Source organism: Streptomyces sp. CLCI03 (genome assembly GCF_053615355.1).
Genome location: NZ_CM132132.1, coordinates 2,160,323 through 2,352,500 on the forward strand (window position 1 = coordinate 2,160,323; position 192,178 = coordinate 2,352,500).

Here is a 192,178-nt window from a genome sequence, read left to right on the forward strand (position 1 = left end):
GGAGCGGGACCGGGCGCTGCGGGGCGCGCAGGATGGTGACCTTGCCGAAGCCGATCTTCCCGAAGAGTTCCTTCGAGGGGTCGGCGAACGCGTCCAGCTCCACGGCCTGGGTCTTCACGGTGCCGCGGGCGGCGTGCACCCGTCCGGCGAAGGCGATCAGTACGCCGAGCCCGCGCGTGTTCGCGGCGGTGAGCAGGGCGTCGTAGAGGTTGCCCGGGCCGTCCCCGTCGGCGGTGCCCATGGGGCGCTGCGAGCCGGTGAAGACCACCGGACGCGGGTCGTGGTGGTGGAGGTCGAGGAGGAACGCCGACTCCTCCAGGGTGTCGGTGCCGTGCGTGACGACGATGCCGTCCACGCCGGGGTCGGCGAGCACCTCGTGCACGGTGCGGAGCAGGGTGAGCTGGTGTGCGGTGGTGAGACGCGGGCTGTTCACGCTGAACAGGTCGACGAGTTCGACGGTGATGCCCTCGGGAAGTGGTGCGGTGGCGATCACCTCGTTCCCGTCGGCGTCCGCTGCGAAGCCGGAACCCTGCCAGCGGCTGGCTATCGTCCCGCCGGTGCTGATCACGACGATCCGTCCCATCGGCCGTGGCCGCCCTTCACTCGTGTCACTCGTGTCACTAGTACGTCACTCGTACATATGTACTCAAAGCAGCAATGATAGAGCGATCTACGCGCAATGTGATTGCGTTTTCCCTCAGGCCCGTTCACAAACGCTGGGTGATAATTGCGTCATGGACGCCATTGACCGAGAAATCTTGCGCGAGCTCCAGGCCGACGGCCGCCTGAGCAACCAGGAACTCGCCCAGCGCGTGGGACTGACCCCCTCCCCCTGCATGCGCCGGGTGCGCCAGCTGGAACAGGACGGGGTGATCCAGGGCTACCGCGCGGTGATCTCCCCGGAGGCGGTGGACCGCGGCTTCGAGGTGCTCGTCTCGGTCGAGGTGCGGCGCGACCGAGAGTCGGTGGAAGCCTTCGAGGCGGCCCTCCAGGACATCCCGGACGTCATCGAGGCCTACCGCCTCTTCGGCAGCCCCGGCTGCCTGCTGCGGATCGCCGTCGCCGACCTGCGGGCGTACGAGCGCCTGTGGATCGAGAAGCTGACGGCCCTCACCGGTATCACCGAGGTCAACTCGCAGATCATCATGAAGCGCATCAAGGAACCGAACGGCCTGCCCGTCGGCCACTGACATGGGCGAACCCGCGCCCCCGTGACCTTGCGGCTCGCCGACGGGACGGTGGCGTGGTCGTTCGGGAGCGAGCGCGACGTCGGCACGGTGGTGACCGCGACCCGCGTCTGCGGCATGGACGCGACCGGCCTGCGGACCGTCGACCCCCGCTCCCGGCGTGCAGGCCCGTCCACTCCCCGAACCCTCGCTACCGAGGAGCCATTGGCGCCCCGTACCGTACGGTGATCAGTCGAAACGTCGGCACGCGTACGACCCGGGGGCACACATGGCGACGCTGGGAATCCACAAGGACTTCCTCCTGGAGTTCGCCCGGCTGGAGAAGACCGTCCAGAAGCGGGTCCACGAGGTCTTCGACAAGTTCCGCGAGCACCGCCATGCCGGGCTCCACCTGGAAAAGCTGGAGAACCCCCGCGATCCGCGGATCCGCACCATCCGCGTCAACAAGTTCATGCGCGGGGTCGTGCTCGCACCGGAATCCGGAGACAGCTTCCTCCTCCTGAAGGTCATGGCGCACGACGACGCCATCGACTGGGCGCTGAGCCACCGGGCGACGGTGAACTCGGCGACCCAGGGCATCGAACTGCGCGACGACATCGCCCTGGAGCGCGCCGCCGCCGACGTGCGGTACGCCGCACACGTGGCGGAGGCGCGGCTCTTCGCCGAGGTCGCCGACAAGGAGCTGATCCGCCTCGGCATCGATCCCGATCTGCTCCCCCTCGTACGCAACCTCAGCACCGAGGCCCACCTCGACGCCCTCCGCAAGATCCTCCCCGAGCAGCAGTACGACGTACTCGCCGGCCTGGCCGCGGGGCTGAGCCCGGAGGACGTCTGGCGCGAGTCGGTGGCCGCTCAGGCCGAACGCGCCGCCGACGCGGCCCAGCAGGCGCCCGCCGGCGACGAACTCGCCGCCGCGATGGCCCGCTCGCAGGGCCGGATCGCCCTGCTCTCCGGGCCCGAGGAGCTGCTCGACGTCCTGTCGCGCCCGTTCGACGCGTGGCGGGTCTTCCTGCACCCCAGCCAGCGGCGCATCGCCTACCACCCCTCCTACAACGGGCCCGCCCGGGTGACCGGCGGCCCCGGCACGGGCAAGACCGTGGTGGCCCTGCACCGCGCGCTCCATCTGGCGCGGCAGCTGCCGGACGACGCGCCCGACGAATCGGTGCTGCTCACCACCTACACCCGGAACCTCGCGGCCGACCTGCGCCACGGACTCGAACTGCTCATCCCGGACGAGGCGCTGCGCGCGAAGATCCGCGTCGTCAACGTCGACGCCCTCGCGAACCAGCTCGTCCGCGAGGACCGGGGCGCCCCGCTGACCATCCTGACCGGCCAGAAGGAGATCAACTCCCGCTGGAACGCCCTCGCCCGCAGGCTCGATCTCGACTACAGCGACGCCTTCCTCGACCAGGAGTGGCGGCAGGTCGTCCTGGCCCAGGACCTGCGCTCGCCCGAGGCCTACCTCAAGGCGTCCCGCAGTGGTCGGGGCACCGCGCTCAGCCCGCTGCGGCGGGCCCAGGTCTGGCGTGCCGTCGAGGCGTTCACGAAGGAACTGCGTCAGGCCGGCGAGTGGACCTTCCTGCAGGTGTGCGCGGAGGCCACCCGGCTGCTGGAACCGCGTACCGACCGCCCGTTCCGCCATGTGGTGATCGACGAGGCCCAGGACCTCCATCCGGCGCAATGGCGGCTGCTGCGGGCGTCGGTGGCACCCGGTCCGGACGACCTGTTCATCGCCGGCGACACGCACCAGCGCATCTACGGGAACAAGGTGTCGCTGCGCGGACTCGGCGTGAACGTGACCGGACGGTCCCATCGGCTGCGCATCAACTACCGCACCACGCACGAGATCCTGCAGTGGTCGACGTCCCTGCTCGACCGGGAGCACCCGGACGACATGGACGGCGGGACCGAGTCGCTGGCGGGCTACCGGTCCGTGCTGAACGGCGCGCACCCCGAACTGCGGGCGGCGAGCAGCAAGGCCGAGGAGATCGCGGAGCTCACCGAGCGCGTCACCGAGTGGTTGGCCGACGGTGTGGAACCGGACGAGATCGGGGTGGCCGTCCGGTACGTGCAACTGGGCAAGGAGATCGCGCACGCGCTGGAGCGGGCCGATCTGCCGGTCCGGCTCCTCGGTGGCACGCAGGCGTCGGGCGACGGCATCAGCATCGGGACCATGCACCGGATGAAGGGCCTGGAGTTCCGCTGCGTCGCCGTCGCCGGTGTGAGCGACAGCGTCGTTCCGCTGACCTCGGCCCTGACACCCGTGGAGGTGGACGCCCAGCAGCACCAGGAGGACCGCCTGGCCGAGTTGAGCCTCCTGTTCGTCGCCTGCACCCGCGCACGCGAGACCCTGCGGGTGTCCTGGAACGGGGAGCCCAGTCCGTTCCTCGCCGCGTGGCAGGGACAGGGGTAGGGGCAGCGCTGGTCGGCGGCCCACGCCGTGGCCGGGGAGGGCCCTTGCCTTGTACGGGCCATGCTCAGAGCTGGACCAGGCCCTGCTGGAACGCGTAGCGCACGGCATCGGCCCGGTTGCGGGCGTCGATCTTGGCGAAGGCGTTGTTGATGTGCGTCTTCACCGTCGTCTCCTCGACGAAGAGGGCTCGGGCGATCTCCGTGTTGCTCAACCCGTCTGCGATCAGCCGCAGTACGTCGACCTCGCGGCCGGTGAGGCCGTCGGGGAAGACCCGGCGGCGCTCCCGCTCCGGCTGTCCGCCGGCGCGTCCGGACGAGGCGGCGGGGGCCGCCGCGGAGCCCGCCGCGCCGAGCGCGGCGGCCAGCCTGCGGGTCACCTCGGGGTCCAACGTCGCCTGTCCGTGGGCCGCGTTGCGGATGGCCATGGCGATCTGTTCCCGGTTGGCATCCTTGGTCAGGTAGCCGCGGGCGCCGGCCGCCAGGACGGCGACGATCGACTCGTCGTCGGCGTAGGTGGACAGGGCCAGCACCGTGACGTCCGGGTGCTCGGCGAGGATCCGCGCGGTCGCCTCGGCACCGCCCATCCGCGGCATCCGCATGTCCATCAGCACCACGTCCGGGGAGGTTTCACCGACTGCCCGCACCGCCTCCACCCCGTCACCGGCTCCGCCGACCACCTCCATGTCGTCCATCAGATCGAGCAGGGACATCAGGCCCTCCCGGACGATGATGCACGACGTACTGGCCCACTCGCTCGGCGCGTTGACGGTCCAGCTCAAGGTGGCCGCCGCGCTGATCGAGAAGGGCGACTCGCAGGGCGCGCTGGCCCGGGTCCTCAGGTCCAACCGGCTGGCCGACGAGGGGCTCGCGGAGGCCCGTAACGCCGTGGCCGCCCTGCGAGGTGACGTGCCGTCACTGCCGGACGCCTTGCGGCGGCTGGTGGAGGCCCACGATTCCCACCATCCGGGCGAGGTCGGGCTCAGCCTCTCGGGCGAACCCCGCCGCCTCTCGCCGACCGCCGCCGTCTGCCTCGTGCAGAGCGCGAGGGAGCCTGACCAACGCCGCCAAACACGCACCTGGCGAACGGGTCGAGGTCGGCCTCCACTACGCCGACGGCTACGTACGCCTCACGGTGGACAACGTCACGTCGAGCCCCACCTCGCAGAGCCCCGACCACGTCCCCGGCTACGGCCTGACGGGAATCCGGGAACGTCTCGCGCTGGTGGCCGGCACGCTCACCACGGAACGCGCGCGGGGCGGCGCCCGCTGGGTACTGGCGGCCGCGGTCCCTGAGTAGTCCGGAACGCCCGCCGGGAGGCGGGCTGCTCCTGGACGGCGCCGAATGCCGTGCGAAGGAGTTCCGGTAGAAGTCCCGCACGGCGATCTTCGGTGCACCGAGCTCCTTGACCTCGGCCAGTACGCGGACGACCAGGAGCGAGTTGCCGCCCAACGCGGAGAAGTTGTCCTCCGGGCCCACCTGCGTACCCAGGTGCCGGCTCCAGATGTCCAGCATGTCCCGCTCCAGCCGGTCGGCGGACCCGACCTCTTCGCGGACTGGCGCGGGTCAGTCTCCCTTCGGCAGGGCCTCGTACGAGAACGTGCACCGGACCCTGCCGTCCGCGGCCGGTACGAGGCGCACCTGCTCGGCCGGCATCTGCAACGCCTTGCCCGCCGGCTCGTCCCACAAGGACACCGTTCCTCCGGCCTCCCCGAAGGAGACGTACGGCCGCTCGGGTCGCAGGACGCCACCCCGGCTGCTGAGTTTCGCCGCCAAGACGGTCGGCTCCACGCACATCCACTCCGGCTCCACCCCGAAATAGGAGGGCAGTTCCGCCTTCTGGGCCGCAGCCGTACGGAGCTCCTTCACCGCGTCCCCCGCCGAGTCCAGCGCTCCCAGCGTGCAGAACAGCACCACCGCCACCTGGGCGACCACGTACGACAGAACACCGAACCGCTCGACGGGGCTGACGAATGACGCGTGCACGTGCTTCGCAATGCCCCACAAGGCCGGTACGAACAGGGCGAAGCTCAGAAAGCTCAAGAGTTTGAGCGCCGAAGCGGCCTGCCACAGCGCGGGGACATCGAGGTCATCGGGTGTGAGGTCCAGGCTGTCGGCGTACAGCGCGTGCATCACCGACCCCGAAGCCACAACACAGGACGCGACGAGCGCGAAGAGCAACGGTGCGGCCCAGGCGAGCCATTCGCCCCACGTCCACTGGCGGACCAGCAGCCAGATTCCTGTGGACGTAGCCGTGACGGCGAAGACCGACAGTACTTGCACGGGGGTCCAGCCCCTCGTTTCCCCCATGTCCGCGCCCAAGGCGACGGCAAGGAGGAACACGGTTGCCACGCCCCACGTGAGGATGCTCCCCACGCGGCCCCCCTCCGCGAACACGTCGCGCGTCAACCAAGCGGACCACAGAAGGCACAACACCGCGGCGGTGCCCCAGACCCACGTTCGCGCACCGCTCGCCTGCCGGGCGACGACCACGCAGAACAGCATGGCGAACGTCCAGGCCATGACGCGGGACGTGACACGCCGATGGTCCTCCTCACGCCGCTGCACGATGTGCCTTCGCTCCCGGCCATGGCGTGTTCGCACGTCGATGGCGGCCTCGGGGGCGGAACCTCCGGGCAGGTCCATCCGCGACAGCCGCAGGGCCTCCGAGGCCGTCCCCCTCACCAGGGTGCCTGTGTCGTGCCGACCGGAACCCTCGGCGAGGCGCGCGCGTGCCATCACAGCGGATCGGCGCAGCCGTGCCATCGGCGTCAAGGGTCTCGGATCGGGCACACGGGGCGGCCTGTGAGCCACCGTATGTGCCCGCCAGCCGGTCAATTGCTCCCGATCCCGGTCCACCGGCTCACAGCGTCGGGCGTACATCTCCAGCCTGGTTCTGCGTGCCAGCCGTTGCACCCACCATTCGGCCGCCTGCTCGGTGCGCCGGTTGCGGGCTCCGAAGAACCGCACCTCGACGGAGTACAGTCGCGCCGTGGTGTCCGCGCTCAGCACGCCCCGCGAGGCGCCTTCCCCCCGGGCGAATGCAGCGACGACCGGCCAGCCCTGCTGGTCGAAGGCCCGCTCCGCCTCGTCCCAGTCGCGCTGCTCCCCCCGCACCTCGACCAGCACGAGCACGCGTTGGTCGTATCGCTTTCCCTGCATCAGTCCCCCTACGGCAGCCAGCGCGCCGCCTGCTCCGGCGTGATCTTGGTGGCGTCGACCCACCAGTGCCCCGCCTGCTTGTCCCACTTGGCGCTCAGCAGGCGTTTCGCCTCGTCCTTCTGCTCGTACGGGACCTTGAGGTACAGGCGGCCGTCCCGGACCAGTCCCGGGTACACCTTGTCGGGCGTCGGCGCCCGCTGGGCCGGAACCTCGGGCGGCGCCGGAGCGTCCTGTTCCGCCGGGCGCCACGGCCCTCGGGCCGGGCGTTCCATGCGGGTGTGTTCCATCAGCTTCCGTACGCGGTCGCAGGAGGCCGGGTCGGTGTAGCGCATCATCAGGTCCGTCGGCCCGATGTTGGCGAGCAGGTTCTTCGAGCCGTGCCAGAGGACCGCCCCGTCCAGGATGAGGACCTTCTCGTGCATGCGGTCCCGGAACTCGACCCGGCAGCCGGCGGCCTCCAGTTGCTGGACGAGTTCCCGGTGCCGCGCCACGCGGGAGGGTTCCTGCTGCTCTTCCGGTGGGCGGGTGAAGACCGTGACCTGGATACCGACGGCCGTCCTCGGTCCGAGTAGCCGTGCCCACCGGCCGACCGGAGCCCGGTCCATGAACGCGGAGTACAGCTCGATGCTGTGCTGCGCCCGTTCCACATCCCACTCGACCGCGGCCGCGACCTCGCTGTGCTCGAAGAAGGCGGGCCTTACCAGGTCCTCTTCCGACAGGTGGGCCAGCTGGTCGGCGTCCAGGATGGGGATCAGCTGGTCGGCGGAGACGGTCTGCGCGTGCGCCTCCAGGTGGTCGACCATCGCCAGGGCCTCGCTGTGCGGGGCCAGGTACTTGCGCAGGAACGCGACGTCCGCCACGACGACCAGGTGGTCCTGGGCCCGGCTGAGGGCGACGTTGAGGAGGCGGCAGGTCTGCGAGGACAGCCCTGTTCCGCTGTAGAAGAAGCCGGGGTCTTTGCCTGCGCCCGCGACCGTGTCGAGGAGCACGACGGGGCGCTGGCTGCCTTGGAACCGGTGGACGGTGTCGACCAGGCCGTCGTAGTCCTCCCCGAACCGGTGGGTGAGGCTGCTCTTGAGCGCCTTGACCTGCTCGCGGTACGGGGAGATGACGGCGAGCCGGTCGGTCGCCCGCTCCCCTTCGGGGACGTCCTGCCACTTGCGGCCGGGCAGGACGCCCTCGTACTGGAGTCCGCGGACGAGCTCGTGGATGACGGCGGCGTGGACGGCGTTCGTCATGTGGGGCTTGCGGCCGCCGCCGGGAATCCGACGGCCGGAGGTGTCGATCAGGATCACCGGGGAGTCGATGAGCGGGGCGAACGGCAGACGGGTGGTGTTGCCGCGCCCGGTCTTGAGGGGCGCGTCCGGGTACGCCACCTCGTTCACGACCGCGCAGATCGGCTCCCGCATCCGGTACTGGGTGTCGAGCGCCACCAGGCGCGGGTCCTGGCGTACCCGCCCGGACGGGTCGACCAGCCCGGCGGCGTGGAAGGCGTCCCGCGCCGTCCACTCTCGGGAGTGGGACCTTTCTTCCTCGCTCGCCTGCCGGTCCCCGTCGCCCTTGGTCACGGCGGGGAGCTGGCGGAAGTCCCCGGCCACGATCACCCGCTTGCGGGCGAGGCCGGCGGCGAACCAGGCCGAGGGCAGGTTGACCATCCCGGCTTCGTCGATCACCACGACGTCGATCTCGTCGAGCAGTTTCCTCGACTGGACGGCCTTGGCCACGGTGGCTCCGAGCACCCGGCAGCGGGACCGGACCTCGTCGTGGATGCGCTTGCGCTTTCGGTCGAGCTCGTCGAGTCGCACCTGGAGGGAGGCAGCCGTCTCGGCGACGGTCTCCCTGGGCGGGATCCCCACGACCGCGGCGTAGGCAGCGGGCAGGGCGCGGCGGGCTTCGGCCGCCTGTTGTCCACCTGCGGTATGGCGACGGGCGGCACTCGCGACGATTTCCCGGGCCTGCGACGCGCGGAACGCTTCGTCCTCCAGGGCGGAGTGGAGGTCCCGCAGTTTCGCGGCCTTTCGTTCCGCGAAAAAGCCTGTCGGCGGCCCCACCTTGTCGATCGCCAACCGCAGCTGTGCGGCCGCCGCATCCGCTGCAAGCACCGTCCGGGTCGCTGCGGCCTGGTCGCGGCCGGCCGCGGCCGTCTCCCCCACGGCGGTGGCCAGGTCCGACTCCAGGTCCCGTACCCGGTCGTGGAGGGCCAGCGCCGCTCTCGCGCCCTTGAGCTGGTCGGCCGCCGTGCTGATCTGCCGGTCGATGCTCTCCACGAGCAGCGCCGCGATCCTGCTCGGGTCGACCTGGTCTCCGTAGCGACTGCGCAGCGACGGCAGGACGATGTTCCCGGCCCGCTGGACGATCCCCTCGGCAAAGCCCTCCTCGTGCTCCAGGAGGGAGCACATCCGCTCCAGGGCCTGATCCACCGCAACGTTCGTCGGAGCCAGGAAGAGGATCTTGAGCCCTTGGCGGAAGCTGCCCTCGACGATGTGGCCGACGACGTCCGTCTTTCCGGTGCCGGGCGGTCCCCACAGGAACAGCACCTCACTGGCGAGCGCCTGCGCGACGGCGTCACGCTGACGCGGGTTGAGCTGAAGCCCTGCCCAGTCCGCCACCCATTGCCCCGGGTTCTCGGCACGGCCGGTGCGAGGGGTACCGCGGCCGACCAGCCAGCCGGCGTGCCCTGCGTCGATGGGACTGTCCTGTTGGCCGACGGCCTCCAGACGTTCCGACAGGGCGGCCCAGTTGGACGAGTCGTCCTTGCGGATCTGGATGTTGGTGGGCGCCGCCCCGAAGTCGGCTTTCGTCACGAGCCGTACGGTGCCGTCCGGGGCACGAGAGGCCTCGGCCGGGTCCCAGGCCTTCCGGGAGCGGGACGGCCGGGCGAGAACGGGAACACCGTCCAGACCGTCGTGCCAGTTCCGGCACTCGAAGAGATACTCGCGGGCCCCTTCGGAGTACGAAAGGAGCCGCCCCTTGGAGAGCGCGACCTTTACGGCACCCTCGGCGTCGTTCCGGTGCTCCGCGAGGATCTCGGCGCGCACCGCCGTCAGGAACTCCGCAACGGGATATGGATGCTCCGTATCGGTCATGTGTACCGCTCCCCCAAGATCACCACACAGGTGCAAAGACTGTACGAGGATCCGTTGCCGCCTGGCGGGCATCGGACGGGCACCGGCCACGCACTGGCCGGAATCAATGGCCGACCCGCATACCCAGGAACGATGTCGTCAGGTCCGTATACACCTGAGCCGGCTCGACGACCTGGTACGCAGCAGAGGAGAACGTCGTGAGGCCCACGCCGGCCGCCGCGCAGTTGCGCGGCAGTCCCACCCAGTACCTCACGACGACCTACGCACTCACCGACGAGGACACCGGCGGGCGTCGGAGCGGTTCCTGGAGCACCCCGAGAGCGGGATGTTCCGCGGTCCCCCTTCGAGATCGGGCGAGTGCGGAAGCAGCACGACTTCACCCAAAGGGTGTTGTCCCTCCTCGACGGGGATCCCCTCAGCGAAGGGGAACTCGGCGACCGGCTGGGTCGGTTCGGTCACGCCTGGGGCCGGACCGCCCGGGAGAATCCCGCCTTGCCCTCGCAGCCCTCGCGCGGCGCGTGGCCCTGCTGTCCGCCGCCCGCGATCCGGAGTCGGACGAGCGCCGCCCGCGCCCTCCGAAATCAGGTCGGCCAAACAGAGGATGTCGAGAAGCTGCAGTTCAGAGGCTCTTCCCCACCGGCTCCAGGATCGCGACGCACTCCACGTGGTGCGTCATCGGGAAGAGGTCGAAGACGCGGAGGGTGCGGACCTTGTAGCCGTTCTCCTTGAAGTAGCCGAGGTCGCGGGCCAGGGCCGCCGGGTCGCAGGCCACGTACGCGATGCGGCGTGCCGAGAGGCCCGTGACGTGGCGGACCGTCTGCTTGCCCGCGCCCGCGCGCGGGGGGTCCAGGACGACCAGGTCGCATTCCGTGATGCCGGTCTTCGGCAGGATCTGCTCGACCTTGCCCTGCTCGATGCGGACCCGCGGGAAGTCCGCCAGGTTGTGGCGGGCGTCCTCCACCGCGCGCTTCGTCGACTCGATGCCGAGCACCGCGCCCGTCTCGCCCAGGCGTTCCGCGAGGGCGCCCGCGAAGATGCCGACGCCGCAGTAGAGGTCGAGGGCCATCTCGCCCTTGCGCGGCATCAGGCCCTGCATGACGGCCTTGATCAGGGTGTCGGCGGCCTGCGGGTGGACCTGCCAGAAGCCGCCCATGCCCACGCGGTACGTGCGGCCGTCCGCGCGCTCGCGTACGAAGGGGCGGCCGTGGACGCGGTGGACCCCGCCGTCCTTCTCCTCCACGCGCAGGACGGAGACCGGCTTGTCCAGCTCCACCAGGGGGAGGCGGCCGCCGGGGCGGGGGGTCAGGACGACCTGGCGGTCCTGGGAGCCGGTCGCCGCGATCGCCTCGACCGTGGCCATCTGCGGCCAGTCCTGCTGCTCGATGCCGAGCTCCGAGACGCCCGGGGCGGCGATCATGCAGTGGTCGATCAGTTCGATGTCGTGCGAGCGGTGCTTGCGCAGGCCCGCGTTGCCGTCCTCGTCGATGGCGAACTGCACGCGGGTGCGCCACTGCGGCACCTGCCCGGCCGGCAGCTTGTCGCCCTCGGCGGGCATCACGGTGCCGTCCCAGCCGGCTTCCTCCGGGGTCAGGCCGGCGAGCCGCTTCAGCTGCTCGGCGACGACCTCGCCCTTGAGCCGGCGCTGGGCGCCGGGCTTGGCGTGCTGCCAGTCGCAGCCGCCGCACTTGCCGGGGCCGGCGTACGGGCAGGGGGCCGGGGTGCGGTCCTTGGAGGCGTCGAGCACGGTGATCGCGTCGGCGCGCAGGTAGCGGGAGTCGACGTCGCCCTCGGTGACCTTGGCGACGACCTTCTCGCCGGGCAGGGTGTGGCGGACGAAGAGGACGCGGCCGTCCTCGGTCCGGGCGATGCAGTGTCCGCCGTGCGCGACGGGGCCGACCTCGACCTCGTACTCCTCCCCGACCAGTGACTGCTTCTCGTTCTGCTCGACGCTCGTCATGGTGGGGAGACTCCAAAAACTGAAACAACGGAAAACGGCCGGACGACCGACCCACCAGTTTACGTGGATCTCGTCCGGCCGTTCACCAACCTGCTCAGCCCTTCGCGGTGGGCTCCTTCGGCGGCCGCGGCGTGTCCACCGGCCCGCGGCGTACCGCACCCGGGGCGTTCCAGTCCTGGCGCTTCTTCGCCCGCCGCTTGGCGAGCTCGGAGGACTCCAGCTGGTAGGGCACCGAGGTGACCATCACACCGGGGGTGAAGAGCAGCCGGCCCTTGAGGCGCAGCGCGCTCTGGTTGTGCAGGAGGTGTTCGTACCAGCGGCCGACGACGTACTCGGGGATGTAGACGCTGACCGCGTCGCGCGGGTTCTCGCTGCGCAGGCCCTTGACGTACTCGACCACCGGGCGGGTGATCTCGCGGTACGGGGAGTCGAGGATCTTGAGCGGGACGTTGATCCCGCGCCGGTCCCATTCCTCGCGCAGGGCCTTGGTCTCGGCCGGGTCGACGCTGATGCTGAGCGCTTCCAGGGTGTCCGAGCGGGTCAGCTTGGCGAACGCCAGCGCGCGCAGCGTGGGCTTGTGGACCTTGGAGACCAGGACGATCGAGTGGACCCGGGAGGGGCGCACGCTGTCCTCGCTGGGGCCCTCGGCGGCGGCGATCTCCGCGGAGACGCGGTCGTAGTGCTTGCGGATCGCGCTCATCGTGCCGTAGAAGATCAGCATGCCGAGCAGGGCCACCCACGCGCCGTGGGTGAACTTGGTGGCGAGGACGATGACCAGCACCATGCCGGTGAAGAAGGCGCCGAAGGCGTTGATGGCCCGGCTGCGGTGCATCCGGCGGCGGGCGGCGCCGTCGTGCTCCGTCTTCAGGTGCCGGTTCCAGTGCCGGACCATGCCGATCTGGCTCAGGGTGAAGGAGACGAACACGCCGACGATGTAGAGCTGGATCAGCTTGGTCGAGTCCGCGTCGTAGATCCAGACGAGCAGGATGGCCGCGCCGGCGAGGAGCACGATGCCGTTGGAGAAGGCGAGCCGGTCGCCCCGGGTGTGCAGCTGGCGCGGCAGGTAGCGGTCCTGCGCGAGGATCGAGCCGAGCAACGGGAAGCCGTTGTACGCGGTGTTCGCGGCCAGGAACAGCACCAGCGCGGTGGCCGCGGCCAGCAGGATGAAGAGGAAGCTGCCGTCTCCGAAGACGGCCTCGGCCACCTGCGAGATCACCGGGTTCTGGATGTACTCGGGGCCGACCGGGACGCCGCCCTTGAGCAGGTCCTCGGCCGGGTTCTCGGCCATCCGCACGTCGCTGGCCATGGCCAGGCCGATGATCCCGCAGAACATGGTGACCGCCAGGCCGCCCATGTAGGCGAGGGTGGACGCGGCGTTCTTGCTCTTCGGCTTGCGGAAGGCGGGCACGCCGTTGCTGATGGCCTCGACGCCCGTCAGGGCCGCACAGCCGGAGGAGAAGGCCCTCAGCAGCAGGAAGACCATCGCGAAGCCGGCCAGCCCCTGTTGCTCGGGTTTGATCTCCAGGTCGGCGGTCGGCGCCGTCAGGGTCTCGCCGAGGACGATGCCCTTCCAGGCACCCCAGCCGATCATGACGAATACGGCGGCGACGAAGACATAGGTCGGAATCGCGAAGAGCTTGCCGGATTCCTTCACACCGCGGAGGTTCATCAGTGTGAGGAGAAGGATCATGACGGTCGCCGAGAGCACCTTGTGCTCGATGACGAAATGCACCGCGGAGCCGAGATTCTCGACCCCGGAGGAGATCGATACGGCGACGGTCAGGACGTAGTCGACGAGCAGGGCGCTCGCCACGGTGAGGCCGGCCCTGGGCCCGAGGTTCGTGTTGGCCACCTCGTAGTCGCCGCCACCGCTGGGGTAGGCGTGGACGTTCTGGCGGTAGGACGCCACGACGGTGAACATCAGCACGACGACCGCGAGTGCGATCCAGGGGCTGTAGTGGTACGCCGACACGCCCGCGATCGACAGGACCAGCAGGACCTCGCCGGGGGCATATGCCACGGACGACAGCGGGTCGGAGGCGAAGACGGGAAGGGCGATCCGCTTGGGAAGGAGTGTTTCTCCGAGGCGGTCGCTGCGTAGCGCCCGGCCGATCAGGATCCGTTTGGGCACGTCGGTCAGTTTGGACACGCAGAGGATCGTAAGCGTTCGAAATCAGCCTGACGAACCCCCCACCCCCTCATACCGCAATCCCACCGCAATTCCTCCCCACCCACGCCACCACTGCGGCGCAACAGGTCCCATGGGTGACCACCCGTGTGTAGCTTGGGCCATGGTCTGAGACCCTGTTGAAACAGAGCATGCAATGAGGCTGGGAACCAGCGAGTCGCTGACAGCCGGAAGGACGGCCGTGCACATCGTCATCATGGGTTGCGGAAGAGTGGGCTCCGCCCTCGCGCAAACCCTGGAACAGCAGGGGCATACGGTCGCCGTCGTCGACCAGGACCCCACCGCATTCCGCCGGCTCGGCGCCGGCTTCGGCGGCCGCCGCGTCACCGGTGTCGGCTTCGACCAGGACACCCTGAGGGAGGCGGGAATCGAGGACGCGGGCGCCTTCGCCGCCGTCAGCAGTGGTGACAATTCCAACATCATCGCCGCCCGCGTGGCTCGCGAGATGTTCGGCGTCGAGAACGTCGCGGCCCGCATCTACGACCCCAAGCGCGCCGAGGTCTACCAGCGCCTCGGCATCCCCACCGTCGCCACCGTGCGGTGGACCGCCGACCAGATGCTGCGCCGGCTGCTCCCCTCGGGCGCCGAGCCGCTGTGGCGCGACCCGAGCGGCGGGGTGCAGCTCGCCGAGGTGCACACCTCCTCCGCGTGGATCGGCCACAAGGTCAGCAAGCTCCAGGAGGAGACGGGCGTCCGCGTGGCGTTCCTCACCCGCCTGGGCGAGGCGATGCTGCCCACGTCGGCGACGGTCCTGCAGGAGGGCGACCTCGTCCACGTGATGATGCGCACGGACGAGATCGACAAGGTCGAGGCGGCGTTCGCCGAAGGGCCCGAGGAGGCACACGCATGAGGGTCGCGATCGCCGGTGCGGGCGCGGTGGGTCGCTCCATCGCGGGTGAACTGCTGGAGAACGGCCACGAGGTGCTCCTGGTCGACAAGGCCCCGACGGCCATCTCGGTCGAGCGGGTCCCGCAGGCCGAGTGGCTGCTGGCCGACGCCTGCGAGATCACCTCGCTGGACGAGGCCGCGCTGCAGCGCTGCAACGTGGTCATCGCGGCCACCGGTGACGACAAGGTCAACCTCGTCGTCTCGCTGCTCGCCAAGACCGAGTACGGGGTCCCGCGTGTGGTGGCCCGCGTCAACAACCCGAAGAACGAGTGGCTCTTCAACGAGTCCTGGGGCGTCGACGTCGCCGTGTCCACGCCGCGCCTGATGTCGGCCCTGGTCGAGGAGGCCGTGAGCGTCGGCGACCTGGTACGGCTGCTGCGCTTCAGCCACGGCGACGCCAACCTCGTCGAGCTGACCCTGCCGGCCGACTCCTCGGTCGCGGGCACCCAGATCGGCGACATCTCCTGGCCCGAGGACACCTCGCTGGTCACGATCATCCGGGGCAACCGGGTCCTCACCCCGCACGGGGAGGAGACCCTGGAGCCGGGCGACGAGCTGCTCTTCGTGGCCGCCCAGGCCCGCGAGGAGCAGCTGGAGGACCTCCTCCAGGCCCGCCGCTAGCCCTGCGGGCACGCTCGACGACGAAGGGGGCGCGCCCACGGGGCGCGCCCCCTTCGGGCTTCCCCGTCGCCCTGCCGTCCCGGATGCGTCCGCCGCCGGCCGGGCGGGGCCGGGCCCGCGCGCCAGGCAGACCCTCCGGCCGCGGGCACGCGCTCCTGGCCTGCGACCCCGTGCCGGGGGCGGCTTCCCTGGTCGTCGGCTTCTACGGGCCCACCCGCGCGCCGCCCCGAACGCGGCGGGCGCAGCCACGGACGCACGGCAGGAGGCCCGGACCCGCGTCCTTCGGCCGTCGCGCCGCAGCGGTCCGACGGGAGCGGACCGGAAGCCCCCGAAGGGCGGCCTTGTCGCTCCGTCCCCGGGAGCTCGCGGCACGCGCCACCGCCCGGAGCCGTGGCGGCAACGCGATGGGGCGGGACCGGCCTCGTAGGTCGGTCCCGCCCCATGGCGTCTGCTGCGGCCCGTCAGGCCTTCGGCCCCTTGGCGGCGGCCTCGGCGGCCTCCTTGGCCTCCCACTCCGCGATCACGTTGATCGGCGGCGGCGCCTTCGCCAGGAAGAGCCAGGTGAAGTACACGGCGAGCACCATCGGCGGAAGCTTCAGCGCGACCAGCACCCAGCCCAGCTGCGTGGCGTCGCCCCAGAAGTACAGCGGGAAGAGGATCGCGTACTTGGCGAGGAAGATCAGGCCCCAGGCCAGGCTGGCCTTGACGTACGCCTGCTTGCGTCCGGGGTTGCGGGTGCGCCAGGAGAGGTTCTCCTTGAACACCGGCCCCAGGATCACGCCGAGCAGGGGGAAGCCCACCAGCGCCGAGAGCGTGAAGGCCACGCCCAGACCCGCACCGTAGATCATGCCGGGCAGGTAGAAGCCCTTGGGAGAGCCCGTGAAGAGGGCGAAGGCCACGCCCACGCCCACGCCGAAGACACCGCTGAAGGCGTGCTTGACGGTGTCCTTGCGGACGAGCCGCACGATCACCAGCAGGACGGCGACGGCGCCCGCGGCGATCGCGGACATCTGCACGTTCTTGTTGATCGTGTAGATCATCACGAACAGCAGGCCCGGGAGCATCGTCTCCACGGTGCCCCGGATGCCGCCGAAGGCATCGAAGAGCGCCGCCTGGGTCACGGCCTTCTGGTCCTCGGAAGGGGCGGCGGCATGGCGCGGCCCCGCCGGTTGCGGGGTGGTCGGTTTGTCGAGTGACGTCACCGGTCAGTGCTCCTGTCCGAGGGGGCGGAGTTCGTACTTCGGGTTGAAGAGCACCCGACGGCCGTGGGTCATGGAGATGCGCCCCGAGGCGATCATGCGGCGACCGGGCTCGATTCCCACGATCGAGCGACGCCCGAGCCAGACCACGTCCAGTGCGGCCGAGCCGTCGAAGAGCTCGGCCTCCAGGGCGGGGACGCCCGCACGCGGCCGCAGGGTGACCGTACGCAGGGTTCCGGTCACCTTGACTATCTGACGGTCGTGGCAGTCGCAGATCCGCGTACACCCCGCGGCTTCTGCGTCCTCCTGCAGCTCCGCCGAATGCAGCTCCTCCTGGGAGGTGGACAGCCGCTCAATCATCCGGCGGAACCGGCCCGCAGGCCTGGCCGGCTTCGCGGGCTTCTCGGGACGCGGTTCAGCACTCATACAGGAAGCGTACCGGCGTGCGCACTACCGCTCGAAGCGGTATCCCATGCCCGGCTCGGTGATGAAGTGCCGCGGGTGCGAGGGGTCCGCCTCCAGTTTGCGCCGCAGTTGGGCCATGTAGACCCGCAGGTAGTTCGTCTCGGTGCCGTACGAGGGACCCCAGACCTCCTGGAGCAGTTGCTTCTGGCTGACCAGCTTGCCGCGGTTGCGGACCAGGACCTCCAGCAGGTGCCACTCGGTGGGCGTCAGGCGTACGTCGCGGCCCTCGCGCACGGCCTTCTTGGCGGCCAGGTCCACCGTGAAGTCGTCCGTCTCGACGATGACCTCGTCCTCGCCGGAACCCGCGGCCGGCTCCGCCCGGCGGACGGCGGCGCGCAGCCGCGCCAGCAGCTCGTCCATGCCGAAGGGCTTGGTGACGTAGTCGTCGGCGCCCGCGTCCAACGCCTCGACCTTCTCGTCGGAGCTGTGACGGGCGGAGAGGACCAGGATCGGTACCCGGGTCCAGCCGCGCAGACCCTTGATCACCTCGACGCCGTCCATGTCGGGCAGTCCGAGGTCCAGGACGACGACGTCGGGGTGGCGGGCGGCCGCGAGCTCCAGTGCGGTCGCGCCGTCGGCCGCGGCGTCGACCTCGTACCTGCGCGCCTTCAGGTTGATCACAAGGGCTCGGACGATCTGCGGCTCGTCTTCCACCACGAGCACCCGGGTCATTGAGGTCCTGCCTTCTGTCGCGTCATCCGATCACGGTCGTGATCAAGTTCTATCGGTTCCACGGGTTCCATCGGATCCGTCGGATCCGTCGGATCCGTCGGATCCGTCGCTGCCGTCTGTTGCATTGCTGCCGTCGCTGCCGTCGCTGCCGTCGGATCCTCCGCCCGGACGCCGACCGCCGCGCGCAGGGTGAGCACCATGGTCAGCCCGCCCCCGGGGGTGTCCTCGGCCGTCAGGGTGCCGTCCATGGCCTCGGCGAACCCGCGGGCGACGGCGAGCCCGAGGCCCACGCCGGCCCCGCGCGGGGCGTCCCCGTACCGCTGGAAGGGGGCGAAGATCCGGTCCTTGGCCTGGTCGGGCACGCCCCGCCCGCGGTCGACGACCCGCACCTCGACCCGGTCGCCGAGGCAGCTGGCCGCCACCAGGACGGGCTCCCCCGCCGGGCTGTACTTGACGGCGTTCTCCACCACGTTGGCCACGGCCCGCTCCAGCAGCCCCGGGTCCACCGCCACCATCGGCAGCGTCTCGGGCACGTCCAGCAGCACGCTGTCCTCCGGTACGCCGCCCAACGCCATCGGGACCACCTCGTCGAGGTCGATCTCGCGGATCAGCGGGGTGACGGTGCCGGTCTGCAGCCGGGACATGTCGAGCAGGTTGCCCACCAGGTGGTCGAGGCGGTCGGCGCCGTCCTCGATGCCTTCGAGGAGCTCGGCCCGGTCCTCCTCGCTCCACTCCACGTCGGCGGAGCGCAGGGAGCTCACGGACGCCTTGATGGAGGCCAGCGGCGTACGGAGGTCATGGCTGACGGCGGCGAGCAGCGCGGTGCGGATCCGGTTGCCCTCGGCCATGCGGCGGGCCTCCTCGGCCTCGTCGACCAGCCGCCGGCGGTCCAGGACCACGGCCGCCTGCGCCGCGAAGGCGCCGAGCACCCGGCGGTCCTCGGCGGGCAGCACCCGTCCGGACAGGGCCAGGGCCATGTGGTCCCCGATGGGCATGTCCACGTCGGCGTCCTCGGGCCGGGCGACGGGACTCGGACCCACGCTGCCGGCCGGTTTCCACGGCTCCACGTCGCCGGCCCGCTCCAGCAGGGCCACGGACTCCATGGCGAAGGTCTCGCGGACCCGCTCCAGCAGGGCGTCCAGCGTGGTCTCGCCGCGCAGCACGCTGCCGGCCAGGAAGGACAGGATCTCGGACTCGGCGCGCAGCCGGGCCGCCTGGTGGGTCCGCCGCGCGGCCAGGTCCACCACGGAGGCCACCGAGACGGCGACCCCGAAGAAGACGGCGATGGCGACGATGTTCTTGGGGTCGGACACCGTGAACCGGTGCAGCGGCGGCGCGAAGAAGTAGTTCAGCAGCAGCGAGCCGAGGGCGGCGGAGGCCAGGGCCGGCCAGAGCCCGCCGAGCAGTGCGGCCGCCACCGTCAGCGACAGGAAGAGCAACATGTCGTTGGCGAGGCCGAGGTCCGCGTCGACGTGCGTGAGCAGCAGGCACAGCAGGACGGGGAGGATCGTCCCCACCACCCAGCCGGCGATGATCCGGGTCCGCCCGAGCCGGGCCGCCGAGCGCACCACGGGCAGGCCGCGGCCCTTGGCGACGTGCTCGTGCGTGACGATGTGGACGTCGAGGTCGGGCCCCGAGTCGCGGGCGACGCTCGCGCCGACGCCGGGCCCGAAGACGTACTGCCATGAGCGGCGGCGGCTGGAGCCGAGCACGATCTGGGTGGCGTTGACCCCGCGTGCAAAGGCGAGCAGGGCGTCGGGGATGTCGTCGCCGATGACATGGTGAAACGTTCCACCCAGGTCCTCGACCAGGGTCCGCTGGACGGCGAGCTCCTTCGGCGAGGCGGCGGTCAGCCCGTCGCTGCGGGCGATGTAGACGGCCAGGATCTCGCTGCCGGATCCCTTGGCGGCCATCCGCGAGGCCCGCCGGATGAGCGTGCGTCCTTCCGGCCCGCCGGTGAGCCCGACGACGATCCGCTCCCGCGCCTGCCAGGTCGTGCGGATGTCGTGCTCGCCCCGGTACTGCTGGAGGTACTCGTCCGCCCGGTCGGCCACCCACAGCAGCGCCAGCTCGCGCAGGGCGGTGAGGTTGCCCGGTCGGAAGTAGTTGGACAGGGCCGCGTCGACCTTCTCGGGCTTGTATATGTTCCCGTGGGCCATCCGCCGGCGCAGTGCCTGCGGGGACATGTCGACCAGCTCGACCTGGTCGGCCCGGCGGACCACCTCGTCCGGCACGGTCTCGCGTTGCCGGACCCCGGTGATCGACTCGACCACGTCGCCGAGCGACTCCAGGTGCTGGATGTTCACGGTGGACACGACGTCGATGCCGGCCCGCAGCAGCTCCTCGACGTCCTGCCAGCGCTTGGCGTTGCGCGAGCCCGGTACGTTCGTGTGTGCGAGTTCGTCCACCAGCGCTATGGCGGGCCGGCGGGCGAGGAGCGCGTCCACGTCCATCTCGGTGAAGGCGGCCCCCCGGTACGTCAGGGCCTTGCGCTCGACCTGTTCGAGGCCGTGGAGCATGACCTCCGTGCGCGGCCGGCCGTGATGCTCGACGAAGCCGACGACGCAGTCCGCGCCGCGCTCCACCCGGCGATGGCCCTCGGAGAGCATCGCGTAGGTCTTGCCCACACCGGGTGCCGCGCCGAGGTAGATCCTGAGCTTGCCGCGTCCCATGCGCCCCATTCTCCGGGACGTCCACGCCGCGCACGCACCGATCCGGGGCCCGACGCCGATCCCTGACGGATCCCTGACGCGGCACGGGCACGACGCCGGCACGGCAGGGGCCCAGCCACACGGCACGGGCACGGGCGCGAGCACGAGGACGGCACCGGCACCGGCACCGGCACCGGCACAGCGCCGACAAGCCGATGGGCCCCACTCCCGAGGAGTGGGGCCCATCGGCCGAAACACATGACGAGCCCCCCTGTGCGCGGGGGTCGTCCGAGGTCAGCGGACCTCGGTGATCTCCGGGCCTCGGTCGAGCTGTCCCATGCCACCGCCGAAGCGGGAGCCTTCCTGGTCGTCCGTCTGCACGCCGTCCGGCACCATCTGGGCGTCGTTCGGCAGCTTCAGGACGATCGGGTCGCGGGGAGCCATCGGGCCGTCACCGCGGACGACGACGGTGTCCCGGAAGATCTGCTCCAGCACACCCGCCGACTCGGGGCGCACGGCGCCCTGGCCGGAGATGACGCCGCGCAGGAACCAGCGCGGGCCGTCGACGCCGACGAAGCGGACCAGCTGGGCGCCGGTCTGCCCGTCCGGGAGCGGTACGGGCACCTGTGCGCGCAGCTCCCAGCCCAGCGAACCCTGGGCCTCGTCGATGATGCCGCCCTGCTGGGTGATACCCGCGGCGATCTCCTCGCGGACCTCGCCCCAGATGCCTTCCTTCTTGGGCGCGGCGAAGGCCTGCAGCTGCACGGCGCTGTCGCCCAGGACCACGGTCGCGGCCACGATCGCGTCACCGGCGACCTCGACGCGCAGCTCCATGCCCTCGACACCGGGGACGAGGATGCCGCCCAGGTCGACCCGACCGTCGGCCGGGTTCCCGAGTACCTCGGAGACGTCCCAGGGGCCGTCGGGCCGCGGGGCCGGCGGCAGGTTCACCCGACGCGGGGCGACGCTGTCCTGCTCGCCCGCGTCGTCCTGCTCGGCGACGCCGTCCACGACCTGCTCGGTCGCGCCGCCGTCATGGGCGGAGTCGTTCTTCTTGCGACGTCCGAACACGTCACTGTCCTTCCCGGTCGGTTACGACCGAAGCGTAGCCATTCCCACCCTGCTGACCAGCCCCGGATCCGGCCACGGCCGCATGCCCGCCGGTGGAGCCGAAGCCCCCCTCGGCCCGGGCCGAGCCGGGAAGTTCCGCCACCTCGTGGAAGCGCACCTTCTCGACCCGCTGGACAACCAGCTGGGCGATGCGGTCGAAACGCTCGAACCGGACGCTCTCGCGAGGGTCGAGATTGACCACGATCACCTTGATCTCCCCACGGTACCCGGCATCCACCGTCCCCGGGGCATTCACGAGCGCGAGCCCGCAGCGTGCGGCCAGGCCGGACCGCGGGTGCACGAACGCCGCGTACCCGTCGGGCAGGGCGATCGAGACTCCGGTCGGCAGGACGGCGCGCTCGCCGGGCTCCAGCTCGGCGGCCTCGGTGGTGACGAGGTCGCAGCCGGCGTCGCCGGGGTGCCCGTATGCCGGAATCGGCACCTCCGGGTCGACGCGGCGGATCAGTACGTCGACCGGCCGGTGGGAGTCGTGGTTGCTCTGGGACATCAGGGGTTCACCTCAAAGGCGCGTGCGCGCCTGACCTGGTCCGGGTCGGCCATCGCCGCCTGGATCTCCTCGGGCCGTCCGTTGTCGATGAAGTGGTCGACCTTCACCTCGATGAAGAGGGCGTCGGCACGTACGGCGACCGGGCCCTGCGGTCCGCCTGTCCGGCCGACGGCCGTGCAGTAGATCTTCCGCCCGGCGACAGCGGTGACCTCGGCCTCCAGGTACAGCACGGTGTCCACCGGCACGGGCCGCACGAAGTCGGTCTCCAGCCGTCCCGTCACCGCGATGACGCGCAGCAGCCAGTTCAGGGAACCGAGCGTCTCGTCGAGCGCGGTGGCGAGCACCCCGCCGTGGGCGAGACCGGGTGCGCCCTGGTGCGCGGGCTTGACGGTGAACTCGGCGGTGACGCTCACGCCCTCGCCCGCCCGGGCCTCCAGGTGCAGTCCGTGGGGCTGGCCCCCGCCGCACCCGAAACAGTGCTCGTAGTGCGCGCCGAGGAGCTCGCCGGGGGCGGGCGCGTCAGGGTGCCTGACCGGCGCGGCGGCGTCGGCCGGGGGCGTCAACGCTGTGTTTCGTCCACTCACAGCCGCAGACCTTACCCGCGCGGCTACCCACCGGTCGCCTCGTGGCAGGCTTGACCGCATGCAGCTCTCCACCGCGCACCACGACGAACGTCTGACCGCCCCCCGCTCCTGGTGGGGCATCGCCGTACTGGTCGGCCTCGCCTGCGCCTTGATGCTGCTGCCGCTGGGCACGATGCCGTTGCTGGTCGGGCTGGTCGGGGGCACCGCGCTGGCCGGTCTGGTCGTGAGTTCGTACGGTTCCGCGCGCGTGCGCGTGGTGGGCGGTGCGCTGGCGGCCGGGGACGCGCGGATCCCGGTGACGGCCCTGGGTGAGCCCGAGATCCTGGACGCCGAGGAGTCGCGCGCCTGGCGCACGTACAAGGCGGATCCGCGGGCCTTCATGCTGATGCGCAGCTACGTGCCGACCGCGGTCCGCGTCGAGGTCACCGATCCGGCCGACCCGACCCCGTACGTCTACGTGTCCACCCGCGAGCCGAAGGCCCTGGTGGCGGCCCTGCTCGCCGCCCGCGAGCAGGCGGCCTGACCGGCCGGTGGCATCGGTGGCCCGGCCGGGGCGGATCGCCCCGGCGGGGGACCTCAGCCCTGCGCGGAGGGATCCGCGGCCTCCAGTGCGATCCTGGTGGCCTCGGGAAGGGGCTGTACGGGCCGCTCCAGGGGCGGCAGGGAGTTCAGGGACTCCCAGGCCACGGCCCGCCTGCGCAGGTCACCACGGACCTTCTCGGCGAGCTTGCGGGTGTCCCGCCGGTTCATGACCGCGCCGACGGCGGCGCCCACCATGAACGGCATGAGGTTGGGCAGGCTGCGGAACATCCGCTTCATGATCTGCTGGCGCAGTTCGCGCTTCACCTGCCCGCCGAGCGCCGCGTTCAGCGTGGTCGGCTTGGTCAGGTCGACCCCGCGCTCCTCCGTCCAGGCGGTCAGGTAGGCGAGGCTGCGTTCCTTGACGCCGCCCTGGGGGCGTCGGCCGTACACCTCGTGGAGTTCGGCGATGAGCTTGAGTTCGATGGCCGCGACCGCTGTGATCTCGGCCGCCAGTTCCGCCGGCATGGCGGGCGGCACGGGCAGCATGGCCGCGGCGCCGATTCCCGCGCCCACGGTCGAGGTGGCGGCGCAGGCGCCCGAGACCAGCTTTTCGGCGAGCTGCTCGGGGCCGAGGCCCGGGAACTGCGCGCGCAGCGTCGCGAGGTCCCGAACCGGAACGCGCGGTGCGTTCTCGATGATCCTGTCGGTGACGTAGAGGGCGGCGTCCTTGACGCTTTCACCACCCTTGCGCACACCGTTCTTGACGGCTTGCATCCGACGAGCCCCGAAGCGGTGTCGGGACCCTTCGTCGGGATCGGTTTCCGACGGCACCGCCGGGGCGGTGCCGGAAGGTATGGCGATCGCCGCACTGGCGGAGCCGCCGGAAGCCCCAGGAGCCGTTTCCGGATCCATGGATGCCACCTGCGTCTCCGCCGGATCACCAGATTTCCGGAAGCGTCGCTTCCGAAAGGGTGTGGAGCCAGCCACGGCAGACGCCTATCAGTCGCAGTCGCGACAGATCGGCTGACCGTTCTTCTCACGTGCCAGCTGGCTGCGGTGGTGCACCAGGAAGCAGCTCATGCAGGTGAACTCATCGGCCTGCTTGGGCAGGACCCGGACGGCCAGCTCCTCGTTGGAGAGGTCCGCACCGGGAAGCTCCATGCTTTCGACAGAGTCGAATTCGTCCATGTCCGCGGACGAGGTCGACTTCTCGTTGCGCCGAGCCTTCAGCTCTTCGATGCTGTCGTTGTCGACGTCATCGTCGGTCTTGCGCGGGGTGTCGTAGTCCGTTGCCATTGTTCGCTCTCCCCCTCTGGGTGTTAGCGGTGTCTCAGCGCACGTAACGCACGAGAGGCCGGACTTGTGCCCGACCTGAGGCGGAGATTTTGCCTCACATCAAGGTCTGTTACTCAATCGACACCCAGCCGCCCGCCCGAAGGACGATTGGCTGGGATGACGAGCGGGACCGTACACGGTCCGAGGGCCGTCATGCACAAACGCCACCCCGTGTATTTCCCGCCATCCGAGGGGCCGGAAACCCGGACTTCCCGGGCTTTCCGGCCGCGCCGGAGTCACTGAACGCACATGGCCCGACACCGACCACTGTGATCGATCACACAGGACCGGTTGTTTTCACAGGGCAAGCATTCAGCCAAAAGCGAACACGGGGCCGGGGTCTCACAAGGGAAGAGTGACACGCATCACGAGGCCACCGCCTTCCCGAGGCATCGCCTGGATCCTGCCGCCGTGTGCGCGCGCCACGGAGCGTGCGATCGACAGACCCAGTCCGACACCCTTGTCGCTGCCCGTGCGCTCCGTACGCAGCCGCCTGAAGGGCTCGAAGAGGTTGTCCACCTCGTACGCGGGAACAACGGGACCCGTGTTCGATACCAGGAGGACCGCCTGATCGTGCTGGGCCTCGGTGACGACCTCCACCCAGCCGTCCTCCGGCACGTTGTACCGGACGGCGTTCTGCACCAGGTTCAGGGCGATCCGCTCCAGCAGCACCCCGTTGCCCTGGACCACGGCCGGCGCGCGCTCGCCGCGTATCACCACGCCCTTCGCCTCGGCCTCGCCGCGCACCTGGTCGACGGCGCGCGAGGCGACCTCCGCCAGGTCCACGGGTTTGCGTTCGACGATCTGGTTCTCGCTGCGGGCCAGCAGCAGCAGGCCCTCGACCAGCTGCTCGCTGCGCTCGTTGGTGGCGAGCAGGGTCTTCCCGAGCTGCTGGAGCTCGACGGGAGCACCCGGATCGGAGAGGTGGACCTCCAGGAGAGTCCGGTTGATCGCGAGCGGGGTCCGCAGCTCGTGCGAGGCGTTCGCGACGAACCTCTGCTGGGCCGTGAAGGCCCGCTCCAGCCGGTCCAGCATCTCGTCGAACGTGTCGGCGAGCTCCTTGAGCTCGTCGTCCGGCCCGTCCAGCTCGATCCGCCGGGTCAGGTCGGAGCCGACCACGCGGCGGGCGGTCCGGGTGATCTTCCCCAGCGGCGAGAGCACCCGGCCGGCCATCGCGTAGCCGAAGGCGAAGGCGATGATGCTCAGGCCGAGCAGGGCCATCAGGGAGCGGCTCAGCAGGTCGTCCAGCGCGTGGCGGCGCTGCTCCAGCGCGCACGCCTTCATGGCCGAGTTGAACTCGTCGTACGACTGGTTGATGCTCACCACGGGGCAGGTGGGGCTGGTGACCTTGACGTTCTGGCCGCCGACGATCTCGTACATGAGCGCGTTGCCCTCACGCAGGGCCTGCGCCGCCAACAGGTAGATGATCGACAGCAGCAGGATCCCCGCGATCAGGAACATCCCGCCGTACAGCAGCGTGAGCCGTATCCGGATGGTCGGCCGCAGCCACGGGAAGGGACCCTCGGGCTGCCCGGGGTCCCATGTCGGTTTCGGTGGCGCAGCCGGTGGCGCCGGGGTGGTTGCCACGCGCATCAGATCCGGTATCCGGAACCGGGCACGGTCACGATGACGGGCGGCTCACCCAGCTTGCGGCGCAGGGTCATCACGGTCACCCGCACGACGTTGGTGAAGGGGTCGGTGTTCTCGTCCCAGGCCTTCTCCAGCAGCTGCTCGGCGGAGACGACGGTCCCCTCGCTGCGCATGAGCACCTCCAGCACCGCGAACTCCTTGGGCGCCAGCTGGACCTCCTTGCCCTCTCGGAACACCTCGCGCCGGTTCGGGTCCAGCTTGATGCCGGCCCGCTCCAGTACGGGCGGCAGCGCGACCGTGGTGCGCCGCCCGAGGGCCCGCACGCGGGCGGTCAGCTCGGTGAAGGCGAAGGGCTTGGGCAGGTAGTCGTCCGCGCCGAGCTCCAGGCCCTCCACCCGGTCGCTGACGTCGCCGGAGGCGGTCAGCATCAGCACGCGGGTGGGCATGCCGAGCTCGACGATCTTCCGGCACACGTCGTCACCGTGCACGAGCGGGAGGTCCCGGTCGAGCACGACCACGTCGTAGTCGTTCACGCCGACCCGTTCCAGGGCGGCGGCGCCGTCGTACACGACGTCCACGGCCATGGCCTCCCGGCGTAGTCCGGTGGCCACCGCATCGGCGAGCAGCTGCTCGTCCTCGACGACGAGTACGCGCACGTCGTTTCCTTCCTCCGAGCCCAGAAGGGCACACGTGTATTGCGTCGCCCATCCTGCACGTTTCGGCCGTAAACCGGCTGTAAGGCGGCTCGTGGAGGGGCTGACGGGGCGGAAGTGAGGATTCCCTGGCCTGCCGAGGTTTCTGGGACCAGGGCGCAGGGGAGGACGAGATCACACCCCATCCACTCCCTGACGGCGGACAGCCACGCCGCCGCCGACCCACGAAGAGGGGGCGAACCCACCATGGACGCATTCACCGCGGGTCTCCTGCAGCGCATCAGGAACACGCAGTCGGACCTCAGGCACGCCCGCGAGACGGGCGACGACTTCCTCGCGGAAGTGGAACTGGCGGAGCTGGAGGATCTCCAGCGCCTGGCCGCCGAGCACGGTGTCCCCGTATCGGCCGCCGTACCCGCCTGCTGATCCCCCGATCGGCCGGCCCGCCGTACTCGCACGACTCCCGCACGACTCGTACACGGCTCCGAACGCACCAGGCTTCCGCACGACCCCCGCACGTTCCGCACGACCTCCGCACGACGTGGACCCCGGGCGCCCCAGTGGGCGGCCGGGGTCCACGTGCTTTCAGTCGTGCCAGGCGCCGAACTGCTCCAGCAGCGGCTGCAGCGAGGCGAACACGGCCGGCGTGGCGGCCAGGGTCAGCTCGCCCGAGGCCGGCTCACCGGGACGGCCCCCGGTCAGGGCTCCGGCTTCCCGGGCGATCAGGTCACCGGCGGCCAGGTCCCACGGGTTCAGCCCCCGCTCGTAGTACCCGTCCATCCGTCCGGCGGCCACGTCGCACAGGTCCAGCGCCGCCGAGCCGCCCCGCCGGATGTCCCGCACCAGCGGGATGATCCGCGCCGCGACCTCGGCCTGGTGGGCCCGCCGGGTCTGCACGTACGCGAAGCCGGTCCCCAGCAGCGCCTGGTCCAGCGGCGCCGCCGGCCGGCAGGCGAGCGGGGTCCTGCCCAGCCACGCGCCGCCACCGAGGACCGCGTGGTAGGTCTCCCCGCGCATCGGGGCCGCCACGACGCCCACCACGGTCTCACCGCCGTACTCGGCCGCGATGGACACGCCCCAGCTCGGGAGCCCGTAGAGGTAGTTCACGGTGCCGTCCAGCGGGTCGACGACCCAGCGCACCCCGCTCGTCCCCGGGGTGTCCGCGCCCTCCTCCCCCAGCAGCCCGTCCTCGGGCCGCCGCTCGGCGAGGATGCCGGTGATCAGCTTCTCCGCCGCGATGTCCATCTCGGTCACCACGTCGATGGGGCTGGTCTTCGTCGCCGCGACGGCCAGGTCGGCCGGGCGGCCGTCGCGCAGCAGGGCTCCGGCCTGTCGGGCGGCCTCCAGGCCCACGTCCAGCAATTCGGCCTTCAGCTCGTCGGAGATCACGGTCCCACTTCCTACGCGTACGGACTGTCCACGCCCGCGGCCGCAGGCCGGGGGCCCCGCGCCGGGCAGCAGCCCACCGCGCACAGGTCATGACTCTGCCCCAGTGTGCCGACCCAGCACTCCGCGGGCTTCTCCCCGCGCTCCCTGGCGGCCCGCTCCAGCACCAGCTCCCGTACGGCACCGGCGAAGCGCGGATCGGCGCCGACAGTCGCCGAGCGGCGCACGGGCAGGCCCAGCTCGGCCGCCTTCGCGGTGGCCTCGGTGTCCAGGTCGTAGAGGACTTCCATGTGGTCGGAGACGAAGCCGATGGGCACCATCACGACGGCGGGCGCGCCGGCGGCGTGCAGGGTCTCCAGGTGGTCGCAGATGTCCGGCTCCAGCCACGGGATGTGCGGGGCGCCGCTGCGGGACTGGTAGACGAGCTCCCAGGTGTGCGCGGTCCCGGTGCGTGCGGCCACCTCGTCCGCGATCACCTTGGCGACGTCGAGGTGCTGCTTGACGTACGCCCCGCCCTCGCCGTCCTCGGTGTGGTCCTCGATCGGACCGGAGGTGTCCGCGGCGGCGGTCGGGATGGAGTGGGTGGTGAAGGCGAGGTGCGCGCCGGAGCGCGCCTCCTCGGGCAGCTCGGCGAGCGAGGCGACCACACCGTCGATCATGGGTTCCACGAAGCCGGGGTGGTTGAAGTAGTGGCGCAGCTTGTCGACCCGCGGCAGCTCGACCCCCTCCTCGGCGAGCGTGGCCAGCGCGTCGGCGAGGTTCTCGCGGTACTGGCGACAGCCCGAGTACGAGGCGTACGCGCTGGTCGCGAGCACGGCGATGCGGCGGCGCCCGTCGGCGGCCATCTCCCGCAGGACGTCGGTCAGGTACGGGGCCCAGTTCCGGTTGCCCCAGTAGACCGGCAGGTCCAGCCCGTGCCCGGCGAAGTCCCCCCGCAGCGCGTCCAGCAGCTCGCGGTTCTGCCCGTTGATCGGACTGACCCCGCCGAACCCGAAGTAGTGCTGCCCGACCTCCTTGAGCCGCTCGCGCGGGATACCGCGCCCGCGCGTGACGTTCTCCAGGAAGGGCACGACGTCGTCCGGTCCCTCGGGGCCGCCGAAGGACAGCAGCAGGAGGGCGTCGTAAGGGGCGGCGGAGCCGCCGTCGGGGGCACGAAGCTGGTCTGACATGCCTCGAATCCTGCCACCCGGCGCCCGCGCCCGGGCAACGGACCCGGCCCGTCCCACACCTCGGACAGCAGGTAAGGTCACCCTTACTTCCTGTCGGTATTTTCCCCATGCGGGCGCCTTGTCGGCAGACGTAATCTGTGTGAGCCAACCACGTCCCTTACGGAGGGCACCACCTTGCCCAGTCCCTACCGCGCGATATTCGCGACCCCCGGCACCAAGGGGTTCACAGCCGCCGGCCTGCTGGGCCGGATGCCGCTGTCCATGGTGGGCATCGGTGTCCTCACGATGATCACCGAACTGGGCGGCAGCTACGGCCTCGCCGGCGCGCTCACCGGTACCATCGCGCTCTCCGCCGCGGCCGTGGGCCCGCAGATCTCGCGGCTGGTGGACCAGTACGGACAGCGCCGGGTGCTGCGCCCGGCCACCCTGGTCGCGGCCGCCGCGGTGACCGGTCTGCTGATCGCCGCGGCGAACGGCTGGCCGAGCTGGACCCTCTTCCCCTTCGCCGTCGTCGCCGGGTGCGTGCCCAGCGTCGGATCGATGGTCCGGGCCCGCTGGACGGCCCTGTTCCGCGACACCCCCCAGTTGCACACGGCCTACTCGTTCGAGTCCATCGTCGACGAGCTCTGCTTCATCGTCGGACCGCCGCTGGCCGCGACCCTCTCGGCCGGCTGGTTCCCCGAGGCGGGCCCGGTGGTCGCCCTCGTCTTCCTGCTGACGGGCGTGTGGTGGCTGACGGCCCTGACCGCCACCGAGCCGAAGCCGCATCCCCACGAGGAGCACACCGACCGGTCCTCGGCGCTGCGCTCCCCGGGCCTGCAGGTCCTGGTGGCGACCTTCGTCGCGACCGGCGCGATCTTCGGCTCCGTGGACGTGGCCACCCTGGCCTTCGCCGCGGAGCACGGCGACAAGTCCCTCGGTGGGGTGTTCCTGGCGATCTGGGCGTTCGGATCCTGCCTGGCGGGCATCGTCTTCGGCCTGCTGCACTTCAAGGGCAAGGCCGAACCTCGCTGGATCCTGGGCATCAGTGCGATGGCCGTGAGTATGATCCCCCTCCTACTGGCCGGGAACCTTCCGTTTCTGGCCGTGGCGCTCTTCGTCTCAGGCCTCGCCATCGCTCCCACGATGATCACCACGATGGCCCTGATCGAGGCGCACGTGCCACACGCGAAGCTGACCGAGGGCATGACCTGGATCAGCACCGGCCTCGCGGTCGGAATCGCGGTCGGGTCCTCCGTGACCGGCTGGGTCGTCGACGCAGCCGGGGCGCAGACCGGGTACGTCGTCTCCGTCTCGGCGGGAGTGGCCGCGGCGGCGGTTGCGTTCGCGGGATACCGCCGGCTGACGAGGCCGGCGCAAGGGGAGGTGCCAGCAATCGATGGGGACGGCGACAGCAGGGCAGAGCAGCAAGGAACGGACCGCGTGGCATAACTGGGCGGGCAACATCACCGCCACACCGGCCCGCACGGTGACCCCTGCCTCGGTCGGGGAACTCCAGGAGACGGTCCGCCGGGCGGCCGAGGACGGGCTGCGGGTGAAGGCGGTGGGCACCGGCCATTCCTTCACCGCGGCCGCCGCGACCGACGGGGTGCTCGTACGCCCGCAGGCCCTGGCCGGGATCCGGTCGATCGACCGGGCCGCGGGCATCGTCACGGTGGCGGCGGGCACGGTCCTGAAGGACTTGAACCAGGCCCTCGCCGCGGCGGGCCTGTCGCTCACCAACATGGGCGACATCATGGAGCAGACGGTGTCCGGCGCCACCAGCACCGGCACGCACGGCACCGGCCGCGACTCGGCCTCCATCGCCGCCCAGATCCGCGGCCTGGAACTGGTCACCGCCGACGGTCGGCTGCTGACCTGCTCCGAGAAGGAGAATCCCGAGGTCTTCGCTGCGGCCCGGCTCGGCATCGGCGCGCTCGGCATCGTCACCGCGATCACCTTCGCCGTGGAGCCGATCTTCTTCCTGACCGCCCGGGAGGAACCGATGGGGTTCGACCGGGTGACGGCGGAGTTCGAGGAACACTTCGCGGAGAACGAGCACTTCGAGTTCTACTGGTTCCCGCACACCGGCAACTGCAACACCAAGCGGAACAACCGCAGCCAGGGTCCCGCCGCCCCGCCCGGACCGGTGAGCGCCTGGATCGAGGACGAGTTGCTCTCCAACGGCCTCTTCCAGGCCGTCAACTCGCTGGGGCGCGCGGTCCCGGCCACCATCCCCTCCATCGCCCGGGTGGCCAGCCGCGCCCTGTCGGCGCGCACCTACACGGACATCCCGTACAAGGTGTTCACCAGCCCGCGCCGGGTGCGCTTCGTGGAGATGGAGTACGCCCTCCCGCGCGGGCAGGTCGTCGAGGCGCTGCGGGAGCTGCGGGCGATGGTCGACCGCTCGGGGCTGCGGATCAGCTTCCCGGTGGAGGTGCGGACGGCCCCGGCGGACGACATCACGCTGTCGACGGCCTCCGGGCGCGACACGGCGTACATCGCGGTGCACATGTACAAGAACACCCCGTACCACGCCTACTTCACCGCGGCCGAGGCCATCTTCACCGCGCACGGCGGCCGTCCGCACTGGGGCAAGGTGCACACGCGGGACGCCGGGTACTTCGCGGAGGCCTACCCGCGTTTCGGCGAGTTCCTCGCGCTGCGCGACCGCCTGGACCCCGACCGGGTCTTCGGCAACGACTACCTGCGGCGCGTTCTGGGGGACTGAGTCGGTCCGGTGTCAGGGCGCGCTCCGCCGCGCCGCCGGCTGCGAGGCGTCCGGGCCGGTCGTCGGGGCCTGCGACGTGGGGGGCGGTGACGAACTCGGGGTCTCCTTCGAGGGGGAGGCGCCGGGTGTCGGGTCCGTGGCGGCGCCGGGCTTCCCGGAGCCGGAGGGGCTCGGTCCGGGGCTCGGGCTCCGACCTCCCGACGAGGGCGAGGACGAGGGGCTCGGGGACGTTCCCGGCCCGGGCGTCGGCCCGCCCCTTTCCTCGCCGTTCTTCTCCTCGGCGCCCGGCTCCTGGTGGGGTGGGGTCGGCCGGTCCTGGCCGACCTTGCGGGTGCCTCCGGAGAAGAGCGTGCCGCCGCCGTCGCTGACGGAGGTGCCGGCCATGGCCTCGTAGGTGCCGAGTCCGCCGATGGCGACGGCGAAGGCCACGCCGGAGGCGACCGCGGTCCGCTTCCACCCGCGCACCCGGGTGCCGTGCACGGTGGCCTCGCCGAACTCCCCGGTGCCGAGCCCCGTGGCCGCGCTGTCCGCCGCCTTCGACCGCGCGCCGGGCGCGGGTACCTGACGACCCCTGGGTCGGGCTCCGGCGCGCAGCTGGTCGCCGGTGCGCCGGAAGAGGTGCTGGATGACGGGCCCGCCCGCGGTGGCGACGACGCTGACCACTCCGGCTCCGAGGATGGTTCCGTAGACGCCCATCTTCGAGGCGAGCAGGGCCGCCGCGACGGTGGCGAGGGAGGAACCGGCGACCTGGGCCGCGCTCAGGTCGAGCTTCTTCGTCTCCGGCTCGTCCTCGGCGTCCCGCGTCGCTTCCTGACCCCTCGCCATACCCGGTGCGTCCCGCCTCTCGCGCTTCTCCTCTGTCAGGAGTTACCGACCGCCGAGCGAAGCAGATAGTTCCGTTTCTGGTGATTATGTGAAGCAAGACACCCGAAAACGGACCACGGGCGCAGGTCGGACCCGATCGAGGGCAGGCCAACTCCCGCCGTCCGAGGAAAGTTCGGCGGCGCGGCGGTCCACCCAGGTGGCCCGAATGGAGTACTGTGGCGAGCCCTGGGGCCGTCCTTCCTTTCGGATGTCCGGACTCGGGAGAGGGGGCCGACGGATGGAACACGGCACTCAAAGACCGGTGATGCCGCGGTATTGCACGGGCGCCTGCTGCGCACAGTAACCGTTCGGTCACTGTGCGTGCCCAACAGGTAACCGTGCCATAACGGCGATCAAGGGCGCATGCCCGACACGCCGGTTTAACTCGGCAAGGTTGTGGCAGGCTGCACCCGGGCAGGCCACACTCGACTAGCGGAAGCAGCGACGCACGTGACGTCGGCAGGCACCACCCGGGAGGTCCCCATGCCCGAACTGCGTGTCGTGGCCGTCTCCAATGACGGCACACGACTGGTGCTCAAGGCTGCGGACAGCACGGAGTACACGCTTCCGATCGACGAGCGGCTCCGAGCCGCCGTCCGCAACGATCGCGCGCGTCTGAACCAGATCGAGATCGAGGTGGAGAGCCACCTCCGCCCCCGCGACATCCAGGCCCGCATACGGGCCGGTGCCTCCGCGGAGGAGGTCGCTCAACTCGCCGGCATCCCCGTCGACCGCGTACGCCGCTTCGAGGGCCCGGTGCTCGCCGAGCGCGCGTTCATGGCCGAGCGCGCCCGCAAGACGCCCGTACGCCGCCCCGGTGAGAACACCGGTCCGCAGCTCGGCGAGGCCGTGCAGGAGCGCCTCGGTCTGCGCGGGGCCGAGAAGGAGTCCGTCCAGTGGGACTCCTGGCGCCGTGACGACGGCACCTGGGAGGTCCTGCTCGTCTACCGGGTCGCGGGCGAGCCGCACTCGGCGAGCTGGACCTACGATCCGCCGCGCCGCCTGGTCGTGGCCGTGGACGACGAGGCCCGCTCCCTGATCGGTGAGTCGGAGGACCTGCCGGCGGCGCCGGAGCCGAGCTTCCCGTTCGTACCGAGGATCGCCAGGCTGCCGCGCGACCGGCCGCTGGATCGCGCCCTGGACCGGCAGCTGGAGCGGGTCGAACCCCGACCGGCGCCCGTACCGGAGCCGGAGGAGGAACGGGACACCCTCACCAGCCTGCTGGAGGCGGTCCCGAGCTTCCGCGGCGACATGGTGGTCCCGGACCGCACCGAGACCCCGGACGACACCGAACCGGAGGCGGAGGAGCCGCCGGCACCCGCCGCCTCGGCGGGCGCGGGCGCCGCGTACGCCGACGTCCTGATGCCGCGCACGGTGGCGGGCCACCGGGACCGCCTGACGGGAACCACCGACCGCCAGGCCGAGGCCGACGGGGTCCGCCCCGGGCGTCGGGCGGCGGTACCGAGCTGGGACGAGATCGTCTTCGGCACCCGCCGCAAGAAGCAGGAGTAGCGGCGGGAGCAGCGGGAGAGCCGCCGCCGGGTCCTGCCCGGCGGCGGTTCGGCCTACTGGGGGTCCGGGCCCGTGGCCACCGGGCGGGCCGGGTCGCCGGACCATTCGGACCAACTGCCAGCGTAGAGGTCGGACTCGATGCCGGCCACCTCCAGGGCCAGTACCTCGTGCGCCCCGGACACCCCCGAGCCGCAGTACACGCCCACCGCGGCCCCCTCGGACGCGCCGAGCGCCTCGAACCGGGTGCGCAGGACGTCCGCCGGCAGGAAGCGCCCGTCCGGACCGACGTTCTCCGTGGTCGGGGCCGACAGCGCGCCCGGGATGTGGCCGCCGACCGGGTCGATCGGTTCGACCTCGCCCCGGTAGCGCTCCCCCGCGCGGGCGTCCAGGAGCACCCCCGCACGCGCGCGCAGGGCCGCCGCGTCGGCGTCCAGCAGTCCGACCGCCCCCGGAGTTGGCTTGAAATCGCCCTCGACGGAAGTCACCCGATCGGCCGTCACCGCGCCGCCGGCCGCCGTCCAGGCGGCCAAGCCGCCGTCGAGGACCCGCACGTTCGGGTGACCCGTCCAGCGCAGCAACCACCACGCCCGGGCCGCCGCCCAGCCCAGTCCGCCGTCGTACACGACGACGGGCCCGTCCGCCCTGACGCCCGCCCTCCGCATGGCTTCCCCGAAGGCCTCCGGGTCCGGAAGCGGGTGGCGGCCGCCCGCCCCGGGCGGACCTGCCAGTTCGCGGTCGAGGTCGACGTACACCGCCCCGGGCAGGTGTCCTGCCTCGTAGGCGGGCCGCTGGTCAGGGCCGCCGAGCTGCCAGCGGACGTCCAGCAGCACCGGCGGGCGGGGGCCCGCCAGCTCGTTCCTCAGTTCGGCGGCGGCGACGATCACAGATTTCGCAGTCATGCCGGCCATCTTCCTCCCCGCCCGTCACGGGCGTAACAGCGCCGTCATCGACGGGCCGAACCGATCCGGTCAACTCCGTGCCGGGCCGCATTTATGCGGCCCGGTCGGGGCGCGCCGAGCCGCCGGGAGTGGAAGCATCAGCACCGGTAAGCGCCACGACGGAGGAGACGGCTGACATGACCGAGGCAGCGGAACCAACCCGGCGCACGCCCGGTACCCCGTGCTGGGTGAGCCTCATGGTGCACGGCCTCGGGACCACCGAGGACTTCTACGCCGACCTGTTCGGGTGGGAGTACGAACCGGGACCCGAGCAGCTCGGCCCGTACGTCCGCGCCGTGCTGGACGGCCACGAGGTGGCCGGGATCGGCGAGATGCCGCCGGACCGGCATCTTCCGGTGGCCTGGACGACGTACCTCGCCACGGACGACGCCGACGCGACCGCCGAGTCGGTCCGCGCCTGCGGGGGCACGGTCGCGGTGGGTCCGCTGGACGCCGGTATCGCGGGGCGCGTGGCGATCTGCTCCGACCCGCTGGGCGCGATCTTCGGGCTGTGGCAGGCGCAGAGCCTCATGGGCACCCGGCCGTACCGCGGGCCGGGGACCCCCGTGTGGAACGAGCTGGTCACCCAGGACACCTCGACGGTCGGGAAGTTCTACGAGCACGTCTTCGGCCACGAGGCGCAGACGCACGCCACGGCCTCCGACGACTTCGACTACCTGACCCTGCAGTTGGAGGGGCGCCCGGTGGCCGCCGTGCACGGTGTCGGCCGTTCGCTTCCGCACGACCGGGGGCCGCACTGGATGGCGTACTTCGAGGTGGAGGACACCGACGTGGCGGCCGCCCGGGTCGTCGAGCTCGGCGGACGTGTCGTCGACCCGCCCCGGGAGGGCCCGCGCGGGCGGCAGGCCACGGTCGCGGACCCGGAGGGCGCGGTCTTCGCCCTGGTGCGCCCGCGACGCTGAACTCAGTGCGCCCTCGGCCCCGGGGGCCGCCCGAAGTGCCGGGCGGTGGGCGCGAGGGCGGCCGCGGCGGGTACCAGGAAGCAGACCGCGGCACACACGGCGAGGACCGGGGTGACGCCGAAGACTCCGATGGCCGGGGCGATGAGGGCGAGGCCCACCGGGGCGAGGCCGTAGGACAGGAGGAAGTCCAGCGAGGAGACGCGGGCGAGCTTGTCCGGGGCGACCTCGCGCTGGGTGGCCGTGAACCAGGGCACGTTGAACAGCTCGATCCCGACGCCCGCCACGACGTAGGCGGCGATCACCACGGCGGGGTGGACCGGCAGCATCAGGCTCAGCGGTGCGAAACCGTAGAGGGCGAGGCCGGCGAAGGCGCTCCAGCCCTGGGAGCGGGGCCGCCGGCGGGCGGTGACCAGCGCCCCGCCGAGTGCGCCCACGGTGTACGCGGTCATGGCCGCGGCCATGACCCAGCCGGTGCCGTAGCGGTCGCGGCTGATGAGGGGCAGGGCGACGCCGGTGGCGGAGTAGCCGAGCGCGATCACGGCGGTCAGGGCGCCGAGGCCGGCGAGGAACCAGGGGTGGCGGCGGGCCTCGCGTATGCCGTCGACGAACTCGGCACGCAGGGAGGCGCGCGGGGCCGGGGCCGTCGACCCGGCGACCGATCCGGCGACCGATCCGGCGGTCGGGGCGCCGCGGCCCGGCAGGAGGGCGGCGACCAGCCAGAGCAGGCCGATGCCCAGCAGCAGCGTTCCCACGTCGACGAACGCCGCGAGCAGGGCCGTCAGGGTGGGGCCCGCCAAGGTGGAGGTCCGAACCGCCATGGTCATGGCGGCATTGGCCTGTTGCCGGTGGTCGGCGGCGACGACCTCGGCGGTGAGCGCCTGGAAGGCGGGGCGGCAGGCTCCCTGGCCCGCGCCCGCGAGGGCCGCGGCCAGGGTCATCACCAGCAGGGAGCGGCCGAGTCCGAGGGCGAGCAGCGGGGCCGCGGCCGCGGCCGCGAGGGCGGACCAGAGCACGACGGCCCGGCGCGAGTGGCGGTCGGCCAGCACCCCGCCGACGGCGACGGCGACGAGGAAGCCGGCGGTGCGGGCCGCGAGGACCAGCCCCAGGCCGGCCGCGCCGAGTTCGCGGTGCAGGACGGCGAGGCCCAGGACGAAGGGCAGCGCCCAGGTCGCGAGCCCGGACGCGGTGGTTCCGGCCCACAGGCGCAGGAACGCGGTGTCGCGCAGGACGGAACGGGCGGGCGGTGGACCGGTCTCGGTCGTCGCGGGCACGGGTGTGGTCGCCACGGTGGGGTGCTCCTCATTCGTCGGCAGGTGCCGGGGCGCGGTTCGGCGAACCTCGACCCGGGGGTGTTAATGAAAACGATAACCATTACAGTACCCTTCGAGCGCGGCACTCCTGCCCGGTGCTCGACCACACCCACGCACGTCCCAGACCGGAGAACCCATGCGCCACCGCGCCCGGATCGGCATCCCCCTCGCCTGCGCCCTCACCCTGGCCCTCGCCACCACCGGCTGCTCGACCCCCACCGACGACCACGCACCGAGGGGCGAACCCGCCGCCCGGGCGGCGGCCTTCGACAGTTGTGGGCGACAGCTCACCTTCGACCGACCCCCGCGACGCACCGTCGCCCTGGACCAGACCTCGACCGAGACCCTGCTGGAACTGGGGCTCCAGGACCGGATGGCCGGAACGGCCAACCTCAAGACGCGGATCCCCGCGCGGTACCAGGAGGCCTACGCCAAGGTCCCGGTCATCGCCCCCAAGATCGCCACCGGTGAGCAACTGCGCTCGGCCACGCCCGACTTCGTGGTGGCGGGCTCCGCCGACCTCTACACGAAGGACCGCGCCGGCACCCGTGAGGAACTGGCCGCCCTGGGGGTCCCCACCTTCGTCAGCGCGGTGGACTGCCCGCAGCACGGCGAGTCCGGAAAGCCCCCCTTCGAACTGCTCTTCTCCGACTACGAGCGGCTCGGCAAGGCCTTCGGCGTCGAGGAACGGGCCGGGCGGCTCGCCCAGGAACAGCGGGCCGCCGTCGCCGAGGCGGGCGAGAAGGCCCGTGGGGCCACCACCCGGGACGGACGGCAGCCCACCGTCGTCCACCTCTACTCGGTCTTCAACGGGATGCCCTACGTGGCGGGCGGGACCGGCCTGCCCGGTGAGATGAGCCGGATCGTCGGGGCGAAGAACGTCTTCGACGACGTGGCCGAGGACTGGCCGGAGGTCTCCTGGGAGGAAGTCGCGCGGCGCGACCCGGACTTCATCGTGATCGGCGACCTGAGCGAGCGCGGCCGGCCCGGCGACAGCGCCGCCGAGAAGCGCGCCGCGATGGCCGGGGACCCGATGGTCTCCCAGCTGGCGGCGGTCCGCGAGAACAGGATCGTCGAGGTTCCGGGGATCGAACTGGACCCCTCCGTACGCTCCGTGCACGCCCTGGGGCTGCTGGCGGCGGGGATGAAGGACCTCGGCTATGTCCGCTGACCCGGGGGCGGTGGACCTGCTGCTTCCCGCCGCCCGCGCGTTGCCGGTGCGCACGGCACCCGCCAGGTCCCCTCGGTCCGGAGGGCCGGCCCGGGCGGGGCTGTTCCTCGCCGGGGTGCTCGTCCTGGTCGCCTCGGTGGCGGCGGGGACCCGTATCGGCAGCGCCGAGGTGGGATGGAGCGACCTCGGCCGGGTGCTCGGGGCCCGGCTGGGCCTGGCCGTGGAACCGCTGCCGCCGCTGCTGGACTCGCTCGTCTGGGACCTGCGGCTGCCGCGGGTGCTGATGGCGGCGCTGGTCGGCGCCTCGCTCGCGGTGTGCGGCACCGTGCTGCAGGCCGTCACGCGCAACGCGCTGGCCGACCCGTACCTGCTCGGCGTGTCCTCCGGTGCCTCGGCCGGGGCCGTCGTCGTGGCCGTCCTGCCGCTGTCCGGGGCGGCCGCCGGAACCCTCGGGATCACCGGCGGCGCCCTCGTCGGCGCCCTGCTCTCCTTCGGCCTGCTGCTGGCGCTGCTGTACCGGACGGGCCTGGACTCCGGGCGCATCGTCCTGACCGGTGTGGTCGTCGGGCAGCTCTTCACGGCCCTGACCTCGCTCGTCCTGATGGCCTCGGCCGACGCCGACACCACGCGGGCCCTCACCCACTGGCTGCTGGGCTCGATGGCCCCGGCCCGCTGGGACGCCGTCGTGGTCTGCGCGATCGTCACCCCGCTCGGGCTGGTGATCGCCCGGCTGTGCGCGAACGCCCTCGACGGCCTCGCGTTCGGCGCGGACACCGCCGCCTCGCTGGGGATCGGCGTACGGCGCACCCGGATGCTGCTGCTGGTGGTGACGGCCGTGCTGACCTCGGTGGCGGTGGCCACCGTCGGCGCCATCGGGTTCGTCGGGCTGATCGTCCCGCACGGAGTACGCCTGCTGGCCGGTCCGCTGCACCGGGTGCTGCTCCCCCACGCGGCGCTCGCGGGCGCGGTGTTCCTCGTGTGGACCGACGCCCTGGCGCGGGTCGCCTTCGCACCGCGTGAGATCCCGGTCGGCGTGATCACCGCGCTGCTCGGCGTGCCGCTCTTCCTCCTCGTCCTGCGCAGGAGGGGTGAGTTGTGAGGATCACCGCCGAAGGACTGAGCTGGTCGGTCTCGGGCGCTCCCGTCGTCCGTGGGGTCGACCTGGACATCGCGCCGGGCGAGACGGTCGGGCTGCTCGGCCCCAACGGCTCGGGCAAGTCCTCGCTGCTGCGCTGCCTGGCCGGCCTGCGCGTGCCCGACGCGGGCACGGTGCGCTACGACGGCCTCTCGATCCGGGACTGGAGCGCCCGCCGGATCGCCCGCCGGATCGCCTTCGTCGAGCAGGACTCCGGATTCGACACCGACCTGCGCGTCGCCGACGTCGTGGGGCTGGGGCGGACCCCCTTCCGCGACCGGTGGCACGGCCCGGACGCCACCGACCGGGCGGTCGTCGCCGCCGCGCTGGACCGGGTCGGCCTGGGCGCGCTCGCCGGGCGCTCCTGGAAGGGCCTGTCGGGCGGCGAACGACAGCGCGCCCACATCGCCCGCGCGTTCGCCCAGCAGCCCTACGGCCTGCTCCTCGACGAACCCACCAACCACCTGGACGTCAAACACCAGTGGGAACTCATGGAACTGCTCGCCGGCACCGGGCAGACGGTCCTGGTCGCCCTGCACGACCTCACCCTGGCCGCCCGCCACTGCGACCGGCTGCTGCTCATGCACCAGGGCCGGCTGGTCGCCTCCGGCGCGCCCGCCGCCGTCCTCACGGCCGAGCGCCTCGCGCGGTTCTTCGAGGTCGACGCCGAACTGACCACCGACGGCCTGGGCCGGACCGCCGTCTCCTACCGGGGCCCCCTCCACGCCACCACGCACCCACCCGTACCCGTACCCGCGCCAGCACCCGCACCCGCACCCCCATCCGCACCCGCACCCGCACCCGCACTTCGACAAGGAACGTCATGACCAACCTCCCGACCACCGCGCCCGCACCGACCGTCGACGCCCTGATCACGTCCGTCCTGGCCGGTGCGCACGGCCCGTCGCCCAGCGAATTCGTGGCGACCAGCGTGTTCTGGATCCACCACGGCACCCGACTGGCCGGCGGCGACACCACCTACCTCAACCAGTACGTCCTGGTCCGCCTCGGCGGCGCCTTCGGCGGCTGCGCCTTCGAGGCCGGCGAGATCGACCCGGCGATCTGCCGCGACGCCTCGGGCACCCGGCTCGACGTCCTGCTGCGCGAGGCCCCGCGCCCGCTACGGATCGCCGCCCTCGACGCGTACCTGGCCGGGCAACTCCCGCACCGCGACGCCGGAGCCGAGCCGGTCGTCCTCCCCGCCGGCACCCCCGAGGTACGCGCCCGGGCCCGGGACGCGGCCGTCGCCGGGCTGCTGGACGTCGCCGCGGGCGCCCGGGTCGGCCTCATCGGGGTGGTGAACCCGCTGGTCGCGGCGATCCGCGAGCGGGGCGGCGTACCGCTGCCGTGCGACTTCAACCTCGAAGCCACCCAGTGGGGCGATCCCGTCACCACCGACATGCACGCGGTGCTGGAGCAGGCCGACGCCGTGGTCGCCACCGGCATGACCCTCGGCAACGGCTCCTTCGACACCGTCCTCGCCCGCTGCCGTGCCCGGGGCGTCCCGCTGGTCGTCTACGCGCAGAGCGGCAGCGCGGTGGCCCGGGCCTTCCTCGGCTCCGGGGTGACCGCCCTGTCCGCCGAGCCCTTCCCCTTCTCCCAGTTCAGCGCCGACCCGACGACCCTGTACCGCTACCGCACGGCGGGGCGGCCGTGAGCCTGCCCCCCGACCACCGCGGCACCGGGCACGCCGCCTGCCATCACGGCGAGATCCTCCAGGGCGTCTTCCTCGACGCCACCGGGCGCCGGTGCGCCGGCCTCGTCACCCTGCCGATGACCGGCATGGGCAGCCGGGCCGAGTTCACCCGATGTCCCGACACCCCGCCGGAGCGGCTCACCGTCCGGCCGGGCGGCCGTACGAAGGCCGCCCGGGCCGCGGCCCTCGCCGTCGAGGAATGCGCGCGGCTGCGCCGGGAGCCGCCCTGCGGAGGGGAGTTGCGGATCACCGGCGACATCCCGGTGGGCCTCGGCATGGGCAGCTCCACCAGCGATGTCATAGCCGTCGTCCGCGCGGTCGCGGACGCCTACGGGGTGCGGTTGGCGCCCGGCACCGTCGCCCGGCTGGCGGTGCGCGCCGAACGGGCCTGCGACCCGCTGATGCTCGACGCCCGCCCGGTGCTCTTCGCCCAGCGCGAGGGGCGGGTGCTGGAGGTCCTCGGCCCCTGCCTGCCGCCGCTGGTCGTCGTGGGCTGCACCCTGGGCGGGGGAGCGCCCGTGGACACCCTCGCCCTGCCGGTCCCCACGTACGACGGGAGGGAGGTACGCGCCTTCGAGCGGCTGCGCGCCCTGCTGCGGCGGGCCGTGGCCACGGGTGACGCGGCCCTGCTCGGCCAGGTCGCGAGCGCCAGCGCCCGGCAGGGTCAACAGCTGCTGCGGCACCCGGAGTTCGACACCCTCACCGATATCGGACGGCGGCTCGGGACACTGGGGGTCCAGATCGCGCACAGCGGCGCGGTGGCCGGCCTGCTCCTCGACCCGGCCGCCCCGGGCCTGCGCGACCGGATCCGTGGCTGCGTACGGGCCCTGGACAGCAACGGCATCGCCGCGACCCGCGTCTTCACGACCTTCCCTTCCCTCCCGACCAAGGAGTTCCCGAGTGGACCAGCACATCGCGGAGGCCATCGGCCGGCCCGACCTGATACGCCTCGACGACCGGCTCGTCTGCCTGCGCTTTGAGACCATGAAGGTCGTCTCGGCCCTCGCCGCGGTCCGTCATCTGCTCGACACGGGGGCGGTGCGGCGCGGGGACACCTTGCTGGACAGCTCCAGCGGGATCTACGCGTACGCCCTCGCGCTGGCCTGCCACCGGCACGGCATGCGCTGTCACATCGTCGGGTCGACGACCGTCGACGGCACGCTGTGCGCCCAACTGGCCGTGCTCGGGGCGACGCTGGAGCGGATGGAGCCCTGCGACGACCTGAAGCTGGACCAGAAGCGGCGGGTCGCGCGCATCCACGAGATCCTCGCGGAGCACCCGGAGTACCACTGGATGCGGCAGTACCACGACGACATCCACTACCTGGGCTACCGGGCGGTGGCGGAGCGGATCCGGCGGGCGACGGGCGGGGACGGGGGCGGCCTGACCCTGGTCGGCGGCGTCGGATCGGGCGCCTCCACCGGAGCCCTCGCCCGCTATCTGCGGGAGGACTCCCCCGATGTCGAACTCGTCGGCGTGCAGCCCTTCGGCAGTGTCACCTTCGGCGCCGAGCACGTCGCCGATCCCGAGATCATCATCGCCGGGATCGGCAGTTCCATCCCGTTCGGGAACGTCGACCACGCGTCGTACGACACGCTGCACTGGATCTCCTTCGACGCCGCCCTGGCCGGCAGCGTGGACCTGCTCCGCAGGCACGCGGTGTTCGCCGGCCTGTCCACCGGGGCAGGCTACCTCGCCGCCCGGTGGGAACGCTCCCGGGCCCCGGAACGCACGGTGGTGTTCATCGCCGCCGACACCGGCCACCGGTACGTGGACGGCGTGTACGCCCGCCACCGTGAGGCGGTCGCCGTCGACTCCCTGGCCCCGCACCGGATCACGGACCGGGCCGAACTCGCCCTCCCCTGGTCACGAATGCGCTGGAACCGGGCCTCGGGCGTAGGGCCGCCGCGGTGACACCCGGGAAGGCCGGCGGAGCACCCTGCTCCGCCGGCCTTCCGGCTCTGTCCGCCCGTACGCCGCCGGGGGCCACTCGGTGTCGTGGGCGGCCCGCCGGGTCAGGGCCGCTGTGGCACCGTTCGCGTGGAATTCCGTGCAGTCCGATCCTTCACCTGAAACGTGCGTCGGTAGGCGTGCGGGCTGGTTCCGGTGAGTCGCTTGAAGCGCTCCCGGAATGCCGTGGGGGAACCGAAGCCGACCTGCGCAGCGATCCGTTCGACGGGGTGCGCGGTGGTCTCCAGCAGATACTGCGCCTGTCGGACCCGGGCCCGGTGCAGCCACTGCAGTGGCGAAGTGCCGGTCTGTTCGCGAAAGCGCCGGTTGAGGGTCCGCACGCTCATGCCGCCGTGGGCGGCGACCTCGTCGAGCGTGAGGTCGCGGCGGGCGTTGTCCTCCATCCACCGCATGAGCGGCTCCAGCACCGATCCCCGCGGGGCCGGCGGCTGGTCGTGGACGATGAACTGTGCCTGCCCGCCGTCGCGTTCCAGCGGCATGACGGACAGCCGGGCGGCGTCCGCGGCCACCGCAGAGCCGAGGTCACGCCGGATCATGTGCAGGCACAGGTCCAGCCCGGCGGCGGCGCCGGCCGAGGTGAGCAGCTGTCCGTTGTCGACGTAGAGCACCTCCGGGTCCACCTCGACGGCGGGGTGGAGCGCGGCGAGCAACCCGGCGGCCGACCAGTGGGTGGTGACGCGCAGGCCGTCCAGGAGTCCGGTGGCGGCCAGGACGAAGGCCCCCACACAGATGGAGGCGATCCGGGTCCCCCGGGCGGCGGCCTGGCGCAGCGCGTCGAGGACCTCCTCGGGTACCGGTGCCGCGGGGTCGGCCACACCGGGCAGGACGATCGTGTCCGCCTCGGCCAGCTCCGCCAGCGGCCACGGCGCGCGCAGTACGAACGCCCCGGCGTCGACCTCCTCGGCCGGCGCGCAGACACGGACCCGGTAGGCCGGACGGCCGTCGGGGAGACGGGTCCGCGCGAACACCTCGATCGGGGTGGACAGGTCGAACGGAATCACGCCGTCCAGGGCGAGCACGGCCACGGTATGCATGGCCCGACCTTAGCCGGGCGCGGTCCGGGCCTCACGCCGGAATTTCGACACCGGCACCGGTTCCAGCAGGTCACAGCCGTTCGACCGCCACAGATCGCGGTTGGCCACAATCCGTTGATGGCCGGCATTCCAGCCACTTCCGCCGATCGCGTACCCGCACCTAGCGTCGGTGTCCACGGCGCCCCTCCGATCGGCCGTCCGATCGGCCGTCCGATCGACCTTCCGGCGCCCGCCCGCTCCCGACCACCTGGATCACCCCGTGACGAAATTCCTGCTCGCCGTCCATGTCCTGGCGGCGGTCATCACCATCGGCCCGGTCACCGTCGCCGCGAGCATGTTCCCCCCGACGGCCCGCCGCGCCCTGGCCGCCCCCGGCGACGCGGCGGCCCGCGCCGAGGCCCGTACGCTGCACCGCATCTGCCGGGTCTACGCCGTGATCGCGGTCGTGGTACCGGTGTTCGGGCTGGCGACCGCCCACAGCCTCGACGTGCTGAGCAGCCCCTGGCTGCTCACCTCGATCGCGCTGACCGCGGCGGCCGCGGCCGTGCTGGGCATCCTGGTACTCCCCCGTCAGGCAACGACGTTGACCGTCCTCGACGGCACCCTCGATCCGCGGGAGGCCGCGACCACCCGGCGGACAGTGGGGCAACTGAGCATGCACACCGGACTGTTCAACCTGCTGTGGGCGACGGTGACCGTCCTGATGATCGTCCGCCCCGGATCCACCACAGGAGCCTGACATGCACCGACCCGGCCCCCTCCTACGGACCGCCGCTCTCCTGGAACTCGGCACCATGGTCGTCCTGTTGGGCAACCTCGGAACGTTTCACCTGCGCGCCGTCGCCTCGGCCGTCGGCCCCCTGCACGGCTGCGCCTACCTGATCGTCCTGATCGCCACCGTCCGTGAACCGCAAGCGGACCGGATGACCGTCGCGCTGTCGGCCGTCCCCGGCGTCGGCGGCCTCCTCGCCCGGCGCCGCCTCACGGCGCCCCGCCCGACGGTCAGTCGCACATGACGGAACGGCTCAGCGGCCGGTTCCGCCGTCGCGGATCGCGTTCACCAGTCCGGTGACGAGCTGCGCCCGCTCCGCCATCGCGTCGACCAGCAGGTACTCGTGGTCGGCGTGGGCGCCACCGCCGACCGCTCCCAGGCCGTCGAGCGTCGGCACCCCCAGCGCGCCGGTGAAATTGCCGTCGCTGCCGCCGCCGACGGCCTTGCCCTCGATGCCCGGCAGCAGTCGCCGCGCGATCTCGAACAACTCGGCCGACGCCGACTCGGGCATCGGGGGCCGGCCCACGGCACCGCGGACCACGATCTCCGCCTCGTCCAGATGCGGGGCCAGTGCCGCCATCGCCGACTCGACGCGCTCCTTCTCCCGGACCGACTCGACCCGGACGTCGACCAGCACCGTCGCCTCCGCCGGAACGACGTTGTCCGAGGTTCCCGCCGACGCCACGGTCGGCGTGACCGTCGTCCCGATCTCCGGCCGGCCCAGCGCCACGATGTCCAGCACCTGGTGGGCCGCCTCGACCAACGCGTTCACCCCGGCCTCCGGCTCCAGCCCCGCGTGCGCCGCCCGACCCTTGATGACCACCTCGAACGTGCCGCACCCCTTACGGCCCGTCTTGAGGCCGCCACCCTCGGCCGCGCCCTCGAACACCAGCACCGCGCCGCAGGCACGGGCCCGCTCCTCGATCAGGGCCCGGGAGGAACCGGAACCGACCTCCTCGTCGGCGGTCACCAGAACCTCCACGCCCGACAGGTCGTCCAGCGCCGCCAGGCCGTGAACCGCCTGGACCAGACCGCCGAGCATGTCGAAGACACCGGGGCCGGTCGCGCGCCCGCCCTCCACGCGGAAGGGGCGGCGCGCCAGCGTCCCCAGGGGGAAGACGGTGTCGTGGTGACCGAGGATCAGCACCCGGGGCTCGCCTCCGCCCGACCAGTGCACGTGCGGCCCGGCCTGGCTCTCCACCAGGACGGCCCGCCCACCCAGCCGGCCCTCGATGACCTCGGCCACGACGCGGGCCGAGGCGTTCAGCGCGTCGAGGTCGCGCGACGGGGACTCGACCTCGACGAGCGCGCGCAAGTCTTCGAGCATCGCGTCGACACGCACAGCAGTGCTCCGGTACACCTTCATGCCCTTCATGCCCTTCATGCCCTTCATGCCCTCACGATACGGGGCGTGCCCGGCGGGCCTTGGAATCGCGGCAGCCCCGTGCCGCGTGGACGGCCTAGGGCTGGGCCAGTTCGCGCACGGTGGCCATGTCGCTGAAGGGGAGCAGCTCCTCGCCGACGATCTGGTGCGGCTCGCTGCCCTTGCCGGCGATCAGGACCGTGTCGTCGGGGCCGGCCTCGGACAGCGCGAAGGCGATCGCCCGGCGGCGGTCGGCGTGGCGCCGGAAGGGGGTGTCGGTCTCCGTGAGTCCGTGGGAGACCTGGTCCAGGATGGCCTCGGGGTCCTCGTTGCGGGGATTGTCCGAGGTCAGGACGCAGAGGTCGGAATGGGTCCCGGCGATCCGGCCCATCTCGGCGCGTTTGGTGGTGTCGCGGTCCCCGCCGCAGCCGAAGACCGTGATCACCCGGCCGCGGGCGAAGCCCCGGATGGTGATCAGGACCTTCTCCAGGGAGTCCGGCGAGTGGGCGTAGTCCACGATCACGGAGGTGCCGAGCGGGGTCCGGAAGCGTTCCAGCCGGCCCGGGACCGGAGGCATCAGGTCGAGCGCCTCGACCAGGGGGCCCAGTTCGTGCCCCAGCACGTGGCAGGCCGCCACCGTGGCCAGCGCGTTGGCCACCGAGAACCGGCCGGGGGCGGGGATCGAGGCCGGGTAGGCGCGTCCGGCGTGGTGGAGGGTGAACCGCGTACCCGAGGCACTCACCACGAGGTCGGTGGCACGGTAGTCGGCCGGGCGGTCCAGGGCGTACGTGGTCACCGCGCCCGGCATCATCGACACGATGGACGCGCCCACCGGATCGTCGGCGTTGACCACCGCACGCCGACACAGGCCCTGGAAGAGCCGCAGCTTGGCGTCCCGGTAGTCCGCCATCGTCCCGTGGTCGTCCAGATGGTCCTGCGTGAGGTTGGTGAAGACCCCGACGTCGATGAACGTACGGTCCACCCGGTGCGTCAGCAGCGCCATCGAGGTGGCCTCCAGCACGACGCCGGCGGCCCCGCGGTCGCGCATGTACCCCAGCAGGTACTGCAGGTCGGGGGATTCGGGCGTGGTCAGCACCGAGGGCGGCATGGGGATCGGCTCGTCGCCGATCCTGCTGCCGGCGGTTCCGATCACCCCCACCCTGGAGCCCTCGGCGATCCGCAGGACGGACTCGACCATGTACGAGACGGAGGTCTTCCCGTTGGTGCCGGTGATCGCCACCATGTCCATCTGTTTCCCGGGCTCGCCGAAGTAGCGGGAGGTCACCACCGCCGCGGCCGTCCGCGTGTCGGGGACCCGGACGACGCAGGTGCCCGGGGGCCAAACCGCGGCCGGCAGGGCGGGCTCACTGCCGTCGACCAGGACGGCGGCGGCGCCCCGGGCCAGGGCGGGCGGGACGGAGGCCGGACCGCCCTCCCGGTGTCCGGGTACGGCGATGAAGAGCGAGCCCGGCATCACCCGGTCGGCGTCGAAGGTGGTTCCCGCGGTGATCAGCGTCGTGTCCGGATCACCCTGGAGGACGTGGTGCTCCTGCCCGGCCAGCAATTCGCTCAGCTTCACAATGATCCCTTCGAGGGGGCTCGGGCCCGGGCGTGCGGCCGTAGCCAGGCGGCAGCGCCGGCGGCATGCCGGGAAGCTGCTGTGGTGATGTGGAGCGGAGGGGCCGGAGGCGCGAAGCGCTAGCCGTGGCCGTGCAGGGCCGTACGGCGCGTCTTGGGCGCTACGGCGAGGACCTCGTCGGCCGGGTCGACGACGGTCGCGGTCCCGGCGGTCGGGCGCATCCCGAAGGCGGCCTGCTGCAGGCACTGCCTCGAGGAACGTGTGCGACCCATGGGCCGAGTGTACGGCCCACCCGAGGGCCCGAAGTCCGGGTCGCACGGGCCGGCCGTCGTCGTGGTGCAGGCCGATCCGGTCAGGGCGTAGCCGCCCCTCCGCTCGGCCGCACCCGATCTCCGCTCCCGCGGATCGATGTCATGCCGCGGGAGACCCGTATCCGGCTCAGGGCACCGCGAACCAGCAGACGTCACCGGACTCGGGCAATCGGGAATGCGGCTCGACCTCCGCGGCGATCCGGGTCAGGGCCTCGGCTTTGTCCGCGTTCCACGGCAGGAACGGCTCGCTTGTCGACTCCGTCAGATCGCCCGCTCGCGCTCCGGCGTCATACAGATCGCCGACGATCCGCAGGAGCAGCCCCAGCTGCACCTCGAAGGAGGCGCCGCGTCCGAGCAGACCGCCCACCGATCCGCTGACGACGGAGAACCCGAGCCAGTCGTCGTGCGCGTACCGGATCAGATAATCGAGCTCTCGGCGATACGCTTCCTGGCTCACGGCCGCTCCATCGGATCCACCGAACGGGCGACTGCCGGCCCTCGGCCCGGGGGCGGGGCGGTCAGGCCGTCGTCCAGCGCTGCACTGTCTCGTGGTCGTGGGTGAGCCATGTGCCGTCACCGAGCGGCACGGCCGCAACTCCCGAAACGTGAGGGTAGTCGAGTTCGGCGACAGGCTCGAGTGTGCGTGCATCGAGGAGAAGGTGGGTGCCTTCCTCTGCCCACTGTTCCTCGCCCGTCACGACCAGGATCCGGTCGCTGTCGACGAAGCCCGGGGTGTATCCGACGAAGACCCACTCGTCGGGCAGTACGTTGCGGGCTTCGATAATGACGTCGCCGGCGCCGTCCTGCGTGCGGCAGAGGTATCCGCCGCCGACGTCCTGGCTGATCAGCACCCCGTCCTCACCGAGTCCGACGTAGGGTTCCTGGGCGGTGCCCGCCGCACGGATGTCAAGCCCGCCGGCCGTCCATGGCCCCGAACGCGTCGGCGATACCGGGCAAGGACTCGTGGGCGAGCAGCCGTACGGGGACTTGGGGGTAATTCATGTGCTCGTCCAGTTCGTGTCCGGGGTGTGGCAACCAGTGGCCGTAGCGGTACTCCGACAGACGGGTGCGGTCCACGACGAGTGGGAGCACCCCCTGCAGGGAGAGGTCGCCGATCCCGACCTGGAGGTGTGCTTCACCCAGGGCGAGGAGGGGCACTTCCGTCAGGCCGCCGTCGTCTTCTTGTCGCCCCGCGAACTCAGCGAGCAGTGCGGTCAGTCCCTCGGCCCGGAGTTCACCACGGGCCTGGCCTTCCGCATAGGGGCCGGCGCAGAGGCCGTCGGCGCCCGGACGCCCTGCTGGGGCGGCTGACCTGCGGCGAAAGGCGGCAGAACCATCCCGGAAGGGACCACGGGACGGGTGGTCAGGCGTGGTTGACCGGGAGGACGTCCGGGGAGAGGGCGCCGGCCTGGGCCGCGGCCGACGTCATGCGGCGGCGGTGATGGCGGCGGCACAGGACCTCGTAGCCGATCTCCTCCGCCGGGCGGTTCACGTCGCCGACGACCACTTGGGCGCCCTCGACCACCATCTCCCCGCCCACCGTACGGGCGTTGTGCGTCGCGCGCGCCCCGCACCAGCACAGGGCCTCGACCTGGAGCTGCTCCAGCCGGTCCGCCAGCTCGATCAGCCGCTGCGAGCCGGGGAACAGCTTCGTACGGAAGTCGGTCGTGATGCCGAAGGCGAAGACGTCCATGTCGAGGTCGTCGACGATGCGCGCGAGCTGGTCGATCTGCTCGGGCTCCAGGAACTGCGCCTCGTCCACGATCACGTAGTCGGCCTTGCCCCCCTGCGAGAGCTGAGCCACCAGGTACGCGTACAGGTCCATGCCCTCCGGCGCCTCGATCGCCTCCGTCACCAGGCCGAGCCGGGAGGAGAGCTTGCCCTCACCCGCCCGGTCGTCCCGCGTGAAGATCACGCCCTGCAGCCCCCGCGCATCGCGGTTGTGCGCGATCTGGAGCGCCAACGTGCTCTTTCCGCAGTCCATCGTTCCGGAGAAGAACACCAGCTCGGGCATGGGAAGTACGGACCTTTCGGGTCGTGGGCAGGTGGTGGGGCGGGGGCGTACGGGGTGTCGGGCGAGGGTCAGGTGCGGATCTCGAGCAGCGGGACGAGCTGCTCCGCCGCGGTCATGGAGCCGTGCATTCCGGTGAGGGCGGATTCGTTCGGCTCGTTGCGCGAGGCGGTGATCGCGACATCGGCCTGAGCGGCCGCCACCACGTCGCCGATGCGCCCGAGCACCCGCTCGTCGCACTCCCCCGGCGCGCCGAACCAGCCCAGTTCCAGGGCCTCTTCGCGGCTCGCGACCCAGAACCGGTCGCCGAGCACCTCGCGCCACACGGTCAGTACGTCGGCCTGCGCGCCCGGCACCGCGTACACGTGCCGGGCCCGTCCCTCGCCGCCCAGCAGGGCGACGCCGGCGCCGAGCTCCCAGTCCTCGTCGAAGTCGATCCGGGATTCCTCGTCGAAGGGGACGTCGACCATGCCGTGGTCCGCGGTCACGTACAGGGCGGTGCGCGGCGGCAGCTGCTCGGCGAGCCGCTGGACGAGCCGGTCCACGTACATCAGCTGGCCGCGCCAGGCGTCGGAGTCCACGCCGTGCCGGTGGCCGGCCCCGTCGAGCTCGCTGTAGTACGTGTAGACCAGCGAGCGGTCGCCGGCCGAGAGGCGCTCGGCCGCCAGGTCCATCCGCTCCTCGCCGGTCATCCGGCCGAGGAAGGTGCCGCCGCTCAGCGCGACCTTGGTGAGCGGGGTGGTCTGGAAGGCGGGCGAGGACACCTGGGCGGTCGCCACCCCGGCCTTGTCGGCCTGCTGGAATACGGTCGGATACGGCTGCCAGGGCTTCGGCGAGGTCCACGGGTGCCAGCGGAGCTGGTTCATCAGTTCCCCGGTGGCGGGGTTGCGGACGGCGTAGCCGGGCAGGCCGTGGCGGGCGGGCGGCAGGCCGGTGCCCACGGAGGCGAGCGAGGTGGCGGTGGTCGCCGGGAAGCCCGCGGTGATCGGGCGGCCGGTGCCGCCGCGCGAGCTGCCGAGCAGGGAGGTGAGGTACGGGGCCTCGTCCGGGTGGGCCTTGATCTGCTCCCAGCCCATGCCGTCGACCAGGAACACGCAGTTCCGGTCGGCCGGGGTCAGCTCGGGGATCGCGGCGGTGAAACCGGGGACGCCCTGGCCGGCCACGAGCGTGGGGAGGAGGTCGGCGAGCGACCCGGCGCCGTACTCCGGGACGGGGGCGCCCGCCAGGTCCAGCAGCTCCGGCTCGGGCCACTCCTGTGCCGCGGAGTACGCCATCAGCGGGCGGGGGTGGCGGACGTGGCTGCTGTTGCCTCACTGAGTGCCTGCGCGAAGACCAGGGTCTGGCGCACCGCCTCCGGGCCGTCGCCCGCCTCGCTGACCCGCAGGCTGAGGTCGTCGGCGGTGGAGTTGCCGGTGTAGCCGTGGTCGGAGTCGCAGTTCGGGTCGCCGCAGGCGGCCGGCTCCAGGTCGATCCGGGAGACCGCGCCCCAGCCGATGGTCAGGACGACCTCGCGGGGCAGGGTGCCGGGGGTGTAGGACTCCGGGTTGGCGACGACGCGGCTGAGCACCACGGAGGAGATGCTGGACAGCTTGACCGACTCGGTGGAGGTGGTCGCGTACGGGGAGGGGGACCCGGCGTCGGCGGCCTGCTCGTCGGTGTGACTGACGATGAAGCGGTTGCCCGTCAGGACCAGCACGGTGACGTGCCGGCGCACCTCGTTGGAGTCGAAGGTCGTCTCCTGGTGGACCAGGTACGACGAAATCGGCTCGCCGCCCACCGCGGCCTCCACGGCCTCGGCCACGAGGGCCGGGTAGTAGCCGCTGCGCTCGATCGCCGTGCGCAGCCCCTGGGTCGTCGTACCGGATTTCGCCATGAGGTCCATCCTAAGGCCCGTACGGGGCCCTCAGGCCGCGCCGTACCCGGTCAGTAACTGGGGAGGGTCCGCGGACCGAGATCGCCGCGGGCCGGCGGGTGGGCGACGCGGACGGTGGCGCTGAGCACGGACAGGCCCTCGTCGGCGACCACGACCGGCTCCAGCGAGACGCCGATCACCTCGGGGTGGTCGTCCACGAGGCGGGACACCCGCAGCAGCAGTTCCTCCAGGGCGGGGGTGTCCACGGGGTCGCTGCCCCGCCAGCCGAACAGGAGGGGCGCGGTCCGGATGGACCGGATCAGTCCGGCGGCGTCCCGGTCGGTGGCCGGGACGAGCCGGTGCGCGGTGTCGCCGAGCAGCTCGGAGGCGACGCCGGCGAGCCCGAAGGAGAGGACGGCGCCCGCAGCGGGGTCGATGACGGAGCGGACGACGGTGTCGACCCCGCGGGGCACCATGGCCTGCACCACGGGCTGGAGCTCGGCGGGCTTGCCCAGCGCGTCGGTGAGCTCCTCGTACGAGCGCCGCAGCTCGGTCTCGTTCGTGAGGTCGAGACGTACGCCGCCCAGGTCCGCGCGGTGACGCAGGTGAGGGGCGGTGGTCTTGAGCGCCACCGGGTAGCCCAGCACCCCGGCCGCGCGGGCGGCCGCGTCGGCGCTCGGCGCGGGCAGGGTCGGCAGGACGCGGATGCCGTAGCCCGCGAGCAGCTCGCGGGCGTCCCGGTCGGTCAGCGTCAGCACGGCGCCGGGGTCGACGTCGGTCAGCAGCCCGGCCAGCCGCTGCGCGGTTCCGGGCTCGTCGATGTCCTCGTACTCGGGGACCCGCCCGTCGTCCTCGGCGGCGGCCCGGCGCCACTGCCCGTACCGGACGGCCTCGGCGACGGCCTTGACCGCGCGTTCGGCGGCGGGGTAGCTGGGGATGCTGTCCCCGGCCGCGGCCGGCGCCCCGGGCGGGGCCTGGGGTGCCTGGTCCGGCACGGGGCCCCAGCTCCGCGGCGACGTGGTGTGCGGGACGCCGCGCACGGCGGACAGCGCCAGGGCGAGCTCGCCGAGCTCGACGTGCACCACCGCGACCGGCTTGCCCGGGTGGGCGGCCACCGCCGCGCGCAGGGCGCCGGCCAGGTCGTCCTCCGGTGCGTCCTCGCTCACCCACGGGATGGCCGTGACCACCACCGCGTCGCAGTCCTCGGAGCGGAGCGCGTCGGTCAGGGCGGTGCGGAAGTCCGCCGGCGCCGCCGCCGTCGTCAGGTCCAGCGGCGGCAGGGGGCGCAGGCCCTGGGTGAGGCAGGCGTCGTAGGTCAGGATCCCGAGGGATTCCGAGTTGCCGAGGATCGCGATGCGGGGTCCGGCGGGCAGCGGCTGCGCCGCCAGCAGGAGGCCGACGTCCACCAGCTCGGTGACCGTGTCGACGCGGATGACGCCGGCCTGGCGCAGCAGGGCGGAGACGGTGGCGTCCGGCAGCCGGGTGTCGGGGACCACGTGTCCGGCCGGGCTGTGGCGGCCGCCCTTGGCGACGACCACCGGTTTGACGGCCGCCGTGCGGCGGGCGAGGCGGGTGAACTTCCGCGGGTTGCCGAGGGTTTCGAGGTAGAGCAGGGCGACGTCGGTCGCCTCGTCGTCGTACCAGTACTGGAGGATGTCGTTGCCGGACACGTCGGCGCGGTTGCCCGCGGAGACGAAGGAGGACAGGCCCTCGCCGCGTCGTAGCAGCGCGGAGAGCAGGGCGATGCCGATCGCCCCGGATTGTGTGAACAGGCCGATCCGGCCGCGCGTCGGCATCGGCGCGGGGGTGAGGGAGGCGTTGAGTTCCACCTCGGGCGCGGTGTTGATCACCCCGTAGGCGTTCGGCCCGATCAGCCGCATCCCGTACGAGCGCACCTGCCGCACCAGTTCGCGCTGGCGGGCGAGTCCGGCCGGGCCGCTCTCCCCGTATCCGGCGGACAGGACGACGAGCCCCTGGACCCCGTGCTCGCCGCAGGCCGCCACCGCGTCCGGGACCCGGTCGGCCGGGACCGCGACGACCGCCAGGTCGACCGGGGCGCCGATGGCCTCGATGGTGCGGTAGGCCCGTACGCCGTCGAGGAGGTCGCGGGTGACGGCCTCGTTGACCGCGTAGAGGTGGCCGTGGAAGCCGCTGTCGCGCAGGTTGCGCAGGGCGGCCGCGCCCACGCCCCCGCCGGAGCGGCTGACGCCGACGACGGCCACCGAACCGGGGGCCAGCAGCCGCTGCACCGAGTGGGCCTCGGCGCGCTGTTCGCGGGCGCGCTGCACGGCGAGGGATTCGGCGGTGGGTTCGAGGTCGAGGGTGAGGCGGACGGAGCCGTCCTCGAAGCTGCGCTTCTGCTGGTAGCCGGCGTCCGTGAAGACTTTGATCATCTTGGTGTTGGCGGGCAGCACCTCGGCGGCGAAGCGTCGGATGCCGCGCTCCCGGGCCACCGCGCCGATGTGTTCGAGGAGCGTGGAGGCGACCCCGCGGCCCTGGTGGGCGTCCTGGACGAGGAAGGCGACCTCGGCCTCGTCGGCGGGTGCGGAGGCGGGCCGGCCGGCGGCGTCGATGCGGTCGTAGCGGACCGTGCCGATGAACTCCCCGCCGATGGTCGCGGCGAGGCCGACCCGGTCCACGTGGTCGTGGTGCGTGAAGCGGTGGACGTCGCGGTCGGAGAGCCGGGGGTAGGGGGCGAAGAAGCGGTAGTACTTCGACTCGTCCGAGACCTGCTCGTAGAAGCTGACGAGCCGGCCCGCGTCCTCGGTGGTGATGGGCCTGATCCGGGCCGTGCCGCCGTCACGGAGGACGACATCGGCTTCCCAGTGGGCCGGGTAGGAGGGGTCCGACTCGATGGTCATGGGCCTACCTTACGGCCGGATCAGGCCGTGGAGCCCTCGCGCGGCGGATGAGGCAGGACGGGACATATCAGGGCAAGCTGGGGAAGGTCGAACGGCGGAAAATTCAGGCCGATGGTAGGCCCGAGCATTCCGGGCGTCGTGAGAGACTGGTCTAGACAACCGTAAGAACCTGAAGGGCATCACCATGGCAGAGCGCCGCGTCAACGTCGGCTGGGCCGAGGGCCTGCACGCTCGTCCCGCCTCGATCTTCGTCCGTGCGACGACCGCTTCCGGCGTCCCGGTGACCATCGCGAAGTCCGGCGGCGACCCCGTCAACGCCGCCTCCATGCTGGCGGTCCTGGGCCTGGGCGCCCAGGGCGGCGAGGAGATCGTCCTCGCCTCCGAGGCCGAGGGTGCGGACGCCGCGCTCGACCGCCTCGCGAAGCTGGTCGCCGAGGGTCTCGAGGAGCTCCCCGAGACCGTCTGACCCTTCGGGTTCGACCCCACGCGCGAAGCCGCGGCTCCCGATCCGGGGGCCGCGGCTTCGTCGTTCCGCTCGGGACCCACCACGTGACGAGAACCCGGGGCGGCGCCGCCCGACGCGATCACCCGGCTTCGCGGCGGACCCGAGAGCGGCGTATGCCGAGAAATATCGCGCGGCGAAGAAAAGGCCTCGCCGGAATCCGGCGCACGCCGAATCATTCCTCATGGGAATTACGCACGACGCCTCGACCCGATTCGAAATCGATCGGCCGTCGCGCGGCGAATTCACGCGATCCCATCCTTTGTATACGGCTCCTGTTAATGCCGACCGCTCGACATGTTTACGGCAGGTTGCGAAGTGCTCACCGTCGGGCGGAGCCGCAGTCGGTGCGCCCCCGCCGCCCGATCCGCGTGGACGGCGGTCAGCGCCCGCGCCCGCTCGGCGTCGCCGCGCGCCACCGCGTCCACGACCGCCCCGTGCTCCGCCCAGGACTCCACGGGCCGTGCCGGAGCCTCCACCACGTACATCCACGCGATCTTGTGCCGCATCTGCGTGAGCAGCGAGATCAGCCCGGGGCTGCCGGATGCCTGGGCGAGCGTCTCGTGGAACCAGCCGCCCAGGGACCGCAGATCCTCCCCCTGGCCCCGCCTGGCGCGCTCCTGCCCCAGCCTGACCAGTCCGCGCAGCACCTTGAGGTGCGCGTCGGTGCGCCGTCGGGCGGCCCGCGCGGCGGCCAGCGGCTCCAGGAGCATCCGCAGCTCCAGCAGGTCCGCCGCCTCCTGCTCGGTCGGCTCGGCCACGCACGCCCCCGCGTGGCGCCGTGTGGTCACGAACCCCTCGGACTCCAGGGTCCGCAGGGCCTCGCGCACCGGGACGCGCGAGACCCCGTACCGGCGGGCCAGCACCTCCTCGGTCAACCGGCCGCCCGGCTCGAACACCCCGGAGACGATGTCGTCGCGGATTGCTGTGCATACCGCGTGCGCAGGAATACGCAAGACCGAACCTCCGCCTATTTCCGACTGCCAGCGTCATTGCACGCACATGCGCGTGCTGCGACTCTATTGCAACACACGATAATTTCCGAGAGCGGCCGGAAATACGAAACATTTGCACAAAGGCGCAACACACGAAGACCCCGGCTCGGAGAGCCGGGGTCTTCGGTGAAGCGGTGCGATGCGTGGGGCGCCGAGGTCAGAGGCTGACGCCGTGCGAGCGCAGGTACGCGATCGGGTCGATGTCCGAGCCGTACTGCGAGCCGGTGCGGGCCTCGAAGTGCAGGTGCGGGCCGCTGGAGTTGCCGGTGGAGCCCGACAGGCCGATCTGCTGACCCGGGGTGACCTGCTCGCCGACGGAGACGTTCAGCGAGGTCATGTGGCCGTACTGGGTGTAGGTGCCGTCGTTGTGCTTGATGACGACGTTGTTGCCGTAGGCGCCACCCCAGCCGGCCTCGACGACGGTACCCAGGCCCACCGCGTGGACCGAGGTGCCGGAGGCCGCGTGGAAGTCGATGCCCGTGTGGCTGCCGGAGGACCACATGCCGCCGCCCGCCTTGTACTGCGTGCTGACGTAGGAGTCGTCCAGCGGGGAGACGAAGGTGTTGAGGCGCTTGCGCTCCTCCTCGCGGGCGGCGCGCTCGGCGGCCTCGCGCTCGGCCTTCGCCTTGGCCTCGGCCATGCGCTTGGCCTCGGCGGCCCGCTGCTTCGCGTCGGCCTCGGCCTGCGCCTTGGCGGCGTCCTGCTCGGCGACGCGGTGCTGGGAATCGGCCTGCTCGGTGATGTCACCCGCAAGGTCCTCGGCGACGACGACGGCACCGAGGCCGTTGTCCTGGCCGATGGTGCTGCTGTGGTTGTCCGCGGCGAAGGCCGGGGCGGCGAGGGAGCCGACGACACCCGTGGTGGCGATCGCGGCGATACCGGCGTAACCGGCGGTCTTCTTGCTCAGACGGCTGGAGCCACGGTGCTTACCGGTACCAGCGGGACGACTGCCAAACGCCATGAAGGGTTTGATCCTTTCCTTCCTTCTCGCCTACCGGGTTAGCTGACGGGTTCGGAGCAGGAAGGTCTCCTACGGGCCTCCTCTTGCGAGGGGGTCCGATTCACCCCAGGGACGCATGTGGGTCCCCGGCTCCCCAGGCTCGCGCCTGACGGGGACTCGGCGATCGCTGTCCGGTGCCGCGGGTGCGGCGGGCACAACTGACGAACAGCACGGCTGACGCTAGGCGGATCATCAGTCAATCGCCAAACAGACGCGCCTTTTTGTTGCGTACGCCACACCGCATACAAGCAACCTCGCCATTAAACGGACAAAAGGGGTTCCGGTGACCAAGTCACCGGAACCCCTTGCCGAAACCCTCGGCCGGCCCTCAAAAGGCCTTCGCCCGACCGTCAGTTGGAGACGACCGAGACCTCGCCGATCCCGAGGGCCCGTACGGGCTCCTCGATCAGCGCGGCGTCGCCCACGAGGACGGTGACCAGCCGGTCCGCGGGGAAGGCCTTGACGACCGCCGTGGTGGCCTCCACCGTGCCCGTCTCGGCGAGCTGGGCGTACAGATGCGACTGGTAGTCGTCCGGCAGTTCCTGCTCGACCTGGTCGGCGAGGGTGCCCGCGACCGAGGCGGCCGTCTCGAACTTCAGCGGGGCCACGCCCACCAAGTTCTGCACGGCGACATCGCGTTCGGCGTCGGTCAGACCGCCCTCGGCGAGGGTGCGCAGGACCTTCCAGAGGTCCTCGAGCGCCGGTCCGGTGTTCGGAGTGTCCACCGAACCGCTGATGGCGAGCATCGAGGCGCCCTTGCCGTCCGCGGTGGAGCGCAGCACCTGACCGAAGGCGCGCACGCCGTAGGTGTACCCCTTCTCCTCGCGCAGCACCTTGTCCAGGCGCGAGGTGAGGGTGCCGCCCAGGCAGTACGTGCCGAGCACCTGGGCCGCCCACACCCGGTCGTGGCGGTCCGCCCCGATCCGGCCGATGAGCAGCTGCGTCTGGACCGCGCCGGGCCGGTCCACGATGACCACGCGGCCGGTGTCGTCGGCGGTCACCGGCGGCACCGGGAGGGCGGCGGCGGTGTTGCCCGTCCAGGCGCCCAGGGTGTCCGCGAGTACGGCGTCCAGGTCGATGCCGGTCAGGTCGCCGACGACCACCGCGGTGGCGGTGGCGGGGCGTACGTGGGCCTCGTAGAAGGCGCGCACGGCGGCGGAGTCGATCCGGGCGACCGTCTCCTCGGTGCCCTGACGCGGCCGCGACATGCGCAGGGACGCCGGGAAGAGCTCCTTGGAGAGCTGCTTGGCGGCGCGGCGCTGCGGGTTGGCCAGCTCGTGCGGGATCTCGTCGAGCCGGTTGCGCACCAGCCGGTCGACCTCGGCGTCGGCGAACGCCGGGGCGCGCAGCGCCTCGGCGAGCAGACCGAGCGCCTTGGGCAGCCGGGAGGCCGGGACCTCCAGCGAGACCCGCAGGCCCGGGTGGTCGGCGTGCGCGTCGAGGGTGGCGCCGCAGCGCTCCAGCTCGGCCGCGAACTCCTCGGCGGAGTGCTTGTCGGTGCCCTCGGAGAACGCCCTCGCCATGATGGTCGCCACGCCGTCCAGGCCCTCGGGCTCGGCGTCCAGCGGGGCGGCGAGGTTGACCTCGACCGCGACGACCTGCTGGCCCGGCCGGTGGCAGCGCAGCAGGGTCAGCCCGTTGGACAGCTGACCGCGGTCGGGGGCGGGGAAGGCCCACGGCTGCGGCTCGCCGGCCTGAGGTTGCGGGTGGAAGGTCATCGTGACGGCTGCCGTGTCGCTCACTGCTCCGCCCCCTCGTTCTCGTCGGAGTCGTCGTGCTGGTCGGACTCGTCGGCCGCGAGCGGCTCGTAGACGAGCACGGCGCGGTTGTCCGGGCGCAGTCGGGCCGCGGCCACGGCCTGCACCTCCTCGGCGGTGACGTCGAGGACGCGCCGGACGGCGGTCAGCGCCAGCTGCGGGTCGCCGAACAGCACCGCGAAGCGGCACAGTTCGTCGGCGCGGCCGGCCACCGTGCTCAGCCGGTCCAGCCACTCGCGCTCCAGCTGCGCCTGGGCGCGCTCCATCTCCTCGGCCGTCGGGCCCTCGGCGGCGAACCGCGCGAGCTCCTCGTCCACGGCCGCCTCGATGGCGGGGATCTCGACCCCGCTGGAGGTCTTGACGTCCAGCCAGCCCAGGGAGGGCGCCCCGGCCAGGCGCAGCATGCCGAAGCCGGCCGCGACGGCCGTCTGGTCGCGGCGCACCAGCCGGTTGTGCAGCAGCGAGGACTCGCCGCCGCCCAGGATGGTCAGCGCCACGTCGGCGGCGTCGCACTCGCGGGTGCCGTCGTGCGGCAGTCGGTAGGCGGCCATCAGCGCACGCGCCGGGACCTCCTCGACGATCTCCTCGCGCAGCTGCTCCCCGATGATGTCGGGCAGCGAGCCGTCGCGGGGCGGCTGCTTGCCGTCGTGCGCGGGGATGGTGCCGAAGTACTTCTCGACCCAGGCGAGGGTCTTCTCGGGGTCGATGTCCCCGACGACCGACAGCACCGCGTTGTTGGGCGCGTAGTACGTGCGGAAGAAGGCGCGCGCGTCCTCCAGGGAGGCGGCGTCCAGGTCGGCCATGGAGCCGATGGGGGTGTGGTGGTACGGGTGACCCTCGGGGTAGGCCAGGGCGGTGAGCCGCTCGAAGGCCGTGCCGTACGGGACGTTGTCGTACCGCTGGCGGCGCTCGTTCTTGACGACGTCGCGCTGGTTCTCCATGGACTCGTCGTCCAGGGCGGCCAGCAGGGACCCCATCCGGTCCGCCTCCAGCCAGAGCGCGAGCTCCAGCTGGTGCGTCGGCATCGTCTCGAAGTAGTTGGTGCGCTCGAAGCTGGTGGTGCCGTTGAGGGAACCGCCGGCGCCCTGGACCAGTTCGAAGTGCCCGTTGCCGGGTACGCTCGCCGACCCCTGGAACATCAGGTGCTCGAAGAGGTGAGCCAGGCCGGTGCGTCCCTTGACTTCGTGGCGCGAGCCGACGTCGTACCAGAGGCAGACCGCGGCGACCGGGGTCAGGTGGTCCTCGGAGAGCACCACGCGTAGGCCGTTGGCCAGCCGGTGCTCGGTCGCTGTCAGGCCGCCGGAGCCGGCCTGGGCTGTGGCCGTGTGACCCATGGGCATGTGGTCCCTTCGATCGCGATGCAGAGATTTCTTATCGACCTGCCACTGTATGCAAGCGCGCCGACCGCCGGATAAGTTCCCGGGTCACTCCCCCGCACTCCGTCCGGGGGACCCCCGGGGTCGGAGTCGGCGTTGTCGGTGCGTCGGGCCACAATGGTCCGCGTCGTACCCTCGCCGGACACCACAAGACCGCCAGACCCCGCCAGACCCGATCAGACACCCCACCCGACAGCCAGCACACCCCATTTTGGTTAAGGAGCCGCGCAGCGATGGCCCGCCGCAGCACGAAGACCCCGCCGCCGGAGGATTTCGAGGAGAAGATCCTCGACATCGACGTCGTCGACGAAATGCAGGGCTCCTTCCTCGAGTACGCGTACTCGGTGATCTACTCCCGTGCCCTGCCCGACGCCCGGGACGGCATGAAGCCGGTGCACCGGCGCATCGTCTACCAGATGAACGAGATGGGCCTGCGCCCCGACCGCGGGTACGTGAAGTGCGCCCGTGTCGTCGGCGAGGTCATGGGCAAGCTCCACCCGCACGGTGACGCGTCCATCTACGACGCCCTCGTGCGCATGGCCCAGCCCTTCTCCATGCGGCTGCCGCTGGTCGACGGCCACGGCAACTTCGGTTCGCTCGGCAACGACGACCCGCCGGCCGCGATGCGTTACACCGAGTGCAAGATGGCCGACGCCACCTCGCTGATGACGGAGTCGATCGACGAGGACACCGTCGACTTCACCGCCAACTACGACGGCCAGGAGCGGGAGCCCGTCGCCCTGCCCGCCGCGTACCCGAACCTGCTGGTCAACGGCGCGTCCGGAATCGCCGTCGGCATGGCCACCAACATGCCCCCGCACAACCTCGGCGAGGTCATCGCGGCAGCCCGTCACCTGATCCGGTACCCGCAGGCGGACCTGGAGGCGCTGATGCGCTTCGTGCCGGGCCCCGACCTGCCGACGGGCGGCCGGATCGTCGGGCTCTCGGGCATCAAGGACGCCTACGAGAACGGGCGCGGCACCTTCAAGATCCGCGCGACGGTGGCCGTGGAGGACGTGACGGCGCGCCGCAAGGGCCTGGTCGTCACCGAACTGCCCTTCACGGTCGGCCCCGAGAAGGTCATCGCGAAGATCAAGGACCTGGTCGGCTCGAAGAAGCTCCAGGGCATCGCCGACGTCAAGGACCTCACCGACCGCTCGCACGGCCTGCGCCTGGTCATCGAGATCAAGAACGGCTTCCACCCGGAGGCCGTGCTGGAGCAGCTCTACAAGCTGACGCCGATGGAGGAGTCCTTCGGCATCAACAACGTGGCGCTGGTGGACGGGCAGCCGCTGACGCTGGGCCTCAAGGAGCTGCTGGAGGTCTATCTCGACCACCGCTTCGAGGTCGTCCGCAGGCGCAGCGAGTTCCGCCGCACCAAGCGCCGCGACCGGCTGCACCTGGTCGAGGGCCTGCTGGTGGCGCTCCTCGACATCGACGAGGTCATCCGGCTCATCCGGGACAGCGACAACTCGGCGCAGGCCAAGACCCGGCTGATGGAGCGGTTCTCGCTGAGCGAGATCCAGACCCAGTACATCCTGGACACCCCGCTGCGCCGGCTCACCCGCTTCGACCGGATCGAGCTGGAGTCCGAGCGCGACCGGCTGACCGGCGAGATCGACGAGCTGACCGGCATCCTGGAGTCGGACAGCGAGCTGCGCAAGCTGGTCTCCGCGGAACTGGCGGCCGTCGCGAAGAAGTTCGGCACCGAGCGCCGCACGGTGCTGCTGGAGTCCGCGGGCACCGCGGTGGCGGCCGTTCCGCTGGAGGTCGCGGACGATCCGTGCCGGGTGCTGCTGTCCTCGACGGGCCTGCTGGCGCGTACGGCGAACGGCGAGGCGCTGCCGGAGGAGGAGGGCGGCGCACGGGCGAAGCACGACCTGATCGTCTCGCAGGTCGCAGCGACGGCCCGGGCCGATGTCGGCGCGGTCACCTCGTACGGGCGGTTGCTACGGCTGTCGGTGATCGACCTGCCGCAGCTGCCGGACACGCACGCCGCGCCGAACCTGGCGGGCGGCGCCCCGGTCTCGGAGTTCCTCTCCGGGCTGGAGGCGGACGAGAAGGTGATCTGCCTGACCTCGCTGGACGAGTCCTCGCAGGGCCTCGCGCTGGGCACCGAGCAGGGCGTGGTCAAGCGCGTCGTGCCGGACTACCCGGCGAACAAGGACGAGCTGGAGGTCATCACCCTCAAGGAGGGCGACCGGATCGTCGGCGCGGTCGAGCTGCGCACGGGTGAGGAGGACCTGGTCTTCATCACCGACGACGCCCAGCTGCTGCGCTACCCGGCGAGCCAGGTCCGGCCGCAGGGCCGCCCGGCGGGCGGTATGGCGGGCATCAAGCTCGCCGAGAACGCCAAGGTGATCCACTTCTCGGCCGTGGACCCGGCGCGGGACGCGGTGGTCTTCACGGTGGCGGGCTCGCACGGCACCCTGGACGACTCGGTGACCTCCGGGAAGCTGACCCCCTTCGACCAGTACCCGCGCAAGGGCCGCGCCACGGGTGGCGTGCGCTGCCAGCGGTTCCTGAAGGGCGAGGACGTACTGGTCCTCGCCTGGGCGGGCGGCGCCCCCGTCCGCGCGGCGGCGGCGAACGGCACGCCGGCCGAACTGCCGGCCGTGGACCCGCGTCGGGACGGCTCCGGGGCCGCGCTGCCGTCGGCGGTCGCGGCACTGGCGGGGGCCGCGCTGTAGGGCGCGGGAGGGCATTCGGGTGGTACGACCGGGGGGACGTACCACCCGAATGCCGACTAGTGTTTTCCCCGTGGACGCGGTGGGGGGAGAACGCAGCTGATGAGCCGTCGAGCGGGCAGCGGACTGATCGGGAACTGGGCCGAGGCGCAGCGCCGGCAGCAACAGACGCAGCTGGTCCAGCAGCGGGAGGCCGAACGCCGGCAGCGGGCCCACGAACGGGACGCGAACCGGAGCCACCGGCAGTATCGCGAGGCCGAGGCCCTGCGGCGCACCGCGCAGTTCGACGCCGAGGTCGAGGCCCTCAAGGGTCTGTTGGCCGCGGGCTGCCGGGCACCGGCGTTCCGGATATCCGCCCTGGCCCGGCCCGACGGGCTGCAGCCGTTCGACCCCGGCGCCCTGGCGCATCCGGTACCGATGCCCCGCATCGAGGACTTCCAGCGGCAGAGCAGCGGCTGGACGCTCGGCTCGAATCACCGGGCGCAGGCGGAGCGGGAGGCGCACGCCCGCTACACCCAGGCCTGGCAGGCGGCGAACGCCGCGGAGGCGCAACGCCGGCAGCAACTGGCCGCGTACCGCCAGCAGTACGACCGGTGGGCGGCGGAGCAGATGGCAGGGGCGCTGGCGCACAACGGTGGGCTCACGGAACTGACCGAGGCCCTGCGCGCGGGTGACGCCGAGGCGGCGGTGGAGTACTTCTCGGCGGCCCTGTACGCCTCGACGGCCTGGCCCGAGCGGCTGCCGAGGCAGGTGACGGCTGCGTACGACCCGGCCGCGCGCCAGCTGGTGCTGGACTGGGAACTGCCCGGGTACGCGGTGGTGCCGGAGGCCCGGGCGGTGCAGTACCTCCCGAGCACGGACCAGGACAAGGTGAAGCCCCGCCCGGTCACGGAACGCCGGGCGCTGTACCGGGACCTGTTGGCCCAGTGCGTGCTGCTGGTGGTGCGCGAGCTGTACGCGGCGGACGAGTTCGACGTGCTGGACTCGGTCGTGGTCAACGGCTTCGTGGACTGCCACGATCCGGTGACCGGCCAGGAGGCGCGGTTCGTGCTCGCCACGGTACCGGCGGCGCGCAGCGCCTTCGCCGGGCTGCGGCTGGAGCAGGTCAGCGCGGTGGACTGTCTGGTCTCGGGGCTGGGCGGGCTGCTGTCGACGCGGCCCGACCAGCTGACGGCGGTGCGCCCCGGGCGCCGGCCCGACGAGGTCGGCGGGGATGTCGTCAGCCACGGTGGGCACGCGGGCGACGCGGACGAGGACGAGCCGGATCTCTTCGCGATGGACCCGATCGCCTTCGAGAACCTGGTCGCCGAGCTGTTCCGGGCGATGGGCATGGAGGCGGTGACCACGCAACGGTCGGGAGACGGCGGGGTCGACGTGGAGGCGGTGGACCCGGCGCCGATCCGGGGCGGGCGGATCGTCGTGCAGGTCAAGCGCTACCGGAACACGGTGCCTCCGACGGCCGTGCGTGATCTGTACGGCACGGTCCAGGACAAGGGGGCGAACAAGGGGGTGCTGGTCACCACCGCGTCCTTCGGGCCCGGGTCGTACACCTTCGCCAACGGCAAGCCGCTGGAGTTGGTTCCCGGGACGGACCTGGTCGAGCTGCTCCACCAGTACGGACTGCGCGGCCGGCTCGGCGACGGCTCCCCGGCGGCCCCGGCCCGGCGAGCGCCCGTACCGGAACCGGCTCCTCCGGCCGACCACAACGTGCTCGGCATGTCCTGGTCGGGTTCGGTCGCCCTCGACGTGTGCGCGCTGGTCTGCACGGGCAACCGGGTGCTGAGCGAGGACCACTTCGTCTTCTTCAACAACCCGCGCACCCCGGACGGTTCGGTACGGGCCCGTGAGCACGCGGCTCCCGACAAGGCGGCGCTGGAGGTCTCCTTCGACGCCCTGCCGTCGCAGGCGGACCGGCTGGTCCTCGTGGCCGCGATCGATCCGGAGGTCGATCCGCACGCCGACCTCGCCGGGTTCACCGACGCCCACATCCGGCTGCTGTCCGCGGGTGGTGAGGAACTGGGCCGGCTGGACGTCTCCGACGGGCGCGCCGGGGAGACCGCCCTGGTCCTCGGCTCGTTCCGGCACCGGGCCAACGGCGACTGGGACTTCGTGATCGGCGGCAAGGGCTACCGCGGCGGCCTGGAGGACCTGCTGGGCGAGTTCGGCGTCGAGGTCGCCTAGGAGGTGTCCTGTCCGCGAGCCCCGCCGATCAGTCGGGGCTCGCGGCTCCTCGGGCCCGGCTCCTCGGCCCGGTCCCTCAGCCCGGCCCCTCAGCCCTCAGCCCTCGACCGAGGGATCCGGCTCGGCCTCCGGCTCCGTCCCGGGCTCGGGCCTGGCCACGTACCGCAGTACGCACCACATGCTCTCGGGGCTCGCCTCGTGCGGGGCCGGTTCGCGGCAGGCCTCCAGCTCACGCAGCAGTCCGGGCCCGTCGGTGCCGGAGCCGATCAGGACCAGCCGGTTCACGCGTGCTTCGCCCCGCCCCCAGGGCCTCGGCGCGAAGCGGAGGAAGCGGCCGACCGCGTGGACCTCGTAGCAGTCGTCGTGCCCGGGCACGCCGAAGTGGACGAAGCCCTTGATCCGGTAGAGCCCGGGCGGGCGCCGGTCGAGGAAGTCGATGAACCGGCGCGGGGACAGGGCGTGCTCGCTGGTGAACTCCGTGCTCTCGTAGGCGGCGTGCGCGTGGCCGCAGCCGTCGTGGCCGTTGCCGTGGCCGTCGGCCTCCGCGAGCAGGTCCTCGAAGGAGAGCTGCCCCCGGGTCTCGGTCCAGGGCCTGCGGTCGAAGAGGAGTTCCGGGTCGATCCGCCCGTGGTCGGCGCCCACGACCGGGGTGCCCGGGGCGCAGAGCACGGCCAGCTCCCGCTCGATCCGGGCCCGTTCCGTCGCGTCCACCCGGTCGGTCTTGTTGAGCACCACCAGGTCGGCGACGGCGAGGTGGCGGTCGGTCTCCGGGTGCCTGGCCCGGGTCGCGTCGAATTCGGCGGCGTCCACGACCTCCACCATGCCGCCGTACCGGATGTCCGGGTTCTCGCTGGCCATCAGCATCCGGATCATCTCCTGGGGCTCGGCCAGCCCGCTCGCCTCGATGACGATCACGTCGATCCGGTGGACGGGTGCGGAGAGCTTCTCCAGGTAGGCGTCGAGTTCGCTGCCGTCGACGGCGCAGCACAGGCAGCCGCCGCCGAGGGAGACCATCGAGTCACCGACCTGGCCGGCCACCGACATCGCGTCGACCTCGATCGATCCGAAGTCGTTGACCACCACCCCGATGCGGGTGCCGCCGCGACCGGCGAGGAGGTGGTTCAGCACGGTGGTCTTGCCGGATCCGAGGAAACCGGCGAGGACGACGACGGGGATGGGCTGCCTGCTGTTCACCCGGTCGATCGTAGCCGGCTTCCGTCAGCGCAGGGGCGGCACGGGGTGGGAAGGAGTGGGGCCGGTGTACCGGGCGGCCGGACGGATGATCTTCGGATCGGTGGCCTGTTCGAGGATGTTCGCGCTCCAGCCGACCACGCGGGCCGCGCAGAAGGTGGGCGTGAACATCTCGCGCGGGAGTCCGCAGAGCTCCATGACCACGCCCGCGTAGAACTCCACGTTGGTGTGCAGTTCGCGGCCCGGCTTCAGTTCGGCGAGGATCTCCTCGACCTGGCGCTCGACCTCGACGGCGAAGTCCACGAGGGGGCCGCCGAACCGGAGGGCGATCTCGCGCAGCATGCGGGACCTGGGGTCCTCGGTGCGGTAGACGGGGTGGCCGAAGCCCATGATCCGGTCGCCCGCCAGGACCTGCTCCCGGATCCACGGCCCGATCCGGTCCACGGTCCCGATGGCGTCGAGGGTGTCCAGGGCCCGGCTGGGGGCGCCACCGTGCAGGGGGCCGGAGAGCGCGCCGATCGCCCCGGTCAGGCAGGCCGCGACATCGGCTCCGGTGGAGGCGATCACCCGGGCGGTGAAGGTCGAGGCGTTGAAGCCGTGGTCCACGGTGGATATCAGGTACCGCTCGACCGCGCGGGCCCGGACCGGGTCGGGTTCCCGGCCGGTCAGCATGTAGAGGTAGTTGGCGGCGTACGGGAGGTCGTCCCGCGGTTCCACCGGCTCCAGGCCCTGCCCCAGTCGGTGCAGGGCGGTCAGCAGGGTCGGTACGGCGGCGCAGGCAGCCAGCGCGTCGGCGGCCCGGCGGTCGGGGTCGAGGTCGTAGACCGGCCGGAAGCCGGCGCAGGCCCCGAGCAGCGAGAGCGCGGTGCGCAGCCCGGCGAGGGGGCCGGAGAGCCGGGTGGCCCGGGCCAGGGCGGGCAGGGCGTCCCGCACCTCCGAGGGAAGTCGGCGCAGGGGGGCGATCTCGGCGGCGAAGGCGGCGCGGCCGGCGGCGTCGGCCGGGAGCGTGCCGCGGAACATCAGGTGCCACACGTCCTCGAAGGTGCGGGTGGCGGCGAGGTCGACGGCCGAGTACTGGCGGTAGTGGTAGAAGCCCTCCCGGCCCCGGACGTCACCCAGAGCGGTTTCGGTGACCACGACCCCCGCGAGGCCGCGGGGTACTTCCAAGGTGGTGTTCATGGATCGACCATCCATGATGGATTCAATCGCTGTCAATATTGATTGAATCAACAGTAATATCCATCTGTAGGGTGTGGGTCATGAGCGACCAGACGGACAGCGGGCGCAGACTCACCACGCAGGAGGCGGCCCGCGCACTCGGGGTGAAACCGGCGACGGTGTACGCGTACGTCAGCCGGGGCCAGCTCACGAGCCGCCGCGATCCCACCGGGCGGGGCAGCAGCTTCGACGCCGCCGAGGTGGAGGCGCTGGCCCGGCGCAGCCGACGCGAGGCGGCGGCACCCACCGGAGAACCCTCCGTCCGTACGGCGCTCACCCTCATCGAGCCCGACCGGTACTACTTCCGCGGCGTGGATGCCGTGGAGCTGGCCTCCCGGTACCGCTACGAGGAGGTCGCCGAGTGGCTGTGGACGGGCACCCTCACGCCCGGGGCCCGGTTCACCGCTCCCCCGCAGGCCCTGGAGGCGGCCCGGCGGGCGGTGGCCGCCCTGCCGGAACACGGCGGCCCCATCGACCGGTTGCGGGTGGCGGTCGCCGCCGCCGCGGTGGCGGACCCGCTGCGCTTCGACCTGTCGGAGGAGGCGGTGCTCGGCTCCGCGCGCGCCCTGATCCCCACGCTCGTCGGCGCGCTCCCCACGGCGGGTGCGACCCGGTGGTCCGGGGACGGACGGATCGCCCGCCGGTTGTGGTCGCGGCTGACGGCACGGGAGCCGGACCCGGACGCGCTGTCCGTGCTGGACCTGGCGCTGGCCCTCCTGGTCGACCACGACCTGGCCGCCTCGACCTTGGCCGTACGGGTGGCCGCCTCCGCGCGGGCCCATCCGTACGCGGCGGTGTCCGCCGGGCTCGGCGCTCTGGAGGGCCCGCTGCACGGCGCGGCGGGACGGCTGGCGCACCGGATGCTGGTGGAGGTGCTGGAGCAGGGCGGGGCCGCGCCGGTGGTGGCGGAGTACCTGCGGGCGGGGCGCCGGGTTCCCGGACTCGGCCACCGGCTGTACCAGGGCGAGGACCCGCGGGCGCGGGCGCTCTTCGCCCGGCTGGAAGGGCTGGAGCAGGCCGGTCCCGCGCTGGACGCGGCGCGCGAGGTGGCCGCGGTGATGGCCCGGCAGGGCGGGCTGCACGCCAATGTGGACCTGGCACTGGCGGTGTTGACGGTCTCGTGCGGGATGCCGGCGGAGGCCGGGGAGACCGTCTTCGCGGTGGCCCGTACGGCGGGCTGGATGGCGCACGCGCTGGAGGAGTACCAGGAGCGGCCGCTGCGTATGCGGCCGAGCGGGCAGTACCACGGGCCCCGCCCGCCCCAGCCGATGCCGTGACGGGCCCGGCCGGGCATCGGCTGGGGCGGGCTCCGGCTCCCGACGTCAGGCGTCAGGCGGCCCCCCACGGGCTGTGCCACGGCCCGGCGATGGCCTTCGCGCGCGCGACGTGGCCCGCCGCCTCGTCCTCGCGGCCCAGCAGCACGGCCAGCTCGCCCAGGGTCCGGGCGACCGGCCGGACCGCCACGGTGAACCCGGAGGAGACCGGCGGGGCGTCGCGGTACGGCAGCAGGGCCGCGTACAACTCCTCGGCGCCCGCCCGCTCCCCGAGGGTGACCAGGGTCATGGCCCGGAAGGTCGCGAAGACCTTGAAGAAGTAGTCCGTCCGCAGCTGACCCGCCCGGTCGAGGATCTCGCGTGCCTCCCGCTCCTCGCCCGCGGCGGCCAGCGCCACCGCGAGCAGGTCACCGGCCGGCGGTCCGAAGGCCGCGTACACCTGCCGTAGCCGCGGCAGGTGTTCCGCGAGCCGGCCCTGGCTCGCCCGTAGGGTCGCGACGGCGATCGCCAGGATCCCCTCCGCGTGCGGGGACCCCTGCCGGGCCATCCGCGCGGCCGCCTGCCGGTAGAGACGCTCCGCCTCCTCGAACCGCCCCTCGACATGGGCCCAGGTCGCCTCGACGGTCTCGCCGACGGCGGCCGGCCCCGGCATCCGGTAGGTCCGTGCGAACTGCGTCCACCGGCCCACGAGTCGACGGGCATCGGCCACATCACCCTCAGCGGCCGACGCCGTGGAGCGGATGAACATCCCGTACCACTGGTGGCCCGGCAGCTCGTGGGCGGCGCCGATCCGTTCGAGTTCGCCTCCCAGGGCTGCGCGTTCGGGCCATTCGAGGTCGGCGTCGAGTTCCTTGACCAGCGCCGCGAGCGCCCCGGCCCGCAGCACGGGGTCGCCGGTGCCCTCCGCGAGGGCGAGCGCCTCGCGCGCGCCCTCCCGTACGCTCGCCACCTTGGCGTCGGACAGCTCGGCGGCGTACGCGCCCAGCAGCAGGCACCGTACGGCGGGTTCGTGACCGGGCTGCGCCAGCAGCCGCTCCAGCAGCTCCACCACCGGTGCGTCGACCACACCGTAGGGGCGCGTCTGCCACGGCGTCGGCTCGGTCCATGCGGTGAACGCCGCGATCAGCAGGTCGTCCCGGCCCGCGCCGACCGCACGGTCGATCGCCGTACGCCGGGTCGTCCGCGCGGCCATGACCGCTCCCGCCCGCACCTGGGCCCGTACCAGCCGGCCCGACAACTCGACGCGTTCGGCGTCCCGGTCGCCGCCGGACTGCGCGGGGACCCGCTCGAAGCACTCCACGGCCTCGGCGAGCAGCGCGGCGGCCACGTCGTGGGCGAAGCGGCTCTCGGCCAGCCGGGCGGCCCGCAGGCAGTAGGCGACGGCCTTCGCCGCCGTCGCCGAGGAGGCCGCGCGTACGTGGTGGTGGGCCAAGGCGGAGACGTCGTCCGGGGCGAGCCGTTCCAGGCAGACCGCGATCCGGCCGTGCATCCGCGAGGACCTGAGCCGGCTGAGGTCCGCCAGCAGGGTGTCGCGTACCAGCGCGTGGGCGAACCGGATCCGCCCCGGCTCGGGTTCGACCAACAGACCGGCGAGCAGGCCGGCCTCCAGCGCGCCCAGTACGCCGTCCTCGCCGGTGTCCGCCGCCCCCACCAGGACCTCGACGTCGGATTCCCTTCCGGCGACCGCGGCCAGGCGCAGCACCGACACCACCGGCTCGGGGAGGCGTCCGAGCCGACGCCGCAGCACGTCACGTACGCCTTCGGGAACCTCGGACAGCGCCACGAGCGAGCCCTCGCTGCCCAACAACCTGGCGCTCTCCCGGACGTAGAAGGGGTTCCCTCCCGTACGTTCGGCCAGCGCGGCCAGCACCTCGGCGTCGACCCGCGGGCCGCCCACCGCACGGACCAGCTCGGCCACGGCCTCCTCCGCGAGACCGCGCAGCGCGATCCGGGCCGGTGCGCGCCGGGCGAGGCCGGCCAGGGTGTCGCCGAGCCGACCCTCCGTGTCCTCCGGCCGGTACGCGCCGACGAGGAGCAGGGCCGTACCCGCGGGGAGGTCTGCCGCGCCCGACAGCAGCGCCAGTGTCTCGGCGTCGGCCCAGTGCAGATCGTCCAGGAGGACGGCGACGGGCCGCTCGCCGGCGGCCCGCGCCAGCCACCGACCGACGGCGCGGTGCAGTCGGAACCGCCCGGCGGCGACGTCCTCGCCGCCGGGCGCGTGGGTGGTGGCGGGAGCGTCCTCGGACAGGAGGGGCGCCAGCGCGGCGGCAGCCGCGGGCTCGGGCGGGGCGGCTTCGGCGAGGGCGCGCAGTGCTTCGACCCAGGCCCAGGCGGGTGGCGCGCCCTCGGCATCGGTGGTGCGGCCGAAGGCGACGAGCCAGCCGTCGGCGCGGAGCCGGTCGTCGAGGGCGCGCAGCAGCGCCGATTTGCCCAGCCCGGCCTCGCCGCTGACCAGCGCGACGCCGGGGCCGGCCGCGCGGGCCCGATGCGCCTGCGCCGTCAACCGGGCCAGTTCCTCCTCGCGCCCGACGAACGGCTCGGCCCCGACGAACGGTTCGATCCCGTCGGCGGCCGGCTCCGTGAGCAGCGGCGCCCGTTCCGGCGGCGCGGCCGGCACCGTCTGCGGTGGCCGGGTGGCCTCGCGCAGTACATGGCCGTCCTGGGTGAGGACCGCCTTTTCCAGCTCGATCAGGGCGGCGCCGGGATCCAGTCCCACCTCGTCGGCCAGGACCGTCCTGGCCCGGCGCAGCGCCGCGAGTGCGTCGGCCTGTCGGCCCGCCGCCCACAGTGCGAGGGCGTGCAGGCGCCAGGCCTCCTCCCGGAGCGGCTCCTCACGGGTCAGCAGCGCGGCCTCGGCGACCGCGGCCGCCAGGTCGGCGCCGCCTCGCAGCCCGGCGGAGACGCCGAGTTCGCGGGCGGCCAGCCTCAGCTCGCCGAGCCGCATGATCTCCGCGTGGGCCCACGGCTCGTCGGCGCTCTCCGCGTACGCCGGCCCCTGCCACAGCGCCAGCGCCTCGCGGAGCAGGGCTCCGGCGGTGTCCGGCTCGGCCGGCAGGGCCGCGCGGGCCCGGGCGAGCAGCCGCTCGAAGCGCCAGGCGTCGACGGCGTCGTCGGGCAGCCGCAGCGCGTACCCGGGCGGCGCGCTCACCAGCAGCCGGGCGGGGGTGCGCGGGGCCCGGCCCGGTTCGAGGAGGCGGCGCAGGTTGGAGACGTAGGCCTGGAGCGAGGCCACGGCACGGGCGGGCGGCGCCCCCTGCCAGAGTTCCTCGATCATCCGGTCGACGGACACGACCCGGCCACGCGCCGCCACGAGCAGGGCCAGTACGGAACGCTGCCGGTGGCCGCCGAGCGGGATCGTCTCGCCGTCCCGCTCGGCCGCGAAGGAACCGAGTACGCGTATGTGGACCATGACCGCACCAACCTACGCGGATTCGACCAACTCCCGCCCGTACAAAGCCGAACGGCGTCAGAGCTCCGTCCGATCCTCCGGTCGCTCGGGTCGCTCCAAGTGGCTTCCAAGAACCCTCCATGTACAGGCGCCGAGTCTCTTTCCATGAAGACGACGCGATCAGGAACGGCACGGACACTGCGGGCAGGACGGAGCGCGGCGCGACCCCACACCCACGAGATGGTGGTCATCCACCGCGGCCTGCGCCGCGAGGCTCGGCTGCTGGTCGAGCTGATCGCCGCGGTCGCCCCCGGCGACACGGCGCGGGCACGACTCCTCGGGGACCACTTCCGCGACTACCGGCTCGGCCTGACGGGCCACCACCACGGCGAGGACGCCTACCTGTGGCCACCGTTGATGACCCGGGTCGACCTCGAAGCGGATCTCGTCCTGCGGATGGAGGACCAGCACGAGCGGGTGGCCGCGAGCCTGGCCGCCGCGGACGAGGCTCTGCCCGCCTGGGAGCGCCGGGCCGGGGAGGCGGAACGCGACACGCTCGTCTCGCTGCTCGCCGAGCACCGGACCGTGCTGCGGGAGCACCTGGACGACGAGGAGGAATCCCTCCTGCCGCTCGCCGCCCGCCACCTGTCCGCGGACGAGTGGGACCGGCTGGGCGAGCACTTCCTGACCAGCACGCCCAAGCCCAAGCTGCTGTTCTTCCTCGGGATGGTCCTGGAGGACGCCGACCGGACCGAGCGCGCGGCGATGCTCGCCGGCCTGCCCCTCGCCGGACGCCTGCTGTGGCGCACCGTCGGGCGCCCGGCCTACGCCCGCCGGGTACGGGCCGTCCGCCGCACCGCCGCACCACGCTGATCCCCCCTCCTCCGCCGCCCCTCCCCGCCCACCTTCAGGAGAGCTGTCATGTCCCTCAAGCACCTCGCCACCGCCCTGGCCGCCGCCGGCGCCCTGTTCATCGTGTACGTCGGCCTCAGCTACCTGTTCGCACCACAGGCCACCGCCGCCGGCTTCGGGCTGCCGACCTGGCCGCAGCACGACGGCACGGGCTTCCTCACCGTCAAAGGCGTCCGTGACATCGCGACCGGCCTGGTCATCCTCGCGCTCCTGCTCACCGGGCAGCGGCGGGCGCTCGGCTGGGCGATGGCGGCGATCACCTTCGTCCCGGCCGGCGACATGGTGATCGTCGCCACCGAAGGCGGGCCCGCGAGTCATGCCTACGGGGTGCACGGGGCCACCGCTCTCGCCGTCGCCCTGACCGCGGTCCTCCTGCTGCGGGAGCGCCCGGCCCCGGCCGTCCGCACGGCCGCCGAGCCGGCCCAGGCCTGACCACCTGCCCGCCAGCCCGCCAGCCCGCCAGCCCGCCAGCCCCACCTTCCGCCCCCTCTCACCAGGAGAAGAAGCCATGTCCCTGATCGTGCCTTCCTTCGACGAATCGGTGATCGTGCGCTCGACCGAGGCCGAGACGATCGGCGCCGCCCCGACCACCGTCCGACTCCTCGCCGACGGCACGTCCACCGGCGGCGCCCTGTCGACACAGCGGGTGAGCCTGCTGGACGGCGCGAACGGCGCCGCGCCCCACCACCACACCCGGTCCGCCGAGCTGTTCTACCTGCTCGACGGCACCGCGCAGCTCCTGTCGGGCGACCAGGTGGTGACCGCGGAACGCGGAGACCTCGTCATCGTGCCGCCCGGCCTCGACCACGCGTTCGCCGCCGCGCCCGGTGAGAACGCCGACATCCTCATCGTCATCACACCCGGCATCGAACGGTTCGCGTACTTCCGCCACCTGGAGCGGGTCGCCTACGGCAAGGTGCCGCCGGAGTCCCTGCTGGACGTCCAGGAGCTCTACGACACCTACTTCACCCGCAGTGAGGCCTGGAACACGGTCCGGGCATGACGGGAGTGGGGTAACCGACAAGTCGGGCGTAAGCATTCCGCTTGCACCGGAGCCGACCTACCGTTGCTGCCCATGCGGTTCCCCCTCTTGAGCGCTCGGCGCCTCGGGCTGCCCAGACGGGCCGTCTCCCAGATCCTGCTGACCCAGCTGGCCATCGCCGCCGGGGTCGCCGTACTGGCGACCGGACTGTTCCTGGCACCACTCAGCGCCCAGCTCGACGACCAGGCCATGCGGCGCGCCCTGGCCATCGCGCAGAGCGCCGCGGCCGACCCCGCGCTGGCCGCCGGGGTCCTGTCCTCCGGGGCCTCGGCCGACAGCCCCGTCCAGTCCTCGGCCGAGCGGATCCGCCGGGCCACCGGCGCCGAGTACGTGGTCGTGCTCGACCTGGACGGCATCCGCCGCTCGCACCCGAGCGCCGACCGGATCGGGCTGCCCGTCTCCACCGACCCGAGCGACGCACTGGCGGGACGCGAGGTCATGGAGATCGACGAGGGCACCCTGGGCCGCTCCGCCCGCGGCAAGGTCCCGCTCCTCGCGGCCGACGGCGAGATCGTCGGCGCCGTCTCGGTCGGCATCGCCTACGACAGCGTCCGCGACCGGCTGCTCGGTGCGATCCCCGGCCTGCTCGCCTACGCGGGCGGCGCTCTGGCGGCCGGTGCGCTCGCCGCCTGTCTGCTCTCCCGTCGGATCCAGCGGCAGACCCGTGATCTGGCCTTCTCCGACATCGCCGGCCTGCTCGCCGAGCGCGAGGCCATGCTGCACTCCATCCGCGAGGGCGTGATCGCCCTGGCCCCCGACGGCAGGGTCCGGCTGGTCAACGACGAGGCCGCCCGCCTGCTGGGCCTCGCCCCGGACGCCGCCGGCAGCTGCGCGGGGCGTCCGCTGGAGGACGTACTGGGCACGGGCCGCACCGCCGACGTCCTGTCGGGCCGCGTCACCGGCCGGGACCTGCTCACCGTGCAAGGCTCCCGCGTCCTGGTGGCCAACCGGATGCCCACCGAGGACGGCGGCGCCGTCGCCACCCTCCGCGACCGCACCGAGCTGGAGCACCTGGGCCGCGAGCTCGACTCCACCCGAGGCCTGATCGATGCCCTGCGCGCCCAGGACCACGAGCACGCCAACCGCCTCCACACCCTCCTCGGCCTGCTGGAGCTGGGCCTGCACGAGGAGGCGGTGGAGTTCGTGACCGAGGTCGCCGGCGTGCACCGAACGACGGCCGAGCAGGTCACCGAGAAGGTCCACGACCCCCTGCTGGCCGCTCTCCTGGTGGGCAAGGCGACCGTCGCCGCGGAACGCGGCGTCCCGCTGCGTCTGGCCGGCACCAGCCTCCTCCCCGACCGCCTGGTGGACCCGGGCGGCCTCGTCACGATCCTCGGCAACCTCGTGGACAACGCCTTGGACGCGGCCGCCGGTTCGGCGGCGCCCCTGGTCGAGGTGGAGCTGCGCGCGGAGGGTCGTACCGCCGTGCTGCGGGTGCGCGACAGCGGCCCCGGGGTGCCCGCCGCGCGCCGCGAGGAGATCTTCACGGAGGGCTGGTCGACCAAGCAGCCCAAGGCCCACCGCGAGCGCGGGCTGGGCCTCGCCCTCGTACGCCGGCTCGCGGAGCGGCAGGGCGGCAGCGCCCGGGCCGGTGAAGCAGCGGACGGAGGGGCGGAATTCTCCGTCGTACTCCCGGAGGCCCTGCGGTGAACGAGACCCCGATCCACGTATTGGTCGTCGACGACGACGTGCGTGTTGCCCTGATCAACGCGGCGTACGTGGCGAAGGTTCCCGGTTTCCAGGTGACGGCGCGGGCCCATTCGGCCGCCGAGGCCCTGAAGTTCCTCGGCTCGCATCCTGTGGACCTGGTCCTCCTGGACCACTACCTCCCGGACGAGAACGGCCTGGACCTGGTGCGGCGCCTGCGCCAACTCGGCCACCGCACCGATGTGATCATGGTCACCGCCGCCCGCGATCTCGCCACCGTGCAGGCCGCGATGCGCCTCGGCGCCCTGCAGTACCTGGTCAAACCCTTCACCTTCGCCGGACTGCGCAGGCGTCTGGAGGCGTACGGATCCCTGCGCCGCACCCTGGACACGGGCGGCGAGGCCGAACAGGCCGAGGTGGACCGGATCTTCGGCGCCCTCGCCGCAGCGGGATCCCCGAACGAACTCCCCAAGGGCCACTCCGCCGGCACGGCGGAGCTCGTCCGCCAGGTGCTGCGGTCCGCGGAAGGCCCCTTGTCCACCCAGCAGATCGCCGACCGCGCGGGCATCAGCCGACAGACCGCCCAGCGCTACGTCAAGCTCCTCGAACGCACCGCCCGGGTCAGCCTCGCCCTGCGCTACGGCGAGACGGGCCGACCGGAACACCGCTACACCTGGCTCCCGTCGGAGGGGCCGGCCTGACGGGAGCCGGCCGCTGGGACCGCTCCGGCTCCGCTCGGACCGCGCCGGCTCCGGTCAGACCGCTCCGGCTCCGGTCAGGGAGCGGACCTCCGTCTCCGCGTGCTTCGCCTCGTCCGGCTCCTCGCCCGAGGTGACGGTACCCAGCCAGCCCGCCAGGAAGCCCAGGGGGATGGACACGATCCCCGGGTTCTGCAGCGGGAAGTACTGGAAGTCCACTCCGGGGAAGAGGGATTCGGCGCTGCCCGACACCACCGGCGAGATCAGCACAAGCAGCACCGCCGGAATCAGGCCTCCGTACACCGACCAGACGGCTCCGCGCGTGGTGAAGCCGCGCCAGAAGAGCGAGTACAGCAGCACCGGCAGGTTGGCCGAGGCCGCCACCGCGAAGGCCAGCCCCACCAGGAACGCCACGTTGAGGTCCTGGGCGAGCAGTCCGAGCGCGATCGCGACCGCCCCGATGCCGACGGCCGCGACCCGGGCCACCGCGACCTCGCTGCGCTGCCGGGCGTGCCGGCGCTTGAGCGAGGCGTACAGGTCGTGCGCGACGGATGCCGAGGAGGCCAGGGTGATGCCGGCCACCACCGCCAGGATGGTGGCGAAGGCGATGGCGGCGACGAAGGCGAACAGCACCGCGCCCCCGGTCGTACCGGCACCCCCGCCGAGGAAGGCCGCCAGCAGCGGGACGGCCGTATTCCCGGAGGCGTTGGACGCCCGCACCTCGTCCGGCCCCACCAGCGCGGCCGCCCCGAAACCGAGCACGATGGTCATCAGGTAGAAGCCGCCGATCAGCCCGATCGCCCACACCACCGAGCGGCGGGCCGACCGCGCGGTGGGCACCGTGTAGAACCGCGACAGGATGTGCGGCAGCCCGGCGGTCCCGAGGACCAGGGCGAGACCGAGGCTCATGAAGTCGATCCGGGCGGTCCAGTCGCCGCCGTACTTGAGGCCGGGGCCGAGGAACGCCCGCCCGTGCCCGCTGCGGTCGGCGGCGCTGGTGAGCAACTGGTCGAAGTTCCCGTGGAAGCGCAGCAGCACGAGCACGGTCAGGGTGATCGCGCCACCCATCAGCAGCACGGCCTTCACGATCTGGATCCACGTGGTGGCCCGCATCCCGCCGAAGGACACGTAGACCACCATCAGCGCGCCCACCCCCACCACGGTGAGGGTCCGGGCGACGGCGCTCGAATTCCCCAGCAGCAGGCCGACCAGACTGCCCGCGCCGACCATCTGCGCGATGAGGTACAGGACGGAGACCACGACCGAGGAGGTGCCCGCCGCGATCCGCACCGGACGCTCGCTCATCCGGGCGGCGACCACGTCGGCGAGGGTGAAACGCCCGCAGTTGCGGACCAGTTCGGCGACCAGGAACAGCACCACGAGCCAGGCCACGAGGAAGCCCACCGAGTACAGCAGGCCGTCGTAGCCGAAGAGGGCGATCAGGCCGGAGATGCCGAGGAAGGAGGCGGCGGACATGTAGTCGCCCGCGATGGCGAAACCGTTCTCCATCGGGGAGAACAGTCGCCCGCCGGCATAGAACTCCTCGGCCGACCCGTGCCGGTTCCGGCTGACCCAGGTGGTGATGCCGAGGGTCACGGCGATGAAGAGGCTGAACAGGATCAGCGCGAGGGTCTGGTGTTCGGTGGTCACCGGCCCGCCCTCCTCGCCCGGGTCCGGTCCTGACCGCGTTCCTGCTCGAAGACGGTCCAGCGCAGATCGAGCGCGGCCCGGTCCCGCCGCAGCCGCGCGTGCCGGGCGTACGCCCAGGTCAGCAGGAAGGTGCTGAGGAACTGGCCGAGCCCCGCCAGCATGGCCACGTTGACCGCGCCCACCACGGGCCGGGCCATGAGGCCGGGCGCGGTGGTGGCGGCGACCACATAGGCGACGTACCAGAGGAAGAACCCGGCGGTGGCGGGGACGACGAACCTGCGGTAGCGGGCGCGCACCTCCTGGAAGGCGGCACTGCGCTGCACTTCGAGGTAGATGTCGGATGCACCGGGGGCGGGGCGTCCGCCACCGGGGACCGGGGCCGGCCGGGACGTTTCCTCACCCTCGCCCCACCCGACGGCCAGTGCGTCGTACCAGGGGTCGTCCAGCCGGATCGTTCCGGTATCACGACCTTCGTGCTTGTCCACCGAACTCTCCTTGTCCGCTGCCGCATTGGCCGCGTGCACACAAGGATGTGCGGAATGGGCGCTTTCCGGACTGGTGTACCGGCGCTCTTCACTCCAACAGGTGATGGAGCGATGAGCGCCGGTATGCCGTGGCGCGTTCGGTGCCGGGTGCCGCCGGGCTCCGGCGGCACCCGGATCAGGCGTCGATGCGGGAACGGTCCAGGGTCGCCGCGGAGCTCGTGATGAACTCCTTGCGTGGCGCCACCTCGTTGCCCATGAGCAGGTCGAAGACCTGCTCGGCCGAGTCCAGGTCACCGATGTTGATCCGGCGCAGGGTGCGGTGGCGCGGATCCATCGTGGTCTCCGCCAGCTGGTCCGCGTCCATCTCGCCGAGGCCCTTGTAGCGCTGGATCGAGTCCTTGTACCGGATGTTCTTGCGCTGGTACTCCAGAAGGGTCTGGCGCAGCTCGTTGTCCGAGTACGTGTAGACGTACTTGTCCTGGCCCTTCTTCGGCTGGACCAGCTCGATCCGGTGCAGCGGGGGCACGGCCGCGAAGACCCGGCCCGCCTCGACCATCGGCCGCATGTACCGCTGGAAGAGCGTGAGCAGCAGGCAGCGGATGTGCGCGCCGTCGACGTCGGCGTCGACGAGCAGCACGATCTTGCCGTACCGGGCGGCGTCGATGTCGAAGGTCCGGCCCGAGCCGGCTCCTATGACCTGGATGATCGCTCCGCACTCGGCGTTCTTGAGCATGTCCGAGATCGAGGACTTCTGGACGTTGAGGATCTTGCCGCGGATCGGCAGGAGCGCCTGGAACTCCGAGTTCCGGGCGAGCTTCGCGGTGCCGAGGGCGGAGTCGCCCTCGACGATGAAGAGCTCGCTGCGGTCCACGTCGTCGCTGCGGCAGTCGGCCAGCTTCGCGGGGAGCGAGGAGGTCTCCAGCGCGGTCTTGCGACGCTGGGCCTCCTTGTGCTGTCGGGCCGCGATCCGGGTCCTGGCGGCCGCGACGATCTTCTCCATCACGGCGCGGGCCTGCTGCTTGTCGTCACGCTTGGTGGAGGTCAGGAAGGCCTTGAGCTCCTTGGCGACCACGGCGGCGACGATCCGGGTGGCCGCGGAGGTGCCGAGCACCTCCTTGGTCTGGCCCTCGAACTGCGGCTCGGCGAGCCGGACGGTCACGACCGCCGTCATGCCCTCCATCGCGTCGTCCTTGACCACGTCGTCCTCCGCCACGCGCAGCAGCTTGGCCGAGCGCAGGACCTCGTTCACGGTCTTGGCGACCGAGCGCTCGAAGCCGGAGACGTGGGTGCCGCCCTTGGGGGTGGCGATGATGTTCACGAAGGACTTGACGTTGGTCTCGTACCCCGTGCCCCAGCGCAGGGCGATGTCCACGCCGAGCTCACGGGTGACCTCGGTGGGGGTCATGTGGCCGCGGTCGTCGAGGACCGGGACGGTCTCCTTGAAGGTGCCCGTGCCGCTCAGGCGCAGGACGTCGCAGACGGCCTTGTCCTGGGCGAGGTACTCGCAGAATTCGCTGATGCCGCCGTCGAAGCGGAAGGTCTCCTCGGTCTTGCCGGCCCCGTCGATGCCGCGCTCGTCGCGGACGACCAGGGTCAGGCCGGGGACGAGGAAGGCGGTCTGGCGGGCGCGCTGGTAGAGCGTCTCCAGATTGAGTCGGGCGTCCTTGAGGAAGATCTGGCGGTCGGCCCAGTAGCGGACCCGGGTGCCCGTCCTGCCCTTGGCGACCCGCTTGACCTTGCGCAGGCCGTTGGCCGGGTCGAAGGGGCTCTCGGCGCCCTGCTCGGTGAACATGCCCGGCACGCCGCGGCGGAAGCTGATGGCGTGGGTCGCGCTGTTGCGGTCGACCTCGACGTCGAGACGGGCGGAGAGGGCGTTGACCACGGAGGCGCCGACGCCGTGCAGACCGCCGGAGGCCGCGTACGAGCCACCGCCGAACTTGCCGCCGGCGTGCAGCTTGGTCATGACGACCTCGATGCCGGACAGGCCGGTCTTGGGCTCGACGTCCACGGGGATGCCGCGACCGTTGTCCCGGACCTCCACGGAGGCGTCCTCGTGCAGGATCACCTCGATGTGGTCGCAGTACCCGCCCAGGGCCTCGTCGACGGAGTTGTCGATGATCTCCCACAGGCAGTGCATGAGGCCCCGGCTGTCGGTGGAGCCGATATACATGCCGGGGCGCTTGCGGACGGCCTCCAGCCCTTCGAGGACGAGCAGGTGCCGCGCGGTGTAGTTGGAACCGTCCCGGTCTGCTCCGGACAGCAGCGCGCTGGAAGGCACGGACGTGTCGGCGGTCACGCAGTTCGCTCCTCGCTGAATTTCTTTTCTGGCCCGGTCGGGCGCAGGGGTGGCTCGGGTGCCGCTCGAAGGGTACCGAGGCCAGGTAGAGCCGATGCAACGCCACCCTCGCGCATTGCTCAGCCTAGTCCAGATCCGTACGAGTGTTCGATCCCCCGCGCGGGTGAAGGAAACATCACGTTCCCTTCCGCGCATGAACCATTTAGGGTTCGGGCACGTCCTCATTCACAACCTGGCACTCTCGCCGGGGGAGGATGGAACTGCAACAAGCGCACGACTGACAACGCGAAACCGTAAAGCAACGCAATACGGCTCCTTCGCCGCCAACCGGCAACAGCCGGCCAGCTTCGGAAGGAAGTTTCGAGGAAAAGCCGCGAGCGGGAACGTTTTCGGCCTGGTTGGATGTTGACCCTGGTACGACAGCTCGTCGAGCTAGAGAAGAGGCGACGTGACTACTGTTCTGACACCCGCGACCCCGCTGACGGCCGCTGACCGATGCGACCGTTGCGGCGCCCAGGCATATCTGCGCGTCGTCCTGCTGAGCGGCGGTGAACTGCTCTTCTGCGCCCACCACGGGCGCAAGTTCGAGCCGGAACTCAAGAAGATCGCCGCGGAAATACAGGATGAGACAGAGCGGCTCACGTCCGCTCCGGCTGCCAATGCCGAACCCGAGGACCGCTGACACAGGCCTGCACCTCGCATCCGACGAGCCAGGACCGGCCAGGCCGGTCGACGGGCGGCACCCCTGAGACCCAGGGGTGCCGCCCGTCCTCACGTCCGCGACCCTGCCGCTAAGGCGTGCGATGCCCCTGTACGGGCCCTGCGTACGGCTGGGAGGCCCCGCGGGCGTCCCACCGGATGTCCCGCACCTTCCCGGGCTGCGCGCCCGTCTCCGGGGCCAGTGCGAAGTCGACCAACGGGGCGATGCGCGTGTAGACCCCCGGGCTGTCGGCGCGCCCGCAGCCCCGGCCCCACGAGACCAGCCCGATCAGCCGCCCCTGCGCCACCAGTGGCCCGCCGCTGTCGCCCTGACAGGCGTCCTTGCCCCCGGCGCTGTCCCCCGCGCACACCATGGACTCCGCGCGGTACTGCCCGTCCGCGTCCCCGGGGTAGGCGCGCACGCAGATCTCGTCCGCCAGCACCGTCACCCCGGCGGCACGAAGCCCGTACGCGTAGTCACCGAAGCCGCTCGTGTCCCCCCAGCCGTACACCGCGGCCTCGGTCCCGGCCGCGTAGGCGGGGTGTCCCGCCCCGGCCATGGGCAGCACGTGGTCGACGGGCACCGACTCGGCCAGCTCCAGAACGGCGAGGTCTCCGGCGTTGCTCGCCGGGTCGTAGGCCGGGTTCACCCTGGCCCCGCGCACCGCGATCTCCCGGCCGTCGGCCGCCCTGAGCTCCGTACGCCCGGCGATCACGCGGAAGTCGGCCACGGATTCGACCGGACCGCCCAGCACCTGGCTGCCGAGGCAGTGCGCGGCCGTCAGCACCCTGGTCGGGGCGACGACCACGCCGCCGCAGAACTGCCCGCCCCGCGTACCCCCGAACCGGTCACGGCTGGCGAGGGCGACGACCCAGGGACTGTCGGCCACCTTCACCGGCTTCCCGCCGATCACCACACTGTCCGCGGCCGCCTGCGGCACCTGGGCGAACGGCGCCGCGGCCGCTCCCGCCGCCAGGGTCAGCGCTCCCGCCAGAGCACGGGCAAAGGGACGACGCATGAGGCCTCCTGACTCCGAGTGTGCATGACTCCACCCAGAGTGGGACGCCCGGTGGCCGAGCGCACCCGCGCGGCCACCCTCGCCCTGTGCCGCCCATCGGCTTTCGGCGGCGGCAGGGGCCGCCGCCGAGGCCTCCCGATCAGTCCAGGTAGTCGCGCAGCACCTGGGAGCGGGACGGGTGCCGGAGCTTCGACATCGTCTTCGACTCGATCTGGCGGATCCGCTCACGGGTGACCCCGTAGACCTTGCCGATCTCGTCCAGGGTCTTGGGCTGGCCGTCCGTGAGGCCGAAGCGCATCGAGACCACGCCGGCCTCGCGCTCACTCAGGGTGTCGAGCACCGAGTGCAGCTGCTCCTGCAGCAGCGTGAAGCTCACGGCATCGGCCGGGACGACCGCCTCGGAGTCCTCGATGAGGTCACCGAACTCGCTGTCGCCGTCCTCGCCGAGCGGGGTGTGGAGGGAGATCGGCTCGCGGCCGTACTTCTGGACCTCGATGACCTTCTCGGGGGTCATGTCGAGTTCCTTGGCCAGCTCCTCCGGGGTGGGCTCGCGGCCCAGGTCCTGGAGCATCTGGCGCTGGACGCGGGCGAGCTTGTTGATGACCTCGACCATGTGCACCGGGATGCGGATGGTGCGTGCCTGGTCGGCCATGGCGCGCGTGATCGCCTGGCGGATCCACCACGTGGCATAGGTCGAGAACTTGTAGCCCTTGGTGTAGTCGAACTTCTCGACCGCGCGGATCAGACCCAGGTTGCCCTCCTGGATCAGGTCCAGGAAGAGCATGCCGCGGCCGGTGTAGCGCTTGGCGAGGGAGACCACGAGGCGGAGGTTGGCCTCCAGCAGGTGGTTCTTCGCGCGGCGGCCGTCCTCGGCGATGATCTCCAGCTCGCGCTTGAGCTTGGGCGCCAGCTTGTCGGAGTTCGCCAGCTTGTCCTCGGCGAACAGACCCGCCTCGATGCGCTTGGCGAGCTCCACCTCCTGCTCGGCGTTGAGGAGGGGGACCTTGCCGATCTGCTTGAGGTAGTCCTTGACCGGGTCGGCGGTGGCTCCGGCGACCACGACCTGCTGGGCGGGGGCGTCGTCCTCGTCGTCGGAGATGACGAAGCCCTTGTTCTCCCCGCCCTCCTCCTCTTCCTCGGCCTCGGCCTTGGCGGCGTCGGGACCCTCGTCAGGGGTCTCGTCCTCGGCGCCCTCGTCCGCGTCCTTCTTGGAGGCGGTCTTCTTCGCCGCCGTCTTCTTGGCTGCGGTCTTCCTGGCCGGCGCGGCCTTCTTGGCCGCTGTCTTCTTCGCCGCCGTCTTCTTGGCTGCGGGCTCCGTTCCGGGCTCTCCCGCGAGAGCTTCCACGATCTCCGCGTCCGCCGGGACGGGGGTCGCCGCGGGCTGCGCTGCCGTCGTCCTGGCCGCCGTCTTCTTGACGGTCTCCGTGGCCGTCCGCTTGGCCGGGCTCTTGGCTGCGACGCTCTTGCGGGTGGTGCGCTTGGGCGACTCCGCGGCACTGACCATCAGCGTCACACCCTCTTCCTCGAGGATCTGGTTGAGGCTGCGCAGAACATTCTTCCACTGGGTCGCAGGAATCTGGTCAGCCTCGAAGGCCCGACGCACGTCATCGCCGGCGATCTGCCCCTCGGCCTTGCCCCGCTCGATGAGCGCCATCACAGACTCGGAATCGGCGATCTCCGGCGGGAGCGTACGGGATGTGCTGGCCGACACGAACAACCTCTCGGAACGATGGGAACGGCTTCCGACCCCGGGCCTGGTGGTGCTGGACCGGAGCCGACGACCACTGACCGGGGATGGGCCGGCGGCGCGGGCAGGGGCCGGGGAGCTGCACAGCACCCCCAAGGGCTGCTGTCTTCCCTCCGTCGGCCATCACCTCTTACGTCATCGCGTGACCTCGCAGAGCGTTACGCCCAATCTTCGTGGCCCGAGTCACACCCCGTACTCAGGAGTGCCGCTCCTGTGGTCGAACCTGGCGTGTCACGGGTGCCGAACCGCCACGAAACGGGGCCTCACGCCGGTGTCGCCGGACCCGACCGGGCCCGGCGACATGTTCTGCACCCCCGCGCCCCCGCGCGTCCGCCCGTCAGTGCTCGCGCGGGGCGGGAACCACGCGCTCGACCTCCGGATGAACCGTCAGAAGCTGGCGCATGGCGTTCTCGGCGCCCGTCGCGTCACCCGCGGCCAGGGCCTCGACCATCCGCGCGTGGTGCGCGACGCAGGTCTCGCTGGGGCGGTCGCAGGCGGTGATCGGGCTGCCGGAGACCTGGAGGGCGGCGGAGACGATGCCGGAGAGGTGCTCCAGCATGCGGTTTCCGGCGACCTGGATGAGGAGCGCGTGGAATTCGTTGTCGGCGCGCGCGAAGGTGATCGCGTCGCCCTGACCGAGGGCGTGGCCCATGATCTCGACCATGTCCGCGAGGCGCTGCTGGATGTCCGGGCGGCCGTGACCGGCGGCGAGGCGGGCGGCGAGCGGCTCGATGGTCCAGCGGAGCTCACCGAGCTCGCGGCGCTGGTCGTCGCGCTGCGGGCCGAACGCGCGCCATTCGATGATGTCGGGGTCGAGCAGGTTCCAGTCCGCGACGGGACGGACCCGGGTGCCGACGTTGGGGCGGGCGCTGACGAGGCCCTTGGCCTCCAGGACCCGCAGCGATTCGCGGACCACCGTGCGGGAGACCTCGAAACGCTGGCCGATCTCCTCGGGGACGAGCGGACGGTCCGCGCCGAGGTCACCGGAAACGATCATCTGGCCAAGCTGCTGGACGAGTTGGCCGTGGAGTCCGCGTCCGCGGCTGCCTGCCGCTCGGCGGCCCACGCGGCTCAACTCGACGTCGGCACCGTCCCAGTGGGGTGCTCCGACGCGGTCGGACCCGGGGGTCTCCGCGTAGGGGTAGCGGTCGAGTTCGCCCGGGCCGGCGAGGCCGGAGTCGGCGTGGCGGGCGGCGGTCATCATGGTGTGCGCAAGGGTACTCACGAATCCTTTGTCGGCCGTGCCTCCATGACCCTTGAGGTCTTTGGTGAAAAGCACACGAAAGGGTGATCGGTGCCACCTACGCAATTGACGACTTATCGTAAAGAATCGGGCCTTTTGCGGGGAGTTGCGATCCGCTTGACGCGACACGGACCGCAACGGTCCTCTCCGCGACTTCTCCCGCATCCGAACGATCACCAACGGACCCGGCTGCGCAGTCCGGTGAACCCATAGGCGCACAACAGGACCATCAGCGACAACACCAGTGCGGTCCCCACGGGTTGGGCCATCACCCGGAGGGCTCCCACCAGCACGCGGTCGACCTCCGGCGGCCACTGCCCCCAGGTCAGGCCGCGCAGGCGGGCCGCGAGTCCGGTCGAGGGGTACGCGGCCGAACCCTCCAGCGCCTTGCGCACCAGCGGAACCACCATCACCGGTACGGCGAGCACCGCGGCGAGCCCCGCGGTGGCCGACCGGAAGACACCGGAGGCCAGTACGCCGGCCCACGCGCAGCCGATGAGCAGCCCGGCCCAACTCACGGCCGGGGAGAGCCACTCCACCGGGGTGCGCAGGGGGCCGCTGTCGAAGACCAGCGCGAGGGCGGCGGCGTCGGCGGCCACCGTCAGGGCGCCGAGCAGCAGGGCCAGGGCGGCACAGAGGCCCAGCTTGGCGGTGAGGAGTCCCATCCGCCGGGGCACGGTGCCCCGGTCGGCGGCGAGCGCGGGGTAGCGGTACTCCTCGCCGAAGGCCAGCGCGCCGAGCAGTCCCGCCCCCAGCGCGGCGGGCGGCAGCGGCAGCAGTTCGGGCCAGGCGGCGAGCAGCCGGTTCTGCGGGGTCTGGCCGGTCCGGGCGAGGACCAGGGCGGTGAGGACGGAGGTGGCGACGACCAGGGCGGCGGTGAGGACGGGGGTGGCGGTCCCGAAGACCCGGAGCAACTCGTAACGCAGGGGTCGCAGCGGGCCACCCACGCGGCGCACGGCCGACGCCGGGCGCCCGGAGCGGATCTGCCGGGAGTACTCGTCGGAGGTCTCGGAGGTGGCCGCGGTGCGGACCGTGCCGGGCTCCGGCGGGCCTCCGGCCGCGGTGCGCGCGGCCGGGACCGGCGCCGTCGACGCACCGGCGTCGCCCGTCTCGTCGGCGAGCTGATGGACCAGCACCCCGTGCCGGAACGCCGCCTCGCCGACCTCGGCGCAGTTGCTGCCGTACACCGACAGGCGGCTGCCGCTCTCCGCGACGATCTCCACCGAACGCCGGGCGGCGCGGGCCTCCCGGCCCAGTACGTCGGCCAGCCGGGCCGCGTGCGGGGTGCGCACGGCGACCCGCGGCCGCAGCCGGGTCCGGGCGAAGTCCGCCGCGTCCTGGTCGGCGACGAGCCGACCCGCCTCGATGCTGACGACGCGGTCGGCGCTACGGGCGGCCTCCTTGGCGTCGTCGGTGGTGAAGAGCACCGCGCCGCCGAGAGAGGCGTGGCCGCGCAGCAGGCCGTGCAGCCAACCGCGTTCGCGTGGGGAGAGTCCGGCACCGGGCTCGTCGAGCAGCAGGGTGCACGGATCGGCGAGCAGCGCCGAGGCCAGCGCGACCCGGCGCTCCATGCCGAGCGACAGGGAGCCGAGCCGCTGGTCCCGCAGCCCCGCGATGCCGACGACCTCGAGCATCGCGTCGGCCCGGGAGGCAGGCACCCCGGCGGCGGCACAGAGCATCCGCAGCTGGTTGCGGACGGTCCGCGCGGGGTTGCCGGGGACGTCGCCCAGGAGCACGCCGACCTCACGGCCGGGGTGCGGGATCCGGTGCAGCGCGCGGCCGCGGAAGTAGGTGACGCCGCGGCCCGGTTCGAGTTCGAGCATGAGCCGCAGTGCGGTGGTCTTGCCCGATCCCGGCTCGCCGAGCAGGGCGGTCACATGCCCCGGGCGGGCCTCGAAGGTGAGGTCGTCCACAAGGGGCGGGGCGTGGGGGCGGGGCTTGCTGGTGAGTCCGATGGCCTGGAGCATCGCTTCTCTCGCGGGGGGTGAGACCGCTCAGCGGCAGGGTGGGTACCGCAAGCAAGATAACGCGATATGTCCGATATTCAGCGCAACCGGTCCGATGGAATGCCGATACTGCCGCCCCCGGGCTCCGCACGGACGGCGGGTCCGGACCCGGTCCGGGCGTCGGGAACAGCGGTCCGGCCATCCCCCAGGGCGCCTCGTACTCCGCGGCGTCAGACCTCCGGACGCAGCATCGGCGGGTTGAGCAGGGTGGCCCCACCCGCCCGGAACAGCTGCGCCGGACGCCCGCCCTGACGGGTCGTCGTACCTCCGGCCGGCACCAGGAATCCGGGAGTGCCGGTGACCTTGCGGTGGAAGTTGCGCGGGTCGAGGGACACTCCCCAGACCGCCTCGTACACCCGGCGCAACTCGCCGACGGTGAACTCCGGCGGGCAGAAGGCCGTGGCCAGCGAGGAGTACTCGATCTTCGAGCGGGCCCGCTCCACACCGTCGGCGAGGATCCTGGCGTGGTCGAAGGCGAGACCCGTGGAGTCCTCGTCGGTGCCGGCCAGCACCTCGTCGACCGAGGCCCAGCGCGCGCTGTTGGCGTCTCCCCCGGCCCGGGGCGCAGGCAGGTCAGGAGCCAGCACCAGATGCGCCACGCTGACGACACGCATCCGCGGATCGCGCTTCGGATCGCCGTAGGTGGCCAGCTGTTCGAGGTGCGCCCCGTTGCCCGCGCCGGGCAGGGCGGGGTCGTGCGCGCAGAGGCCGGTCTCTTCGGAGAGCTCCCTGGCGGCGGCCCCCGCCAGGTCCTCGTCCCCGCGGACGAAACCTCCGGGCAGCGCCCAGCGGCCCTGGAACGGCTGCTCACCTCTGCGGACGACCAGCGCGCAGAGCGCGTGGCGCCGCACGGTGAGTACGACCAGGTCGACGGTGACGGCGAAGGGCGGATAGGCCGACGGGTCGTAGGGCGACATGCCGCGATCATAGTCGTCTGCCTGACGATAAACAGCGCTTTGGTGACCTTGAAGGCACCACCCCGAAGGCGGCGGCCTTCGATCGGGCGGACGGTCCGGCCGGAACGGGGTGCGGATGCTCAGCCACCCAACTGGAGCGCATCGGCCGCCTCCTCCACCATGCCGAGGCCGAGCCGGCTGATCCGGACGGCGAAGGGCTCCCCCGCGACCCGAAGACCCGAGAGTCTGAGCCCGCCCAGCGGGGCTCCGGGCAGGGGTGCCAGGGCGACCGTGCCCGCGGGGGCGTCGGGGCGGATGCCGGCAAGGGCGGTCAGGGCGTGGATCCCGGCCGCCGCGGCCACGGCGGCCGGGCGGCAGGCCGCCGGGTGCGGCACGGGGGCGCTGCCCGTGGTGCGCTGCTCGGCCGCGAACATCTCCGGAAGCCGGTATCCGAAGGCCTCCGCCGCGTCCAGCAGACCTCCGAGCAGGCCCGCGGTCTCCTTCTCGAAGCCGGCCTGGGCCAGGCCCGCCACGGCCACCGCGCTCTCGTACGCCCTCACGGCGCCCGAGCGGTGGCCGAACGGGTTGTGGCCCGGCTCCTTCACGGCCATACTCCGCAGCCCCCATCCGGAGTCCATGGCGGGGGCTCCGAGCAGTCGGGCTAGCTGCTCGGCCCGGGTCCGGTCCAAGAGCCCCGGGGCGAGCCGACCGCCGCCGAGCAGTCCGGTGTCGAGCAGGTGGGCGGTGGCCCCCGTGAGTCGTGGCAGCGGCCTCCCGTCGGGGTGGAGGGCCGAGGCGGGCCGGCCGCCGTCGGGACCGTCGATCCAGAATCGGGCCCGGAACCGCTCCCGCAGCCCGACCGCCCGATCCCGCCACTCCTCGGCTCCGGGCCGCCCGCACGCGGCGAGCAGGTCGGCGCCGAGCACCGCGGCCCGATGGGCGTGGGCCTGGGTCTCGCAGCGGCGCGGACCCGGGTCGGGGTCGGCCAGGAAGCCGTCCTCCCCCAAGGCGCCCCGCAGCCACTGCAGGCACCGCTCGGCGGCCGGGAGCAGCCGGGCCACCTCTTCCTCGGGCATCCCCCAGAGCCGGGCCTCGGCCAGCACCGCGGGGAAGGCCAGGGTCGCCTCCGTGCCGGTGCACCCCGGTGGAAGTTGCGCGCCCGCTCCGCGCAGCGGGCCCGGGATCTTCCCGTGGTCCGGCCCCGGAGCCTCGATCTGGGTGCGGGCGAGGATGCGCAGGGTGGCAGCGGCGAGACCGGTCCCGAGGGGCAGCGCCATCCGCGCGGCCCAGAGCGACTCCGCCGGTGCCAGGCCCAGCCGCCAGGGCGCTCCCGCCGCGGCGAAGGCGTCGCCCGGCCGCTCGGGGTCACGCAGGAGCAGCGCGCCCAGGTCCTGGACGCTGGTCCGGAACCATGCCTCGGCCCGCGGATCGTCCCCTTCGGCCCGGGCGTCGGCCAGCGGGTTCGCCACCTGCCCGGCGGGGGCTCGCCCCACCCGGTGCTGGGTGGTCCGCAGCTCGATGGTGCGGGATTCGCCGGGAGCCAGTTCGAGCTGCCAGCGCAGCAGCCCGGCCGAGGCCAGCGCGTCGTCCGGCGGCGGCTCGGCTGCGGTCACGGCCTGTGTCTCGCCGGTGCTCCAGCGCAGCCCGGCGGCATGCACCCCGGCGGGCACCTCCGGCCCGGCCCGGCCGGCGGCGACGGCGGCCAGCTCCGCCAGGTCGGTGCCGAGCAGCACCTCCACGGGCAGGCGTACCGGCCGGGCCGAGAAGCTGCGCAGGGTGATCCGCTCGGTGCCGTCCGCGTGCCGGACCCGTTCCACGCCGATGTCGGGGTCGGGGCCGGGCTCGGCGCCGGTGCGCACGGTCGCGGTGAAGACGGCCCGGTCGGCGGCGAGGCTGCGTCCCTGGACCGCGATCGGGTCCCGGCCGCCGACGCGCACTACGCAGCGGGAGAGCAGGCGGCGCCCGGACCGGTAGATCCCTTCGATCCCCTGCCCGGTCAGCTGGCCGTGTTCCGGTGAGATGGCCAGACAGGGCGCGGAGACGCAGATGACGGCGTCGTGCACGGGCGGCAGTTCGGTCCTGCGGGCGGCGGGCACGCCGGCTGGGCGAGGAGGTGCGAGGTGAGACATGTGTCGCCTTGTCTGCGCTCCGGTGGATTCAGCTGGGCGGCGGCGCGGCCGGTCCCCCACCACCCCACAGCTGAACGCCCCCGACCCCGCCCGGGTCACGGTCCCGGGCGCCGTCCGGGCGTCCTCGGGGTGAGGCCCGCGCCAACGGGGCGGGCCCGAGGCGTACCGGAGCCGTCGCACCGGACCGCCGGACGAGGTGGACCGGTGCGCGCTCACTGTTCGCTCCTCGCGGTACGGCGCGATCCACGGCGGGTCGGCCGGTTCCGGCGACCGGGAGGACGGGTTCCGGCGGAGGGGCGGCTTCGCCGCGGTTCCCGTCGGCGCCGCTCCTCCCGCAGGCACTGCCGCAGCCCCTCGGGGTCGATCCCTTCGTTGCAGGCGTGGTGGAGCAGCTGCGCGAAGCGGTACTCGGCGTCCGCCCGTAGGGCCAGGCCGAAGGCGATCCGGGCGGTCGGTTCGTCGCCCGTGGACCACGAGACCCAGCCGGCGAGGGTGAGCGGAGCGGCCGCGTGCTCGCCGTAGGCCCCGACGCAGCGCCTTGCCAGGGCCCGCCACAGCCGCAGGGCCGGGGCCGCCTCCTCCTTCTCCATCCATTCCGCGGCGATGTCCCGGATCTCGCGGTCCTGGAGGCCGAGGATCAGTGCGGCGGCCTCGTCGTGGCCGAGCAGCGCGTCGTCCCAGTCGTCGGCGTGGGCGCCTCCCTCGACGGGCGGGGCGAGAGTCATGCGCCGCATCAGGGTCCGCGCCAGGGCGATGGTCTCGGCGCCGACCTCCTCGCGGGTGGCCCCGTCGAGGATCCTGGGCATCAGGGCGGCGGCGGCCCGGTCCAGGGCCTGTTCCGCCTCCTCCGCCACGGCACCGCGCAGCGGTGCCAGCCTGCTCTCGATCTCCTTGAGGGAGCCCCGGACCTGGAGTCCGGCGAAGGTGGCCGTGGCGGCCAGCACCGAGGTACCGACGGCGGCCAGCATGCTGCCCTCGGCCGGGCAGCACCGCTCGTCGGGGCACACGTAGGACCAGAACCGCCCCTCCGACAGGCACAGGGCCTCCAGTACGGGCACGTCCAGAGCGCCGCAGGCCAGCCGGATCCGCTGGGCGAGGGGCCGCAGCCGGGTCATCACCCGCCGGCCGTTCTCCTCCCCGGTGGGTTCCTGACAGAGGTAGACGACGATGCCGTCGGGCTTGCCGCCGCGCCGTTCGCTGCCCCGGACGAGGCACTCGGCGACCTGCCGGGCGGTGTCCTCCCATTCCGTGGGTGAGCTGGGGATACCGACGCGGAGCCGCCCGCCGAAGCGTCCGCCCTCGCCGTGCACGGCGACCATGACGAGGGAGTCGGTCGGGTGGAAGCCGAGCATGTAGGGCAGCGCGTCGGCCAGTTCGGCCGGGCTGCGCAGGGTGATCTGGGGTCCGGTGGCGGCTCCGGACGGGCTGATGGAGGGACGGCCGGACGGGGTGCGTGATTCGTGGTTGTTCGTCATGCCACGAAGGTCCCGCGCATGATCCGATCCCGAAAGCCCTGTGGATAACTCCCGCCGCGCCCTCGCCTCGCTCCCGGCGCCGCCGTCCACAGGCCCGGAGCGGCATTGGCGCGATGTCGGAGGCATCAGGTTGCATGGGGGCATGAACGCAGACCTGAGGTCCTCGGCCGACTCCGTCCTAGCCCGTCTCGTGGGCGACCCCACGGGCACCGCCAGGCTGCGCGAGGACCAGTGGCTGGCGATCGAGGCCTTGGTGGCGCACAAGCGGCGGGCGCTGGTGGTCCAGCGCACGGGCTGGGGCAAGTCCGCGGTGTACTTCGTCGCCACCTCCCTGCTGCGGGCGAGCGGCGCCGGACCCACCGTGATCGTCTCCCCGCTCCTCGCGTTGATGCGCAATCAGGTCGAGGCCGCGGCCCGGGCGGGGATCCGCGCCCGCACCATCAACTCCGCCAACCCCGAGGAGTGGGAGGGCATCCAGGCCGAGGTGGCGGCGGGTGAGGTCGATGTGCTGCTGGTGAGTCCGGAGCGGCTCAACAACCCCGATTTCCGCGACCAGGTCCTCCCCAAGCTCTCCGCCGCCACCGGCCTGCTCGTGGTCGACGAGGCGCACTGCATCTCCGACTGGGGTCACGACTTCCGCCCCGACTACCGCCGCCTGCGCACCATGCTGGCCGACCTGCCTCCGGGGGTCCCGGTGCTCGCCACGACCGCCACGGCCAATGCACGTGTGACCGCCGACGTCGCCGAACAGCTCGGCACGGGGGCCGGTACGGACGCTCTGGTGCTGCGCGGTCCGCTGGACCGCGAGAGCCTGAGTCTGGCCGTGCTGACCCTGCCCGACGCGGCGCACCGACTGGCCTGGCTCGCCGACCACCTCGGGGAGCTGCCCGGCTCCGGGATCATCTACACGTTGACCGTGGCGGCCGCCGAGGAGGTCACCGCCTACCTGCGTCACCGCGGGCACACCGTGTCCTCGTACACCGGAAAGACGGAGAACGCGGACCGCCAGCAGGCCGAGGACGACCTGCAGGCGAACCGGGTCAAGGCACTGGTGGCGACCTCCGCCCTCGGGATGGGCTTCGACAAGCCCGACCTCGGCTTCGTGGTGCACCTGGGATCGCCTTCCTCCCCCATCGCCTACTACCAGCAGGTCGGCCGCGCCGGTCGTGGTGTGGAGCACGCCGAGGTCCTGCTGCTCCCCGGCCGGGAGGACGAGGCGATCTGGCAGTACTTCGCCTCGGTGGCCTTCCCGCCGGAGGAGCAGGTGCGCCGCACACTGGACGTTCTGGCGCAGGCCGGTCGGCCGCTGTCGCTGCCCGCCCTGGAGCCGCTGGTCGATCTGCGCCGCACCCGGCTGGAGACGATGCTCAAGGTGCTCGATGTCGACGGCGCCGTGCACCGCGTCAAGGGCGGCTGGACCTCGACGGGCGAGCCCTGGGCCTACGACGCCGAGCGCTACGCGTGGGTGGCCCGCCAGCGGGCGACGGAACAGCAGGCCATGCGCGACTACGCCGCGGCCACCGGGTGCCGGATGGAGTTCCTGCGCCGCCAGCTGGACGACGAGGAGGCGGCGCCGTGCGGCCGCTGCGACAACTGCGCCGGGGCCCGGTTCACGGCGGAGGTCTCCAGCACCGCGCTGGACACCGCGCGCGGTGAACTCGGCCGCCCTGGCGTGGAGCTGGAGCCGCGCAAGATGTGGCCGACCGGGCTCGCCGCGGTCGGCGTCGACCTCAAGGGGCGCATCCCCGCCGGTGAGCAGGCCTCGACGGGCCGGGCGTTGGGTCGGCTGTCCGACATCGGGTGGGGCAACCGGCTGCGCCCGATGCTGGCCCCGCAGGCTCCGGACCAGCCGGTTCCGGACGATGTCGCTCAGGCCGTGGTCGCGGTGCTCGCCGACTGGGCCCGCGGTCCGGGCGGCTGGGCCTCGGGCGCTCCGGACGCGCCTGCCAGGCCGGTGGGCGTGGTCGCGCTGCCCTCGCGCAGCCACCCTGAGTTGATCGGTTCGCTGGCCGCTCGGATCGCGGAGATCGGGCGGATGCCGCTGCTCGGCGCGCTCGCCTATACCGACCAGGCCGCGGAGTTCGGGTCGGTGTCCTCGAACAGCGCGCAGCGGGTGCGGGGGCTCCACCAGGCCCTCACCGTGCCCCCCGCGCTGGCCGACGCGCTGGCGGCGTCCGCGGGCCCGGTGCTGCTCGTGGACGACCGTGCGGAGAGCGGGTGGACCATCGCGGTGGCCGCCCGGCTGCTGCGGCGGGCAGGCGCGAAAGAGGTGTTCCCGCTGGTGCTGGCGCTTCAGGGCTAGCCGAATGCGTCATCTTCGGCGTGGCGGGGCAAGGATATGAACGGCATACCGGCGAATTCCGGTCGGCGGCGTCAATTGCTCGTTGCCGCACGCTCAGAAGCCACGCGAGAATTGGGGTGCTCCCGCTCGGCTCCTCGGCACCCTCCTGGGCCGCGCTGCGGCGCGCCCTGACTCCACCGTGCCCGTTCGCGGGCGTGTACCCGAAGGGAGGACCGTGACCTTCGGATTCGCGCCGCCCCCGACCACGTCCCTGGCAACAGCCACCGGCGGCACCAGCCGACACGGCAGACTGCTGGAACCCGCGGAATGGACGGCGGCGGGCATTCCACTGCTGCGCAATCCGCGCGAGGTCGTCAGCGGGCTGCACTCCCGGCACAGCCCCGTGCCCTCGACCGCGGTCATCGCCGTCCTCGGCCCGGAGGAGCAGCTCGTGGCGAGCGCCTCCTTCGTGCAGCGGTCGACCTCGGCCGACGGTTGGGAGTACCGCAATGCCCTGTTGTCCCGGCTGCGCCGGGTCCTCCCGCACGACCTGCGGCGGCGGACGCCCGTACGGACGGCCGTGCTGCTCTACTGCCGCGAGGGTGACGAGCGGTGGACCGAGGAGGACGGGGCGTGGATGTGGGGGCTGCGGGACGCCTGCACCCTGCACGGCCTGCGCTGCGGCGCGTACATCACGCTCACCCATGGAGGCTGGCAGGTGCTGGGTGAGGGCCGTGGCGGTCGGCGCCCGAGCTCCGACTCGCGGCCGCAGCGCCTGGGCGACACCGTCGCCGAGTTCTCCCCGCTGGCTCTGCACACCGGGGGCGGAGCGGCGGAGGCCCTGCGCCGGACCGCCGCGCGCTGACCTCTTACGGCCCGCGCGTGCAGCCCCGGCGCACGGCCCGGGCCCGTACGACTGCCACCTGTGCCCGCGCACGCTCGTACGACGCCGCGGTCCGCATGCCCGCGGGCATGCCTCACGGCCGTACACCCAAGAACGGGCGTACGGCGGATCAGGCGTCAGGTACCGACTCGGGCCCCGGCGCGGGCTTCAGCGGGGCCGGCCCGAGGCCCGCCCCGCCCCTCGCCCGTGCCGGGGTACAGGGCGTCAGACGCCCGCACCCAGCACGGAGTTGATCTGCTGCGGGTCGCCGCACACGATCAGCAGCGCACCCGCCCGGGTGAGCGCGACCGGCAGGGCACCCGCGATGGTGTCGACCGATCCGCCGTTGGCCGCGAAGACCACGACGGGACGGCCGGCGGCGCGCTGGACCTGCGCCGCGTCCGCGTAGAAGACGTCGTCCCCGGCGTCGTGCAGGGCCCAGTACGCGGCCTCGCCGAAGGACAGCTCGTGAGCGGCCCACGGGTGCGGGTCGCCACTGGTGAGCACCAGGATGTCGCCGGGCGCGCGCCCGGTGTCGAGCAGCAGGTCGACGGCCTCTTCGGCCGCGTCCAGCGCACCCTCGGCGGAGGCCGGGATCAGCTGGACCTGCGGCACCGCCGCGGAGACGGACGGTGCGGTGGGGGCTACGGGAACGGGTCCGGGGGTGGCCTGCGGCGCACGCTGCGCGGGCGGTGCGGGCCTGGCGGGACCGGGGCGGCCGGGCCGCGGTACGGCGGCGGGACGCGGACCAGGTACAGGGCGGGGGGTCTGCGCGGTGCGGCTCGCGGCCGGCGTGACGCGGGGACCCTGGGCACTCTCGTGAATCTGAGGCTCCTCGATGGCGGGGGTGAGAGGCATGAGTTGACATCTATCAAACACCGGTACGAAACGTACCGGTCGGTGGCACAGGCGTGCGATCAGAAATCGAAGCCGAGTTGGCCTCCGTTTTCCAGCTCCATCGACTCCTCGCTGCGGCGCACCTTCTTGAGGTGGCGCCACCGGGGCAGCGCGTCGAGGTACGACCACGAGAGTCGGTGGTAGGGGGTGGGCCCCAGCTCCTCCAGCGCGGCCCGGTGTACCGGCGAGGGGTACCCGGCGTTGGCGGCGAAGGCGAAGTCCTCGATTCCGCCGCCCTGTCCCCCGAGTTCGGCCATCATGCGGTCGCGGCGGACCTTGGCGATGACCGAGGCCGCGGCGACGGCGATGCAGGACTGGTCGCCCTTGATCACCGTACGGACCCGCCAGGGCGGGCCGAGGTAGTCGTGCTTACCGTCGAGTATCACCGCGTCGGGCCGCACCGGCAGCGCCTCCAGCGCGCGCTCTGCCGCCAGTCGGAGGGCGGCGGTCATCCCGAGTTCGTCGATCTCCTCGGGCGAGGAGTGCCCGAGGGCGTACGCGGTGACCCAGCCCTCCAGGACATCGAGCAGGGCATCGCGCCGCTTGGGGGTGAGCAGTTTGGAGTCGGTGAGCCCGGCGGGCGGCCGGCGCAGGCCGGTGATCGCCGCACACACGGTGACGGGTCCGGCCCAGGCCCCTCGTCCGACTTCGTCGACCCCGGCGATGACCTTGGCGCCGGTGGTTGCACGGAGGGAGCGTTCGACGGTGTGGGTGGGTGCTTCGTACGGCATGGCGCCAGCAAGGTTACGCCGCCCCGAGCCGACTGCACACCCCCGCCCCGGTCCGACCCGCCCTCGATCGGACGCGAACGCCGCTCCGCGCGCCCCGAGCCGCCCCCGCCGCGTCTCACACCCTGAGCAGCGGCACCATCACCTCGTCGATCAGCGCCGCGATGTCCACGTCCTCCCATTCGCTTCCGCACACCTTGGCGCGGTACATCAGCATCGCCGGAATGACATCCACGACAAACGGACCGGTCGCGTCCGGCCGGACGTCACCTCGCGCGATTCCGCGCTCCACAAGCTCCCTGATCAGGCGCTGAGCCGGCTCGTGCAGACCGGACCAGATGACTCCGTGAAACCGATCCGCATGCATGTGATCGCATTCGTGAAGCACCGACCGCAAGGCCTGCCCGGCGCGTGAGTGCATGACGTCCCGCGTACTCACACACAACAGATAGAGCTCCTCGCGGATCGAACCACAGTCGGGAATGTCACCGATCCGCGGCAGACCGCTGCGCAACGCATCGGCCACCAGGTCCGCTTTCGACGGCCAGCGACGGTAGAGCGCGGCCTTGCCGGTGTGCGCGCCGGACGCGACACCCTCCATGGTGAGCGCGTTCCAGCCGACCGTACTCAGCTGCTCCAACGCGGCGTCGAGAATCGCCCGTTCGAGCTCAGGACCCCGTCTGCGCCCCGGCGACGCCGCTGACCAGCGCGAACCCACCATCTCCCCACCTCCGACCGGCTTGCGCGTTCGACGCACGTATTTTCAGCCTTAGTGAACGCTTGCGTTCACTAAGGCGCGGCTCCTACCGTGGACCCGCAGTGAACGAATGCGTTCACTATTTCACTTTGGGGGGATCCTCAGTGACAAGCTCTCAACTCGCCACACCTCGGATACCGGGCGCGGCACGCCGGGAGGGGCGCCCCGGAGTGGCGCTCGCCGTCATCGCCGCGTGCCAGCTCATGGTCGTCCTCGACGCGACGATCGTGAACATCGCGCTCCCGCACATCCAGAGCGCCCTCGACTTCAGCACCACCGACCTCTCGTGGGTGCTCAGCGCCTACACCCTCACCTTCGGCGGCCTGCTGCTGCTCGGCGGCAGGGCGGGCGACATCCTGGGCCGGCGCCGCGTGTTCCTCGCCGGAATCCTGCTCTTCACGCTGGCCTCCCTCCTGGGCGGCTTCGCCCAGGAGCCCTGGCAGCTGCTCGCGGCCCGCGCGCTGCAGGGGGTCGGCGGCGCGATCGCCTCGCCGACCTCCCTCGCCCTGATCACCACGACCTTCCCCGAAGGGCCCGAGCGGAACCGGGCGTTCGGGGTGTTCGCCGCCGTCTCCGCGGGCGGCGGCGCGATCGGCCTCCTGGCCGGCGGCATGCTGACCGAGTGGCTCGACTGGCGCTGGGTCCTCTTCGTCAACGTGCCGATCGGCGTGCTCATCGCGGTCCTGACCCCGCTCTACATCACCGAGTCCGAGCGCCACCCCGGCCGCTTCGACATCGCCGGAGCCCTCACCTCCACGGGTGGCATGGCCTCCCTCGTGTACGGATTCATCAGCGCGGCCGAGAAGGGCTGGCGCGACGCGATCACCCTCGGCTCGTTCGCCGCGGCCTTCGTCCTGCTGGCGCTCTTCGTCGTCATCGAGTCACAGGCCCGCGAGCCGATCATCCCGCTGCGCATGTTCGCCGACCGCAACCGCACCGGCACCTACGTGATCATGCTCGGCCTCGCCGCCGCGATGTTCGGCATGTTCTTCTTCATCGTCCAGTTCGTGCAGAACGTGCTGGGGTTCTCGCCGATCCGATCCGGCCTCGGCTTCCTGCCGGTGACGGTCGCGATCATCACCGCCGCCGGCCTCTCTCAGCGCTTCCTGCCGCGCTTCGGGCCCAAGCCCTTCATGGTCGCCGGGTCCGCGCTCACCGGAACCGGTCTGGCCTGGCTGACCTTCATCCGGACCGACAGCTCCTACGTCTCCGGAGTGCTCGGGCCGATGCTGCTGTTCGGCTTCGGCATGGGCCTCAACTTCGTGACCCTCACCCTCACCGCCGTCTCCGGTGTGGCCCAGAAGGAGGCGGGCGCGGCCTCCGGGCTGCTCAACGCCAGCCAGCAGGTCGGTGGCTCGCTCGGCCTGTCCATCCTGGTCACCGTCTTCGGCACGGCCAGTCGCGACGAGGCCACGAAGCAGGTCCCGTCCTTCATGACCCAGGCGGACCCCCAACAGATCGCCGCCTTCAAGGAGACCGGTTTCCTGCCCGACCCCTGGGGTGACCTGGTGCTCACCCACGGCATCTCCACCGCGTTCTACGCCGCCGTCGCCATGGCGGGCCTGGCCCTGGCCACCGCCCTGCTGGTGATCCGGGTGCGCAAGAGCGACCTGGAGGCCCTGGCCGGAGCCGCCGCGAAGGCCGGCCCGGCCGCCTGAGCCGGCTCGTCCGTACGGAGCCGGGCCGGGCGCGGGGAACGATCCCCGCGCCCGGCCCCGTACGCGCCGTCCCGGATCCTGCGGTGCGAGACCTAGTACTCGACGCGGCTGCCGAAGGCGCCCAGGCGCGAGCAGACCTCGTACGAGGCGGTCACCGGACGGTCCCGCAGGATCTGCCGGGCCCGGTACTCGCCCCAGCTCATCGCGTACCAGGGGACGTCCCCGGCGTCGGCCAGCTCGTCGTTGATCCCGCGCAGGGCGCAGGACCGCTGCGGCTCGGGCAGCCGGTCCAGGCCGGGAACGGCGTCCGCCGACAGGGACTGGAAGTAGGAGAGGTCGATCTTCGCGTTCTCCTCGAAGCGGGCCACGTTGCGCTCGGCGACCATCCCGTCCGGGGAGAGCAGGCCGAAGGCCAGAACGGCCGCGGCCGCACTGCCCGCGAAGGCGCGCGCCGGCCAGCGTCCGCCGAACAGCCCGGCCGCCATGATCAGTACGATGACCAGCCCGAGCCACAGCTCCATCGCGGCCACCGACACACGCAGCCTGGTCAGCCCGTACGCCTCCACGTAGAGGTCCATCCGGCGCAGCGCGGAGGCGACGACGACCAGGGTCAGCGCGCACAGCACCCCGAGGACGATCCGGACGAAGCGGCGGTCGCCCGCTCCGGAGCGCGGGGCCCAGCGCAGGGCGAGCGCGATCACGACGAGGGTGAGCAGGGTGGCCCAGAGCAGTTGCCAGAAGCCCTCCTGGGCGTATTCGGCGTAGGTCAGGTCGGTGCTCTTGAGGACCTTGTCGTAACCGCCGAACAGGACGGCCAGCTGTACGGCGTTGAAGCCGGCGAAGAGCAGGTTGAGCACGACGAGCGGAAGGGCCCATTCGACACGGGAACGCGGCTTGCCCGGAGCCACCTTGATCCGGTCCCAGCGCAGCGGGGCCGCGGCGGTGCGGGCCGCGGCGAGCGCGAGGATCGCGCCGAGGAGGAAGAGCATGAACCGGACGGGCCCGTCCTCGACGGACACGTCGGGCATCAGGTCGCCCAGCAGATCGGCGAAGGCGGCGTCGGCGGAGGCGAACAGCGCGCCGAAGAGGAGCAGCAGGACGGCGGCCACCACGGTCGCCTTGGCGATGGGCAACCAGCGGTCCTTGTTGCCGCCGCCCCGTGTGCGCAAGCCCTTCAACAGCCAGCCGACCCCGGACACGGCGGCGTCGAGGAACCCGAGCGGGCTGAGCAGGACGCCGGGCCAGGTGCGGCTGCCGTGCAGGGCCAGTGCGCCCAGCAGGACGGCGGACAGGATCGCCAGCGTGGCCGGCCAGGCGGAGTCACGCAGGGCCGGGACCGCGAGCAGGGCTATACAGCCGATCACCCAGGCCACGGTCCAGGGTCGGGCGCCGCGCCGGGCCTCACGGGCGGCGACGTAGGCCGCGACGACGGCGGGCACCACCGCGAGCAGCAGACCCGGACCCATGCCGTCGCCGAGCAGCAGCGCGGTGGCGAGTCCGGAGGCGAGGACGGCGACAAGGGTCGCGGTCCGGATGGGGGCGGCCTCGGCGGGGCGCACCAGTGTGGCCCAGGAGGGCGAGGTCGAACGCTGCTGTACCTGCCAGGGGTTCGGCGGCGCCGCGCCGAACTGCACGCCCGGGGGCGGGCCGGCCGCGCCGGTGTGTCTGCCGTCGGCCTGGTTCGGCCTCGCCGGCGGAGCTCCGGCCGGGTTCGGCTTCGCCGGCGAACTCCCGGCCGTGGCCTGTGCGTCGGCCGCGCCCTCGGTCCGGGCTTCGTCCGCCCCGCCCGTGTTCTCTGACATCAGGTTCCCTCCCCTGTCGGCCGCCCCGGAGTTCAGGGTGGGGCGGCGATGCGGACAGGGTAGGCCGACGCGATGCAGTTTTGAACAGGATCAAAAGAGTGCTGTGGCAGGACCGTGACAATCGGAGCGGGATATTTCACGGGCGCCGGACGTAGGTGAGTTCGCGAACGAGGCCGAGGCACCGCTAGGCCGCCAACTCCCCCGGTGGCCTCTCCGATCGGGCCGCGGGCGCGTCAGCCCGCGGCGACCTCCGGCAGCCAGGCCGGCAGGGCCTCGGTACGCGCCAGCCACGCGGCGGGCAGTGCGGCGTCCCCGCGCGCTCCCAGCACCCCGCCGACGATCGCGCAGGTCGTGTCGACGTCGCCACCCACCTGCGCGGTGGTCCAGAACGCGTTCTCGTAGTCGTCCAGCGCCCGCGCCGCCGACCACAGGGCGAAGGGCACGGTGTCGTGCGCGCTCGTGCGCCGCCCGCAGCCCAGGACCGCCGCGACCGTGGTGGCGTCGCCGTAGTCCAGCATGTCCCGCGCACGCCGCAGCCCGGCGCCCACCGCGCTGCGCGGCACCAATGCGATCACCCCGTCCAGCAGGTCGGAGGCCTTCGGCGGGGCGTCGGTGCTCGCGGCGATGGCCGCGGCCGCGGCGACCGCCATCGCCCCGCACACGGCCTCGCGGTGCTGGTGGGTGGTGTAGGCGGAGATCTCCGCCTGGTGGGTGGCCTGCTCCGGGTCGTCGGCGTACCAGGCACCCAGCGGTGCGATCCGCATGGCGGCGCCGTTGCCCCACGAGCCCTGCCCGTTGAAGAGTTCGGCGGCCAGCGTGCGCCAGTCCTCGCCTTCCCGCACCAGTCGCAGCATCCGGTTCACCGCCGGCCCGTAGCCGCGGTCGAAGTCGTGGTGGTGGGCGAAGGAACTCGCGAGCGCGTCCTGGTCGATCCGCCCGTGCTCGGCCAGCACCGCCACCACCGAGCAGGCCATCTCGGTGTCGTCGGTCCACTGCCACGCCTCGGCGCCGGTGGGCAGCTCGCGCCGCTTGAGCAGTGGGTAGTTCACGGGGACGAAGTACTGGGAGCCGAGGGCGTCACCCAGCGCCAGCCCTCGGAGGCTGGCCATGGCGCGCGCGTAGCGCCGTTCGGGAGTGGAATCAGGCGTCATCGCGGGCCACTCTAGCCGTCCAGGTCATAAGGCTCGGGTGTGGTCCACCGCTCAAACGGGCGGTCCATCCGGTACCGGCCGTCCGGTCCGAGCAGGAGCACCCGGAATTCGCCGTTGCCCGGATTGGACAGGGCCTCGAATTCGGCCACGGACCAGTGGAACCAGCGCATGCAGAACAGCCGCATCGTCAGCCCGTGCGTCACCAGCAGCACGTTCTGGGGATGGTCGGGGGCCTCGAAGCTGCGGTAGAGGCTCTCCAGGAAGGACCCGACCCTGTCGTACACGTCGGCCCCCGACTCGCCCTGCGCGAACCGGTAGAAGAAGTGCCCGTACGCGTCCCGGTACGCCTTCTGCAGCCGTACGTCGTTCCGGTCCTGCCAGTTCCCCCAGTCCTGCTCGCGCAGGCGCGGCTCCTCGCGCATCCGCACCCGGGTCGGGTCCAGCCGGAGCTCACGGAAGGTCTGCAGGGTGCGGCGGTACGGGGAGACGTACGCGCTGATCGTCTCGGTGCCGAAGAGCTCGCGCAGCCGGACTCCGGCCGTCGCCGCTTGCTCGCGTCCGGTGGGGGTCAGCCGCAGTGCGTGGTCGGGCTCCCGCTCGTACACGGAGTCGTCGGCGTTCCCCTCCGATTCCCCGTGTCGGACAAGGACGATGCGCCGTGGTCGAACCATCCCATAACCCTATTCGTCCCCCGGGCGGCCCGCCGTTCGGGCACGCCGAGCGGACGGCGGCGGTCATCGTACGGTCATACCGTCCATGAGGGTTCGAGGTCGACGACATCGCCGGTGAGGGCCTCGACGTCGGCCTGGATCTGGGCGCGCAGGGAGAGCCGCTCGACCCGCTCCTGCCGGTACTTGCCGTGCTCGGCGGCGGCGTGCCACATCGAGAGCACCAGGAACTCCCGACCCGGGGCCTCTCCGAAGAGGCCCCGGATCATGCCGGGCGAGCCCGCCATCGCCGGATTCCACACCTTCTCCTGCATGAGGGCGAAGTGGTCGACCCGCCCCTCCCTGACCCGGGTGTGCGCGACCCGGACGACGTCGGCGTCGGTGAAGCGCGGCTCGAAGCCGGTCTTCACGTCGAAGCGGTGGTCGAAGAGGGTGACCCGCAGATCGGTGTAGGTGCCGTTCTGGGAGGCGGCCAGCCGGTCGTGCGAGCGGGCCATGAAGGAGTCGTAGAAGGACCGGCTCTCCCAGAACGCGAAGACATGCGCGACCCCCTGCCGGCCCCGGCTCCAGCCGCCGCCCTGCCCCCGGAATCCCGGCTCGCCCGGCAGCCCCGCCCATTTTCGCTGCCCGCGCTCGAACCCGCGTCGGTCCGTCACCGTGCAGCGAATCCACTTGACCAGCACGGCGCCATCGTACGGGCCAGGCGGGGCCCCGGTCAGTCCTCGGCGCGGTGGATCCGTACCAGTTCCGCCGCATCCCGATCGGGCAGCCGAAGCCCGAACTCCCGGTCGAGCACGGCGAGCAGCTCGTCCGGGCCGATGATCTCCTGCTCGACGCGGCCGTCGGGGTGCAGTCGGGTGAGTTCCCGCCCGACGAGCGCCTGGCGGACGCCGTCGCCCGGCCGCTGGACGATCAGCCGCCCGGTGAAGGAGGAGGCGGGATGGCTGGAGCTGTAGTGGTTGAGCACGACGTAGTCGACCGGGTGGTAGTGCTGCGGGGAGAAGGCGTACAGGTCGCGCCAGGTGTCGCCGCGCAGCAGGCACAGCACGAGGACGCCGTCCTCCTCCTCGCGGACGCGGTACGTCCACTCGCCCTGCCGCACCTCGGTGCCCGGACGCGCCAGCGGCACCGGTTCCCGAGGTCCCTGGAAGCCGAACCCCGCGTCGCACAGCCATGGTTCACCCGCGACGGTGACGACGAGGACGGCGTGTGTCACGGCGAGGACGGAGTCGCCTCGGGTCCGGTTCCGGGCACCGCGTCCGGAGACCTCGAACCCGATCCGCTCCAAGGCGGCGGCCAGGAGCGAGTTCTGCTCGTAGCAGTAGCCTCCGCGGCGGGCGTGCACGAGCTTTCCCTCGATCGCCTTGAGGTCCAGTGCGACGGGGCGGCCGAGCAGGACGTCCAGACTCTCGAAGGTCATGGCGGCGGTGTGGGCGCGGTGCACTGCGTACAACGTGCGGAGGTCCGGCCGGAGTTCCCCGGACGCCTCCCGTTCCTCCTGATATCCGATCCGCTCCAGATACGCGTCCAGGTCCAGCTCGTCACCGCTCCACATGACCGACCATCTCCCCGTTCCCCCGCCACGTCGGCCGTCGTACCGCCGCGAAATCCACAGGCGCGCGGTCCTGCGCTCCCCGCACAATGATCACCATGACGGCCCTGCACTCCAACCCGCTCTTCGACCGCCTCGCCGACGCCGAGAGCATCCTGGTCACAGGTGCGGGCGGCGGCTTCGACATCTACGCCGGTCTCCCCGTCGCCCTGTCCCTCATGCACCAGGGCAAGCGGGTCCAGTTGGCGAACCTCTCCTTCAGCACCCTCGCCGGCCTGCCCACCGAGGCGTGGGTGGCTCCCGACCTCGCCGCCGTCACCCCCGACTCCGCACCCCACCTGTCCTACTTCCCCGAGCGGACCCTTGCCCAGTGGCTGGCGATCCACGGCTATCCGGACACCGTGTACGCCTTCCCCCAGACCGGGGTGCAGCCGTTGCGCGCCGCCTACCGCGCGCTGGTCGACCTCCACCGCATCGACGCGATCGTCCTGGTCGACGGCGGCACGGACATCCTGATGCGGGGCGACGAGGCGGGCCTCGGGACCCCCGAGGAGGACCTCACCAGCGTGGCCGCCTTGGCCGCTCTGGAGGACGTACCGGAACGTCTCGTCGTGTCGGTGGGCTTCGGCGTGGACGCGTACCACGGGGTCAGTCACGGCCTGGTGCTGGAGAACATCGCGGCGCTGGAGCGCGCGGGCGCCTACCTCGGCGCGTTCTCCATACCGCGCGCCACCAGGGAGGGCGCGCTCTTCCTCGACGCGGTGGCCCACGCCCAGGACCGGACGCCGGACCGGCCCAGCATCGTGAACGGCTCGATCGCCGCGGCGGTCCGGGGCTCCTTCGGCGACGTGCAGTTCACCAGCCGCACGCGGGGCAGCGAGCTGTTCGTGAACCCGCTGATGTCCCTGTGCTTCGCCTTCGACCTGCCGGGCCTGGCTGCGCGCTGCCTCTATCTGGACCGCATCGAGGACACCCACCTGATGCGCCAGGTCCACTCCCGGATCGCCGAGTTCCGCGAGGAGCTGGTCACCCGCCCCTCCCGCCGCATCCCCCACTGACGCGCCCGCTCACGTACGTCCCCCCACGGTCACAGACCGAGCAGCTCCGCGAGGGTGCCGCCCAGCACGCGATCGCGCACCGTGCCCGGGCTGGTGACACGTTCGACGGCTCGCTGCGTCCGTGCCCGGGAGTGCTGGAGAAGCTCCGCACCCACCTCGGTCGGCTCGACCGGCGCGCGGACGAGCCGGCCCGGGCATGCGAGGTCTGAGGCGCGCGGTGCGAACACGGCGTCGGCGAAACGCCGGATGGGGTGTCCGCGTCACCGCGAACACCCCACCTGAACAGCTATCTCATGCCCGTGCGGGCATCACGGTCAGCTGCAGCCGCTCGTCGAGCCGCAGCCCTCGCAGATGTAGCAGGAGCCGGCGCGCTGCATCTTCGTACCGCAGGAGAAGCAGAGCGGGGCGTCGGCGGAGACGCCGAGCTGCATCTCGACCAGTTCCGCGCTGCTGTGCGCCGTCTTCGGGGACGGGACGGAGGCGGTCACGACCGGCTTCGGGGCCGACGGAACCGCGGCCAGCGGGGCCGCCTGCATCAGGGACTCGGTGTCCAGCTCGTCCTCGAGCGGCTCGTAGGAGCCGGTGTCCAGGTGACGCTGGCGCTCCTCGGCGGTGTGGATGCCGAGGGCCGAGCGGGTCTCGAAGGGCAGGAAGTCCAGCGCCAGGCGGCGGAAGATGTAGTCGACGATCGACTGCGCCATCCGCACGTCCGGGTCGTCCGTCATGCCGGCCGGCTCGAAGCGCATGTTCGTGAACTTCGAGACGTACGTCTCGAGCGGAACGCCGTACTGCAGACCGACCGAGACGGCGATCGAGAAGGCGTCCATCATGCCCGCGAGGGTCGAGCCCTGCTTGGACATCTTCAGGAAGACCTCGCCCAGGCCGTCGTCCGGGTAGGAGTTCGCCGTCATGTAGCCCTCGGCGCCGCCGACCGTGAAGGAGGTGGTGATGCCCGGGCGGCCCTTGGGGAGACGCTTGCGGACGGGGCGGTACTCGATGACCTTCTCGACGGTGGCGCGGATGGTCTCCTCCGCCTTGGCGGTGACCTCTTCCTTCTCCTGCTCCTTCTTCTTCGCGGAGAGGGGCTGGCCGACCTTGCAGTTGTCGCGGTAGATCGCGAGCGCCTTGACGCCCATCTTCCACGCCTCGAAGTAGATCTCCTCGATCTCCTCGACGGTCGCCGTCTCCGGCATGTTGACCGTCTTCGAGATCGCGCCGGAGATCCACGGCTGGATCGCGGCCATCATGCGGACGTGGCCCATCGCGGAGATGGAGCGCTCGCCCATGGCGCAGTCGAACACCGAGTAGTGCTCGGCCTTCAGGCCCGGGGCGTCGACGACCACACCGTGCTCGGCGATGTGCGAGACGATCGCCTCGATCTGCTCCTCCTGGTAACCCAGGCGGCGCAGGGCCTGCGGGACGGTGCCGTTGACGATCTGCATCGAGCCGCCGCCGACGAGCTTCTTGAACTTGACCAGGGCCAGGTCCGGCTCGACACCGGTGGTGTCGCAGGACATCGCGAGACCGATGGTGCCGGTCGGCGCGAGGACGGAGGCCTGGGAGTTGCGGAAGCCGTTCTTCTCGCCGAGGCGCAGCACGTCCTGCCATGCCTCGGTGGCCGCGGCCCAGATGCTGTTGTCCAGGTCCTCGGTGCGCGGCGCGACGGCGTTGGCGTCGGCGTGCTGCTTCATGACGCGCTTGTGGGACTCGGCGTTGCGGGCGTAGCCGTCGTACGGACCGACGACGGCGGCCAGCTCGGCGGAGCGCTTGTACGCGGTACCGGTCATCAGCGAGGTGATCGACGCGGCGAGGGTGCGGCCGCCGTCGGAGTCGTACGCGTGGCCGGTGGCCATCAGCAGGGCGCCGAGGTTGGCGTAGCCGATGCCCAGCTGGCGGAAGGCGCGGGTGTTGTCGCCGATCTTCTGCGTCGGGAAGTCCGCGAAGCAGATGGAGATGTCCATCGCGGTGATGACGAGCTCGACGACCTTGGCGAAGCGCTCGGCGTCGAAGGACTGGTTGCCCTTGCCGTCGTCGTTCAGGAACTTCATCAGGTTGAGCGAGGCGAGGTTGCAGGACGTGTTGTCCAGGTGCATGTACTCGCTGCACGGGTTGGACGCGGTGATGCGGCCGGACTCGGGGCAGGTGTGCCAGTTGTTGATCACACCGTCGTACTGGATGCCCGGGTCGGCGCAGGCCCACGCGGCCTCGGCGAGCTTGCGGAAGAGCGCCTTGGCGTCGACCTTCTCGATGACCTCACCGGTCATCCGGGCCCGCAGGCCGAACTGGGTGCCGTTCTCGACGGCCGTCATGAACTCGTCGTTCACGCGGACGGAGTTGTTGGCGTTCTGGTACTGGACGGACGTGATGTCGTCGCCGCCCAGGTCCATGTCGAAGCCCGCGTCGCGCAGGGCACGGATCTTCTCCTCCTCCTTCACCTTGGTCTCGATGAAGGCCTCGACGTCCGGGTGGTCGACGTCCAGGACGACCATCTTGGCCGCGCGGCGGGTGGCGCCACCGGACTTGATCGTTCCTGCGGACGCGTCGGCGCCTCGCATGAAGGAGACCGGGCCGGAGGCGTTGCCGCCGGAGGAGAGGAGCTCCTTGGAGGAGCGGATGCGGGAGAGGTTCAGGCCGGCGCCGGAGCCGCCCTTGAAGATCATGCCCTCTTCCTTGTACCAGTCGAGGATCGACTCCATGGAGTCGTCGACGGCCAGGATGAAGCAGGCGGAGACCTGCTGCGGCTGGGGCGTACCGACGTTGAACCACACCGGGGAGTTGAAGCTGAAGATCTGGTGGAGCAGGGCGTAGGTCAGCTCGTGCTCGAAGATTTCCGCGTCGGCGGGCGAGGAGAAGTAGTCGAAGTCCTCGCCGGCCTTCGTGTACGTCTTCACGATCCGGTCGATGAGCTGCTTGAGACCGGTCTCGCGCTGCGGGGTGCCGACGGCGCCGCGGAAGTACTTGCTGGTGACGATGTTGACCGCGTTCACCGACCAGAAGTCGGGGAACTCCACGCCACGCTGCTCGAAGTTGACCGAGCCGTCGCGCCAGTTGGTCATGACGACGTCACGGCGTTCCCAGCTCACCTCGTCGTAAGGGTGCACGCCCGGGGTGGTGTGGATGCGCTCGATACGCAGGCCGCCCTTGGCAGCCTTGGTCCCCTTGGCGCGGGAACCACGTGCCGAGCCGCTCGCCGTCTCTGTCATGCCGCTTCCTCCCATATGCGGGCAAAAACGCCCTAAAGTGCCATCGATATTCCGCGGCACGATGCTGTGTCTTGTATCTACGTCTCTTCGCCTGGCCGAGCGGCCGTGTCACGACGCGTGAGCGCCGCGGCACGGGTGGTCCGATCAGTCGGCGGCGGAGGCGGGCACGGGGACCTGGGCGGTCCTCCCGAGCTCGCACTCTTCAGGATGAGACCGCGGAACGCGGAGTTCCGCGATAGCGGTCTCGAAGTCTTCAAGGGTGTCGAAAGCTTTGTAGACGGAGGCGAACCGCAGGTACGCGACCAGGTCGAGCTCCTGCAACGGGCCGAGTATGGCCAGACCCACGTCGTGGGTGGTCAGCTCGGCGCTCCCGGTGGCGCGCAGCGCCTCCTCGACCCGCTGGCCGAGCTTGGCGAGGGCGTCCTCGGTGACCGGCCGCCCCTGGCACGCCTTGCGCACGCCGGAGATGACCTTGGTACGGCTGAAGGGTTCCGTCACCCCGCTGCGCTTGATCACCATCAGCGAGGCCGTCTCCACCGTCGTGAAGCGACGGGAGCAGTCGGGGCACTGACGGCGCCTGCGGATCGACGTGCCGTCGTCCGTGGTGCGACTGTCGACGACGCGGCTGTCGGGGTGCCTGCAGAAGGGGCAGTGCATGGTTCCCTCACCCTCCCTTTTGGCACGACCGAATCACCCCATGGAGCCCCTCAACGACGGAGACGGACTCTGTCGGGGGCTCGTGGAGCAGCCACCAGCATATGCGATGCCGGCCCCCTCGGAAGACCCGAGGACCACAACCTCTGGGTGGCAGCGCTCATCCAACCACTAGATCTTGGGTTGCGGCGGATTTGCGCGACTCCGCGTGTCGCGGTGTCCGTTGGGCGGACACGAGGTCTCGCGGTGCCACACTGGGCACAGGCCCGGAAGGTGGCGATCCGACCGGGAAGGGTACCGTAAGCGGCGGATGTCGAGCCGAACCCGCGTTCGGCGAACCGATCGTCCATACACCTCTTGAAATGCCCACGCTGGACGATCTGCGATTTTTCACTCGAACGTGTGTTTGGCGCAACCTTTCGAAAGCTACTACCGTTGTCCAGCTAGGGAGAACATTTCGAGAGGGGCCGACGTGACCACCACCGCAGACAGTGCCGCCATCACTGCCCAGAACCGCTCCCAGAGCCGACTCGAGCCGGTGCATGCCATGAACGACGCAAACCTGAACCCGGATGCGGAGCCCGTAGTACGCCCCGCACGCTCGCTGCCAGGTCGCCCTCCAGGCATCCGCGCCGACAGCTCCGGGCTCACGGACCGGCAGCGGAGGGTCATCGAGGTCATTCGCGACTCCGTGCAGCGTCGGGGGTACCCGCCGTCGATGCGGGAGATCGGCCAGGCGGTCGGCCTGTCCAGCACCTCGTCGGTCGCACACCAGCTGATGGCCCTGGAACGCAAGGGCTTCCTTCGGCGTGACCCGCACCGCCCGAGGGCCTACGAGGTACGCGGCTCCGACCAGCCGAGCTCGCAGCCCACGGACACCACCGGCAAGCCCGCGGCCTCCTACGTTCCCCTGGTCGGCCGGATCGCGGCCGGCGGCCCGATCCTCGCCGAGGAGTCGGTCGAGGACGTCTTCCCGCTCCCCCGCCAGCTGGTCGGCGACGGCGAGCTCTTCGTCCTCAAGGTCGTCGGCGACTCGATGATCGAGGCCGCCATCTGCGACGGCGACTGGGTCACGGTGCGTCGCCAGCCGGTCGCGGAGAACGGCGACATCGTCGCCGCGATGCTCGACGGCGAAGCCACGGTCAAGCGTTTCAAGCGCGAGGACGGCCATGTCTGGCTCCTCCCGCACAACGCCGCCTACCAGCCCATTCCCGGCGACGAGGCGACCATCCTCGGCAAGGTCGTCGCGGTACTGCGTCGGGTCTGACCCCGCCGCCCCCATTCAGCCCCCGGGACCCACTGCGCCGGTTCCGGGGGTTGTTCATGCCCTGGAACCGGTGGGGCCGGCAGGTAGGACCGGCGGGCTCGCGGATCCGGCTGCTCCACGGAACAGTGGATCCGCGGAGCAGCCGAGCTGTGAACTACTTGCCGTCGGCCTTGGCCGTCGCGTCGATCGCCGCCAGGGAACGCCGGGCCTGATTGCGGTCCGTGGTGTACCAGAAGTCGGGCAGGGTGGCCCGCAGGAAGCTTCCGTACCGGGCTGTCGCCAGCCGGGGGTCCAGGACCGCGACGACACCCCGATCGCCCGAGGCCCGTACGAGACGGCCCGCGCCCTGAGCCATCAGCAGAGCGGCGTGCGTGGCCGCGACAGCCATGAAGCCGTTGCCGCCGTGCTCCTCGACCGACTTCTGTCGGGCACTCATCAGCGGGTCATCGGGGCGGGGGAAGGGGATCCGGTCCATGACCACGAGCTGGCAGCTGGGGCCGGGCACGTCCACGCCCTGCCAGAGCGACAGCGTCCCGAACAAACAGGTCTTCGGATCGGCGGCGAAGGACTTGATCAGCTCGCCGAGGGTTTCCTCGCCCTGGAGCAGGATCGGGTTGTCGAGCCGGCCGCGCAGCTCCTCGGCGGCCGCCTTGGCGCCGCGCATGGAAGAGAAGAGACCGAGGGTGCGGCCACCGGCCGCCTCGATCAGCTCGGCGAGCTCGTCCATCATGTCGCCGCGGGTTCCCTCGCGGCCCGGCGTGGCCAGGTGCTTGGCCACGTAGAGGATGCCCTGCTTGGGATAGTCGAAGGGCGAGCCGACATCGAGGCCGCGCCAGACGGGAACGTCGTCGCCCTCCACCCCCTCGGCGGACAGGCCCAAAGAGGCCGCGACACCGTTGAAGTCACCGCCCAGCTTGAGGGTGGCGGAGGTCAGGACCACGGAGCGGTCCTCGAACAGCTTCTCGCGCAACAGGCCGGACACCGACAGGGGGGCGACCCGGAGGGTGGCGCCGAAGCGGTCGTGGCGCTCGTACCAGACGACGTCGTACTCGGAGCCGTTGGTGATCCGCTCCGCCACCCCGTGGATGCTCTCCACGGCGGCGAGTGCCTGCTTGCGTACCGCGTCCTCGTCGTGGATGGACTTGTCCCGGGTCGCCCCGATCGCCGAGATCACATTGCGGGCGGAGTCCCGCAGGGACATCAGCGCGTAGCCGAGATCCTCGGGGATCTGCTCCAGCCGGCCGGGGAGGGCCAGCTCCATGACCCGTTCGAAGGTTTCGGAGGCGGTCTGGAGGGCGTCCGCGGTCTTCTCGTCGACCAGCTTGGCGGCACGCTTCACAGCCCGGTTGACCTGGCCCGGGGTGAGCTCGCCGGTGGCGACGCCGGTCACCCGGGAGACCAGCTCGTGCGCCTCGTCCACGATCAGCACCTCGTGCTGCGGCAGCACGGGCGCGCCCTCGATGGCGTCGATGGCGAGCAGGGCGTGGTTGGTGACGACCACGTCCGCGAGCTTGGCACGCTCACGGGCGGCCTCCGCGAAGCATTCGGCGCCGTACGCGCACTTCGTCGCGCCCAGGCACTCGCGGGAGGAGACCGAGATCTGCGACCAGGCCTTGTCCGAGACGCCCGGGGTCAGGTCGTCACGGTCCCCGGTCTCGGTCTCGTCCGCCCAGTCGCGCATGCGCAGCAGGTCCTGGCCCAGTTTGCTGGTGGGCGCGGCCGCCTCGAACTGGTCGAAGAGGCCGTCCTCCTCGTCCTGCGGAGCGCCCTCGTGCAGGCGGTGCAGGCAGAGGTAGTTGGACCGGCCCTTGAGCATGGCGAACTGCGGGCGGCGGCGCAGCTGCGGGTGCAGTGCCTCCACCGTCCGTGGCAGATCGCGCTCGACGAGCTGCCGCTGGAGGGCGAGGGTCGCCGTGGCGACGACCACACGCTCGCCGTGGGCGAGGGCCGGCACCAGGTAGCCGAGGGACTTACCGGTGCCGGTACCCGCCTGGATCAGGCGGTGGGAGTTGTCGTCGATCGCTTCGGCGACGGCTTCGGCCATGGCCACCTGGCCGGGGCGCTCCGTGCCGCCGACGGCGGAGACGGCGGCGTGCAGCAGGTCGGGGAGGGAGGGCTTCGTCATAGCACTGCCAACCCTACGGGGCCGCACCGACAGTGGGAGCCCCGGCGAGCAATCATGGCCGGTACAGGGGGTTGGGTACGGTGCCGTGCTGCACGGCGTGCGGGCGGTCGGGCCGGTCCCGGTAGCCGTCCTCGTACAGTCGGTTCCTGTTCAGGCAGAGCCGTCCGATGCGTTCGCCGAGCAGGTCGAAGAGCTCGTAGCGCTCCTTGAGCTCCGGGAAGCGCGCCTGGTGACGCAGGATCTCCGCCCGTACGAGGGACCAGAACTCGATCTCGGGGACGCCGAGGCCGTCCTCGCACAGGGCGGAGAGATAGCGGAAGACACCGACGAACAGCCCGGAGTGGATGAACTGGGGCAGGTAGTCGGCGGGCTCGGTGAGCAGCACCGCTCGGACCTCGTCGGGCAGGGCCTCCAGCTCGGGCAGCGGTTCGTCGGTGATGTTGACGTCGTCCACGAAGTCCTTGACCGCGAGCCGGACGGGGACGTCGTGCTCGTCGAAGATCACGATGGTGTTCTCGCCGTGCGGGGAGAAGACCGTGCCGTATCGGTAGAGGAAGTGGAGCAGCGGCGGCAGCAGGGCGGCGAAGAGGCGCTGCAGCCAGACGGTGGGGGTCAGCCCGGACCGGGCGACGAGTTCGGCGGTGAAGGACCGGCCGCGCGGATCGGTGTGGAGGAGGGAGGCGAGCGTGCGGGCACGCTCGCCGGGCGCCAGCAGGCCGGTGAGGGGTTCGCGCCAGATCGCGCCGAGGAGCTCCTTGTACTGGTACGGGACCTCGGGGAGCTCGTCGTAGACGGGGTGACGGACGGTGACGGAGGCGACCTCGCCGAGGAGGACGACCCGGCACTCGTCGCGGAGGAAGGGGTCGCCGTCACGGAGGGAGTGGATCCAGGCGGTGACGGCGGGGGCCGCGAGCGCGAGGTCGGACGGCAGTCCGCGCCAGACCATGGTGTTGAAGACGGAGAGCGGCAGTTTCACGCTGTGCCGGTCGGGGCGGCTGAGGTTGAGGAAGGTGCGGACGGACTGCTGCGGGAGTCGCACGTCGGGGTCGGCGGGGAGCGGTACCAGGGCTCCGGAGGCGAGCGCCGGGGCGAAGAGGGGGAGGACGACCTCGTCCCACTGCCAGGGGTGGACGGGGAGGTAGAGGTAATGCAGCGGGTCCAGGCCGCGGTCGCGCAGGCACCGGTCGAAGGTGGCCCGCGTGACGGGGCCGAGCTCGGCGGTGTAGAGGCGGGCGGGGTCCTCCAGACCCGCGGTCCCGCGGTAGGCGGCGAGCGAGGTGTGGGCGGCGAGCCAGGGCAGTCGCTGACGCGTGCGGGCCTCGGGCGCCCAGGCCGCGGTGTCGGAGGCGGAGAGTCCGATGCGGCCCTTGTTGGGGACGAGCCAGGGGTGCCCGGTCTGGTGACCTTCGAGGGCGGCGTAGTCGAGGTCGGCGAGGACGTCGGCGGTGAGTGCGGTGTGGTCGAGCCTGGCGTCGGCGGTGAGGGTGGCGCTGAGCTCACGGACGAGGTGACCGAGGGTGGGCCCGTCGAGGCCGAGGAGGGTACGGGCCCGGATGAGGAAGGCGTACGGGTCCCCGAAGGCGGTGGGGCTCCCGAGGCCGCCGGGCACGGTCGGTGAGGGCGACGCGGACGCCGGTGGGGTGAGGGTGATCGTGTCCGGGGTGACGTGCCAGCTGCCGTACGAGCGGCGGCGGGCGCGGAAGCCCAGGCTGCTGCCGTCGTCGAGGACCAGGGTCCAGGCGTCGCCGGCGGCGGCCGGTGCGGGGACGGGCCGGATGATCTCCTCGTAGGCGAATTCGCCGAGCATCTTGGCGAGCAGCCGGCGGGCGGCGAAGTCCCAGGTCGTGCGGTTGAGTTCGGGTGGTGTGCGGGGGTGCTGGGGCGATGGGGGCACGGCGGGTTCGGCCGTTTCGGGGGCTGCGGGAAAGTTCGGCACGGGGCTCCTCGGAGGTCGGGAACTTTGCTTCGTCACGCAGAGTTATCGAAGGGAGAGGTGCGAAGCTGCCGACGTCGGTCGGGGTTTGTGGGGCGGCACTCAGAGGAGATTGCGCAGCACCCGCTCCCGGATCATCAGGGCGGCCCGCTTCTCGGGAAGGTCGATTTCCGCGGAGCAGCGGAAACCGGAGTTCAGGAAGGCCGATACGGAGGGGGTGTTGCGGATGTCCGGTTCCGCGACGACGCGTGTGCAGCGGGGGCGGTTGCCGAGGACCAGGTCGGCGACGGCGCGCAGCAGAGCTGTTCCCAGTCCGCGGCCGCGGTTCGTTCCGTCTCCGATGAGCAGGTGGATACCCGTGTCGTGGGGGTGCGCCGGGTAGTGCCCGGCGAGCGGGTCGAGGTCGGCCCGGTAGATCTCCCAGTAGCTCATCGGTGTGCCGTCGAGGAAGCCGAGGCAGGGGATGCTGCTGCCGTCGCCGTCGAGCTGGGCCCGTAGGTGGGCGGCGGTGATCGCGGCGGGGCCGGCGAGCTCCCAGTAGGCGGCCACTTCGGGATCGTTCATCCAACCGGTGAGGAGCTCCAGGTCACGGCCGGGCCGCACGGGTTCGAGGCGGAATGCTCCGGCGGGTGTGGTGACGCTGCCCCAGATGGCGGGGGAATCGAGCAGGTCGGCCTCGGCGAGCAGGGGCAACAGGTCGACGTCGAGGCGTTGTTCGCGCGTGCTGCCGGTGGCTTCGGTGATCCTTGCGGCGGACCGGATGTCGTGGGCGGGTCCGGCGGCCGAAGCTGGGGCCGGGGTGTCGGTGGAGGGCATCGGGGGCTCTTCTCCGCGTCGGCGCCGACGCGTCAATCGTGAAGGGGGTTGGTGATGGTGACGTAGACGGACTGGGTGTCGACGGGGCCGACCAGCTCGTCGAGGCCGCCCAGGCGGGTGAGCAGATTCGCCTTGCAGCGCAGGGTGGGCGAGTCGAGCAGCCGTGCGGGGAGCGGGCCGAGGCCCGCGGCCTTGGCGAGGAACCGGCGGAAGGCGGCGAGGAGGACTCGTTCGTCCGCGAGCCGCTGGGATCCGAAGGCGCCGATGAGGCCGAGCACGTTGTTGATGCCGAGGTAGTAGGCGAAGCGTTCGTCGGTGACGGCGTCGGAGACGAAGGTGTCGCTGGCGCTTCCGATGCCGGGGAGCCGGTGCTCCAGTTCCGCGCGGCGGGATTCGCGGAAGTAGTAGCCCTGGTTGTCGCGGTAGCGGCCGCCGATCGGCCAGCCGGCCGGGTCGAGGAGCACCAGGGTGTTCTGCTGGTGGGCTTCGAGGGCGATACCGGCGAGTGCGTCGAAGGCGAGGACCGGCAGGACCACGTGGTCGAGGTAGCGCAGGAACCACTCGGCGGCGACGGCGGACGTGGTGTGGCCGGTGGCGGTGGCGAGGCCGGTGACGAGTTCGGCGAGGCGCGAGCTCATCGTTGTCCGGCCGGGCCACGGGCGGGGAGCGGTGAGCGCGGCGATGCATACGGGGTCGTCGCCCGAACGGAAGGGGTTGTGGCGCAGCAGGGCGTCGAGTCCGGGGACCGGGGTTCCGTCCGGGGCGTCCACGGCGACCCAGGCGGGGTCGCGGACGATGTCGAAGGCGGGGTGGGAGGCCTGCCACTGCTCGGCGAGGCCGGTGCGGAGCAGCCGGTGCACCTCGACGCCGCGGTGGAGTTCCTTGCGGAGGTTCTCGCGGCGGGAGTTGGTGATGCGCAGGCCCAGGGAGAGCTTGAGCATCGCGGGGGCGCCCGGGCGGTGGACGGTGCGGACGGAGGAGGTGGGGTACCAGGGCTCGCCGTGCGGGCCCAGGTCGTGCAGAAGTCCCGCGTCGCGGAGGGCGGTGACGGCGGGGCGCTGGAGCAGGTCGCGGGCCTGCCAGGGGTGCAGGGGAAGGGGGGTGGTGCCGTGGGGCAACGGGAGCCCGGGGGCGAGCCGACCGAGGAGCTGCGGGGCGGAGACGGGGCGGCCGCTCTCGGTCCAGGCAGATTCGCTCGCGAGAGCGGCGGGTTCGACCGCGAACCAGTGCAGGGGGAAGGAGCCGTGGAGTTCGGGTGAGTAGCGGCGTACCTCGGCCTCGGAGAGTCCTTCGCGACTCTTCGGGTCCGGCTGGAGGGGATGGCCGAGCAGGAGCGCCTGTTCGGCGGTGAGGAAGCGGTCCCCACCGACGGGGGCCGGGGCGGTGGGGCGTCTGCGCCGGTCGGCGATGAATTCGGCGGTGCGGCGGACCGAGTCGGCGACGCGGCCGACGAGGTCGGCGACGCTCCGACCGCCGCTCGTGCCCTCACGGGCGATGAGCGCGGCGATGGTGACGGCGTCGAGGGAGGGCGCGGCGGCGGTCGTGCCTTCGAGGCGGACCGCACCGAATCGGTGCCAGCCGGCGTGGGACCAGTGGCGTACAGGGACGAGCAGGGCGGTGCCGGAGGCGGGAAGGGGGATACGCAAGGGAGTTCCGGCGGGGCCGTCGGGACGGCCGAGACCGGATTCGCGGACCCAGCAGCGGAGCAGGTTCTCCACCGCCGCGGCCTCGGCGGCGACGGCCGGGTCGGGGTGGTTGAGGAGGTCGGGCAGGGTGGTCGGCTCCAGCCGGAGGGGGCTCGTCCATCCGGTGCGGGGCCGGGGTGGTGTGCCGTCCTTCTGCCGGGGCACTGTGGGCGTCGCCTCGGCGGCGGTGGCGGCCCCGGACCCGGTGACGGCGGGCGCGGCGACGAGCGGGGGGAGTTGATCCGGCGTGTCGGGTGCGCCCGCCGGGTCCTGCCGCGGGTGCTCGGCCGTGGTCCCGTCCGGGTGGGGCAGCGTGCCGGCCGGGGGCGGGGTCGGCGTGTCCTCGGCGGGTCCGAGGCGGGCCGGCGCGCCTACGGCCGGAGCCGGATCCTGCGACGCGGGTACGTCGGGCAGGGGCGTGGGCGCCGGCGGCTCCGCGGTTTCCCGCAACGGCGCCGTGGTGCCGACCGGCGGCGACGACGGCCGCCCCGGGGCGGCGGCCTCGGGGGCCGGTTGCGCCTGGGCCGGTCCCGGCGGTGGGGCGAGCCGGTCGGGAGACAGCGGCTGGGTCTCCGTGACGGGGGTCGACTGGTGCGGGTCTGGCATCGCGGGTCCTCGGTGTACGGGTCAGTGGGTGCGGCGGGCGGCGGCCTGGATGGCGTCGGCCAGGCGGTCGAGGACCGCCGCGGCCTGCTCGTCGGTCAGGGTCAGCGGGGGAAGGAGGCGGACCACGGCGCCGTGGCGGCCGCCGATCTCGACGATGAGGCCGCGGTCCAGGCACTCCTGGCGGACGGCGGCGGCGAGGGCCGGTGCGGCGGCCCCCGTGTCGGGGTCGACGAGTTCGACACCGATCATCAGGCCCCTGCCCCGTACCTCCCCGATACAGGGATGGCCGCAGGCCAGGCCCTGCAGGGCCGTCAGCATCCGCTCCCCCAGGGCGGCGGCGCGCTCGGCGAGCCGGTTCTCGCGGACGAAGGCGAGCGTGGCGGTACCGGCGGCCATGGCGAGCTGGTTGCCGCGGAAGGTGCCCGCGTGCGCGCCGGGGGCCCACACGTCCAGGTCGGCCCGGTACACGATCACCGCGAGCGGCAGGCTCCCGCCGATCGCCTTGGAGAGGACCATGACGTCGGGCACCACTCCGGCGTGGTCGACTCCCCAGAAGGCACCGGTCCGGCCGACGCCCGTCTGCACCTCGTCGGCGATCAGCGGGATACCCCGCGCCGCGGTGATCTCGCGCATCCGACGCAGCCAGCCGTCCGGGGCGGGGATCACCCCGCCCTCGCCCTGCACGGGTTCGACGATCATGGCGGCGGGGGCGGGCACCCCGCCCTTCGGGTCGTCCAGCAGGTTCTCCGTCCAGCGCGCGGAGAGTTCGGCGCCCTCGGGGCCGCCGACGCCGAACGGACAGCGGAGGTCCTGCGGGTAGGGCAGCCGGGTCACCCTCACCTCGGGGGCGCCTCCCGAGGCGTCCAGGGCTCCGGCGGTCATCCCGTGGTAGGCCCCGGTGAAGGCGAGCAGCCCGGAGCGTCCGGTCGCGGTGCGCACCAGTTTGAGGGCGGCCTCCACGGCGTCCGTACCGGCCGGCCCGCAGAACTGGATGCGCGCGTCGGCGGCCAGCGCGGGCGGCAGGTTGGCGAACAGCTCGGTGGTGAAGGCGTCCTTGACCGGGGTCGCGAGGTCCAGCACGTGCAGCGGAGCCCCGGAGTCGAGGACGCCCCGGATGGCTTCGAGCACCACCGGGTGGTTGTGCCCGAGGGCGAGCGAGCCGGCGCCGGAGAGGCAGTCGAGGTAACGCCGCCCGTCGGCGCCCTCGATGGTCAGTCCGCGGGCCCGCACCGGGACGATGGGCAGCGAGCGGGCGTACGTCCGGGCGGCGGACTCCCGCTGTGCCTGCCTGCGCAGGATGCCCTCGGAGGCGACGGCACCGCCCGCTCCACCTCGTGCGTCCGGATCATCGGACCCGTCCGGAATCGTCCCCCGGGTTCCCTGTTGCGGTACTTGAGGCGGGATCTCTGTCGCGGCCGCCGCCGCGGCCGGCTCGGTGACAGCCACGAGTGTCGGTCCTCCCGCACGGATTGCTCTTCCGGATTGCGTCTCGAACATGAACGCTGCTCCCCCATCCCCCGTACGTACCAACGACGGTGACGGCGAGGGATCACGGGTTGACTCAAGATCCTTGTCCCGTAAGGGGAGAACGCCAGGAACCACGGCCCCGGCCTAGGTCGTCCTGTGCGACAGCGGCATAGTGGGGGCCTGCACTCCACTCCTCGAACTCCCAGGGGGACGAACAACATGCGATCGAACCGACCGGTCACCGCGATTCTGTGCGCGGCCACGCTCGCGCTGACCGCGGGTGCCTGCGGCCCCGGCGACGGGGAGGCCGGCGGCGACGCCAAGCCGACCGTGGCGGCGAGTCTGCCGAGCCAGGACGGGATAAAGATCCCCGACCAGCTCAAGGACAAGCTCAAGGAGCACGGTATCGACCTGGAGAAGTGGAAGGGGGGTGAGTGGAAGAACTGGAAGCGGGAGGACTGGCTCCGCGAGGCCGGCGACTACATCAACCCCGTCATCGAGGGCCTGTGGGACCCGGACCGCATGCGTGACGCCGAGCAGCCGCAGCGCCCGGCCGTCGACCCCGACGCGGGCAAGGACCAGGGCGTCAGCGACCCGGTCCCGGCACCGGTGGCGGCGAAGCAGGCCACCCCGCCCTACCACACGAGCGTTCCGGCGGCCGGCAAGGTCTTCTTCGACGGCCCCGAGGGCTCGATGGTCTGCTCGGCGACCGTGGTCAAGGACCCGGCCCACCCCGGCAAGTCGAACATGGTCTGGACGGCGGGCCACTGCGTGCACGCGGGCAAGGCCGGCGGTTGGTACCGCAACATCGCCTTCGTCCCGTCCTACAACAACGCGGGCAAGCAGGCGGCGCAGCTCAAGGGTGCGCCCCGCGACCAGGTGGCTCCGTTCGGCGTCTGGTGGAGCGACTGGGCGCAGACCTCGGACCAGTGGATCGCGGGCGGCGGTCCGACCGGTGGCGCGGGTGCCCCGTACGACTTCGCCGTGCTGCACGTGATGCCCGAGAAGGGCAGCACCAAGTCGTTGGAGGAGACGGTCGGTTCCGCGCTCCCGGTGGAGTTCAACGCGCAGGCCGTACCGAAGGTCGGGAGCGTCACGGCGACGGGCTACCCGGCGGCGGCTCCGTTCGACGGCCAGCGTGCCTTCCAGTGCACGGACAGGCCGGGCCGGCTGTCCCTGAACGCGAACGACCCGGTGATGTACCGGATCGGCTGCACCATGACCGGCGGTTCCTCCGGTGGCGGCTGGGTGTCGGCGGGCTCCGACGGCAAGCCGGCACTGGTGTCGAACACCTCGATCGGGCCGGCCAAGGCTGGCTGGCTGGCCGGACCCCGGCTGGGTCCGGAGGCGAAGGGCATCTTCGACGCCGTCAGCCGCAAGTTCAAGTAGGACCCCTGGCGTGACCGAACGGCTGAGGCCCCCCTGCACCGCAGGGGGGCCTCAGCCGTCACACCGTCACGCGCGGTCCGGCACGCTCAGCGCTTCGCGAGCGCGTACGGCGCCAGGTCCGCCGCCAGTTCCTGGTGGACCCGCGCCTTGAGCAGGGTGCCGTCCGGGGTGTGCTCCTCGGAGATCACCTCTCCCTCGGCGTGCGCCTTGGCGACCAGCGAGCCGCGCGTGTACGGCACCATGGCCTCCACCTCGACCTCGGGTCGCGGCAGCTCGGAGTCGATGAGCGCGAGGAGTTCCTCGATGCCCAGGCCCGTCCGCGCCGAGACGGCGATGGAGTGCCGCTCGATGCGCAGCAGTCGCTGCAGAACCAGCGGATCCGCGGCGTCGGCCTTGTTGATCACGACGATCTCGGGCACGTTCACCGCGCCGACCTCGCGGATCACCTCGCGCACCGCCGCCAGCTGCTCCTCCGGTGCCGGGTGCGAACCGTCCACGATGTGCAGGATCAGGTCGGAGTCCCCGACCTCCTCCATCGTGGAGCGGAAGGCCTCGACCAGGTGGTGGGGCAGGTGCCGGACGAAGCCGACGGTGTCGGCGAGGGTGTAGACCCGGCCGCTCGGCGTCTCGGCCCGGCGCACGGTCGGGTCGAGGGTGGCGAACAGCGCGTTCTCCACCAGTACGCCCGCGCCCGTGAGGCGGTTGAGCAGTGAGGACTTGCCCGCGTTCGTGTAACCGGCGATGGCGACCGAGGGCACCTTGTTGCGGCGCCGTTCCTGCCGCTTGATGTCACGGCCGGTCTTCATCTCCGCGATCTCCCGGCGCATCTTCGCCATCTTCTCGCGGATCCGTCGCCGGTCGGTCTCGATCTTGGTCTCACCGGGACCTCGGGTGGCCATGCCGCCACCGCCGCCGCCACCCATCTGGCGGGACAGCGAGGCACCCCAGCCGCGCAGTCGCGGCAGCATGTACTGCATCTGCGCGAGCGCGACCTGCGCCTTGCCCTCTCGGGACTTGGCGTGCTGGGCGAAGATGTCGAGGATCAGCGCGGTCCGGTCGACCACCTTCACCTTGACGACGTCTTCGAGGGCGATGAGCTGGCCGGGGCTGAGCTCGCCGTCGCACACGACGGTGTCGGCGCCGCTCTCCATGACGATGTCCCGCAGCTCACGCGCCTTGCCCGAGCCGATGAAGGTCGCCGGGTCCGGCTTGTCACGGCGCTGGATCACACCGTCGAGCACGAGGGCACCCGCCGTCTCGGCGAGGGCGGCGAGCTCCGCGAGGGAGTTCTCCGCGTCGATCACCGTGCCGGAGGTCCAGACGCCGACCAGCACGACACGCTCCAGGCGCAGCTGCCGGTACTCGACCTCGGTGACGTCTTCGAGTTCGGTGGAGAGGCCGGCCACGCGGCGCAGGGCCGCGCGCTCCGAGCGTTCGAACTGCTCGCCGTCCCGGTCTCCGTCGATCTCGTGGCTCCAGGCGACGTCCTCTTCCATCAGGGCATCGGCCCGAAGGCTCTCGGTGAAGCTCTGCGGGTCCCGCGCATCCTGTGCGTCCCGCGCGTCCTGGGAAGGGGAAGAAGAGGAGGTCATTGGATCCTTACGTCGATTCGAATAGCAGTGTCACGTTAACTGTCACGTCCAACGTGTCACACCGCCGGGGGATTCCCCGCGCGGCCCCGTCGATGGTGACATGCCCGTTCCTCACCGGTCACACCCTTTATTCGGCGCTCCCGCCCGCCGCGGCCCTGCCGGATGCCGCGGAGGGCGGAGGCTCAGGACGCCTTGGCAGGGGTCGCGGCGGCCTTGCCGGGTGCCGCGGCCGCCGTGCCGCTCCACTCCGGGTGTCCCGGCATGGGCGGGGTGGTGGTCCCGTACAGCCAGGGGTTCAGGAAGGCGGTCAGGTCGCGGCCCGCCTCCTGCGAGGCCAGGCGTACGAAGTCGGCCGTCCCCGCGATCCCGTCGCGGTTGTCCGAGACCCAGCGCCGCTCGATCCGGTCGAAGGCCTCGGCGCCGATCTCCTGGCGCAGGGCGTAGAGGATCAACGCGGACCCGTCGTAGACCACCGGCCGGAACAGCCCGATCTTCTCTCCGGGTGCGGCGGCCTTCGGGGCGGCCGGCGGGCCGCCCGCAGCCCGCCACTGGTCGGAACGCTGGTACGCCTCGCGCATGCGCCGTTCCAGGGAGTACTTGCCGAGCCCGTCGGCGTAGAGGGCCTCGTACCAGGTGGCGTGTCCCTCGTTGAGCCACAGGTCGGACCAGGTGCGCGGGGTGACGCTGTCGCCGAACCACTGGTGGGCGAGTTCGTGGACCATCACGGACTCGACGTACCAGTCGGGGTAGCCCTCACCCGCGAACAGGGCGCTCTCGAAGAGCGAGAGGGTCTGCGTCTCCAGCTCGAATCCGGTCGTGGCCCGCGCGATCAGCACCCCGTAGTTCTCGAAGGGGTAGCGGCCGACGCGCTCCTCCATCCACTCGATGTGGCCCGCGGTCTTCTTCAGCCAGGGATCCAGGCGCTCCCTGTCCTGGGCGGGCACCACGTCGCGCAGCGGCAGCCCGTGCGGTCCGGTGCCGTGCACGACGGCGGAACGGCCCACCGAGACCTGGGCCAGCTCGGTGGCCATCGGGTGCCGGGTCCGGTAGGTCCAGGTCGTCGTGGGTCCGAGCCGCACGGCCGGGGCCACCGACTCCCCGTTGGCGACGGCCGTGAGCCCGGTCGGGGCGGTGATCCGGAAGGTGAAGATCGCCTTGTCTGCGGGGTGGTCGTTGCAGGGGAAGACGCGGTGGGCGGCGTCCGCCTGATTGGCCATGGCCAGGCCGTCCGCCGTGGGCACCCAGCCGCCGTCCCCACGGCCCCGAGGGTCGCTGGTGTGCCGGATGGTGATGCGGAGGGGCATGCGCTCCGCCACCGGGTGAGCGGGCGTGAGGACGAGGTCCTCCCCGACGCTCTCGAACCGCGCCGGCTCCCCGTTGACCTCGGCGGACGCCACCTTGCCGTGGGTGAAGTCCAGGTTGATGCGCTCCAGCCTGTCCAGGGCGCGGGCGTCGATGACGGTGACCGCGTCGAGCGGGGTCAGGTTGTCCTTGTAGGCGAAGGACAGGTCGTACGAGAGCACGTCGTACCCGGGGTTCCCGAGCTCCGGGAAGAGCCGGTCGCCGATGCCCAGGGGCGTCGGCGGGGGCAGGACGGCGGCGACGAGGGTGAGGGAGGCCGCGGCGAGCAGGGCGGCGCGCAGGCGCGGGGAGGAGAGCTGCATCCACCACCGCTTACCAGCGCCCGCGCCGCGGTCGCGAACGGCGCGCGACGGGTCCACCCGAACGAGGCCGTCCGGAGCCGTCCCGGCCTACGTCGCCACCGGGCGGGCACCCGGCGGGCGTCGGACGGGCTTCGTGCGCCATCGAGCGGGCGGGCGTCGGGCACGGCCGTCGGCACGCGCCCGGCGGCTACACCCGGCTGACGTCGTACACGCCCGGCACGTCCCGCATCGCCCGCATCAGCGCGGGCAGCCCGGCCGCGTCGGGCAGCTGCAGGGTGTAGCTGTGCCGGACGCGCTGCTCGACCGGCGGTTCCACGGTCGCGGAGACCACCTCGACGCCCTCGCGGGCGATGGCTTCGGTCAGATCGGCCAGCAGATGCGGGCGGCCGAACGATTCAGCGCGCAGGGTGACCCGGCAGTCCGCCGTGGCCCGCCAGTGCACGGCGACGGAGGTGCGTCCCACGGCCCGCATCTGCGCCACCGCCGCGCAGTGGATGCGGTGCACGGTGACGGCTCCGCCGCGGACCAGGAAGCCGGCGACGGCGTCCGGCGGCACGGGGGTGCAGCACCCGGCGAGTCGCACGGTGGCGTCCGGGAGGTCGGCGACCGCGTTGCCGCCGCCGCCGCGGGCTCCGACCACCGACAGCGGCGCGCGGGCGGCCGAGGTGGGGGCCATGGCCCGGTCGGGGTGGGCTTCGAGCCAGCTGCTGATGGCGATCCGGGCCGCCGGGGTCCGCGCGTGGTCCAGCCACTCGACGGCGGGTCCGGAGGAGGCGTCCTGTGCGAGCAGCAGTTGGACGGTGTCCCCGTCGGACAGCGGGGAGGACAGGGAGGTGAGGCGCCCGTTGACCCGGGCGCCGATACAGCCGTGTGCCGCCGCGCCGTGCTGCGCGTAGGCGGCGTCGATACAGCTGGCCCCGGCCGGTAGGCCCAGCGTTCCGCCGTCGGCCCGGAAGACGGTGATCTCCCGGTCCTGGGCCAGCTCCGCCCGGAGCACGGTCCAGAAGGTGTCGGGGTCGGGCGCGGACTGCTGCCAGTCGAGCAGTCGGGACAGCCAGCCGGGCCGCGTGGGGTCCACGCGCTCCTCGTCCGGGTCGGTGGAGGTGGCGTCGGGCGTCGCGGTGGCGTACGGATTGCCGAGGGCGACCACGCCGGCCTCGGCGACGCGGTGCATCTGCCGGGTCCGCACGATGACCTCGGCCACGTAGCCCTCGGGCGTGGCGACGGCGGTGTGCAGCGACTGGTAGAGGTTGAACTTCGGGGTGGCGATGAAGTCCTTGAACTCCGAGACGACCGGGGTGAAGCAGGTGTGCAGCTCGCCGAGCACGGCGTAGCAGTCGGCGTTCTCACCGACGAGGACGAGGATGCGGCCGAAGTCGGAGCCGCGTAGCTCGCCGCGGGTGCGGGCGATGCGGTGCACGGAGACGAAGTGCCGGGGCCGTACCTGCACTTCGGCGGCGATGCCGGCCTCGCGCAGGACGCCGCGTACGGAGTCGGCGATGGCGGGCAGCGGGTCGCGTTCCCCGGCGTGGGCGGCGATGAGCGCGCGGGTGCTCTCGTACTCCTCGGGGTGCAGGATCGCGAAGACGAGGTCTTCCAGCTCGGTCTTCAGGGCCTGGACGCCGAGCCGTTCGGCCAGCGGGATGAGGACGTCGCGGGTGACCTTGGCGATGCGGGCCTGCTTCTCGGGGCGCATCACGCCCAGGGTGCGCATGTTGTGCAGCCGGTCGGCGAGTTTGATGGACATGACGCGGACGTCGTTGCCGGTGGCGACGAGCATCTTGCGGAAGGTCTCGGGTTCGGCGGCGGCGCCGTAGTCGATCTTCTCCACCTTGGTGACGCCGTCGACGATGAAGCACACCTCGTCGCCGAACTCCGCCCGCACCTGATCGAGGGTCACGTCCGTGTCCTCGACGGTGTCGTGGAGCAGAGAGGCCGTCAAGGTCGTGGTCTCGGCGCCCAGTTCGGCGAGGATCAAGGTAACGGCGAGCGGATGTGTGATGTACGGCTCACCACTTTTTCGCATCTGGCCGCGGTGCGAGGTCTCCGCGAGGAGATACGCACGGCGCAGAATGGACAAATCGGCGTCCGGATGGTGGGCGCGGTGCGCCTCGGCCACGTGACCGATGGCGTCCGGAAGCCGGTCTCGCGACGTCGGCCCGAGCAGGGCCGCGCGCCCGAGGCGGCGCAGATCGAGCCTGGTCCGCCCCCGTCTGCGGAGCTCAGGGCGCGCTTCGGGGTGTGCTTCGGGGTTCGTGGCCTCTGCACTCATGGGCACCTCCGGCGGCTTCGACCGGCGGTGGTGGGCATGGGGTGAGCCCTCAGGGCCGGTGCCTGATGTTACCGACCCCACCACGTGGCGCAGTCCACCTCTCGCTCAGCGTGAAACGGATCACCCATTAGAGGGAAGCTTCACGCGAAAGCCGTTTCGGTGAGCCAGGCCCTGTCGAACTCCCCCGCGGCCACGATCACGGCCGGTCCCGTCATGTCGATCCGGCCGTCGGGGTGTTCGGTGATGATCAAGGTTCCGCCGGGGAGGTCGACGGTGTAGGCGACCGCGTCGCCGGTGACGGCCGGGTCCACGCCGTCGCGGCGGATGGTCGCCACGGCGACGGCGCAGGCGCCGGTGCCGCAGGAGCGGGTCTCGCCGGAGCCGCGCTCGTGGACGCGCATGGCGACGTGCCGGGGGCCGCGGTCGACGACGAACTCGACGTTGACCCCGGTCGGGTAGGCGGACGCCGGGCTGAACGGCGGGGCGGTGTACAGGGTGCCGGCGTCGTCGAGGCTCTCGACGAAGGCCACGGCGTGCGGATTGCCCATGTTCACGTTGCGCGCGGGCCAGCTCCGCTCGCCGACGCTGACCGTGACCTCGCCCTCGGGCAGCTCGGCGCGGCCCATGGACACGGTGACGTCGCCCGTCTTGTCCAGGTGCACGCGCTTGACGCCCCCGCGGGTGGCGACGGCGAGGTCGCCGGGCTCGACGTGTCCGGCGTGCTGGAGGTAGCGGGCGAAGACGCGGACGCCGTTGCCGCACATCTCGGCGATGGAGCCGTCGCTGTTGCGGTAGTCCATGAACCACTCCGCCTCGTCGGCCAGGTGTGCGGCCTCGGGGTGGGCGGCGGACCGGACGACGTGCAGGACGCCGTCCGCGCCGATCCCGGCGCGCCGGTCGCACAGCTTCGCGACGGCGGACGCGGGCAGCTCGATGGCGTTGTCCGGGTCCGGGACGATCACGAAGTCGTTCTCGGTGCCGTGGCCCTTGAGGAAGGAGAGGGTGGTCTGCGTCACCGGGCCATGGTACCGAGCCGCAGCTCAGAGGTGTCGGACCGTCCGAGGGGCGGAACCTGCCGAGGGGCGGTCAGCGGAGCCGGGCGACCCGGTACACGGCGAGTCCTACGACGGCCAGCGCGACGACGGCGTACAGCGCGGCCATGCGCCAGTCGGGGCGGCGGCCGCTCCCCCGGGCCGGGAGCCCGGGCCAGGTGTAGCCGACCCGTCGGGCGGCCATCATGCCCCAGCCTCCGGCGCAGCAGCTGATCAGGAATCCGAGCATGGCGACCACGGCACCGCCGTCGCCGAACTCGAAGGCGAGCGGGAAGGCGAACATCAGCGAACCGGTGGCGGCGAGCATCGCGATGGGGGCGATCTGCCACAGGCGCAGGCGACGCTGCGGGCGCAGTTCGACCTCGAACTCGGGTCCGGCGGCGGCTTCCGCCTCGGCGGAGTCCGGGGTGTCCGGGCCGTCCGGGGTCAGTCGTGCCGGATCGGCGGGCAGCCCGAGCCCGGGGGGCCCGTCCGTTCCGTCCGTCCCGTCCAGAAGCATCGGGTCCGCTTCCCTTTGGGTGTCGTCCCGCCCGGTGTCACGAGGGCCGGCCTCCATCGCCACGCGCCCTCCCCACTCGGACTCAGTACGCCGCCGTTCATCGCAGGTGATCGCACCCGCTGGAGTTTGATGATGGCACGCCCCCGGCCCCGCTACTGGCGCGTGAGGCGTCCCGATGCCATCACGTGATCAGGCTGTGACCGCTCGTTCGACCAACGACTGCGCGAGTCGGGGGAGTTCCCCCCGGTCGGCGGCGGCCCCGCTGAGCCAGTGCACGCGCGGGTCGCGGCGGAACCACGAGTCCTGACGGCGGGCGAATCGCTTGGTCGCCCGGACGGTCTCGGCACGGGCCTCGTCCTCGGTGCACTCGCCTGCGAGCGCGGCCAGCACCTGCTGGTAGCCCAGCGCCCTGGAGGCGGTGATTCCGTCACGGAGTCCGCGGGCCTCCAGCGCGCGGACCTCGTCCACGAGCCCGTCCTCCCACATCCGGTCGACCCGCAGCGTGATCCGCTCGTCGAGCTCCGGGCGGGCCACGTCGACGCCGATCTGCACGGTGTCGTAGACGGACTCGTGGCCGGGCAGGTTGGCGGTGAAGGGGCGGCCGGTGATCTCGATCACCTCCAGCGCGCGGACGATGCGGCGGCCGTTGCTGGGCAGGATGGCCTGCGCGGCGGCCGGGTCGGCGGCGGCGAGGCGGGCGTGCAGGGCGCCGGAGCCGCGGAGGGTGACCTCTTCCTCCAGGCGGGCGCGGACCTCGGGGTCGGTGCCGGGGAACTCCATGACGTCCAGGGCGCCGCGGACGTACAGGCCGGATCCGCCGACGAGGACGGGGGTGCGGCCCTCGGCGAGCAGTTTGTCGATCTCCAGGCGGGCCAGCCGTTGGTAGTCGGCGACGTTGGCGGTGTCGGTGACGTCCCAGATGTCGAGGAGGTGGTGCGGGACACCGCCGCGCTCCTCGGTCGTCAGCTTGGCGGTGCCGATGTCCATCCCCCGGTACAGCTGCATGGAGTCGGCGTTGACGACTTCGCCGTCGAATCGGCGGGCCAGGGCTACGCCCAGGTCGGACTTTCCTGCCGCGGTGGGACCGACGACGGCGATGACCCGCGGGGCGGGGGCTGCTTTCCTCACGGCCCCAGTCTCGCAAACCTCACGGCATGTACCCGATCGAGTTACGTGACGGGGTGCGGGTGGGGTCGTTGCCCTGGCGAGGTTCCGGCCGGACATACGCCCTGCGTACGCCCGGCGCAGACCGGTTCGGTCCACGCGGAACTTCACTCACACGAGTAACGTTACGGGAGTAGACATGGGCGTTTTTGATCGGTTTTTTCGCCGTAAGGGCGAGGTCGTGACCGAGGAGGTCGCGGCGGTGGACCTGACGGCGGAGCCCGGTGCGGCCGAGGAGGCCGAGCCTGTTGCCGAGAAGTCTCCGGAGGCGGCAGTCGTGGAGATTCCGAAGCAGCTGGCGGCCCCAGTGGCCGCGGACAGCGAGACCGGTGAGGGCGCCCGCACGTAGTGACCGCCAACGGAAGGTGACCCATGGGCCTGCTGGACAATCTGAAGGCCAAGCTCGGTCCGGCGAAGGACAAGGTCGGCGACCTGGCCCTGCAGCACGAGGGCAGGATCGGCGAGAGTCTGGACAAGGTGGCCAAGGCCGTGGACTCCAAGACCAAGGGCAAGTACAGCGGCCAGATCACGAGCGGGACGGGCAAGGCGAAGGACGCCCTGGGGAAGATCGCGCACAAGGACGCTCCCGGCGGGCCGACGCCGCCGGCCGCTTCCTGACGCGGTCCGCGAAAGGGGCGGGGGACCGGCTGCGGCCGGTCCCCCGCCCCTTTCGCCGTTCCTGACCCCTACCGCCACCCTCTCGGCTCCACGAGCCCTGTCGGGCGCGGTCCGGCGCCCGGGTGGCCGCCGGGCGGCTGCCGTCGGGCGGCTGCGACCGGGCGGCTACGACCAGGCGGCTACGACCAGGCGGCGACGAAGTACCCCACGCCGTAGGGCGCGTCCTCGTACAGCAGGCGCCCTTCCAGTTCCGCGCCCTCGGCGGCGCCGGCCAGGACCTGCCAGGGGGCCCGTCCGGCGGCCTGGAGCTCGGCCGCGAGAGCGGCGTCGATCCCGGCCAGCGCGGCCACGTCGGCGGTGCCCAGCGCGCGAGCCGCGGCCGCGTCGAAGGCGGCGGCGCGCTCGTCGAGGTAACCGGGGGCCTTGAGGGTGCGGCAGGCGCTGCCGTCCCCGAGGACCAGCATGGCCACCCGTTCGGCGGAAGCGCCCAGGTCCGCGCCGAGGAGGCCGCAGCCGCTCGGGGCGAGGTCCGCGGCGACGGCCGCTCCGGCGACCGGGGCGGCCGCCCAGCGGGCCTGCCCGAGCAGCCAGCCGGCCACCGCGAGGGACGTCGGGAGGACGGCCCCGGTGGCGTGGCCGCTCGGCGGTTCGCCCAGGTCGGGGCCCAGGGTGACGCTCAGGTCCACGCCGAAGCCGGCGAAGCTGCCGGGGGTGCCCTGGTCGTAGGCGCCGCCCTCGGCGGCGGAGCCGACCACGACCAGCAGGTCGGGCCGGGACGCGGCGAGCACCGCCAGCGCGTCGGAGCAGGCGGTGCGGGCGTCGCCGAGTTCGGCGGCGGCCCCCGCGGCGACCTCCGGCACGAGCAGCGGCGGGGCAGGACAGACTGCGGCGGCTACGAGCATGATCCGCAGCCTAGCCGGACACGCCGACGGTGCGGGAGGCGCGTCACCGCGCCTCCCGCACCCCTCGGACCGTGCTTCAGGAGGAGGCGGGCACCGAGCAGCCGGACGTGACGGCGGGCAGGGGCGCCGGGACACCCAGCGTCGGGATGCCGAGCATGACGCCCGCCGGCTGGGCGGGGGCGGCGTTGCGCTTCTCCCAGGCGTCGCCGGCGCGCGTCCGGCGGACGGTCAGCGTCGGGCCCTCGGCCAGCAGGTGGTGCGGGGCCGCGTAGGTGATGTCCACGGTGACCACGTCACCCGGGCGGACCTCCGCCTCCGGCTTCGTGAAGTGGACCAGGCGGTTGTCGGGCGCGCGGCCGGAGAGGCGGTGCGTGGCGCCGTCCTTGCGGCCCTCGCCCTCCGCGACCATGACCTCCAGGGTGCGGCCGACCTGCTTCTTGTTCTCGTCCCAGGAGATCTCCTCCTGCAGGGCGACCAGGCGCATGTACCGCTCCTGGACGACCTCCTTGGGGATCTGCCCCTCCATGTCGGCCGCCGGGGTCCCGGGGCGCTTGGAGTACTGGAAGGTGAACGCGTTCGCGAAGCGGGCCTCGCGCACCGCGTGCATCGTCTGCTGGAAGTCCTCCTCCGTCTCGCCGGGGAAGCCCACGATGATGTCGGTGGAGATCGCCGCGTGCGGGATGGCGGCGCGGACCTTCTCGATGATGCCGAGGAAGCGCTCCTGGCGGTACGAGCGGCGCATCGCCTTCAGGATCGTGTCCGATCCGGACTGCATCGGCATGTGCAGCTGCGGCATCACGTTCGGGGTCTCGGCCATCGCCGCGATCACGTCGTCCGTGAAGTCGCGCGGGTGCGGGGAGGTGAAGCGGACCCGCTCCAGGCCCTCGATCTGGCCGCAGGCGCGCAGCAGCTTGCTGAAGGCCTCGCGGTCACCGAGGTCCGAGCCGTACGCGTTCACGTTCTGGCCGAGCAGGGTGATCTCCGAGACGCCCTCGGCGACCAGGGCCTCCACCTCGGCGAGGATGTCGCCGGGTCGGCGGTCCTCCTCCTTGCCGCGCAGGGCCGGGACGATGCAGAAGGTGCAGGTGTTGTTGCAGCCGACGGAGATCGAGACCCAGGCGGCGTACGCGGACTCGCGGCGGGTCGGGAGCGTGGAGGGGAAGGCCTCCAGCGACTCGGCGATCTCGACCTGTGCCTCTTCCTGGATGCGGGCGCGCTCCAGCAGCACGGGGAGCTTGCCGATGTTGTGCGTACCGAAGACGACGTCGACCCAGGGGGCCCGCTTCACGATCGTGTCGCGGTCCTTCTGCGCGAGGCAGCCGCCGACGGCGATCTGCATGCCGGGGCGCTTGGTCTTCATCGGGGCCAGCCGGCCGAGGTTGCCGTACAGCTTGTTGTCGGCGTTCTCGCGGACCGCGCAGGTGTTGAAGACCACGACGTCGGCGTCGCCGTCGGCGCCCTCGGGCGCCCGGACGTAGCCGGCGTCCTCCAGCAGACCGGAGAGCCGCTCCGAGTCGTGCACGTTCATCTGGCACCCGTAGGTGCGCACCTCGTAGCTTCGCTTCACGTCCACTGCCTGGCTCCGGTCGCTGCTGGTCATGCAACAAGGGTAGGCGGTACCCGGTGGCCCTCCGGTCCCCCGTTCAGCCGACCCGGGGGGAGGCGGCGGCCGAAGAGGACGAGCAGCAGGTCCTGGGCCTCCCCGTACACGGGAGTTCCCTCGCCGTGGGACCAGGCCAGGTCCTGCGCGCGCAGCTGGACACCGGTCAGGTCCGCGCCGAAGAAGCGCAGGGAGCGCGGGGTGACGGCGTCGAGGAGGAGCCGCAGCCGGTCCTCGGGGACGCGGCGCGGGTGGCCGAGGGCGACGGTGATGTCGAGGCCGTGGACCACGTCGTGGGCGAGGGCTCCGGTGGGCCCGGCGGCGGGCGGTTTCCACGGGTGGCCGGCGTTCTCGCGGAGCAGCTCGGCCAGCTCACGCGTGGTGAGGGCGGCGGCGTCGCGGCGGGCCGTGCGGTCGGTCATCCGGTGCAGGCCGCCGCGGGCCCGCAGCAGTTCGAGGGCGAAGCCGGGGAGGGTGGTGCGGAAGCCGAGGGACAGGTGGGCGGCTACCTCGCGGACGCGCCAACCGGTGCACAGCGACGGGGCGTCCCATGCCTCCGGGGTGAGCGCGTCCAGTACGTCGGCCAGCTCGCGGCGTTCGGCGGCGACGGCCGCGGCGATCGTACGGCGGCTCACGGAGGCACGAGAGGTGGGTCGGGAGGTGGGTCCGGAGGGTCGGGGCGCTGATCGGCTCATGACCTCAGCGTCGAGGGGGGACCTGTCATAAGTCCAAGAGTGGGTGCTTCTACGATCTAGAATCCGCGGTTATGGAACTGGCTCAGCTGCGCTATTTCGTGGCCGTGGTGGAAGAGGGCGGCTTCACCCGGGCCGGGGCGCGGCTGCACGTGTCGCAGCCCGGGGTGAGCGCACAGGTCGCGCAGCTGGAGCGCGAGCTCGGGCAGCGGCTGCTCGACCGGTCCGGGCGGCGGGTGACCCCCACGGAGGCGGGCCGGGCGGTGCTCTCGTACGCGCGGGCCGCGCTGGCGGCGGTGGAGGGCGTGCGGCGGACGGCCGAGGAGTTCTCCGGCCTGCTGCGCGGGCGGGTGGCCCTCGGGCTGATCCCGGGGGCGGCCTCGGCGGCGGTGGACGGGTTGGACGTGGTGGAGGTGCTCGGGGCCTTCCACGACGAGCACCCCGGGGTGGAGATCGCGCTGTCCGAGGACACCTCGGAGCGGATGTCGGCCGCGCTGCTGCGCGGGGAGCTGGACCTGGCGGTGGTCGGTCTCGCGGGAGAGCCGCCGCCGGGCGTCTCCTGCCAGGTGCTTCTCGACGAACCCCTGGTCGCGGCGGTGCGGGCGGACGACCCGCTGGGGGCGGCCGCGGTGGACGGCGAGATCCCGCTGGCCGCCCTGCGCGGGCGGGCCCTGATCAGCCTGCCGCGCGGGACCGGGCTGCGCGGGGTGCTGGAGCGGGCGTGCGCGCAGGCCGGTTTCGCCCCGCGGGTGGACTTCGAGGCGGCGGCGCCCGCCGTGCTGGTCCGGCTGGCCGCGCGGGGCCTGGGGGTGGCGGTGGTGCCGTCCGGTGCCGAGTCGGGAGCGGGCACAGGGGCCGACGTCGGTGCGGGCCCGGCCTCCGGCAGCTCGACGGGTGCCGGCACCGGAACAACCGGCGGCCTCGGCACCGGCACCGGCACCGGACTGTGCGCGCTGCGGATCACCGAGCCCGGGCTGACCGGGCGGGTCGCACTGGCCTGGCGCACGGACGGACCGCCCGGACCGGCCGCGCACACCCTGCTGGGAAGGCTCCGCGCGCAGGCCCCCGGAAGACCCGCGCCGTGACAGGACGGCGGACGGGTGGCAGGATCGCGGCCATGCCTCTCGTACCGCCCCGGATCAGCAGGCGCCACGCCCTGCGGGTCCTGGTGGCCGTACTCGCCGTGCTCGGAGTCCTGACCTGGTGGCTGAAGCCCTTCGGGCACCCGGAACCGCAGGGCGAGCTGACCTTCAGCACGGGCGCGCGGGCCGGGGTCTACCACCGCTACGGGGAACTGCTGGAGCAGGCGCTCAAGCGGGACATGCCCGGCGTCGACGTACGGCTGGAGACCAGCGAGGGCTCGCAGGAGAACCTGAAGCGGCTGGCCACCGGCGAGGCGGACTTCACGGTGGCGACGGCGGACGCGGTCGCCAAGTTCCAGCTCGACCAGAAGGCCGGCGCGGACCGACTGCGCGGGGTCGCGCGGCTCTACGACGACTACGTGCAGCTGGTGGTCCCGGCCGACTCCCCGGTCCAGTCGGCCCGTGACCTGCGCGGCAAGCGGGTGGCGATCGGTCAGCCGGGGTCCGGGGTGCGGCTGGTCTCGGAGCGGCTGCTGAGGGCCGCCAAGATCGACCCGGTGCTGGACGTCACCTCGGTGTCCATCGGCATCGACAGCATGCCGAGCGAGCTGGAGGCCGGCCGGATCGACGCGTTCTTCTGGTCGGGCGGGCTGCCGACGAACGCCGTGCGGGAGCTGTCGGAGCGCTTCGACATCCGGCTCGTGCAACTCGGTGACCTGGTGGAACAGCTCCAGGAGAGCGGATCCCCGGCGCGTTACTACCGGACGGCCGTGATGCCGCAGGACACCTACGCGCGGGCGCGCAACACCAGCGCCGTGTCGACGCTGGCCGTACCGAACCTGCTGGTGACCATGGCCGGGACCGACCCCCAGCTCACCGAGCAGCTGACGCGGACGGTGATCCTCAGTCGCGACCCCGTCGGGCGTGAGGTGCATGCGGCGCAGCTCGTGGACCTACGGACGGCGATCTACACCGACCCCGTGGATCTGCACGAGGGCGCCCGCCGGTACTACCGGTCCGTCAAGCCCTGACCCGGCGAGCCCGGGGGTCACGACGACCTTCGGGTTCCCGGGGTTCCCGACCGGGTTCACGACGCGGACGGCTGTGACGACGGTGAAGGCAGCAGCATGCTCGCCGCCGCGGCCGCGCCGATCAGTCCCGCATGGGTGCCCAGCATCGCCGGCACCACCTGGATGTCCTTGACGAACGAGAGCGTGGCGTAGGCCGCGAGGTGGCTGCGGATCGGGGCGAACAGGGTGTCGCCGGCGGCTGCCACTCCGCCGCCGATGACCGCGATGTCCGTCTCCACCAGGGTCGCGGTGGCCGCGATGGCGGCGGCCAGGGCCCGGCCCGCCCGATCGAAGGCGGCCAAGGCGATCGGATCGCCCTCGGCAGCGGCGGCGGCCACCCCGGCCGCCGTGGCATCCCGCCCACCGTTCGCGCCACCCGCGCCTCCCGCACCGTTCCCTCCCCCGTCGCTGGCCGCGCCCGCTCCGCCGGCCGACGGGGTCCAGCCCTGCTCACGGGCCCAGCGGGCGATCGCCGTACCCGAGGCGATCGACTCGACGCAGCCGTGGCCACCGCAGACGCACGGTTCGCCGTCGAAGGCCACACTGATGTGGCCGATGTGTCCCGCGTTGCCCGTGGGGCCGGGGTGGAGCTGGTTGTTCAGGATCAGGCCGCCGCCCACGCCGGTGGAGACCACCATGCACAGCGCGTTCGCGTGGCCCCGGGCCGCGCCCAGCCAGTGCTCGGCGGCGGTCATCGCCACCCCGTCACCGGCCAGCACCGTCGGCAGGTCGGCCCCGTGCGCCGCGAGTTCCGCCGCGATCCGTTCCTGGACCGGGAAGTCCCGCCAGGCTCCGATGTTGACCGGGCTGACCGTGCCCCGGGAGGTGTCCACCGGCCCGGCGCTGCCGATCCCGCAGCGCTGCGCCGAGGCCCACAGCGGCGACGTGGAGAGATCGGCGACGACCTCGGCGACCGCCGCCATGACACCGTCGGCGTCCACCCCGCGCGGGGTCGGGCGGCGGGTGGTGGCCGTCATCGTGCCGTCGGGGTGAACCAGCGCACCGGCGATCTTCGTGCCGCCGATGTCGATCGCCACGGTCGGCCCGGAGGCCTCCGCGGCTGCCCGCGGTGCGGAGAACGGGACGCTGGGAATGATCACGGTGGCGGCTCCAGGAAGGTTTCAGGGTTAAGTATGCGCCGGGGGCGGCGCCGTGCTCTCGCGCGGCTCCAGCCGGGGCCGCTCGCTGATCCGCACCCCCGGCGGGTCGCCCGCGAGGACGGCCAGGAGTTCGCCGGCGGCCAGCCGTCCGAAGCCGGCGGTGTCCCGTACGAGAGCGGTGAGTCGGGGATGGGTGACCCGGCAGAGCGCGGAGTCGTCCCAGGCCACGATCGACAGCCTGCCCGGGACGGGGATGCCCAGCTCGGCGGCGACCGCGCTCCCGGCGACGGCCATCACGTCGTTGTCGTAGACGAGGGCCGTGGGCGGCTCCGGCTCGGCGAGGACCCGGCGGGTGGCCGCCGCGCCCTCGGTGTCGGAGTAGTCGGTGAACACCGAGCGCACCTGGTCCGGGCCGAGCCCGCGACGCGCGGCCTCGGACCGCAGGGACTCCATCCGGCGGACGGTGTGGGCGAGGCCGGGGAGCCCGGCGACGTGCACGATCCGGCGGTGGCCGAGCCCGTGGAGGTGCTCCAGGACCTGGGCCATGGCACCGGCGTCGTCGGCCCGGACCGAGGACAGGACCGAGGACGGGACCGCGGACGGGACCGCGGGTGTGGCCGCAGGTCGGGCTGCAGGTCGAGCTGTGGGCGCGGCCAAGGGTCCGGCCGCGGGTGTGGCCCCGGCAGCGGCCGGATCGGTCCCGCCCCCACCCTCACCCTCCTGGGGCAGGGCCTCGCCGATGGTGACCGCGGGCAGCCCCAGTGCCTCCAGGAGCGCCGGTCGCGGGTCGCTCGTCCGCGGGTCGACGACGAGGACACCGTCGACCCGGCGCTCGGCCCACCAGCGGCGGTAGACCGCGCACTCGGCGTCGATGTCCTCGACGACCTGGAAGAGCAGGGCGGTCCGGGCGGCGGCCAGGACCTCCTGGATGCCGGAGACGAGTTGGAGGAAGAAGGACTCGACGCCGAGCGTGTGGGCGGGCCGGGCGAGGACCAGGCCGACGGCTCCGGAACGTTCGCCGGACAGGGCCCGGGCCGCGCTGTTGGGCTGCCAGCCGAGCTCCTCGGCGACGCGGCGGATCCGGGCCCTGGTGTCCTGCGAGACGCCCGGCCGACCGTTGAGCGCGAAGGAGACGGCGCTCTCCGAGACGCCGGCCTGCCGGGCTATGTCCTTGATCGTGGGTCTGCGGGCCATGGACTGCCTCATTCGTCCTTCGGGTGCGCTCACACGTGGCGGAAAGCTGATGGCGGAATACGGATGTCGACGGCCGGACCGTACGCGATCCTGCCCCGCCAGGACGCTTTTATGACGATCCATGATCCGCCACGCCCACGGAGCTTCGCGCGCCGCCGGCCCGGCCGACCGCCGGTGGTGTCCGCGGACGGGACGCGCGGGCGCCGGAGCGGTGGTCGAGGTGACCGAAATACCGCTGTCCATTTCCGCCCGCCCCCACGCCGTCAGGCACAACTAAAGCGCATTAGTTTCCTCAGGGTCTTCGGCACACAACCCGTGTGTCAACTGGACTGAAGCGCATAAGTACACGGGCGCGGGACGACCGGTCGCCCTGTTGACTTTCCTCATCCGCACCGGCAGGTTGTGGCGCATCCGGTGAATTCGTCGAGTACGCGCGTACTCCAGAACTCCAGGACGCCCCGTGCCCGATGACGTGCTCCGCTTCGGCGCCAACTACACGCCGTCCCGCGGCTGGTTCCACCACTGGCTGGACTTCGATCTCGACGAGGTGCGGGCCGACCTCGACTCGATCGCGGCACTCGGGCTGGACCACATCCGCGTCTTCCCCCTGTGGCCGCTCTTCCAGCCGAACCGGACGCTGATCCGGCCGCGCGCGGTCGAGCAGCTCGTCGCCCTCGCCGACGCGGCCGCCGAGCGCGGGCTCGACGTCAACGTGGACGGCCTGCAAGGGCACTTGTCGAGCTTCGACTTCCTGCCCGCCTGGACCCGGACCTGGCACCGGCGCAGCATCTTCACCGACCCGGACGTGGTCGCCGCGCAGCAGGAGTACCTGCGCACGCTGGCCGCGGCCCTCGCCGACCGGCCGAACTTCCTGGGCATGACGGTCGGCAACGAGATCAACCAGTTCTCCGGCGCCCCGCACCCCGACCCGGACCGGATCACCCCGGACCAGGCCGGCCACTGGCTGGAGCGGATGCTCGCCGCCTGCGAGGAGGGCGCGCCGGGGCGGCTGCACCTGCACGCCGAGTACGACGCCGCCTGGTACCAGGACGGGCACCCCTTCACCGCGGCCCAGGCGGCCCGGCTGGGCCGGGTCACCGCCGTGCACTCCTGGGTGTTCAACGGCACCGCGCAGCGCCACGGCCGGAGCGGGACGGCGACCGAGCAGCATGCCGCGTACCTGATCGAGCTCTCCAAGGCCTGGGCGCTGGACCCGCACCGCCCGGTGTGGCTCCAGGAGGTCGGCGCCCCGGCGCCGCTGATCCCGCCGGAGCACGCGGCGCGCTTCACCGAGGCCACCGTCGCGAACGCCCTGGACTGCCCGGACCTGTGGGGCGTGACCTGGTGGTGCTCGCACGACGTGTCCCGGGAGCTCGCGGACTTCCCGGAGTTGGAGTACGGCCTCGGCCTGCTCACCAACGACCGCCGGACCAAACCGGCCGGCGCCGCCATCGCCCGGATCGCCGCGCGGTGGCGGGGACGTGCGCACCGCCCGGCCCCGCGGTCCACCGCGCTCGTCGTGGACATCGGCGGGGACGGGGGCGAGGTCGTCGGTGGGGCCGCGCGGGCTCCGGGGCGTTCGGTGTGCGCCCCGGGCGGGGCCTTCTTCGAGGCGTGGGCCTCGCTGACGGCCCAGGGGGTCCGCCCCGCGGTGGTCCTCGCGGAGCGCGCCTCGGATCCCGCCCACCTGGCCGCGCGCGGCATCACCGAGGTGCTGCGCGTCCACGACGTGACCTGACCCGACCTGACTCCCGGCCCGGCCTGATCCGCCCCACCGCACCTCGCCCGGCCCCGCCCCACCCCGCCCCGATCCCCTCGTGAGGAGCCCCGCATGCCCGAGACCGACAACGGCGTCGATCCGCGGACGCCGCCCGCCGCGATACGTCCGACCCGGCGCAGGGTGCTGGCCACCGGGGCCGGGGCCGCCGCGGTGCTGGGACTGGCGGGCCGCGCCCGGGCCGCCACCGCGCCCCCGCCCTTACCGGAGGGGACGCCCGCCCTCGGAGCACCGGGCCGGGCCCCGGGCCAGGCCTCCGCCCCGGCCGACCTGGCCCCGTACGCCTCGTACTGGTTCCCGGACTCCCTCCCCTCGGGGAACCCCGGCCCCGGGATCGTGTGGCGCTCGCTCAGCCGGTGGACCCCCGAGAGCGACCCCGATCTGGCCCACAACACCTCGACCGTGCCCCTGGCGCGGCGGTTCACCCCGGTCCCGGCGAACCGGACCGCCCGCGCCGGCCAGGCCCGTATCGCCTCCCTGGTCTCCTTCGGGCCCACCGCCGGGAACCCGTCGCAGGGCTCCCCGACCGCCGACCACTACGCGCTCACGCACTGGGCGTACATCGACGAGCTGGTCTTCTGGGGCGGGTCCGCCGGCGAGGGCATCGTGCTCGCGCCCAACGCGCCCGTGGTCGACGCCGCGCACCGCAACGGGGTCCGGGTGCTGGGCAACGTGTTCCTGCCGCCCGTCGCCTACGGCGGCGACCTCCGGTGGACCCATGACCTCGTGCGGCGGGATTCCCTCGGCCGCTTCCCGATCGCCGACAAGCTCGTCGAGGTGGCGCGGACGTACGGCTTCGACGGCTGGTTCGTGAACGCCGAGACCGACGGCGGGGACAGCGCGCTGGCCACCCGGATGCGGGAGTTCCTGCGCGCCCTGCGGGCCGGTGGCGAGCCCCACGGCCTGCGCATCACCTGGTACGACGCCATGAACAGCACCGGCCGGGTGGGCTGGCAGGGCGCCCTCAACGCGCTCAACCAGGAGTTCTTCGAGGACCGGGCCGGGAAGGTCGCGGACACGATGTTCGTGGACTTCCGCTGGACCCCGCAGACCCTGGCCGCCTCGGGCGCGCTCGCCGACCGTCTCGGCCGCTCCCGCCACGAGCTGTGGGCCGCCGTGGACACCGAGTCCCGCGGCTGGGACTCCGTCGTGGACTGGGACGCGATCGTCCCGCGCGAGCGCGATCACGTCGTCGGCTTCGGCTTCTACCGGCCCGAGTGGACCCGTAACCACCTCACCGACCGCTCCCCCGGGGCCTTCCACCGCGCCGACGACCGGTTCTGGACGGGCGAGTCCCTGGACCCGTCGCGGCCCGCGCCCGCACCCGCTTCCGGCTGGCGGGCTCCCGCCACGGTCGTCGCCGACCGGTCCACCGTCACCGCTCTGCCCTTCGCCTGCTCCTTCAACACCGGGCACGGACTGCGCTGGTTCGACGGCGGCAGGGTCGTCTCGGACGTCCCCTGGAACCACCTCGGGCTCCAGGACCGGCTCCCGGGCCGCCGCTGGGCGGTGGACACCGCCGGGGCGCGGCCCTCGGTCACCCTGGACTTCGCGGACGCCTGGCGCGGCGGCTCCAGCCTGCTGGTGGAGGGGGTCCCCACCGCGCCGGTGATCATCGGACTGCATGCGACGCGGCTGCCGTTGACCCGCGGGGCGGTCCTGGAAGTGGTGCACGCCACCGGGTCGTCGGAGCCGGTCACGGTGGAGGTCGGCGTGGCCGTCCGCGAGCCGTCCGGTCCCGGCGAGCCGGTCCCGTACACGTGGGTGCCGGCCCGGACCCGGGACAGCGGGCAGGGCTGGCGCACGACGCGGGCCGGGCTCACGGCTCTGGCGGGCAGGACCGCGTACGGCCTTGCGGTACGGATCACCGCGCCCGGGAGGAAGCCGGTGGTGTGGCGTATCGGCGCCCTGTCGGTGCACGACGGGACCCGCACCCGGCGCCCGGCCCCGCCCACGGCTCCGGTCGTGGACGCCTCGGCCCGACAGGACGACCGGGCCTGGCTGCGCCTGTCCTGGCGGGCGGCGGCCGGTCGGGGCGGGCGGCCGCGCCACCACGAGGTGTGGCGGGTCCTCCCGGACGGCACCCGGCGTTTCCTCGGCGGCACCTGTGGCACCGCCCTGTACCTGCCCGCCGTCCCGCGCGCCGGGCGGGAGCGGGCGGCGGCCTTCGAGGTCCGCGCCGTCGACGAGCTGTACGCGGTGTCGGAGCCGGCCCGCACCACCCTCGTCTGGTAGCGGCAGCCTGCCGAAGGGGGCCGAGGCCGAGGCTCGGGCTCAGGCGCCCTGGGGGTCGGTGCGCGGGACGGCCACCGTCACCCGCAGCCCGTGCGGCGGGTTCTTCTCGTAGGAGAGGGACCCGCCACCGGCGGCGAGCAGGGCCCGGGAGATCGACAGGCCGAGCCCGGAGCCCTTGATGTTCTGGTGGCGGCCGCTGCGCCAGAACCGGTCGCCGACGCGCAGCAACTCGTCCTCGGTGAGGCCGGGGCCGCGGTCGGCGACGACCACGCGGACGGAACGCCCCGCCGTGGAGACGGACACGTCGACCTCCTCGCCCGTGGGGGTGAATTTGAGGGCGTTGTCGATGACGGCGTCGAGGGCGCTGGACAGGGCGATGGGGTCGGCCCACCCGGTGATGGCGGTCCGGCCCGTCTCGGTGATCCGTACGCCCTTCTCCTCGGCGTACGGGCGCCACGCGGCGACCCGCTCGGCCGTCAGGGCGCCGATGTCGGTGAGGCTGATCTCGGCGGAGGCGTGCTCGGCCAGCGCCAGGTCCAGCAGGTCGTCCAGGACCTGGGTCAGGCGCTTGCCCTCGGTGCGCACGGAGGCGATCTCCTCGTTGCCCTCGGGCAGTTCGAGGGCGAGCAGTTCGATCCGCAGGAGCAGCGCCGCGAGCGGGTTGCGCAGTTGGTGGGAGGCGTCGGCGACGAACGCCCGCTGCTGTTCCAGGACCTCTTCGACGTTGTCGGCCATCTCGTTGAACGAGTGGGCCAGGCGTTGGAGTTCCGGGGGGCCACCGGCGGCCGCGACGCGCGAGTTCATCCGTCCGGTGGCGATGCCGTGGGCGGCCGCGTCCAGGGTCTGCACGGGCTTGAGCACCCAGCTGGTGAGCCTGAGGGCGGCGCCGAAGGCGACCAGCATGGCTGCGGCGAGGCCGCCCGCGATCAGCAGCCAGCCCCTCAGGACCCGGCCGCGCATCTCGTCGGTCGGGGATTCGGTGGCGACGACCGCGACCACGTCGCCGTCGAGGACGACCGGGGAGACGACGAGCAGTCTGCCGTCGGTCTGCCAGGGCCACACCTGCGGCGGATCGTGGCTGCGCCGGCCGGCCAGCGCGTCGAGAAGGGCCTTGCGGCCCTCTCGGGACTCCGGGAGCGTCCACCAGCTCGGGGACCGGACGAGGGCGTTGTCGTCGCGGAAGAAGATGCCGGCGCGGATGCCGTAGAGGGTCTGGTAGCGGGCGAGTTCCTTGCCCAGGGTGTCGCGGCGCTCGGCGGCGCCGGTGGATCCGGAGCCCTCGGCGTCGATGACGAACTGTGCGAGGGCGGCGAAGCGGGCGCTGTCGTCGATCCGGTCGACCACCACCCGCTGCTGCTGCCCGGCGGCCAGGCTCACGGCGAGCGGGAAACCGAGGGCCAGCAGCGTGCCCGCCATCAGGATGATGAGCAGAGGGAGCAGACGGGCACGCACGACGGAGGGCCCCTACGGGGCGGCCGGGGTGACGAGCCGGTAGCCCACCCCACGGACGGTCTCGATGAGGGCGGGCATGCGCAGCTTGGAGCGCAGCGAGGCGACGTGGACCTCCAGGGTGCGCCCGGTCCCCTCCCAGCTGGTGCGCCACACCTCGCTGATGATCTGCTCGCGGCGGAAGACGACTCCGGGCCGCTGCGCGAGCAGGGCCAGCAGGTCGAACTCCTTGCGGGTGAGGGGTACGTCGGCGCCGTCCACGCTGACCCGGCGGTTGGGCAGCTCGATGCTGACGGAGCCGAGGTGGACCGTGGTGGGCGTGCCGGAGCCGGGGGCGGCGGCCTCGTCGGCGGCTCCGGTACGCCGGGCGACGGCGTGGATACGGGCGAGGAGCTCGCCGGTGTCGTAGGGCTTGACCACGTAGTCGTCGGCGCCCATGTTCAGGCCGTGGATGCGGGAGCGTACGTCGGCCCGCGCCGTCACCATGATCACGGGCGTGGCGGTGCGCTTGCGGATCTTGCCGCACACCTCGTAGCCGTCCTGGTCGGGCAGACCGAGGTCGAGCAGGATCACGCCGTAGGGCTGGGGGCCGGTCGGCGTACCGGCGGGCAGGAGCGCCTGCAGGGCCTCTTCACCGTTGCGGGCGTGGGTGACCTGGAAGCCGTGCCGGGCGAGGATCGCGGACAGCGCTGCCGCGACATGGTCGTCGTCCTCGACGAGCAGCAGTCTCATACCGTCCCCCTCTCCTCTTCTCCCACTCGGATCTCACCACGCATGGTCACACGTGGGGCCGCACAGAGGGCCACCATGCATCCACGCCGATGCGGACTCCCACGTCAAGGGGGTCCCGCCCCGGCGCGCCTTCCGTTATGCACCCGGTACGCGGACATGATCGACCACGCGGGCACCGCGCACGGAGCGTATCCGGAAGAGGCCGGATCGTTATCCTCAATTCTCCCTCAGATGTGATGACGTTGTGCGCGTCACGTCACTACTGTCCTCCCAACCGAGGAGGACGGAGCAAGAAGCCGATGAGCGGAGTATCAGTGACCAAGGACGTGCAGGACGCGGCCGGTGCCGCAGACGACCTGGTCGTACTGAGCAACGTCAACAAGCACTTCGGCGCGCTGCACGTGCTTCAGGACATCGATCTGAGCATTGCCCGCGGTGAGGTAGTCGTGGTGATCGGTCCCTCGGGATCGGGCAAGTCCACGCTGTGCCGGACCATCAACCGCCTGGAGACCATCGACTCGGGCACGATCACGCTCGACGGCAAGGAACTGCCCTCCGAGGGCAAGGAACTGGCCCGGCTGCGCGCCGACGTCGGCATGGTCTTCCAGTCGTTCAACCTCTTCGCGCACAAGACGGTGCTGCAGAACGTCATGCTGGGCCAGCTCAAGGTCCGCAAGACCGACCAGGCCACGGCGCGCGAGAAGGCCCTGTCGCTGCTGGAGCGGGTGGGCGTCGGCACTCAGGCCGACAAGTACCCGGCGCAGCTCTCCGGCGGTCAGCAGCAGCGTGTGGCCATCGCCCGGGCGCTGGCCATGGAGCCGAAGGTGATGCTCTTCGACGAGCCGACCTCGGCCCTGGACCCGGAGATGATCAACGAGGTGCTGGAGGTCATGCAGCAGCTCGCCCGCGAGGGGATGACCATGGTGGTCGTCACGCACGAGATGGGCTTCGCCCGCTCGGCGGCCAACCGGGTCGTCTTCATGGCCGACGGCAAGATCGTCGAAGAGGCCACCCCCGAGCAGTTCTTCAGCAACCCGCGCAGTGACCGCGCCAAGGACTTCCTGTCGAAGATCCTGCACCACTGAGGTTCACGTCTGGTAGTCATCCGTATGCGGATCACCGCCGGATCGTTCCTGTCGGCCGCGCGTGCGCCGTAAGCGTCGCTCGTCGTTCAACAACGTCTCATCCGAGGGAAGTTCACCATGAAGATCTCCAAGGCCGCTGCGGCCGCGGCCGTCGCCGTCGCCCTTGCCCTGACCGCGACCGCGTGTGGCGGCGGCGACAAGGACGCCGCCAGTGACGGCGGTGCGTCCGGTGGCGCCAAGAAGGACAAGATCGTCATCGGCATCAAGTACGACCAGCCCGGTCTGGGTCTCAAGACCCCGGACGGCAAGTTCACCGGCTTCGACGTCGACGTCGCGACCTACGTCGCCAAGGAGCTCGGCTACCAGCCGGACCAGATCGAGTTCAAGCAGGCCGTCAGCGCCGAGCGCGAGAACCTGATCTCGAACGGCGACGTCAAGCTGGTCGTCGCTACTTACACGATCAACGACAAGCGCAAGGCGAAGGTCGACTTCGCAGGCCCGTACTTCCTGGCCCACCAGGACCTGCTGGTCCGCGCCGACGACGCCTCGATCACCAAGGCCGAGGACCTCAACAAGAAGAAGCTCTGCTCGGTCGCCGGATCCACCTCTGCACAGAACGTCAAGACCAAGCTGGCTCCCGAGGCGGACCTGCGCGAGTACCCGGGCTACTCCGAGTGCCTCACCGGCCTGGAGAACAAGGCCGTGGACGCGCTGACCACGGACGGCTCGATCCTCGCCGGCTACGCCGCGCAGGAGAAGAACAAGGGCAAGTTCAAGCTGGCCGGCCTGAAGCTCAGCGACGAGCCCTACGGCATCGGTCTGAAGAAGGGCGACAAGGACCTGCAGACCAAGGTCAACGCCGCGCTCAAGAAGATGGTCGAGGACGGTTCGTGGCAGAAGGCCGTGGACGCGAACCTCGGTCCCGCCAACTACAAGGCCGAGCCGGCCCCGCAGATCACCGAAGGCAGCTGATTCATCGGTGAGGCGTGCCGCTGCCCGCCTACCGCGGGCAGCGGCACGCCTCACCGGCCATCCTGGGGAGAGCGCAGGGCAACGTGTTCGACTTTCTTACTTCCGGGCAGTACGACGTGCTCGGAGCCTTCTGGGTGACGGTTCAGCTCACCCTCTACTCGGCGGTCGGGTCCCTGATCTGGGGCCTGATGCTGGCCGGGATGCGGGTCAGCCCGGTCCCGCTGATGCGGACCTTCGGCACGGCGTACGTGAACGTCGTACGAAACACTCCGCTGACCCTGCTGGTCCTCGGCTGTTCACTGGGTCTGGACCAGACCCTGGGCATCACGCTCGCGGGTGGGGACTCCAAGGAGATCGGTTTCCGGCTCGCCATCCTGGGCCTGATCGCCTATACCGGCACGTTCGTCTGTGAGGCGCTGCGCTCGGGCATCAACACTGTGCCCGTCGGCCAAGCCGAGGCCGCCCGTGCGCTGGGGCTGAGCTTCTTCCAGGTGCTCACCCTCATCGTGCTCCCCCAGGCCTTCCGGGCGGTCGTCGGACCGCTCACCAATGTGCTGATCGCCCTCACCAAGAACACCACGGTGGCGGCGACCATCGGCGTGGCCGAGGCGGCCTTGCTGATGAAGGAAATGTTGGAGAACGAGGCGGACGCGCTCTTCGCGGTCTTCGGGGTATTCGCCCTCGGCTTCGTCCTGCTTACCCTGCCCACCGGCCTGCTTCTGGGCTGGGTGGCCAAGCGAGTGGCGGTGAAGCGATGAGCTCCGTTCTGTACGACGAGCCCGGCCCCAAGGCCAAGCTCCGCAACTGGATCTACACCGGCGTCTTCGCAGTGCTGGTAGCGCTGGCCCTGTGGTGGATTCTGGACCGCATGGCCGAGAAGAACCAGCTCGAGGCCGACAAGTGGACCCCGTTCATCACCGACAGCCAGATCTGGACGACGTTCCTGCTGCCCGGCCTCGTCGAGACCCTCAAGGCAGGTCTGATCGCCATGGTGATCGCGCTGCCGCTGGGCGCGATCCTCGGTATCGCCCGGCTGTCCGACCACGCTTGGGTGCGTGTGCCGGTCGGCGCGGTCGTGGAGTTCTTCCGCGCGATCCCGGTCCTCATCCTGATGATCTTCAGCTCGGCGCTGTACGTCATGCTCGGAACCGTCAGCTCCGACCTGCGGCCTCTGTATGCCGTTGTCACGGGTCTCGTCCTGTACAACGCCTCAGTCATCGCTGAGATCGTCCGGGCCGGCATCCAGTCGCTGCCCCGCGGTCAGACCGACGCGGCAAAGGCGATCGGCATGCGCAAGGGTCAGACCATGATGTACGTCCTGGTCCCGCAGGCCGTCACGGCGATGCTGCCCGCGCTGGTCAGCCAGCTCGTTGTGATCCTCAAGGACACGGCGCTCGGTGGCGCCTTCCTGGGTTTCGCCGACTTGATGTCGATGAACCGGCAGATCTCCGCCAATTACAGCAACACGATCGCGACCATGGTCGTGATCGCCCTGATCTACATCGCGGTGAACTTCACCCTGACCACGCTGGCTTCCGCACTCGAGAAGCGGCTGCGTCAGTCGAAGAAGGGTACCGGCGCCGTCCTCGAAGGCGACGTGGCCGAGGTCGATGCAGGCGGCGCGGCTGGTGTGGGCAAGGCTCCCTGACCCAAGTGGCCGACGAGCAGGGCTTGAACTGCCACGTCGCGCAGAGGCAACACACCCGGGCACCAGGTAGCTGGCACTCGGCAATACATAGGCATGGCACGTGTGGTGCGGCGGATGACATCCGCCGCACCACACGCGTGCCCAGGGCCCCATCGCTTGACGCAGGCACTCCGATGAACTGCATATGTTCCGCCATCACGTACCGGACACCGGGGAGCCACTTCGTAGACTTGCCGATCGCCGTCGGCGCGGGGCCCTCGGGCTGCCTTCGCCTGGCCGCCCATGGCATGCCCTCCGCTGTGCACGACGAGGCCCCAGTCGGCTCGCTCCGTCGACCTGCAGTCCTATACCTCCACCACAGGCGAGCACCTGGGCTGCACAACGCTGCGGGACGGGTCCCGTACCAGGCGGCTCGATGCACCGTGCGGCGGGGCTGGGCCACCGACCGTCCTCAACACATTTCCTGCGCACGCGGACTGGGCGGGCCATCGTGAGCGCGTTGCCCGTCTGACGTCCAAGCGGCGCTGCCCACCATGAGTCGACTCGGTGCGATACTCAAGGACGCCTCATCGATTTCCCTTCTTTTTAAGCACCCCCTGCATGGCTGAGTTCCGGCCGGCATCGCGTGATCGACAGCGTCCACTCACACCTTCGCCTGGCGCAGCCGAACTCAGGACATAGATACAGAAGCATGGATGCCGCACATTCAAAGGTACGAGTCGACAACAGCCGCGCCGACGACCATATAGCCCTGAGATAAAGAGAGAGCCGATCGGACCCCTATCGGCTACTGCTTCCGTGATCAGTGGACGGATCGGCAGAGCGCAAACCGAATCACACTCACAGAGTGCCTACCCTCAGGAGCTGCAACGCGCCTGGCACCCCATCGGGAGGCCCGATGGGGTGCCAGGTTTACCTAACGCGCACGGGCTACCGACGCAAAGCGTGCAACGTGACGCCGGCGAGTGATTCGGCTAGTAGGACCTGGTCCAGACCGCGCCGCTCTTGACGAGAGTGAACGGCGGGCAGAAGGCGTACGATGCGTTACTGTCGCTCCAAGCCACCGCATCAACCGTAACGATCGGGTCGCCGTTCCACGGACGGCACACGGCGTGCGCCTTCCACCTTCCGCCATTACTGTTGCTACAGATGGCCGAAATACCATTACTTTCAGGGACTTTCCCCCAGGAGCAGCCATCCGGCCACCCTGTGGTGGCTGCAGTGGCCGTCCCTTGAAGTCCGAGGACTGCCATTGCCGCGGCGGCGGTCAATGCCGCAAACGCCTTCTTCATTTGACCAATCCCTTCTCGATTTACTTAGCCACACTCAGGTGTTGTTGCGAGGCGACGTCTCGATTCCGGCAGAGATTGCACGATAGGCGCCATTGCAGTACCCAATGGACGTCCCGAGCTGCTTCCACGGCCCGAACCACCACTCCACCTTCCCGGTCTCCTCGTCCTTACATATGGCGTTCACCCGATACGACCCGCCGTTATGGCTGTCACACCAGGCGACCGCCCCCCACTTTCCAGGACTCTCGTAGTGGCACCCGGTAGGGCGCGCCTGTGTGGCAGCCGACGCAGATGTAGCCGCACCGAGCGAAAAGACGCCGACCATGAGCAGGCCAACCGCCGGAGCAGCGACAGCGCGAAGGCGAATATCCTTCAGCAACCTTCTTCACCCTTCATCGATTGCAGATACTTGAAGCACCAACCATGCTGCAGGGGTCGAACCCGTACCCCCTTCATCCGCAGGGCGCGTTCCGCCCCCTGCGCATCAATCACAATTCCACGCCCGGTGAGGTCACGCAAGGAAATATCAATCCTTTGAGCTTCACCTGAGCATACAGAGAAATCGATGGATTGATTCCGGAATCTACGGCCGACAAGCACCGCTTATTTACGGCCATCAAATGCCTGAATACTGCGCAATCAACAAGTGAAAGGACTCTCGGGGCGCCAGTCCGGCTGATAATCAACGTTCTTTTGCAGCCACTGCTGTCCAGAGTTCGACCGATCGGGCACGCACCTCCTCTGGGTCGACCGAAAGCCCTACAGCGTTCGGACTTCTCGGCTCCGAGACCGCCCGGCCGACCAGGGTCACTTGACGCGGGCACCTACAGTGGGTTGCATACGTTCTGTGATCACATACCGGACATCGGGAGCCGTGCCATGGACCCGGTGATCGTCGTCGGCGCGGGCCCCGTCGGGCTGTCCCTCGCGCTCGCCCTCGCGGGTGCGGGCGTGCCCTCCGTCGTGCTCGACGAAGGGCCCGGCAAGGAGGAGGTCCGCCCGGCCCGCACCGTCGTGCTGCACGCCGAAACGGCGGCCATGGCACACCGACTGGGCTGTACGACGCTGCGCGACGAGGGAGCGTACTTCGCCGCCTGGCGCACCATGCGCCGGAGCCGGCCCGACCGGCGGATCACCTTCGAGGACCACCCGGCCCCCCTGCACCTGCCGCAGCACGCGCTCACGCGCGGACTGCGCGACGCCGCCGCGGCCCACCCTCTCGTCCAGCTGGTCACCGACAGCAAGGTGGACTCCCTGGAGCAGGACGGACGGGGCGTCACCGCGCACACCCGGGGCGCCGAGACCACCTGGTGGCGCGGGAGTTACCTGGTCGGCTGCGACGGCGCCCGCTCCACCGTGCGCAAGCTCCTCGGCATCCGCTTCCCCGGCCGCACCGCCGTGGAGCGGCACGCCGTGGCCGCGCTGCGCACCGAACTGCCGTGGCCCGGCGAGGCCTTGCTGCACCGAAGCCCGCCGCAGGAGGTCACCTCCCGGCCCCTGCCCGACGGGGTCTGGCGGCTGGACTGGCTGCTTCCGCCCCGCGGGGAGCTCGTGACTCCCGACGCGCTGGTGACCCTGATCCGCGACACCCTCGCGGTCTGGTGCGGCGGCACCACACCCCCGTACGACCTCATCGACACCGGGGTCCACACCCTGCACCACCGGCTCGCCCGGCGCTGGCGCGACGGGCGCGCCTTCCTCGCCGGAGACGCCGCCCACCTGCTGGGCGCGCTCGGAACCCAGGGCGTGGAGGAGGGGCTCCGAGACGCCGAGAACCTGGCGTGGAAGCTCTCCCTGGCCTGGCACCAAGGGGCCTCCGAGGCCCTGCTCGACAGCTACGAGGGCGAGCGGCGCACCGCGGTCGCCTCCCGGCTGCGCGCGGCCGACCAGGCGATGCCTTCTCTGCGGGCCGGGGGCGGCCTGCGCACCTACCTCCCCGGAGCCGCGCGCAGCGCCGAATCCCTGCTCACCGACGGCCACCTGGGGCGCGGACCGCTGGGCGCGGAGCCCACGTACGCCCCGCCGGTCGCCGTCCGGGAGGTGCCGACGGCCACGGAGCCGGGCGGCCCGGTGGCGAACGTCCCGGTGACCGCGCCCGACGGGGCGACCGTGCCCCTGCGGGACCTGCTCGGGCAGGGCCGGCTCCTGGTGGTCCTGGTGGCCCCCGGCACCGGGGTCTGGGACCGGCGCCACTGGCTCGGCGCCGGTCTGATGCCCCGCCTCGCGGCGGCGGTGAGCGCCCTCCCGGTCCGCACCGACCTGCTGGTCGCGGACAGCTATCCGGGGGCCCCGGCGCACACCGTGCTGCTGGTCCGGCCGGACGGGCACCTGGCGGCGACCTTCGCGGGAGTCCGCCCGGCGGAGCTGTACGAGGCGGCGGACACGGTCCGGGCGGGCGCACCCGCCTCCCGGGTGCCGACGCCCTCCAAGGCGACGCCTGCCGCCAAGTCGGCGCCGACACCGACCGTGGTGATCGATTGACCGTGTCCGGGACTCCGTGGTTCACTCGCGGAATGACCGGCAACGACGTACGCCTGTGGCGGAGGGTCCATATGGACCTGCTCCGCTACGCGGGCTGCGTGTGTCGCCCTTCCTGCTGATTCGCCCTTCCCTCCGCGCGCCCCGTGCCGTCCACCGGCCTGCGCGCATCTCCGCGAACCCAGGAACGGTCCTTCTTCATGTCTGCACCCGCATCCGCACCCTCGTACGCCCCGGAGTCCGGCACGGCGGCAGGGGGCCCCACGGCCGCCGAACTCCTCGACTTCGCCCTCCGCACGGCGGCCGACCCCGCGATCGTGGCCTCGCTGCCACTCGATCCGCAGGGCCGCACCTGGGTCCGGCTGGACGGGCCGGGCGGCAGTGAGGCGTGGCTGATCGGCTGGCCGCCGGGCACCGGCACCGGCTGGCACGACCACGCCGAATCGCGCGGCGCGTTCGCCACCGCCCGGGGTCGGCTCACCGAACACTCGCTGGCCGTGCGGCTGCCCTCGGAGGGCTGGAAGTCCCTGGAGTTGGCCCCGGACGTCGACCGCCACCGCACGCTGGACGCGGGCTCGGGGCGGGCCTTCCGGGAGCACCACGTGCACGAGGTCCTCAACGAGTCGCCGGCCGAGCACGCGATCTCCGTGCACGCCTACTACCCGCCGCTCCCGCTGATCCGCCGCTACAGCCGCAGCGGCCCGGTGCTCGACCTGGAGCACGTCGAGCGTCCGGCGGACTGGCAGTGAGCGCCCCGATCGGCATCGACGAGCTGCTGGAGCGGGTCCGTACGGGCTACACCCGCGTGGACGCGCGGGAGGCGTACGCCGCCTCCCGCGCCGGGGCCGTCCTGGTCGACATCCGCTACCAGGCCCTGCGCGAGCGGGACGGGCTGATCCCGGGCGCGCTGGTGGTCGAGCGCAACGAGCTGGAATGGCGCCTGGACCCGCACGGCAGCCACCGCCTCCCCGAGGCCACGAGCCACGACCTCCAGGTGGTGGTGATCTGCAACGAGGGCTACGCGTCCAGCCTCGCCGCCGCCTCGCTCCACGCCGTGGGCCTCCACAACGCGACGGACCTGACGGGCGGCTTCCAGGCCTGGAGGACGGCCGGGCTCCCGGTCACCCCCGCCTGAGCTCTCCGGGGTCCGGGGTCGGCGCCCCGGCAACGGCGTGGCACGTACGACGGCCTCGGGACCGCCCCGCGTGAGCGGTGCGGTCCCGAGGCCTGATCCCCGTACGGTGGCTACCCCTTCGCCGTCGCGACAGCCACCGGCGCCACCCGCAACGCCGCCCGCCCCGGGAGGGCCGTGGCGGCCAGGGCCAGTAGCCCGGACACCCCCACCACCGCCGCGTAGGCCACCGGCAGCACCGCGGGCGCCGCCGCACCCGTCATGCCCACGCTGAACGCGGTCAGTACCGCCAGCGCGATCCCCGACCCCAGGGCCGTCCCGATCAGGGCCACCGCCAGCGCCTCCGCCCGCAGCATCCGCAGCACTTGCCGGCGCTTGGCCCCCGCCAGCCGCAGCATCGCGAACTCCCGGAACCGTTCGGCGGTCGACATCGCGAGCGTGTTCACCACCGCGATCGCGGTGAAGGCCAGCACCAGCCCCATCGCCAGCAGGTTGATCTCCGCCCCGGCGTCCTGCCGCTCCGCCCGTGCCGCGTCGGCGTCCGTCGCGGACAGCACCCGTACGCCGGGAAACGCAGCCACCGCCGCGGCCAGTTGCTCCCGCCCGGTCCCCGAACCCGGTTCCGCCGCCACGAGCACGCTGTCGGCCAACGGATTGTCCGCGTGCGCGGCGACCAGCTTCTGCGGCAGCGTCAGATCGCCGAAGCCGAGCCCTCGCGCGTACACGGCCGAGACCGTCAGGGTGACCGGGGTGCCGTCGCCCAGCGTCAGCTTCAGCGGGCTCCCCGGCCTCAGGCCCAGCTGGTCGGCGGCGAGTTCGCTCACCGCCGCGTTCCCCTCGCCGAAGCCGTCCAGGCTGCCGCCGGTGACCTCGGGGTCCCAGGTGCGGGTCAACCCGGCCGGGGTCACGCCCTGCGCGGCGTACTTCGTCAGACCCACCCGTACGGACGTGTGCACGATCTCGGTGGCCGCCGTGACCCCCGGGGTGCGTCGGATCCGCTCGGCGGCCTCCCGCGTGACGCCGGGCCCCTGCGCGGCCAGGACCCACTGGGCGCGGATCCCGTCGCGGGCCTGGGACCGGGCGGCGTCCCCGAGCGTCGGGGTGATGAAGAGCACGGTGCAGGTCATCCCGATCAGCAGCGCGAGCGGGGTGACGGCGGAGGCCATGCGCGTGGCGTTCCCGCGCAGGTTGGCGGTGGCCAGGTGGCCGCCGGGGCCGGCGAGCCGCAGCGGGCCGGCGAGCAGCGCGGTGGCGGCCCGCACCAGCAGCGGGCCGAGCAGGGAGACCGCCCCGGCCAGGACCACCACGGCCAGGAAGGTGACCGGGGTGGAGGCGGGCTCGGTGCGCAGCGAGCCGAGTACGACGACCAGGACCGCCCCGCCCGCCAGCAGCAACACCCCGAGCACGCCGCGGACCCAGCCGGGCCGCCCCCGCTCGACGGCGGCTTCGGCGAGCGCCTCGGCCGGGCGGATCCGGGCGATCGGCGGCCGGTGATCCGGGCGGCGGCCCATGCTCCGAGCAGGCCGGCGGCGACGGCCGCGAACATCGGGAAGACGCCGGCGGTGCGCTCCAGGGTGACGGGGACGACGCCGGCGGCGACGAACCGGCCGTGCAGCCAGGCGGCGAGCGGCAGCCCGGCGAGCGCTCCGGCGACGCCGGCGGCCAGGCCGACGAGCAGCGCCTCCCGGCCGATCATGCGTCGTAGCTGCCTCGGGGTGGCCGCGATGGCCCGCAGCAGGGCGAGTTCGCGGGAGCGCTGCTGGACGGAGAGCGCGAAGGTGCCGACGACCACGAGGATCGCGACGAGCAGCGAGGTGCCGCCCATCGCGCCACCCATGGAGACCAGCTTGACGCGGGCACCGGCGGCGTCGAGGAATTCGACGGGGCCGCGCTCGTCTCCCGTGGCGACCTGCGCGGTGGTGCCCCGTAGGGCCCGCTCGACCCGGGCGGCGAGCTCGGTGGCGCCGACCCCGGGTGCGGGCAGCACTCCGATGGCGCTGACCTGGCCGGCGCGGGCGGCGAGCCGCTGGGCCTCGTCGTCGCCGAAGAAGAGCGTGCTCTGCCGGACGAGGTCGCCCCGGTCGGTCTTCGCGATCCCGCTGACGCGGTACGTCCTGGGTTCGCCGGTGGACTGCACGGGGAGTTCGGAGCCGGTCCTCAGTCCGGCGCGGGCGGCCAGCGCACGGTCGACGACGACCTCGTCCCCGCTCCGCGGGGCACGGCCCTCGGTGAGGGTGAAGGGTGTCAGTGCGGCGGAGCTCCAGGCGTGCCCGTAGGAGGGCAGCGGCTTCCCGGGGGCCTTGACCAGGGGGACGGCCTGGAAGGTGAGCTCGGGGACGGCCCGCTCGACGCCGGGCACGGCGCGGACGGTGTCCACGGTGGCGGCGGGGAGCCAGGCCCGCTCGGCGACGGGCTTGGCCTTGTGCTTGGTCTTGGTCCGTCCGCCCTTCTTCTCCTTGACCGTGGTCTCGTGGACGTTCTGGTCGGCGGAGACGAGGATCGGTGCGGCCGCGTAGCGCTCGGTGCCGATCTTTCCGCGGAGTCCCGTCTCCAGGAGCGTCCCGCAGGCGGTGACGAGGGCGGTCGCGCACAGCAGTGCGACGAAGGCGCCGAGGAAACCGGCCTTGCGGTCCCTGACGGTCTGAAGGGCGTAACGCAGCATCATGCGGCCCACTCTGCCGCCGTGCCATGCCCCTGACATTGGCGTGTCCCGGCGTCCGGTCCCGGGGGCTACCCCCACCCCGGGCCCACCGGCTCACTCCCCGGGGTATCCCAGGTCGTCGGCGTCCTCGCCCTCCGTCTCCAGCGCCCGGCGCACGACCCGTAGGGCCATGCCCTCCGGGTATCCCTTGCGGGCGAGCATCCCGGCGAGACGCCGGATCCGCTTGTCCCGCTCCAGGCCCCGGGTGGAACGGAGCTTGCGTTCCACGAGCTCCCGGGCGGTCTGCTCCTCCTGGTCGGAGTCCAGCTGCTCCAGGGCCTCCTCCACGAGGGTGGCGTGCACCCCCTTGGTCCGGAGTTCCTGGGCCAGCGCCCGGCGGGCCAGGCCCCGGCCGCGGTGCCGTGACTCGACCCAGGCTCCGGCGAAGGCGGCGTCGTCGATCAGGCCCACCTCCTCGTACCGGGAGAGGACCTGCTGCGACACCTCCTCGGGGATGCCCCGCTTGTGCAGGGCGTCCGCGAGCTGGCGCCGGGTCCGCGGGCTCCCGGTGAGCAGGCGCAGACAGATCGCCCGCGCCTGCTCCTCCGGGCTCTGGGGCGGCAGCTCCGGACGGTCCTCACGACCGCGCCGGCGCTCGCCGCCCCCTTCCTGCTCCCGCACGGGTCAGCTCTTGGCCGCGGCGGCCTTGGCCGTCGTCTTGGCCTTCGACGCCGGGGCGGGCACGGCGGTGGCCGCGGCGTCGGTCGCGTCCGCACCCGCTTCGGCGGCGGCGTCCTTGCGGACACCCACGCCCAGCTTCTCCTTGATCTTCCGCTCGATCTCGTTGGCGAGGTCGGGGTTGTCCTTCAGGAAGTTGCGGGCGTTCTCCTTGCCCTGGCCGAGCTGGTCGCCCTCGTACGTGTACCAGGCGCCGGCCTTGCGCACGAAGCCGTGCTCCACGCCCATGTCGATCAGACCGCCCTCGCGGCTGATGCCCTGGCCGTAGAGGATGTCGAACTCGGCCTGCTTGAACGGCGGCGCGACCTTGTTCTTGACGACCTTGACGCGGGTGCGGTTACCGACCGCGTCCGTGCCGTCCTTGAGGGTCTCGATGCGGCGGATGTCGAGGCGAACGGAGGCGTAGAACTTCAGCGCGCGACCACCGGTGGTGGTCTCGGGCGAGCCGAACATCACGCCGATCTTCTCGCGGAGCTGGTTGATGAAGATCGCGGTGGTCTTGGACTGGTTGAGCGCACCGGTGATCTTCCGGAGCGCCTGGCTCATCAGTCGGGCCTGGAGACCCACGTGCGAGTCGCCCATCTCGCCCTCGATCTCCGCACGCGGCACGAGGGCCGCGACGGAGTCGATGACGATCAGGTCGAGCGCACCGGAGCGGACCAGCATGTCCACGATCTCCAGCGCCTGCTCGCCGGTGTCGGGCTGCGACAGGATGAGGTTGTCGGTGTCGACGCCGAGGGCCTTGGCGTACTCGGGGTCGAGCGCGTGCTCGGCGTCCACGAAGGCGACGGTGCCGCCGGCCTTCTGTGCGTTGGCCACGGCGTGCAGGGTCAGGGTCGTCTTACCGGAGGACTCCGGGCCGTACACCTCGATCACACGGCCGCGGGGCAGCCCGCCGACGCCGAGGGCGATGTCCAGCGCGGTCGACCCGGTGGGGATGACCTCGATGGGGTCGTTCGGCTTGTCGCCGAGGCGCATGACCGCACCCTTGCCGAATTGCCGTTCAATCTGTGCGAGAGCGGCGTCGAGAGCCTTCTCACGGTCGGTGCCTGCCATGGGTTCCACCCGGTTTGCTTGAGTCGATCGCTTCACGTCACTGACGCTAATGCCTGCCACTGACAATGCGCCTCCACGAGCGTTTCGGCTGTGGATAACCCATCAGAATGGATGTTCGATTTCCGTGTCAAGCGCGCCACGCCCACCCCTCCCCCACCTGCGAGGACCCCGCGGGCGCCGAGCTACTCGTCCTCGTCCGTGGCCGCGTCCCAGGTCTCCAGCGGGGTCCCCGCCGCGGTCGTGACCTCCAGCACCCGGCACTCCATGAGCTCGGCGGCGGCGAAGAGCCGGCGACGGACGCGCTCCGTGTCCTCGGGCGGGAAGGCGATCCGGATCTGGTGCGGGTGGGGGGTGTCGTAGGTGAGCAGCCAGTCGGCGTCGAGGGTCGCGAAGTGGTCCTGTCCGCTCCCGTCGCGCTGCGAGCGCCACGCGCCGCGGTCCGTGGTGGGGGCCAGCGCCGTACGCAGGCGGCTCAGTCGCTCGTCATGGGGCAAGAGCCCCTCGGACAGGACCAGGCACCGGTCGACACGGGGCCGGAAGGTGTTGAACCAGGGCGCCAGGTCCGGATCCATCGCGCCGATCAGGCGGGAGTGGACGCTGCCGCCGACCCAGCCTTCGACGAAGGCGACCGCGCCCGTGGGGTGGGTCTCGTACCAGCCCTCGCTGCTCCACACCACGACGGGCCACTCCTCGGGCTCCCCGTCGGTGAGCCAACAGAGCCGGTCGGCGTCCATGGTGGTGCCCCAGATCAGCAGCCCGCCCGGCGCCGGGTGCAGCGGGTAGGGGTAGCGCTCGCGGCCGTGCTCCGGCGATTCCGTCGGATGCGCGCTCTGCCACTCGACGCGGTTGTACCCGTTCGTGCCGAAGGGTGTGTGGAGGTGGAGGAGATCGCAGAACTCCCCCCATCCATAGGTGGCGACCAGCCACTTGTAGTCGTCGGGCAGCCGTACCCCGAGCGCGGTCTCGGCCGCGGTCCGGTCGCCGCGGTCCTCGACGGGCGCGGTCGGCGGCGTCACGAGCCGCGCGAGGGCGTCGTGCCCGGTCACGGCAGGTCACGCAGGACGAGCGCCTCCGCGAAGGGGGTGCCGGTCCGCCGCGCGTACGCCATCCGCTCGCGCACCTCGTGCAGGGTGCGCGGCCGGTAGCCCGGCCCGCCGCAGCAGCTCTTGTGGAACCGCACGCCCGCGTTCAACAGCACGGAGAGGGTCCGCCATCCCGCGGTGTCCCGGCGCGGGGGTGCGGCGAAGGCCGAGCCCACATGGACCAGGGCCCCCGCACACCGCGGGCAGATCCGCTCCCGGTCCCTGTCGTAGGGCTGCTTGAACGAGGCCCGGCAGGACAGACAGACGTAGGAGGTCTTCGCATGAGCCATGCGAGCAGCCTAGGCAGCACCCCGCGCGGGGATCGACACGATGACCGCGCGAGGTGTCCCCCGCCCAGGGTGGAGAGGCCGTCCGTCGGTCGCCGGAGAAGCCCCAGGAGTGGATCTCCTCCGGCCTGCCGTGGGCGTCCGGTACCGGCAACGGCGCGGAAGTCGGCAGCCACCACCGGCATCGGGCCCGTTCAGGTCACTTGGCCGCCGCCAGACCCGCCTTGATCATCGAGACGGTGCTCACCAGCTTGGGGAGGCCTTCCGTCTGGACCACCCTGATGCCCCGGGAGACCTGGATCTCTTCCTTCTTCGCGGCCCCGTCGGCGCATTCACCCGCGCCCCGCCGGAATCCGCCGAGGGCTTCCTTCCAGTACCGCTGGGCGGCCTCGTCCGGGATCGGGTCCATCTTCTCGGCCTTGGCGGTCTGGGCCAACAGGTCCTGGCAGGCGGGTCCTTGGACGTCGATCGTGCGCATGCTCACCTCGTTGACCCGGCCGGCGTCCTCGTTCAGCTTCTTGATCTGGGCCTCGCCTCCCGAGCTGTACCACTCCTCCAGTCGATCGGCCGGGGACCGGGAGCAGCCCCCGAGCATCGACGCGCCGGCGACGACGGTCGCCGCGACGAAGGCGACGCGGGTCGCCACGGGGACGCGCACACGGAATCTCATGGAACCTGGAACCCCCCTGGATCGGTCCGACCGATGCTGCCAGGGCCGCTCCGGGCCCGTCCCCCTCGTGATGGTTTCGTGACGGGTCGTCGGTCGTTCGTGACGGGTCGTCGGTCGGTCGTCGGTCAGGGGGAGACGGCCGTCCCGAGGGATTCGGCGCACAGGAACTTCGGCGCCCCCTCCTCGTAGAAGACGTCGAGGGCGGTGATCGTGAATCCCGCCGCCGCCAGCAGGTCCGGGGCGGAGCGCGTGAGGTGGCAACCGCCCAACAGCCGCTTGTTCAGCGGTTCGAGCCGGCGCTGCAGGCGGCGCACGCGCCGGTCGCCCGCCGGGGCGAGTCCGTGTTCGACGAAGTGCAGGGTGCCGCCGGGCTTCAGGACGCGGCGCAGCTCGCGCAGGGCGGCCACGGCGTCCGGGATGGTGCACAGCGTCCAGGTGGACAGGGCGGAGTCGAAACCGTCGTCCTCGAAGGGCAGGGACTGGCCGTCGAGGCCGGCCCTTCGGATCGGGACGCGGGCGTCCCGTACGCGCTTGGCGGCCAGTCGCCACGCGACGTCGGAGGGCTCGACCGCCGACACGCTCGTGACGCCCTGCGGATAGAAGGGGGCGTTGTGCCCCGCGCCGAAGCCGATCTCGACGACCTCGCCGGTCAGCCCGTCGCAGACCCGGCGCCGCAGCGGCCGAGCCGTCCTGGCCCCGCAGGCGACGTCGAGGATCCGCGGCACCGCCTGCTCGGCGTAGAACCCCATGGCGGCCTCCGCGTCTCGACTCTCCTCCACAGGATGGCACCGCCGCCCCGGCTCCGCGCTCATGAACACTCCCCACCTGAGTGACAACCCAGGGTTGACACTCATCGAGGTGTCAACCTACGGTTGCACCTATGACGAACCCTTCGGTGGAACCCGTTCGCATGACCAATCCGGTACGCCTCGACGACCTGATCGAGGCCATCAACAAGGTCCACACCGACCCCCTGGAGCAGCTCAGCGGCGCCGTCGTCGCGGCGGAGGCTCTCGGGGACGTCGCGGACCACCTCATCGGCCACTTCGTCGACCAGGCCCGCCGCTCCGGCGCCTCCTGGACCGACATCGGCCGCAGCATGGGCGTCACCCGCCAGGCGGCCCAGAAGCGCTTCGTCCCCAAGGCCGACAAGGAAGGCGCCGGCGGCCTCGACCCGAACGCGGGCTTCGGCCGGTTCACCCCGCGCGCCCGCAACGTCGTCATGACCTCCCAGAACGAGGCCCGCGCCGCCGGCGGCACCGAGATCCGCACCGAGCACCTGGTCCTGGGCCTCCTCGCCGAGTCCGAGGGGCTCGCCGGGTACGCCCTGCGCGCCCAGGGGATCGCCGTCGACGACGTGCGCGCCGCCGTGACCGCCCTGCTGCCCCCGGCCCAGCCGGAGGTGCCCGACCTGATCCCCTTCGACGCGTCCGCGAAGAAGGCCCTCGAACTCACCTTCCGCGAAGCCCTTCGCCTGGGCCACGACTTCGTCGGTACGGAGCACGTCCTGCTCGCACTCCTGGAGCTGGAGAACGGCGAGGGCCCGCTGAGCGGCCTCGGTCTGGACAAGGCCGCCGTCGAGGCGACCGTCAGCGAAGCCTTGGCAGTCGTACGCGTCGACGCCGACGGGAAGTAGAGGACTCCGCGTCCCGCGTCAGCTCGTAGCGCTTGACGTACGCGCCGAGGAAGGACTGCAGCGTGGCGACGGCCGGGATCGCGATGAGCGCCCCGACCGCGCCCAGCAGGGCGGTGCCCGCGATGACCGATCCGAAGGCCACCGCCGGATGGATGTCCACGGTCTTCGAGGTCAGCTTCGGCTGCAGGACGTAGTTCTCGAACTGCTGGTAGATCACCACGAAGCCCAGTACGTACAGCGCGTACCAGGGATCGACGGTGAAGGCGAGCAGCACCGGCAGCGCGCCCGCGAGGTAGGTGCCGATGGTGGGGACGAACTGCGAGACCAGCCCCACCCACACGGCGAGCGCGGGCGCGTACGGCACCCCGAGGACCGCCAGCACGATGTAGGTCGCGACACCGGAGATGAAGGCCATCAGCCCGCGCGAGTAGAGGTACCCGCCCGTCTTGGCGACGGCGATCTCCCAGGCGCGCAGCACCTCGGCCTGCTTCGCGGGCGGCAGTACGGAGCACAGCGCGCGCCGCAGTCGCGGTCCGTCGGCGGCGAAGTAGAAGGAGAACAGCCCGATCGTCAGCAGCTTGAAGAGTCCGCCGAGCACGGTGGCGGACACGTCGAGCACGCCGGACGCGCTGTTCTGCACGTACTTGCGCAGCCAGTCGGAGCGCAGCACGCTCTCCTGGATCTCCAGCCGGGACAGTTCGGTGTGGAAGGTGGAGTTGATCGCCTTGATCACCGCGTCGATATAGCCCGGGAAGCCCTCGACCATGGCGACGATCTGCCCGGCGAGCAACGAGCCGAGCAGCGCGAGGAAGCCCGCGGTCACGACGAAGACCGCGAGGAACATCACGAAGGTGGCGAGCCCGCGGCGCATGCCGGCGGCGGCCATCCTGGACACCGCCGGCTCGATCGCGAGCGCGAGGAAGAACGCGATCAGGATGTTGACCAGCAGGCCTATCAGCTGGTGGAAGGCCCAGCTGCCGAGCTGGAAGCAGGCCACGAGGGCCAGTACGAGGATCACGGCGCGCGGCAGCCAGCGCGGCATGCGCGCGTCCGCGGCGTCGGCGGCACCGGAGGGTGGTGGGGTCGGCGGCACGGGCGGAACCGGCGTCCCCGGCTCCTCCACCCGCTCCGGCGGTGTCACTCCTCGCGCCTCGGCGGACTGGTCGGTCGTCTCTTCGCTGGCTGCCACGGCGCCAAGTCTGTCCCACCCCCGCCCACCACGGCGAAACAGCGCGCCGGCCAGGGCGGCGTCAAGGCGGCGTCAGCGCAGCGAAGCCGGCACGTCCATCGCCGAACACACCGCGCGCCACACGTCCTTGGTCTCCCAGCCCGCGTCCAACGCCTGGTGGACGGTGCGCCCGCCGAGTTCCGTCATGACGTGGTCGCGCGCGAAGGAGTCGGCGTAGGCCGCGCCGAAGTGCTCCGCCATCCGTTCCCAGAAAATCGTCAACCGCATGCCCCCAGTATCCCGCCCCGGGAGAGTGCACCGCCCGCGTTCGGCCCTCCCCGTCGCACCACCGCGTCCTAGGTTGCACGCATGCCCGGAGACGAAGCTTCCTCGCAGACCCCACGATCCCCACAGACCCCGCTGGCCCGCGCCGAGGGGTTCATCTGGCTCACGGCCCGTGTGCTGGAGCAGCGGCGGTTCGCGTTCCACTTCCTCGGCGGGGACGCCGACCCGGTGGACACGGCCCTCGGCTCGTATCTCAACGCGGACGGGGGCTACGGTCACGCACTCGATCCGGATCTTCGCGGTCCGCTCAGCCAGCCGCTGCACACCGCGCACGCGCTGCGCGTGCTCGACAGCCTGGGCCGCTGCGCCGGGCAGCGCATCGAGCGGCTCTGCCGCCACCTGACCGGGGTCTCCACCGGGGACGGCGCGCTTCCGGTGGTCTTCCCGGCCCCGCGCGACTATCCCGCGGCCCCCTACCACCCGATGCACGACGACCCGCCGGGCGAGCTGCTGACCACGGGCCCGGTGGTCGGCGTACTGCACCGCAACCGGGTCTGGCACGCCTGGCTCTTCCGGGCCACGGACTTCTGCTGGGACCGGGTCGAGAACCTGCGCCACACGCATCCGTACGAGGTCCAGAGCGCGGTGGCCTTCCTCGACGGCATCCCCGACCGGGCGCGCGCGGCGGCGGCCGCGGACCGGCTGGGCCGGCTGGTGCGCGAGCAGCGGCTCGTGGTGCTCGATCCGGTACGGCGGGCGGAGTACCCGGAGGCCCCCGGCTACGCGCCGGGCGAGCGGCTGTATCCGCACGACTACGCGAAACGGCCGGAGTCGCTGGCCCGCGGCTGGTTCACCGACGCGGAGCTGCGCCGCTCGTTGGACTTCCTGGCCTCCGAGCAGCAACCCGACGGCGGCTGGCCGGTACGCCGGCGGGCCTGGGCGCCGGGGAGTTCGCTGGAGCGGCGGCCGATCGCCACCCTGGAGGCCCTGCTCACCCTGCGCGCCTACGGGCGTCTGCCCGCGACGGTCAGCCACCCAGGGCCCGTACCCCCGCGGTGACGACGACGGCGGCCGCGACCACGACCAGGAACGGGGCGCGCAGCAGCAGCGCCAGCCCGGCGGCGGCGAGCCCGGCGGCGCGGGCGTCGACGACGAGGGCGGACCCGGTGCTGAAGGTCTGCTGGGCGGTGAGCGCGGCGAGCAGGGCGACCGGCAGCAGGGCGGCCAGACGGCGTACGAGCGGCCGTTCCAGGGCCCCGGCGGGGACGAGCAGCCCGGCGAGCTTGACGGCGTAGCAGCCGACGACGGTGAGGCCGATGGCGATCCAGACGTTCACGGACGGCGACCCTTCATCCACAGCACGACGGGGGCGGCGAAGGCCGCGATCAGCACGGGCACGCCGGCGGGCAGTACGGGCAGGAAGCCGAGCCCGAGGACGAGCGCGAGGGCGGCGACCGCCCGCTCGGTGGAGGTCTTCAGCATCGGCGCCAGCAGTGCCAGGAACACGGCGGGGCCGGCGGCGTCCAGGCCCCAGGCCCGGGTGTCCCCGATGGCCTCGGCGCCGAGCGCGCCCAGCAGGGTGGTGAGGTTCCACAGCGCGTAGAGGGTGAGCCCGGTGACGGTGAAGCCGAGGCGCGCCGACTTCCGGTCGGGCTGGGCCAGCGCGACGGCGGTGGTCTCGTCGATCACCCAGTGAGCGGCCAGCGGTCGCACGGGCCGGGGCAGCTTGAGCAGCTGGGACAGCCGCAGCCCGTAGAAGGCGTTGCGGGTCCCGAGGAAGAAGGCCCCGGCGGCGGCGGTGAAGGGGTTCCCACCCGCCGCGAGCGCTCCGACCAGGGCGAACTGCGAGGCGCCGGTGAAGACGAGCAGGCTGAGCACACAGGCCTGCAGGGTGCTGATGCCGGCGCCGGCGGCGGTCACCCCGAACGCGAACCCGGACAGCCCGACGGCCACCCCGACCCCGAGCGCGTCGCGGACGACGGCGGCCCGCGGCCGCCCCTCGGAGACCCCCTCGGGGGTCCCCTGTATCACTGCTTGATGTTCTCCCACGCCCCGAAACTACGCAGGGCGGGGCCGGCCGGTCTTGTACGTTCTTGCGCGCCCGGCGCGAGACGGCCCCACCGGCGCGAGCCGGCCTATCCGGTCCGCTCCCGCCGGTACGCGCCGGGCGGCACCCCCACGATGCGGGTGAAGTGTCGGTTCAGGTGCGGCTGGTCGGTGAAGCCCACGGTGACGGCCGCCTCCGCGGGAGCCGTGCCCGCGTCGAGGAGCCGGCGGGCCTGCCGGACGCGGGCGTCGGTCAGCCAGGTGTGCGGCGGCATCCCGTACCGCTCGCGGAAGGCCCGCAGCAGGGCGAAGGGGCTCGTACCGAGTTCCGCGGCGAGTTGCTCCAGTGACGGCGGGTCGGCCATCCGCTCCTGCAGCAGGGCGCGTGCCGCGGCCGCGTCGGCGCCGCCCGCGCCCCGGACCGTACGGGCGGGCAGCGGTCCGGCGTGCCGGGTCAGCATCCGCGCCACCACACCGCGCAGCAGGGTGTCGGCGGCCAGCGCGTTCCCGGCCTCGGCGGCCCGGTGGATCTCGGTGATGGCCTGCGAGCCCCGCGGGTCGGAGATCATGTCGGCGGTGAAGCCGGGAGTGCCGCGCAGCGTGCCGATCTCCTCGGCGACCTCGGTGATCAGCTCGCGCGAGGGGTAGAGAGTGGCGTACGCCCAACCCTCGGGCACCCCGGCGCGCGCGGTGTGCGGTACCTCGGGGTTGATCAGGACCACGCTGCCCGGCCCGGCGTGCACCACGTGGCCGGGGAGCCCGATCTCCTCGATGCCTCCGGTGACGGCCGCGATGACGTACCCGTCGTGCGCGTGCCGCGGGAAGGTGTGGCGTACGTAGTGGGCGCGCAGCAGGTCCAGCCCGGGCAGTTCCGCGTACTGCCAGTGCCGTGCCCACTCCCGGCGGCCCCCGGCGCCCTCGTCCGTCCCCATCCCCCCATTCTGCGCCCCGCCCGCGTCGCGCGTTTCCCCAGGTCCGGCCCGTTGTCAGTGGCCGGGTGCACGATGGGGGCATGGCAGGCGCTGCGCTCGACTCGTTCTCCCCCGCGACCCGCTCGTGGTTCACGGGGGCCTTCGTCACGCCCACCGACGCGCAGGAGGGCGCCTGGCGGGCGATCGGGGAGGGCTCGGACGTGCTGGTGGTGGCCCCCACCGGCTCCGGCAAGACCCTGGCCGCGTTCCTCGCCGCCCTCGACCGGCTCGCATCGACCCCGCCGCCCGCGGAGTCGAAGAAGCGGTGCCGGGTGCTGTACGTCTCGCCCCTGAAGGCGCTGGCCGTCGACGTGGAGCGCAATCTGCGCAGCCCGCTGACGGGGATCCGCCAGGAGTCGGTGCGTCTGGGCCTGCCCGAGCCGGACATCCGGGTGGGGATCCGCTCCGGTGACACCCCGCCCGCCGAGCGGCGGGCGCTGGCCACCCGCCCGCCGGACATCCTGATCACGACGCCCGAGTCGCTGTTCCTGATGCTGACCTCGGCGGCCCGGGAGGCCCTCACGGGGATCGAGACGGTGATCCTGGACGAGGTGCACGCGGTCGCCGGGACCAAGCGCGGCGCCCATCTCGCCCTCTCCCTGGAGCGGCTGGACGAACTGCTGCCGCGCCCGGCGCGCCGGATCGGTCTGTCGGCGACGGTCCGGCCGGTGGACGAGGTGGCCCGCTATCTGGCGCCGCGCGGCAAGGTGGAGATCGTCCAGCCGCCTTCGACCAAGGAGTTCGACCTGTCGGTGGTCGTCCCGGTGCAGGACATGGGTGAGTTGGGCGGCTCCCCCGCGACGGAGGGCAAGGAGGGCGGGGACAAGCCGTCGATCTGGCCGCATGTGGAGGAGCGGATCGCCGACCTGGTGCAGGCGCACCGCTCGACGATCGTGTTCGCCAACTCCCGCCGGCTCGCCGAGCGGTTGTGCAACCGGCTCAACGAGATCGCGTACGAGCGCGCCATGGGCGAGAAGATGCCGGAGGGAGCGCCCCCGGCCGAGATCATGGCCCAGTCGGGGGCCGCCCTGGGCGCTCCGCCGCTGCTGGCCCGCGCCCACCACGGCTCGGTCTCCAAGGAGCAGCGGGCGCTGGTGGAGGAGGACCTGAAGGCCGGCCGGCTGCCGGCCGTGGTCGCCACGTCCAGTCTGGAGTTGGGCATCGACATGGGCGCGGTGGACCTGGTGGTGCAGGTCGAGTCCCCGCCCTCGGTGGCCTCCGGGCTGCAGCGGGTGGGCCGGGCCGGGCACCAGGTGGGCGCGGTCTCCACCGGGGTGGTCTTCCCCAAGTACCGCGGCGACCTCGTGCAGGCGGCGGTGGTCACCGAGCGGATGCGCACGGGGGCGATCGAGTCGCTGCGGGTGCCCTCCAACCCCCTCGACGTCCTGGCGCAGCAGCTGGTCGCGATGGTCGCGATGGACACCTGGCAGTTGGACGACCTGCTCGCCCTGGTGCGGCGGGCGGCGCCGTTCGCGGCGCTGCCGGAGTCGGCGTTCACCGCGGTGCTGGACATGTTGGCCGGGCGCTATCCGTCGGACGCCTTCGCCGAGCTCAGGCCGAGGGTGGTCTGGGACCGGGTGGCGGGCACGATCACGGGCCGGCCGGGGGCGCAGCGCCTCGCGGTGACCTCGGGCGGCACGATCCCCGACCGCGGCCTCTTCGGTGTCTTCCTCGCGGGTTCCGACCCGAAGAAGGGCGGCGGCCGGGTCGGGGAGCTCGACGAGGAGATGGTCTACGAGTCCCGTGTCGGGGACGTCTTCACCCTGGGCACCACCTCGTGGCGGATCGAGGACATCACCCGCGACCGGGTCCTGGTCACCCCCGCCCCCGGAGTGCCGGGCCGGCTGCCGTTCTGGAAGGGCGACCAGCTGGGTCGGCCGCTCGAACTGGGGCGCGCGGTCGGTGCGTTCCTCCGCGAGCTCGGTGGCCTCGGTGAGGAGGACGCCCGGTTGCGGCTGGTGGCGGCCGGCCTGGACGCCTGGGCCGCCGAGAACGTGTTGGCGTACCTCGCCGAGCAGCGCGAGGCGTGCGGCCACGTCCCCGACGACCGGACCATCGTGGTCGAGCGGTTCCGTGACGAGCTGGGCGACTGGCGCGTCGTGGTCCACTCCCCCTTCGGTGCGCAGGTGCACGCACCGTGGGCGCTGGCGCTGGGCGCCCGCCTCGCCGAGAAGTACGGCATGGACGCGCAGGTGATGCATGCCGACGACGGGATCGTGCTGCGCCTGCCCGACCTGGACCTGCTGTCCATGGACCTGCTGGACCACGACCCGGCCGCTCCGCAGGGCTTCGAGTTCGACGACGAGAAGGCCCCGCTGGGCGCGGCCGATGTCGCCTTCGACCACGGGGACATCAACCAGATCGTCACGGACCAGGTGGGCGGCTCCGCGCTGTTCGCCTCCCGCTTCCGTGAGTGCGCGGCGCGCGCCCTGCTGCTGCCGCGCCGCAGCCCCGGCCGGCGCACGCCGCTGTGGCAGCAGCGCCAGCGCGCCTCCCAGCTGCTGCAGGTGGCCTCGGAGTTCGGATCCTTCCCGATCGTGCTGGAGGCCGTGCGGGAGTGTCTCCAGGACGTCTTCGACGTGCCCGGTCTGACCGAGCTGATGGGGGACATCGAGGCGCGCCGCGTGCGCATGGTCGAGGTCACCACCCCGGAGCCCTCGCCGTTCGCCCGTTCCCTCCTCTTCGGGTATGTGGCCCAGTTCCTCTACGAGGGCGACTCGCCCCTGGCGGAGCGCAGGGCGGCGGCGTTGTCTCTGGATTCCCGGCTGTTGGCCGAGCTGCTCGGTCAGGCGGAGCTGCGCGAGCTGCTGGACGCGCAGGTGCTGGAGGAGCTGGAGCGGGAGCTCCAGTGGCTCACCGAGGACCGGCGGGCCAAGGATCCCGAGTCGGTGGCCGACCTGCTGCGTCTGCTGGGCCCGCTGACACCGGGCCAGTTGACCGAGCGCGGGGCGGATCCGGCCTGGGCGCGGGAGCTCGTCGAGGCCCGCCGCGCCATCCCGGTCCGGATCGGCGGCGCGGACCACTGGGCGGCGATCGAGGACGCGGGCCGGTTGCGGGACGCACTGGGCACGGCTCTGCCCGTCGGCGTCCCGGAGGCGTTCACCGAGCCGGTCAAGGACCCCCTAGGGGATCTGCTCGCCCGGTACGCCCGCACCCACGGACCCTTCACCACGGCCGCCGTCGCCACCCGCTTCGGCCTGGGTGCGGCGGTGACCGAGGGCGCCCTGCACCGGCTGGCCGCGGCCGGCCGGGTGGTGCAGGGCGAGTTCCACCCGGCGGGCATCGGCCAGGAGTGGTGCGACGCGACGGTGCTGCGCAGGCTCCGCCGCCGCTCGCTCGCCGCGCTCCGCCAGGAGCTGGAACCGGTGCCGCCGACCTCGCTGGCCACCTTCCTCCCCCAGTGGCAGCACCTGGGCGGAGCCCTGCGCGGTCTCGACGGGCTGGCCCGGGCGGTCGAGCAGCTCCAGGGCGCGCCGGTCCCGGCCTCCGCGTTGGAGCGTCTGATCCTCCCGTCCCGGGTGGCCGGGTACTCCCCGGGCCTGCTGGACGAGCTGACCACCGCGGGCGAGGTGGTCTGGGCGGGCGCCGGCGCCCTCCCGGGCAAGGACGGCTGGGTCTCGCTCTATCTGGCGGAGGCGGCCCCGATGCTGCTGCCCCCACCGCACCCGTTGGAGCAGAGCCCCCTGCACCAGGCGGTCCTGGCGTCGCTGGCGGGCGGGTACGGCCTGTTCTTCCGGCAGATCGCGCAGTCGATCCGGGGCGAGTTCCCCGAGGTGTCGGACGTCGCGCTCTCCGAGGCGGTGTGGGACCTGGCCTGGTCGGGCCGGCTCACCAACGACACCCTGGCGCCGCTGCGCTCACTGCTCGGTTCGGGCCGCACGGCGGGCTCGACGGCCCATCGGGCCCGGCGCACCGTGCCCCGCGGTCGGTACGGCACGCTCAGCGCGACCGTGTCCCGTACCGGGCCGCCCACGGTCTCCGGCCGCTGGTCCCTGCTGCCGGCCGCGGCACCCGATCCGACGCACCGGGCCCATGCCCTGGCCCGCACGCTGCTGGACCGGCACGGGGTCGTGACCCGCGGGGCGGTCGCCGCAGAAGGGGTGGAGGGCGGATTCAGCGCGGTCTACCGCGTCCTGTCGGCCTTCGAGGACAGCGGCCAGGCCCGTCGGGGCTATGTGGTGGAGGGGCTGGGCGCGGCCCAGTTCGCGATGGACGGCGCGGTGGACCGGCTCCGGGCCGCCGAGCGGACCCCGCCCCCGCTGGCGGCGGTGGTGCTGGCCGCGGCCGACCCGGCGAACGCGTACGGCGCGGCCCTGCCCTGGCCCGAGCCCCCGGCCGGGGCCACCCACAAGCCCGGCCGCAAGGCGGGCTCCCTGGTGGTCCTGGTGGACGGGGAGCTCACCCTGTACCTGGAGCGCGGTGGCAAGACCCTGCTGGCCTGGCCGGCCCCGGAGGATCCGCGACTGGCGGCGGCCACGACCGCCTTGGCGGCCGCCTCCCGCGCGGGCACGCTCCCGGCCCTCACGGTGGAGCGGATCAACGCGGCGGCGGCCCTGACCTCGCCGCTGGGCCCGGCCCTGGAGGCGGCCGGCTTCCACGCCACCCCGCGAGGTTTGCGTATGCGTTCCTGACGGCCGCAAGCGGCACGGAGCGTTCCACTCACGTCCTGAACATGTCACAGAATCACTGTCGGGCCCCTCTCGGCTGGCCAATCCGCTTATTGATCCTTTATCAAGATGATCACAGGCGTTGCACTGGCAATGCACAGTCATGGGGGAGAACAACAGTGAGCACCATCAGCATGCGCAAGACCGCCTTCGCCGCCGTCGGCCTGGCCGTCGTCGCCGGCCTGGCCCTGACCGGCTGCGAGAACGGCGACGACGGGGCGACGGCGCAGCCGGCCGCGTCGGCCCCGGGCAGCGCCCCGGCCGCCTCCGCCGCCCCGACCGGCCCGTCCACCGACGCCGGCGCGGCCGCCGGCGCCCCGGGCACGGCGAAGCCCGGGCAGGTCTTCAAGATCGGCGAGGCCGCGGAGGTCCCGTACGACTACGGAGACTTCAAGGGCAGCCGGATCGCCCTCACCGTCACCGCGATCGAGCAGGGCACGCCCGCCGATCTGGAGGGGCTGGGCCTCGGGGACAAGGCGAACGGCAAGGTCCCGTACTACATCCGCTACACGGTCAAGAACATCGGCACCACGGACATGACGTACGCCTCGGTCGGCCACGTCAGTGGTCTGCTCGGCGACGGCACCCCGGCCCAGAGCCTGGCAGTCATCGGCAGGTTCGAGAAGTGCAAGGGCGAGTCCATGCCGAAGGGCTTCACCAACGGTCAGACCCAGACGACGTGCGCGATAGCCCTCGCTCCGTCGGACCGGACGAAGGTGGCCGGCGCCGCGTACGGGGGCAACCCGTACAACGCGGCGAACAGGAGCGAGGCCATCACCTGGAAGTAGCCCCGTGCACGGGCCCTGCGGGAGCTGCCCGCCGCAGGGCCCGCATCCGCCGCCCGGCTCCTCGGCAGCCCAGCGACGTCACCGCCGCCGGCACGGGCCGCCACGGGCCCGTCGGCGCCGCGTGCGCGCCGTACCGGGTCCCTCCCCCGCCCCGCGGGGACCGGCACAATGAAGCCATGCCCGAAGGCGACAGCATCCGGCGCGCGGCGACCCGGCTCCACACCGTCCTCGCCGGCCGCGTGCTCACCCGCAGCGACCTGCGGGTCCCCCGCTTCGCCACCGCCGACCTCACCGGCCGCGTCACCCTCGACGTCACCCCTCGCGGCAAACACCTCCTCACCCGCTTCGAGGGCGGCCTCACCCTGCACAGCCACCTCCGGATGGACGGCGCCTGGCACGTCTTCGCCTCCGGCGAGAAGTGGCGCGGCGGCCCCGCCCACGAGATCCGGGCCGTCCTCGGCACGGCCGACCACACCGCCGTCGGCTACCGCCTCCCCGTCCTGGAGTTGATCCGCACCGCCGAGGAGGACCGCGTCGTGGGTCACCTGGGCCCCGACCTCCTCGGCCCGGACTGGGATCCCGACCTCGCCGCCGCGAACCTCATCGCCGTCCCCGAGCGGGCCCTCGGCGAGGCCCTGCTCGATCAGCGCAACCTCGCCGGGATCGGCAACATCTACAAGGCCGAGCTCTGCTTCCTGGCCCAGGTCACCCCGTGGACCCCGGTCGGCGCGCTCCCCGAGTCGGCCCTCCCCCGGCTGGCCGCCGCCGCCCACCGGCTGCTGTCCGCGAACATCGGCGACCGGCCCGGGCACCGCAACACCACCGGCAGCCGTCGCCCCGGCCAGGACCTCTTCGTGTACGGCCGCGCGCACCGGCCCTGCCTGCGCTGCGGCACCCCCGTCCGCGAGGCCCCCCAGGACGGCCGCCCCACCTACTGGTGCCCCCGCTGTCAGCAGGGCCCGACCCCGTAGCGCACGGGAAGCGGCAGCGCACATCGATTGACGGTCCGTCAGATACGGTCGTACGGTCCCGGCATGCCCACACCCACAGACCCGTACGGCCTCGTCGGCCGCACCGCCCTGATCACCGGCGCCGCGAGCGGCATCGGCCGCGCCACCGCCGTCCTGCTCGCCGAGGCGGGCGCGCACGTGCACTGCGCGGACCTCGACGAGCAGGGCCTCGCCGAGACGGCCGCCCTCGTCACCAAGGCCGGCGGCGCCGCCACCGTCCACCCTCTCGACGTCACCGACCGGGCCGCGGTCCGGGCGGCCGTCACCGCGGCGGGCCCGCTCGACGTCGCGGCCGCCATCGCCGGGGTCATGCACACGAGCAGCGTCCTGGAGACGACCGACGAGGATCTCGACCGGATCCTGGACATCAATTTCAAGGGGGTCCTGCGCACCTGCCAGGAGGCCGCCCGCTCCATGATCGCGGCGGGGCGCCCGGGCTCCATCGTCACCATGGCCTCCGGGGCCGTGGACGCCGCCCAGCCGGGCCTGCTCTGCTACAGCGCCGCCAAGGCCGCCGTCGTCCAGCTGACCAGGACCCTCGCCACCGAGGCCGGCCCGCACGGCATACGGGTCAACGTGGTCGCCCCGGGCTGGATCCGCACCCCCATGACCGGCCGCCACAGCCCCGAGGTCCAGGAACAGACCGAGGCGGCGATGGTCCGCATGTCCCCGCTGCGCCGGGTCGGCGAGCCCGAGGACATCGCCCGGGCGGTGCTCTACCTGGCCTCGGACGCCTCGTCCTTCATGACGGGTCAGATCCTTCGCCCGAACGGTGGGGTGTCCATGCCCTGGTAGCCCCCTCGACCGCCCGTGGCGCCGAGCGCCGCGCCTTGCGCACCGGGCCCGGCACACAGTGCACCGGCAGCAGTCCCAGGCCCCAGCCGCCCACCGCCACGGCGCCCTCCACGGCCCCGGACTCGGCTGGCGCCAGCAGCAGCCTCAACACGGCCCACCACCACAGCGCCCCCACCGTCAACGCGAGGACCGACACCGCGGGTATGCGCAGCAACCGCCGCACGACTGCCTCCCAGGGGCCGGAACCCGGACGGCCCCATCCTCCCGCACCCTCCGCGCCCCCGCACCCAGAACGGCCGGGAGCCCCGGCCGGTGCACCAGGCACCGGCCGGGGCTCCGGCCACGCTCAAACACGCACGTGCTCACTCACGCGGCTACGACATTCACCGCTTCCGCAGGCGCCTTGATGGTCACCCGCTCCGGTCCACCCGTGACCGAAGCCATGGAGACCGAATTGAGCATCGGGCGGACCGGCACAGTGACCGGTTCGCTTGCCGCGGCCGACTGTGCCAGCTCGGCCAGCGACAGTTCGTCACTGACTTCGCGCATCAGCTCGGACATCCGTACGTCCAACGCGTCGCAGATCGCGGAGAGCAGCTCGGAGGATGCCTCCTTCTGCCCCCGCTCCACCTCGGAGAGATAGCCGAGAGAAACTCGGGCCGACGAGGAGACTTCGCGCAGAGTACGGCCCTGGCGCTGGCGCTGCCGACGCAGCACGTCACCCAGCAGGCGACGGAGCAGAATCATCGGTGGCTCCCTCCTCTGACCGTGTAGCCGCATCCTTCACGCCCCACCGTACCGCCTCGCGCCGCGGCCGTGCGGGGAGCGATGTCGTGTTCACTCAGGGCTGCAAACATCAAATCCCCCCGTTCTGTTCCGTATCCTGCCCCCGCGCATTCTCGCGGAGTTGGTCCGAGAGAAGCCTGAGCACTGTGCGTGCACTCTCCCTACGGATTTCCGCCCGGGAGCCTTTCAACCTCAGACGGACCGTTTTCCTGCTCGTCGGACCGTCCACCGCGACGAAAACGGTGCCCACCGGCTGCCCGTCCTGCGGCTCCGGACCGGCCACTCCGGTCGTCGAGATCCCCCACGAAGCGCCCATCACGCGCCGTACGCCGGCCGCCATCTCCGCCGCGACCTGCGCGTTCACCGCGCCTTCGGCCTGGAGCAGTCCCGCGTCCACCCCGAGGAGCAGGTGTTTGATCTCCGTCGCGTACGCCGTGACCGAGCCGCGGAAGGATCGGGAGGCTCCGGGGACGGCCGTGAGCTCGGCGGCGACCATGCCGCCGGTCAGCGATTCCGCCACCGCGAGGGTCTGGTCACTCTCCGCAAGCAGGCGCAGCGCATCCGCGGCCACGGCGGTCACATCCACCGCTCCCGGCGCGGCTTGTGCCGCCGGAAAATCCCCCGCCGCGTGGGTCACTTAGCGGCCCGCTCCGCGGCGAGACCCTGGCGGCGCAGCACGACCGCCTGACGGATGTAGTCCAAACCGGTGACGACGGTCAGCACGACGGCGATCGCCATCACCCAGAAGCGCATGGTCGCCAGCGCCCCGGTCAGTGCGAGGACGTACATGCCCACGGCCGTGCCCTGGGCGAGGGTCTTCATCTTTCCGCCCCGGCTGGCCGGAATCACTCCGTAGCGGATGACCCAGAACCGGAGCAGCGTGATCGCGAGCTCCCGTCCGAGGATCACCCCGGTCACCCACCAGGGGAGGTCACCGAGCCAGGAGAGACAGATCAGCGCCGACCCCATGATCGCCTTGTCGGCGATGGGGTCGGCGATCTTGCCGAAGTCCGTGACCAGGTTGTACGTCCGGGCCAGGTGCCCGTCGAAGATGTCCGTGATCATGGCGACGGCGAACGCGGCCCAGGCCCAGGCGCGCCAGGCCGGGTCGTAGCCGCCGTCGGCGAGCAGCAGCAGGACGAAGCCCGGCACGAGCACGAGCCGGATCATCGTCAGGATGTTGGCGATGTTCCACAGGCTGGCCTGATTGACCGCCGCGGCCCCCAGCTTCGCGCCGGGTACGGGCCGGCGGCCGGCCTCGCCCGCCGCAGATGCCGGGACTCCGGTCATCCGGCCGCCTCCTCAAGATCCATGCCGAGCGGCTCGGCCACCAGGTCCACACCCAGGGTGCCGACCACCTTTGCCGTGACGATACGCCCCGGGACCAGACCCGTGCTGTCCGTGAAGACCACTTGGCCGTCCGTTTCGGGCGCCTGGTGCGCGGCGCGCCCGTAGGCGCCCTCGCCGTCCTCGTCGACGGCCTCCACGGTCTCGACGAGCACTTCGAGGGTCTCCCCGATGCGCTCCTCGGCGCGCTGCGAGGTGAGCTCCTCGGCGAGCCGCTGCATGTGCGCGAGCCGCGCGGCGATGGTGTCCTCGTCCAGCTTGTTCTCGTAGGTGACGGCCTCGGTGCCGTCCTCGTCGGAGTAGCCGAAGACACCGATGGCGTCGAGGCGCGCGTGGGTGAGGAAACGCTCCAGCTCGGCGAAGTCCGACTCCTTCTCGCCGGGGAAGCCGACGATGAAGTTGGAGCGGACGCCGGCCGTGGGGGCCTTGGAGCGGATGGTGTCCAGCAGCTCCAGGAAGCGGTCGGTGTCACCGAAGCGGCGCATGGAGCGCAGCACGTCGGGGGCCGAGTGCTGGAAGGACAGGTCGAAGTACGGCACGACCTTGGGGGTCGAGGTGAGCACGTCGATCAGGCCGGGCCGCATCTCGGCGGGCTGCAGGTAGCTGACGCGGACGCGCTCGATGCCGTCCACCTCGGCCAGCTCGGGCAGCAGGGTCTCCAGCAGCCGGATGTCGCCGAGGTCCTTGCCGTACGAGGTGTTGTTCTCGGAGACCAGCATGATCTCCTTGACGCCCTGCTCGGCCAGCCAGCGGGTCTCGCCCAGCACGTCGCTGGGGCGGCGGGAGATGAAGGAGCCGCGGAAGGACGGGATGGCGCAGAAGGAACAGCGACGGTCGCAGCCGGAGGCCAGCTTGACCGAGGCGACGGGGCTCTTGTCCAGGCGGCGACGCAGGGGCGCGCGCGGACCCGAGGCGGGCGCGAGCCCGTCCGGCAGGTCGGCGGGGGCCTCGGCGACCGGCTCCTGGGCGTGGCCCGGGAGGGAGACCTCGGCGGCCTGGCGCTCGGCCGGGCTGATCGGCAGCAGCTTGCGCCGGTCGCGCGGGGTGTGGGAGGCGTGGATGCCCCCGTTGAGGATGGTCTGGAGGCGGTCGGAGATGTCGGCGTAGTCGTCGAAACCGAGGACTCCGTCGGCCTCGGGAAGCGCTTCGGCGAGTTCCTTGCCGTAGCGCTCGGCCATACAGCCGACGGCGACGACGGCCTGGGTCTTGCCGTGATCCTTGAGATCGTTGGCTTCCAGCAGGGCGTCTACGGAGTCCTTCTTGGCGGCTTCGACGAAGCCGCAGGTGTTGACGACGGCTACGTCCGCATCGGCGGCGTCCTCGACGAGCTCCCAGCCATCCGCCGCCAAGCGGCCTGCGAGCTCCTCCGAGTCCACCTCGTTACGGGCGCAGCCAAGAGTGACAAGGGCGACGGTACGGCGTTCGGGCATGGACTCAAGACTACTTCGTCCCGGCGTCGGCCCCTGCCGCAAGTCCCCCTACAGCAAGATCCCCGGGGTGCGGCGCAGCACCCCGGGGATCCGGATCAAGCCTTCCGCCCTAGGGCGGTCCCGTGTCAGCCCGCCTGGGGCTGGTCCTGGAGAGGGTCGGCCTTCGTGTATTTCAGACGCTCCACCTGACCCGGCTGGAAGTCGTCCTTGATCTCCTTGCCGTTCACGAAGAGCTTCACGGCTCCGGCGTCGCCGAGCACGAGGTCGACGGATTCCTTGTCCGTGAAGGTCTTGGACTCACCCTGCGTGAGGGTGCCGTCGAAGAGCAGCCGGCCGGTGGAGTCCTTCGCGGAGATCCAGCTCTCGCCCGTGTCGGCCGTCAGGACCACGGTGACGAGGTCCTTGGGCGCGGCGGCGATCGCGCTGTCCGAGGGCTCCGGCTTGGGTGCCTGCGGGGTCTGCTGGGGCGGTGCGGCCGGCTTGGCGCCGCTCTGCTTGGGGGCGGGCTTGGGGGAGGCGGAACCTTCCGCCACCGGGCGCTTGTCCTTCTCGTCGCCACCGCTGAAGGCGGTGAAGCCCACGAAGCCGATCACGGCGACGATGGCGGCGACCATGGCCGCGGTCCAGTTGGGCCGCTGCCGCTCGGGGCGGATCCGCTCGGCGTCGAACATCGGCGCGGCGGGCGTGGGTGCCGGCCGACCGCCGTGGGCCGCGTCGTAGCTCTCGACCAGGGGTGCCGGATCGAGGCCCACGGCACGGGCGAGCGTACGGATGTGACCGCGGGCGTAGACGTCGCCGCCGCACCGCGTGAAGTCGTCCTCTTCGATCGCGTGCACGATCGGGATGCGCACGCGGGTGGTGGAACTGACCTCGTCGACTGTGAGCCCGGCGGCGATCCGGGCCTTCTTGAGGGCCGTCCCGATGGACGGTCCTTCGACGGGACGTTCGACGATGCGGTCCTCGGACCGGTCGTCGGTCGAAGGCCGCTCTTCTTCGGGGGAGTTGGAGTTGCCGATGGACACGTGGGCGCCTTTCGAGCGTGTAGCCACCTGCTGGAAGTCCAGTCTAGGGGGGTGACGAAAGGGTGGAGCAACCGGAGGGTGCACTCCCTACGCCATCCGAATGGCGAAGGGAGGTCGTGCTCGGGTGCGGCGGCCCGGCGCCGCGAGCCTTCTCGCGCGCCTACCGCCACCTCTCTTCAACTTGACGCGGGCCCAAGGGAAACGGTTGCCCGCGATTTCATTACGGATGGGCCTCGCCCCGGATCACGGCGAGCACTCCGTCCAGGTCGTCGGCCTTCAGCAGGACGTCGCGCGCCTTCGAGCCCTCGCTCGGGCCGACGATGCCCCGTGACTCCATCAGGTCCATGAGCCGCCCCGCCTTCGCGAAGCCCACCCTCAACTTGCGCTGGAGCATCGAGGTGGACCCGAACTGCGTGGAGACCACCAGCTCCGCCGCCTGGCACAGCAGGTCCAGGTCGTCGCCGATGTCCTCGTCGATCTCCTTCTTCTGCTTCTGCCCGACGGTGACGTCGTCCCGGAAGACGGGCGCCATCTGGTCCTTGCAGTGCTGGACGATGCCGGCGATCTCGTCCTCGGTGACGAAGGCGCCCTGGAGGCGGACGGGCTTGTTGGCGCCCATCGGCAGGAACAGCCCGTCGCCCTTGCCGATCAGCTTCTCGGCACCGGGCTGGTCGAGGATGACCCGGCTGTCGGCGAGCGAGGAGGTGGCGAAGGCCAGGCGCGACGGCACGTTCGCCTTGATCAGACCGGTGACCACGTCCACCGAGGGCCGCTGGGTGGCGAGCACCAGGTGGATGCCGGCCGCGCGGGCCAGCTGGGTGATGCGGACGATGGAGTCCTCGACGTCACGCGGGGCCACCATCATCAGGTCGGCGAGCTCGTCGACGATCACCAGCAGGTACGGGTAGGGGCTGAGCTCCCGCTCGCTGCCCGGCGGCAGTTTGATCTTGCCGTCCCGGATGGCCTGGTTGAAGTCGTCGATGTGCCGGTAGCCGAAGGCGGCGAGGTCGTCGTAGCGCAGGTCCATCTCGCGCACGACCCACTGGAGCGCCTCGGCGGCCCGCTTGGGGTTGGTGATGATCGGCGTGATCAGGTGCGGGATGCCCTCGTACGCCGTCAGCTCGACGCGCTTGGGGTCCACGAGGACCATCCGGACGTCCTCCGGGGTGGCCCGGACCATGATGGAGGTGATCAGGCAGTTGATGCAGGAGGACTTGCCGGAACCGGTGGCGCCGGCGACCAGCACGTGCGGCATCTTGGCGAGGTTGGCCATCACGTAGCCGCCCTCGACGTCCTTGCCGAGCGCGACCAGCATGGGGTGGTCGTCCTCGGCAGCGTCCGCGAGGCGCAGGACGTCACCCAGGTTGACCATCTCGCGGTCGGTGTTCGGGATCTCGATGCCGACCGCCGACTTGCCCGGGATCGGGCTGATGATCCGGACGTCCGGCGAGGCCACCGCGTAGGCGATGTTCTTGGTCAGGGCGGTGATCCGCTCGACCTTGACCGCGGCGCCCAGGGTGACCTCGTACCGGGTGACGGTCGGTCCCCGGGTGAAGCCGGTGACGTCCGCGTCGACCTTGAACTCGGTGAACACGTTGCGCAGGGAGGCGACCACCGCGTCGTTGGCGGCGCTGCGGGTCTTGCCGGGCCCGCCCTTCTCCAGCAGGTCGAGCGAGGGCAGCGCGTACGTGATGTCCCCGCGCAGCTGGAGCTGTTCGGCGCGCGGCGGCAGCGCTTGGGCCTGCGGCGGGGCCTTGGTCAGGTCGGGCACCGACAGGGTCCCGGAGGCGGCGGCCGTGGTGGCGTGCGGCGGCCCGGCGGCGGGCTCGGCCGCGGAGTCGACGACGCTCCCGGGCGCGCGCTCGGGGGTGCGGTCCGGCACGGGACGCTCCGCGCGGGCTTCCGGCACCGGAGTGGTGAGCTCCGCGCCGTCCCGCTCGGTGGTGATCCCCTGGGTGAGGTCGGCGACGAGCGGGGAGGGCGGCATGCCGCCGTAGACCACCCCGTCCAGTGCGGCGGCGGCCGCCGCGGCCACGTCGACGGCGTCCATCCCCCGATCCATTGCGGGCCGGGCCGGGCTCCTCCGGGGCTTGCGGCGCCGGGCCAGCGCCTCCTCCTCGGCCTCGTCCACCGGGTCGCCGGGGCCCTCGCCCGCCTCGCCACGGGCCCGCCACCGCTCCGGGTCGTGCCGCTCGCCGGCGACGCCCTCGGCCTCGCCGTAGCCCTCGTCGTACTCGTTCGGGGCGATGATCCCGAGCCGGATGCCGAGCCTGCGCAGCCGCTGCGGGATCGCGTTGACCGGGGTGGCGGTGACCACGAGCAGGCCGAAGATCGTGAGCAGTACCAGCATGGGCACGGCCAGCGGCGCGCCCATGGTGAAGATCAGCGGCTTGGAGGCGCCCCAGCCGATGAGCCCGCCCGCGTTCTGCATCGCGGTGGTGCCCTCGTCCCGGCCGGGCGCCCCGCAGGCGATGTGGACCAGGCCCAGGACGCCGATGACGAGGGCCGACAGCCCGATGCCGATGCGGCCGTTGGCATCGGTCTGCTCGGGATGGCGGATGAAACGGACCGCCATGACGCCGAGCAGGATCGGGACGAGCAGATCCAGCCGCCCGAAGAGACCGGTGATCAGCATCGTGACCAGATCCCCGACGGGACCGCTCAGATTCGACCAGGTACCGGCGGCGACGATCAGCGCGAGGGCGAGCAGCAGCAGGGCCACGCCGTCCTTGCGGTGAGCGGGATCGAGGTTCTTGGCCCCCTGGCCGATCCCGCGGAAGACGGCGCCGACCGCGTGCGCGCAGCCGAGCCAGAGCGCGCGCACCAACCGCACCACGCCCCCGGTCGGGGAAGGCGCGGGCTTGGCCGCGGCCTTCTTGGCCGGGGCGCGCTTGGCGGGCGCGGGCTTCTTCGCCGCGGGCCTGCGCGCCGGCGCGGCCTTCTTCGCCGGCGCCGCCGTACGGCCGGTGCGGCCCTTCGCGGTGCCCGCCGTGCTCTGGGAACCCTTACCGGACGTACGTGAGGCCATGGGGCCGAGGTTACCGGTGCGCACGCCGGTGGACACGCGTGCCCACCCCTTCACCCGTTCGTGTCGTCGGCTCCGTAGGCGCTTTGACGCACCGCCAGTACCGACCCGCGTACGGTCAGTTCTGCGCGGGCAGGGCCGGAGCCCCTCCGGCGGTCCCCGGCTCCAGCGCGTCGAGTGCCCGCCGCAGTCCGGTGAGTTTGCGCTCCAGGTGCGCCGCGGTCGCCACCACGCCGGCGTCGGCCGAATCCTCGCCGAGCTGCTTGGTCAGCGCCTCGGCCTGCTCCTCGACCGCCGCGAGGCGGGCGGAGAGCTCGGCCAGCAGTCCGGCCGTCTCCTTGCCCGCGTCCACGCCGCCCGAGCTGCCACCCTCCAGCTGGAGCCGCAGCAGGGCCGCCTGTTCCCGCAGTTGGCAGTTCTTCGTGTACAGCTCCACGAAGACCGAGACCTTGGCCCGCAGCACCCACGGGTCGAAGGGCTTGGAGATGTAGTCGACCGCACCCGCCGCGTAGCCGCGGAACGTGTGGTGCGGACCGTGATTGATCGCGGTGAGGAAGATGATCGGGATGTCCCGGGTCCGTTCCCGCCGCTTGATGTGCGCGGCCGTTTCGAATCCGTCCATTCCCGGCATCTGGACATCCAGCAGGATGACCGCGAAATCGTCCGTCAGCAGCGCTTTGAGCGCTTCCTCCCCCGACGACGCCCGGACCAGTGTCTGATCGAGCGCGGAGAGGATGGCCTCCAGCGCCAGCAGATTCTCCGGCCGGTCGTCGACCAGGAGGATCTTGGCCTTCTGCACCATGCCCTGTCCTCCTCGCCCCGGCATGGGGCCTCCCCGGCTCCGGGCTCCGGCCTGTGCGCCGGGCCCCGCCCCAGAGGACGGCATCCTTGCGCCGTCCGTCCTTGTGCCGGTCATCGTAGCCCCAGTCCCGAGATCGCCACACCCTGTCACCAAGATGTCACTGTGCACGAAGCAGAAACGTGGTGGGAGAGCAGAAGGTTCCCCGTTCACCGCCCTCCCACACCGCATCGGGCACAGTGAGTCAGCGATCGTTGTCCTTCTGCCCTCCCGGCGATCACTTACCGCGCATCCACTGCTCCATCACCGACAGCAGATAGTCGGGATCGACCGGCTTGGTGACGTAGTCGGAAGCACCGGAGTCGATCGCCTTCTCCCGGTCCCCCTTCATCGCCTTCGCCGTCAGGGCGATGATCGGCAGCCCCGCGAACTGCGGCATCCGCCGGATCGCCGAGGTCGTCGCGTACCCGTCCATCTCGGGCATCATGATGTCCATCAGCACGACCGTCACATCGTCGTGCTGCTCCAGGACTTCGATGCCCTCCCGCCCGTTCTCCGCGTACAGCACGGCCAGTCCGTGCTGCTCCAGCACGCTGGTGAGCGCGAAGACGTTGCGTACGTCGTCGTCGACGATGAGCACCCTCTCGCCGTGGAAGTCGTACGACCGGGGCACCACCGGGAGCTCGTCCTCCGCGTTGCCCCAGCCGTCCTCGGCCCCCACGACGTTCGGCTGACCCGGCACCGCCGTACGCGGCTCCAGATCGCTCGCCGCCTTGCGCCGCCGCCGGAACAGCGCGGCCCCGCCGCCCTGCCCCTGCCCGGCCGGCTCGGCCGCCGACAGCGCCGGACGCACCGGCTGCGCCTGCACCGACGGCATGGCCGCCGGACCCGCCTGGCTTCCCGGCAACGAGGGCCGGCCCCCGTCCAGGGACCTGCGGTACAGCTCGCCGCGGGCACCGCCGGGCGTCGGCGGCGCGTACCCCTGCGGCGGCAGCTCGCTCGGGTGCAGCGGCAGGTACAGCGTGAAGGTGGACCCGCGGCCGGGCTCGCTCGCCGCGTGGATCTCACCGCCCAACAGCCGGGCGATCTCCCGGCTGATGGACAGCCCCAGCCCGGTGCCGCCGTACTTGCGGCTCGTCGTCCCGTCCGCCTGCTTGAACGCCTCGAAGATCACCAGCATCTTGCTCGCGGCGATCCCGATCCCGGTGTCGGTGACCGAGAAGGCGATCAGGTCCGCGTCCGCCTCCCGCAGCGATCCGGCCTCCAGCAGCTGCTCCCGGATCGCGGTGGGCACATCGGCGCCGGCCGGCCGGATCACCAGCTCCACCGCCCCGGTGTCGGTGAACTTCACCGCGTTCGACAGCAGGTTGCGCAGCACCTGCAGCAGCCGCTGCTCGTCGGTGTGCAGCGTGGCGGGCAGCTCCGGGGAGACCCGTACCGAGAAGTCCAGGCCCTTCTCCGCCGTCAGCGGCCGGAAGGTCGCCTCGACGTAGTCCACGAGCTGCACCAGCGCGATCCGGGTCGGCGAGACGTCCATCTTCCCGGCCTCGACCTTCGACAGGTCGAGGATGTCGTTGATGAGCTGCAGCAGGTCCGAACCCGCGCCGTGGATGGTCTCGGCGAACTCCACCTGCTTCGGCGAGAGGTTCCCCTCCGCGTTGTCGGCGAGCAGCTTGGCCAGGATCAGCAGCGAGTTGAGCGGGGTCCGCAGCTCGTGCGACATGTTCGCCAGGAACTCGGACTTGTAGCGCATCGAGACCGCGAGCTGCTCGGCGCGCTCCTCCAGGACCTGCCGGGCCTCCTCGATCTCGGTGTTCTTCACCTCGATGTCCCTGTTCTGCTGGGCCAGCAGCTCGGCCTTCTCCTCCAGCTCCGCGTTGGCGGCCTGCAGAGCCTTCTGCCGGTTCTCCAGCTCGTCCGAGCGCTCGCGCAGCTGCTCGGTCATCTCCTGCGACTGCTTCAGCAGCATCTCCGTCTTGGAGTTGACGCTGATGGTGTTGACGCTCGTACCGATCATCTCGGCGATCTGGCTGAGGAAGTCCTTCTGGATCTGGGTGAAGGGCGTGAAGGAGGCCAGCTCGATGACGCCGAGCACCTTCCCCTCGAAGAGCACCGGCAGCACGATGACGTGCGCCGGCGGCGCCTCGCCCAGACCCGAGGAGATCTTCAGGTAGCCGGGCGGGGTGTTCTCGACGAGGATCATCCGCTTCTCCTCGGCGACCGCCCCGATCAGCCCCTCCCCCGGCCGGAAGGAGATGGGCATCTGACCGCCCGCGTACGCGTAACTCCCGCGCATCCGCAGCTCGTACGAACCGTCCGCTCCCCCCTCCGTCCCGATCTCGGTGGTACCGCCGGCCGGCAGCGCCAGGAAGAAGGCACCGTGCTGCGCGGAGACCACCGGGGTCAGCTCGCTCATGATCAGCGAGGCCACGTCGTCGAGCTCCCGGCGTCCCTGCATCAGCGCGGAGATCCGGGCGAGGTTGCCCTTGAGCCAGTCCTGCTCCTTGTTGGCCAAGGTGGTGTCGCGCAGGTTCGCGATCATCGTGTTGATGTTGTCCTGGAGGACCTGGATCTCGCCCGCCGCGTCCACGTCGATCTTCAGGTTGAGGTCGCCGCGGGTCACCGCGGTGGCCACGGCCGCGATCGCGCGCACCTGCCGGGTGAGGTTCCCGGCCATCTCGTTCACGGACTCGGTCAGGTCCCGCCAGGTGCCGTCGACGTCCCGGACGCGCGCCTGGCCGCCCAGGATGCCCTCGGTACCCACCTCGCGGGCCACCCGGGTCACCTGGTCGGCGAAGGACGACAGCTGGTCGACCATCGTGTTGATGGTGGTCTTGAGCTCCAGGATCTCGCCGCGGGCGTCGATGTCGATCTTCTTGGTCATGTCGCCCTTGGCGATGGCGGTCGTGACCATGGCGATCTGGCGCACCTGACCGGTCAGGTTGGAGGCCATGAAGTTCACCGAGTCGGTGAGGTCCTTCCAGGTGCCCGAGACGCCCGGCACGTGCGCCTGACCGCCCAGGCGGCCCTCGGTGCCCACCTCACGGGCCACCCGGGTCACCTCGTCCGCGAAGGACGAGAGGGTCTTCACCATCGTGTTGACGGTGTCGGCGAGCTGCGCGACCTCGCCGCGCGCCTCGACCGTGACCTTCTTCGTCAGGTCACCGTTGGCGACCGCCGCCGAGACCTGGGAGATGTTGCGCACCTGTGAGGTCAGGTTGTTGGCCATCAGGTTGACGTTGTCGGTCAGGTCCTTCCAGATGCCGGTCACCCCGCGCACCCGGGCCTGGCCGCCGAGGATGCCCTCGGAGCCCACCTCACGGGCCACCCGGGTCACCTGCTCGGCGAACGACGACAGCTGGTCCACCATCGTGTTGACGGTGGTGACCAGTTCGAGGATCTCGCCCTTGGCGTCGACCGTGATCTTCTTGGAGAGGTCGCCCATGGCCACGGCCGTGGTCACCTCGGCGATGTTGCGCACCTGGGACGTCAGGTTGTTCGCCATGAAGTTGACGGACTGCGTGAGGTCCTTCCAGGTGCCGGAGACCCCCTTCACCTCCGCCTGGCCGCCGAGGATGCCCTCGGTACCCACCTCGCGCGCCACCCGGGTCACCTGCTCCGCGAAGTTCGAGAGCTGGTCGACCATCGTGTTGAGGGTGTTCTTCAGCTCCAGGATCTCGCCCCGGGCGTCCACGTCGATCTTCTGCGAGAGGTCACCGCGGGCCACCGCCGTCGCGACCTGCGCGATGTTGCGCACCTGCGAGGTCAGGTTCCCGGCCATGCCGTTCACGGAGTCCGTCAGGTCACGCCACACGCCGGCCACACCGGGCACCTGCGCCTGACCGCCGAGGCGACCCTCGGTACCCACGTCCCGGGCCACCCGGGTCACCTGCTCGGCGAAGGCCGAGAGCTGGTCGACCATCGTGTTGATGGTGTTCTTCAGCTCCAGGATCTCGCCCCTGGCGTCCACGTCGATCTTCTGCGAGAGGTCACCGCGGGCCACCGCCGTCGTCACCTGGGCGATCTGACGCACCTGCGACGTCAGGTTCCCGGCCATGAAGTTGACGGAGTCGGTGAGCTCCTTCCAGGTGCCGGACACCCCCTCGACCCGGGCCTGGCCGCCGAGCCGGCCCTCCGTACCCACGTCCCGCGCCATCCGCGTGACCTGGTCGGCGAAGGAGGACAGCTGGTCCACCATCGTGTTCACGGTGTTCTTCAGCTGGAGCATCTCGCCGGAGACGTCGACCGTGACCTTCTGCGACAGATCGCCGTTGGCCACCGCCGTGGTCACCTGCGCGATGTTGCGCACCTGACCGGTGAGGTTCCGGAAGGCGGTGTTCACCGAGTCGGTGAGGTCCTTCCACGTCCCGGCCGCCCCCGGCACCTGCGCCTGGCCGCCGAGTTCACCCTCGACGCCGACCTCACGGGCCACACGCGTCACTTCAGCACCGAAGGAGGACAGCTGGTCCACCATCGTGTTGACGGTGTTCTTCAGCTCCAGCATCTCGCCGGCCACGTCGACCGTGACCTTCTGCGACAGGTCGCCGTTGGCCACCGCCGTCGTCACCTGCGCGATGTCCCGCACCTGGGTGGTGAGGTTACGGAAGACCGTGTTCACCGAGTCGGTGAGGTCCTTCCACGTCCCCGCGGCCCCCGGCACCTGCGCCTGACCGCCGAGCAGACCCTTGGCCCCGACCTCGCTGGCCACACGTGTGACCTCGTCCGCGAAGGTCCGTAGCGTCTCGGTCATCTGGTTGATCGTTTCGGCCAGCTGCGCCACCTCGCCGCGCGCGCTCACCCGTACCTTCTGCGACAGGTCGCCGTTCGCGACCGCCGTGGTCACCTGCGCGATCCCGCGCACCTGGGCCGTCAGGTTCCCGGCCATGGTGTTGACCGAGTCGGTCAGGTCCTTCCACACGCCCGCGACCCCGGGCACCTTCGCCTGGCCGCCCAGCTCGCCCTCCGTACCCACCTCGCGGGCGACGCGGGTCACCTCGGAGGAGAAGGACGACAGCTGGTCCACCATCGTGTTCACGGTGTTCTTCAGCTGGAGCATCTCGCCGGCCACGTGCACCGTGACCTTGCGCGACAGGTCGCCCTTGGCGACCGCCGTCGTGACGAGAGCGATGTCACGTACCTGAGCGGTGAGCCGGTACGCCATCGTGTTGACGGAGTCGGTCAGATCTTTCCAGGATCCTGACATCCCGCGCACCTGGGCCTGACCACCGAGCTTGCCCTCGGTACCCACCTCCAGCGCCACCCGCGTCACCTCGTCGGTGAACGCCGACAGCTGGTCGACCAGGTTGTTGACCGTGCGCCCGACCTTCAGGAACTCGCCGCGCAGCGGATGCCCGGCCCCCTCGGCCGCCTGCGTCCGCAGATCCATCCGCTGGTCCAGATCGCCCTCGGCCACCGCCGACAGCACCCGGCCCACCTCGGACACCGGTCGCGCCAGATCGTCCACCAACTGGTTCGAGGCGTCGATCGCGGCCGCCCACGAGCCTTCGCAGGCGCCCGTTTCCAGCCGTTCGCTCAGCTTGCCCTCGCGGCCCACCATCCGCCGAACTCGGGACAACTCCCCGGTCAGGTGGAGATTACGGTCGGCGACCTCGTTGTAGACGGCGGCGATCTCCGCCATCACGCCCTCGCCGGACACCGTCAGCCGCTTGCGGAAATTCCCGTCCCGCATCGACACCAGGGCCGTGAGCAGCCGGTTCAGAGCGGCGGTATCGACCTCCGTCGTGCCACTGCGCCGCGAACGACCGCCTTTCGGCCGCGTTCCCGTGCGCCGCACCGCTGCGCCAGACTCCACCGTGTCCCTCCCGAAAGGGTCGACCACATTTCCACCGGACGCCTGACTCGTCACAAGCCGGCTCTGCAAGCCTGCCCAGTGTTTCACCCTGGCCGAACCCGGCCATAACACTTCGGCACCATCGCACACCCGCCGTACCCTGCGGGTGGAATCCCTGACGACGGCACCATGCCGGCCGCGAAGGTAAGTAACCTGGCACCCGATGTCCAACCGCGTCGAAGGAGACCAGTGATCACGGCACGGGCGGCTGCCAGCTTCGATCCTCTCGGGCGCTCGGTCGCCGCCGCCCGTGGATTCGTCCGCGACACCCTGCACGGCTGGGGCTTCGCGGACATCGTCGACGACGCGGTGGTCCTCACCAGCGAGCTCGTCACCAATGCCGTGGTCCACGCCGGCACCCGGGCCGAGGTGCTGTGCCTGCGCGCCGACGGCGGCGTACGCGTCGAGGTGGCCGACCGGTATCCGGAGCGCGAGCTGCCGCTCCAGCACCCCGGCGAACGCCCCTACGCCGACCCCGACCGCGAGAACGGCCGCGGCCTGATGCTGTGCGCCGCCCTCGCCACCCGCTGGGGCGTCGAGTACACCGCCACCCACAAGCACGTGTGGTTCCGCCTCGACCTGCCAGACCGGCCGGTCGGTACCCGCTCCGCGGGCCCTGTGGTCCCCGACCAGCTGCTGCCCCTGGCCGACAGCCGGGTCCGCGTCGCCGTCCTCCAGATCGACTCGGACGACGCGATCTCCGCCTGGAACGAGGACGCCGAGCACATCTTCGGGCACCCCGCGGAGAAGGCCCTCGGCCGCCCGCTCGCCGAGCTCGCCGCCTGGCCGCAGACCCCCGGCACCGGCACCGGTATCGCCGAGGCCCTGCGCCTGTCCCGCTGGGAGGGCAGCTACGGCGTCCGCGGCGCCGACGGCCGCGTCATCCCCGTCTTCGCCTCGCACCTGCGGGTCCGCGACGCCCACGGCGAACCGTCCATCGTCTGCCTGCTCGTCCACGACGACGAGCGCGCCGTGCTCCAGACCCCGGTACGGGTGCCCACGAGCGACAGCGGCCATTTCACCGATCCCCGCCCCACGGACCCCTTCGAGGTCTTCATCGGCTCCCCGGCCCCCGACGACCTCGACGGCCTCCTCCAGCGCACCGTGGAACGCGCCCGCGACCTCCTCGACGCCGACGCCGCCTTCCTGCTGCTCGCCACCGACGACGAGACCGAGCTGGAGGTCCGCGCCACCACCGGCCTGCCGTCCACCCGTCAGCGCTTCGCCCGTGTCCCCGTCGAGGCCGGCACCAACCGCTACGGGTCCGCCCGCATGCCCGCCGTCCACGACGACCTGATCGCCTCCTCCGGAGCCGTTCCGCTCCTGGAGGCCACCGGCATGCGTTCCGCGGTCACCGTCCCCCTGAAGGTGGAGGGCCGCCTCACCGGCTCCCTCGGCGTCGCAGCCGAGACTCCCGGCCGCTACTCCAACGAAGAGGCCCTGCACCTGCAGTTCGCCGCCGACCGCATCGCCCTCGCCGTCGAGTCCGCCCGCCTCGGTGAACTGGAGCGACTGCGCCGCGGTTCCCTCTCCTTCCTCGTCGAGGCCTCCGACCTGCTGGCCGGCACCCTCGACCGGGACCAGACCCTGGCCCTCATGGCCCAGATGACCGTCCCGACCCTCGCCACCTGGTGCGCCGTCTACACGATCGCCGACCAGTCCTCCGACCCGTACCTCTCCTACGTCCTCCACGAGGACGAGGAGCGCATCGACGGCCTCAAGGAGCTGCTCTCCCGGGTCAGTCCGCCCGAGCCGGTCCGTGAGGCCGGTGCCCGCCCGTGGGCCGAGGCCACGACCGCGGTCGGCGGTGAGACGGTGGTGCTGCCCCTCCTCGCCCGCAACCGCGTGATCGGCATGCTCACCCTCGGCAAGCCGCGCGAGGAGCACTTCCGCCAGGAGATCCTCGAACTGGCCGAGGACCTCTCGCGCCGGGCCGCCCTGGCCCTCGACAACGCCCGCCTGTACTCGGAGCGCACCGCGATCAGCCGTTCCCTCCAGCGCAGTCTGCTGCCGCCCGGCTCCCCCGCGATCCCCGGCATGGAGGTCGAGGTCATCTACCGAGCGGCCGGCGAGGGCAACGAGGTCGGCGGCGACTTCTACGACGTCTTCCCGATCCGCGACGGCGCGTACGGCTTCGCCATCGGCGACGTCTGCGGCACGGGCCCGGAAGCCGCGGCCGTCACCGGCCTCGCCCGGCACGCCCTGCGTCTGCTGGCCCGTGAGGGCCTCGGCGGCCCGGCGGTCCTCGAACGCCTCAACGCGGCCATCCTCGACGAGGGCGCCCGCAGTCGCTTCCTCACCCTCCTGTACGGCGAGCTCCACCCCCAGCCCGACGGCGGCGCCCTCATGAAGGTCGTCTGCGCGGGCCATCCGCTGCCGCTTCGCCTGCGCCCGAACGGCCAGGTCGACGCGGCCGCGGATCCGCAGCCGCTGCTGGGTGTGATCGACGACCTGGACCTCTACGAGCAGACCCTCACCCTCGACCCCGGCGACGTGCTGCTCTGCGTCACCGACGGTGTGACCGAACGCCGTGAGGGCACCCGCATGCTGGGCGACGACGGCCTCACCGAGGTCCTCACCACTTGTACGGGGCTCACTGCGGGCGCGGTCGCCTCCCGCGTCCTGCGCGCGGTGGAACGCTTCGCCGCCGAACCCGCCTCGGACGACATGGCGATCCTCGCCTTCCGTGTCCCGGAACAGCGCGTGGGCGAATAGCCGGCGCGTACCTCGGCGAGAAACCTGGGCCCGGCGGATGCCGGGCCCAGGTTTCGGTCGTACGAGTCGGTGGCCGCTCGGTGTTCACCCCGGACGGGCCGGTGTGATCCGACGGGTGGCGGAGCGCAGGGCGAAGGCCATCACCAGCTCGAAGACGCCCAGCAGGACGAGCCAGAGCCCCAGAAGCCGCGTCAGGGCCACGGCGGAGTCCACGGGGAAGCAGAGCACGACGATGCCGGCGACGGCGCCGAGAGCACCCAGGCCGAACTGCAGGCCGCGGTGCACGAGGGTGTGATCGGCGATCGCGGTGAACGCCGCGAGCACTCCGGACAGCAACCAGAACACCCCGATGATCAGGGACAGCGCGCCGATCGTCTGCATCGGATGGCGCAGGACCAGGACGCCCGCCAGGAACGCGAGCATGGCGATCAGGACACCCGCCAGCCGGCTGCCGCCGTCCCTGCTGTGCGAAAAGGCGGTGACGAAGCGGAAGGCACCCGCCACCAGGAGCTGCAGGCCGATGATGACGGCCAGGATGTGCAGCGTCTCGTCGGGCCAGACGAGCACCAGAATGCCGGGGATCAGGGTCGCGAGGGCGAAGCCGAGAGCCCAGTGCCACGTGCTGCCGAGGTGCTTGAGGACGTCCTCGGGATCGTTCTGCGTGTGCTGTGGTGCCGCTGCGTCGGGGGGTACGGTCATCACGCCTCCTGGGCCAACCGAGCGGCCCGTGGGGGCACCTCGAAGCCGCCGGAACGTACCTTATCTACCCTTCACATCCATGGTAGGCAGCTCGGCTACGGCCCGCCCCTCCGGCCCGGGGAGCGCCCTGCGGCCGGCCGTTCGGACGGCTACACGTCCGTACCGGAAAACAAAAAAGGCCCCCGCCAACCGGCGGGGGCCTTTTCAAGTGGAGCCCTTTAACGGAATCGAACCGTTGACCTTCTCCTTACCATGGAGACGCTCTACCGACTGAGCTAAAAGGGCGGGTTGTTCGGCGGCGTCCTACTCTCCCACAGGGTCCCCCCTGCAGTACCATCGGCGCTGAAAGGCTTAGCTTCCGGGTTCGGAATGTAACCGGGCGTTTCCCTAACGCTATGACCACCGAAACACTATGAAATTCTGAACATGCTGGTGTTGACACAGCTGTTCGTTATTTCAGAACTAACACAGTGGACGCGAGCAACTGAGGACAAGCCCTCGGCCTATTAGTACCAGTCAGCTTCACCCGTTACCGGGCTTCCACATCTGGCCTATCAACCCAGTCGTCTACTGGGAGCCTTACCCTCTCAAGGAGGTGGGAATACTCATCTTGAAGCAGGCTTCCCGCTTAGATGCTTTCAGCGGTTATCCCTCCCGAACGTAGCCAACCAGCCATGCCCTTGGCAGGACAACTGGCACACCAGAGGTTCGTCCGTCCCGGTCCTCTCGTACTAGGGACAGCCCTTCTCAATATTCCTACGCGCACAGCGGATAGGGACCGAACTGTCTCACGACGTTCTAAACCCAGCTCGCGTACCGCTTTAATGGGCGAACAGCCCAACCCTTGGGACCGACTCCAGCCCCAGGATGCGACGAGCCGACATCGAGGTGCCAAACCATCCCGTCGATATGGACTCTTGGGGAAGATCAGCCTGTTATCCCCGGGGTACCTTTTATCCGTTGAGCGACGGCGCTTCCACAAGCCACCGCCGGATCACTAGTCCCGACTTTCGTCCCTGCTCGACCCGTCGGTCTCACAGTCAAGCTCCCTTGTGCACTTACACTCAACACCTGATTGCCAACCAGGCTGAGGGAACCTTTGGGCGCCTCCGTTACCCTTTGGGAGGCAACCGCCCCAGTTAAACTACCCATCAGACACTGTCCCTGATCCGGATCACGGACCGAGGTTAGACATCCAGCACGACCAGAGTGGTATTTCAACGACGACTCCACAACCACTGGCGTGGCTGCTTCAAAGTCTCCCACCTATCCTACACAAGCCGAACCGAACACCAATATCAAACTGTAGTAAAGGTCCCGGGGTCTTTCCGTCCTGCTGCGCGAAACGAGCATCTTTACTCGTAGTGCAATTTCACCGGGCCTATGGTTGAGACAGTCGAGAAGTCGTTACGCCATTCGTGCAGGTCGGAACTTACCCGACAAGGAATTTCGCTACCTTAGGATGGTTATAGTTACCACCGCCGTTTACTGGCGCTTAAGTTCTCAGCTTCGCAACCCCGAAAGGTCACTAACCGGTCCCCTTAACGTTCCAGCACCGGGCAGGCGTCAGTCCGTATACATCGCCTTACGGCTTCGCACGGACCTGTGTTTTTAGTAAACAGTCGCTTCTCGCTGGTCTCTGCGGCCACCCCCAGCTCACGGAGCAAGTCCGATCACCAGTGATGGCCCCCCTTCTCCCGAAGTTACGGGGGCATTTTGCCGAGTTCCTTAACCATAGTTCACCCGAACGCCTCGGTATTCTCTACCTGACCACCTGAGTCGGTTTAGGGTACGGGCCGCCATGAAACTCGCTAGAGGCTTTTCTCGACAGCATAGGATCATCCACTTCACCACAATCGGCTCGGCATCAGGTCTCAGCCTTGTATGAGGGACGGATTTGCCTACCCCTCGGCC

At 71.9% G+C, this 192,178-nt stretch carries 155 protein-coding genes, 1 tRNA gene, 2 rRNA genes, 3 pseudogenes and 1 riboswitch (2 of these 162 cut by a window edge); of the genes and pseudogenes, 58 read left to right on the forward strand and 103 right to left on the reverse strand.

All coding sequences use genetic code 11. The features are described from left to right. Positions 1–583, reverse strand: partial view of an asparaginase gene (locus ACWG52_RS09790; protein ID WP_389809532.1) — the 5' portion only. 419 nt of this gene lie to the left of the window's left edge; the window shows 583 of its 1,002 coding nt (coding positions 1–583); it begins with the start codon at positions 581–583; its stop codon lies beyond the left edge, outside the window. A 151-nt stretch (positions 584–734) separates the two neighbouring features. On the opposite strand from ACWG52_RS09790, the gene ACWG52_RS09795 reads away from it, so the two are divergent. Continuing rightward, positions 735–1,190, forward strand: a complete 456-nt coding sequence (locus ACWG52_RS09795; RefSeq protein WP_389809534.1) for an Lrp/AsnC family transcriptional regulator — start codon at positions 735–737, stop codon at positions 1,188–1,190. A gap of 265 nt (positions 1,191–1,455) precedes the next feature. Next, positions 1,456–3,600 (forward strand): UvrD-helicase domain-containing protein, encoded by a 2,145-nt coding sequence (locus ACWG52_RS09800; protein ID WP_390167535.1) that lies wholly within the window; start codon positions 1,456–1,458, stop codon positions 3,598–3,600. A gap of 64 nt (positions 3,601–3,664) precedes the next feature. On the opposite strand, the gene ACWG52_RS09805 is transcribed toward ACWG52_RS09800, so the two are convergent. Continuing rightward, positions 3,665–4,378 carry a response regulator gene (locus ACWG52_RS09805; RefSeq protein ID WP_389809539.1) on the reverse strand — a complete coding sequence of 238 codons (714 nt, stop codon included), beginning with the start codon at positions 4,376–4,378 and terminating at the stop codon, positions 3,665–3,667. Between ACWG52_RS09805 and ACWG52_RS09810 the strand changes: the two are divergent. Both ACWG52_RS09810 and ACWG52_RS09815 read left to right on the forward strand, forming a co-directional pair. Continuing rightward, positions 4,329–4,442: pseudogene (locus ACWG52_RS09810) on the forward strand (histidine kinase); the annotation flags it as partial. The gene ACWG52_RS09805 and the pseudogene ACWG52_RS09810 sit on opposite strands and share 50 nt — an antisense overlap. A gap of 289 nt (positions 4,443–4,731) precedes the next feature. Further along, a complete protein-coding gene (locus ACWG52_RS09815; RefSeq protein WP_389809972.1) occupies positions 4,732–4,896 on the forward strand; it encodes an ATP-binding protein in 165 nt (54 codons plus the stop codon). Positions 4,897–4,968: 72 nt separating this feature from the next. On the opposite strand, the pseudogene ACWG52_RS09820 reads toward ACWG52_RS09815, so the two are convergent. The 5 genes and pseudogenes from ACWG52_RS09820 to ACWG52_RS09840 all read right to left on the reverse strand — a co-directional run. Further along, positions 4,969–5,112, reverse strand: a pseudogene (locus ACWG52_RS09820) (phosphopantetheine-binding protein); the annotation flags it as partial. 51 nt (positions 5,113–5,163) lie between these two features. Then, entirely contained in the window at positions 5,164–6,732 is a 1,569-nt protein-coding gene (locus ACWG52_RS09825; RefSeq protein WP_453128475.1) for an NnrS multi-domain protein, read from the reverse strand. Between the two features lie 35 nt (positions 6,733–6,767). Next, entirely contained in the window at positions 6,768–9,845 is a 3,078-nt protein-coding gene (locus ACWG52_RS09830; protein WP_453128477.1) for an AAA domain-containing protein, read from the reverse strand. 619 nt (positions 9,846–10,464) lie between these two features. Continuing rightward, on the reverse strand, positions 10,465–11,802 hold the full coding sequence (locus ACWG52_RS09835) for a class I SAM-dependent RNA methyltransferase (protein WP_033217553.1): 1,338 nt from the start codon (positions 11,800–11,802) through the stop codon (positions 10,465–10,467). 94 nt (positions 11,803–11,896) lie between these two features. Beyond that, the gene (locus ACWG52_RS09840; protein WP_390139761.1) at positions 11,897–13,951 is read right to left on the reverse strand and encodes an APC family permease; all 2,055 of its coding nucleotides are present in this window, start codon (positions 13,949–13,951) and stop codon (positions 11,897–11,899) included. 220 nt (positions 13,952–14,171) lie between these two features. Between ACWG52_RS09840 and ACWG52_RS09845 the strand changes: the two genes are divergently transcribed. Next, positions 14,172–14,840: a potassium channel family protein gene (locus ACWG52_RS09845; RefSeq protein ID WP_365264269.1), complete on the forward strand. Its 669-nt coding sequence runs from the start codon at positions 14,172–14,174 to the stop codon at positions 14,838–14,840. After that, positions 14,837–15,499: a potassium channel family protein gene (locus ACWG52_RS09850; RefSeq protein ID WP_030765850.1), complete on the forward strand. Its 663-nt coding sequence runs from the start codon at positions 14,837–14,839 to the stop codon at positions 15,497–15,499. Before ACWG52_RS09845 ends, ACWG52_RS09850 begins: the two co-directional genes overlap by 4 nt. A 461-nt stretch (positions 15,500–15,960) precedes the next feature. Here the strand turns inward: ACWG52_RS09850 and ACWG52_RS09855 are convergent, their stop codons facing one another. From ACWG52_RS09855 to ACWG52_RS09885, 7 genes are all read right to left on the reverse strand, one after another. After that, positions 15,961–16,701, reverse strand: coding sequence for a DUF3159 domain-containing protein (locus ACWG52_RS09855; RefSeq protein WP_389809671.1), 741 nt, complete (start codon positions 16,699–16,701; stop codon positions 15,961–15,963). A gap of 3 nt (positions 16,702–16,704) precedes the next feature. Continuing rightward, the gene (locus ACWG52_RS09860) at positions 16,705–17,124 is read right to left on the reverse strand and encodes an OB-fold nucleic acid binding domain-containing protein (RefSeq protein ID WP_078626234.1); all 420 of its coding nucleotides are present in this window, start codon (positions 17,122–17,124) and stop codon (positions 16,705–16,707) included. 24 nt (positions 17,125–17,148) lie between these two features. Next, positions 17,149–17,835, reverse strand: a complete 687-nt coding sequence (locus ACWG52_RS09865; protein ID WP_033217543.1) for a response regulator — start codon at positions 17,833–17,835, stop codon at positions 17,149–17,151. Beyond that, a complete protein-coding gene (locus tag ACWG52_RS09870) occupies positions 17,832–20,507 on the reverse strand; it encodes a DUF4118 domain-containing protein (RefSeq protein WP_453128481.1) in 2,676 nt (891 codons plus the stop codon). The genes ACWG52_RS09865 and ACWG52_RS09870 overlap by 4 nt, the downstream gene beginning before the upstream one ends. Positions 20,508–20,780: 273 nt before the next feature. After that, complete coding sequence (locus ACWG52_RS09875) at positions 20,781–21,557, reverse strand: DUF3710 domain-containing protein (protein WP_389809677.1); 777 nt, start codon at positions 21,555–21,557, stop codon at positions 20,781–20,783. 1 nt (position 21,558) lies between these two features. Beyond that, positions 21,559–22,104, reverse strand: a complete 546-nt coding sequence (gene dut / locus ACWG52_RS09880; protein WP_030008773.1) for a dUTP diphosphatase — start codon at positions 22,102–22,104, stop codon at positions 21,559–21,561. Then, complete coding sequence (locus ACWG52_RS09885) at positions 22,104–22,688, reverse strand: PaaI family thioesterase (RefSeq protein WP_033217539.1); 585 nt, start codon at positions 22,686–22,688, stop codon at positions 22,104–22,106. The genes dut and ACWG52_RS09885 overlap by 1 nt, the downstream gene beginning before the upstream one ends. 58 nt (positions 22,689–22,746) lie before the next feature. Between ACWG52_RS09885 and ACWG52_RS09890 the strand changes: the two genes are divergently transcribed. Next, positions 22,747–23,211, forward strand: a complete 465-nt coding sequence (locus ACWG52_RS09890; RefSeq protein ID WP_389809681.1) for a DUF3093 domain-containing protein — start codon at positions 22,747–22,749, stop codon at positions 23,209–23,211. 53 nt (positions 23,212–23,264) lie between these two features. Here the strand turns inward: ACWG52_RS09890 and ACWG52_RS09895 are convergent, their stop codons facing one another. From ACWG52_RS09895 to ACWG52_RS09910, 4 genes are all read right to left on the reverse strand, one after another. Continuing rightward, positions 23,265–24,197, reverse strand: coding sequence for a hypothetical protein (locus tag ACWG52_RS09895; protein ID WP_453128483.1), 933 nt, complete (start codon positions 24,195–24,197; stop codon positions 23,265–23,267). 12 nt (positions 24,198–24,209) lie between these two features. Further along, on the reverse strand, positions 24,210–24,506 hold the full coding sequence (locus ACWG52_RS09900) for a DUF4193 domain-containing protein (protein WP_030008769.1): 297 nt from the start codon (positions 24,504–24,506) through the stop codon (positions 24,210–24,212). A 381-nt stretch (positions 24,507–24,887) separates the two neighbouring features. Further along, positions 24,888–26,132, reverse strand: coding sequence for a sensor histidine kinase (locus tag ACWG52_RS09905; RefSeq protein WP_389809957.1), 1,245 nt, complete (start codon positions 26,130–26,132; stop codon positions 24,888–24,890). 5 nt (positions 26,133–26,137) lie between these two features. Beyond that, positions 26,138–26,791 carry a response regulator transcription factor gene (locus ACWG52_RS09910; RefSeq protein WP_030008767.1) on the reverse strand — a complete coding sequence of 218 codons (654 nt, stop codon included), beginning with the start codon at positions 26,789–26,791 and terminating at the stop codon, positions 26,138–26,140. Positions 26,792–27,034: 243 nt separating this feature from the next. On the opposite strand from ACWG52_RS09910, the gene ACWG52_RS09915 reads away from it, so the two are divergent. Continuing rightward, on the forward strand, positions 27,035–27,214 hold the full coding sequence (locus tag ACWG52_RS09915; protein WP_030713155.1) for a hypothetical protein: 180 nt from the start codon (positions 27,035–27,037) through the stop codon (positions 27,212–27,214). A gap of 159 nt (positions 27,215–27,373) precedes the next feature. Here ACWG52_RS09915 and ACWG52_RS09920 read toward each other — a convergent pair whose 3' ends face one another. Further along, complete coding sequence (locus ACWG52_RS09920) at positions 27,374–28,177, reverse strand: inositol monophosphatase family protein (RefSeq protein ID WP_389809689.1); 804 nt, start codon at positions 28,175–28,177, stop codon at positions 27,374–27,376. A gap of 11 nt (positions 28,178–28,188) precedes the next feature. Next, positions 28,189–29,343 (reverse strand): ferrochelatase, encoded by a 1,155-nt coding sequence (locus ACWG52_RS09925; protein WP_389809690.1) that lies wholly within the window; start codon positions 29,341–29,343, stop codon positions 28,189–28,191. Between the two features lie 174 nt (positions 29,344–29,517). Here ACWG52_RS09925 and ACWG52_RS09930 point away from each other — a divergent pair, with 174 nt between their 5' ends. Further along, entirely contained in the window at positions 29,518–30,774 is a 1,257-nt protein-coding gene (locus tag ACWG52_RS09930) for an MFS transporter (RefSeq protein ID WP_389809693.1), read from the forward strand. Further along, positions 30,722–32,053: a D-arabinono-1,4-lactone oxidase gene (locus ACWG52_RS09935; RefSeq protein ID WP_389809695.1), complete on the forward strand. Its 1,332-nt coding sequence runs from the start codon at positions 30,722–30,724 to the stop codon at positions 32,051–32,053. Before ACWG52_RS09930 ends, ACWG52_RS09935 begins: the two co-directional genes overlap by 53 nt. 12 nt (positions 32,054–32,065) lie before the next feature. Here the strand turns inward: ACWG52_RS09935 and ACWG52_RS09940 are convergent, their stop codons facing one another. Next, positions 32,066–32,878: a hypothetical protein gene (locus ACWG52_RS09940; RefSeq protein WP_453128487.1), complete on the reverse strand. Its 813-nt coding sequence runs from the start codon at positions 32,876–32,878 to the stop codon at positions 32,066–32,068. A gap of 522 nt (positions 32,879–33,400) precedes the next feature. Between ACWG52_RS09940 and sepH the strand changes: the two genes are divergently transcribed. After that, positions 33,401–34,429: a septation protein SepH gene (gene sepH, locus ACWG52_RS09945; protein ID WP_030713170.1), complete on the forward strand. Its 1,029-nt coding sequence runs from the start codon at positions 33,401–33,403 to the stop codon at positions 34,427–34,429. 53 nt (positions 34,430–34,482) lie between these two features. On the opposite strand, the gene ACWG52_RS09950 is transcribed toward sepH, so the two are convergent. Beyond that, complete coding sequence (locus ACWG52_RS09950) at positions 34,483–35,328, reverse strand: sulfurtransferase (RefSeq protein ID WP_386120145.1); 846 nt, start codon at positions 35,326–35,328, stop codon at positions 34,483–34,485. 176 nt (positions 35,329–35,504) lie between these two features. Here ACWG52_RS09950 and ACWG52_RS09955 point away from each other — a divergent pair, with 176 nt between their 5' ends. Beyond that, positions 35,505–36,290: a VOC family protein gene (locus tag ACWG52_RS09955; protein ID WP_375937481.1), complete on the forward strand. Its 786-nt coding sequence runs from the start codon at positions 35,505–35,507 to the stop codon at positions 36,288–36,290. Between the two features lie 2 nt (positions 36,291–36,292). Here the strand turns inward: ACWG52_RS09955 and ACWG52_RS09960 are convergent, their stop codons facing one another. Continuing rightward, complete coding sequence (locus ACWG52_RS09960) at positions 36,293–37,576, reverse strand: MFS transporter (RefSeq protein ID WP_389809703.1); 1,284 nt, start codon at positions 37,574–37,576, stop codon at positions 36,293–36,295. Positions 37,577–37,736: 160 nt separating this feature from the next. Here ACWG52_RS09960 and ACWG52_RS09965 point away from each other — a divergent pair, with 160 nt between their 5' ends. The 6 genes from ACWG52_RS09965 to ACWG52_RS09990 are packed head-to-tail and all read left to right on the forward strand — an operon-like array spanning position 37,737 to position 43,516. Further along, positions 37,737–38,771, forward strand: coding sequence for an ABC transporter substrate-binding protein (locus ACWG52_RS09965; RefSeq protein WP_389809706.1), 1,035 nt, complete (start codon positions 37,737–37,739; stop codon positions 38,769–38,771). Beyond that, a complete protein-coding gene (locus tag ACWG52_RS09970; protein WP_389809709.1) occupies positions 38,761–39,870 on the forward strand; it encodes a FecCD family ABC transporter permease in 1,110 nt (369 codons plus the stop codon). The genes ACWG52_RS09965 and ACWG52_RS09970 overlap by 11 nt, the downstream gene beginning before the upstream one ends. Continuing rightward, entirely contained in the window at positions 39,867–40,733 is an 867-nt protein-coding gene (locus tag ACWG52_RS09975; RefSeq protein WP_389809711.1) for an ABC transporter ATP-binding protein, read from the forward strand. The genes ACWG52_RS09970 and ACWG52_RS09975 overlap by 4 nt, the downstream gene beginning before the upstream one ends. Further along, positions 40,730–41,563, forward strand: coding sequence for a Rossmann-like domain-containing protein (locus tag ACWG52_RS09980; protein ID WP_389809714.1), 834 nt, complete (start codon positions 40,730–40,732; stop codon positions 41,561–41,563). The genes ACWG52_RS09975 and ACWG52_RS09980 overlap by 4 nt, the downstream gene beginning before the upstream one ends. After that, entirely contained in the window at positions 41,560–42,582 is a 1,023-nt protein-coding gene (locus ACWG52_RS09985) for a GHMP family kinase ATP-binding protein (RefSeq protein ID WP_389809717.1), read from the forward strand. Before ACWG52_RS09980 ends, ACWG52_RS09985 begins: the two co-directional genes overlap by 4 nt. Then, positions 42,503–43,516 carry a pyridoxal-phosphate dependent enzyme gene (locus ACWG52_RS09990; RefSeq protein WP_389809720.1) on the forward strand — a complete coding sequence of 338 codons (1,014 nt, stop codon included), beginning with the start codon at positions 42,503–42,505 and terminating at the stop codon, positions 43,514–43,516. The genes ACWG52_RS09985 and ACWG52_RS09990 overlap by 80 nt, the downstream gene beginning before the upstream one ends. A 101-nt stretch (positions 43,517–43,617) precedes the next feature. On the opposite strand, the gene ACWG52_RS09995 is transcribed toward ACWG52_RS09990, so the two are convergent. Next, positions 43,618–44,607: a GlxA family transcriptional regulator gene (locus ACWG52_RS09995; RefSeq protein WP_390139748.1), complete on the reverse strand. Its 990-nt coding sequence runs from the start codon at positions 44,605–44,607 to the stop codon at positions 43,618–43,620. Between the two features lie 259 nt (positions 44,608–44,866). Between ACWG52_RS09995 and ACWG52_RS10000 the strand changes: the two genes are divergently transcribed. Further along, entirely contained in the window at positions 44,867–45,346 is a 480-nt protein-coding gene (locus tag ACWG52_RS10000) for a hypothetical protein (protein ID WP_389809725.1), read from the forward strand. Position 45,347: 1 nt separating this feature from the next. Next, a complete protein-coding gene (locus ACWG52_RS10005; RefSeq protein WP_389809728.1) occupies positions 45,348–45,623 on the forward strand; it encodes a DUF3817 domain-containing protein in 276 nt (91 codons plus the stop codon). Positions 45,624–45,632: 9 nt separating this feature from the next. Here the strand turns inward: ACWG52_RS10005 and ACWG52_RS10010 are convergent, their stop codons facing one another. The 5 genes from ACWG52_RS10010 to ACWG52_RS10030 all read right to left on the reverse strand — a co-directional run bounded on the left by ACWG52_RS10010 (position 45,633) and on the right by ACWG52_RS10030 (position 49,483). Continuing rightward, the gene (locus ACWG52_RS10010; RefSeq protein ID WP_389809731.1) at positions 45,633–46,772 is read right to left on the reverse strand and encodes a M20 family metallopeptidase; all 1,140 of its coding nucleotides are present in this window, start codon (positions 46,770–46,772) and stop codon (positions 45,633–45,635) included. Positions 46,773–46,839: 67 nt separating this feature from the next. Then, positions 46,840–48,321, reverse strand: a complete 1,482-nt coding sequence (locus tag ACWG52_RS10015) for a UDP-N-acetylmuramoyl-L-alanyl-D-glutamate--2,6-diaminopimelate ligase (RefSeq protein WP_390139744.1) — start codon at positions 48,319–48,321, stop codon at positions 46,840–46,842. 119 nt (positions 48,322–48,440) lie between these two features. After that, a complete protein-coding gene (locus ACWG52_RS10020; RefSeq protein ID WP_161293150.1) occupies positions 48,441–48,593 on the reverse strand; it encodes a hypothetical protein in 153 nt (50 codons plus the stop codon). Positions 48,594–48,759: 166 nt separating this feature from the next. Further along, a complete protein-coding gene (locus ACWG52_RS10025) occupies positions 48,760–49,089 on the reverse strand; it encodes a hypothetical protein (protein ID WP_453128494.1) in 330 nt (109 codons plus the stop codon). Positions 49,090–49,150: 61 nt separating this feature from the next. Further along, complete coding sequence (locus ACWG52_RS10030; RefSeq protein ID WP_389809740.1) at positions 49,151–49,483, reverse strand: hypothetical protein; 333 nt, start codon at positions 49,481–49,483, stop codon at positions 49,151–49,153. A 187-nt stretch (positions 49,484–49,670) separates the two neighbouring features. Here ACWG52_RS10030 and ACWG52_RS10035 point away from each other — a divergent pair, with 187 nt between their 5' ends. Then, positions 49,671–49,943 (forward strand): hypothetical protein, encoded by a 273-nt coding sequence (locus ACWG52_RS10035; protein ID WP_389809743.1) that lies wholly within the window; start codon positions 49,671–49,673, stop codon positions 49,941–49,943. 52 nt (positions 49,944–49,995) lie between these two features. On the opposite strand, the gene ACWG52_RS10040 is transcribed toward ACWG52_RS10035, so the two are convergent. The 4 genes from ACWG52_RS10040 to ACWG52_RS10055 form a co-directional block, all read right to left on the reverse strand. Continuing rightward, positions 49,996–50,646: a thymidine kinase gene (locus ACWG52_RS10040; RefSeq protein ID WP_389809745.1), complete on the reverse strand. Its 651-nt coding sequence runs from the start codon at positions 50,644–50,646 to the stop codon at positions 49,996–49,998. A 68-nt stretch (positions 50,647–50,714) separates the two neighbouring features. Further along, the gene (locus ACWG52_RS10045; RefSeq protein WP_389809748.1) at positions 50,715–51,917 is read right to left on the reverse strand and encodes an alkaline phosphatase family protein; all 1,203 of its coding nucleotides are present in this window, start codon (positions 51,915–51,917) and stop codon (positions 50,715–50,717) included. Continuing rightward, positions 51,917–52,516: a DUF5998 family protein gene (locus ACWG52_RS10050; RefSeq protein ID WP_030713230.1), complete on the reverse strand. Its 600-nt coding sequence runs from the start codon at positions 52,514–52,516 to the stop codon at positions 51,917–51,919. Before ACWG52_RS10050 ends, ACWG52_RS10045 begins: the two co-directional genes overlap by 1 nt. 50 nt (positions 52,517–52,566) lie before the next feature. After that, positions 52,567–55,356: a bifunctional acetate--CoA ligase family protein/GNAT family N-acetyltransferase gene (locus tag ACWG52_RS10055; protein WP_390139739.1), complete on the reverse strand. Its 2,790-nt coding sequence runs from the start codon at positions 55,354–55,356 to the stop codon at positions 52,567–52,569. 184 nt (positions 55,357–55,540) lie between these two features. Here ACWG52_RS10055 and ACWG52_RS10060 point away from each other — a divergent pair, with 184 nt between their 5' ends. After that, positions 55,541–55,822 (forward strand): HPr family phosphocarrier protein, encoded by a 282-nt coding sequence (locus tag ACWG52_RS10060; RefSeq protein ID WP_030012489.1) that lies wholly within the window; start codon positions 55,541–55,543, stop codon positions 55,820–55,822. 314 nt (positions 55,823–56,136) lie between these two features. Here the strand turns inward: ACWG52_RS10060 and ACWG52_RS10065 are convergent, their stop codons facing one another. The 4 genes from ACWG52_RS10065 to ACWG52_RS10080 all read right to left on the reverse strand — a co-directional run bounded on the left by ACWG52_RS10065 (position 56,137) and on the right by ACWG52_RS10080 (position 60,944). After that, on the reverse strand, positions 56,137–56,814 hold the full coding sequence (locus ACWG52_RS10065) for a GntR family transcriptional regulator (RefSeq protein WP_389809755.1): 678 nt from the start codon (positions 56,812–56,814) through the stop codon (positions 56,137–56,139). A gap of 196 nt (positions 56,815–57,010) precedes the next feature. Further along, positions 57,011–57,814 (reverse strand): M23 family metallopeptidase, encoded by an 804-nt coding sequence (locus ACWG52_RS10070; protein WP_389809758.1) that lies wholly within the window; start codon positions 57,812–57,814, stop codon positions 57,011–57,013. 13 nt (positions 57,815–57,827) lie between these two features. Beyond that, positions 57,828–57,986, reverse strand: a riboswitch (cyclic di-AMP (ydaO/yuaA leader). 217 nt (positions 57,987–58,203) lie between these two features. After that, the gene (locus ACWG52_RS10075; protein ID WP_389809960.1) at positions 58,204–59,571 is read right to left on the reverse strand and encodes a M16 family metallopeptidase; all 1,368 of its coding nucleotides are present in this window, start codon (positions 59,569–59,571) and stop codon (positions 58,204–58,206) included. A 20-nt stretch (positions 59,572–59,591) separates the two neighbouring features. After that, positions 59,592–60,944, reverse strand: a complete 1,353-nt coding sequence (locus tag ACWG52_RS10080; RefSeq protein WP_033217853.1) for a M16 family metallopeptidase — start codon at positions 60,942–60,944, stop codon at positions 59,592–59,594. Between the two features lie 275 nt (positions 60,945–61,219). Here ACWG52_RS10080 and ACWG52_RS10085 point away from each other — a divergent pair, with 275 nt between their 5' ends. Then, positions 61,220–63,676, forward strand: coding sequence for a DNA gyrase/topoisomerase IV subunit A (locus ACWG52_RS10085; protein WP_390139737.1), 2,457 nt, complete (start codon positions 61,220–61,222; stop codon positions 63,674–63,676). 99 nt (positions 63,677–63,775) lie between these two features. Further along, complete coding sequence (locus ACWG52_RS10090) at positions 63,776–65,854, forward strand: restriction endonuclease (RefSeq protein WP_389809764.1); 2,079 nt, start codon at positions 63,776–63,778, stop codon at positions 65,852–65,854. 96 nt (positions 65,855–65,950) lie between these two features. Here ACWG52_RS10090 and ACWG52_RS10095 read toward each other — a convergent pair whose 3' ends face one another. Next, positions 65,951–67,048 carry a CobW family GTP-binding protein gene (locus ACWG52_RS10095; RefSeq protein WP_389809767.1) on the reverse strand — a complete coding sequence of 366 codons (1,098 nt, stop codon included), beginning with the start codon at positions 67,046–67,048 and terminating at the stop codon, positions 65,951–65,953. 24 nt (positions 67,049–67,072) lie between these two features. Then, the gene (locus tag ACWG52_RS10100; RefSeq protein WP_453128499.1) at positions 67,073–68,224 is read right to left on the reverse strand and encodes a citrate synthase; all 1,152 of its coding nucleotides are present in this window, start codon (positions 68,222–68,224) and stop codon (positions 67,073–67,075) included. 80 nt (positions 68,225–68,304) lie between these two features. Here ACWG52_RS10100 and ACWG52_RS10105 point away from each other — a divergent pair, with 80 nt between their 5' ends. Continuing rightward, positions 68,305–69,540, forward strand: a complete 1,236-nt coding sequence (locus ACWG52_RS10105) for a citrate/2-methylcitrate synthase (RefSeq protein WP_389809773.1) — start codon at positions 68,305–68,307, stop codon at positions 69,538–69,540. Between the two features lie 52 nt (positions 69,541–69,592). Here ACWG52_RS10105 and ACWG52_RS10110 read toward each other — a convergent pair whose 3' ends face one another. After that, entirely contained in the window at positions 69,593–72,946 is a 3,354-nt protein-coding gene (locus tag ACWG52_RS10110; RefSeq protein WP_453128501.1) for a BTAD domain-containing putative transcriptional regulator, read from the reverse strand. Between the two features lie 219 nt (positions 72,947–73,165). Between ACWG52_RS10110 and ACWG52_RS10115 the strand changes: the two genes are divergently transcribed. From ACWG52_RS10115 to ACWG52_RS10135, 5 genes are all read left to right on the forward strand, one after another. Then, on the forward strand, positions 73,166–73,798 hold the full coding sequence (locus ACWG52_RS10115) for a hemerythrin domain-containing protein (protein ID WP_453128502.1): 633 nt from the start codon (positions 73,166–73,168) through the stop codon (positions 73,796–73,798). A 48-nt stretch (positions 73,799–73,846) separates the two neighbouring features. Next, on the forward strand, positions 73,847–74,269 hold the full coding sequence (locus ACWG52_RS10120) for a DUF4267 domain-containing protein (protein WP_389809782.1): 423 nt from the start codon (positions 73,847–73,849) through the stop codon (positions 74,267–74,269). Between the two features lie 76 nt (positions 74,270–74,345). Further along, positions 74,346–74,840, forward strand: a complete 495-nt coding sequence (locus tag ACWG52_RS10125) for a cupin domain-containing protein (RefSeq protein WP_390167480.1) — start codon at positions 74,346–74,348, stop codon at positions 74,838–74,840. Between the two features lie 72 nt (positions 74,841–74,912). Then, positions 74,913–76,529 carry an ATP-binding protein gene (locus ACWG52_RS10130; protein WP_453128505.1) on the forward strand — a complete coding sequence of 539 codons (1,617 nt, stop codon included), beginning with the start codon at positions 74,913–74,915 and terminating at the stop codon, positions 76,527–76,529. Continuing rightward, positions 76,526–77,227: a response regulator gene (locus ACWG52_RS10135; RefSeq protein WP_389809791.1), complete on the forward strand. Its 702-nt coding sequence runs from the start codon at positions 76,526–76,528 to the stop codon at positions 77,225–77,227. The genes ACWG52_RS10130 and ACWG52_RS10135 overlap by 4 nt, the downstream gene beginning before the upstream one ends. Before the next feature lie 54 nt (positions 77,228–77,281). Here the strand turns inward: ACWG52_RS10135 and ACWG52_RS10140 are convergent, their stop codons facing one another. From ACWG52_RS10140 to ACWG52_RS10150, 3 genes are all read right to left on the reverse strand, one after another. Next, positions 77,282–78,874 (reverse strand): solute symporter family protein, encoded by a 1,593-nt coding sequence (locus ACWG52_RS10140; protein ID WP_033217464.1) that lies wholly within the window; start codon positions 78,872–78,874, stop codon positions 77,282–77,284. Further along, a complete protein-coding gene (locus ACWG52_RS10145; protein WP_389809794.1) occupies positions 78,871–79,359 on the reverse strand; it encodes a DUF485 domain-containing protein in 489 nt (162 codons plus the stop codon). The genes ACWG52_RS10140 and ACWG52_RS10145 overlap by 4 nt, the downstream gene beginning before the upstream one ends. A gap of 175 nt (positions 79,360–79,534) precedes the next feature. Continuing rightward, the gene (locus ACWG52_RS10150; RefSeq protein ID WP_033217462.1) at positions 79,535–81,655 is read right to left on the reverse strand and encodes a DNA gyrase/topoisomerase IV subunit B; all 2,121 of its coding nucleotides are present in this window, start codon (positions 81,653–81,655) and stop codon (positions 79,535–79,537) included. Positions 81,656–82,103: 448 nt separating this feature from the next. Here ACWG52_RS10150 and ACWG52_RS10155 point away from each other — a divergent pair, with 448 nt between their 5' ends. Further along, complete coding sequence (locus tag ACWG52_RS10155; protein ID WP_030016583.1) at positions 82,104–82,337, forward strand: DUF7455 domain-containing protein; 234 nt, start codon at positions 82,104–82,106, stop codon at positions 82,335–82,337. A gap of 109 nt (positions 82,338–82,446) precedes the next feature. On the opposite strand, the gene ACWG52_RS10160 is transcribed toward ACWG52_RS10155, so the two are convergent. The 7 genes from ACWG52_RS10160 to ACWG52_RS10190 form a co-directional block, all read right to left on the reverse strand. Continuing rightward, positions 82,447–83,373 (reverse strand): serine protease, encoded by a 927-nt coding sequence (locus ACWG52_RS10160; RefSeq protein WP_389809798.1) that lies wholly within the window; start codon positions 83,371–83,373, stop codon positions 82,447–82,449. A gap of 139 nt (positions 83,374–83,512) precedes the next feature. Beyond that, positions 83,513–85,090, reverse strand: coding sequence for an RNA polymerase sigma factor (locus ACWG52_RS10165; protein ID WP_389809801.1), 1,578 nt, complete (start codon positions 85,088–85,090; stop codon positions 83,513–83,515). A gap of 367 nt (positions 85,091–85,457) precedes the next feature. Next, the gene (locus ACWG52_RS10170) at positions 85,458–86,345 is read right to left on the reverse strand and encodes a FadR/GntR family transcriptional regulator (protein ID WP_314248682.1); all 888 of its coding nucleotides are present in this window, start codon (positions 86,343–86,345) and stop codon (positions 85,458–85,460) included. 191 nt (positions 86,346–86,536) lie between these two features. Beyond that, positions 86,537–88,330, reverse strand: coding sequence for an ATP-binding cassette domain-containing protein (locus tag ACWG52_RS10175; protein WP_453128511.1), 1,794 nt, complete (start codon positions 88,328–88,330; stop codon positions 86,537–86,539). A 209-nt stretch (positions 88,331–88,539) separates the two neighbouring features. Next, positions 88,540–89,286, reverse strand: a complete 747-nt coding sequence (locus tag ACWG52_RS10180; protein ID WP_030713299.1) for an NUDIX hydrolase — start codon at positions 89,284–89,286, stop codon at positions 88,540–88,542. Between the two features lie 119 nt (positions 89,287–89,405). Further along, positions 89,406–91,394: a glycogen debranching N-terminal domain-containing protein gene (locus ACWG52_RS10185; protein WP_389809807.1), complete on the reverse strand. Its 1,989-nt coding sequence runs from the start codon at positions 91,392–91,394 to the stop codon at positions 89,406–89,408. Between the two features lie 212 nt (positions 91,395–91,606). Then, positions 91,607–92,869, reverse strand: coding sequence for a DUF4192 domain-containing protein (locus ACWG52_RS10190; RefSeq protein WP_389809810.1), 1,263 nt, complete (start codon positions 92,867–92,869; stop codon positions 91,607–91,609). Between the two features lie 142 nt (positions 92,870–93,011). On the opposite strand from ACWG52_RS10190, the gene ACWG52_RS10195 reads away from it, so the two are divergent. Together ACWG52_RS10195 and ACWG52_RS10200 are read left to right on the forward strand one after the other, a co-directional pair. After that, a complete protein-coding gene (locus ACWG52_RS10195; protein ID WP_389809813.1) occupies positions 93,012–95,171 on the forward strand; it encodes a RecQ family ATP-dependent DNA helicase in 2,160 nt (719 codons plus the stop codon). 214 nt (positions 95,172–95,385) lie between these two features. Then, positions 95,386–96,015 (forward strand): hypothetical protein, encoded by a 630-nt coding sequence (locus ACWG52_RS10200; RefSeq protein ID WP_389809816.1) that lies wholly within the window; start codon positions 95,386–95,388, stop codon positions 96,013–96,015. A 243-nt stretch (positions 96,016–96,258) separates the two neighbouring features. Here ACWG52_RS10200 and ACWG52_RS10205 read toward each other — a convergent pair whose 3' ends face one another. From ACWG52_RS10205 to ACWG52_RS10215, 3 genes are all read right to left on the reverse strand, one after another. Continuing rightward, on the reverse strand, positions 96,259–96,891 hold the full coding sequence (locus ACWG52_RS10205) for a hypothetical protein (RefSeq protein ID WP_389809819.1): 633 nt from the start codon (positions 96,889–96,891) through the stop codon (positions 96,259–96,261). 59 nt (positions 96,892–96,950) lie between these two features. After that, positions 96,951–97,661 carry a ribonuclease HII gene (locus ACWG52_RS10210; RefSeq protein WP_389809822.1) on the reverse strand — a complete coding sequence of 237 codons (711 nt, stop codon included), beginning with the start codon at positions 97,659–97,661 and terminating at the stop codon, positions 96,951–96,953. A gap of 115 nt (positions 97,662–97,776) precedes the next feature. Next, positions 97,777–98,379 carry a TetR/AcrR family transcriptional regulator gene (locus ACWG52_RS10215; protein WP_390139718.1) on the reverse strand — a complete coding sequence of 201 codons (603 nt, stop codon included), beginning with the start codon at positions 98,377–98,379 and terminating at the stop codon, positions 97,777–97,779. A gap of 140 nt (positions 98,380–98,519) precedes the next feature. Between ACWG52_RS10215 and ACWG52_RS10220 the strand changes: the two genes are divergently transcribed. Next, the gene (locus tag ACWG52_RS10220; RefSeq protein WP_390139717.1) at positions 98,520–100,073 is read left to right on the forward strand and encodes an MFS transporter; all 1,554 of its coding nucleotides are present in this window, start codon (positions 98,520–98,522) and stop codon (positions 100,071–100,073) included. Between the two features lie 92 nt (positions 100,074–100,165). Here the strand turns inward: ACWG52_RS10220 and ACWG52_RS10225 are convergent, their stop codons facing one another. The 5 genes from ACWG52_RS10225 to ACWG52_RS10245 all read right to left on the reverse strand — a co-directional run bounded on the left by ACWG52_RS10225 (position 100,166) and on the right by ACWG52_RS10245 (position 105,249). After that, complete coding sequence (locus tag ACWG52_RS10225) at positions 100,166–101,875, reverse strand: DUF4153 domain-containing protein (protein WP_389809831.1); 1,710 nt, start codon at positions 101,873–101,875, stop codon at positions 100,166–100,168. Between the two features lie 233 nt (positions 101,876–102,108). After that, positions 102,109–103,026, reverse strand: coding sequence for an ADP-ribosylglycohydrolase family protein (locus ACWG52_RS10230; protein ID WP_453128515.1), 918 nt, complete (start codon positions 103,024–103,026; stop codon positions 102,109–102,111). Between the two features lie 11 nt (positions 103,027–103,037). Continuing rightward, on the reverse strand, positions 103,038–103,697 hold the full coding sequence (locus ACWG52_RS10235; protein WP_389809836.1) for a histidine phosphatase family protein: 660 nt from the start codon (positions 103,695–103,697) through the stop codon (positions 103,038–103,040). A 74-nt stretch (positions 103,698–103,771) separates the two neighbouring features. Further along, positions 103,772–104,377, reverse strand: a complete 606-nt coding sequence (locus ACWG52_RS10240; RefSeq protein ID WP_030713338.1) for a YdbC family protein — start codon at positions 104,375–104,377, stop codon at positions 103,772–103,774. 32 nt (positions 104,378–104,409) lie between these two features. After that, positions 104,410–105,249, reverse strand: a complete 840-nt coding sequence (locus ACWG52_RS10245) for an arylamine N-acetyltransferase family protein (RefSeq protein WP_389809840.1) — start codon at positions 105,247–105,249, stop codon at positions 104,410–104,412. Positions 105,250–105,344: 95 nt separating this feature from the next. Here ACWG52_RS10245 and ACWG52_RS10250 point away from each other — a divergent pair, with 95 nt between their 5' ends. Beyond that, entirely contained in the window at positions 105,345–106,304 is a 960-nt protein-coding gene (locus ACWG52_RS10250) for a DUF1152 domain-containing protein (RefSeq protein WP_389809843.1), read from the forward strand. A 29-nt stretch (positions 106,305–106,333) separates the two neighbouring features. Here the strand turns inward: ACWG52_RS10250 and ACWG52_RS10255 are convergent, their stop codons facing one another. The 3 genes from ACWG52_RS10255 to nrdR form a co-directional block, all read right to left on the reverse strand. Further along, the gene (locus tag ACWG52_RS10255) at positions 106,334–106,459 is read right to left on the reverse strand and encodes a hypothetical protein (protein WP_453128519.1); all 126 of its coding nucleotides are present in this window, start codon (positions 106,457–106,459) and stop codon (positions 106,334–106,336) included. Positions 106,460–106,618: 159 nt separating this feature from the next. Next, positions 106,619–109,507, reverse strand: a complete 2,889-nt coding sequence (locus ACWG52_RS10260) for a vitamin B12-dependent ribonucleotide reductase (protein ID WP_389809849.1) — start codon at positions 109,505–109,507, stop codon at positions 106,619–106,621. A 144-nt stretch (positions 109,508–109,651) separates the two neighbouring features. Then, positions 109,652–110,164: a transcriptional regulator NrdR gene (gene nrdR, locus ACWG52_RS10265; RefSeq protein ID WP_030713347.1), complete on the reverse strand. Its 513-nt coding sequence runs from the start codon at positions 110,162–110,164 to the stop codon at positions 109,652–109,654. A 469-nt stretch (positions 110,165–110,633) separates the two neighbouring features. On the opposite strand from nrdR, the gene lexA reads away from it, so the two are divergent. Next, positions 110,634–111,428: a transcriptional repressor LexA gene (gene lexA, locus ACWG52_RS10270; RefSeq protein ID WP_030713361.1), complete on the forward strand. Its 795-nt coding sequence runs from the start codon at positions 110,634–110,636 to the stop codon at positions 111,426–111,428. A gap of 154 nt (positions 111,429–111,582) precedes the next feature. Here the strand turns inward: lexA and ACWG52_RS10275 are convergent, their stop codons facing one another. The 5 genes from ACWG52_RS10275 to ACWG52_RS10295 all read right to left on the reverse strand — a co-directional run bounded on the left by ACWG52_RS10275 (position 111,583) and on the right by ACWG52_RS10295 (position 120,090). Next, positions 111,583–113,553: an ATP-dependent DNA helicase gene (locus tag ACWG52_RS10275; protein ID WP_453128521.1), complete on the reverse strand. Its 1,971-nt coding sequence runs from the start codon at positions 113,551–113,553 to the stop codon at positions 111,583–111,585. Between the two features lie 52 nt (positions 113,554–113,605). After that, the gene (locus ACWG52_RS10280) at positions 113,606–115,489 is read right to left on the reverse strand and encodes an IucA/IucC family protein (RefSeq protein ID WP_390139715.1); all 1,884 of its coding nucleotides are present in this window, start codon (positions 115,487–115,489) and stop codon (positions 113,606–113,608) included. Positions 115,490–115,588: 99 nt separating this feature from the next. After that, positions 115,589–116,302 (reverse strand): GNAT family N-acetyltransferase, encoded by a 714-nt coding sequence (locus ACWG52_RS10285; RefSeq protein ID WP_453128524.1) that lies wholly within the window; start codon positions 116,300–116,302, stop codon positions 115,589–115,591. A gap of 32 nt (positions 116,303–116,334) precedes the next feature. Continuing rightward, positions 116,335–118,593, reverse strand: a complete 2,259-nt coding sequence (locus ACWG52_RS10290) for an IucA/IucC family protein (RefSeq protein ID WP_390167469.1) — start codon at positions 118,591–118,593, stop codon at positions 116,335–116,337. Positions 118,594–118,614: 21 nt separating this feature from the next. After that, on the reverse strand, positions 118,615–120,090 hold the full coding sequence (locus ACWG52_RS10295; RefSeq protein WP_390167467.1) for a diaminobutyrate--2-oxoglutarate transaminase family protein: 1,476 nt from the start codon (positions 120,088–120,090) through the stop codon (positions 118,615–118,617). 189 nt (positions 120,091–120,279) lie between these two features. Here ACWG52_RS10295 and ACWG52_RS10300 point away from each other — a divergent pair, with 189 nt between their 5' ends. Further along, complete coding sequence (locus ACWG52_RS10300; RefSeq protein WP_033217421.1) at positions 120,280–121,449, forward strand: trypsin-like serine peptidase; 1,170 nt, start codon at positions 120,280–120,282, stop codon at positions 121,447–121,449. Positions 121,450–121,535: 86 nt separating this feature from the next. Here the strand turns inward: ACWG52_RS10300 and hflX are convergent, their stop codons facing one another. The 6 genes from hflX to miaA form a co-directional block, all read right to left on the reverse strand. After that, entirely contained in the window at positions 121,536–123,041 is a 1,506-nt protein-coding gene (gene hflX, locus ACWG52_RS10305) for a GTPase HflX (RefSeq protein WP_030713381.1), read from the reverse strand. 182 nt (positions 123,042–123,223) lie between these two features. Continuing rightward, positions 123,224–124,705, reverse strand: coding sequence for a M1 family metallopeptidase (locus tag ACWG52_RS10310; RefSeq protein ID WP_390139707.1), 1,482 nt, complete (start codon positions 124,703–124,705; stop codon positions 123,224–123,226). A 187-nt stretch (positions 124,706–124,892) separates the two neighbouring features. Then, positions 124,893–126,977, reverse strand: coding sequence for a RelA/SpoT family protein (locus ACWG52_RS10315; RefSeq protein WP_389809870.1), 2,085 nt, complete (start codon positions 126,975–126,977; stop codon positions 124,893–124,895). Between the two features lie 140 nt (positions 126,978–127,117). Further along, the gene (gene dapF, locus ACWG52_RS10320; RefSeq protein WP_266353541.1) at positions 127,118–127,993 is read right to left on the reverse strand and encodes a diaminopimelate epimerase; all 876 of its coding nucleotides are present in this window, start codon (positions 127,991–127,993) and stop codon (positions 127,118–127,120) included. A 70-nt stretch (positions 127,994–128,063) separates the two neighbouring features. After that, entirely contained in the window at positions 128,064–128,585 is a 522-nt protein-coding gene (locus tag ACWG52_RS10325; RefSeq protein WP_389809963.1) for a hypothetical protein, read from the reverse strand. A 132-nt stretch (positions 128,586–128,717) separates the two neighbouring features. Then, the gene (gene miaA, locus ACWG52_RS10330; protein WP_389809873.1) at positions 128,718–129,656 is read right to left on the reverse strand and encodes a tRNA (adenosine(37)-N6)-dimethylallyltransferase MiaA; all 939 of its coding nucleotides are present in this window, start codon (positions 129,654–129,656) and stop codon (positions 128,718–128,720) included. A 217-nt stretch (positions 129,657–129,873) separates the two neighbouring features. On the opposite strand from miaA, the gene ACWG52_RS10335 reads away from it, so the two are divergent. Beyond that, the gene (locus ACWG52_RS10335) at positions 129,874–130,041 is read left to right on the forward strand and encodes a gliding motility protein (protein ID WP_389809875.1); all 168 of its coding nucleotides are present in this window, start codon (positions 129,874–129,876) and stop codon (positions 130,039–130,041) included. A gap of 23 nt (positions 130,042–130,064) precedes the next feature. Then, a complete protein-coding gene (locus ACWG52_RS10340) occupies positions 130,065–130,310 on the forward strand; it encodes an antitoxin (protein WP_161293071.1) in 246 nt (81 codons plus the stop codon). A gap of 179 nt (positions 130,311–130,489) precedes the next feature. On the opposite strand, the gene ACWG52_RS10345 is transcribed toward ACWG52_RS10340, so the two are convergent. The 3 genes from ACWG52_RS10345 to ACWG52_RS10355 all read right to left on the reverse strand — a co-directional run bounded on the left by ACWG52_RS10345 (position 130,490) and on the right by ACWG52_RS10355 (position 133,447). After that, entirely contained in the window at positions 130,490–131,212 is a 723-nt protein-coding gene (locus ACWG52_RS10345; RefSeq protein ID WP_389809879.1) for a class III extradiol dioxygenase subunit B-like domain-containing protein, read from the reverse strand. 76 nt (positions 131,213–131,288) lie between these two features. Continuing rightward, positions 131,289–132,812 (reverse strand): tRNA (N6-isopentenyl adenosine(37)-C2)-methylthiotransferase MiaB, encoded by a 1,524-nt coding sequence (gene miaB / locus ACWG52_RS10350; protein ID WP_389809881.1) that lies wholly within the window; start codon positions 132,810–132,812, stop codon positions 131,289–131,291. Continuing rightward, a complete protein-coding gene (locus ACWG52_RS10355; protein ID WP_389809884.1) occupies positions 132,809–133,447 on the reverse strand; it encodes a maleylpyruvate isomerase family mycothiol-dependent enzyme in 639 nt (212 codons plus the stop codon). Before ACWG52_RS10355 ends, miaB begins: the two co-directional genes overlap by 4 nt. 131 nt (positions 133,448–133,578) lie before the next feature. Here ACWG52_RS10355 and ACWG52_RS10360 point away from each other — a divergent pair, with 131 nt between their 5' ends. After that, the gene (locus ACWG52_RS10360; RefSeq protein ID WP_453128528.1) at positions 133,579–134,589 is read left to right on the forward strand and encodes a LysR family transcriptional regulator; all 1,011 of its coding nucleotides are present in this window, start codon (positions 133,579–133,581) and stop codon (positions 134,587–134,589) included. A gap of 32 nt (positions 134,590–134,621) precedes the next feature. After that, on the forward strand, positions 134,622–135,617 hold the full coding sequence (locus ACWG52_RS10365) for a TAXI family TRAP transporter solute-binding subunit (protein ID WP_453128530.1): 996 nt from the start codon (positions 134,622–134,624) through the stop codon (positions 135,615–135,617). 56 nt (positions 135,618–135,673) lie between these two features. On the opposite strand, the gene ACWG52_RS10370 is transcribed toward ACWG52_RS10365, so the two are convergent. Together ACWG52_RS10370 and ACWG52_RS10375 are read right to left on the reverse strand one after the other, a co-directional pair. Beyond that, positions 135,674–136,750, reverse strand: coding sequence for an ROK family protein (locus tag ACWG52_RS10370; RefSeq protein WP_453129057.1), 1,077 nt, complete (start codon positions 136,748–136,750; stop codon positions 135,674–135,676). A gap of 33 nt (positions 136,751–136,783) precedes the next feature. Further along, positions 136,784–137,950 carry a LacI family DNA-binding transcriptional regulator gene (locus ACWG52_RS10375; RefSeq protein ID WP_389809892.1) on the reverse strand — a complete coding sequence of 389 codons (1,167 nt, stop codon included), beginning with the start codon at positions 137,948–137,950 and terminating at the stop codon, positions 136,784–136,786. A 460-nt stretch (positions 137,951–138,410) separates the two neighbouring features. On the opposite strand from ACWG52_RS10375, the gene ACWG52_RS10380 reads away from it, so the two are divergent. Beyond that, entirely contained in the window at positions 138,411–139,688 is a 1,278-nt protein-coding gene (locus ACWG52_RS10380) for a glycoside hydrolase 5 family protein (RefSeq protein ID WP_390139699.1), read from the forward strand. Positions 139,689–139,781: 93 nt separating this feature from the next. Beyond that, a complete protein-coding gene (locus tag ACWG52_RS10385; protein ID WP_390139697.1) occupies positions 139,782–141,962 on the forward strand; it encodes an endo-beta-N-acetylglucosaminidase in 2,181 nt (726 codons plus the stop codon). Between the two features lie 39 nt (positions 141,963–142,001). Here ACWG52_RS10385 and ACWG52_RS10390 read toward each other — a convergent pair whose 3' ends face one another. Beyond that, a complete protein-coding gene (locus tag ACWG52_RS10390; protein WP_389809901.1) occupies positions 142,002–143,414 on the reverse strand; it encodes a sensor histidine kinase in 1,413 nt (470 codons plus the stop codon). Between the two features lie 12 nt (positions 143,415–143,426). Continuing rightward, complete coding sequence (locus ACWG52_RS10395) at positions 143,427–144,143, reverse strand: response regulator transcription factor (RefSeq protein ID WP_033217394.1); 717 nt, start codon at positions 144,141–144,143, stop codon at positions 143,427–143,429. Between the two features lie 299 nt (positions 144,144–144,442). On the opposite strand from ACWG52_RS10395, the gene ACWG52_RS10400 reads away from it, so the two are divergent. From ACWG52_RS10400 to ACWG52_RS10435, 8 genes are all read left to right on the forward strand, one after another. Next, a complete protein-coding gene (locus tag ACWG52_RS10400) occupies positions 144,443–145,228 on the forward strand; it encodes an amino acid ABC transporter ATP-binding protein (RefSeq protein WP_389809907.1) in 786 nt (261 codons plus the stop codon). Between the two features lie 117 nt (positions 145,229–145,345). Continuing rightward, the gene (locus tag ACWG52_RS10405) at positions 145,346–146,200 is read left to right on the forward strand and encodes a glutamate ABC transporter substrate-binding protein (protein ID WP_390167453.1); all 855 of its coding nucleotides are present in this window, start codon (positions 145,346–145,348) and stop codon (positions 146,198–146,200) included. 83 nt (positions 146,201–146,283) lie between these two features. Beyond that, positions 146,284–146,958 (forward strand): amino acid ABC transporter permease, encoded by a 675-nt coding sequence (locus ACWG52_RS10410; protein WP_390139693.1) that lies wholly within the window; start codon positions 146,284–146,286, stop codon positions 146,956–146,958. Next, positions 146,955–147,848 (forward strand): amino acid ABC transporter permease, encoded by an 894-nt coding sequence (locus tag ACWG52_RS10415; protein ID WP_390139691.1) that lies wholly within the window; start codon positions 146,955–146,957, stop codon positions 147,846–147,848. The genes ACWG52_RS10410 and ACWG52_RS10415 overlap by 4 nt, the downstream gene beginning before the upstream one ends. A 2,171-nt stretch (positions 147,849–150,019) precedes the next feature. Then, positions 150,020–151,621, forward strand: coding sequence for an FAD-dependent monooxygenase (locus ACWG52_RS10420; protein ID WP_389817893.1), 1,602 nt, complete (start codon positions 150,020–150,022; stop codon positions 151,619–151,621). A 32-nt stretch (positions 151,622–151,653) separates the two neighbouring features. Further along, positions 151,654–151,740, forward strand: coding sequence for a putative leader peptide (locus tag ACWG52_RS10425; RefSeq protein ID WP_311318651.1), 87 nt, complete (start codon positions 151,654–151,656; stop codon positions 151,738–151,740). Between the two features lie 78 nt (positions 151,741–151,818). Then, complete coding sequence (locus tag ACWG52_RS10430; RefSeq protein ID WP_389817890.1) at positions 151,819–152,367, forward strand: cupin domain-containing protein; 549 nt, start codon at positions 151,819–151,821, stop codon at positions 152,365–152,367. After that, the gene (locus ACWG52_RS10435) at positions 152,364–152,753 is read left to right on the forward strand and encodes a rhodanese-like domain-containing protein (protein ID WP_453128535.1); all 390 of its coding nucleotides are present in this window, start codon (positions 152,364–152,366) and stop codon (positions 152,751–152,753) included. Before ACWG52_RS10430 ends, ACWG52_RS10435 begins: the two co-directional genes overlap by 4 nt. A gap of 110 nt (positions 152,754–152,863) precedes the next feature. Here ACWG52_RS10435 and ACWG52_RS10440 read toward each other — a convergent pair. The 7 genes and pseudogenes from ACWG52_RS10440 to ACWG52_RS10470 all read right to left on the reverse strand — a co-directional run bounded on the left by ACWG52_RS10440 (position 152,864) and on the right by ACWG52_RS10470 (position 160,003). Then, positions 152,864–155,415 (reverse strand): annotated as a pseudogene (locus ACWG52_RS10440) (FtsX-like permease family protein). Between the two features lie 90 nt (positions 155,416–155,505). Then, on the reverse strand, positions 155,506–156,072 hold the full coding sequence (recX, locus tag ACWG52_RS10445) for a recombination regulator RecX (RefSeq protein ID WP_389817881.1): 567 nt from the start codon (positions 156,070–156,072) through the stop codon (positions 155,506–155,508). A gap of 3 nt (positions 156,073–156,075) precedes the next feature. Next, positions 156,076–157,185, reverse strand: coding sequence for a recombinase RecA (gene recA / locus ACWG52_RS10450; RefSeq protein ID WP_389817878.1), 1,110 nt, complete (start codon positions 157,183–157,185; stop codon positions 156,076–156,078). Between the two features lie 182 nt (positions 157,186–157,367). Then, on the reverse strand, positions 157,368–158,231 hold the full coding sequence (locus tag ACWG52_RS10455) for an SMI1/KNR4 family protein (protein ID WP_389817875.1): 864 nt from the start codon (positions 158,229–158,231) through the stop codon (positions 157,368–157,370). Beyond that, positions 158,228–158,557, reverse strand: coding sequence for a deoxyxylulose-5-phosphate synthase (locus tag ACWG52_RS10460; RefSeq protein WP_389817872.1), 330 nt, complete (start codon positions 158,555–158,557; stop codon positions 158,228–158,230). The genes ACWG52_RS10455 and ACWG52_RS10460 overlap by 4 nt, the downstream gene beginning before the upstream one ends. A 196-nt stretch (positions 158,558–158,753) precedes the next feature. Next, on the reverse strand, positions 158,754–159,224 hold the full coding sequence (locus ACWG52_RS10465; RefSeq protein WP_390141465.1) for a hypothetical protein: 471 nt from the start codon (positions 159,222–159,224) through the stop codon (positions 158,754–158,756). 125 nt (positions 159,225–159,349) lie between these two features. Further along, entirely contained in the window at positions 159,350–160,003 is a 654-nt protein-coding gene (locus ACWG52_RS10470) for a class I SAM-dependent methyltransferase (RefSeq protein ID WP_390141469.1), read from the reverse strand. Between the two features lie 101 nt (positions 160,004–160,104). Here ACWG52_RS10470 and ACWG52_RS10475 point away from each other — a divergent pair, with 101 nt between their 5' ends. After that, positions 160,105–160,860 carry a Clp protease N-terminal domain-containing protein gene (locus tag ACWG52_RS10475; protein WP_033217377.1) on the forward strand — a complete coding sequence of 252 codons (756 nt, stop codon included), beginning with the start codon at positions 160,105–160,107 and terminating at the stop codon, positions 160,858–160,860. On the opposite strand, the gene ACWG52_RS10480 is transcribed toward ACWG52_RS10475, so the two are convergent. Then, entirely contained in the window at positions 160,814–162,001 is a 1,188-nt protein-coding gene (locus tag ACWG52_RS10480) for an AI-2E family transporter (protein WP_389817903.1), read from the reverse strand. The two genes, ACWG52_RS10475 and ACWG52_RS10480, sit on opposite strands and share 47 nt — an antisense overlap. A gap of 120 nt (positions 162,002–162,121) precedes the next feature. After that, entirely contained in the window at positions 162,122–162,316 is a 195-nt protein-coding gene (locus ACWG52_RS10485; RefSeq protein ID WP_030729208.1) for a DUF3046 domain-containing protein, read from the reverse strand. Between the two features lie 81 nt (positions 162,317–162,397). Here ACWG52_RS10485 and ACWG52_RS10490 point away from each other — a divergent pair, with 81 nt between their 5' ends. Then, the gene (locus ACWG52_RS10490; RefSeq protein ID WP_389817860.1) at positions 162,398–163,372 is read left to right on the forward strand and encodes a hypothetical protein; all 975 of its coding nucleotides are present in this window, start codon (positions 162,398–162,400) and stop codon (positions 163,370–163,372) included. On the opposite strand, the gene ACWG52_RS10495 is transcribed toward ACWG52_RS10490, so the two are convergent. The 3 genes from ACWG52_RS10495 to ACWG52_RS10505 form a co-directional block, all read right to left on the reverse strand. After that, a complete protein-coding gene (locus ACWG52_RS10495; RefSeq protein WP_030010743.1) occupies positions 163,341–163,649 on the reverse strand; it encodes an AzlD domain-containing protein in 309 nt (102 codons plus the stop codon). The two genes, ACWG52_RS10490 and ACWG52_RS10495, sit on opposite strands and share 32 nt — an antisense overlap. After that, positions 163,646–164,344, reverse strand: a complete 699-nt coding sequence (locus ACWG52_RS10500; RefSeq protein WP_389817855.1) for an AzlC family ABC transporter permease — start codon at positions 164,342–164,344, stop codon at positions 163,646–163,648. The genes ACWG52_RS10495 and ACWG52_RS10500 overlap by 4 nt, the downstream gene beginning before the upstream one ends. A 104-nt stretch (positions 164,345–164,448) precedes the next feature. Then, on the reverse strand, positions 164,449–165,291 hold the full coding sequence (locus ACWG52_RS10505; RefSeq protein WP_389817852.1) for a helix-turn-helix transcriptional regulator: 843 nt from the start codon (positions 165,289–165,291) through the stop codon (positions 164,449–164,451). Positions 165,292–165,371: 80 nt separating this feature from the next. Between ACWG52_RS10505 and ACWG52_RS10510 the strand changes: the two genes are divergently transcribed. From ACWG52_RS10510 to ACWG52_RS10525, 4 genes are all read left to right on the forward strand, one after another. Beyond that, complete coding sequence (locus tag ACWG52_RS10510; protein ID WP_453128540.1) at positions 165,372–169,961, forward strand: ATP-dependent helicase; 4,590 nt, start codon at positions 165,372–165,374, stop codon at positions 169,959–169,961. Positions 169,962–170,116: 155 nt separating this feature from the next. Next, on the forward strand, positions 170,117–170,785 hold the full coding sequence (locus tag ACWG52_RS10515) for a hypothetical protein (RefSeq protein WP_389817846.1): 669 nt from the start codon (positions 170,117–170,119) through the stop codon (positions 170,783–170,785). A gap of 176 nt (positions 170,786–170,961) precedes the next feature. Then, positions 170,962–171,756 (forward strand): Fpg/Nei family DNA glycosylase, encoded by a 795-nt coding sequence (locus tag ACWG52_RS10520; RefSeq protein WP_389817842.1) that lies wholly within the window; start codon positions 170,962–170,964, stop codon positions 171,754–171,756. Between the two features lie 63 nt (positions 171,757–171,819). Then, entirely contained in the window at positions 171,820–172,590 is a 771-nt protein-coding gene (locus ACWG52_RS10525; RefSeq protein WP_389817839.1) for an SDR family NAD(P)-dependent oxidoreductase, read from the forward strand. A gap of 366 nt (positions 172,591–172,956) precedes the next feature. Here ACWG52_RS10525 and ACWG52_RS10530 read toward each other — a convergent pair whose 3' ends face one another. The 8 genes from ACWG52_RS10530 to ACWG52_RS10565 all read right to left on the reverse strand — a co-directional run bounded on the left by ACWG52_RS10530 (position 172,957) and on the right by ACWG52_RS10565 (position 186,811). Continuing rightward, positions 172,957–173,337: a helix-turn-helix domain-containing protein gene (locus tag ACWG52_RS10530; RefSeq protein WP_033217365.1), complete on the reverse strand. Its 381-nt coding sequence runs from the start codon at positions 173,335–173,337 to the stop codon at positions 172,957–172,959. 109 nt (positions 173,338–173,446) lie between these two features. Continuing rightward, positions 173,447–173,956 carry a CinA family protein gene (locus ACWG52_RS10535; RefSeq protein WP_389817899.1) on the reverse strand — a complete coding sequence of 170 codons (510 nt, stop codon included), beginning with the start codon at positions 173,954–173,956 and terminating at the stop codon, positions 173,447–173,449. A 53-nt stretch (positions 173,957–174,009) separates the two neighbouring features. After that, entirely contained in the window at positions 174,010–174,666 is a 657-nt protein-coding gene (gene pgsA / locus ACWG52_RS10540) for a CDP-diacylglycerol--glycerol-3-phosphate 3-phosphatidyltransferase (RefSeq protein WP_033217363.1), read from the reverse strand. Next, positions 174,663–176,153 (reverse strand): 30S ribosomal protein S12 methylthiotransferase RimO, encoded by a 1,491-nt coding sequence (gene rimO, locus ACWG52_RS10545; protein ID WP_389817834.1) that lies wholly within the window; start codon positions 176,151–176,153, stop codon positions 174,663–174,665. The genes pgsA and rimO overlap by 4 nt, the downstream gene beginning before the upstream one ends. A gap of 125 nt (positions 176,154–176,278) precedes the next feature. Beyond that, positions 176,279–177,175: a helix-turn-helix domain-containing protein gene (locus tag ACWG52_RS10550; RefSeq protein WP_033217359.1), complete on the reverse strand. Its 897-nt coding sequence runs from the start codon at positions 177,173–177,175 to the stop codon at positions 176,279–176,281. Between the two features lie 220 nt (positions 177,176–177,395). Then, positions 177,396–180,203, reverse strand: a complete 2,808-nt coding sequence (locus ACWG52_RS10555) for an FtsK/SpoIIIE family DNA translocase (protein WP_389817831.1) — start codon at positions 180,201–180,203, stop codon at positions 177,396–177,398. 115 nt (positions 180,204–180,318) lie between these two features. Next, positions 180,319–181,002: a response regulator gene (locus ACWG52_RS10560; protein WP_030729168.1), complete on the reverse strand. Its 684-nt coding sequence runs from the start codon at positions 181,000–181,002 to the stop codon at positions 180,319–180,321. A gap of 274 nt (positions 181,003–181,276) precedes the next feature. Continuing rightward, positions 181,277–186,811, reverse strand: coding sequence for a HAMP domain-containing protein (locus ACWG52_RS10565; RefSeq protein WP_389817827.1), 5,535 nt, complete (start codon positions 186,809–186,811; stop codon positions 181,277–181,279). 168 nt (positions 186,812–186,979) lie between these two features. Here ACWG52_RS10565 and ACWG52_RS10570 point away from each other — a divergent pair, with 168 nt between their 5' ends. Further along, on the forward strand, positions 186,980–189,565 hold the full coding sequence (locus tag ACWG52_RS10570; RefSeq protein ID WP_389817824.1) for a SpoIIE family protein phosphatase: 2,586 nt from the start codon (positions 186,980–186,982) through the stop codon (positions 189,563–189,565). 84 nt (positions 189,566–189,649) lie between these two features. Here ACWG52_RS10570 and ACWG52_RS10575 read toward each other — a convergent pair whose 3' ends face one another. The 4 genes from ACWG52_RS10575 to ACWG52_RS10590 all read right to left on the reverse strand — a co-directional run. Further along, positions 189,650–190,264: an HdeD family acid-resistance protein gene (locus ACWG52_RS10575; RefSeq protein WP_033217356.1), complete on the reverse strand. Its 615-nt coding sequence runs from the start codon at positions 190,262–190,264 to the stop codon at positions 189,650–189,652. Between the two features lie 209 nt (positions 190,265–190,473). Beyond that, positions 190,474–190,549, reverse strand: a tRNA-Thr gene (locus ACWG52_RS10580). A gap of 5 nt (positions 190,550–190,554) precedes the next feature. Next, positions 190,555–190,671 (reverse strand): 5S ribosomal RNA (gene rrf / locus ACWG52_RS10585). Between the two features lie 79 nt (positions 190,672–190,750). Further along, positions 190,751–192,178: ribosomal RNA gene (locus ACWG52_RS10590) — 23S ribosomal RNA — on the reverse strand; it runs 1,695 nt beyond the window's last position.

What these genes read in the sequence shown, in the direction of transcription:
- ACWG52_RS10420 (WP_389817893.1), top strand. Translation starts at nt 150,020, where the DNA reads ATGGACCCGGTGATCGTCGTCGGCGCGGGCCCCGTCGGGCTGTCCCTC.
- ACWG52_RS10040 (WP_389809745.1), bottom strand. Translation starts at nt 50,646, where the DNA reads ATGCCCGAGCTGGTGTTCTTCTCCGGAACGATGGACTGCGGAAAGAGC.
- ACWG52_RS10460 (WP_389817872.1), bottom strand. Translation starts at nt 158,557, where the DNA reads ATGGCTCATGCGAAGACCTCCTACGTCTGTCTGTCCTGCCGGGCCTCG.
- ACWG52_RS09915 (WP_030713155.1), top strand. Translation starts at nt 27,035, where the DNA reads ATGGACGCATTCACCGCGGGTCTCCTGCAGCGCATCAGGAACACGCAG.
- ACWG52_RS10080 (WP_033217853.1), bottom strand. Translation starts at nt 60,944, where the DNA reads ATGGGTCACACGGCCACAGCCCAGGCCGGCTCCGGCGGCCTGACAGCG.
- ACWG52_RS09830 (WP_453128477.1), bottom strand. Translation starts at nt 9,845, where the DNA reads ATGACCGATACGGAGCATCCATATCCCGTTGCGGAGTTCCTGACGGCG.
- ACWG52_RS09950 (WP_386120145.1), bottom strand. Translation starts at nt 35,328, where the DNA reads ATGACTGCGAAATCTGTGATCGTCGCCGCCGCCGAACTGAGGAACGAG.
- ACWG52_RS10260 (WP_389809849.1), bottom strand. Translation starts at nt 109,507, where the DNA reads ATGACAGAGACGGCGAGCGGCTCGGCACGTGGTTCCCGCGCCAAGGGG.
- ACWG52_RS10520 (WP_389817842.1), top strand. Translation starts at nt 170,962, where the DNA reads ATGCCCGAAGGCGACAGCATCCGGCGCGCGGCGACCCGGCTCCACACC.
- dut (WP_030008773.1), bottom strand. Translation starts at nt 22,104, where the DNA reads ATGTCCCAGAGCAACCACGACTCCCACCGGCCGGTCGACGTACTGATC.
- ACWG52_RS10530 (WP_033217365.1), bottom strand. Translation starts at nt 173,337, where the DNA reads ATGATTCTGCTCCGTCGCCTGCTGGGTGACGTGCTGCGTCGGCAGCGC.
- ACWG52_RS10075 (WP_389809960.1), bottom strand. Translation starts at nt 59,571, where the DNA reads ATGACCTTCCACCCGCAACCTCAGGCCGGCGAGCCGCAGCCGTGGGCC.
- ACWG52_RS10115 (WP_453128502.1), top strand. Translation starts at nt 73,166, where the DNA reads ATGGTGGTCATCCACCGCGGCCTGCGCCGCGAGGCTCGGCTGCTGGTC.
- ACWG52_RS10215 (WP_390139718.1), bottom strand. Translation starts at nt 98,379, where the DNA reads ATGGTGGGTTCGCGCTGGTCAGCGGCGTCGCCGGGGCGCAGACGGGGT.
- ACWG52_RS10290 (WP_390167469.1), bottom strand. Translation starts at nt 118,593, where the DNA reads ATGCCAGACCCGCACCAGTCGACCCCCGTCACGGAGACCCAGCCGCTG.
- ACWG52_RS09925 (WP_389809690.1), bottom strand. Translation starts at nt 29,343, where the DNA reads ATGTCAGACCAGCTTCGTGCCCCCGACGGCGGCTCCGCCGCCCCTTAC.
- ACWG52_RS10085 (WP_390139737.1), top strand. Translation starts at nt 61,220, where the DNA reads ATGGCCCGCCGCAGCACGAAGACCCCGCCGCCGGAGGATTTCGAGGAG.
- ACWG52_RS10090 (WP_389809764.1), top strand. Translation starts at nt 63,776, where the DNA reads ATGAGCCGTCGAGCGGGCAGCGGACTGATCGGGAACTGGGCCGAGGCG.
- ACWG52_RS10020 (WP_161293150.1), bottom strand. Translation starts at nt 48,593, where the DNA reads ATGGGTCGCACACGTTCCTCGAGGCAGTGCCTGCAGCAGGCCGCCTTC.
- ACWG52_RS09900 (WP_030008769.1), bottom strand. Translation starts at nt 24,506, where the DNA reads ATGGCAACGGACTACGACACCCCGCGCAAGACCGACGATGACGTCGAC.
- ACWG52_RS10185 (WP_389809807.1), bottom strand. Translation starts at nt 91,394, where the DNA reads ATGTCTCACCTCGCACCTCCTCGCCCAGCCGGCGTGCCCGCCGCCCGC.
- recA (WP_389817878.1), bottom strand. Translation starts at nt 157,185, where the DNA reads ATGGCAGGCACCGACCGTGAGAAGGCTCTCGACGCCGCTCTCGCACAG.
- ACWG52_RS09965 (WP_389809706.1), top strand. Translation starts at nt 37,737, where the DNA reads ATGCGCCACCGCGCCCGGATCGGCATCCCCCTCGCCTGCGCCCTCACC.
- ACWG52_RS10525 (WP_389817839.1), top strand. Translation starts at nt 171,820, where the DNA reads ATGCCCACACCCACAGACCCGTACGGCCTCGTCGGCCGCACCGCCCTG.
- ACWG52_RS10295 (WP_390167467.1), bottom strand. Translation starts at nt 120,090, where the DNA reads ATGTTCGAGACGCAATCCGGAAGAGCAATCCGTGCGGGAGGACCGACA.
- ACWG52_RS10365 (WP_453128530.1), top strand. Translation starts at nt 134,622, where the DNA reads ATGCCTCTCGTACCGCCCCGGATCAGCAGGCGCCACGCCCTGCGGGTC.
- ACWG52_RS09940 (WP_453128487.1), bottom strand. Translation starts at nt 32,878, where the DNA reads ATGGCGAGGGGTCAGGAAGCGACGCGGGACGCCGAGGACGAGCCGGAG.
- ACWG52_RS10415 (WP_390139691.1), top strand. Translation starts at nt 146,955, where the DNA reads ATGAGCTCCGTTCTGTACGACGAGCCCGGCCCCAAGGCCAAGCTCCGC.
- ACWG52_RS10245 (WP_389809840.1), bottom strand. Translation starts at nt 105,249, where the DNA reads ATGTGGAGCGGTGACGAGCTGGACCTGGACGCGTATCTGGAGCGGATC.
- ACWG52_RS10125 (WP_390167480.1), top strand. Translation starts at nt 74,346, where the DNA reads ATGTCCCTGATCGTGCCTTCCTTCGACGAATCGGTGATCGTGCGCTCG.
- ACWG52_RS10105 (WP_389809773.1), top strand. Translation starts at nt 68,305, where the DNA reads ATGAGCGACCAGACGGACAGCGGGCGCAGACTCACCACGCAGGAGGCG.
- ACWG52_RS10010 (WP_389809731.1), bottom strand. Translation starts at nt 46,772, where the DNA reads ATGAAGGGCATGAAGGGCATGAAGGGCATGAAGGTGTACCGGAGCACT.
- ACWG52_RS10100 (WP_453128499.1), bottom strand. Translation starts at nt 68,224, where the DNA reads ATGAACACCACCTTGGAAGTACCCCGCGGCCTCGCGGGGGTCGTGGTC.
- ACWG52_RS10430 (WP_389817890.1), top strand. Translation starts at nt 151,819, where the DNA reads ATGTCTGCACCCGCATCCGCACCCTCGTACGCCCCGGAGTCCGGCACG.
- ACWG52_RS10175 (WP_453128511.1), bottom strand. Translation starts at nt 88,330, where the DNA reads ATGCTCCAGGCCATCGGACTCACCAGCAAGCCCCGCCCCCACGCCCCG.
- ACWG52_RS09795 (WP_389809534.1), top strand. Translation starts at nt 735, where the DNA reads ATGGACGCCATTGACCGAGAAATCTTGCGCGAGCTCCAGGCCGACGGC.
- ACWG52_RS10300 (WP_033217421.1), top strand. Translation starts at nt 120,280, where the DNA reads ATGCGATCGAACCGACCGGTCACCGCGATTCTGTGCGCGGCCACGCTC.
- ACWG52_RS10060 (WP_030012489.1), top strand. Translation starts at nt 55,541, where the DNA reads ATGGCAGAGCGCCGCGTCAACGTCGGCTGGGCCGAGGGCCTGCACGCT.
- ACWG52_RS10375 (WP_389809892.1), bottom strand. Translation starts at nt 137,950, where the DNA reads ATGGCCCGCAGACCCACGATCAAGGACATAGCCCGGCAGGCCGGCGTC.
- ACWG52_RS10405 (WP_390167453.1), top strand. Translation starts at nt 145,346, where the DNA reads ATGAAGATCTCCAAGGCCGCTGCGGCCGCGGCCGTCGCCGTCGCCCTT.
- ACWG52_RS10005 (WP_389809728.1), top strand. Translation starts at nt 45,348, where the DNA reads ATGCACCGACCCGGCCCCCTCCTACGGACCGCCGCTCTCCTGGAACTC.
- ACWG52_RS10210 (WP_389809822.1), bottom strand. Translation starts at nt 97,661, where the DNA reads ATGCCGTACGAAGCACCCACCCACACCGTCGAACGCTCCCTCCGTGCA.
- ACWG52_RS10315 (WP_389809870.1), bottom strand. Translation starts at nt 126,977, where the DNA reads ATGAGTGCAGAGGCCACGAACCCCGAAGCACACCCCGAAGCGCGCCCT.
- ACWG52_RS10250 (WP_389809843.1), top strand. Translation starts at nt 105,345, where the DNA reads ATGACGGCCCTGCACTCCAACCCGCTCTTCGACCGCCTCGCCGACGCC.
- ACWG52_RS10325 (WP_389809963.1), bottom strand. Translation starts at nt 128,585, where the DNA reads ATGGAGGCCGGCCCTCGTGACACCGGGCGGGACGACACCCAAAGGGAA.
- ACWG52_RS10490 (WP_389817860.1), top strand. Translation starts at nt 162,398, where the DNA reads ATGCCCGGAGACGAAGCTTCCTCGCAGACCCCACGATCCCCACAGACC.
- ACWG52_RS10570 (WP_389817824.1), top strand. Translation starts at nt 186,980, where the DNA reads ATGCCGGCCGCGAAGGTAAGTAACCTGGCACCCGATGTCCAACCGCGT.
- ACWG52_RS09835 (WP_033217553.1), bottom strand. Translation starts at nt 11,802, where the DNA reads ATGACGAGCGTCGAGCAGAACGAGAAGCAGTCACTGGTCGGGGAGGAG.
- rimO (WP_389817834.1), bottom strand. Translation starts at nt 176,153, where the DNA reads ATGCCCGAACGCCGTACCGTCGCCCTTGTCACTCTTGGCTGCGCCCGT.
- ACWG52_RS10205 (WP_389809819.1), bottom strand. Translation starts at nt 96,891, where the DNA reads ATGCCTCTCACCCCCGCCATCGAGGAGCCTCAGATTCACGAGAGTGCC.
- ACWG52_RS10425 (WP_311318651.1), top strand. Translation starts at nt 151,654, where the DNA reads ATGACCGGCAACGACGTACGCCTGTGGCGGAGGGTCCATATGGACCTG.
- ACWG52_RS10345 (WP_389809879.1), bottom strand. Translation starts at nt 131,212, where the DNA reads ATGCTCGTAGCCGCCGCAGTCTGTCCTGCCCCGCCGCTGCTCGTGCCG.
- ACWG52_RS10190 (WP_389809810.1), bottom strand. Translation starts at nt 92,869, where the DNA reads ATGACGAACAACCACGAATCACGCACCCCGTCCGGCCGTCCCTCCATC.
- ACWG52_RS10340 (WP_161293071.1), top strand. Translation starts at nt 130,065, where the DNA reads ATGGGCCTGCTGGACAATCTGAAGGCCAAGCTCGGTCCGGCGAAGGAC.
- ACWG52_RS09995 (WP_390139748.1), bottom strand. Translation starts at nt 44,607, where the DNA reads ATGCATACCGTGGCCGTGCTCGCCCTGGACGGCGTGATTCCGTTCGAC.
- pgsA (WP_033217363.1), bottom strand. Translation starts at nt 174,666, where the DNA reads ATGACCGGAGTCCCGGCATCTGCGGCGGGCGAGGCCGGCCGCCGGCCC.
- ACWG52_RS09865 (WP_033217543.1), bottom strand. Translation starts at nt 17,835, where the DNA reads ATGACCCGGGTGCTCGTGGTGGAAGACGAGCCGCAGATCGTCCGAGCC.
- ACWG52_RS10400 (WP_389809907.1), top strand. Translation starts at nt 144,443, where the DNA reads ATGAGCGGAGTATCAGTGACCAAGGACGTGCAGGACGCGGCCGGTGCC.
- ACWG52_RS10130 (WP_453128505.1), top strand. Translation starts at nt 74,913, where the DNA reads ATGCGGTTCCCCCTCTTGAGCGCTCGGCGCCTCGGGCTGCCCAGACGG.
- ACWG52_RS10555 (WP_389817831.1), bottom strand. Translation starts at nt 180,203, where the DNA reads ATGGCCTCACGTACGTCCGGTAAGGGTTCCCAGAGCACGGCGGGCACC.
- ACWG52_RS09800 (WP_390167535.1), top strand. Translation starts at nt 1,456, where the DNA reads ATGGCGACGCTGGGAATCCACAAGGACTTCCTCCTGGAGTTCGCCCGG.
- ACWG52_RS10225 (WP_389809831.1), bottom strand. Translation starts at nt 101,875, where the DNA reads ATGTCAGAGAACACGGGCGGGGCGGACGAAGCCCGGACCGAGGGCGCG.
- hflX (WP_030713381.1), bottom strand. Translation starts at nt 123,041, where the DNA reads ATGACCTCCTCTTCTTCCCCTTCCCAGGACGCGCGGGACGCACAGGAT.
- sepH (WP_030713170.1), top strand. Translation starts at nt 33,401, where the DNA reads ATGCCCGAACTGCGTGTCGTGGCCGTCTCCAATGACGGCACACGACTG.
- ACWG52_RS09870 (WP_453128481.1), bottom strand. Translation starts at nt 20,507, where the DNA reads ATGGGACGCGGCAAGCTCAGGATCTACCTCGGCGCGGCACCCGGTGTG.
- ACWG52_RS10110 (WP_453128501.1), bottom strand. Translation starts at nt 72,946, where the DNA reads ATGGTCCACATACGCGTACTCGGTTCCTTCGCGGCCGAGCGGGACGGC.
- ACWG52_RS10560 (WP_030729168.1), bottom strand. Translation starts at nt 181,002, where the DNA reads ATGGTGCAGAAGGCCAAGATCCTCCTGGTCGACGACCGGCCGGAGAAT.
- ACWG52_RS09890 (WP_389809681.1), top strand. Translation starts at nt 22,747, where the DNA reads ATGCAGCTCTCCACCGCGCACCACGACGAACGTCTGACCGCCCCCCGC.
- ACWG52_RS10285 (WP_453128524.1), bottom strand. Translation starts at nt 116,302, where the DNA reads ATGCCCTCCACCGACACCCCGGCCCCAGCTTCGGCCGCCGGACCCGCC.
- ACWG52_RS10055 (WP_390139739.1), bottom strand. Translation starts at nt 55,356, where the DNA reads ATGACCATCGAGTCGGACCCCTCCTACCCGGCCCACTGGGAAGCCGAT.
- ACWG52_RS10505 (WP_389817852.1), bottom strand. Translation starts at nt 165,291, where the DNA reads ATGGGGACGGACGAGGGCGCCGGGGGCCGCCGGGAGTGGGCACGGCAC.
- ACWG52_RS10465 (WP_390141465.1), bottom strand. Translation starts at nt 159,224, where the DNA reads ATGAGATTCCGTGTGCGCGTCCCCGTGGCGACCCGCGTCGCCTTCGTC.
- ACWG52_RS10235 (WP_389809836.1), bottom strand. Translation starts at nt 103,697, where the DNA reads ATGGTTCGACCACGGCGCATCGTCCTTGTCCGACACGGGGAATCGGAG.
- ACWG52_RS10180 (WP_030713299.1), bottom strand. Translation starts at nt 89,286, where the DNA reads ATGTCGCCCTACGACCCGTCGGCCTATCCGCCCTTCGCCGTCACCGTC.
- miaB (WP_389809881.1), bottom strand. Translation starts at nt 132,812, where the DNA reads ATGACCAGCAGCGACCGGAGCCAGGCAGTGGACGTGAAGCGAAGCTAC.
- ACWG52_RS10385 (WP_390139697.1), top strand. Translation starts at nt 139,782, where the DNA reads ATGCCCGAGACCGACAACGGCGTCGATCCGCGGACGCCGCCCGCCGCG.
- ACWG52_RS09860 (WP_078626234.1), bottom strand. Translation starts at nt 17,124, where the DNA reads ATGAGTGCTGAACCGCGTCCCGAGAAGCCCGCGAAGCCGGCCAGGCCT.
- ACWG52_RS09955 (WP_375937481.1), top strand. Translation starts at nt 35,505, where the DNA reads ATGACCGAGGCAGCGGAACCAACCCGGCGCACGCCCGGTACCCCGTGC.
- ACWG52_RS10485 (WP_030729208.1), bottom strand. Translation starts at nt 162,316, where the DNA reads ATGCGGTTGACGATTTTCTGGGAACGGATGGCGGAGCACTTCGGCGCG.
- ACWG52_RS10475 (WP_033217377.1), top strand. Translation starts at nt 160,105, where the DNA reads ATGACGAACCCTTCGGTGGAACCCGTTCGCATGACCAATCCGGTACGC.
- ACWG52_RS10275 (WP_453128521.1), bottom strand. Translation starts at nt 113,553, where the DNA reads ATGACGAAGCCCTCCCTCCCCGACCTGCTGCACGCCGCCGTCTCCGCC.
- ACWG52_RS10230 (WP_453128515.1), bottom strand. Translation starts at nt 103,026, where the DNA reads ATGACGCCTGATTCCACTCCCGAACGGCGCTACGCGCGCGCCATGGCC.
- ACWG52_RS10310 (WP_390139707.1), bottom strand. Translation starts at nt 124,705, where the DNA reads ATGCAGCTCTCCTCCCCGCGCCTGCGCGCCGCCCTGCTCGCCGCGGCC.
- ACWG52_RS10160 (WP_389809798.1), bottom strand. Translation starts at nt 83,373, where the DNA reads ATGCGTCGTCCCTTTGCCCGTGCTCTGGCGGGAGCGCTGACCCTGGCG.
- ACWG52_RS10575 (WP_033217356.1), bottom strand. Translation starts at nt 190,264, where the DNA reads ATGACCGTACCCCCCGACGCAGCGGCACCACAGCACACGCAGAACGAT.
- ACWG52_RS10395 (WP_033217394.1), bottom strand. Translation starts at nt 144,143, where the DNA reads ATGAGACTGCTGCTCGTCGAGGACGACGACCATGTCGCGGCAGCGCTG.
- ACWG52_RS09980 (WP_389809714.1), top strand. Translation starts at nt 40,730, where the DNA reads ATGACCAACCTCCCGACCACCGCGCCCGCACCGACCGTCGACGCCCTG.
- ACWG52_RS10050 (WP_030713230.1), bottom strand. Translation starts at nt 52,516, where the DNA reads ATGGCGAAATCCGGTACGACGACCCAGGGGCTGCGCACGGCGATCGAG.
- ACWG52_RS10510 (WP_453128540.1), top strand. Translation starts at nt 165,372, where the DNA reads ATGGCAGGCGCTGCGCTCGACTCGTTCTCCCCCGCGACCCGCTCGTGG.
- ACWG52_RS09850 (WP_030765850.1), top strand. Translation starts at nt 14,837, where the DNA reads ATGAGGGTCGCGATCGCCGGTGCGGGCGCGGTGGGTCGCTCCATCGCG.
- ACWG52_RS09935 (WP_389809695.1), top strand. Translation starts at nt 30,722, where the DNA reads ATGGGGACGGCGACAGCAGGGCAGAGCAGCAAGGAACGGACCGCGTGG.
- nrdR (WP_030713347.1), bottom strand. Translation starts at nt 110,164, where the DNA reads ATGCACTGCCCCTTCTGCAGGCACCCCGACAGCCGCGTCGTCGACAGT.
- ACWG52_RS10045 (WP_389809748.1), bottom strand. Translation starts at nt 51,917, where the DNA reads ATGGCGTACTCCGCGGCACAGGAGTGGCCCGAGCCGGAGCTGCTGGAC.
- ACWG52_RS09970 (WP_389809709.1), top strand. Translation starts at nt 38,761, where the DNA reads ATGTCCGCTGACCCGGGGGCGGTGGACCTGCTGCTTCCCGCCGCCCGC.
- ACWG52_RS10360 (WP_453128528.1), top strand. Translation starts at nt 133,579, where the DNA reads ATGGAACTGGCTCAGCTGCGCTATTTCGTGGCCGTGGTGGAAGAGGGC.
- ACWG52_RS10120 (WP_389809782.1), top strand. Translation starts at nt 73,847, where the DNA reads ATGTCCCTCAAGCACCTCGCCACCGCCCTGGCCGCCGCCGGCGCCCTG.
- ACWG52_RS10195 (WP_389809813.1), top strand. Translation starts at nt 93,012, where the DNA reads ATGAACGCAGACCTGAGGTCCTCGGCCGACTCCGTCCTAGCCCGTCTC.
- ACWG52_RS10070 (WP_389809758.1), bottom strand. Translation starts at nt 57,814, where the DNA reads ATGGCGTTTGGCAGTCGTCCCGCTGGTACCGGTAAGCACCGTGGCTCC.